The following is a 230,686-nucleotide window of genomic DNA, read 5'->3' as shown; positions in this document are numbered from 1 at the left end:
AGGAAAACGCCAACCTGTACCACTCCTTGAAGATGGAAAAGACGGTGATGGGCATCCTGCTGTCGCTGATCGTGGCGATGGGAGCGTTCAACCTGGTGTCCTCGCAAGTGATGCTGGTGACCGACAAACAGGCCGATATCGCCATCTTGCGCACGCTCGGGCTGTCGCCGGGCGGGGTGATGCAGGTATTCATGGTGCAGGGCTCGTTGATCGGCTTCATGGGTACCTTCATGGGCGTGATCGGCGGCATCGTGCTGACGTTCAACCTCGAACGCATCCTCGGCGTGATCGAAACGATTTTCAGCGTCAAGTTGCTACCCGAAGACGTGTACTACATCACCGGCCTGCCGACCGATATGCAAACCCAGGACGTGGTAGTGATCACCGTGGTGGCATTGGTGATGAGTTTCCTGGCGACCTTGTACCCGGCGTGGCGCGCTTCGCGCACCCAGCCGGCGGAGGCGCTGCGCTATGAATGAGATCAGGGAAGCGGCCGTGCAAACACCAGGACAGGCAACTGCGGTGATCCGCGCCGAAGCGCTGGCCAAGACCTACGCCGAAGGCAAGATGCGCACGCCGGTATTCGATGGCCTGGATCTCTCGGTGGCCACCGGCGAAACCGTGGCGATCGTCGGTGCCTCCGGCGCCGGCAAGAGCACCTTGCTGCATCTGCTCGGCGGGCTGGATATTCCGACCTCCGGCGAGGTGTATGTGGCCGGCGAGCGCATGTCGGCGCTGTCCGACGCGCAGCGCGGCAAGCTGCGTAACCAGGCGCTTGGCTTCGTCTACCAGTTCCATCACTTGTTGCCCGAATTCACCGCGTTGGAGAACGTGATGATGCCGGTGCTGTTGTCCGGCAAGGATGTGGCCGTCGCCAAGGGTCAGGCACTGCAACTGCTGGAATCGGTTGGGCTTGGGCATCGCGTCGAACACAAGCCCAGCGAACTCTCCGGGGGCGAACGTCAGCGCTGTGCGGTGGCGCGTGCATTGGTCAACAAGCCGGGCTGCGTATTGGGCGACGAGCCCACCGGCAATCTGGACGACAAGACCGCGGGTACCGTGTTCGAGCTGATGCTGGAGCTCAACCGCGCCCAGCGCACCAGCCTGGTGTTGGTGACGCACGACCGCGGCTTGGCACGGCGCTTGGACCGCGTGCTGGAGCTACACCAGGGCAAGCTGCGCGAATTGGCGCCGTCTGCGGTGTAAGCGCATGGCGAAGCGGTCGGTTGGCAGACCGATCGCGTCGTGTATGAGCGTGGAATCTTCAGCGGTCACCGGTGCTGTGCCCGTTAGCCGAAATGGTGGCGAATTTTGAAGTGCAGTGGCAGCGCACGATCGCATGCACCCCGACTGCCAGGGCATTAGCTGCCTGGTCGCCGCAGGCCAATGCAGCCTGCGGCGATGCCATGGCATCGGTCAAGGAATGATGCGCAGTGCCCGCAGGCGGGTAAATAGTTCGAAGAACGAGGCGCGGCTGTCGTGGAAGTCGAGGAAACCCAGTTCGCGGCTCTTGGTCATGTCGTTGACGCACTCGATCTCGCGGCCTAGGTCGGCATCTGTATGCCACCACGATGCAAGCCGATTGACGTCGGACTCTACCAGCTGGTGTTGCGCGGCCACCTCAGCCCACAGGGCAGGTGCGGTCTGGCTCATGCGTGGTTCCAGCGGTTCAGGCACAGCGGGGCAGGGCGCAGCATCGAGTTGGAAGAACTTCGCAATCTCGCCCCACATCCAGCGCCAGCGGAACACATCGCCATTGACGGTGTTGAAGGCCTGATTGCGCGCTGCGGGGCTAAGCCCGGCCCAGGCCAGTTGGCGGCCGAGCAGCCCGGCATCGGTGAGGTCGGTGAGGCTGTTCCACTGCGCTTGCGACCCTGGGAACACGAACGGTTGCCCGGTGTGCTTGCACAGCGATGCATACACCGCCAGCGTCACGCCCATGTTCATGGCGTTGCTGCCGTTGGCCATGCCGATCATGGTGTGCGAGCGATGTACGCTCCAGCCGAAACCGTGCTGCTGCGCATGCGCAAACAGCAGGTCTTCCAGCGTGTAGTAGAAGTTTTCGCCCGGCTGGCGCGGCTCGCTTTCGCGAAACGGCGTCTCGGCCTTGCCGCTGCCGTAATTCTCGAAGGCGCCCAGGTAGTGCTTGGTGCCGGTGACCAGCGCCATGTGCTGCAGCGGCGCATCGCTGAGTGCATCGCACAGGTGCCGCATCATCGCGCCGTTGGCCTGGACGTTCTCGCGTTCGGTATCGCGGCGGGTCCAGGTGCAGAAGAACACGTGGGTAATCGGTAGGCCACGTAACGCGCTGTTGGTGCTGTCGGCGTCCAGTAGATCTGCCGCGACCGGAATGACACCGTCGTGGGGCAGTGGCCGGCGTGCAAGGCCGTACACGGTCCAGCCGTCGGCGAGCAGCACGTTGGCAAGGTTGTAACCGGAGATGCCGGTCACACCGACGATCAATGCAATGCCTTTACGCATGGGGGAGACTCCTGGAAAACGGATTTCACCTTAGCGGCGACACCATGAAATCGGGGCGAATGCTGGGCCAGAGCGCGTGCTGCGCCGTTGATCGCTCCATTTGCTGCGGCATGCATCGTCAGGTGTGCACTGTCCTACGCACTGCATCCAGTGGTTGCGGGCTGCAGTACTTCTTCCGTATTCGCGATCGGCGAGCGCCGCGCAGTGCTCTTCCTACCCAGCCTCGGGCAGATCTCCGCTGTGCGTGGAAGGTGCCGCGATCTAAGGTGAAGACGTTGATCGATAGGGTGCGGGATGGCGACCGACAGCATGGAGGTGTCAGCGCAGGCAGCGCCGCCGCAGATGGGATCGGCGGTGGCCATTGCGGCCGCGTTATTGCTGGGCGTGGTGGCCTGCGCCTGGTCGCCCACACTGCTTGCGCGCATGGTTTACGTCGGCTGCGTGTGTGTTGCATTGCTGGGCAGCGGCGCGACGGTGTGGCTGCGCCCGCGCCGGAGTGCGCTATTGCTGGCAGGGGCGGCGGCACTCTTTGGATTCGGGACGATGGGGTGGCAGGTGACCGATGCCCTGCAGTCGCAACTGCTTCCCCGGAATGAAACACGCGATGTCACCGTGCGCGGACAGATTGTCGGCCTGCCGACCGCCGAGCAACGCCGTACCCGCTTTCAGCTGCGCGTGGACCAAGCGCCGGCGCAGCCGGCGGCACTGCGCGGGAAGCTCCTGCAACTGGCCTGGTACGACGACTTTGGCGCCGAGCGCATCGGCCCGCGCGCAGCGCTGCATGCAGGTGCGCGTTGGCAGCTGCGGCTCAAGCTGCGTGCGCCACGCGGCTTGCGCAATCCCGGAGGCTTCGATGCCGAGCGCCAGGCACTGGTGCAGCGCATCGCTGCGACGGGCTATGTGCGCATGCCTGCAACCGCACGCCAGATCGCGCCGCCGCAAGGCGTGGATGCGTGGCGCGAACGGATGTCGCAACGCATCGCCGAGCGTGTCGGCGGCCCTTCTGCGCCGTACCTGCGGGCGCTCGCGCTCGGAGATACCCGCGGGCTGGACGATATGGCATGGGCAACGTTGCGCGCGACCGGGCTCAGCCATCTGATCGCCATCTCTGGATTTCATGTCGGGCTGGTCGGGGCATTCTTCGCGCTGCTGGTCGCTGGCATATGGCGCTGGCAGCCGCGACTGGGCACCTTCATGCCGCGTCTGCATGCGGCATCGATTGCCGCGCTACTCGGCGCCGCCGCCTACGCGCTATTGGCTGGCCTGGCGCTGCCGACGGTACGCACCGTGTTGATGATTGCGGTGGTGGCCCTCGCCAGGGTACTGCGGCGACGCGCCTCGACCGCGCACGTCCTCTCGCTCGCCTTGTTGGCGGTGTTGCTGTGGGATCCGCTCAGCGTGCTGGTGGCTGGCTTCTGGCTCAGCTTCGCCGGCGTGGCATGGCTGGTCTGGTGCCTGCCGTCTGACGATCGTGCCATTGTGCGCGGCTTTTTGTCTGCGCAGACCGTGGCCACCGTTGGCCTGCTGCCGTTGACGGTCAGCCTGTTCGGGCAGGCGTCGCTGGTCGGGCCATTCGCCAATTTGGTCGCCATTCCCTGGTGGACTTTCGTGGTGGTGCCGCTGTGCCTGTTGGGGACCGCGCTCGAAGCGATCTATCCAGGGACCGGCGTATGGGCATGGCAGCTTGCGGGCTGGTGCTTTGAGCTGACCTGGCCGGGGTTCGTCTGGCTTGGGCACACCGCGGTGGCGTTGTGGTGGGTGCCCGAGTCCGATGGGGTTGCCCTGATCGCCGCCTTGCTCGGTGCGTTCTGGCTGTTGCTGCCGCGCGCGACGCCGGGTAAATCGTTGGCGGCGCTGCTGTGGTTGCCGCTGCTCTGGCCGGATCGCGAGCTACCCGCCGCAGGCGAGGCGGAAGTGCAGGTGCTGGATGTGGGCCAGGGCTTGGCGGTGCTGGTGCGCACGCAACGCCATGCGCTGCTGTTCGATACCGGTCCGGCGGTACGCGACGGGTTCGATGCCGGCGAGCGCGTCGTGCTGCCGGCGTTGCGCGCGCTTGGCGTACGCCGGCTGGATGCCATCGTGCTCAGCCACGCCGACGCCGATCATGCCGGTGGCTATGCCGCGGTGCGCACGGGGCTGCCGGTGGCACGCACGGCTGCGCCACCGGGTGCGCCGTTGGACGTCACCGCACGTTGCCGCGCCGGGCAGCAGTGGGAGTGGGACGGTGTGCGCTTCCGCTTCCTGCATCCCGGCGTTGGGTTTCCTTATCTACGCAATCAATCCAGCTGCGTGCTGCGGGTCGAGACCGCGTCTGCGAGCGCACTGTTGCCGGGCGATATTGGCGAAATCGTCGAGCGCCGCCTGCTGCGCGGGCGCGCCGCGGATCTGCGTGCGGACCTGGTGATCGTGCCGCACCACGGCAGCGCCGACGGCTCGCAGGCCGGCTTCATCGCCGCGACCGGCGCACGCCTGGCGCTGGTGTCGTCCGGTCATGGCAACAGATTCGGGCATCCGCGCGCCGAGGTCGTGCAACGCTGGAAGTCGGGCGGAGCAGAAGTGCTGGACACTGCCCAGGCGGGAGCGATACGGGTTTGGCTCGGTGCCGCGGGCCTGCAACTGCGCGAGCGGCGGCGCTGGCAGCCGCGGCTATGGGATGCTGCGGAACGGCGGCGGTCGGCTGCTATCCTATCGGTCAGCGAACAGGCGGCCGTGTTGCCGGAGGAATCGAATCGTGTTGGAGCTGGTCAAGGCAGGCGGTTGGCCGATGGTGCCGTTGCTGTTGCTGGGCGTGATCGCCCTGGCGATCGTGCTGGAGCGTCTGTGGAGCCTGCGCCGCAATGAGGTGACGCCGCCGGGCCTGGGCGAAGAGGTCCGTCAGTGGGCCGCGCGCGGCAATCTGGATCCCACCCACATCGAATCGCTGCGCCGCAATTCGCCGTTGGGCGCCTTGCTGGCCGCTGCGCTGGATGTGCGCGGCCGCCCGCGCGACATGATTCGCGAACGTATCGAAGACACCGGCCGGCATGTGGTGCATCGCATGGAGCGCTACCTGAATGCGTTGGGCACGATCGCTTCGGCCGGGCCGTTGTTGGGTCTGCTTGGTACCGTGGTCGGCATGATCCAGATGTTCCTGGGCATCCTCGATCACGGCGTCGGCGATGTGAATCAGCTCGCCGGCGGCATCGGCAAAGCGCTGGTGTGCACTGCCACCGGCATGATCATCGCTGTTCCGGCATTGATGGCACATCGCTTCTTCAAGGGGCGCATCGCCGGTTACATCATCGAGATGGAGCAGGAAGCCACCTTGTTGCTGGACACCATCGATGGCCGAGTCGTGCCGGCAGCCGTCGCGCCGGCCGCAGCGGGCGCCAAGCCCGTCACGGCGAAGGGTTGACGGATGCGCATCGGCAGCGACCGAAGCCAGGACGAGCCGCATATCGACCTGGTGCCATTGATTGACGTCATCCTCGTCCTCATCATCTTTTTCGTGGTGACCACGACCTTCGACGCACGCTCCACGCTGCAGCTGCAGTTGCCGACCGCCAGCGACCAGCACACCAGTGCGCCGCCGCGTTCGTTGAGCGTGCTGGTCAACGCCGATGGGCGTTATTTCATCAACGATCAGGAAGTACTGCGCTCGGATGTGGATTCGCTCAAGCAGACCATCGCCCAGATCGCCGGCGATGACCGCGAACAGACCGTGCTGATGCGCGCCGATGCGCGGACCCCGTATCAGGCCGTGGTGACCGCGCAGGATGCGCTGGGCCAGCTCGGCTTCCGGCGCATTGCCATCGCCACCGCGCCTCCGGCCAGCGCCACCGGTACGACCGGCAAGACAAGCACCAACGGAACCCGCCAGTGACCATCTCCACCGACCGCCCGGCGCCAGTGTCTTCCTGGCGCACGTACCGTCGCCTGCTGGCGTTTGCCAAGCCGTATCGCTTGTTGCTGGTGGCCGCGTTGATCGCCGCGTTGATCGAAGCGGCCGGCACCACCGGGTTTCTGGCGTTGATGAAGCCGATCACCGACGAGACCTTCATCTACAAGAACGCCGAGGTCAGTCGCTGGCTGCCGGTGCAGATCATCCTGCTGTTCGTGGTGCGCGGCGTCGCCGGCTACATCACCGACATGGCCATGGGCAAGTCCGCACGCAGCATCGCGCGCGACCTGCGTATCAAGGTGATGGCCAAGTATCTGCGCCTGCCGGGGTCACGCTTCGATTCGGAGCCGGTGCCCTCGATGCTGATACGCCTGGGCTCGGATTCGGACCAGGTTGCGCAGGCCGCAGTGGATGCGGTCAAGGTCATGATCCAGCAATCGCTGCAGGTGATCGGTGCGCTGGCACTGATGCTGTGGCATAGCTGGCAGGTGACGTTGACCATCCTGGTGCTCGCCCCGGTGCTGGCCTGGGTGATGGACAAGGTGGCGCGGCGCTACCGCCGTATCAGCCACAGCATCCAGGAAAGCGGTGCGCAGCTGCTGCAGGCTGCCGACCAGACCTTGTCCAGCCATCAGGAGGTCAAGATCTACGGGGCCCAGCAGACCGAAATGGAGCGCTATGGCGCGCTGGCCAATCGCAACCTGCGCCTGGCGATGAAGGTCGAATCCACCCGCGGCATTTCCACTGCCACCGTGCAGATGATCGGCGCGATCGGCCTGTCGGCCCTGCTGTTCGTGGCCGGTGCGCAGGCCTTGGCCGGGCGCCTGACGGCCGGCGATTTCGTCGTGCTGATGACCTCGATGCTGACCATCATTCCGGGCCTCAAGCAGCTCACCAATGTGCAGAACATGGTGCAGCGCGGCCTTGCATCGGCCGAGCGCCTGTTTTCGGTGCTCGACAGCCCGGACGAGCCGGATCAAGGTACCGTGCCGCTGACGCGTGCCAAGGGCTTGATCGAATTTCGCGATGTCACGGCGCGCTACCCCGGCCAGGTCAATCCGGCGCTGGCCGATGTCAGTTTCGTTGCGCAACCGGGCACCGTCACTGCCATCGTCGGGCGTTCCGGAAGCGGCAAGTCCAGTCTGATCAAGTTGATCCCGCGTTTTTACGAAGCCGAGGCCGGGCAGATCTTGCTCGACGGTCATCCGGTGCAGGCGTATGCGCTGGCGGATCTGCGCAGGCAGATTGCGCTGGTGGGCCAGCAGGTGATGTTGTTCGACGGCAGCATCGCCGACAACGTGGCGTTCGGTGAAATGCGCAACGCCGATGCCGGCCAGTTGGAGCGGGCGATTCTGGGCGCAAACGCAATGGAATTTGTCGCGCAACTGCCCGAGGGGCTGCAGTCGCATGTCGGCACCAAGGGCGGGCGCCTGTCCGGTGGCCAGCGCCAGCGTCTGGCGATCGCACGCGCCATGCTCAAGGACGCGCCGGTCCTGATCCTGGACGAGGCCACCGCAGCGCTGGACAACGAATCCGAGCGCTTGGTACAGGACGCCCTGCACAAGCTGATGCCGGACCGCACCACGCTGGTCATCGCGCATCGCCTGTCCACCATCGAGCATGCCGATCAGGTGCTGGTGATGGACCAGGGTCGGATCGTCGAGCGCGGTACGCATCACCAATTGCTGGCGCAGGGCGGCTTGTATTCGCATCTGCACGGCATGCAATTCCGCGAACGCCCGGCATGAGCAAACGCGGCACCCGCACCCCGGGTTACTGGTACGACAACACGCCGATCCCCTTGCCGGCGCGCATCCTGGCGCCGGTCTACGGCGCTGCCATTGCATTGCGGCGGGCGCTGTATCGCCGCGGTTGGCGCCGGCGCCACCGGGTACCAGTGCCGGTGATCGTGGTTGGCAATGTCACCGCCGGCGGCACCGGCAAGACGCCGCTGACGATCGCCTTGGTCGCAAAGCTGCAGGAAGCCGGCTGGACGCCTGGCGTCGCCAGCCGTGGCTACGGCCGCGATGACGCAGGTACCGCGCGGTGGGTCGAAGCGGACACGCCGGTGGCGCTCGGCGGCGATGAGCCGGTGTTGATCGCCTGGAAAACCGGTGCACGCGTGCGTGTCGACAGCGACCGGCTCGCTGCTGCACGGGCGCTGGTCGAAGCGGGCTGCGACATCGTGATCTGCGACGACGGGCTGCAGCATTACCGTCTGGCGCGCGATGTCGAGATCGAAGTGGTCGATGGCCAGCGGCGCTACGGCAACGGACGCCTGTTGCCCGCTGGGCCGCTGCGCGAACCGGCCGCGCGGGCACGCGATTGCGATTTCCGCGTGGTCAATCTTGGCCAGGCCAGTGCGACTGCCGCACCGCAGGTGCCCGATGATGCCGGTTTCGGCGAGTGGCAGATGCGTTTGAGCATCGACAGCGTGCAGCCGATGGATGGCAAGCGTGCGCAGCCCTTGAGCATGCTTGCCGGGCAGCGCGTGCATGCGGTGGCGGGCATCGCGCATCCGGAACGTTTCTTCGCCATGCTGCGCGCGCGCGGCATTGGCGTGGTGCCGCACGCGTTTCCGGATCATCACGTCTACCGCGCCGCGGATTTCAGCTTCGGAAGCCGCCTGCCGGTGCTGATGACCGAAAAGGATGCGGTGAAATGCCGTCCGTTCGCCGACGAGTGGTTGTACAGCGTGCCACTGAAGGCGGAGCTGCCGGCCGCGTTCTGGGTGAGTCTGCTGGACCGCCTGAACAAATTGGCCAGCCGGCAGGGCGTGTGAGTGCATCACGGGCCATGGTGAGCATGCAGCTGGACGTTGCTGGCCAACCATCGCGAGCCAGGCGTCGAGGACGCGCTTGCTGCTGTGATGTGGCATCCAGGCTGCATGAAGTTTCGCAACACTCGGGCAGAGGTCTGCCCTGAAATATCGGTGCGCATGGCTGCGAGCAGGGCATGCAGCGCGTTTTTGAGTGCTGATGCCGTGCAGCGCAGCTCCCACTGAATACAGCCACTTCGCTCAATCACACATCGGCATCAAGCGATTCGGTTTTCTCGTTTCCCCACTGCATCCAGAGCGCGCACGTATGACACCCACCACGCCTGCCGATTTCGTCGTCGCCATTCCCGCCCGTTACGCCTCTACGCGGCTGCCGGGTAAACCGCTGCAACGGATCGGCGATCGCCCGATGATCCAGCATGTGGCCGAGCGTGCGTTGCTGGCGGGTGCGCGCGAGGTATGGGTGGCCACCGACGACGCGCGCATCGCTGCGGCGATCGATCATCTGCCAGGAGTGCATGTGGCAATGACCGGCGCCGCGCATCTGTCCGGTACCGACCGCCTTGCCGAATGCGCACGCATTGCCGGATGGGACGACCAGACCTGCGTGGTCAATCTGCAGGGCGACGAACCGTTTGCGCCGGCTGCAGGCATCCGTGCCGTTGCCGATCTGCTGCAGCACTCCGGTGCCCAGATGGCCACGCTGGCCGCGCCGGTGGACAGCGCGCACGACCTGTTCGATCCCAACGTGGTGAAGCTGGTGCGCACAGCCGGCGGCGATGCGCTGTATTTCAGCCGCGCGCCGATTCCCTGGCACCGCGACAGCTTCGCCAGCCAGCGCGAGAGCGTGCCTGCAGAAGGTCAGTGGCTGCGCCACATCGGCATCTACGCCTATCGCGCAGGCTTCCTGAAACGCTTCGCGGCCATGCCGCCTGGCATGCTGGAGCGCATCGAATCGCTGGAACAACTGCGCGTGATGGAAGCCGGTTATCGCATCGCCGTGGCGGTGACGCCCGAGCCGTTTCCGCCGGGCATCGATACCCCGGACGATCTCGTCCGCGCACAGGTGCGGGTGGCATCGCCATGAAGGTGCTGGTCGTCTGCCTGGGCAATATCTGCCGCTCACCGATGGGCGAGGGTGCGTTGCGTGCGCGGCTGGATGAAGCCCGTTTGTCGCGGCGCATCCAGGTCGATTCGGCCGGTACCGGCGACTGGCATGCCGGCGAGGCGCCGGACCCGCGCGCCATCCGCTGCGCGCGCGGTCACGGCGTGGATATTTCCGGCCTCCGCGCGCGCCAGGTGAAGCACTCGGATTTCGAGCATTTCGATTGGCTGTTGTGCGCAGACGCCAGCAATCTGCGCGATCTGCAGCGGCTCGCCCCGGCGGCGCAGCGCGACAAGCTCGCCTTGTGGCTGCCCTGGGCCGGCATCGACGCGCGCGATGAAATCCCCGACCCGTATACCGGCAGCATGGATGACTTCGAGCAGGTATGGCAGCTGGTCGACACTGCCGCGCGCCTCACCGTGGCCAGACTCACCCGCGGCTAATCGCGCTTGGGCATAATCACCGCATGAACGCCCAGCTCACCCAGGAACTGCCGGAATTTCCCACCTGGCTCAATGCCAGGCCCTCCACCTTGCAGGAGCATCGCGGCCGTGCGCTGGTGCTGGCGTTCGTCAACGCCAGTTCGGTGTGGTGCGCCGAACGCCTGGCCGAGCTTGCCCACTGGCAGGCGCGCAGCCCTGGCCGGCTCCAGGTGATCGTGGTGCAGGTGCCGCGTTTCGACAGCGAGCGCCTGCCGCAACGCTCGCTTAAACAACTGCGCGGACACGGCGTGAGTGCGCCGATCCTGCTCGACAAGGACTGGGAAACCTGGCGACGCTTCGGTATCGAATCCTGGCCCACGCTGGTGCTGCTGGATGCCTACGGCCGCGAGCGGCAGCGCCTGGTGGGCGTCACTGGCGACCTGGACAAGGCGCTGACTGCCCTGTGCGAGGGCCAGCAGCCGCCATCGGACGCCGACCTGCACGGCGTGGCCGAGCGCGAGCCCGAGCCGCACCTGGCGTTGCGTTTTCCTACCGGCCTGGCCGCGACCGAAGACCGGTTGTATGTCGCCGATACCGGCCATCACCGCGTGCTCGAGTGCACGCACAGCGGACGCGTACTGCGCCAATTCGGGCATGGCAATGCGGATTTCATCGACGGCGGTGTCGGCGAAGCGGCATTCCGGCGCCCGCAAGGTTTGGCGTTGGAACGCGATCAGCTGTATGTCGCCGATACCGGCAACCATGCGCTACGTCGTATCAACCTGCGCAGCGGGCAGGTTGATACTTTGTGCGGCACCGGTCGTTCCGGCGAGCCGGTCGAAGGCCCGCTGGCGTCGCCCGGTGCCTCTGCGCTCAACTACCCGCAAGGTTTGGCCATCGCCGACAACCAGGTGTTGATCGCCATGGCCGGCGATAACCGGATCTGGAGTTATCACCTGGGCCGAGCCGCGCTGACCGCGCGCGCAGGCACCGGTGCCCTTGAAATTCGCGACGGCAGCGGCCATCTCGCTGCTTTCGCACAGCCGGCCGGCTTGGCGTCCGTGCAGCAGGTAGCCTATGTCTGCGACGGGCTGGGCTCGTCGATCCGCACCATGCAACTGCGCGGCGATCTGGTGCAGACCTTGGTCGGCGGGCAGGGCACCTGGCAGTTTGGAGATCAGGACGGTCCACGTAGCACGGCACGCCTGCAGTTCCCACAGGCCATTGCACTGGCGGCCGATTCGCCGTTGCTGTGGATCGCCGACACCGGCAATGGCCGCCTGCGCTGCCTGCGCCTGGGCGGCGGTGAATTGACCACGGTCGCGCTGCCGCGTCGTCTGCATGGCCCGGCCGGTCTGGCGGTCACCGCCGGTGCGGTCTGGATCGCAGAAACCGATGCACATGCCATCTTGCGATACGACCTTGCAAGCGGCGCACTGAGTGATGTTTCGATAGACGAATGAGCGTCAGGCCCCACAACGATTTCGATGGAAAAGCGTTTGCTGCGCAACTGAGCACCGCGCCTGGCGTCTATCGCATGTATGCGGGCGACGATACCTTGCTGTACGTCGGCAAGGCCGGCGCGTTGCGCAAGCGTGTGGGCAGCTATTTCAACGGGACACCGAAGAACGCCCGGTTGACCTCGATGCTGTCGCAGGTCGCGCGCATGGACGTCACCGTCACCCGCAGCGAAGCCGAAGCGCTACTGCTGGAAAACCAGCTGATCAAATCGCTGTCGCCGCGCTACAACGTCTCGTTGCGCGACGACAAAAGCTACCCATACGTGTTGCTGACCCGCGAACAATGGCCCCGGATTGCCTTGCACCGCGGTCCGCGTGCGGTGCAAGGGCGTTATTTCGGCCCTTACACGGGCGTCACCGGTGTACGCGAGACGCTCAGCCTGATGCACAAGCTCTTCAAGCTGCGCAGTTGCGAGGACAGCGTATTCCGCAACCGTTCGCGGCCATGCCTGCAATACCAGATCGGGCGTTGCAGCGGTCCGTGCGTGGACTTGGTGGCGGCTCCGGATTACGCCGAATCGGTACGCCGCGCCACCATGTTTCTCGAAGGCAAGAGCGATCAGCTCGGCGAAGAGATCATGCACTCGATGCAGCAGGCCAGCGAGGCGCTGGAATTCGAGCGTGCTGCGCGTTTGCGCGATTTGCTCTCGTCGCTGCGCAGCATGCAGAACCGTCAATACGTCGACGGGCGTGCAGCGGATCTGGACGTGCTGGCCTGCGCCACGCAATCCAGTCAGGCTTGCGTCTTGTTGCTGAGTTTTCGCGACGGCCGCAATCTCGGCACGCGCTCGTTCTTTCCCAAGACCAACGGGGAAGACAGTGCCGACGAAATTCTTGGCGCTTTCGTATCGCAGTACTACGCCGAGCACTCTCCCCCGCGCGAAATCCTGCTCGACCGCGAGATCCCGGAAGCCGAGCTGATCGAAGCGGCGCTCAGTACGGCGGCCGAGCACAAGGTGGCACTGAAGTGGAACGTGCGCGGCGAGCGTGCCGGCTATCTGCTGCTGGCAACGCGCAATGCGCAGCTGACCCTTGTCACCGAGCTCACCAGCCAGAGCGCGCAGCACGCACGCAGCGAAGCCTTGCGCGAGATGCTTGGACTTGCCGAGCCGGTCAAGCGTGTGGAGTGTTTCGACATCAGTCACACCATGGGCGAGGCGACCGTCGCCTCTTGCGTGGTATTCGACGCCAGTGGCCCGGTGCGTGGCCAGTACCGGCGCTTCAATATTTCCGGCATCACGCCGGGCGACGACTATGCAGCCATGCGGCAGGCGATCGAGCGCCGCTTCCGTCGCGCCGTGGAAGAGAACGGCGTGCTCCCCGACGTGCTGTTGATCGACGGTGGCGCAGGCCAGCTGGCACAGGCGCAGGCCGCGCTGGCCGATCTCGGGGTCGAGAACGTGTTGCTGGTCGGCGTGGCCAAGGGCGAAGAGCGCCGGGCCGGGCACGAAGCGTTGATCATGGCCGACGGCCGCGAGCTGCGGCCGGGCGCGGCGTCGCCTGCGCTGCAATTCATCCAGCAGGTGCGTGACGAAGCGCACCGCTTTGCGATCACCGGCCACCGCGGTCGCCGCCAGAAGGCGCGCATGACCAGCAAGCTCGAGGATATCCCCGGCATCGGCCCTCGGCGCCGCGCGAGTCTGCTCAAGCACTTCGGCGGGCTGGTCGGGCTCAAGGCCGCTGGCGAGGCCGAGATTGCACGAGTGGAGGGGGTCAATGCCGCACTTGCCGCGCGAATCTACGCTAACCTGCACGGGCTGGCGCTTCCCGATGCGGCAGGCGAGGCAAGTCCGCAATGAAGTTGACCATCCCCACGTGGCTGACACTGCTCAGGATCGTGATGATCCCGGTGTTGGTCGTGGTGTTCTACCTGCCGTACACGTGGACGAATTTCGCGTCCGCCGGCGTGTTTGCGCTGGCCGCCATCACCGACTGGCTGGATGGCTGGGTCGCGCGGCGTTATCACCAATATTCCGCGTTCGGCGCATTTCTGGACCCGGTCGCCGACAAGTTGATGGTCGCCGTGGCGCTGTTCCTGATTGTGCAGGGCCATCCCACGCCGTGGATGGCGTTCTGGGCTGCAGTCATCGTCGGACGCGAGATTGCCGTCTCTGCACTCCGCGAGTGGATGGCCGAGATCGGCCAGCGCGCCAAGGTACGCGTGGCGGCCATCGGCAAGATCAAGACCACCGCACAAATGGTGGCCTTGCTGTGCCTGTTGTATTCGGTCACGCCTGGGCAAATGCCCACGCATGAAATCTGGCTGGGCAACCTGATATTTCGTGCAGGCTACTGGACACTCGCCATTGCGGCCTTGCTGACGCTGTGGTCGGGGTTTCAGTATCTGCAGGCTGCATGGCCAAGCCTGCGCGCCGACGAAAAAGCAGCGATCAGCAACAAGCCGAAAAAAATCGAAAGCAACAGTTGACAGCTATCCTGTTCGCTGTAGAATTTCGCCTCCCAAGCGGGAATAGCTCAGTTGGTAGAGCGCAACCTTGCCAAGGTTGAGGTCGCGAGTTCGAGTCTCGTTTCCCGCTCCAGATGTAGACAGGACCCCGCGTCAGGGGTCTCGTCGTTTCAAGGCAGGATGCCTTGGGTTTGATGTTTCGGCCTGGTGGTAGAGTGGTTATGCAGCGGACTGCAAATCCGCGTACGCCGGTTCAATTCCGGCCCAGGCCTCCACATCGCATGCGGTCTTCCTGCCATCGATAACGACGACAGGGCTGGCGCAACGAAGTAACACGCTGTACAATTTCGCTCCACGCGGGAATAGCTCAGTTGGTAGAGCGCAACCTTGCCAAGGTTGAGGTCGCGAGTTCGAGTCTCGTTTCCCGCTCCAAATTCGAACCCTGGATATCGATCGATATCCAGGGTTTTTTATTGGCCGCGTGTTATTGCCGGGGGCGTCCACGCACTACGCGGCGGCTGCGAAATATGAGCGGTGGTGCTGCGGTGTCCGGTAATGAGCGCATGTGCCAGTGCGCACACCTGTGCTTGGGCACTTGGACACGTGTGTTTGACTGATTGCGTTGGAGGAATGGCGCAACGCGATGTCGTGTGCACGCGTAATCGAAACGCAATCCGGGGCCAGGTGACCAGCGCGTTGGTTGCATGATGCGGATGATCGTGCATGGACATCAGCCGGTAAGCGGCGCGCAGACGATTGCGTGTGCGCCGACTCGATTACCTTATAAATCGTGTGCCCGGGGCGGGGGTCGAACCCGCATAGCCTTGCGGCTGAGGGATTTTAAGTCCCTTGCGTCTACCAATTTCGCCACCCGGGCATTGCGATAGCGTGCCTGATTGCGCGGCGATTGTGAATCTTTGCTGCGTCCTTCCTGCACTGCCTGGCGCCTGCGGCCTGCGTTATGCTGCCGCCGCATAGCGGGCCGCCACGGGCTGCGCACCATTTTAAGGAACCGCATGTCCGGCATCACGCTTCTCGCCCCCCCACAGGGGCGCATCGCCGTCATCGGCTTGGGTTATGTCGGCCTGCCGTTGGCGGTTGCATTCGGGGAGCAGCGCGACACCCTGGGCTTTGACATCGATGCGCAGCGCGTTGCGCAATTGCGCGATGGCCACGATGCCACGCTGGAACTGGACGATGCCGAATTGGCTGCCGCAACGCAGTTACGCTACAGCGCAAACGCCGCGGATCTGGCCGCGTGTCGCATTTTCATCGTGACCGTGCCAACGCCGATCGACAGCTTCGAGCAACCGGATCTGGAGCCGTTGCGTAGCGCCACGGCTTTGATCGCCGCCGCCCTCAAGCCCGGCGACCTGGTGATCTACGAATCCACGGTTTATCCAGGAACCACCGAAGAAGTGTGCGTGCCCTTGCTCGAAGCAGGCTCCGGGTTGCGTTTCAACCACGACTTCTTTTGCGGTTACAGCCCCGAGCGTGTCAATCCCGGCGATCGCCAGCGGCGTCTGCGCGACATTCGCAAGATCACCTCGGGCTCGACGGCGGACGCCGCTGATGCAGTCGACGCGCTGTACACCAGCATCATCACTGCCGGCACCTGGCGCGCTCGGTCGATGCGCGTGGCCGAAGCGGCAAAGGTGGTCGAAAACATCCAGCGCGACGTCAATATCGCACTGGTCAATGAGTTGGCGTTGATTTTCGACAAGTTGGGAATCGACACCTTGGATGTGCTCGAGGCCGCAGGAACCAAGTGGAATTTCCTGCCGTTTCGCCCTGGCCTGGTCGGTGGGCATTGCATCGGCGTGGATCCGTACTACCTGATGCACAAGTCCGAAAGCGTGGGCTATCACCCGGACCTGATCCACACCGCGCGGCAGGTCAACAATCGGGTCGGCCGACATGTGGCCGAGCGCGTGTGCGGCATGCTGGCCATGCGTGGCGTCGCGCTCGCGCAGGCGAGGGTGCTGGTACTGGGCGCCACATTCAAGGAAAACTGCCCGGATCTGCGCAACAGCCGCGCCCTGGAATTGGTGCAGTTGCTGCAGGCCGGGGGTGTGCAGGTGGACACTTGCGACCCGTGGGCAGACCCGGCTGAAGCGCTGCAGCACGGCGGTGTGCATTTAAGCCAGACGCCGGAAGAGGGCGCCTACGATGCCGTGGTGCTGGCAGTGGCGCACGCGCAGTATCGCGACTACGACGTCGCGCAGATCGCCGCGCTCGGCAAGCCGGGCGCGGTGGTGTACGACGTCAAATCGGTGTGGCCGCGTGCGGCAGTCAGCGATCGTCTGTAGCGTCTGCGTTGTGCTGCGCTAGCCACTGCACAGCGCCGCGTGCGGCGCGTCGGCCGCTGGCGAAGCAGGCGGTGAGCAGGTAGCCGCCGGTTGGCGCTTCCCAATCGAGCATTTCGCCAGCGCAAAACACCCCTGGTTGCGACTGCGCCATCAGCTGATCGTCCAGCGCCTCCAGCCGCACGCCGCCTGCAGAACTGATTGCTTCGGCAAGCGGACGTGGCCGCAACAGTCGCAGCGGCAACTGCTTGAGCGTGCGTGCGACCAACGCCACGTCGTCGCCCGCCTGCTTGCCGAGTTCTTCGTAGAGCAGGGCCGCCTTGACACCATCGATGCCGACCTGGCGGCGCAGATGCTCGCTGAAACTGCGCCCCTTGCGCGGTTGGGCCAGTTTGGCATGCACGCGTTCGAGCGAGCGGCCGGGAATCAGATCCAGCACGAGTTCGGCGACGCCATGGGCGTCGATCTGCTCGCGCAGGTCCGCGGCCAAGGCATAGATCAAGCTGCCCTCGATGCCGTTCGCTGTGGCCACGCATTCGCCCTGCAATGCATGCTGCATGCCGTTGCCATCCTGCCAATGCGCAACGACCGGTTTCAGCGGTGCACCTGCATGGCGCTGCACGAAGTGCGCACTCCAATCGATATCGAAGCCGCAGTTGGCCGGCACCAGGGGCGCTACCGCGATACCGCGTTGCTGCAGTGTTGCTTGCCACTGGCCGTCGGAACCAAGCTGCGGCCAGCTGCCGCCACCAAGCGCCAGCACGACTGCCTCTGCACTGCACTCCACAGCACCGGTGGGTGTGTCGAAACGGAGTGCGCCGTTTTCAGTCCAGCCCAGCCAGCGGTGCTGCACATGAAACGTGACACCCTGCTCCTTGAGCCGGCGCACCCAGCCGCGCAGCAAGGGTGCGGCCTTGCGGTCCATTGGAAAGACACGGCCGGAACTGCCGACGTAGGTCTCGACACCGAGCTCTCGCGCCCAATCGCGCAGCGCATCAGCATCGAAGTCCTGCAACCATGCGGAAACCGGTTGCTGACGTTGGCGATAGCGTTGCGCAAACAGCGGCATCGAATCGGAATGCGTGAGGTTCAAGCCGCCTTTGCCAGCGATCAGGAACTTGCGTCCCACCGAGCCCTTGGCTTCGTACAGATCCACCGCCAAGCCTGCCGCGCAGGCCACTTCCGCCGCCATCAAACCGGCCGGCCCACCGCCGATCACGGCCAGCCGCTGCCTGCTCAGATCAGTCATCGTCAGGCACTCAGCGCGGCTGCACGCCCAGCAATTCCACATCGAACACCAGCGATGCACCGGGCGGTATCACGCCACCGGCGCCGTTGTCGCCATAGCCGTAATCGGGCGGAATCATCAAGGTGCGCTTGCCGCCGACACGCATGCCGGCCACGCCATCGTCCCAGCCGCGGATGACCTGGTGGCCGCCTAGTACGAATTGGAACGGCTCGGCACGATCCAGCGAGCTGTCGAACTTCTTGCCGTGCTTGTCGGCGGCTTTTTCGTCGTAGAGCCAGCCGGTGTAGTGCACGGTGACCATGGCGCCTGGTGTGGCCTCTGCACCGGTCCCCACGGTGCGGTCGATCCGCTCGAAACTGGCGATGGTGCCGCCGGAGGGCGGCAGGGCGGGCGCGCAGCTTGCGAGCAACAGGGCGACAACGAGCGTCAACAAAAGGCGCATGGCAGGGTCCATGGAGAAAGGCCGCCATTATCGCACCTGGCTCCCGGTATCATCGCGGCATGGCCAAGCTGCTGCTCAATCTGCGCAATGTTCCCGACGACGAAGCCGATGAGGTGCGGGCGTTGATGCGCGAGCAGCGCGTGCAGATCTATGAAACGCGCCCCAGCAACTGGGGGATTTCCGCTGGCGGTATCTGGCTCAGCGACGATGCCGACTATCCACGCGCCAAGGCGGCGATGGATGCCTACCAGGCGCAGCGCGGCGCGATTGCGCGTGCCCAGCGCCAGGAGGAACTTGCAGCCGGCACTGCGGAGACCTTTGGCGCGTTGCTGCGCAGGCGACCGGTCTTCGTGCTCGTGACGCTGATCGGCATGCTGGTCGTCGCCTCGCTGGTGTTGCTGCCGTTTGTGCTGTTGCGCGGCTGAGTGCGCGGCATGACGCGCTTGCAGGCACGCTGCTGCACCGTGCTGGACGTCCCATCCACGGCGCTCGCTAGGGGCTGCCCGCGGCCCTAAAATAGCCGCATGATGATCAATACCGCCGCCTACCAGTTCGTCACCATCCAGGATCCGCAGACACTTGCCGACGGCGTGCGCGCGCAAGCCGAGCAGCATGCGCTGAAAGGATCGGTGCTGGTGGCCGAAGAGGGCATCAACCTGTTCCTGGCAGGGGCTGCCGAGCAGATCGACGCGTTCTACGCCTGGCTGCAGGCCGACGCGCGGTTTGCGCAGATGCGCATCAAGTACAGCGAAAGCGCGCATCAGCCGTTTGCGCGGCTCAAGGTCAAGATCAAGCCGGAGATCATCAGTTTTCGGCGCGACGATGCATCGCCGCTGCAAGGTCGTGCACCGTCGGTGACGCCTGCCGTGCTGCGCGAGTGGCTGCGGAACGGGCAAGATGATCGCGGCCGTCCGCTGGTGTTGCTGGACACGCGCAATGCGCAGGAAGTGGCATACGGGACCTTCCAGGGTGCATTGACGCTGCCGATCGACAAGTTCACCGACTTGCCTGGCGCGCTGGAACCGCATCGTGGCGCGTTGGCCGATGCCACGGTGGTCAGCTTCTGCACCGGTGGCATCCGTTGCGAAAAGGCCGCGCTGTGGATGCAGGCCGATGGCATGGACAATGTGCTGCAACTGGAGGGCGGAATCCTCGGCTACTTCGAAGAGGTCGGTGGCGAAGGCTACGAGGGCCGCTGCTTCGTCTTCGACGAACGCGTTGCGCTGGATCCCGAATTAAAACCCTTGGTGGACGCCGACCGTACCGCCTAGCCAGTGAAAATCTGACCGAGCGCGACTGCATTGCCCGATGTCACCGGTCGCCCTGGCGCCCGCATCATCGGCACACGTTGCATCATCTTGCCTAGAGACATCGCGCCATGCGCACGTCATGCATGCTCTAGTGACGTGTCATAACGCTCTAACTTGGGCGTAATACGTCGCATCGAGCTTGCCCTGAATTATTCACGGAGATAGGCTGCACCAGCCAGCCGCTAGCGAGGACAACAAGGATGACCATCAGAGTTTTTCTGATCGACGATCATGCACTCGTGCGTACAGGCATGAAGATGATTCTGTCCAAGGAAGTGGACGTCGATGTGGTGGGTGAAGCAGAGAGCGGCGAAGCCGCATTGCCGCAGATTCGTCAACTCAAACCGGACATCGTGCTGTGCGATCTGCATTTGCCCGGCGTCAGCGGCCTGGAAATTACCGAGCGCATCGTCAAGGGCGACTACGGTACGCGGGTCATCATCGTCTCCGTGCTCGAAGACGGCCCATTGCCCAAGCGTTTGCTCGAGGCAGGCGCCTCCGGCTATGTGGGCAAGGGTGGTGACGCGCACGAGTTGCTGCGCGCGGTGCGTGAAGTCGCACTGGGACGGCGTTATCTCGGCAATACGATCGCGCAGAACCTGGCTCTGTCTAATCTGGAAGGTGGCGGTTCACCGTTTGATGCATTGTCGCCCCGTGAGCTGGAAGTGGCCTTGCTGCTGACCCAGGGCCTGCGCCAGGAAGACATCGCCAAGCGCCTGAACCTCAGCGCCAAGACCATCAACACGCACAAGGCACGCCTGTTCGAGAAGGTCGGCATCCAGGACAACATTGCGCTGGCGCGGCTAGCCAATCAATACGGTCTGACCGATCCCTCCAGGGTGCTGTGAACCGTTGCCTTGAGTGCGGTGCAGTGGCTGCGCTGCATCGCAAGGCCAGGGCGCACAACATCGCGTAGAGAAAGCTCATCACCTGCCTAGAAATGACGTGTCTCGCCCTCAGCAGCGGTTGCTGGATTGCGTCAACGCGTGAGTGGGGGAACTAGCCCGACCTTCTAGAGGCGCGCGGTATGTCGAACAAGACCCGGGCGTCAGGGCGCCCGGGGGGTGAGCGTAACGACACGCCGTGTACTAGGAGCTTTCCGCGCTGATTGTCGTCATGTGCCAGCAAGGCCTGGCGTCGCCGCACTTGCCGATCGAAGGGTCTTTGCAAACACTGACCACGAGTGACGACAAACGTCGCCGCTCATGTGGAAGAACGTGGAGCGTCGATGTCTCTCCGGGATCACAACCGGCGGATGCGGCTTGGCGTTAGTGCAGGCGTTGCACAAAAAAACAGCGGCCCGAAGGCCGCTGTTTCGATGTTGACGTGGCCTGTTATCCCAACAGGCCACCCAATCAAGTCACCTGGCCATCAGTGATCGCCACGCGGCTTGTTGCTGTCGTCATCCTGCACCTGGTCGGCGTCGGTCGATGGAGCAGCCGGCTTGACTGGTTCGGACACGACCACCGTCGGCTTGGGCTTGCCTGCCTGCAACTCCTGCGCTGCTGCAGGGTCTGCCGGAGGCTTGCTGGCCGAGGAGGCTGCTGGCGCAGCATCGTTCGGGCTCAGCGCATCGAGCATGGTGGTCTGCACCGGAGCATACGGCTTGCGCACGGGCGCGGTGTCTGCACTTGGGCTTGCCTGCACAACCGTCGAGGTCGAGGTCATTGCCACCTCGGCCGATGGCGCCTGCGAAGCAGACTGCTCGGCGTGCGGCGACGTCACCGTGACCACTGCGGCCTGCGATGCCGGCGTAGCCGCCGCTGGTGCCGGTAGGTCGTCAGCAGGCGTTGCCCGTGCCGGCTGCACCGGCGCTGCCTGCACCGCAGGCGCTGCCACGTCCGCCGACACAGCGCGCTGCTGGTGGTCGGCCTTCGCGGCCTCGGCGTCGGCGGCAGGTACAGCCGCACTTGCCGGCGCCGAGGGCGCAGGTTGGTGCTGGCTGCTTGTCGCCGCATCGTTGGTCACAGGCGATGCAACAGCCGGTGCCGTCGATGCAGTCCCGGCAGCGGGAGCCACTGCAGGTGCCGGCGTGGATGCCACTGGCGCAGGGGCGGCAAGCGGAGCCGGGGTAGCGGACGCCTGCTGTGCGACCGGCGCGGGGCGCTGTTCTGCAGCCTGCGCTGCAGCACCCTCGGTGCTGGCAGCCGTCGACGCTGTGACAGCCGGCGCGGGTTTGGCTGGTGCGTCGGTAGCAGCAACGGGCGCAGCAGGGCGCTCGCGGGCGGCTTCGGCAACGGGTGCTGCCGAAGCCTGCGATGCCGGCACGGTATTGGAAACCGGCGCGGTGGTCGAAGCTGTGTCACTGCCGCCCCGTGGCTCTGCGCGCTCCTTGGGAACCGGACGCGGCTTGGCGGTTGCCTGGGCAGCGGATTCCGACTTGGCGAGCACCGCCGGTGCCGGTGCCTCATCGTCGAAATCGAACTCCGGCTGGCCGGCGCGCGGTGCGCCCGATACATGCGCATGAGCACCGGCGTCGTCGCCTTCGCTGTCGCCATCGAGATCGTTGTCGGCATCGCTGTCCAGATCGTCGCCTTCCAGGCCATCGACGCTGGTACCACCTTCTCCGTTGGCACCGGCGCCACGACGACGACGACGGCCACCACGACGGCCGCGGCGGCGACGGCTCCCGCCTTCGCCATTGGCTGCATCGTCGCCTGCGGCATCCTGGGCCGGTGCAGTTGCATTTGCGTCGGCGCCACGATCAGCGGTGGATTCGCTCACCATGACATCGACAGGATGCGCCTGCGCCGCTTCATTGGCGTTGGTCTGCGCATTGCTGGGTGCAGCGGCGTCGGCAATGGCGGCCACCACGCTCGACGTGGTGGCCGTTGCGGCAGTGGAGGTCACGGTTTGCGCCGCTGCCGTACCCTCATCCTGGCGTGCCGGACGCGGCTGCCGCTCGGCTGGCGCGCCGTCCTGCTGTGCAGGCGCACGTGGCGGGCGTGGGCTCTGGTTCTGCGGCTTGGACTTCTGCTGCTGCGGTTGCTGCTGCTTTGGCGCCTGCGTTTCATTGCGCGGCGGCTTAGGCGCCTGCACCTGCTGCTGTGCCTGTGCGCCATTCTGCGCGCCCTGGGCGCTGGCAGGCTGGCGACGCTCGTCACGGCGTTCCTTATTGGCGCCGTTGCCATTGCCGCCATTGCCACGTTGCTGGTTGCCACCATTGCCGCCATTACGGGCATCGCGACCATCGCGGCGCTGACCGCCACGCTCGCCGCGTTCGCCACGGTTATTGCGGCCGGCATCGTTCTGGCGCGGACGCGGGGTCGACTCCGGGGCCGGGGCGACGGGCTCGACCCCGCCGAAGATCCGCTTCAGCCAGCCCACAACACCGGTGACCGGTGCCGGAATGGGCACGGTCACCACTGGCGCTGGCGCAGCGACGGGCGCAACCGGGGCAGGGGCTTCTTCGCGAACCGGTGCCGGTTGGCTCGGCTTGATCGACGTGACCGCCGGGGCTGCGGGAATATTCAACTGCGCCTTGGTCAGTGCATGCACCGGCAGCTTGCGCGGGGTGCCGCGCTGGTAGCTCGGCTTGCCGCTCTCTTCGCCCAGCTCGTTCTCGCGCAGGCGCGTGACTTCGTAGTGCGGGGTGTGCAGCTGCTCGTCGGCGACGATGATGATCGGCGACTCATGGCGCTGCTCGATTTCACGCAGTGCGCTGCGCTTTTCGTTGAGCAGGTAGTTGGCGATTTCCACCGGCGCCTGGACCAGCACCTGCCCGGTGTTTTCCTTCATGGCGTGCTCTTCTGCCACGCGGATGATCGACAGCGACAGCGACTCGACGCTGCGCATGCGGCCATGGCCATCGCAACGCGGACAGACGATCTGGCTGGATTCGCCCAGGCTCGGTCGCAGCCGTTGACGGCTCATTTCCATCAGGCCGAAACGCGAGATACGGCCCAGCTGCACGCGTGCGCGGTCGTACTTGAGTGCGTTCTGCAGCCTGTTTTCGACTTCGCGCTGGTGCTTGGACGAGGCCATGTCGATGAAGTCGATGACCACCAGGCCACCCAGGTCACGCAGGCGCAGCTGGCGTGCGACTTCTTCGGCCGCTTCCAAATTGGTCTGGAACGCGGTTTCTTCGATATCGCTGCCCTTGGTGGCGCGCGAGGAGTTCACGTCGACGGCGGTCAGCGCTTCGGTCTGGTCCACCACGATCGAGCCACCCGAGGGCAGGCGCACGTTGCGCTCATAGGCGCCTTCGATCTGCGATTCGATCTGGAAGCGATTGAACAGCGGAATATCGTCGGTGTAGTGCTTGAGCTTGCGCAGGCTCTGCGGCATCACCTGCTTCATGAATTCCTGGGCGTCGGCGTAGAGCTCCGGCGTATCGACCAGGATCTCGCCGATATCGGCGCGCAGGTAGTCGCGCAGGGCGCGGATGATCAGGCGCGATTCCTGGTAGATCAGGAACGCGGCCGGCTTGCTCAGCGCAGCTTCGGCAATCGCCTTCCAGGTCTGCAGCAGGTAGTCCAGATCCCACTGCAGTTCTTCGGCATCGCGGCCCACGCCGGCAGTGCGGATGATCACGCCCATGTCGTCAGGAATGTCGAGCTTGTCCAGCGCTTCCTTCAACGCGGCACGGTCTTCGCCCTCGATGCGGCGCGAAACGCCACCGGCGCTCGGCGAATTGGGCATCAGCACCATGTAGCGGCCGGCCAGCGAGATGAACGTGGTCAGGGCGGCGCCCTTGTTGCCACGCTCTTCCTTGTCCACCTGCACGACGATTTCCTGGCCTTCGCGCAGCAGCTCACGAATGGTCGACTTGTTATGGTCGACGCCGGCCTGGAAATAATCGCGGGAAATTTCCTTCAGCGGCAGGAAGCCATGACGCTCGGCGCCATAGTCCACGAACGCCGCTTCCAGGGAAGGCTCGAGCCGGGTGATACGGCCCTTGTAGATGTTGGACTTCTTTTGTTCCTTGGACGGCTGTTCGATGTCGATGTCGTACAGGGTCTGGCCGTCCACAATCGCCACGCGCAGCTCTTCGGCCTGCGTTGCGTTGATCAGCATTCGCTTCATTGTTGCGTTCCTCACGCGCTCTACCGCGCGGAACGCCGTGACGTTTCGCCTCTGGAACAGCTTGTCGGCCCTTCGCGCAACGCGCGGACAGGCCTGACCAGAGTTTCCAGCGCTGCAACACCACGGCAGGCCGCGGGAGCGCTTGTTTAAGTTTTATAGGTGTTTCAGGGCCGGCAGCCGCGTCCGGACAAACCGGGGCAGCGCACGGGACATGTTCAGCGCAGCGGTCAAAAACCGCTGGCGATGGCCGGGTAGGCCGGTGAGCCGCTAACATGGCCGCCCCGGGGGCGGTGGTCGCGCACTGTGCCGGAATCATCGGAAGTCAGGCTTCTGGCCAATCAACTTCCAACAAAATCAAACCCTTATCTCGCTCGCCGAGTGTAACAGAATAAAGAGCCGGATGACCGACCCCCAGCCCCCCAAGCCGCCGGCCGACCGCGTCGGCGTGCGCATTCTCAAAGTTCCGGAAGACCGTGCTGGGCAGCGGCTGGACAATTTCCTGCTTGGCCAGCTCAAGGGCGCTCCGCGTAGCCTGATCTACAAGCTGGTGCGCAGCGGTCAGGTGCGCGTGAATGGCGGGCGTGCCAAGGCCGAACGCAAGCTCGAGGGCGGCGAAGAAGTGCGGATTCCGCCGGTGCGCATCAACGAAGAGGGCGACAAGGCCGCGCCGCCGTCATCATTCATGGCGCGGCTGGAAGCGGCAATCGTGTTCGAGGATGCGCGCCTGCTTGCCCTGAACAAGCCGTCCGGGGTTGCCAGCCATGGCGGCAGCGGGATCAGCTTCGGCGCCATTGAAACGCTGCGGGCGCTGCGCCCGAACCAGAGCCTGGAACTGGTGCACCGGCTTGATCGCGATACGTCCGGCCTATTGATCGTGGCCAAGAAGCGCTCGGCGCTGACCGAGCTGCAGGCCCTCATGCGTGAAGACGACCGCGTCGAAGGACGTGGCATCACCAAGCGCTACCTGACCCTGCTGGTGGGCCGCATGCCCGACGGCGTGATGACCGTGGACGCGCCGCTGCACATCGGCCTGCGCCAGGGAGGGGAGCGGCATGTGCAGGTGAATGCGATCGGCAAGGCGTCGCTGAGCCATTTCAAGTTGCTGGAACGGCGCGGCGGCCATTCCTATTGCGAAGTGCGCATCGAGACCGGTCGCACCCACCAGATTCGCGTGCATGCCCAGCACCTGGGGCACCCGGTGGCCGGCGACGAGAAATACGGTGAGGCAGACGTCAACAAGCGCCTACGCGACCAGCTTGGTTTGAAGCGGCTGTTCCTGCATGCCGCATCGCTGGAATTCGCACTGGATGCCGGCAAGACGCCGTACGTGTTGAGCGCGCCATTGGCGCCAGAGCTCGCCGAGGCCCTAGACCAGCTCGGTCGCTGACGCAGCCATGGCGGCTGCGCCAGCGCGGCTGGCTCAGCCTTCGTGGCGATGGTCGTGATGTTGCGGCTGCGCCGACGGATGCGGGCGTTGCTGGTGCATATCGGCCTGATGGGTCGGAGCGGCACGCGGCGGGGCGAAGGACGCCATCCGCTGCATGCGCTGCTGCGGCTCTGCCTTCATGACCGGGCGCGGTTCGTCACGCGGCTGCGACGGCTGCGCATGTTCGAGACGCGGCACTGCCGCGGATGCAAACTGCTGATGAGGCGCCAGCTGCCGCTGCTCTTGCACGGGCGGCTTCCATTGCGCAGGTTGGGCTTGGGCTCGGAACTGGCTGTCGCGGGCGTCGCGGCTCGCAAATGCATCGCGCGGCGGCATGCCGGCATGTGCGCGGTTGGCTGCAGCTGCCTGTTCCTGCGCTGCCCGCGACTGTGCGTGCATCTGCGCCATGTGCTGCTGTGCGGCCTGCAAGTCATTCACCCGTGCAGGCGTTGCAGCCGAGGCGAATGCCGGTGCTTGCACGCGCGGCGAACGCATCCCGGAGGGCAATGGCTGCATCGGATGGCCCGCAGTTGTCAGGGGCGCAGCATGCGACGACGGCGATGGCGATGGCGATGCGTTCAGCGTTACCGGGCGGCCTGGTTGCAGCATCTGTGCATTGAAATGCGGTGTGGCCAGATGCGCATAGTCGGGCGGGCGATGCAGTTGGGCGGGCGAAGGCGCTGGCGTGGCCGCTCCTGCAAACGCACCAAGCCCACGTGCGCTGGCGACTGCTGCCGGTAGAGCGGCCGCCTGCGCCGCATGGAAGTTGGCTGGGGACATCCCGGCCACAGGCGCGGATGTCGAATTGGACCAATGGCGCTGATCCTGATTCACGTACGAGCGTGAATCGACATACGTATTTCGGTTGTTGATGATGGTGGTGCGCGGCGCATAGACATGGTTCTGGTAGACCACATAATGCGGTGCGGCCGGCGGCGCGTTCCAATCCACACCCCAGCTGTTCCAGCCCCAGCGGTGCCAGACAGGCGCCGGCTCGGCCCAGCCGAACCAACCGTGATGGTGCTCGAGTGCGCCGCCCACCAATACGCCGACGCCGAAGGACACCAGGCCGGTGGTGACGACGTCGCCTTCGTCGTACCAGCGGACCGGGCGGTAGCGATACTCCCTGTAGACATCGACCGGCGCGCCGTAGACCACGCCGGGATCGTAGCGCGGCACGTACACCACATCCGGTTGCGCTGGTTCGATGGTGATCACCTGCGAGGGCGGCGGGATGCGGCCCTCATCCAGAATGGGCGTCACCACCACGTGGCGCGCCACCTGCACTTGCTGTTGCGGCGTACTGTGCAGATGGCCGCTGGCCTGGGCGCGTTGGCGCATGATCTGCACCGCGTTGAGCACATCGTTGGGATCGTGGGCGTAGGCATCGCCGAGCGCACGCGTCCAATCCAGATTGCCAGCCAGTTGGGCCACCACGTCGGGAAAGGCGGTCAGTGCCTTGATGCTCGGGTCCCACGATTGCGACACCGTGGCCTGCGCGCGATCTGCAGCGCTCAAACCGCTATTGCTGCGTAGCCATTCCTGTGCGGTGACCACTTGATCGGGATACACCGACGCCGCCAAGGTTTGCGCCAGCAACTTGTCTGGAAACAGGGCAATCGGCGCGACCAGTTGGTAAAGCTGGTCCGCCGTGGGCGGCGTGTAAGCCGGCGCTGCCATCGCGCTGGGAGGCGGCGGAGGCTCGGCGGCGGCCGGCGCCGGTGCGTCGGTGCGTTGGCAGCCGCCGAGTGCAATCAGGCCAGTGGATGCGATCGACAGCGCCAAGGCAAGGCGCCCTTGTGACCATGTGCGTTGCATACGGCACCTCGCTGTGTGTGCGTTGATGACGCGCGTACCATGCGCCGGCTTGAATGTCTGGAACCTTTCTAGAACTTGGCTTCAGTCGACCAGGCGCGACGGTGTTCAGCAGACATGCGGGAAACAGCACCTCACGCAGGTGCGCTGCGTGGCATGCGGTTGATTTCAGGCGGGCGGGCGCGTCGGCTCGTCACGGGCAACACAGCGATCGGGCTTCTGAAGCGGCATTGTCTGCACTTGCTGCAACAGACTTCGCGCCAGGCCATCTCGAGTGGTGATGCCCGCGCATGACGCGCTTCACGGGGTTGCGAAACGGAACAACACCAGGCTGATCGCCAGCGTTCCCATGCCCGAGACCAGGCCATACACGGTCTCGTGACCTTGTGCGTAGCGCTTGGCAGCCGGCAGTAATTCGTCCAGCGCCAGAAACACCATGACCCCGGAGATCAGCCCGAACACGGTGCCGAAGACCGCATCCGAGAGCACGCTGGACAAGGCCAGATATCCGATGCCTGCACCGACCGGTTCGGCCAACCCGCTGAGCAGGCTGGCGCCCACCGCATAGAACTTGTTGCGCGTGGCGAAATACACCGGCACCGCGATCGCGATGCCTTCGGGAATATTGTGGATGGCGATCGCGAACGCCAGCGGCATGCCGACCGCCGGGCTTTCAAGCGTGGCGAAGAAAGTCGCCAATCCTTCCGGGAAATTGTGCGCGGTGATCGCGACGGCGGTCATCAGGCCAACCCGGCGGATATAGGCCCGGTTGTCTTCGCGAAACTGCGGATCGTCGCTGGACAAACTCTGGTGCGGATTCGGCACCAGGCGGTCGATCACCATGATCAGCAGCATGCCGCCCAGAAAGGTCAGTGTGCCGAAGGTAAAGCCGAGCTTGTCGTTGTAGGCCTGGGAAAACGCGGCGATCGATTTGTTGAGGATTTCGGTGAGCGACACGTACACCATGGCGCCGCCGGCGAAGGCCAGGCCGAATGCCAACAGGCGCGGATTGGGCTTTTTGGCGAACACCACCATGAGGCTTCCGAGCCCGGTTGCCAGCCCGGCCGCCAGCGTGACCGCAAGCGCGATCCAGAGATTGTGTGATGACACTGCAAGCATGTGGCGCGACGTCCTCGTGGAATGAAGAACTTCCTGCGGAGAGCGTGGCAACTGCAGCTCGCCAGATACGCACACCCCTCCGCGGAAGCAGGATGGCCATGCCGCGATGACGAAGACGTGGTGTCGAAGACGAAAAGCAGCGCCTCTGCGCCAGCGTCAGGCAGGGGCGACACTCAAGCGCGCGAACAAGGCGCTGTTGCTCATGCGCTGGTGTCGATGCGCTTGTGCCGTGCGGAAATAAGGCGTCACCGACCTGCGCGGTCCTCAGCCGCCGCGGCGTGCGCGTTCCTCGATGGCGAAACATTCGTTCGGACGCGGCACCGGCGGCTTGAACGAGACCGGCACCTGGATGGTCTGCGGCACGGCCTGGCCATTGCGGGTGGCGGCCTTGAACTGCCACTCGCGCACGCGCGTCAGGGCCGCTTCGTCGAGCACGGGCTGACCGCTGCTCTGTGCCACCGAAACATCGGTCGGCGTGCCCTGGGTGCCGACCACGACCCGCAGCACGGTCGTGCCGCCCACACCGGCGCAGGCCAGCTGCGGCGAATATTCCGGCGGTGGCGTCTTCAGGGCGGCCAGCTCGGTGGGCGCGACGGTGGGCGCGGCGGCCTGCTGTGGCGACTTGCCGCAGCCAGCAAGGCCGGTGGCGACGACGAGGCCGGCGAACGCGGCGCGATACATGTTCATGCAGTGATTCCCTGATCGTAGAGCTGCGCGGTCTTGGCCGCGCAGATGAAGTCGTTTTCGCTCAGTCCGCCCACGTCATGGGTGGAATAGCGCACCACGACGCGGTCGTAATGCACGCCCAGGTCGGGGTGGTGGTCTTCGCGATGGGCGATCCAGGCCAGCGCATTCACAAAGGCCAGGGTGCGGTAATAGTCGGCGAAGCGGAACGTGCGCGTGAGCGCCATGCCGGCCTCGGCCAGCTCCCAGCCGGGCACCTGTGGCAGCAGCTCGGTCAGGCGCGCCTCGCCCAGCTTGTGGTCGCTGCCTTTGCGCGGGAGGCAGTGGGCCTGCTCCAGGGGAATCAGATCGGTCATGACGGTCTCGCAGGGGTGGCGGACGGCGCGCCCACCAGGATCACGGTGTTCCATGAGCGAGGGCGCTTTGGGCGGTAGAATAACCCGCATGATCCAGATATCCGACAAAGCCCAGACCTATTTCCGCAAGCTCATCGAACGCGAGGGCGTGCCCGGCATGGGCGTGCGCCTGAGCGCGGTGGATGCGGGTACCCCACGTGCCGATGCCCGGCTTGAGTTCGCCGAACCGGCGGACCTGAGCGGCGACGAATGGGCGATCGACTGCGATGGTTTCACCTTGTATGTGGTCGCTGCCAGCGTGCCGTGGATGGACGGGGCCGAAATCGACTACGTCACCCAGTCCACCGGCAACCAGCAGCTCACCATCAAGGCGCCCAAGATCAAGGGCGAAGCGCCCGCAGAGTCGGCTTCGATGGTGGAGCGCGTGCGCTGGGTGGTGGAAAACGAAATCAACCCGCAGTTGGCATCGCATGGCGGGCGCGTGGCCGTGCAGGAAGTCTCTGCCGACGGCGTGGTGTTGCTGCGCTTCGGCGGCGGTTGCCACGGCTGCGGCATGGCCGACGTGACCTTGAAGCAGGGCATCGAAAAGACCTTGATGGGGCGCGTGCCCGGCGTGACTGCGGTGCGCGATGCGACCGACCACGCCACCGGCGACGCTCCCTACATTCCGCGCGACAGCGCGGCCTGATTCCGCGCCACCGGTGACAACGGCTGCCGATCTGCTGCAGGCACTGCGCGCGCGCATGCCCGGCAAGCTCATTCTGGATCGGCGCACCGGCCTTCCGTATGGCTGGGGCATCTGGATGGGCAACCGCAAGCACGCGGCTGCGCCATTCAACGATGACCATGTCATGGATGTGCTGTTGGCGCGTGGGCAGCCGACATGGGGTGCGGTGACCGGCGTCTCTGTGCTGTCGCCATTCCAGGCATTCCGCAGCCTGTGGTGGCAACACTGGGACCCGCGGCCGAAGGATCAGCGCCGGCAGCACTGGCTGGCGGTGCTCGGCAGTTTTCTCATCCACCTCGGTTTTGGTGCGCTGCTCATCTGGGTGGTCACCGTGCGCTGGGCGCCGGAAGAAACCAAGCCCGGCGACGAATCGCGGGTGCGCATGACCTTGATCGGCGATGGGGCTGAAGCGCAGGGCGGCGGGGAAGCTCAACCCACGTCTGAGGCATCGACGCAGCCGGCTGCAGCTGCGGCGTCTTCACCAGCGCACGTGGGTGCATCGGCGGCGAAGAGCGAACCAGCTGCATCGCCGGCACCGACACCGACGCCAGTGCCGCCAGCTGCCGATCCTGTCGAGCGCCCCGATACGGCCCAGGTATTGGAACATGCGCCGGAACCGGTGCAAGCGGCCAGCGAACCCGTCACCGCGGATATTCCGCAGGTGACGGTGCAGGTGCCGCCGGTGACGATCGAATCGCCGCTGCAGGTTACCGAAACCCCTGTCGCTACCAACGACTTCGTCGTCCCACCGCCGCCAACGATCACGCTGACGCCGCGTGCGATCGAGCGGGCGGCGCCGCAGGTCCAAGTGCGTCAACGCGACATCCAGACGGTGACCGAACGCCCGCAGGTGCGCGAACTGCAGCGTCCGGCCACGGATGTGGCGGTGCGCTCTGCCGCTGCGCCAACAGTGCGCGAGCGCGACATCGTCATCCCCGAGCGCCCGCAAATCGCCGCGCCGGCCGCGCGCCTGCGTGAGATCTCGCCGACCGTGCGCATGCCTGACGTTGCGGTGCGTCCCGCAGAGCTGCCGAACGTGCCGGATCCGGCGCCTGCGCCAGTGGCGGCGACGCCTGTCGTGCCAGCAACGCCTGCGACTCCCGACCCACCGCCGGCCACCGTGGCGGCGCCAGCCGCGCAAGCAGCCGCGCAACCTGCACAGTCGCAGGCCAGTCCTGCCCGGTCCGAACGTTCCAGCAGCGCGCCAGCCGCTGCATCGTCGCCCGCCAAGCCAGCCGCCAGCGGTCATGCCGGCCCGGCGCCTGCCGATCGCAGCGGCGGGTGGGACGTGGCCGCCAACGCCGACGACTGGAGCAAGTCCGACCGCAATCGGCAAGGCGACACGACAGGTGGCAACACCCAGCGCAACGGCATGTTCAATGCCGATGGCAGCATCAAGGTGGCCACCGGAGCCGGTGATGCCGGCCAGGGTGCAGGTGACCGCGGACCACCAGGCAGCGAGACCGATACCTGGACCCGCGACCAGATTGCCCAGGGCGGCACCTGGCTTAAACGTCCGCCGTACGGCTACACGCCGACATCGCTGGACAAGTACTGGATGCCGAACCAGACGCTGCTGCAGGAATGGGTGCGGCGCGGCCTGAAGAAGATCGAGATTCCGATTCCGGGCACGACCACCAAGATCAGTTGCGTGGTGTCCCTGCTGCAATTCGGCGGCGGTTGCGGCCTGAGCGACCCCAATCTCAACGATCAACCGGCTACCGCACGCCCACCGCCGGACGTGCCGTTCAAGCGTGAGTTGCAGGAAGACAAGGGCGCGCTGCCCCATAACGGCGGGTAAGCGTGACGCGCGATGAGGTGCGGCGATGTCTGCCCGAATGCACAGATCAGCCCTGCGCCCCTTCGCTTCACGGTGCGCTTGCGCGCCTCCGGGCGCGTGGACATGCATTGTCTGCATCAGCCGCCGAGAGCGCATGATGCGGGGGGACGCTCGTCCATCGGCCGCAGACCGTGCCGGCCACCGGCGAACCGGTTTGCCGCCTCGATAAAAACCGATCGCTCAACCTGCGGAAACGCGATACATCGCGTGGTGTTCCGGCTGGCGGTGACGGTGACGGTGGCGCCAGCGGCTCGCGGCTAGGGAGATTGCACTCTCAAACCGGAACGTGCGCCTTCCAGGAACGAGGTCAGGACCGCACGCACGACCGATGCCTGTGCCAGACGGCCGGTGGCCACTGCCCAACCGGCTCCGAACAGGCACGAGAGGTAGAAGTCGCTCCACCAGGACGCCGGCATTTCGATACCGAACACGCCGCGCCGCTGGCCGTGCAAGAAGAAAGCATCCAGATGCGCCTGGAACGACTCCCACTCCGGCGCGGCGTAATAGGTGTTGCCGCGTTCGGCGCCCTCCATGCCCATCTCGTTGACGATGTAGATGACCAGATCCAGGTCTTCCACCAAGGCGTGCGTCATGCGTCGCAGGCTTGCCATGGGATCGGGCAGGGCGTCTTCGTCGGGCAGGGCCGCCTTCAGACGCAGCCACGCTTCGGCGGTGACCTTCTCCACGATTGCCGCGCGGGTCGGGGCAAAGCGGTACAGCGTCGCGCGGCTGATCCCCGCGCCAGCGGCCAGCTCGGTGAGATTGCTGCGCGGGCGGCGGGTCAGCGTTGCGGCCAGCAGGCGGATAAGGCGTTGGTCGTCCTGGCTCATACGCTTGAAAAACGAGTGAAGCAGGGATGATACAGGTTCTGTGGAAATGATCCTTATGAATCATATTTGATTCATAAGGATCTATGGCGCATCATTCCCGCGTCATCCATTGGACCCCGCGCTGTGACACCCCAACGCGCTTACCGTTTCTTTCCGCTGTGCGCCTTTCTCCCGTTCGCACTGGCCGCCTGCGGCAAAGCCGCTCCACCCGCTGAGTCTTCGGTTGCACCAGCGGTGGAAATCGCCACCGCGCAGGCGCGCAAGGTGTTGCAGACCACCGATCTGCCCGGCCGTGTTTCGCCGATGCGCGTAGCACAGGTTCGTGCGCGCGTGGCCGGCGTGGTGCTGGCACGCCGGTTCGAAGAAGGTTCGGACGTCAGGGCAGGGCAGGTGTTGTTTCAGATCGACCCCGCGCCGTTCGAGGCCGCGGTGGCGCGCGCACGCGGGGAGCTGAGGCGTAGCGACGCCGAGCTGGAAAATGCCGCCGCCCAGTTCGAACGCAGCCAGCAACTGGTGCAGCGGCAGGTGATCAGCCGGCAGGATTTCGACACCGCCCGCAGCAATTTCAAAAGCACCCAGGCAGCCGTGGCGTCGGCGCGTGCGGCGCTGAAAACCGCGCAACTGGAGCTGGGCTTCGCCACGGTGCGTGCGCCGATCGACGGCCGCATCGGGCGGGCGCTGGTCACCGAGGGCGCGCTGGTCGGGCAGGGGGGCGAGGCGACAGAAATGGCGCTGATACAACAGCTCGATCCGATCTTCGCCGACTTCAATCGTCCGGTCGCCGAAGCGCTGAAGTTGCGCGGTCGCGCCCGCAAAGGCGAGGCGCCGCTCAAGGTCGTCATCGACATTCCTGAGCTCGGCGAAACACGCGAGGGCGACCTGCTGTTCGCGGACATGCGGGTGGACGAAACAACCGATACGGTGTCGCTGCGGGCGCAATTCGACAATCGCGACAACCTGTTGCTGCCGGGGATGTTCGTGCGCGTGCGCACGCCGAACGGTACCGCCAGCGACGCGGTCTATGTGCCGCAGCGGGCGATTCAGCGGCGACCGGGCGGCAGCGCTGCGGTGATGGTCGTGGGCGCCGACGGCAGGGCCGAACTGCGCGATGTCCGAACCGGCGCGATGGTCGGCACCGACTGGCAGATACTCGAAGGCCTGAAGGCCGGTGAGCGCTACATCGCCTCAGGCGCGACGCGGATCCAGCCTGGTGCCGTGTTGAACGCCGCGCACTGAACCACTCTTCATTCCGCCTGTGCGGGCGCGTGGCGCCCCGGTGACCGTCCATGTCCCGATTCTTTATCGACCGCCCCAACTTCGCGTGGGTGGTTGCGATTTTCATCTCGCTCGCCGGCCTGCTGGCATTGCGCACCTTGCCTGTCGAAAAATATCCGGAAGTGGCGCCGCCGCAGATCAGCATTTCTGCCACCTATCCCGGCGCGTCGGCCCAGGTCGTCAACGACGCGGTGACCAGTGTCATCGAGCAGGAGCTCAACGGCGCGCGCGACATGCTGTATTACGACTCCAGCAGCTCCAACGGCAGTGCGCAGATCACCATCACGTTCCAGCCCGGCACCGATCCCAACATCGCCCAGGTGGACGTGCAGAACCGCATTCGTCAATCCGAATCGCGACTGCCGGCAGCGGTGACGCAACTTGGCTTGCAGGTCGAACAGACCACTGCCGGCTTCCTGATGCTGTATTCGCTGGTCTACAAGGATGCGACCGCCGCGCAGGACGTGGTGCGCCTGAACGACTACGCGGCCAGAGTGGTCAACGACGAGATCCGCCGTGTTCCCGGCGTGGGACGCGTGCAGTTCTTCGGCGCCGAAGCGGCGATGCGGGTGTGGGTGGACACCCAGGCATTGCGCGGCTATGGGCTGAGCATTGTCGACGTCAATAACGCGATCCGTGCGCAAAACCTGCAAGTGGCAGCCGGTAGCCTGGGCGAACGCCCAGGCGCGCATGATCAGGAATTGACCACCACGCTGGTGGTGCGCGGCCTGATGGAATCGCCGCAGGAATTTGGCCAGATCATCCTGCGTGCCCAGACCAATGGCGCGGTGGTGCATCTGTCGGACGTGGCGAAGCTGGAACTTGGATTGGAGAACTACCAGTTCGATGTGCAGGAAAACGGTGGCCCGGCCGCCGGCGCGGCGGTGCAGCTGGCGCCAGGCGGCAATGCGGTCGCCACCGTGGCGGCGGTGCGCCAGCGCCTGCAGGAACTCTCGCAGCGTTTTCCGGCAGACATCACCTACTCGGTGCCCTTCGATAGTTCGACCTTCGTCAATGTGGCAATCAGGAAGGTGCTTCACACCTTGCTCGAAGCGATGGCGTTGGTGTTCCTGGTGATGTTCGTGTTCCTGCAGAACATCCGCTATACCTTGATCCCGGCGATCGTGGTGCCGGTGTGCCTGTTGGGCACGTTCGCGATGATGAAGCTGCTGGGTTTCTCGGTGAACATGATGAGCATGTTCGCGATGGTGCTGGCGATCGGCATCCTGGTGGACGATGCGATTGTGGTGGTCGAGAACGTCGAGCGCCTGATGGCCGGGGAAGGCCTGTCGCCGCGCGATGCCTCGATCAAGGCGATGACGCAGGTGGGCGGTGCGATCGTCGGCATCACCCTGGTGCTCACCGCGGTGTTTTTGCCGCTCGCCTTCATGAGCGGTTCGGTCGGCGTGATCTACCGACAGTTCTCCGCAGTGCTCGCCGTCTCGATCCTGTTTTCCGGTTTCCTGGCGCTGACCATGACACCGGCGCTGTGCGCGACGTTCCTGGTACCCATCGACGGCCGCCATGAGAAGAAGGGATTCTTCGCTTGGTTCGACCGCAACTTCAGCGTGCTGACGTCGCGTTTCGATCAGTTGAACCATCGCCTGGTGCGCCGTGCCGGACGCTACATGCTGGTGTACGCCGTGCTGCTTTGCGCGCTTGGGCTGGCATACGTGCGGCTGCCGGAGGCCTTCGTACCGCAGGAAGACGAGGGCTACATGATCGTAGACATGCAGTTGCCGCCCGGCGCCAGCTACAGCCGTACGCGCGCGGCCGGGCAACAGGTCAACGATTACCTCGCCGCGCGGCCGAGCATGCAGGACGTGACGCTGGTGTACGGTTTCAGTTTCTCCGGAAGCGGCGCCAATGCGGCCATGGCCTTTCCGTCACTGAAAGACTGGAGCGAACGCGGCGACAGCGAATCGGTGGCCAGCGAAGTGGCGGCCGCCAACGCGGCGCTGGGACGCATCAGCGACGCGACCATCATGGCCGTGATGCCGCCACCGATCGAAGGCCTGGGCAATTCCGGCGGTTTCTCGCTGCGCGTGCAGGACCGCGGCAATCTTGGGCGCGACGCGCTGATGCAGTCGGTGAACCAGTTGCTGCATGCGGCCAATCAGTCGCCCAAGCTGGCATACGCGATGGTGGAAGGTCTTGCCGATGCGCCGCAGCTGCGCCTGGAAGTGGATCGCGGCAAGGCCGAAGCGCTGGGCGTGAGCTTTCAGAGCGCGATGGAGGTGCTGTCCAGCGCGTTCGGCTCGACGATCGTCAACGATTTCGTCAACCGCGGTCGTCTGCAACGGGTGGTGGTACAGGGCAATGCAAGCGATCGCGCCACGCCCCAATCACTGGACACGCTGTCTGTCACCAGCAGTACCGGCAAGCAGGTGCCGTTGACGGCGTTCACCACGCAATGGTGGGAGCAGGGACCGGTGCAGATTGCCCGCTACAACGGCTATGCATCGGTCAATCTCACCGGCGAGGCTGCGCCCGGCATCAGCTCGGGCGACGCGCTGGCGGAAATGGAACGCCTGGCGACTGCACTTCCCCAGGGCATTGGCTACGAATGGTCCGCGCTGTCGTATCAAGAAAAAGCTGCCGGCACACAGGCGCCACTGCTGCTCGGCCTGGCCTTGCTGGTGGTGTTTCTGCTGCTGGTCGCGCTGTACGAGAGTTGGGCGATTCCGTTTTCGGTGATGCTGATCGTGCCGATCGGCGCGATTGGCGCAACCGCCGCGGTGTGGGTGGCCGGCCTTTCCAACGATGTGTACTTCAAGGTCGGCCTGATCACCATCATCGGCCTGGCCGCCAAGAATGCGATTTTGATCGTGGAATTCGCCAAGGAACTGCATGCGCAGGGCGCGCGCGTGCCGGACGCTGCAATGCAGGCGGCTAGGCTGCGCTTTCGCCCGATCGTGATGACGTCGCTGGCCTTCATTCTCGGCGTGATTCCGCTGGTGATCGCACGCGGTGCGGGTGCAGCGAGCCAGAATGCGTTGGGCACCGGCGTGATCGGCGGCATGCTGGCGGCCAGTACGCTTGGTGTCGTGTTCACCCCGATCTTTTTTACCTGGGTGATGGCGTATGTGGCTGCCCGCAGGAGTGCAGCCGCAAACCCGGCGGAGCCCTCCACATGATCATGCCGGGCGACTGCATGCGGCATCGGTCGATCGTGAGAAGAGGGCGGCAGTAATCGCGATAGCGTTCGTGCCGACCTGACGGCGCCAGCAATCGACCGGCAGGCGCTCCAAAGCCCCGAGCCTGTTTGCGGGCGCTGAGCGCGTCTCAGCGCGGACGTTTCGTCTTTAGCTGGCCTGCAGCGCTGAGCAGTCCCAGCGCCCACTCCACGCGCTCTGCTGCGGAGTCGATCAGGCGTGCCGGGTGTTCTCCCAGCAGCGCACGAAGTTGATGCGGCGCAAACACCAGATCGACGAAGTGGCCTGCCAACGCAGAGGGATCGGCGGGTTGATCCGGGCCATCGAGGATCGCCATGCGCACACGTTGCAGCCCGCCTTCCCAGCCGATGCGGTTGACCTCCGCAGCAAGCTCCGGCGCCCGGATGGAGGTGCCGACGACCAAGCGCATCATCGCCACGGTCTGCGGCTGCAACGCGTGCGCAAGTATTCCTCGACCTGCGAGCCTCAGCCGCCCCTCAAGATCCAGCGGGGCGCTGGGGGCGGCTGGCAGGGGCTGTGTCTGCACATCACGGCGAATCACTGCCTCGAAAATGGCGTCCTTGTTGGCATAGCGCGCGTACAGGCTGGCCTTGCCGGCACCTGCCAGTCGCGCGATGTCGTCGCATGAAGTGTGCTCGAAGCCGCGTTCCAGGAAGAGCTGTAGTGCCGCATCCAGAAGCCGCCGATCGACATCGCCGGCTTTATCGGGTGGCGGCCTGCCGCCTTTGGATTTTTGCTTGACCGCCTTCATCGACGAAACGTTACACGCCACTTGTGCTTTCAACAACTGAACGATATCGTTCAGTTGTTCGCGGCATGGTCTTTCCCGCCAGCACGATGCATGAGAGCCGATGTAACAGGGCGCTGCTGCCCCCTGGTGCGTTGGCTGCCCGCCGCTTTCGGCACCCGAAGACTCAAGCGAGAAGCACGTGGTGAACACACAGACGAGTTCGCAGGTCGTTGTTGCTGGAGCCACCGGCGATCTCGGTTACCGGATCGCGGTGGCCCTGAAAGATCAGGGCGCGGCCGTGGTTGCACTGGTGCGGCACGGGGCAGGGAAGAGCCGCGTCGCGTCGTTGGAGGGGCAGGGCATCCAGGTTCGACATGTTGAGCTCGACGACGCCGAGCGGTTACGCGAGGCGCTCATGGGCGCGGACTGTGTGGTTTGCGCACTGAACGGCTTGGAAGAGGTCATGTTGGGTCAACAGGGAAACCTGTTGCATGCAGCGGTTTCTGCGGGCGTCCCGCGTTTTGTTCCGTCCGATTTCTCGCTGGACTACACGAAGACGCGGCCAGGCGACAATCGCAATCTGGACCTGCGGCGCCGCTTCAGAGAGCAACTGAACGCCACGCCCATTTCGGCCACATCGATTCTGTGTGGCGGCTTTCTGGAATTGCTTGAGGGCAGTGCGCGCCTGGTTGTACCGGGCCGCCGGGTCCTGCATTTTGGCGACGCAGACCAGAAACTCGATTTCACTGCCAAAGACGATGTCGCCCGCTACACGGCAGCGGCGGCGCTGGATCCCAATGCTCCACGCGATCTGCGGATTGCCGGCAACAGCATTTCGCCCAACGACATCGCACACCTGCTCACCGAGCTCACGGGCGAGCGATATCGCACCCTCAGGCCAGGCGGAATCGGCACGATGTCGGCCATCATCCGCGTCGTGCGCGCATTGACGCCGACCAGCGATGACCCGTTCCCACCCTGGCAAGGCATGCAATACCTGCGCGACATGATGAGTGGACGCGGCAAGTTGATCCATCTGGATAATGATCGCTACGGCGCGCGCGCGTGGCAGTCAGCTCGCCAGACCTTGGCGAACACCTACGCACCGGAGGCTTGAGATGACTGACGGCATGACACCGTTTCGGATCAACATCGCGCAGGCTGAGCTGGATGATCTCAACCAACGTCTTGGGCACACGCGTTGGCCCAGTCCGGAAACCGTGCGTGATCACAGCCAGGGCCCACAATCGGCGCGCATTCGACGCCTGGTCGAGCGCTGGCGGACGGGCTACGACTGGCGCGCCACCGAGCGGTTGCTCAATGGCTGGAATAGCAGTCGCACGGCCATTGACGGACTGGATATCCATTTCCTGCATGTGCGTTCACCGGAGCCGGGCGCGCTTCCATTGCTGTTGACGCATGGATGGCCGGGATCGATTCTGGAATTTCGCGACGTGATCGGCCCACTGACTGACCCGGTGGCCTACGGCGGGAAGGCGTCGGATGCGTTTCATCTGGTGATCCCATCGTTGCCCGGCTTTGGTTTCTCTGGGAAACCCACCTTCCGCGGCTGGGGAGTGGGGCGAACGGCTGCGGCATGGGTCGAACTGATGCGCCGGCTGGGTTATGGCGAACGCTGGACCGCCCAGGGCGGCGATTGGGGCAGCGCGATCACGACCGCGCTTGGGTTCATGCAGCCGCCCGGCTTGGTGGGCATCCATCTGAACATGGTGATGTTCGACCCGAGCGCCGAAGAAATTGCCAACGCCACGCCAGCAGAGCAGCGGATGCTCGACGATGCCAAGCGCTATCAGAGAGAATTTTCAGGCTACATGCACCTGCAAAGCACACGACCGCAGTCGGTGGGGTTTAGCCTGGCTGATTCTCCAGCCGGCATTGCCGCATGGATCTATGCGCTCTTCCAGGATGTTTCCCAAAGCGGCGGCGAACCGGAAAACGTGATCGCGCTGGACCATCTCATCGACGACATCATGCTGTACTGGCTCCCCAATGCCGGGCCCAGCTCGTTGCGTTTTTACTGGGAAGCTGCGCAGGAAGCTGGGACTGCGATGCCCATGCACCCGATGCCCACGCCAACCGGGATCAGCATGTTTCCCGGAGAACAAGTACGCATTTCGCGGCGCTGGGCAGAACGACGCTTCGCAGATCTGCGCTTTTTTGCAGAGGCAGAGCGGGGCGGGCATTTTGCTGCGATGGAAAATCCGCCGGCATTTGTCGACCACCTCCGAGACACCTTTCAATCGCTGCGGTAATGGTTGCGGGATCTTATCGAGTCCGACTAGCTGATTGGGCTTTGCAGCGGCAATCCAGTGCATTCGGCTGCGATGAGCTATTTAGCGAAGGGAGGGCGGACAACTTCGAGCCAGCGGGACGTGGCGGCTGATGCAAGAGGCGGATCGTTAGCCTGAGGACATGCTTGGCTAGCGACCGCCTTGAAATGTAAAGGTGAAGCGCGCCGCAGAGCGGTCGGCGGTTTGCGGGGCGATGGGCACGGGCGTGGCCTCCACCAGCGTCAACATGCCATCGGCAATAGGCACCGGAATGCCTAACGTAAGGTCAACCTGTCTGGACCAGCCACCACCCAGCACCGTCGCACGTACGATCAGTCGGCCTTCCACGATGCATTGAACATCAGTAGGGCAACGGCTGTCTTCGACGACTCGGTCGGGCCGTACCCTGGGACCATCGACCGCTGCCATCTCGCCTAGGCGCACAGGGCCTTCAATGAGATGACCCGTCGCCGGGGGCGTGGTGGCGCATCCTCCAAGCGACATGACGGCGAGCACTGCCAGAGACAGTAAAGGGGCGCGATGAAGGTCATGCTTGCCGGCAGTCCTCGCCTGGCACGATTGAGGTTGCGGGTGGCTTTGGAGCGATGCGCGCATTGATCGACGTCCTTTAGATGAGATCCCGAACCACGTCTTCGGCCAGCCACTGCGACGCGTCAGCGTCTTCGCTCACCGGGCAGCGGATCGACTGACCTGCCAGCATGGCACCGCCGCGCCGAGGCGGCTTGAGCGTGCTGACCATGAACGCGCGTTGCCGCTCTGTATAAGTAAATTGTAATGCCTGCATTGCTAATTGGTGCATCACACCCTGATACTGCGCTCGCAGCGATCTCAGGAGGAGCCGGCGCTGACGACTCTGCAGAAATGGACGTTGGAGCAGATCACCTATCGGGATGAGTTCTTGGCAAATCCACCGTTGCAGGCCATCGCTTACGTGAGCGAGGTGCGTCGTCCCATGTCGATGGGGGAGGTCGACCGGCTGCTTGTCTCTTCCAGTGCACACAACGCGCTGGCCGCCATCACCGGCGTCCTGCTCTACGACGGCGCTCGATTTTTTCAGTATTTCGAGGGCCCACCTGCCGGGGTGCAGCATACCTACGATCGCATCAAGCAGTCTGCGCGCCATCACGTGATCGCAGAGGTCTACAACGGCTCCATCGTCGAGCGTTACTTTCCCGACTGGCAGATGGCGTGCCGCAAGGTGCTTCCCGGGTCAATCGTCGAGCTCAGCGCACAACGCTGGTCGCGCACACGCCTTGCGCTGTGGTCTGCGGGAAATAAGCCGGAGCCTGTGTCCCGGTTGCTGGAGTTCTGGGAGGGGGCCATGCCGCCGACAGCTGATGTATGACCAGGCGCGGGTGAACGGTCTACCCCATCGCTAGGGCGCCCATCAGGGAGGTTCCTGCGACCGATTTGTGTCCGCCATGGCTGCAGTCATCTTGATGCAAGCGATATCGAAAGCGACGTAGAGCGTTCTTTTCGGCGAAGAGCGAATGGCGAATGGCGAATGGCAAATAGCGAGCACGCTGTATCAGGCAGGCGCATCGAGCATCCGATTCGCTCGCATCACGGCGCAGCACACCAGGTACTGAAGGGCGATGCCAGGGTCATTGCCCACATTGCAGCAATCAACAGGCACTCAAGGCATGAGCACGTTGCAGGATCTGAAAGAGGAGCTGTCGCGCTTTGGGGCCAACAACGATGCGGTAGAAACCGCACGTGGCAAACGCATGCTGAATATCACCCCCGAAACCGGCGAACTGCTCGCCCTGCTGGTACACGCGACGCGGGCACGGCAGGTGCTAGAGGTGGGTACTTCCAATGGCTACTCCACGCTGTGGCTGGCCGAAGCTGTCATCGCCGTCGGTGGACACGTCATCACGCTGGAACATGCCGAAGACAAGGCCGCCCTGGCGGCGGCGAACTTCGTGCGTGCCGGACTACAGGCGCACATCACGCAGGTGCTGGGCGATGCAGGCACGTGGTTGGAGACCGCCGACGATGGCAGCGTCGATCTGCTGTTTTTGGACTCGGACCGCAGCGCCTATGCACGGTGGTGGCCGCAGCTGCGCCGCGTGCTCAAGCGCGGCACCGGCCTGATGGTGGTGGACAACGCCACCTCGCACGCGACGGAGATGGCAGATTTCATGCAGGCTGTCCGTGCCGACATGTCCTTCCGATGCAGCGAGGTGCCGGTTGGCAACGGACAGTTCATGGCAGTGCGCGTTGCAGACTGAATCGCGAGCGACGTTGCGCAGCGGCTAGCGCCCGACGATTCCAACTGAGGCTGATGCACGCCTGTTCTGCTGAGCGGTCGAGCCGTCGATTCTTTCCGGCTTGAAGTGACATTCGGTAGCACGACTGATTCTTCGCATCGGCTGAGTCCGGTTACAACGCTTGACCAAAACTCTGTTCGCTCCCCTTGCACGAACGCACGCACGGCGTGACGTTTCTTACGCGTGGCATTGCGATCGGTGTTGATTGGCGAAGCCAGGCTTGCATCGACGACTTGCGCCCATCGTCAAGCGGCAAAGCATTGCTCTTTATCCAGCTGCCGTCGCGGTGAGGCACTTGGCCGTTGGCTCACTTGAGTTTGACGAGCCATCGCCTAGATTGGCGTATGTATCAATCAGCACTCGCCCGCGACGATCTGCCGGGTACACCTTCGCTATCGCCAAATCCAGCGCTCGCGCAACGCGTGCGTGAGTACCTGCGACTGACGCCGCAACTTCCCAATCCTGGCGCAGGACGCACGTACGCGCGATGGCAGGCGCTGAGCAAGCTGGGGGCTGCGAGCTTGCCGCTTGCCAAGGTGCTGGAAGCGCATTACGACGCGGTGTCGATTTTTTCCGAGGCCGGCCAGCCATTAGCTTCCAATGGAGCGGTGTGGGCTGTGTGGGCAGCGGGCGGGCCGCATGACACCGTGGCGTACGAAGCGAGCTCAAGCACGGTGTCCGGTATCAAGCCGTGGTGCAGCGCGGAGCTGGACGTTGTGACGCACGCCTTGGTGACCGTCCGAAACGGCGATCGGCAGCCGCTTGCCGCGGTGACGCTGAGGCAAGGATGCTTCGAGCTTGATGCAAGTCAATGGCACGGACCAGGCATGCTCGGCATTCCAACTGGCAACGTCCATTTCGCGAATGCGCCGGCACGTTTGCTGGGTGCGCCGGAATTCTATTTGCAGCGGCCGGGTTTTTGGCATGGCGGGGCGGGCATCGCGGCCTGCTGGTATGGCGCCGCCGCAGCCATTGCCGAGCATGTCCGCCGCTCGCCACGAGTGGCAAACAATCCTTTTGCCGCAGCACACCTGGGCGCCATCGACGAACGGCTGACGGGTGCACGGCTGATGCTGCAGGACCTGGCCAAAACGATCGACGACGCTCCAACCCAAAGCCATCAACTGCCTGTCATTCGGTTACGTAGCGTGATGGACCGCGTCAGCCGGGACGTGATCGAACGCGCCGCCTTGGCCCTGGGGCCTGCCTCGCTGTGCTGCGATGCCGCGCACGCGCAACGGTGCGCCGACCTGGCTGCCTTCATCCGCCAATCCCACGGGGAAAAAGACGAGCAGTGGCTGGGGGAACAACTGCATGCACGCGAGGTCAACCCATGGCGGCTGTGAGGGGCGAGCAGATCGCAGGGCAAGGCATCAGCGAACAGCGCTGGCGTGCATCGAGCCAGTTGAATGCGCTGCTCACCAGCAGCCTCGACCAGCTACTGGGCACCGCCACACGTGTCGTGGTGGTTTCCCCGCATCCGGATGACGAGGTGCTGGGGTGTGGCGGGCTGCTTGCGATGGCGATCGCATCGGGAAGGCAGGTCCTGATCATCTCCGTGACCGATGGCGAAGCCGCCTATCCGCAGGACGACGCATGGCCGCCCGCGCGGCTGGCAGCTGCGCGTCGTGAGGAGTTGCGTGACGCGCTGGCGTGCCTGGGTATCGATCCCTCCAGCATCGTCAGGCTGGATGCGGGAGATGGCCAGGTACGTGCCGGAATTGACGCACTTGGTACACGGCTGGCCGACCTGCTGCAACCACGCGACGTGGTGCTGGTGACGTATGCGCGCGATGGCCACCCCGATCACGAAGCCTGCGCAGATGCAGCGAGTGCCGCAGTTGCACGATGCGGAGCGCGGTTGATCCAGTTTCCGATATGGGCATGGCATTGGGACGACCCCGACCACAGTCAGATGCTGGCATCGGCCACGCGTCTGGTGCTTTCTGCCGATGCTCACGTTGCAAAGCTGCAGGCGATGTCCGCGTTCAAGACGCAGACCGGTCACGTCACGCCTGCGCTGCGCAACCCCATCCTTCCCGACTGGGCGCTGGCGAGGTTTCGGCGCGACTTCGAGGTCTATCTCCCATGAACGCCCAGGCCAACGCCGATTATTTCGACAGCATCTACCAGCAGCAAGATCCCTTCGGCTATGGGACACGTTGGTACGAAAAACGCAAACGCGACATCCTGCTGGCAACCTTGCCTCGGCAGGGATTTGCACGGGGATGGGAGCTGGGGTGTTCCAACGGCGAAGCAACCTGTGGGCTCGCTGCCCGCTGCGAGCGCTTGCTGGCAACCGATATCTCCGCCGCCGCGGTACACCACGCCAAGCAACGCGTGGGGGAGCGCAGCAATGTCGAAATCGTGCAGGCTTGCCATCCGCAGCACTGGCCGGTGGGAAGTTTCGATCTGATCGTGCTGAGCGAGATCGGCTACTACCTCGCCGCCTCCGAACTCGACGAGCTGATCGAGCGTCTGCAGCAGGCGCTTACGCCGGAGGGACTGCTGGTGGCCTGCCACTGGAAGCATCCTTTCGAACAGGCACAGCAAGATGGCATCGCGGTCCATGCCTGTATTGCCCGACGGCTCACCTTGCCGCTGAGTTATCGCTATGAAGACAGCGATTTTCTGCTGGAAGCGTGGACCGCGCAGCCATTGTCGGTAGCACAGCACGAAGGCTTGCGATGATCGCCGTCATCATTCCGGCACATAACGAGGCCGAGTGCATGGCCGCCTGCCTTGCATCGGTGTTTCTCGCCGCATCGCACCCCGAACTGCACGAGGCTGTGGAGGTGATCGTCGCGGTGGACCGTTGCACGGATGCAACAGCAGAGCTGGCACTGGCGTTGGGCGCGCACGTGATCGACGTACCCGTGCCCGGCGGCGTCGGCATCGCACGGGCCGCCGCGGCCTCAAAGGCCATTGCACTGGGCGCCGATTGGCTGGCCGTGACCGACGCTGATTCGCGCGTCCCGGCCGATTGGCTGGTGGAACAGCGCAGGGCCGACGCGGACGTGTTCTGCGGTGTCGTGCAGGTGGAGGACTGGCTGGACTATTCCGATGAAGTGCGTTGCAGGTTCGAACAGACCCAGGCAACTGGGCAAGGTCATGGCCGCATTCACGGCGCCAACCTCGGTGTGAGCACCGCCCTCTATCAACAATGCGGTGGGTTCTCTGCGTTGACCTGCAGCGAAGACGTTGCGCTGGTCCACGCGCTGCAGGCGATCAACGCGTCAATCGCCTGGTCGCCACGCTCGGTGGTGTGGACCAGTGCCCGCAGGCAGGCACGGGCAATTGGCGGATTCTCGGATTTTTTGAAGCAGCTGGAAGCCTCGACCTGCGTGCCTGCGTAGTCGGTAACGCAACGCTTTGGGCCGTCTTTGCAAGATGTCATGGCCATGCCGCATGTCTTCGATTCGCCAAGCAGATGCGCTTTAGCTAAAACGTGTCTTCGCTTCAACGACTGCAGGGCTACGGCCTGGCAAGACCAGCGACTTGAAGAGCATCCGCGGCATCGCCGCAGTCGAACCACGGCATGTCGCGGCCCAGCGCCTGACACCTGCTGACCGGCTGTCGACCTCATCTGCACGGGGCGTGGACGAAGCGTACGCCACCATGCCGAACCGACTCACAAGGTGCGACATGGCCAAGCCAACGCTGTTCTTCCTGCATGCGCTCGGCGCCAGCCGACAGGAGTGGAGCCATGTCATCGCGCAGTTGGGTAGCCGCTTCGACTGTATTGCCCTGGACATCCCAGGATTCGGCGATGCACCTGCGCTGGACCACTTCGACACGAACGCGCTTGTTGACTGGTTTAGCGCTGAAGTCATCAGGCGGCAACCAGCATGCTGGTTTGCAGTGGGGCATAGCATGGGCGGAAAGATCGCTACCTTGACGGCGGCCCGGGCACGCGACGGTGTGGCGGGCCTTGCCGGGCTGGCTGGCGTGGTGCTGGTTGCCGCGTCACCGCCAGCCCCCGAACCGATGCAGGAACCGCGACGGCGCACCATGCTTGCCTGGTTCGAAACAGGGCAGCCTGCGCGCGTGGAGGCAGCGCAGTTCGTGGATGCCAACTGCGCCTGCCCGCTGCCTGATGAAATCAGGGACGCTGCGATCAACGACGTTCTGCGCACCGCACCCAGTGCATGGATGGCATGGCTCACACACGGCAGTCGCGAAGACTGCACGGCGCAGACCGGATGCATCGGCGTGCCGGCACTGATTGTCGCGGGCAGCCAGGATGGTGATCTAGGTGAGGCTGCGCAGCGGCGCCTGAATGCGCCGCACTATGCGCATGCGCAGTTCGCCATCGTGGCCGACGCCGCGCATCTGATTCCCTATGAACAGCCGCAGGAACTGGCGCGGTTGATCGCAGCGCATGTAGACCGCTGCATTGAGAACTGCCTGCCTGAGGACTTCATTGCCTTGCTGAACTCCGAGCGCGTTGCGCCGCGCATGCGCAAGACCTTGCTCGCGCGGCACGCGGGGCCGCCGGCCTCGGGCGAGGGCGTGTTGAACCCGCGGCAGTTGAACGTGCTCGCCGCCGTGGCTGCACGCGTGCTGGATGGCGCGGGCGATGCGGCGCAGATTGCGCGGCGCATCGACCTGCAGCTTGCAGAAGGCACGGGAGATGGCTGGCGGTACGCAGACTTGCCAGACGATCGCCTGGCGATCGCGCTTGGCCTGGATGCACTCGATGCATTGGCCGGCGGCTTTGCCGAACAGTCGGCCAAGGACCAGGACCGCTGGCTGCAGGAGATCGCGCACTCGGTGGTGGGCAATACCTCTGCGCACGGCCTGGATGCGGGGCAATTCGCGCATTGGTTCGAGGATGTACGTGCGGATGTGGTGCGCACCTGGACCAGCCTTCCCGCCACCATGGCTGCGCTGGGCTACGACGGTTTTGCGGTCGGCAACGACACGGGCAGTGGCCCCGTCGGCTATGTAGAGACGGCAGCGGGCCGGGATGAGCACTGGCAATTGCGTGCGCCCGAGACTGCCCAATGAGCAACGCGGGTGGCCAGGACAGCGTCGATGTGGTGGTGGTCGGCAGCGGAGCGGGGGGCGGCCCGCTTGCGGCGCGGCTTGCGCAAGCCGGCGTCTCGGTTGTCGTGCTGGAAGCCGGCGCGGCATTTACGCCGGATTCGCATATTCCCGATGAGTTGACCACCGGCATCTATTGGATGGAGGAGCGTCTGAGCGGTGGGCAAACGCCCACTGCGTTCGGGCCGAACAATTCGGGCTGCGGACTGGGCGGTTCGACGTTGCATTGGGGCGCGTTCTGCCCGCGGCCGGACAAGCGCGATTTCAGCCTTCTGACCCAGACCGGGCAGGGCGCCGATTGGCCGATCCCGCACCATGAGTTGGTCGCTTACGTTCGTCGCGTGGAAACCTTCATCGGGGTCTCCGGTCCCGTGCACTACCCGTGGGACCCCGAGCGCAGCTATGTGTATCGGCCACCACAACGCAATGCGTCGGCCACGGCCATGGCGCACGGTTGCGGCGCGCTTGGCATCCGGACCACCGATGCACCCGCCGCGTTGGTCACCAGGCCGCATCAGCAGGCGCATTGGGGCCAACGTGCGGCGTGCAACAACTGTGGTGCCTGTCACCAGGGCTGCAGCAACGCCGCCAAGGTGAGCGTGGACACCACATGGCTCCCGCTGGCCAGGGCGCATGGTGCGCAATTGCGCACTGACAGCCGGGTGGTCGATCTTGAACGCGACGGCCGCGGCGCGGTGACCGCGGTGATCTACCGCCAGCATGGGCAGGAGTATCGCCAGCGCTGCAGCACCGTCTTCCTGTGCGCAGGGGGTGTGGAGACACCGCGCTTGTTGCTCAACCTGGCGCTGGCCAACTCCAGCGGGCAGGTGGGCCGCAATTTCATGGCGCATGTGGCAACCCAGGTGTGGGGCGAGTTCGACACAGACATGCGCATGAATCGCGGCTACCCGTCTTCGCTCATTAGCGAAGACATGCTGCGCCCGGCCGACGCCAACTTCATTGGCGGCTATCTGGTGCAGAGCCTGGGCGTGCAGCCGATCACGCTGGCGAACACGCTGGCGCGTGGTGCCGGCCTGTGGGGCAGGGACCTGGTCGCCACGCTGCGGCGCTACAACCGCCTGGCCGGTATCGGCATCAATGGCGAATGCCTGCCGCAGGACGCCAATCGCCTGACCTTGTCCGACGAACGGGACGCCTTCGGGCAGCGCAAGGCGCGCATCGATTTCAGTTACGGCCCCAATGAGCAGGCCATCGACGCCCATGCGCGCGCAGTGCTTGGATCGATCTGGCAAGCCGCTGGCGCCCGCAACATCTTTGCGGCTGCGCGCTCGGCCCACACGCTCGGGACCTGCCGCATGGGGACTGATCCTGCACAGGCCGTGGTCGATCCCGATGGCCGCACCTTCGACGTGCCGAACCTCTACATCTGCGACAACTCGGTGTTTCCCAGCGCACTGGCAGCCAATCCGGCACTGACCCAGATGGCACTCGCGCTGCGCACCGCAGAACGTTTCCTTGCGCGCTAGCGGTAGCTGCGCCAGCACTGCGCCATCACGTATTCAACGACCAGGAGCTCAACATGGATCTCGGAATCAAACAGCGGATCGCCCTCATCAGCGGCGGCGACTCCGGCATGGGCAAGGAGACTGCGCGCCAGCTGCTCGAAGCCGGCGTGCGCGTGGCGATCACCGATCTTCCCAATGGCACGCTCGACCAGGCAGTGGCCGAGCTGTCCGGCCTGGGCGAGATCATCGCCGTCGAAGGCGATGTGACGCAGGAACAGGATGTCGCCCACATCTGGACCCAGGTGCGCGCGCAACTGGGGGAACCGGATATCTACGTCAACGCCGCCGGCGTGACCGGCGCCACCGGCGATTTCCTGGAGGTCAGCGATGCCGGCTGGCTCGAAACGCTGGACATCAACCTGATGGGCGCGGTGCGCATGTGCCGCCAGGCCATTCCTGCCATGCGTCGCAAGCAGTGGGGGCGAATTGTGTTGTTCGCGTCCGAAGATGCAGTGCAGCCGTACGTGGATGAGTTGGCCTACTGCGCGTCCAAGGCCGGCATCCTGAGCCTGGCCAAGGGGCTGTCAAAGGCCTATGGCGCCGACAATGTGCTGGTCAACACGGTGTCGCCTGCCTTCATCGCAACACCGATGACCGACAAGATGATGCAAAAGCGCGCGCAAGAAAACGGAACCAGTGTCGAAGAAGCCATCGCCTCGTTCCTGGATGAAGAACGCCCGGGCATGGTGCTGAAGCGGCGCGGCCGGCCAGAGGAAGTGGCGTCCGTCGTCGCATTCCTGTGCTCGGAGCGCGCCAGTTTCATCAACGGCGCCGGCGTGCGCGTGGACTCGGGCTCGGTATTCACCATCGCCGGCTGAGGCGGGCGGCGCTGTGCAGCGGCAAGCACGTGCATTGCCCAACCGTCCTGCTGCATGTCTTATCCAAGCAAATCCCCGTGCAATTGGCGAGGGCGGGGCAGATCGTCGGTGGCCGCTCTCGAACCGATGGTGGAGCTGCGTGGGGCTGTCAGATGAGACGACAACCGGTCAGATCACCCGCCACAACATGTAGCCCGCAGTGAGGAAGATCAGGCATGCAAATGCGCTATTGAGCAATCCCCGATGCCCGGCTAGCGCCGCTGCAGCATGTGCTCCCGCCATGCCACCTACGCTGCCGGCAACGATGAACGCGGCAGCCAGTGGCCAGTTCACCAACCCGGAGTACGCGTAGTTCACCGCGGTGGTCAGACCGAAGGCAGACACCGCCACCAGCGAGCCGCCTACCGCGGCCAACATTGGCATCCCGGTGGCGGTCATCAAGCCCGGCACGATCAGGAAACCGCCGCCGATGCCGAAGAAGGGGTTCAGCCGACATACGTGTAAAAATGGCTCACAAGATTAGATTTAGTTCGTTGCATCAGTGAGTTAGCTGATTTTTTTGCGCAACAAAGCTACGCTACCAACGCCAGTTCAATCTCGTACGGTTCTGGGATTGCCTCCACGTCAATTAGGTAGTCCCCGAACCGCTTCACATGACTGGTCACATACGGGCTGAGGAAAGCCACGTCCTCCCGGGTGATCTTCCACCCCTGCCGCATCAGGGCCTTCATGATCCGGGGCTGTTCAACCACGTTGTAGAAGATGACGGCATTCGAGACCAGGTCGTTGTATTTGACGGCCTTCTCCTGCTCAACGGGGTCATTGTCGGCAATCACCCCTTCCCCGCCGAAGAAGAAGTACTTCGCGAAGCCGTTGTAGGCCTCCACCTTGTTGGTCGAAGCGGTGATCTGCTCGCGCAGCTCGCGGTTGGAGATGTACTGCAGCAGGAACAACGTGCGCACGGCCGAGCCGAGCGCCTTGAAGGCCTGGTACAGCCGGTTCTTGCGGCTGTAGTTGCCCAGCTTACGTAGCAGCGTCGAGGCCGCGATCTTGCCGGTCTTGATCGAGAGCACGACCTGCATCAGGTCTTTCCAGTGGGTCTCGATCAGATCCCAGTCGACAGTGTCCCGGAACAGCGCGTCGATGTGTTCGTAGCGAATGTCCCCGTCGGGGCGGAAGAACTTGTATTCGCGCCAGTTGCGGATGCGCGGCATCAGTTGGATGCCTAAAAGATGCGAAAGGCCGAAGACCGGCAGCGACTGTCCCTGCGTGTCGGCGTGGACGGTGTCCGGCTGGATGTCGGAGGTGTTCTTCAGCAGGCCATCAATGATGTAGACCGCTTCCCAGACACCGCACGGAATGAAGTGACTAAACAGCGCGACGTACGTATCGGACACGTGATGATAGGCAATGCCGCCGTAGCCACCATAGCGGATGTGGTACGAGGCGAGAAGATTCTGGTCGTAGAGGTCGTACTTGGTGCCGTCGGCGGCCGCGCTCTTGCCATCGCCCCAGCATTTGGGGAGCTGCAGGCCGGCGTAGCTGTTGATGATGTCCCGACAGGCCGCCGCCAGTTTGTTGGCATCCACGTGCCGGCGGTTGACGAACGACAGCATGTGCGCCGAGACGGCACCACGCAGGTGCCGGGCAGCCTGGGCCGGTCCGAGGTTGCATCCGTAGGTAAAGGCAGTGAGGACATAACGCTCCGTCGGTTGTTCGATTTTGGTGTCCGAACCGGATAGAGGACCGAAGTGCCGGGTCCAGCGCGTCCAATGAGCCACATCGCACAGGATCTCGATGACGCTGCGTTCGGGCATGCGGTCTAGGATGGCGGTTTCCAGGGCGCGGGCCCCGCTGCTCATCTCCTTGGCCTTGCTGCGCTTGAGCACCGGGATGCCATCCTCGCCGATGACGACTTGGCCATTCTCCAAATAGCCTTGATCGGTCAGCTCGGCGACCTGCATCAGGCGCGATTGCAACGCGTTGACGAAGCCCACGGCCGTGGCCGGCAGCCCCACCTGCTTGCAGTAATCCTCCAACATAGGCTCGCACTGCTCCCACGGCAGCAACTGTTCGCGGTAGTCGGCGTAGGTTTCCGAACCGCGCACAGCCACGTCGCCCGATTTCAGTTCGTTGGCCAGCGACGAGAACACACAGACCTCGAACAGGCGCCGGTGGATGCGCTCTTCACCCTGTTCGGTGCGATGGACGATGGTCTTGCGCCAGAGTTGGGTGGTGAACGCCAGGTCGACCGGTTCGTCCAACCAATCGCCGCGGGTCCGTTCCTGGGTCAGGATCAGCTCGATCGCGTCGATCAGCGAGCGGTCCTCTGTGGTCGAGGCCAAGTCCAGCATGGGTCAGGATCAGCTCGATCGCGTCGATCAGCGAGCGGTCCTCTGTGGTCGAGGCCAAGTCCAGCATACGCACCATCCGTAGGATGGTAGCGCGATGACTTTTGTAGAATGGCCAAAGCAACGGCAAGTAGTTGTCGCCACTATGCGCCGCAATGGCGTTGCAGTCAGCCTGCAAAGGCTGCACGCCGCCGTGGGCGTTGACCAGGCGGCGGATTTCGCGGCCTGCCTCCGTGTCGCCTGGATGATGCTCGAGGACGCGGACTACATCCGACATAGTCGCCACGATCGCTTCGGTCTTCTCGCGATAGCGCGCCCTCAGCCGCTCCAGTTCCTCACGCCCCCGGTTGTGGATGTTCCCCATGCGCTTGATGAACATCTCCGCGAGGTCGTCGCGCGTTTGGACCCGGGCCCGATGGATCAAACACACCAGTACGGCGTAGCGCTTGTACGGCGTAGCGCTTGGCAGGCCGAAACTTACGCAGCTCGGAAGCATCCAATGCTCGCGCCTCTGCGGCGAAGTGCTTGCGCTTGATCTCAGGGATGCCCGCGAGATGCAACTCGCTGCCGACCAACTCGCCCAGTTCGCCGATATGGTCGATCAACTCCTGGAAATGCTGCAACGAAGAGCGCTTGGGCAGGCGCTTGATCGCATGTAGTGGGCTCTTCTGGCGTCCCTCTTCGACCTGCAGGAGGGCTTCAAGGCGCTGTTTTTCGTCGACGGTTAATTGAGCCTCGATCTGTGCGAAATAGCGCCCGTTAACCAGCGTACGAATGCGCCGAGTCAGGCGATCCAGCGTGGAGAACGCCGGCAGCTCAACGCGATCGCGTACGAGATGTTCGATGGCCACGTTGATCAGATCCGCCGGGTTATCCATCACCGCGGCGGCCTCGTATACCGCGCGTGCCGTAATCTTCAACCCGCCGTCGCTGTATGCCCGGACCTGCAGGAATTGCCGGATGCGGCGGTAGTAGCGATAGCGCGAGGCGTTGCCAAGACTCACTGGCTTGACCTGCACGCGTAGTTTCAACGCGCCACGGATGTGACGCACCACCGCCGGCGGCACTTCGTCCAGCAAAGGGAAGTACCCCAGCCGTTGGAAAGTCTTGAGCAGGATCGTCAGCGTCAGGCGGTGCGCAGGCTGCCGGGTGTGCTCGGCAACGAAGGCCACCTCAGCGTCGGTTGGGGTGTAGGCCGCAACCAGCTCGCGGACGACCGGATTTCGTTTGAATTGCGGGTATGCAGTTCGTTCGATCGATGCCATCCAGCACCCTCAGGTCGTTGCAGGCCTTGGCAGCGCGGACGTTCCCGGCAGACTGGCTTCGATGCGCTGGCGAGCGAATGGATCGCCTCCATCGATGTAGCGCATCGCCGAATGCACGTCGCGCCAGCCGACGTACTCCATCAATGCCTTCACGTCCCATCCATTGGCGTTGGCCCAACCGGCGAAACCTCGGCGCAACGAGTGGCCGCTGTACTCTTGGGCATCCGGCAGGCCAGCGCACGTCAGCAACCGACGCAGCAGGGGGATCAGGCTGTTGGGGTGCAGCGCCTCGTCCGCGATGTGGCCCCAACGGTCGATGCCGCGGAACAGCGGCCCCTCGCTCAGCCCGGCGGCGGCGATCCATTCCCACGTCGCGGTCACCGGGCACAGTCGCGACAGCGCAGGCACCTTATACGTATTGCCCTGCGCCCGCCTATCGCCCTTGCTGCGCGGGAGAAAACAGGTCATGCCTTCACCCGTAACCAGGCGCAGGTGCTCGACCTGCACGCGGATCAGTTCGTCCCCGCGGAAGCCGCGCCAGAATCCAAGAAGCACCAAGGCGCGGTCCCGCCGGCGGCGTAATGCATCGGCGTGATCGCCACGCTCCTGTGCCGCAGTGATCGCACCGGCGAGCCAACCATCCACCTGGGCCAATCGAGTCAATTGCAGCGGTTCTGCCTGCTTCTCCACCGACGGATGCAGGGTCTGGATGCCCTTGAGCACCTTGCGTACCAGCGGCGCCCGGGTCGGATCCACGAATCCGTGTTCGCGGTGCCAACCCGCCAGCGCTGCGAGCCGGTGTCGGAGTGTGTTGGTGGCCAACTGGCCCGCGTGGTCGGCCAGGTAGCGGGCGACGCTGTCCGGCGTCGCCGGTAGGTGGCCGCCCCATTCAACCTCGATATGCCGAAGTGCAGAGGCGTAACTGCGGTGCGTGTTCGCACGGGTGGCGGCTTCGAGGTAGTGCTCCAAATCGGCCATTGGCGTTGGGAGATGAGTTACGGGTTCGCTTTCCGGTACTGCCTCAGTTCACCCTCTATCGAGCGAACCTGATCGTAGCCCAGTTGCTGGAGCGCGTCGGCCGCCAGTGCGCCTTGGTTACCGCCGCCGCAGTAGCAGATGATCGGACTGGGCTTGTCCGGTGAAAGGAGAGAAACCGCATCTTTTAAGTGGTCACGGCTGCAGATCTGGGCGTCCTCGATGTGCCCGGCCTCGTACTCATCCCATTCCCGCACGTCAAGCAGCACGGCGCCGTCAGCCACTAGCTGCTTCGCTTTGCCGGGTGATACCGCGGTAATGCGGATCCGTGCATCTGTTGCGGCACGCAAGAACTCATCGGTGTGTGACAGGGACATGCCGGTCTCCGTGGGGTGAGCTTTACGACTGCACACCAATTTTACATGCGTAGACGATCTGCTGATCCTTTCCAAAGCGCATGTCCGTGCGCCTGCTGCCACCATACCTCGGTCGACCTGGACCTGTTGCACGCTGCTATCGTTCCAATGCTGGCGGACCAGTTCGACATCCATCAGACATGCTTTGATTCAACCATCGGGACCGCCGCCTATGGGGCACCATTTGAGGGAAAAGATGATCGCCGCGCTATATGCCAGCGTCGTCAACCCGCGAGCGGCAGCCAGATCCAGAGCGCGATGAGCGTGGCCAACAGGACGGGGGGCGTGAGGATGAGCCCCACCTTCATGTACTGGCCCCACGTGATCCGCTGACCCTTGCCGGCAAGAACGTGCAGCCACAGAAGGGTCGCGAGCGAGCCGATCGGGGTTAGCTTGGGGCCAAGATCGTTGCCCACGACGTTGGCATAGATCATCAGTTCACGGGTGGCGGTAGGAACGTGCGCCCCGTCGATGGCAAGCGCGCCGACCAGCGTTGCGGGCATGTTGTTCATGACCGAGGCAAGCGCGGCCACCGCGAAGCCAGTGCCCACCGTGGCCACGAAGGTCCCCTGCGCCGCCAGCCACTCCAGGACAGCGCTCGCCGCGCCGGTCAGCCAGGCATTGCCCAGGCCGTAGACCACCAGATACATGCCAACCGAGAACAGCACGATCTGCCAGGGCGCGCCGCGCAAGATCTTGGTCAAGGCCATGGTAGCGCCACGGCCGCCTGTCGCCCAGCGGCCCGCAATCGCCATCAACACCAGCGCGGCCGCACCCGTCACCAAGGCGATGGGCACGCCTAGCGGTCCGGTCACAAAGTACGCAACGAGCAGCAATGCGAGAAGGGGCAAGGCGGCGCGGAAGACCGCCGTGTCGCGGATCACTTGGCGCGGCGCTTCGAGATCCTCGACAGGATAGGCGCGGGGAATGTCGTGCCGAAACCAAAGCCACAGGACAATCAGCGTCGCTCCGACCGACACCAGGTTCACCGGCACCATGACCGCTGCGTAGCGCCCGAACGACACGTCAAAGAAGTTCGCTGTGACGATGTTGACCAGATTGGAGACCACGAGCGGCAGGCTTGCCGTGTCAGCGATGAAGCCGCAGGCCACAGTAAACGCCAGCGCTCCAGCGGGCGGGAAATTCAAGCGCAGCAGGATGGCCAGGACGATCGGCGTCAGCAGAAGGGCCGCGCCGTCGTTGGCGAACACTGCAGCGATCGATGCGCCCAGCAGGACGATCAGCGGAAAGAGCTTTCGACCATTGCCGCCGCCCCAGCGGGCCACATGCAGGGCCGCCCATGCGAAGAAGCCGGCCGCGTCCAGGATGAGCGAGATGATGATGAGTGCGACGAAGGTGAAGGTCGCATCCCAGACGATCCCCCAGACCGTACCAACATCGTTCCACCCGACAACGCCGGTGGCCAGAGCCACCGCGGCGCCGGCCATTGCCGACCAGCCTATGCCGAGTCCGCGCGGCTGCCAGCTGACGAACACAAGGGTGACGATGAAGATCGCGAGGGCAAGCATGCAGCGCTCCGGCAGGGGTTAGATGGAGCGCTGATTCACGCGCTTGGACAGTTCTTCGGCGTTCTCGACGCGCTCGGAATAGCGATCGGTCAGGTGCGCCGAGCGGCCACGCACGAGCCACGTGAATTTCACCAGCTCCTCGCAGACGTCGGCGACCCGCTGGTAGTAGGCCGACGGCTTCATGCGTCCCGCCTCATCGAATTCCTGGAACGCCTTGGCCACGGACGATTGATTCGGGATCGTGACCATGCGCATCCACCGGCCGAGCACGCGCAGCTGGTTCACCGCGTTGAAGCTTTGCGAGCCGCCGGAGACCTGCATCACCGCCAGGGTCTTGCCTTGCGTCGGGCGCTTGGCACCATCGGCCAGAGGTATCCAGTCGATCTGCGCCTTCATGATCCCGGTCATGGCGCCGTGGCGCTCCGGGCTGACCCAGACCATGCCTTCCGACCAATAGGCCAGTTCGCGCAGCTCGCTCACCTTCGGATGATCTGGAGCGGCCCCGTCGGGCAGCGGCAAGTCGTGCGGATCGAAGATCCGCACGTCGCAGCCGTACCAGCGCAGCAGCCTTCCAGCTTCTTCGGCCAGCAACCGCGAATAGGAGCGCTCCCGCAGCGAGCCGTAGAGGATGAGGATGCGGGGCGGGTGTCTTGGATCGCCGGGCGCCGCCAGTGCGTCGACGTCGATCGGCGTGAGTTGCGTCAGGTCGATGCTCGGTAGATCCATGGCAATGCGATCGATCACGTTGATGCTCCGCCTGTCGTCACGGTCTCGCCGTCTTCCTTGGTGAAGGAGGCGACTGGGCTGTCCAGCAGCGCAAGCACCTTCTCCGATGGCCGGCACAGCGCCACGCCCCGGTCGGAAACGACGATGGGACGGTTGATGAGGATGGGGTACGCCATCATCGCGTCCACCAGCTGCTCGTCCGTGAGCGCGGGATTGTCCAAGCCCAGCTCCACGTAGGGCGTTCCCTTCTGGCGCAAGAGAGCGCGAGGCGCGATGCCCATCGCGGCGATCAGCTCGATCAGCTTTTCGCGCGCCGGCGGCGTCTGCAGGTACTCGATGACCTCAGGATCTTCGCCGGACTGGCGCATCATTTCCAGGGTATTTCGGGACGTGCCGCAGGCAGGGTTATGGTAGATCGTCAATGCCATGATGATTTCCTCAAGCCACGTCGGGTCGAGGCGACGTGGTGCCCTCGAACTGGCCGATTTCGCCTACCTGCGCCGTCAAGGTCGCTCGCGACAGCGTGTGGATCGGTAGCGCGACGAACGCCTTGATGCGGTTCTCCATGTACATCAGCGCCTGCCGGAATGCGGCGCGCTGCCACATGTCCCCGCGCGTTTCGTGGCTAGGGTCCTCTATGCCCCAGTGCCCGGTGACCGGCTGTCCTGGCCACAACGGGCAGGCCTCGCCGGCCGCCTGGTCGCAGACGGTGAACACGAAATCCATACGCGGGGCATCCGGCACGGCGAACTCGTCCCATGCCTTGGAGCGCAGGCCCTCGACTGGGTAGTCAGCCTGACGCAGCGTCTCGATCGCCAGCGGGTGGACCTCCCCCTTGGGATGGCTGCCGGCAGAGAACGCATTGAAGCGGCCATCGCCGATCTTGCGGAGGACGCTCTCGGCGAGGATTGACCGGGCGGAATTGCCGGTGCACAGGAACACGACATTGAAAGGCTGAGGCAGGCTCATGCGCAGGTCTCCGCAGTGCAAGGAGTGATGGAATTGAAGAGAGAGCCGCAGATCTCCGGATTTCCGGAGCAGCAATCCTCTGTGAGAAACGCAAGAAGCTGGCGCATGTCCTCGTAGCTCGCGGCGTACAGGACACGCCGCCCGTCGCGCCAGGAGCGCAGCAGGCTCGCGCGCTCCAGGGTCGCAAGGTGGAAGCTCATGCGCGTTGGCGGAATCGCAAGCGCTTCGGCGATTTCGCCCGATGGCATGCCATTGGGACCGGCGCGAACGAGCATCCGGAACGCGGCCAGGCGGTCGGAGTGTGCGAGGGCGGCGAGCGCTGAGACGGCGGACTCATCTTTCATTCGTCCATTCTACAAATATCCTTGTAGGATGCAAGAATAGAGGGCAATTCGGCGTCGATCAGGTCATGCCTGGCCTCGAAGATCCAGGGCCGGCGCCCCTTATCGACGCCCGTTGAGAAAAATGTGAGCGCTGCTTATGCGTTTGCGCTGCTAGGCGCGTAGAGCTGATGACCCGGCAGCGCGCACGCGCCGGCATAGACAAACGCCATGCTTTGCCGCGCCCGGGTGAAGGCCACATAGTATTTTGGTGGTGCGGTGATGCGTGACGCATCTGCCGTGCGCAGGTACTGCGTCAACGGCCCGTTGGGGAAGATCAGGACCCGGCTATACGTGCGGCCCTTGGACTGGCCGAAGTTCACCGCAAGCAGTCCGTCGCACGCCTGCCGCCGGTCATACCGAAGCACGGTTGGAGCAAATTCCTGCATATACGCAGCGACCTGCCCGGGAGCGACGAGATAGATGCCATCGTGCCCCGTGACCTCGCCGTTGCTTGACTTGGTCCGTGGCATCTGCGGATAGAGCGCATCGGCCAAATCGCAGAGGGCCTGAACGCAGCGCAGGCTGATGAGGCGGTGATCGAGCTGGCATAAGCCGTCCGACTCCCAAACCTGGAACAAGGCTGCCAGATTTGGCCCGCGATACTGGCTGTGCCTTGATGCGTAGTTGGTCGCGTAGGTCGCCTGGCGTGTATCGCCTACCAAGGTGATGGCGATATCGCTCTTCAACAGCCGCTCGACCAGGTCCAGGTCGTAGCCGGCGAGGTCCTGGACTTCGTCGATGTACAACTCGTCGTACATGTCCGCCAGGCGCGCCATAACCTGGCCCTGGGTCAGCTCATCACAGCGCACAGCAACGACGTCCCCCCGCTCTGAGTAGCGGCCGGGTTTAGAGTCCGGGGTTGATGATATCGGTGTTGGCCAGCTGTTGGGCATACGCAGATGGCGTCATGCCGCCAATGGCCTTCTTGGGTCGCTCCTCGTTGTATTCGCGTCGCCAGCGTTCGATCTCGGTACGCGCATGCAGCAGGGTTGGGAACCAGTGCTCGTTGAGGCATTCGTCGCGCAGCCGGCCATTGAACGATTCGACGTAGGCGTTCTGGTTTGGCTTGCCAGGCTGGATCAGCCGTAACTGCACGCCACGCGCATGTGCCCAGGCCACCATCGCTTTGCCGCAAAACTCCTTGCCGTTATCTGTGCGGATCACCTGTGGCAAGCCGCGACTGTGCGCCAGCCGATCCAGCACGCGTGTCACGCCATGGCCCGAGATTGCGCGCTCCACCTCGATGGCGATCGCTTCGTGGGTTGCATCGTCCACGATCACCAGACACTTGATCACTCGGCCTTCGGCGCTGCGGTCGAACACGAAATCCATCGACCACACCTGATTGGCCTGCGATGGCCGCAGCAGCGGCTGACGCTCTCCTATCAGCACCTTTTTGCGCTTGCGGCGCCGGACCTGCAGCTGCTGCTCGCGGTACAACCGCTCCACACGCTTGTAGTTCACGATGCGTCCTTCCTGTCGTAATTTGAGATAGATCATCCCCACACCATAACGGCGATGGCGATGCGCCAACGCACAGATGCGTTCGCGCAGTTCGACGTTGCGATCTTCGCGCGGGCAATATCGCAGCGCACTGGCGCTCATGCCGATCACTGCCAACGCACGACGCTCGCTGGCACCACGCCCGATCCACTCGCGCACCAGCATGCGACGCGCCGGTGCGCTCACCACTTTTTTCGCAGTGCATCCTTGATCAGGTCGTTCTCGAACAGCTGCTCGGCCAGCAACTTCTTCAGCCGCGCGTTCTCGGACTCAAGGTCCTTGAGCCGCTTGGCATCGGGCACGCTCATCCCGCCGAACTTGCTGCGCCACAGATAATAGGAAGCCTCGCTGAAGCCATGCCGCCGGCACAGGTCCTTGATCGCCACACCGGCATCAGCTTCGCGCAGGAAGCCGATGATCTGTTCTTCAGAAAAACGCTTCTTCACGTCCAATCTCCTCGAGTTAGGGAATTGGACTCCAAACTGAGGTGCTACTCAAAATCGGGGGGGCGTCGGTGCTATGCCAGCATGTCGCCTACCGGCAGATTTACGGAGCCCCGCAAAGGACGTTACCGTGACCGGCTGCTTCTGGCCGGAAGCAGGCATTGTGTCGACTCCCCGTAAACTTGATCCAGCCATAACTAGAGGTCTCCGGGCACACTAGCCATCAAGGAGACCACCAATGCGCAAGAGCAAGTTCACCGATAGCCAGATCGTCGCCACGCTGAAGCAGGTCGAGGGTGGCCGCCAAGTCAAGGATGTGTGTCGTGAGCTAGGGATTTCCGATGCGACGTACTACGTCTGGAAATCCAAGTACGGCGGCATGGAGGCCGCTGATGTGCAGCGCCTTCGCGACCTGGAGACCGAGCACAACAAGCTCAAACGCATGTACGCCGAGCTGGCGATGGAAAACCATGCATTGAAGGATGTCATCGCAAAAAAACTGTAGACCCGGCGCACAAGCGCCCGCTTCTGGCCTGGCTCATCGAGCAGCATGGCTGGAGCGAGCGCCGGGCCTGTTCGGTGGTTGGCGTGGCGCGCTCGACGATGCGCTATCAGCGTCGTCCCGATCGGGATGATGAGGTTATCGCGCTGTTGTCCGAGTTGGCCGAGCGTTTTCCTGAGCGTGGATTTGGAAAACTTTTTCAAATCATCCGCCGTCGCGGACATGTGTGGAACCACAAGAGGGTCTGGCGCGTGTATTGCCTGATGAAGCTCAATCAACGTCGTCGCAGCAGGCGCCGGGTACCGACGCGTCATCCACAGCCGCTGGCCTGCGGTGATCGACCCAATGCTGGATGGTCGATCGACTTCATGTCCGATGCGTTATGGGACGGTCGGCGTTTTCGCACGTTCAATGTCATCGACGATTTCAGTCGGGAAGCCTTGGCGATCGAAGTGGACCTGAATCTTCCGGCCGCCCGCGTCATCCGCACGTTGGAACGCATCGCAGCTTGGCGCGGCTATCCGAACAAGCTACGTTTGGACAACGGGCCGGAATTTGTCGCGCTGGCCTTGTCCGAGTGGGCCGAGCGTAAGGGCATCGCCTTGGACTTCATTGAACCGGGGCGTCCGATGCAGAACGGTTTTATCGAACGCTTCAACGGCAGCTACAGGCGCGGCGTGCTGGACATGCATCTCTTCCGCACGCTGAGCGAGGTCCGCGAACAGACCGAACACTGGCTTGCCGACTACAACCAACAGATCCCGCACGACAGCCTGGGCGGACTAACGCCCGCTGAGTTCCGTGATCAACATCAACCGCAGACCTCTAGTTTTAGCTGGCATTGAATTGCGGGGAGTCGACACCGACAAGAGATCGCAAGGAGCTTTGCTATGAGCGTAATAACGACGACACCACCGGAAATCACCCGTGCGGTGCGACGCTTGACCGACTCGGTCGTGCGCGGCGCGGAGCCGGTCTATCTTAGTGTTCAGCCGGAAGCCGATGCGATCGTCCATGAGTGCTTTCCGAACGTGCAAGCCAAGATCGCCCGGGACGGTGGCCAGATGCTGTGCGGTTGGCAGCTGTGGGAGTGGCCGCACGTGCTGGTGGAGGCGGAGTTCCATGCCGTGTGGGTCAGCACGGCTGGGGAAATGGTCGACATCACGCCAAAGCCCGAAGGTGAGACACGCATTCTTTTCGTGCCCGATCCACGCAGACGCTATGAGGGATTGGCCATCGACAACGTCCGCATGCCGCTACGAGACGATCTGTTGATCAGGCATTTCATCCAGATGTCCGAAGCAATCGTTCGAGTCATGAACCGTGGCGAGCGAGCATCCCAGTATGGTCACATCAGTGTTCCCGCCGATGAGATCCAGCCACTTCTGCAAGCGAGGGATTTTCTGGGCCAGTCACTCGCTGCAGGACTGCGCGAGCATACGCCATGCCTGTGTGGCAGCGGCAGCAAATACAAGCGCTGTCATGGCGCGCAAGTGGAAGCGTTCGTCGCTGAAGGTGGTGTGGTGCCCCTGGTCGGAATCGAACCGACGTGTACGCGCTTATCTGGCGCGTGCTCTCACCGGGGTATAAGGCCGGCGCTCTGACCATCATGAGCAACAGGGGCGTGATCAATCAACGCGATCACGCCGGTATTCGATAGTCGAGAGGAGGCTGGTGCTTCATGTCGACCATCATAGCTCAGGTTTGACAGCCATCAAGCATGGGAGCTTGAGTGTGCACCTGAGAGCAGAGCGTTATCGTCCTAGTGCGACTTAGCCCTACGCCTCGATGCCTATCCTCGCTTGAGCATTGCCGCCAATGGTGCTGGCGCCAGATGGCAGCCACCAGGGGCTACTGCTCGGCTTTATGGTCGGTTATGGGGAAAACCATAATTATGATTTTTCTCATAATTTCCAGTCTTGGCCTGTTGCTGGCAAGGTGACCCCGCTTGAGGAGAGGCAGCCGGGATAGCCTTCGCGTCAACCAAACCGGCTCCGCACTGGCGGTTTGGATACAAGAAGTCATCAATCTTCCTCGCGGGAGCTGACTGGAAGAAGCAGTTGCCAGTACGCGACATCAACCCATTGGCCGAGCTTGTAGCCAACCTGCTCGAAGTGCGCGACCTTCTTGAATCCCAGCGCCTCATGCAGCCGGGCGCTTGCGTCGTTCGGTTGAGCGACGCCGCCAATGATCGCATGTAGCTCTAGGCCCCGCAGTTCCTCGATCAGTTTTCCATACAGGGCTGTCCCCAACCCGCGGCCGCGATGCCCATCCGCCAGGTAGACCGTGGACTCCACCGAACTCTGGTAGGCCTTTCTTGCTCGCCACTGAGTGGCGTAGGCGTATCCAACGACCTGATCGCCTTCCAGCGCCACGAGCCAAGGCAGACCAATGCTCTGGACGTCTGCGATACGCTTGACCATCTCGACCGATGTGACAGGATCCATCTCGAACGTGATGCGGGTGTTGGCGATGTAGTAGTTGTAGATGTCAGCGAGAGGCTGGGCGTGGACGGAACTGGCCGAAATGACGGTCACTGTCACAGCGATGGGGTTCCTTTGTCGATGGGGCGGATGACTCGGATCATAGGTACTTGTCCATGCAAACGGTACTGGGCGGACAGGCTCTGCAGCTGCTGGCGCAACCGAAACCTGATCCGGCCGTTGCCGACGAAGCGCCGGGCAGGAAGGGGGTGATCTTGGATTAGTCGGTTGAAGCGCCGTTTTATCCGGCAACCTCATGTTTTTACGAAAGAAATCGGATTCTGTGAGTCATTTCTACACGTATGTCGGCTGAACCCCAAGAAGCCGGAAAATCCGCCAGCGAGCGTTCCCAGCCCGACCAACGCGGGTGCATTTTCCTTGCTGATGCGCGCAGCCGCATTCTCTTGCGCGTTGCGCTTGCGCAGCATCTGCAGGCCAATCACCACCATCAATACCGCAAACAGCGCCAGCAACCGTTGTCCGTCGACGGCCTTACCCAGACTCGAACCAAGGTAGGCGCCGGCAACGCCGGCCAGGGCGAAGAGCGAGGCGCACGGCCACCTGACATTGCCACGGCGGGCATGCACGAACAGGTTGGACAGCGCATTGGCAGCGACGGCCAATGCACTGGTCCCGATGGCCACATGCGGATTATCCACACCGACCAGATACAGCATCAGCGGGACAGCGAGAATGGAGCCGCCGCCACCGACCAGTCCCAGCACGAAGCCGACCAACACGCCGGAAAGCCCGCCCAGCACGAGCTGCAGCAATGAAAGGGTTTGCATGACCGGTATTTACTCAGGACTGGATGGCGCGTCGCGAATGAGACGCGGAGCGAGTGAGGAAAGGTCGTAACCTGCGCCGGCGGCGATCGACAGAACCTGGTCTGTGGTGAGCCTGAGGGTGCGGACTTGTGCCAGCGCCCACAACGACGTCGAGCGCGTTCCCGTCCTGCAATACGCAACGACGGGCGCAGGCAGTTGCTCCAGCATTTCGCAAAATTGCTGCACGTCGTCCTCCGAAATGGCGCCGGCGACAACGGGCAGATAAGCGAAACGCATGCCCGCCTGCGCGCAGGCCGATTGCATGGTCAGATGATCGGGTTGATCCGGCTGCTCGTTGTCTGGCCTGTTGCAGACAACGCTGGCGACACCCAGGCTGGCAAGGGCAGGAAGATCGGCAGGCAACAATTGGCCGGCCACCAGCAGGGCAGGCGAAAGCGATCGCAGTTTCATGCGACGTGTTTTCCCGCGCCGGCGCGATGGAGAAAGCTGTGGAGGAAGACGCCTGCCACCAGCGAGGCAGCGAACACCAAGGCGAACGCCTGGCCGGTCGCCAACAGCGCGATGGCGGGGCCAGGGCAGACCCCGGCCAGACCCCAGCCAATGCCAAACAGCGCCGCACCGATCACCAGCTTGCGGTCGATCCGCCGCTGCTGCGGCAGCTGCAGTGTCGGGGCGAGCAAGGGAGTGCGGCGTGCGCGCGCCCATTGGTAGGCGATGGCCGAAGGGATCAGCGCGCCTGCCATCACCAGGGCCAGCGAATCATCCCAGGCACCGGTGACATCGAGGAAGGCAAGCACGCGTGCAGGATTGGCCATGTCCGAAATCACCAGGCCCAACCCGAACAAGGCGCCGCAGAGAAAAGCCGCCACGCGGATCATGCGCCCGCTCCAGCGACAGCCCGCACGGCCGTCACTGTTGCCATACCCAGCAGCATGAACACGGTGGTGGCGACGATCGAGCGCGGCGACAGTCTTGCCAGGCCGCTCACTCCGTGCCCGCTGGTGCAGCCGGCACCCAGACGGGTTCCATAGCCCACCAGCACGCCGGCCACGATCAGCACCGGCATGCTGGTGCCGCTCAGCGGCGCGAGCGTGATGGGCTTGAGCGCCAATGCCACACCTGCGCTTGTCAGAAGCCCGGCCAGGAACAGGATGGACAGCGAGCGCGCGCCGCCCGCGTGCAGACCGAGCGCATCGGCGAGCAGGCCGGAGATGCCGGCGATGCGGCCGACCAGCAGTAAATACGCGCCAGAGGCGGTGCCGATCATCAGCCCACCAATCAGCGGCCAATACCAGGCGAGGTGCGGGAGCGTCATAGCACGTCCAACGGCAGCTTCAGATAACGCACGCCGTTGTCTTCCGGCGTGGGCAGATGACCGGCGCGCATGTTGACTTGCACCGATGGAAGCAGAAGGCGCGGCATGGGAAGCGTGGCGTCGCGTGTCTCGCGCATCTTCACGAAGTCCGCTTCGGAAACGCCCGCATGCAGATGCACATTCGCGCTGCGTTGCGCGCCAATCGTGGTTTCCCATGCGAAATGGGCCCGGCCTGCGGACTTGTAGTCGTGGCAGACGAAGACACGCGTGGCATCGGGCAGTTTCAGCAGCCGTTGGATGGAGCGATAGAGCTGGCGTGCCGAGCCGCCCGGAAAATCGCAGCGCACCGTGCCGTAGTCCGGCATGAACAACGTATCGCCTGAAAACAGCGCATCGCCGATGACGTAAGCCATGCACGCGGGCGTATGTCCGGGAACATGCAGCGCCACTGCGTGCAGATGCCCGATCGTGAATGCTGCGCTGTCGGCGAACAGATGATCGAACTGGCTGCCGTCCCGGCTGAATTCCTTGCCGGCGTTGAAAAGGTTGCCGAAGGTCTGCTGCACGGCCGTGATGCGCTCGCCGATGGCGAGCTGTCCGCCCACCTGCTGCTGCAGCCACGGCGCAGCCGACAGGTGGTCGGCATGGGCGTGTGTTTCGAGGTGCCATTGCACCTGTAACGCCTCGTCACGCACGTAGTGCGCAAGCGCTTCAGCCGAACCGGTCGCAGTTCGGCCTGACGCCATGTCGAAGTCGAGCACGCTGTCGATGATGGCGCAGGCCGACGAGCCAGGGTCTCGGACCACGTGGCTGGCGGCAAAGGTCACCGGGTCGAAGAATGTCGCCACGTGCGGCGCGCTCATGCGACCGGAGCGGGTGTCTTCCACGACAGCGCAGGCCGCTGCCAGGCAGGTGTCGCGTGTTGGATGACTCACGATGGCAGCGTCGAGAAGGAGTAAGGAAACAATCTCATAGTTACATATACTGTGCAAATATCAAATTGGCGCTGGCCGTTTTCGTTCAGCCGCAGTGCCTAGCCGTTACCCTCTACATTCCTGATCCGCAGTCCCCACGCCTCGTGACCGAATCTGCTTTCTCCACCGATGCTCTTGCCGCCATGAAGGAGCGCGTGCCAGACGTGGCCGAGCTGCTCCGTTTCATGGCCACACCGTCACGCCTGCTGTTGCTGTGCGAGTTATCGCAAGGCGAATCCACCGTCAGTGGCCTGGAAGCGACGACAGGCATTCGGCAGCCTGCCTTGTCCCAGCAACTGGCCGACCTGCGTCAGCGGCAGTTGGTCCTGACTCGCCGCGAATCTCGATCCATCATTTATCGTTTGGCCGACCCAAAAGTGGCAGCCTTGCTGAGCGCCATGCATGCGATCTTTTGTGCGGAGGATGACCATGGCGATCGCGTCCCTGAGTAATGCGCTATGGATGCAGCTGCTCCGATCTGCGCAGCTATGCCGTCCGCGCCGCGCGACGCTGGCTAGCTCATCGCCGTAATCCAGGCGCATCTGACGGACGACCCCGGACACGGATTTGGCCTGCCTATGGAGTCGGCGTGGCGGTCGCGGGGTCGGGGCAAAAACCGTGCCTGGCGGGTCCAGACCGCGCTGAACCTCACTCTTCCATGTCGCGGCAAGCGTCGGCGACCTGATCGCATCCGCGCCGCTGGAGATCCCGCAAGCGGCGAACCACACCTGGCAGGCAGACTTCATGTCCGACGCCGCCTCATGGCCTGGCCGCCGCTTCCGCACCTTCAACATCAACGATGACTGCAATCGCGGATCGATGAAGTTGAATCCACACCAGCTTGCACTCGGCACGGGTCATCCGCGCCCTGGACGAGTTGGCACGTTGAAACGTGGCACGGCTCAGTCACGGTTTCCTTCCTGACAGTTCAACGGTTCCTTGCCATCGTCTACCGGCCGGGCCAACTGCGGATGCGGCGGCCACAGAGCCATTCCGCTATCGCGCTTACTTCAGGTGTTCGCGTAATCCATCGCCGGCTTGGCGAATCGCATCACGGACTGCCGATACGTCCCGAAGCGCATTGAGCAGGCCGTAATCGTGGATCAGCCCGTTGTAGCGCGTCACGGTCACCTCGACACCTGCTTGATCTAGCGTGCGACCGAAGGCTTCGCCCTCATCGCGCAGTACGTCCAGCTCCGCCGTCTGAATCTGGGTCGGCGGCAAGCCTTCCAGCTGGGCGGCGGTAGCACGCAGGGGCGAAGCAGTGATCTCGGCGCGGGCCTTGGGGTCGGTGGTGTAGTTGTCCCAGAACCAGGTCATCATGTTGCGGCTGAGGAAGTAGCCGCTCTGGTAGCGCTGGTACGAGTCATTGTCGAACGCGGCGTCGGTGACCGGCCACAGCATCAGGTTGTAGCGCAGTGCCGGCGTGCCTGCTGCCTTGGCCTGCAGCGCCACTGCCGCCACCATGTTGCCACCGACGCTGTTGCCGGCCAGTGCCAGGCGTTGGCCATCCACGCCGATCTCCATGCCGTGTTCGGCAACCCAACGCGTGGCGGCATAGGCCTGATGGATCGCCACCGGGTAGTGCGCCTCCGGCGAGGGCGTGTAATCGACGTAGACCGCCGCTGCGCCGGAGGCATTGACCAGGTCGCGGATCAGGCGTTCGTGGGTCGGGAAGTCGCCCAGCACCCAGCCGCCGCCATGGAAGAACATGAAAGCCGGCAGCACCTGGCCAGTGCTATGCGGCGGCCGCACGATCACCAGGTTCAGCGGCTTGCCGTTGGCCTGGATGGTCTTGCGGCTTACATCGGCCGCCGGCAGGGGTGTATTGGCCTGGGCGTTGGTCAGCACCTGGCGGGCCTGCGCGGGGCTCAGCTGCTCGATCGGCGTGCCGCCACCGCTGTTGAGCGCCTTGAGGAAGTCTGCGACCGGGCGCAATGGCGCCGGCTGGTCGCTGGGTGCGGCCGCGACAGCAGTGCCAATCGATGCCGCCAGCAGCGTGGTGGCAATAAGGGCGAGGGGAGTCTTCATGATGCGGTTCCTGGACAAGCCGGGCAGGGTGCCGGCGACAGGAGTGACTTTGCGCGTCAAGGCGATACGATATGCCGCAAATCGTCCATGAAACTTTACCTGGAGTCCAATTGGTCGACCGTCTAGCCGCCTTGCTGAGCCATTTCTCGGTGACCGCCGAGGTCTTCCATGCCGGCGCGCTGTGCGGCATCAACCAGCTCGACAGTGGCGACCGGGGCCAGCTGCACCTGATTCGTCAGGGCGCGGTGGTGGTCCACAACGGCGACGGCAGCCACCTGCAGATCGACCGGCCCAGTTTGCTGCTGTATCCGCGCGCACTTGCGCACCGCTTCGACACCGACCCGGTGCACGGAGCCGACTTTGCCTGCGCGCACCTGAGTTTCAGCGGAGGCGCGGCCAATCCATTGGTGCGCGCACTGCCTGCGTGCATTTGCCTGCCGCTGGAAGCGCTGCGCCAAGGTGCTGTGCTGGTGCATGCCTTGTTCGAAGAAGCCTTCGCACAGCACTGCGGGCGGCAGGCAGTGCTCAACCGGCTCTTCGAAGTGGTGCTGGTGCACGTGATCCGCGAACTGATGGAGCAAGGCCACGCCAAGGGCGGCATGTTGGCCGGCATGGCCGACGCGCGGCTGCGCCTGGCCCTGGTCGGCATCCACGAACATCCCGCCAAGCCTTGGTCGCTGGAGTCGCTGGCCGCCCGTGCCGGCATGTCGCGCAGCGCCTTTGCCCGCAGCTTTCACGACACGGTAGGCTGCACTCCAGGTCAGTACCTGCAGAATTGGCGCATCGCGCTGGTGCAACGCGGCCTGCGCCAGGGCCGGCCGCTCAAGCAACTGGCCGACGAGGTGGGCTACGCCAGCGAGGCAGCGCTTTCGCGTGCATTCAAGGCGCAGGTGGGGCACTCGCCGCGGATGTGGCTGAAATCTAGCTTGTGACGGCTCCAGACCAGTCATGGGATTTTACATAATATACATTATGCGAAATGACATTGAGGGCGGTGCGGTTGCCGCTCCGCTGGATCTGGCTTTGGATCAAGACTTGCCTGCCGACCGCGATCTGGTGCACCGAGCGGCGAACGGATCCCAGAACGCCGGCTGCGCGGATTGCTCTGGCATGCGAATGCCACCGACATCCGGGCTTCGGTGCGTAGGCGGAACGCCAAACGAAAAGCGGTTCAGCATTCATTGGTCAAGGTCGTCGTGGTGGATCTTGGCGAATGGCGAGAGCAGCACTTCGGCAAGATCGCAGGACAAGACGTTGGCGCTTTGAGATACAGATTCATTCGCACTGCTCACCAGCCGACGCTAGAGCCATCCCTCGCTGGGGACTGACCTTGAGCCCCAATCGGCCGAGCAGCGGCGCGGCGATCGTGCTGACCCGCGCCGGTCATGCGCAGCTCGCGAGCTTGCCCGGAGCCACTTGCACTGACGTTTTGGCGCGCCGGATAAGCAGGCCTGTGAGCGTCGGCAGGAACGCACCGCTCAAGCGTCACGAAGGCATGGGTCCGACACGGCCACGGCCACGACCAAATAACGTCGTCTTCAGATCAACTTGCCTGCTAGATTCTGCTGGGGGTCGGAAGCTACCCTTCCCTACCCCAAATAAACATCTCTAATCCCCTTCGTCGTCAGCATCCGCTGTTCGCGAGGCCGCCACCGTCGAGGCGGAGCGCGGCGCCAAGCAAGGTATTCGTCGCGTCGCCCCTCCACTCTTGGCTGATCGCCTGGAAGTAGGGCCCGTCATGCGCTTCCGGTCGAAAAGGCTTATCACCCTAGTTTTTCTCGCAATTCAACAGCGCAAAGCCTCATTGCGGCCCTTGCGAGAGGAGCTGGATTTTTTCTTGAGCAGGATGTTTATCCTGTCTCCAAAATGGAACTATTGGTCTTTACCCATGCGGCCAAACCAACCTCGCCAGCCGGCCACCGCAGGCCGATACGCAATTTTTGCAGGAACCTGTAGTTCCACTTCGGTACCGGTGGCAACGCCATTTCGAAATGCGAGCGTGGCACCGATGCGTGCAGCGCGCTCGCGCATGCCGGCCAATCCCCAGTGACCGGGCCGCACGCCCGCGGCAAGCACTTCGGTCGCGATGCCGCGGCCATCATCACTGATACACAGGCGCAACGCCTTGGCGCCGTAATGCAGTTCGAGCGTTACGGTGCCCGCCTGTGCATGGTTGAACGCATTGATGAGGGCCTCGCGTCCGATGCCGAACATCTCGTCATGTACCAGTGGATCGAGCGGTCTCTGCGTACCTTCGACGCGCATCTGGAAGTTCGGTGCAGCGTCGTGCATCAGGTCGGCGCCCACGCTGGCCAACGCCTGCGGAAAGTCGCTGACCGGCGCGGCAGCGGCGCGCAACCCTTGCACGCGATCACGCCCTTCGCTCAGCACATCATCGGCACGCTCGAGCGCGCCCTCCATCGCAATGCGTGCCGGCTCCTTCACGGGGAGTTTTTCGATCGCCGCCTGGAAGCGCAGGATCAGGCTTTGGATACCCTGCAACAAGGTGTCGTGCAGTTCGCGCGCGATCCGTTCGCGTTCGAGATGGCGCTCGGCCAGCCGCGCCTGCAAGCGTGCCTCCATAACCCGCAGTCGGCGCAGGTAAATGAGCCAAAGCAGCCCGGCTCCAACGAGCACGCATAACGTCAAGAACCAGCTCGTCAGATAGAAGGGCGGTGGAATCTGGATCTCCATCGCTGCACCCTGCGTGTTCCAGACCCCGTCCTCGTTGGCGGCAAGAACGCGAAATCGATAGTGGCCAGGACGCAGATTGGTATAGATCGCCTCGCGCCGCGTGCCGGCGTCTTGCCAACCCTGATCGACGCCTTCGAGCCGATAGCGAAACCGCACCCGTTCTGGAATCGAAAGGCTCAGCGCGGCGTAGGCGATGCGTAGTTGTTGTGCACCGACGGGCAATTGCAGCAACGCTCCGGGCAAAAACGGACGACCATCCACCTCCACAGCATGCAGATACACCGGCGGTGGCAACGGATTGTGGTGCAAGCGGTTGGGATCGATCCAGGCCAAACCGTTGTCGGTGGCGAACCACACCCGCCCATCGCTGGCTTCGGCTACGGTGAAGTTGGTCGGCGCCATCTGCGGGGCGCCAGGCAAGCCATCGAGATAGTCGAACCTTCGGTAACGCACCGGATGTGTCGGATTAGCGAGCACCTGCGAGACTTCTGCAGCCGGTATGCGAATCGCCCCTTGCACATCGCTGAGCCATAGGTCGCCAGAGGCAGTTTCGACCAGGCCAGAAATGCTGCCCAACGTGTCATTTTTTGCGGAAACAATCTTGGAAAAGCGCCCTTGGTGGTACAGCGCCAGTCCGAGTTCGCCGGCAACCCAAAGATGAGGTCCGCGGCCACCGATCGCCATCACCCGGCCCACCTGAGGCCCCTGTTCGCTCGTATAGGTATGGGTTTTGCCACCTTCGATGCGGTACAAGCGATCGGGCAGCGTGCTCAGCCAGACGCGCCCCTGGGTATCTTCGAATACCGCACTTGTGGCGCCTGCAGGATATCCGCCCGGTGTGGTGTCTTCCCATTTGCCGTCGCGGAAGTGCTTGAACCCATGGCCTCCGATGTCGGCCCACAGTCCTCCACTGCCATCGCCGTGAAGCGTGTGCAAGAACCAATCGCCTCCACGCACACCAGCGGGCCAGGGCATCAGCACGAAACGGTCTTGATAGTAGCGCCAGAGACCAACATATCCTGGCCACCAAATGGCACCGACGGGATCACGATAGGCACTGTCGATATTGACGACCTGCGCATGCGGAATCACTGCGTTGCCGCGGATTTGCAGCAGAGGTCTGGCCGAGAAGCTGGCAGCCCAGATATCTCCGCCCTCTCCCGCCATCAGGGTGAACCCGGCGTGTCCGCCAGGTATGCTCACCGGTACAACATCGCCATGGCGGAAACGATCGACTCCCTTATCGCTGCCAAACCAAAGATTGCCTTCGCGATCCTCCAGGGCGGCAATCAGCAAATCCGAACTGAGTCCGTTTGCTTGCGTAAACACCTCGACCCTGGAAGCCGGTTTGGGTTGTTCGGGGTGGCTGATCCTGCGCAGGCCGTCACCCACGGTGGCGATCCACAGCCCGCCATCTCGGTCGAACGTGATGGCCTGCGACCCCACCCAGATTTCTTCGTCCTTGCCGACACGGCCGCTGCTTGCCAACGCGAGCGGCCGCACCGCGCGCGCTGTCTCGGCGATCCAGTGGCGTCCCGCTGCGTCCTGAGCGATTTGAGCGGCATCATTCAATCGCTGGCCCGTATCCCGGAAGACCTGCTCGCCGCGCGGCAGGAACAGCAGCTTCTCGATGCCGGCGGCCCATAGCGTGCCCGTCCGATCGACGCCCAGCACCCGCGCACGCTCGCCTTCCGGAAAGCCCTGCACCACGCCGACCGTCTTCCAGCGTTTGCCCTCGCGGACAACCAAACCACGCGCGGTGCCGGCCCAGATAGCCCCGTCATGATCTTGTGCGAATCCGAACACGATATCGGGTGGGAGCTCATCTTTGCCCGAATACACCTGCAAGGTCTTGTCTCTGAGACAGGCCACTGTGCCATTGCGAAAGCCGATCCAGAGATCGCCCTCTCGGGTCGCCAGCAGCGCGGTGACATTGGGCGACGGCAGCTGCGAGCCGCCAATGCTGTCGTAGCGTTCGAAGGTCACGCCATCGAAGCGGAACAAGCCGGTTGCTCCACCGATCCACAGGTAGCCATCACTGGTCTGGGCAAGCGCACGTACCTGACTCGGCGCGCCATCGCGCGCAGTCCAGGCGGTGTGATGCAGCTGCGCGAGGTTGCGCTCGCGGTCGAGCGCATGCGCATTTAGCGCAAACAGCAATCCTGCACCCGCGATGCAGCAGTGCAGGATGAAGCGCATCCATAAGGGTGTCAGACGACGCAACGCCGCCATCTCCTATCTCAGGGTGGATAGACCAGGCCCACTCCGAATCGGAGAGCGTTCTGCAGCCCTGGCCTCTCGCGTCGATCGCGGTGATGGCCAAAGCGCTTCTGTGCGTCACGGGCTGCGTGACTGTATCTCATGCCGCCGGATTACGTGATATCACCCAAAGCCCTTGACTTGATAGCAAGCTCAAGCGCATTGCAAGATTGCAAGAGTTACCCGTGTAAAGCCAGTGAGTCGGGCATGGTCGACCATCTCCAGCTCGATCGTTTATCACCTGGCATGTGCGTTGTTCACCGCCTCAACGTTGGCGAGGCAGTGTCAGATGCGTTGTAATTCAAAGCAGAGCATGCGACGTGACCGGACTCTCCGTAGGTAGGCATGTCCACCTCGCCCTGGTCGACATGGGGGCGCATTGAATGGCCCTGATCAGCCTGGCGTTCGATGCGCGACACGGCGCCGCTGGTGATGGACAAGCACGGTAAACAGTCCAAGCAGTCCGCCAAGGCAGGTCGCCAGCAGAGGCAGATGCGTCGGCATATAGGCCCCCCGATCGCGGTAGCTTTCTGGATAAAACGAGGGTTCCAGCAACCACCAGGCGACGCCGCCGCCGAGCAGCAGCGCGCAGAGCGCGGTCTGCAGCTTGACTGCAGGCGCAGCGACATAGGCAAGAATGACAACCGCCAGCGCGGCGCTGAAGCCTGCGCCAGGAAGATGCCAGACGCCAACCACTGCGGTCGACAGACTGCCGAGGACGCCGGCAATGAGAAAGCCGCCCAAGAGGATCGGCAGTAGCAATAACCAACGCAGCGCCATGATCTTTCCTTATGCCTTTGACCGTCAGGCGCCGCCCTCACGCCTAGGTGGAGTCGTCTTGCAGAGCAAGGCCCCTTCGCCTTGCCTCCATCTTGTTCTGGTGACCGATGGGTTGCAGGCGACGCAAGATCGCCCCGATTCACACCTCGAGAATGCCGCGTTTGAGCGCGAGTAACACCGCGTGCGTACGGTCCTTGGCACCAAGCTTGGACAGGATGCGCTTCATATGCGCTTTCACCGTGCCCTCGGTGACGCTGAGGCTTTCGGCGATTTCCCGATTCGCGTTGCCACGCGCCAGCTCTCGCAAGACTTCCATCTCGCGTGGTGACAGGTCGTCCTCGCCGGCATGCTGTGCCAGTTCCATAGCGATTTCCGCAGGCACCACACGCCGCCCTGCGTGGACTGCGCGGATCGTATCGCGCAATTCCTTGCGCATCATTCCCTTGAGCATGAAGCCCCTGGCTCCACTCTTGAGCGCGCTCATCGCCTGCGCGTCGCCGCGGTAGGTGGTCAGAATCACGATGCGCGCTTCCGGCCATTCGCTGAGGATGCCGCGCAGCGCTTCCAGCCCGCCCATGCCAGGCATCTGCAGATCCATCAGCGTGACGTCCGGCCCATGCACGCGAAACTGTTCGATCGCCTCGCGGCCGTTTGTGGCCTCGGCGATCAAGGCGATGTCCGGCTGCTCGCTCAACGCGGCCTTGATGCCGTCGAGCAGCAGCGGATGGTCGTCAACGGCCATGACGGTAATCAAAGCTGGCGAGGTGTCTCTAGCCCGATTCACGTCGGGTCCTCCTGATGCATGCCAAGGAGCTTGCGCCAGTTCCAGCGCCGTCTTCGGGCGTCTTTATACGCCCAGCTGCCAGGCAGCTGCAATTGCACGGTGCTCCCAACACCCGGTTTGCTCGAAATGCTGAGATTGCCGCGCACCCTGGCGGCACGCTCGCGCAAGCCTTTCAGGCCCCAGTGCCCATCCTTGACTCCCGATAGATCGAAGCCAGATCCATCGTCGCTGACGCGTATCTCAAGTTGCCGGCGCCCGAAAACGGTGACGACCTGCACGCGGGTGGCACGCGCATGGCGGAAGGCATTGGCCATCGCTTCGCTGCCGATATGGAAGGCTTCATCCAGAACCAGCGGATCCAGTGCGCGTCGGCTGCCCTCCACCGAGGCCTGGAAGGCCACGCCATAATCGCGCGCCAGTTCGCTTCCGGACATCGCCAATGCATCCGGCAGGTCCATGCAGACCGAAGTGCGCAATTCAGCCACCTTGTCGCGACCATCGGCCAGAATTCTGTCCGCGCGATCCAACGCATCTTCCATCAGTTCGCGTGCGCGCTCTCCGTCCGGTATCCGTTCGGCAGCCGATTGAAATCTCAGCATCAGCCCTTGCACGCCCTGCAGAAACGTATCGTGCAAATCGCGTGCGATGCGCTCGCGTTCCAACAATCGCGCCTCACTTCGCCATTGTAGCTTTGCCTTGACCTGGCGCATGCGCAGGAAAAACAGCACCCATAGGGCGCAGGCGATCGCTGCAATGCACAGGGCCAGGAAGGTGCGTGACTGCACGAAGGTGGGCGGAACGACAAAGTCCACGCTTGCGCCAGCGTTGTTCCAAACCCCCGACTCGTTTGCTGCAACAACCTCGAAACGATAGTTCCCGGGGCGCAGACCGGTGAAAAAGGCCTCGCGCCTGGTGCCTACGTCTTCCCAGCCCATGGCCGATCCTTTTAGGCGATAGCGGAACTGCACGCGTTCGGGCATGGTGAAACTGGGTGCGGTATAGGCGAGCTGAATCACCCGCGGCTTGGTAGGCAGCGCTATCACTGAGCGACTCTGTCCTTCGATACTGGTGCGCTGGCCATCCACCGTGATGGATTTTAGGTAGACGTTGGGCGTCACCATATTGCGTGGCAGTGGCCCCGGCGCAAGCGTAACCACGCCGCTGGAGGTCGTGAACCACAACCGTCCATCAGTACTTTCGATGGCAGTTGGCCATGTGCTCAGGAGTTGTACGGCACCTGGAAAGCCATCGTTGTGGTCGAACAGCCTGGACCTTGCCAGATGTGCCGGGTTCGCCACGATATTGCGAACTTCATTTGCATCGATGAAGACCGCGCCATCGCTGGTGTTCAACCACAGCTCCCCCCCTGCCCGCTGGATGAGCCCGGCGATGCTGCCGAACCGAAGTCCGTCGCTGTTGAGTACCGAGTGAAACCGCTTGCCATCGAAACGAGCAAGGCCTTTTTCGCCGCCGATCCAGACATCGCGACCCGACACGGCCATGACCTGCACCGGGCCTGTCGCCAACCCATCCGCAGCGCTGTAAACCCTAACTTGGTTGCCATCGACGACCGCCAGGCGATTGTGCACATAGCCAAGCCAGAGCCGCCCAGCTGCATCCACGGTCATCGATGTCGCCGGCTCGCGCGGCAACGCGGCCAACCCGCCCCACAACATCCAGCGATTGTCGACGACCCGGTACACGCCTCCCCGGATCACCGACACCCAGAGCGTGCCATCCTTCTGGCTGGCAATCGCCTGGATGCCGCTGGCTTTGTGTGTGTGCTGGGGACGCCATTCGACAAGTCCCTTGCTGCTGCTGCGATAAATGGAACTGTGGCGTCCACCCAGCCATAAGGTGCCGTTGTGATCCCGGTGCAGGGCTGAAAAGTTCTCATGGGACGACGGCAGCGATTCTTGTCTTAATCCGTTCCGTAATCGGTGCAGTCCATGGTCCGAATCACTGACCCAGATCGAGCCATCTCCCGCTGCAGTCAATGCCGCACCGCGTGAAGCGCGCTCAAGCCCAACTCGCAAGAAGGCAGAGCTACGAAATCGCGACAACCCACCATCAGAGATTACCCAGGCGTTGCCTTCGCGGTCCTGCATGAGCGCGATCGGCGTCTCGCCCAACAGTCGGATGGGGGCAGTGTCGTCTTTGCTCGCCGGGCTGCTCTGTGTTGCCGTGCGGTCTTGCCGGAGCAGTGGAATCCGCTTGAGGCCATTGGAGGACGCATGCCAAAGCATGCGATCGCGGTCGATCATCAATACCAGCAGCTCAGCGGCAGACTCTGGAAAGTTCTGCCAGGTCATTGCCAATGCGTTTCCGACCTGTGGGGCTTTCAGCTCACTGAGCCCTAATCGATGCTGCGCCAACCAGACCTGCCCATCCGGCGATTTCAGCAAGTAACTCCATTTGGTATCGTTCGCCTGCCTCAGGCCAAGTTCGAAGTGACGCTCTCCACGCCGGCGAAAGTACAGCGAATCGTCCGTATAAGCCCACAGCGTGCCCGCGCCGTCGAGTTCCAGCTGGTTGACTTGCACCGGCGGAAACTGCCAGGCCGTTTCCGCCTGCGTCCACCGCCCGCCTTCTAACCGGAACAAGCCGCGTGAGGTCCCGATCCACATGCGGCCGCCATCCTCGGCAAAGCTCATCGCCGTGTTAGGTGGCAAGCCATCCTGAGTGGAATAGTGCTGCGATGTTCCATCCTCACCGATGAAGCTGGCGCCGCCGAACAGATAGCCGACCCACAAGCCCCCCGCTGGCCTTGCCCACAGTGCATAGATTTGCGATGTCGGCAAAGGAACGCCGGCAACCTGCTGGACGCGTTCGAACTTGACCCCATCGAATCGGAACAAGCCTCCACTGGCGACAACCCAGATATAGCCATCGCGCGTCTGGGTCATGGCGATCATGCCGCTCGGCGCGCCGGTCTGGACCGTCCAGTGCATCTGGTGCAACTGGAAAAGCGGGACCTCCGCCAGCTGTGCGAATGCCGGCAGACATGCGCACAGCGTCAGTGCCCACCCCAGCACAAGCCGAAATGCCAACGCGAATGCCAACGCTGGGGCACGAGACACGCTCACGCCGCGCGTGCGCCAAGCCGGCGTGGACGAGGTGGAACCCGTGCGTTGTGACGGTCGGGAGGCGCGGGAGGGTGGCAAGCATCGCCTGATAGGCCCAGCAGATCGGCAATGCGCACCAGCTCGGCAAACGAGCGCGCACCCATTTTGTCCATGACACGCTTGCGATGGATCTGCAGCGTCGCCTCGCTGATGCCCATGGCTGCGGCAGCCTGCTTATTGAGCAGGCCATCGGTGACCAGCTGTAATGCTTGCCGCTCGCGCGGCGTCAATGCTGCGTAGCGCGCCATTGCGTCCGCGAACCTGGTCGCCGTCGCCACGATCCACTCGTCGAGCTGCGCATCGATGCCATCGAGATCGTCCGATCGCAACAACACACAGGGGGCGTGTGCGCCATCCCCCATCACCAGCATGGCCGGCTTGACTGCTGCATCGCGCCGGGCGGCCACCTCACCGCACGATAGCGGAAGTCCTGGTGTTTGCCAGCGGCTGGCATCGACCAGGACGAACATGATCGGAGGAGGCTGTTGCATGCGGATGGGTCCCGTTGGAACGCCTACTACCGTAACTGCGCGTCCCCACCCCCACAATGCTCTCAAGTCCAGCAGCTGCATTGCACCTTAGGGTAATAGCCGAGCATCGGATCGGCAGTGAGTGCTTCGCTGCGCGATGCGTCAACCCGTCCGGGCACTGCCCCAGCTGACGCGGAAGTCTTGCGCGGTCCGAATGCCGAACCCACCCTGGACCACGACCGGATTGCCGTCGAGTCGCATGTCCGGTAGCCGTTGCGCCATTGCAGCCAGGCCTTCTTCAAGCTCGATCATGGCCAATGCCTCACCGAGACAGCGATGGACACCACCGCCGAATACGAGTTGGCGCTTGGGAGCGTCAGTGCGATGAATGTCAAAGCGCTCCGGTTCCGCATACAGCGCCGGGTCGCGTAGCGCAGATAGCGTGGACAAAGACAGGATCTTTCCTGCAGGCACCAAGGTGTCATCCAGCACGATGTCCTCTAACGTGATACGCGGCACCGATGCCACAGCCGGCTGATAACGCAGGCATTCGCGTACTGCCGCCGGAATCAATGCTGAGTCGCTGCAGACCGCTTGCCACTGCTCCGGATGCTGCAGTAAGAGCGAGGTCTGGATTGCAAGTGCACTGCGCGTGGTGTCGCTCCCGGCGAGCAGGATGGACATCAATTGCGCCACGACTTCGGTCTGGGAGAGCTGCCCGGATGCATCGCTGGCAGCAATGTAGCTGGTGATGAAGTCCTCGCGCGGGTGACGCCGACGGTGGGCGATCAAGCCCCGCACATAGGCATCGAGCTCGCCTGAAGCTTGCTGTAGCTCGGGGACTTCGCCAGGGGTAAAGGTGGAATTGAACGCGCGTGACACGCTGTAAACGCAACGGGTGAAGTCCGGGATATCCGTCTCGGGCAATCCCAGGATGTGGCAAATGACACGCGCAGGAAGCCAGCTTGCGAAGTCGCCGATGACGTCCATTGCGCCCGCGTCGTAGCGCGCATCGATCAGTTGTTCGGCAACGCGACGCGCGTAGGGGCGTACGTCCTGGACGAAGCGCGACGCAAATGCCTGAACGAGCGGTAGGCGCCGGTTCCGATGTGCCGTTCCATTGCTCAGCACCATGGTGTGCTTCAGGAACTCGAGCAAGGGACCATCGGTGACACCGCGCGCGGTGGCGATCTCGGTTTCCATCTGCCTGGTTCGCGGGTCGACGAGCAGCTGCTGCACATCCTGCGCACGTAAGGCGACATAGAGTCCGTCGTCGCGCTGCAGGACGGGCGTCAGCGGACGCAAGCGTGCGAATACGATCTGGGGGTTGGCCTGCAGTTCGGCGCTCGTACATTTCAGAGGTTGCTGCATGATCATCTCGTGTGGCGGAATGCGAGGGAATCCACTTCGATTGGACAGTGCTGCATGCACCGTCGGTAAGAGCCAGAGGGATACCAGCGGCGAACGCGTGTCGACCTGGAAACGACGCGAGCACTAAGACAGCCTGTAGGGCTGTGCGACAAGGCGGGCCGCACGTGCGCCTCTTTTCCGATGGCAGCGGCATTGCAGCGGACGCGCATGGTAGTGCGCACGCAAAGGATGTCGCATCGCCCGGAAGTCGCGCGGTCGATTTACCCCTTTGGAGTAACGCGCGCTATACCGTACGCCTCGCGCTTCATACGATGAATATCGAATATCGCTCGGCACGCGCAGTGCAGATACTGCTGCGGCCGACCTGTCGTGGTGCGCTTGCAGTATCCGAAGCGGCATCGACATGCGGCGTGATGCCGCGCCTTTGTGCCTTGGCCGTGCTGCCGCCATCAAGAGTCCTTGATCGCTCTAGCGCAGGAATTGCCTGGCGCATGCGCCGAGTCGACAGGATCGCGCCGTGCTGGCTTGCGCCATGCATGCATCCCCCACCCTTTTCGGAAGCGCAAAGGCACTGCGTTGCCGCTTCTCTACCGGATTCAAGAGATGCCAATGATTTTCGATCCACTCCGATTGACGGCCGATACACCGCAACTGACACGTCATTACGACTTCATCGTCTGCGGCGCAGGCCCCGCCGGCAGCGCTCTCGCCGCGCGGCTGGCAGAAAATCCGCAGGTCGAGGTTCTGCTGCTCGAAGCTGGCGGCAGCGATGAGGTTCCGGAGGTGATGACCCCGACCCAATGGCCGCTCAATCTTGGCTCCGAGCGCGATTGGCAATTCGTTGCCGAGCCCAATCCGCATCTGAACGATCGCGCGATTCCGCTCAACATGGGCAAGGTGGCGGGCGGTGGTTCGGCCATCAACGTGATGGTGTGGGCACGCGGCCACCAGGCGGATTGGGACAGCTTTGCGCAGGAGGCCGGCGACGAGGGCTGGAGCTATCGCTCGGTGCTGGATGTCTACCGCCGCATCGAAGACTGGCAGGGCATTGCCGATCCGCTGCGACGCGGGAGCGGTGGCCCGGTCCATGTCGAAACCGCACGCGATCCGCATCCGGTTGCCAGCGCCATGGTCGAGGCCGCCGCATCGACCGGCCTGCCGACGTTCGATAGTCCCAATGGCGAGATGATGGAAGGCCGCGGCGGCGTCGCCTTGACCGAACTGATCGTCAAGGACGGCAGCCGCGCGTCGATCTTTCGCGCTTACGTGTGGCCCAAGCGCCACCAGCCGAACCTGACCGTGCTGCTGCAGACGCAGGTGAGCCGACTGCTGTTCGACGGCCACTCGGTGGTGGGCGTGGAAGCGATCGTTGGCGATCGTCGCCAACGGTTCATGGCCGACCGCGAGGTGGTGGTGTCGCTGGGCGCGATCAATACACCCAAGCTGCTGATGCAGTCCGGGCTCGGCCCCGAATCGGAACTGCGTCCCCATGGCATCCACGTCGTCCAGCATTTGCCGGGCGTTGGCCGCAACCACCAGGACCATGTGGCCTTCGGCTGCATCTTCGAATCCAGGGCGCCGATCGCTGCGCAGTATGGCGGCTCGGAAGCCACGCTCTATTGGAAGACCGACCCGGCGTTGCAGCTACCGGACGTGTTCCACTGCCAGCTGGAATTTCCGGTGGCTACGCCCGAAACCGCGCACATGGGCGTGCCGGACCACGGCTGGATGGTGTTCGCCGGACTGTCGCATCCCAAGAGCCGCGGCAGCTTGCACCTGACCGGTAGCGATCCGGGCGCGCCGCTGCGCATCCACGCCAACACGCTCTCCCACCCCGACGATCTACGGGCGGCGCGTGCCAGCGTCGCCATTGCCCGGGAGCTTGCCCATGCACCGGCGTTCGACGCATTACTGAAGCGCGAAGCGATGCCCGGGCCGCTCTCGGGTGCGGAGATGGACCAATACCTGCGCAACTCCGCCATCACCTTCTGGCACCAGGGGTGCACGGCGCGAATGGGCCGCGATGCCCTCTCCGTCGTCGATGGCCAACTGCGCGTGCACGGCATCGACCGCCTGCGCATCGCCGATGCCTCGATCCTGCCCAATGTCACCAGCGGCAACACGATGGCCCCGTGCGTGGTCATCGGTGAACGCGCCGCCGACATCATCAAAGCGGCCCATCGCCTCTGAGCCGTCTGACGCGTTTACCCACGCTCGTTCAACCAAGGAGATCCACCATGCGCTTTCCGTTCCCGTTACTGCTGACAGCCACCATGGCTGCCGCCACCATGAGTGCTGCCCAGGGCGCTGCCCCCACTGAAGCGCTGCCGGCCGATGCTGCACGCAATGTCGTGTTGGTGCACGGCGCCTTCGCCGATGGCTCCGGTTGGCGCAACGTCTACGAGCGCCTGGTCAAGCGCGGCTATCGCGTGACCATCGTGCAGAACCCGCTCACCTCGCTGGCCGACGACGTCGCCGCCACCCGGCGCGCGCTCGATCAGCAAGACGGCCCAACGGTCCTGGTGGGACACTCCTGGGGCGGCACGGTGATCAGCGAAGCCGGCGTGCACGACAAGGTCGTCGGCCTGGTCTACGTCTCTGCACTCGCGCCCGATGCCGGCGAGACCACCGCGCAGCTGTACCAGGGCTTCGCACCAACGCCGGAGTTCGTGATCGACACCCGGCCCGACGGCTTCGGCTTCGTGCGCCCGGCCAACTTCAAGGCCGGCTTCGCCAATGATGTGAGCGATGCCGAGGCTGCATTCATGGCCGCGTCGCAGGTGCCGATCAAGATGTCCGCATTCGGCGAGCGGCTGCACCATGCGGCCTGGAAGAGCAAACCGAGCTGGGCTGTGATCGGCACCGAGGACAAGGCGTTCGACCAGGCGATGCTGCTGCACATGGCCAAGCGCATCGGCGCGGACATCACCACCGTGCCGGGAAGCCACGCGCTGTTCATCACGCAGGCGCAGACCGTGTCCGAAGTGATCGACCGCGCAGCGCGTGGTGCTGCGACAAAAGCCAAGTCCACCTCCAAAGCCAAGAGCAGCGCCAAGACAGGCTGACGCCAAGGTCGATAGCGAACGGGACCGTCGCCGACCATCGGCGACGGCCACCCACGAAAGAAGCAGACTCGACAATGCGGTTCATTCGAAAACCTCGTGGTCGGATCGGGCTGGCGATGGGATCAGCCCCTCGCCCATGTCGTCGCAGAGCGAGTGGCTGGTCACAAGATCGAACAAAAGTCGTCATCGACCACGGCACGGAGCGTGACCACCCGCTCGTCGACGTGGCAAGCCGACACAAAAACACCCTAGCATCGTGCGTGAAGATGCCGTCCCCGCGACGGCGTATCGTGGCACGCCGCGCATGGACGCACTTCCCCAACGCGGTCGATTCGGTCACCCCAGCCGGTCGACACTCGGAATCTGTCCGCGAACGCGGTCATGCCGGGATAGAGAGTCGATGATCAAGCTGCATTCCAACTCCCCCTCCTCCTCTGACGTATCCGTTGCACGTCCCGCACCCGCCGCCAAGGTGCTGGTGGTGGACGACGACCAGGCGATGGCACACGTCGTCATGGGCCACATCCGCTCCCACGGCATGGAAGCTTTTGTCGCCACCAGCAGCAGCGAGGTTGCCGAGGCCTTGCGTCGGCGCGAACCGGATATCCTGCTGCTGGACCTGATGCTCAAGCACGAAGACGGTCTGGACTTGTTGCGCGCCTTGCGCAAGGAATCCGACATTCCGGTGATCATCATGACCGGGCATCGCCGCGACGAAATCGATCGCGTGGTAGGGCTTGAGCTGGGCGCCGACGACTACCTGCCCAAGCCGTTCGGGCTGCATGAACTGACCGCACGGATCCGCGCCGTGCTGCGTCGCCATATCGCCTCCAAGGTGGCGGTGGCGCGTGATGCGGGCGAAGGCCGGGTGCGCTTCGCTGCCTGGGAATTCGATTTGCAGGCCCGCACGGTGGCGCGCGCGGGTACGCCCGCCATTCCGCTGACCAAGGGCGAATACGCGCTGTTGCGCGCCTTTGTCGATGCGCCTGGACGAGCGCTGAGCCGAGAGCACCTGATGCGTGCCACGCGTCTGCATGAGGACGTGTTCGATCGCAGTATCGACGTGCAGATCCTGCGCCTGCGACGCAAGCTGGAACAGGATCCGCGCGAGCCGACGCTGATCGTGACCCAGCGCGGCGCCGGTTATGTCTTCACGCCGCCGGTCGAGCACGCTCGATGACACAGCCGCCGGCGCGAGCCAGGCCAGACCATCGCAAATGGCGTTGGTCGCCGGCGCCGATCCTTAAAGTCGCGCTCGCTTCTGCAGCGTTACTCGTCATGCCGCTCGTGCCGGCAGCTGAAATTGCAGCCCCGTCGGTGCGCACAGGCGAGCCCATCCACGCCATCCAGCCAGCGACCGGCCTGGATAGCCGCAAGGTCGCACTCGGCGCGCTGCTGTTCAATGATCGCCGGCTGTCGGGCGACAATCGCGTTGCCTGCACCTCATGTCATCACCTGGCCAGCAACGGTGCTGCCGCCGATGCGATGACCCGAATGCCCGGGCGCGCGACGCCAGCGTTCAACACACCGACCGTCTTCAATGCCACCGCAAATTTTCGCCTGGGCTGGCGCGGCAATTTCCGCAGCCCGGAAGCGCAAACGGCGTCGTTGCTGGAAAACCCCAGCGTCATGCGCGCCGATATCGCGACGGTGGTAGGACGACTGCAACAAGACACGGTGCTCAATCAGCGCTTTCGCGCGGCCTATGGCAGGCCACCGGATCGGGCCGCGCTGTTCGATGCCATCGCCGCCTACGAACGCTCGCTGGTCACGCCGGGCAGTCGCTTTGATCTCTGGCTGCAAGGCAGCGACACTGCGCTCAGCGCACAGGAGCTGCGCGGCTACACCACCTTCAAATCGATCGGCTGCATCTCCTGCCACCAGGGCGTCAACGTGGGCGGCAACCTGTTCCAGCGCAGCGGCATCTTCGCTCCCGCCGCACGGCATGGCACCCCGATCCTGCGGGTTCCCAGCCTGCGCAATGTCGCGACCACCGCGCCCTACTTCCACGACGGCAGCGCGACCACCCTGCCCCAGGCAATCAAGGCCATGGGTACGGCGCAACTGGGCGTCACACTGAGCCCGGCGGATGTGGCCGACATTGCCGCATTTCTGCAGACATTGACCGGCAAGCACCAAGGCCGGCAGTTGACGGCGCCGGCGCCGTGAGGTGGGCGACGATCTTCAGCGCCGTGCTGCTGGCGGGGCTGATCTTCTTCAGCCTGTGCATGGCGGCGCTGGATCGCGACACGCAGCGTTACGGTCATGCGTTGGACGCACTGGACGCGCTGGACATGGTCGATACCAATCTGGACAACGACGTGCTGAAGGCACGCATTGGCCTGTTGCGCGACTACGATTCGCTGGTGAGCGGCGATGCCCGCGCACGCGACATCTTGCAGCACTTGCGCCACCTGGCCGATCACGACCCTGCGTTGTTCCGGGCGATCGCGGCGCTGGACGCCGACTACAACGAGAAATCGCTGCAGCGGGAACTGTTCAAATCGCAGAACTCGCTGCTGTCCAATTCGCTGGCCTACTTCTGGAGCGAGAGCAGCGCGCAGATCCGGCAAGGCGAAGATCCCGCTGAGGCGCGCGCAGCGAGCATGCTGGCGAGCGCGGTACAACGCCTGAGCCTGGACACGACCGGCGATGCAGTGGCACTGGCACGCCGACGCCTGGACGAAGCGGCACAACGCACAACCAGCGCGCCACTGCTCCCGCATGGACGCATGCTGCTGAAGCTGCTGCCGGAGACAGACACCACCATCCGCCGCATGCGTCCGATCGCTTCGCTGGCCTCGTATGGACAGCTCAAGACGTATCTGCAACAGCAGCATGCCAGCCAGCAGGCCACTGCACGCCAGGTTCGCTTCCTGTTGCTGGCATTGGCCGTCGTCATGTTGGGCGCCTTGCTGTACCTGGGCAAGCTGCTGCGGCAACGCGCGCGGGTGTTGCGTCGACGCGCGGAATTCGATCGCTTGATGGTCGCGGTGTCGCGCCGCCTGGTGGCCAACGATCGCCATCAGCTGGACGCCGGCATCGAGGCCGGACTGGTGCGGTTGGCGAAGTGGGCCAAGCTGCCAGGCGCTCGCCTGGGCCTAGTCCCCGTCGGCAGCGACGCGCGGATCTGGCCCGATCCGCAGGACGACACCTTCCGCGCGATGCTTGCCGCGCTGGCATCCACCCAACCGATCGCCGCCAGCGATGTGCTGGTCGTCGACGCCAACGGCACCGTCGCCGTGTTGGGCACGCCCGAACGCGTGCGCGACGCACAGTGGCTGTGCCTGCGGCAACACGCAGACGCGGGGACGGTCGCGCTGCTGTGCTTGCGGCTGCCGCCACGCGCCCCGCGCCGCGATCGCGGCCTGGCGACAGTGGCCGAACTGTTGCCGCAGCTGCATATCGCGCTCGACACCCTGTTCGATGCGCTGGAGCGGCGACGACTCGAAGAGGAAGCGCTGGCACTGGAACATCGCCTGGAACTGGCCCGACGGATGGAAACGCTGGGGACCATGGCCAGCGGTATCTCGCACAACTTCAACAACATCGTCGGCGCGATCCGCGGTAATGCCGAGATCGCACTGTCCAAACTGGACCCGCACTCGCCGGCCTCGGAGCACCTGCTCGAGATCAGCCATACCACCGCCCACGCCTACGATCTGATCGAATCCATCCTCAGCTTCGGCCGCGTGCAGAACTACAACGTGCAGCCGGTCGAATTGAACGCCTTGCTGCAGGGCGCGGTCTCGCTGCTGTCGGTCTCGCTGCCCTCGACGGTGGCCATCGACCTGCAGCAGGAGCAGGAGCCGCTGCACGCGCTGGGCAATCCGGCACAACTGCAGCAGATCATTCTGAATCTGGCCAGCAACGCTGCGCAGGCGATGGATATGCGCGGCACGGTCACGATCCAACTGTCCGCCGGAAAAGGCACTGCAACCGACGGCGCGCCCCGGCGCATCGCGCAGTTGCATGTGAGCGATCACGGCATCGGCATCCCGCCCGACCAACTGGATCGCATCTTCGATCTGTTCTTCACTACCCGCAGCGGCGGCACCGGGTTGGGGTTGGCAACGGTTCGCAAGATCATCGATAACCACGACGGGCGGATCGACGTGGACAGCGCACTCGGTGTCGGCACGACCTTCGTGGTCGAGCTGCCGCTGCGCACGGGCATCACAGCCGCGCCCCAGGCCGCTCCCCTGCCGAAGACGCGCTCGCGCCATGCGAGCTTGCTGTTGTTGTGCGACGACGCGGCCGAGCTCGACCGTCTGGAAGAAATGCTGGCCGCACTCGGGCACGAACCGGTCGGCATGTTGGAGCTGCCGGCCGCCGTCGCGATGGCGGCTGCCAATCCGGCGCGCTTCGATGGCGTGTTGCTCAAGCGCGATCGCGCCGGCGATGCCGAACAGGCCATCGGCGCGCTGCACGCCGCGGCACCCACGCTGCCGCTGATCCTGGCCACACGTGCGACGAGCCTGGCGACACGCAAGGGTTTGGGCGGCGCCATCGCCGAGATCATTGCGCAGCCGTTCGATCTTGGCGCGCTGGCCATGGCGCTGGAACGTGCACTAGGTCGCACGCTAGAAGTTACAACGCAGGATGAAGGCACCCCTGCTCTGTGACAAATGAAACACAGTCGCTGCGGATCGACACCGGAACGTAGCGCGGGCTGCCTAGCGTAGCGGATGCCCAGGCGCAGCAGACCGCCTGCATTCCACTACGAGCGATCCACGACATGAATATCCGACCAAGCGACTTACCTCTTCTGGTGTCCCTCGACGCATTGCTCGAGCTGAAGAACGTCACCCACGCAGCGCAGCGATTGCACATGAGCCAACCGGCACTGTCTTCGCAACTGGCACGGTTGCGCGTGCTGTTCAAGGATCCCTTGCTGATGCCCTCGGACACCGGGCGCGGCATGGTGGCCACGCCGCGTGCGGATCAACTGGCATCGCCACTGCGCGAAGCCATCGGCAAACTGAGCCTGCTCGGCAAGGACAGTGCGTTCGATCCGTCGACGTCTTCGGCGAGTTTCCGCATTGCCGCCGCCGCCGATGCGATCGGCACGCTGGGTGCGGGGTTGGCGGGATCGATCCAGGCCCAGGGCAATCCGAAGATGCGCCTGGAGTTCGTGCAGATCGGTGCCGACACCAGCCTGGACGCCTTCGAAAGCGGCGAGCTGGATCTGCTGATCGATCATGCGCAGGCAGTTCCTTCCGCGCTGCGTCTGCGCCGCCTGCGCGACGAACGTTACGTGCTGGTGCAGCGTCGTGGCCATCCGCGCGGTACCGCAGCGCTGAGCGCGGCAAGTTACAGCCGGCTGTCGCATGTGCAGGTGGCACACGCACAGGCCTGCAACCTCGCCATCGATGCGCAACTGCAGCAGTTGGGCCACACCCGCCAGATCGCGGTGACCGTGTCGCAGTGCGCGACCGCGCGCGACATCGTGCTCGGCACCGACATGGTCGCCACGGTGCCGGCCACGCTGGCGGCGGAGAGCGGGCATGCACCGCTGGACTGTTTCGACCTGCCCTTCCCGCTGCCGGACATGGCGCTGGCAATGGCCTGGCACCGCCGCAACGATGGCCATGCCGCGCATCGCTGGTTGCGCGAGCGCGTGCTGGAACTGCTGGTTCCAGAAACGCCCGCCGCGCCGGTAGCGCCGCCGGCAGCGCGACGCACCGCCGGCCGTGGCGACCTCATGCTGTCCGTCTCGTGAGCGGCGCCATGCAGATCGACAGCGAACAGCTACTGCAGCCGGTCGACGCACAGGCGCCGTCCGGTCCAAACCTGGAATACACCCCGGAGTTCCAGAGCCTGGAAGAACTGGCGCGCCCGCGTCAGGAACGCGCACTGGGCGCGGGCGTGCTGGTGCCCGAGGCGCCGGAATGGCGTCAGGTCGCCGAGAGCGCCGAGCACTTGTTGCTGCGCTCCAAGGACTTGCGGCTGGGCATCTTGCTGAGCATTGCCCGCCTGCACCAGGACGGGCTGGTGGGCTGGTCCAGCGGCGTCAGCCTGCTCCGGCACCTGCTGGAGCGGTTCTGGGACGACGTCCATCCTGGTCTGGATGCCGATGAGGACAACGACCCGACCGAACGCGTCAACGCCATCGCGGCGCTGGCCGACAGCGAGCGCACGCTGACGCAGCTGCGCAACGTCCGCCTGTTCAAGGGACTGCATCCTGGGCACTTTTCGCTGCGCGATCTGCGCATCGTGCAGGGCACGCTCAAGCGCGCTGCGGACGACCCCAGCGAAGCGCCAGAGCCGGCCGCCATCGATGCCTGCCTGCGCGACTGTCCACTGGAGGCGCTGCTGGAGCTGGATGCGGCCCTGGCCGCTGCGCAGGACGATATCGCCGCGATGGCCGGCCTGTTCGCCGAGCGCACCCCGGGATATGGACCGGAGCTGGCGCCGTTGACGCACGACCTGGGCGAGTTGCGCGCGTTCCTGCGGCCTTATGTCGCCGAGCGTTTCGGCTCCACGGCCGACCCAGCCGAGCATGCAGCATCCGTCGCCGACGGCGCCAATGCACCCGCACCGCGGGCGCACGCCCTGGAGCATCCGGACGACGTTCGCCGCATGCTCGATCAGCTGTGCGATTACTACGCGCGGCGCGAGCCTTCCAGCCCGGTGCCGTTGTTGTTGCGGCGCGCGCAACGGCTGGTCGGCCTGGATTTTGCCGCGCTGATGCGCGACCTGGCGCCACGCGGGATCGACGAGCTGCAGGTGGTGTCGGGCCAGGACCATTCCGATTAGCGGCTGACAGAACCACCGCACCGCCGCCGGGCGGGCGTGGACGACGCTGTGGATCCTGATGCAGTACGTCTGCACTGTGGTTTTTGTGTGCCATCCACGCTCACCTGGCGGCTGCTCGCGACTGTCGGTCAAACGCGCTAGCCGCGTTGCCGGCCTGCATGGCGGGCGTCACAACGTAGAAAGGCCATGCCAGTACACCCAGGCCGCGCCCAGCAGCATCACCGCCGCCCATAAGCGCAGTTTCCACGAGCGCAACGCCGCCTGCAGGGCGTTCGGCGGCTGGCGATCGCGCCGTACCGTCACGATTGGGGTCGGCAAGTTGCGCGGCGCTGCGACACGCCGGCGGCGCTCGGTCGGTTGGCCTGCCGAGCGCACGATCGATTGCAACAATTGCAGGCGCCGCCGCCGATACTCGGCCGGGTCCAGGCGCCGCTCCGCCTGCGCCGCGTTCAAGTCCTGCAGGACCAGGTTGGCCCGGGTTTCCCAGTCGTTCATTCCAGTTCTCTCACCAGGCGTGCACCGATCCCGCGCGCAGCCTCGCCGTCGGAGCTCACCGCACCGGGGCCGATACAGGCAGCCGCACCGCGCTGGCTGCCGCGCACGGCCACGCCCTCGCCGTCCTGGACCCACTCGGCGATGCCGCCGGCCATGTCGAGCAGCCCCCAGCTGTTGGAGACGGTCGCTGTGCAGGCGCGCTCGCCGGCGCGTGCCGCACGCAGCCACTCGGCATCGCGCGGCAGTCGGTATTTGCGGCCGCTGACACTGCTCAGCCAGGCGGCGTAATCGCCGATCAGCGCGAGGCGTACGTCGTCCACCGGCGCCGACCTGCGTGTCCAGCGCGAGACGCTGCAGCGCTTGGTATCGGCGCAGAACACCGCGAATTCGGCCACGCTGATTTCCCGCCGCATCATCGCCAGCGCACGCCCGGGCTTGGGCAGCACCACCAGCTCAGGGCCACGGCCGTGCTTGCCGAGCTCGTCGCTGCAGAGGGCCGCACCGCCAGGCGGTGCCGAGACACGGCAGTGATCTTCCGGCTTCGCCGGCGGTGCAGGCACGGCCGCCACCGACTCAAGCTTCGGCAGCAGTGTTGCGGTATAGGACGCGCGTTGTCGGCCCGCCTTGGCGACATCGCTCTGGAAGGCGCGGAAGCCGTCGGCGTCCTGCGCCTGCAGCGCCGTCCTGCGCTCGCGCAGACGCTGCAGCACTGCCGGCGCAGGCAGTGCGGTGCCGAGCTGTTCCAGCTCCAGCGCAAACTGGTAACGCGCCAACGCCTGACGCAGGCGCGGCGCGTCCTGTGCGTCCAGTCCCTGCCCAACGACGGCGCTGGCGTCTTTCCAGCGTCCCTCGCGGCAAAGCCCGCGTGCCAGCCCCAGATAGGCATCGGTCAGCCGTTGCGCACCCTCGCTGCGCAGGAACGGATGCTCCGGGCTGCTGGCCGCGATCTGCGCAAGTTGATTCTTCACCTTGCCGACGTCATTGGCGGCCGCTGCGGTGCGCACCGACTCGATGCGCGTGGCGATCTGCGCGGCACGCTGGGCCTGCGCATCGTCCACCAACGGCGCCGGCGGGACCGACGGTGCGACAGACGCGGTGACGGTTGCCGCGTCGAGCTCGTGTGCGCACTCCTGCAGCAGCGTGGAATGCGGGAACACGCGGCGCCCGGTCGTGAGCCAGCGGCGTGCTTCATCAACGCGACCTGCGCTGAGCGCATCGGCGCATCCACGCCGGTAGCGCAATTCGAGTTCGGCATGCCGCAGCAGGCCGCTGTCCGGTGCCAGGCGGCGCACGCGGTCGAGCAGCGCGACCACGTTGCCGGGTTGATCCTCGAACAGGGCACCGGCGTCGATTGCGCCGGTCAACGCAGTGTCCAGACCGTTGAGTAGACCATCGCGCTCCTGCTCCATGGCGCTGCGACGCGCATCCAGGCGTGGCGAAAACAGCTTCCACTGGTCGCGCAGGATCAAAATACGCTGCGCGCCCACATAGTCTTCGCGGCCGCGTGCCGGCTGCCAATAGTGATCCAGCCGCCTCAGCAGGAAGGCCTCGATGGTGCTGCTGCGGTCCAGGATCAAGCGCCGGCGGTCGTCATCTCCCAGCGCCCACAATGCCGCCCGTGCATGCGCCTCGTGCACGAACCGGTTCGGCGCTTGTGGCGAGAAGCGCTCGAGCACCCCGGCCACCTTCTCCCGCTGCGCATGCACCTGCAGCCACACCGCCGCACCGGCGCCGCCGGCCAGCAACAGCACGCCCGCCAGCAGGTACGGCAACACACGCTCGCTGCGGCTGCGTGGGCGCAGTTGCTCCAGCAAGACCGTCATCGTCGGCCGTGCCGCGGCCGCGAACGCCAGGCTGCTGCGCAGTGCGCGATTCTGCCGGCGGCTCAGCGTCGACAACGGCGCCACGCGCAGCTGCTGCGCCTGCGCCTGCGTCGCCGATTGCTTGCCGAACGGGTGGCGGCCGGACAGCAGTTCATACACCACGCAGCCGAACGCGTAGACGTCGTCGGCGAACGCCGGCTCGTCGCCGCGCAACATTTCCAGGCTGGCGTAGGCAGGTGTCAGTGCGCCCAGCGTCGCGGCGTCGAACAGCGTGTGGTCATCGCCGGATTCGGCGCCGGCCAGTTTCGCGGCGCGGGCGATACCGAAGTCGAATACCTTGGCCACGTTTCCTGCGCCGACCATGACGTTGCCCGGCTTGAAATCCGAATGCACGATGCCGGCCGCATGCGCGCGTTGCAGGGCGCGCCCCATGCCTTCGATCAGCGGCCATGCCTCGGCCAGCGGCATGCCCTCGCCCAGCCGGCTGCGGATCAGCCCGCGCAGGTCGTCGCCCTCGATGTACTCCATCGTCATGAACACGATGGCGCCGTCCTTGTCGAAGTCGTACACGCGCACGATATGGTCGTGTGCCAGGCTCTGCGCGCGACGCGATTCGCGCTGCAGTGCGATCAGCGAATCCGGATGACGGCGAAAATCGTCGTTGAGCACTTTCACCGCGATATAGGGATGGCGGTCACGTGCCTCCACCTTGCGTTCGTCGCGCGCCAGGTAAACCACGCCCATGCCGCCACGGCCGATTTCGCGCACCAGCAGAAAGCGTGCCTTCAGCAGCATGCCCACGCCCACCTGGGCCTCGCCCTGCAATTGCGCGACCCGCCGCCAGCTCGATGCGCCGGCACTGTCATCGCTGTGCGTTGGCGGGTTGACCCGGGTCGCCGCGTCCGCCGACGCCTGCGCGGCGCGCTGCTGGGTCAGCGGTGCGATGCGGGTGACATCGTCATCCACAGCCGGCGGCTGTGGTGGCGTATCGGCAAGGTCGCGGGCCGGTCGTACGCGGGTACGGTCGTCGTCCGGCGGCGAGGTGCGGCCGGTCGTGTCGTGATCGCGGGTGGTCATGGCAGAGCATTCCGTGGGGCCAGGCGCAGGGCCACGGCCGAGACGTTGTCGCGCCCGGCACGGCCGAGCGCGGTATCGAACAGGCGCGCCACCAGCGCAGCGGGCTGCTGCTCGCGCCGGCAGTGGGCGGCGATCTCATCGTCGCTGAGTTCCTTGTTGATGCCATCCGAGCACAGCAGGTAGTGCTGCCCCGGCCGGCGCGCGCGCACCATCCAGTCCACGTACAGCGCATCGTCGGCGCCGATCGCGCGGGTGAGCGCACCGCCGGCCGGCTGCGCTCGTCCCACCTGCGTCAACTCGTCCTTGTCGCCGGCCACGTGGTCGCGGGTCAGCAACTGCAGCCGGCCTTCTTCGAACGCATAAGCACGGCTGTCGCCCACCCAGCCGCACATCAGCAGGTCGTGGTCGTGCACCAGCACCACCACGGTGCTGGCGATCACGTCCACCCGCCGCGCGCGCGCCAAGGCACGCAGTTGCTGGTTGACCTGGCTCAGCCGCGCATCGATGGCGTCGACGAAGCTGGCCAGGTCACCGTCGCGCCGCAACGCGCCCAGTGCATCGACGACCATGCGACTGGCGAGATCGCCGGCACTGTGGCCACCCAGCCCATCGGCCACTGCCCACAGACCGAGATCGTCGCGCAGCAGGATCGCATCCTCGTTCTGGCGCCTGACATTGCCTTGCTCGGTACGCCCGGCGGACACGTAACAGGCGCTCATTGCATGTGCTCTGCAACGCATGCGTTCGCTGTTTGCAATGCGCCAAGCAGGACGTGTGCATGGCAGGCCGCAGGCCAGCCGGCGAACTGCATCCAGGCACCCGGCGCAGATCCTGTCATGGCCGTCCACCACAGGCTGCTGCCAGCGGTGATTGCGCCAGCAGGCGACGGCGGCGACGGCGGCGACGCCGACATGGTTGTCTCGTCGTGCGCCTGCTGTGCGAGTGTCACGCAGACGCGGTCCAACCAGGCACCGTCCTGCCGTCGCTCTGCCCCGATGTTGCACAACACTGTGTCGGCAGCATCCAGCCACGTTGGCAGATGTAGATAGGTCGGCATGACCGCAGCCGTCGTGCCACCGGCATCGCCTGCAGGCAGCGGTGCGGCGATGACCAGGGGAAAGGCGCGGCCGACGCGATCGACGCTGGCACGCATCGCCCCGGCCCATGCGGCCGTCCCAGCGAGGCCCGTCGGCAGCACGAAGCGCCACACCGGTGCCTGGCCCTCAGGCGCCCTGCTCACTGCCCCTGCGGCAGACAGCACGTCCTGCATCGCCACATGCCATGGGTCGACAAAGCTCTCCGGCAAGCGCCGATGCACGAAATCGCCAACCGCGGGCAGCTTGCCGTAGAAGCCCGGCGGGCATTGCACGGCGCTCATGGGCAACTGAACCGCTGCACGGCCGACGCCGCAAAGGGATGCCGCAGGCTCGCCGGCTGGACGTCCAGCCGCACCGTGGCGCTGCCCAGGGCGAGGCTGGCGGTGTAATCCAGATCGCCGCTGCGGCGCAGCCGCCCGGCCTGCAGCGCCCGAAACCAGGCCCAGGGACCGCGGTATTCGAGCACCGGCAAGGCCTGCCCGCTGGCGTCCCACGCCGCGACACGCACCAGGCCCGGATTGGGTCCGGGCCAGGTCATCGACTGGCTGGCACGCGCGCCCTCGCGCACGTCCAGGGTTTGCCCATCCACCTCCAGTTGCAGCCGGCTGATTGACGCCTGCAGTGGGATCGAGACAGTGAAGGCGACCTGCGGCTGCGCGCCGCCGCCCGCGAAGAACGCTTGCTTGATCTCGTCGGCCAGTTGCGCGCGCTCCAGCACGTCGTCGGCACCGACCGCCGCCATGCCCGGATTCCATTGCCAGCGGCGCCCGCTGGTATCGACCTTGCCGAGCAAGGATTGCTGCGCAAAGCGGTCCATGCGCCCGCCGGGTCCGAACAGTTCGGCGAAGTCGCGCAACGGGATGTCGTTGCGGCTGCCCGGCACGAACGGAAAGCGCCCGCTCACCAGCAGCGCGCACTCGCGTCCGGCCGTCTGCCGCTGCGCGTTGCGTAGCGCCTCGCCGGCGCTGCTGGCAGTCAATGCGCGGCCGCGGCCGGATAGGGTCGCCATCCAGTTTCCCAGCGGCGGCGGCAATTGTTCGGCCTGTTGCGCGGCGATCAGCAACGCCGGATCGTTCTGGTCGGCGGCAACGCCGGCAGCAGCGCCCAACAGCGTACGGCTCATCTGGGTCAGCGCGGCCAGGGTTTCGTCCAGCGCGCTGGCGCCCGGGCCGCCATCGAGCAAGCGGTTGAGCGGCTCGAAATGGCGTTCGATCGGGTCGGCCGCCACATCGGGCTCGGCCGCGGCGGTGGCCTCTCCACCCGCTGCAGCACTCGCACCGCCCTTGGCCGGTGGCGTGCGCCCCAGTGCGTGGGTGTGTTCGCGCAGCAGCACCAGCAAGGCCTTCAACGGCGATGCCGGCCCGCCCAGCTTGGCGGCCACCGCACTCGCCTGCCCGGTCTGGGCGACCGGCCGCAGCACCAGGTCGGCCAGCAGGCTGTCCCAGGCAGCGATGTAATCGCGCTGATACAGCGCCAATACCTGGCGCTCCAGCTGCGAACGCGCCAGCGGGTCCAGCGGTGCCGTGCCCAGTACCCAATCGTCGGCGAGGAACTGCTGCACACCACGCGCGATGCCGCCACCGGTCTGTGCCTGGAACGCCTGGCGGGTAAACAGCGGCGGCAATGGCGCAGACAACGGCAGGCCACTGCGGCGTTCGAAGACATCGCCCAACAGGCCCAGGCGGCGATCCAGACGTGGCGCCTGGCCGGCATCGACGCCGGGTTGCGTCAGCTTGAGGCCACCGTAGACCAATGCCGGCAGTTCGGCGGTTCGCAGGCTCGCCCGTGTCTGTTCGATCTGCTGCCGATCCAGCGCGAGCGCGCGGGCACCGTCCACCGGACCCAGCAGGGCGCGCAGATGCCGGTTCAATCCCGCACGCACCGACGCATCGTCGGGAAATATCTGCCGCCAGACCGTGCCTGCCAGCGTGGCCAGATGCAGGACGTCGCGGCGCGCCGGGTCGCCCAGCATCAGGTAGCCCTTCAGCAGCGGATACAAGCGTTGCGGATCGTTGCTGGCCTGCTCCAGCTTGCGTCGCAGCGATTGCGCCAATGCCGGCAGCAACGCGCCATTGAGGTCGCGCAGATAGGCGTCCTGCACATCGCGCGCCAAAGCGCTGCCCTGGTGCAGACCGAAGCGTCGCGACCACGGGATCGACTGACCCGGTGGCAGTGCCACATCGCGCGCGCGCGCCAGCGCGTCGAAACGCTGCAAGGCCTTGGCATAGAAGGCGGCCTCGCCGGCATCGGCAGGCAGCGCGCCGGCAGGATAGGCGTCGAGCGCATCGCGCACCTGCCCGATCAGTTGCACGTTGCGGGCGTAACTGCCGGCCATGCCCGACAGCACGCCCAGGGTGGTGGCGGTCAGCACGGCCCAGCAGGCCAGCTGCAGCAACCGACGGCGCTGCGCGCTGCCGGGTTGGCTGCCGGCCAGGCCCGCCTCGGCGAAGACGACGTCGTTTAGCAAGCGTGGCAGGAAGTAACTGCGTGGCGCGCTGATGGCCGGCGGCAGGCCGGCAGCGGCGACGCCGAAGTGTCGCGCCACTGCCGAGATGACGCGGTCGATCGGATGGCCTTGCTGCGTCCCCGAACTCAGATAGACACCACGCAGCCACGGCTGGCCGGCATAGCCATGGCGGCCGAACGCGGTCTGCACGAACTCCATCAGCGCCGGTTGCAGCAGCCGCAACTGCTGTGGAAAGGACAGCACCGCGGCACGCTCGCGTGCATCGCGCGCCCGGTGCAGGCGCTCCAGCACGCGCTGATCGATCCGCTCCAGCAGGCGTTCGAGCTCGGTGGGGAACAGCGTCAACGGATCGGTGTCACCGGCGGCCTGCGCCTGTGGGAACGACACTCCCCACACCTGCGCGCGTCCGGCGGCATCCAGATCGGCGAAGAACTCGGCAAAGCCCGACACCAGGTCGCATTTGGTCACGACCAGGTAGACCGGCACGCGGGCGCGCAGTTTGTCGACCAGTTCGTCCAGCCGATGACGCACCGCGCGCGCATGCGACAGACCGGCATCGCCATCGAGCTCCAGCAACTCGGCCACGCTCACGGTCACGATGACGCCATTCAACGGCTGCCGTCGATGCCGCCGCAGCAGGTCCAGAAAGCCGTGCCAGGCACCGGCATCGGCGATGGCGTCCGAATCCTGGGTGGTATAGCGCCCGGCGCTGTCGAGGAACACCGCCTGGTCGGCGAACCACCAATCGCAGTTGCGCGTACCGCCAACGCCTTCCAGTGCTGCGTGGTTGCCATGTTCCTTGAGTGGAAACTCCAGGCCGGAAGACTGCAGCAAGGTGCTCTTGCCGGAACCGGGCGCGCCGATCAGCAGATACCAGGGCAGCACGTGCAGGCCGGGACCGTTGCGACGGCGCCGCCGCAGCACCGCCATCGCCTCGGCGAAACGCGCACGCAGGCGGACCTGCTCCTGCGCTGCGCGTGCGCGGCTGTCGTTGCCGCTGGCGTCCTCGGCGCTGGCGCCCTGCCCGACCAGTTCGCCGGCTAGGCGCTGCTGCTTGGCGTTGTCGTGGCGCCAACGCAGGTAGCGCCACCCCGCCCACACCAGCAGCAGCACGGCCACGGCCAGCAGGCGGCCGCTCACGCTGGCCAGCGGCTGCATGCGGCCCACGCTGAGATAGGGGCCGCCGACCCAGACGAGCATGGCCAACAGCGCGAGGACGGCAGCACTGGCGACGTGGCGGGTGCGCAGGAAATCGAGCACAAATCGCATGGGTCAGGTCTCGGGAATCAACAGGATTTCGACGCGTCGATTGCGCGCACGGTTGCCGGGCAGCTGCGGCGGTAACGCAATGGGCTGGGAATCGCCCGCGCCGCTGGTCTGGACGCGGCGCGGGTCGCGCAAGCCGGCCGCCAACACGGCGCCCACGCTCTGGGCGCGACGCGCCGACAAGGCGAAGTTGTCCTTGAAGCGCAGCGAGCGCACCGGTTGGTCGTCGGTATGTCCCACCACCACCACCCGCCCCGGCACCTGTTTCAGCGCCGCAGCAACGCGTTCGAGCAGGCGGGTCTGATCGGCATCCAACTCCGCGCTCCCGCTGGGGAACATGGACGCACTGGCCAGGCGCACGGTGCTGCGACCATCGCCCTCGGTCTGGACGGTCAGCCACCCTGCGCGTTGCTCGGCGGCCAGCAGCGGTGCAAGCGCTGCGCTGGTTGCGGGTGTGGCCGCCGCCGGGATCGGCAACGTCACCCGCTCCAGGCCGATGCGCGCCAGCTGCGCGCTGATCGGCGCGGTCAGCGCATTGAGGCGTGCATGCAACCACACGAACGCCAGCAGCACGATGCACAGCGAGGCCAGCGTCGCGATCCACAGCGGCGTGGCCGCCGCATTGCGCAGCAACGGTGCCTGCGCGCCTTGCCAGTTGGGCGACAGCTCGGCGGGTGCCGGCAGGCGTTGGCGCTGGATGAGTTGGTACAGCTCGGCCTGGCGATCGGCCAGCCGCGCGCGCCCGCCCTGCTCCACCTGATAGCGACCGCCAAAGCCGAGCGCCAAGGCCAGATACAGCAGCTCCAGCAGGTCCAGGTGCCGCGCCGGATCGCGCGCCAGCCGATCGAGCAGATCGAAGACTTTGGCGCCGCCATAGGTCTCGCCGTGGAAGGTCACCAGCAAGGTGCGCTGCGCCCAGCCGCTGCCCTCGCCCCAGGGCGCGGCCAGTACGGCTTCGTCCAGCAGCGTGCACAGCACATAACGCGCGGCGATGCCGGTCTTGTCGTCAATGCCCTGTTGCCGCAGCTCCTGCTCGAAGCGCTGCAGGCGCGTGCTGCAGTGTTCGCGCAAGGTGGCGATGTCCGGCGTCTGGGTGGAGTGTCGCAACTGCACCGCCAGCAACAGCAGCGGCGTGGCGGCGCGCACCACCGCATTGCCCTGCATCGCGCCCGGTGCCGCGCGCATGGCGGCATCCAGATCGGGCGGTTGCACGGTGCGCGTGGTTGCCTGGCGAGCCGGCGTGGCGGCGGCGGGCCGCGGTGCCGGTGTCGCGCTGCGGACCACGGTGGCATCGTCGTCGTGTTGGTCGACCGTGTTGCTCATCTCAATTCCTCACCGCCCACAGCTCGAGTTCCAGGCCGGGAAAACCACTGCCGAAATGCAGCGCCACGCCACCGGAGGTGCGCAGCGTCTTCCACAGCGACGATTGCCGATCGAGTTCGAAGTAGGCGCAACCGGCGTGATACGGCACCTGCCGCGGTGCCATCGCCAGCGCGCTCACGGCCACGCCGGGCAGTTGCAGGTTCACCAGGTCGCGAATCTTCTCCACCGGGCCGATCTTCGACTCGGTGGGTAGCCGCTTGCGCAAGTCCTCGGCGCGCAGATCGGCCTTGACCGCCAGCACGAACGCCGCCGAGTCCAGCAAGGAAGGATCGGGCACCATGCCCACCCATACGCCGTACTTGCGTTGCTGCAAGGGCACGGCAATGGCCGACTGTTCGAGCACCGCGCTCAGGCTTTCGCGCAAGGACACCACCACCGGCTCGAAGCTCGCCTGCAACGCATCGTGTGCATACGGCGGAAATGGCCCGCTGCGTTTGCTGGCACGGGTGAAGGTCGCCAGTTCGCCAGCCATCCCCAGCAGCACGCAGTACAGCGCTTCGGGATGCTCCAACGGCGCGCTCGCCCAATGCGCCACCAGCGGTTGGTAGCGGTTGATCACCTGCAGCATCAGCACGTCGGCGATTTCCGCCACGCCACCCCGGTCGCTGCCGGCCACGCGTTCGGCCAGCGCCTGGCCGCGCTGGTGCAATAGCCCCAGCAACTCGGCCAGCAGCGTAGATAGGCGTGCGGCGCCTTCGATCCGGCTGGCGGTCGGGATGAAGGCATCATCGAGAATCACCCGTCGATCGGCACGGCATTCGACGATGCGCGCCATCGGCACCTCCACCAGCCCTTCGCCCGGTTCGGACTGCAGGCGCAGGCGACTGGCCAGCACGCCGACTTCCAGCAGCACAGTGCCGGCGATGCTGCCGGAGGCATCGCCGACTTCCGCTTCGCCTACCCGATACCGCGCCAGGCGGCTGCCATCGCCCTCGGGCCAGGCGCTGTCCGGCTGGGCAGTCGCACGCAGCGGCAGCGCCAGGCTCACCACCTGGTCGCGGCAGTTGGCCGGCACGTCCAAGGCTGGCGGCGCCGGATCGCGATCGGGAATGGAAAAAGGCGTACCGTCAGGAAAGCAACCGCGGGCGCGGCGGATGCCGAGCTTGCCGATGGCCAGCAGTTCTGGCTCCAGCTCCAATTGGCTGAATCCCCACGCATGCGGCCGCAGCGCGCCGGCCTGCAGTTCCATGTAGCGCTCGAGATAGCGCTCCTGTTGTTGCATGTGCTGCGGGCGCAGGAACAGGCCCTCGCTCCAGATCACCTTGTTGTAAGGGGTCATGCTCGGTCGCCGTGTGCGGGTTGGGCCTGCGTCTTGGCACGGGCCAGCTGTTGTTCGTAGGCGCGGGCGAACTCCTCGCCGAACAGGCGGCGGAAGCGCTCGTCAGGATCGCCGAGCAGCTCGCGGTAGTGCTGCGCGTAGCGTCGCCAGGGCCGATTGCCCCAGGCAGCGAGCGCGGAATGGCCGGCGCTGTCGGCCTCGAAGCGTGCCGGATCGAACTGGGTGAACACATGCTCGAAGGCCGCACGCATGCCGGCCAGCAAGGCCACCTGGTGACGCCCGATGTCTTCCATGGCTTCGTCGATCGCAGCCGCACCGGTCAGATAGCCGGGGCCTGCTGGCGCCAACAGGCGAGCGACCGCTTCGTCCACGGTGGCGGCGAACTTGAGGGGATTGTTCTCCGTGCGCTGGATCAGCGTGACCGGCAGGCGCAGGCTGTTCTTCAGCTCGGCGCGTGCGCGCAATACATCCATCAGGCCTGCGGTCATGGCGGCGAACAGCGCAGGCAGTTCGGGTGCATCCGGCGACTGTGCGACGACAGGCTGCGCCGCGTCGGGGATCGCAGCGGACGTCGATGCCGGCGCGACTTCGCTTGCCGAGGCCGGCATTGGCATTGGCGCCGGTGTCGGTGCTGGCGCCGCGGCGACGATGGAAACTGGCGCGGGCTGCAACGGCGTTGGCACGGCCGCGATTGCATCGATAGCCGGCGGCAGCGCGAATTCGCTGCGTGTCAGATCCCAATGCTCGGGCAACACGACGCCAGCGGCAGCCGACACGGCCACGGGGGCACGGTAGGCGTCAGCCGTTGCCGGCGCATGCCCCAGCCCGAACGCCGCCGCATCGCCCTGGCTGCCGGCCAGCGTGAACGAAGTGGCGAACAAGGCCAGCGGGTCGGTGTCGGCCGGTTGCGTCGACGCTGCCCCAAGTTCGGCAAACACATCGCGCTCGCGCTCCAGCGGCGGTTGCTGGGATGGCTGCGGTGGTGGCGTCGGCGACAGTGTCCACGGCTCGGCGTGATTCCAGGTCTGCGTGGCCGCCGGAACAGCGGTGACGCCTGCGCCTTCCACCGCCACGTCGATCTCGAAGGCATCGATGCGCAAGGCGTCGCCGGCATGCAGCGGCACCGGGAAGCCGGCACGCAGCGGCACGCCGTTATGCAGGACACCGTTGGTGCTGTGATCCTCGATGAAATACATGCCATCGAGATGGCGCACGCTGGCATGCAGGCGCGATACGCCTTCGCCTTCCAGCACCCAGTCGCAGGAGGCGTCGCGGCCGATGCGCCCGCCTTCTGCCGCGAAGCTGGCCTGCGCTTGCGTGCTGCCCGACACCGTCTGCGCATCGCGAACCGTCAGCGTCAGCCGGGGTGACACCGCGCTCATGGCGTACGCTCGCGCACGCGCAATCCGGACAGCAGCCGTGCGGCATCTTCGCTCCAGCGCACCAATTGCGCTTCGAAGGTTGCAGGCTCGCGCCCAGCCAGATGCAGCAACGCCGCCACGGCCGCCGCCGCGGTCAGGTGATCGGCCACCGGCGGGCCGTCCTCCTCGCTCAGGCTGCCATCGCTCCAGGCCGCGGCCGCCGCCAGCCAGGCGCCGACCGATTGATAGTCGTCGTCGGCGGCGAATGCACGTGCGCTCTCGCGCTGGCTGGGGCCCGGCTGCTGCACCCACGCCTGCGCCAACCGCAGACCTTCGCTGTCGTGGCCGCTGAGCGTTTGCGCGCGCATGCACTGGCACAACCACGCCACCGCATACGGCCTGGGCAACAAGCGCAACGCCAACGGCAACGCGTCCTGGGCAAGCCCGCGCGCCAGCAATTCGCGCACGGCAGTCTCCGGCGCCATGTCCGGCGCCAGGGCGGCATGCGCGCAGGGAGAGAGCCGCATCTGCCGCGCGGCGGGAAGAATCTGCAACATGGCGGTCCTCAGGCGATGATGGGCGGAGTGCCCTTGAGCACGGCCGGACCGGACGACTGCAACAGCAGCGCCGCGTTGGCGCGCGCGGTGGTCACGGCGTTGGATTGCAATAGCACCGACGCATTCGAGCGCAGGGTCAGGTTGGCCATCGCGCTGACATCGACACTGACGCCGCCCTGGATGCCGACGCTGACGCGTCCATCGAGCGTGAGCCGGGTGCCGCTGAGCACGATCTCGCCGCTGGCCTTCAGCTGCAGGCGGGCCATGCCGGTCACCAGCTCGATCTCGCTGCCGGCCTGGATGCGCAGCGCCTTGCCCACGTCCAGACGGTCGTTGCCGCCCACGGTGTGGCTGCGTTCGCGTTTGACCTCCGCGGTCTCGTTGCGGTCGACAGTGACGAAATGGTCGTTCTCCACTTCGTGGCGCAGATCGCGCTGCGCATGCAGCAGCAGCTCCTCGTTGCCCTTCTTGTCGTCGAAACGGATCTCGTTGTAGTCCTCGGCGCCGCCCAACAAGCTGCGGCTCTTCACTCCGCTGCGGGTGCGGTGCTCGGGCAGTGCATACGGCGGCATCTGGTCGGCGTTGTAGACGCTGCCGATGATCAGCGGACGATCCGGATTGCCTTCCAGAAAGCTCACCACCACCTCCTGGCCAACACGCGGAATGTGCTGCGCGCCCCAGCGTTTGCCCGCCCACGCCTGCGCCACACGTACCGGGCACGAACAGTCGGCGTTCGGCGTTCCTGGCGGGCTCCAGAAGAAATTCACCTGGACGCGGCCGTGCTGGTCGACCGCGATGTCCTCGGGCGTCTTGCCGTCGACCACCGCGGTCTGCAATCCGGCGATGCTGGGACGCGGTGTGGTCTGCGGGCTGCGGTACGGCTGCCGGCTGCGCAGCGCTCGGAAGGTGGACGCAAACGGCTCGGCAACCGTCTCGCCACCGGACACATAATCCACTTCGACCAATTCGGTGTTCGCGCTGGTCACCAGGTATTCCTGGTTGTGCTCGGCCAGCGGGAAGTCGCGTAGCTTGAACAACGCGCCCACCTGCAAACCGCAGGCATCGGTCCAGCCCTGGTACTGCGCCTGCGCCACGTTGAGTGCTTCGGCACGCACCTGTGCGTGGCGGCGGCCGGCGGCGACATCGAGATGCTCGCCGGGATAGTCGAACACCTCCAGCTCACCCAACGCCGGTCCGGAGGACTCGGCCGGGGTCTCGTTCACCCGCAGCGACGCCTTGGGCTTGAGATAGTCGTAGTCGTCCAACCGCACGCGCGTGCTGTGCGCGCTGCGCGCCAGCGACCAGTCGGTGATTGCGTCCTTCATCCGGCTGCCCTTCTGTCCGGGCGGGCAGTACGGAATCTGCGCGAACGGCGCCACCGCCTCGTGGCCGCCAAGGCTATCGGCCAGCACCAGCGTATGGGTGCTGGCGCTGTGTTCGAAGTAGTAGTAGATGCCCTCCTGCTCCATCAGCCGGCTGACGAAGTCCAGCCCGCTCTCGCGGTACTGCACGCAATATTCGCGCGGCCGGTAGCTCGCGCTCAGGCGCAACTTGACGTCGGTGCAGCCAACGTCGGCCAGCAATGCGCGCACCAGCTCCGGCACGCTCTTGTTCTTGTAGATGCGGCAATCGCGGCGCTGCCCGAGCAACCACAGCTTGGGCACCAGCGAAAAGGCATAGGTGGCGTAGCGCAGCCCCTCGATCTGCTCGAAACCGGTCTGCTCGGCTTCGGCGACAATGCCGTGGTAGTGCCGCACGTAGCTCTGAGGCGAAGTGACCTTGACCGCCATCGGTTTGCCCAGCAAAGCGCGCAGGTCGATCGCCACATCGCGGCTGATGCCATGCAAGGCGAACGCATACGGGCGCCCCAGCGCCTCGTGCGCACTCATCCGCACAAAGCGCAACGTCTTGCCCAGCGGCGACTGCAGGGTAATGGCGTGGGCCATGATCAGGCTCCCGGAGTGGTCTTGCGGTACATAGGCGCAGGGCTCGATGACATGCGATGACTTTGCCGGCCGCGCTGGCTCGCAGGAAATCGAAAATCGCGATGCCACACATACCGGCGACGAGTAGGTCTTCCCGCTCACGCCATGGCATCGCCTCGATGCCCGGCATGCCCTCTCAACGGATCAGCTGCTGGATCTGGGCGAGCACCCGTGCATAATCCGTGCTCGACAGGATGTAGTCCCCTTTGTCCCAGGCCAGCCCGCAGCGCCCGCCATCGGTCTTGGCGACCGGTATCCGGGTCACGCCATCACCACGACTCCCAGGCAGCGTGCATGCATCAGTGGTGAATTCCAGTATCAGCCCGCGTAGCGGTCGATCTGCAGGACGCCCCGCCTTCTGACCGATGAACTGGTCCCATTCCTGCCGGCACCACTGGCTGTCCCTGAACTCGTCCGTGTAGCAAAACAGCATCAACTGCGCCTGGCGCATCGCCGCCTGGTACAGCGCATTCCAGTCCTCGCGCATCGCACCGATCGGCAGTGCGCCCGTCGGCGAACGCATGTGCGCGCGGGTATCGGGAGCGACCGTGGCACGATCGTCGATGGACCGCGACACGATCGAATCGACATACACCGCATCGATGTCGTAGAGCCCAAGGCTCTTCATCAACTCGCTACGCAGCCAGTGCATGAAGGTCGAGCCATGGTTGGCCATGGCGAAGCTGGTGAGGATTCTGCAGCTCATGCGCTTAATCGTCTTGCAGGATCCTGCACGCGCGATCGCAGCATTGCTCCACAGTGCTCCCGGAATCCAACTCGTCCGTGGCCTACATGGCCTACCCAATGCAAGCCGGCTTGACCGTGCGCCCCTGTCACTGCGTTGTCCATGTCGTTCTCCGTAATAGTCGTTGAATCGTGCAACGCATCAACCGAGGAATGCCCCGATCGGATTCAGCACGTGCCTCCGCCAGACGCTGCCTTCCGCGCGCAGGCCGGGTTTGATCCACTCCTCCACAAGGCCGTCCTCGCTGCTCAGCGCATAGCAGGACTCCTCGACGTTGCGGTCTGAAATCCTTCAGCAGTCCCATCTGCGCCATGCCCGCGTCGTACTGGCTCTGCGTGATCAGATCCTTGTGTCTGTGTCGCCATCCTTGAACAGCGCCGTGTTCAGCGCCACGAACGGCAGCATCTTCTTGTCGTTGCGCGAACTGTCGATCCACGCATCGCCCTCACTCTGCGCATCACGCCAGGGGCGGAACGCATTAATCCCGCCAGAACCTCATCTTTTTAATCGCTGAGATGAACCTTGAGTTCGGCTCTTTACCTGAAACCACGGTAATTGCAGAGATGAACCTTGAGCTCGGGTCTTTACCTGAAACCACGGTAATGGCCAGACTCCGATCATCGTTTGTGATCAGTCCGTAGCACCCGGCCAAGGAACGTCCCTTGGTGTCGATGTAATCGGATGGACGAAACTCAAGGACGTTCGTCGAAGTACTCCTAATTTGGTCCCAGGCGCTCTTGCAATCATTTCCTTCACCCGTCGACACGTGGCAAACCATTCTCCGCCCGTCCTGAGCAGTGTAGGCAGCCATCAAGCAGCCGCTAAAGTTGTAACTGATCACATCCAGTCCTCCCGAATGGACTGCACTGATGGCATTCGGGATGAAAGGAAGGTACTTCGTGGCGTACCCCTCCAGTACCGTGCCGGGCACCTCTATCAAGCCACCGCTGCCTGTTAGCTCCCCTTCTTTTCTAGGAAGCCAGCTGGCGTCATCGCCAACCTTGATCTTCTTTTCCAACATGTAAGCCTCCTCTCATGTGCACATGTGTTCTTTGTCGCGGGGTATCGCCCTGCCTGGCAGCTATCAATGAACATCGTCCACCGAGCTAGGGGAAGTTGACTCTGACCCAAGTTTTCCGGAGGGCGCCCTGCGGTATGGCTCCCTTAGCGGCGGGAAGATGCGATGCATGTCCGCTGGCGCGTTCGTTTTTCTCGCTATCTCAGGAGGTCATACTTCGACGAAATGACGCCGCAGCGTGTGCCAGCGACTGACCGTGAAGTCCGCACTGCGGTTGTGAACGGGCAGCCCTCCATTCGGCACTCCGCTCTCGCCATTGGTGACGTTGCTTACTCCCACCTTCGTCGAATTCTTGAAGGTGATCTGCGGAATGTCGTGGCCGTTATGCTCAAAGAAGAGGTGGTACGCGACATTCGTCTCTGCCTTGCGGTGCCTGGTGATATCGAAAGACTGCGTGGGCAGGTCGACAGCCAGCTGAGCCCGCACCCAATTGCGCAGCGCCGTGGGGTCATGGTGGGTGACGTGACCCACGATGAGCAGCCTGCGGGGTGTCCCGCTTCTGGCATAGTCAAGAAACTTTGCGGCCCCCTGCGCGGCCATGCCCTTGTCGATCGAGTCGAGCGTCTTCACCGTGACGTGCCAACCGACGAGTTCATCCGGCAACACGACGACTACCGCCACGCATGAACTGACGTTCGGAAAGGCCAGCACGCGACCATGGGCTGCGGTTTCTTCTGTGATGTACTTTGCATTGACCATTTCGGATCCCGTTCTTGTTGATGCAGCGATGGAGAAGCGTCGAAGCACACCTTCTGCAGCCAACTCTCACTAGACGCGAACCGACGTTTCGCGTCAGGTGCGCGCTGCGCGATTGGGTCTGGCAGCGGACGTCCTCGGATCGCAGCTTTTCTGCAATTGCATGCACGGCCGGCGATCAAATGAGTACGCATCTATCCTCGCGTCTTTTCATAGATCACCTCGTGCTTTCGTACACGACCCATCTGCAGATCGCTTCGATCAGCCTTCCAAAGTCGGCATTGACCGACCTTCGCGTTCCATACCGTGTCACGCGCCACGACAACCGGCTTTTCCTTTCCCACCGTGGCATAAAAGGTAAAAGCTCGACCCAACTGGCCGAGATGGCGACGAACTTCAACAATCATCCATTTCTGGCAGTCCGCGCAGATCGTCATGTTGACTTCGATGGTGATCTCGAATGGCGTTCCGTCCGCGGTCGCCCGTACTTCACGACAGATCCTTGGCCATGCCTCTCGCCAGGCTTTGCGTTCGGCGTGATCGGCGAGATCGTTGACCGGCCCTCCCCGCCTCCCACCACCCATGGCGGCATCGCTGCTGCCGTACTCGATACCATTCAGATACACCGTCGCCTTGGCCACCATGTTTTCTGCCCTCAGAATTCGTAGAAAAAGCCATCCGCCACGGCCGATACGCGCGAATGATTGATTTTTTTGCCCTCAATCACCCGAGTGAGAAACTGCCGACTGATCTCCGGCAACATCGAGTTAGTCAAAATCGCATCAATCATTCGTCCGCCCGACTCGCTTTCAGTGCACCGCGATACCACCAGCTCCACCACCGAGTGGTCGTACTCGAACGGAATCTTGTATCGCTCCTCGATGCGCTTCTTGATGTGATTCAACTGCAGCCGCACGATCTGCCCGAGCATGTCGTTGCTCAGCGGGTAGTACGGAATGGCCACCAACCTGCCGAGCAATGCCGGCGGAAACACCTTCAACAACGGTTCGCGCAATGCCTTGGCCATGCCGTCCGGATCCGGCATCAGTTCCGGGTCCTTGCACAGGCTGGCGATCAGGTCAGTGCCGGCGTTGCTGGTGAGGATGATCAAGGTGTTGCGGAAGTCGATGCGGCGGCCTTCGCCGTCTTCCATCCAGCCCTTGTCGAAGACCTGGAAGAACAGTTCGTGGACGTCGGGGTGGGCTTTCTCCACTTCGTCCAGCAGCACCACCGAGTACGGCTTGCGTCGCACCGCTTCAGTGAGCACGCCGCCTTCGCCGTAGCCAACGTAGCCCGGCGGTGCGCCCTTGAGCGAGGAGACGGTGTGCGCTTCCTGGTACTCGCTCATGTTGATGGTGATCAGGTTTTGTTCGCCGCCGTACAAGGTTTCGGCCAGCGCGAGTGCGGTTTCGGTCTTGCCCACGCCGGAGGTGCCGGCCAGCAGGAACACGCCGATCGGTTTGTCCGGGTTGTCCAGACCGGCGCGGCTGGTCTGGATGCGCCTGGCGATCATCTCCATGGCATGGTCTTGGCCGATCACGCGCTTGGCCAGCAGGTCGGGCAGGCGCAGCACGGTGTCGATCTCGTTGCGCGCCATGCGCCCGACCGGGATGCCGGTCCAGTCGGCGACTACGGCGGCAACCGCTTGGTAATCGACGGTGGGCAGGATCAGCGGCGATTCGCCTTGTAATGCTGCCAGTTCGGCCTGCACCAACTGCAGGCGCGCTAACAGCGTGTCGCGATCAACTTGCACCGGTGCGTCGAGCACGGCAGTGTCGCCAGACGCCGACTGCGCGACAGCGGCATCTGCGGCGGCATCTGCGTCGGTGTCGGCCTCTGCTTCCAACGCACTGCCGGTGCCTTCCACCGATGAATTACCGCTACGCAGTTGTGCGCGCAACGACAACAGCTCGTCCACCAATGCCTTCTCGCCAACCCAGCGCTGTTCCAGCTCGTGCAGGCGGCCGTGCTCGCTTTGCAGCAGGCTGGCGCAAGCTGCAGCACGCTCATCCACCACGATGCCAATCGCACGCTCGCGTTCGATGATGGCGTGCTCGGTCTCCAGCGATTCGATGCGGCGGCGACTGTCGTCCACTTCCGCAGGTGTAGCGTGCAGGCTCACCGCCACGCGCGCGCAGGCGGTGTCGAGCAGGCTCACCGATTTGTCCGGCAGCTGCCGCGCTGGGATGTAGCGGTGACTGAGCTTGACTGCCGCTTCCAGCGCTTCGTCCAGGATCTGCACACGGTGGTGCTGTTCCATCATCGAAGCGACGCCGCGCATCATGCGCACCGCCTTGGCCTCGTCCGGCTCGTCCACCTGCACGGCCTGGAAGCGCCGCGTCAATGCCGGATCCTTTTCGATGTACTTCTTGTACTCGGCAAACGTGGTCGCCCCCACGGTGCGCAAGGTGCCACGCGCCAGTGCGGGCTTGAGCAGGTTGGCCGCATCGCCGGTACCGGCCGCGCCACCGGCGCCGACCAGGGTGTGGGTTTCATCCACAAACAGAATGATCGGCTTGGGGCTGGCCTGCACTTCGTCGATGACTGCGCGCAGGCGTTGCTCGAATTCGCCCTTCATGCTGGCGCCGGCCTGCAGCAGGCCCACATCCAGCGTGCGCAGCTGCACGTCCTTCAACGCGGGCGGCACATCGCCGCGCGCGATGCGTTGTGCGAAGCCTTCCACCACCGCGGTCTTACCGACACCGGCCTCGCCAACCAGGATCGGGTTGTTCTGGCGGCGGCGCATCAGGATATCGACGACCTGGCGGATCTCGTCGTCGCGGCCGATGATCGGGTCCAGCTTGCCCTCGCGTGCCTGTGCGGTGAGATCGACCGTATACAGCGCGAGCGCAGCAGTCCCACCAGCGGCGGTTGGTCCGGCGGGAGCGCTGGCCGCCGCAATATCGGTGGCATCGTCCTCCGGCGAGCCGGCGACGATGGCGTCCAGATCGTCCGCTAGTGCTTCCGCGCGCAGCTTGCCGAACTCGCTGGACATGGCCAGCAAGCCGTTACGCAGGCTGCGCGTGTGCAGGATCGCCACCAGCAGGTCGCCGCCACGGATGCGTTGCCGGCCGTAGCGCAACGTGCAGTGCACCCAGGCGCGTTCCACTGCTTCTTCCACGCTGGCCGACAGATCGAAGTGCCCGCCACCGCCGCGCGGCAGCCGATCGAGCGCTGCGGTCAGGTCCTGCGCAAGTCGCGCCGCATCGAGCGAAAAATGACGCACGATGCGATGCAGGTCGCCGTCTTGCGCCTGCAGCAACTGATGCAGCCAATGCAGCAGATCCACCTCGCGGTCGCCACGCAGCCTGCAGAAGGCGGTGGCCGATTCGATGCCGCGATACGTGGTCTTGTTGAGCTTGCCGAACAAGGCGGCGCGACTGATGTCTGCCATGGGAACTCCAGAAAAGTGGATACAGAGGTCGATCAGGACGGTGCGAGTACAAGCTGGTCGGCATCGCGCGGGCGGCGATAGTGGCCGAGCCAGAGCGACAGGCCGATGCGCTGGCCCTGCCCCATCAGCGGCAGCGGGACGTCTTCGCGCGCCAGCACCAATTGCAGGTCCCAGGCCTGCTCGTCGCCGACGTAGCCGCGTACTGCGGCGGTCAGTACTTCCAGGGCCTGGCCGCCCGGCAGGAACTCGCGGTAACGGGCGATCTCCAAGGGACCGATCCGCAGGCGAAAGCGGTGTTGGGCGTTGCGCGCCGATGCGCCGAGCGTGGCGTCACGCCCCATGCGCGCAGCAGCACGTCCCATCCGCAGCCGTCCTTCTTCGGGTAACGGCAACCAGTTGGCAACGAATTCCTGCACCTGCACGGCGACATCGAACAGGCCGATCAGCACCGCACGCAGGCCTTCGGCATTGCGTGCCTGGGCGACGAAGCGGCCAGCGAAGTGCCGGCGTGCGGCCAACGGCATCGCATCGCGGCCGCGCAGCGCGGGTTGGTCCACGCCGGTCAGCGCATCCAGCCGCGCGCCAAAGCGGTCCTCGCCCGGACGATCCATCTGCACGGTCGGGCGCGCATCGGCCCAGGCGCGGTACCACAGCGCGATCATGCGGTGGTGGAAGATGTCGGCGAAGGCGGCGAAGGTCGGGTCACCAGCCCCTTCGCGTTCGATCGCGTGTTCGGTCAGATGCAGCGGCAGCGCGCCATGCGGGCCGAACAAACCCAAGGCCAGCGTCCGCAGCGTCGGCGGAAGACCGTCCGGGCCCGGTTGCAGGCTGTCGATATCGCGCGGCGGGAACTCCAGCGAGGCGCGCTGCCCCAAGCGCACCGGCTCCTCCAACGGCCGTGCTGCCTGGCCCAGACGCGGTTGCGCCGGATGCGCGCACTCCAGCCGCCGCAACGCTTCGAACAACTCGAAGTCCTGCGGCTGCGCCTCCAGGTGCGCCAGCAACGCTAGAGGATCGGCCGATTGCCGAGATGGGCTGGCCATCGGACGACCTCGTTACGTTCGAGCGTGCACAGCACGGTTTCGGTAAAGGAATTCAGCGATGCCTGGCGGGCGAAGACATGCCGCAGCACCGAGGCGAGCAGGTAGACGCCCTGCCCTTCGAACGCGGCGTCGTCGCAGGTCAAGGTGATCTCCAGCCCGCGGCCATAGGTGGCCGGGCCCGGCACCGGAATGCGGCGCACGATCGGGCGTGAGGCAATGCGGCGCACGCCCTCGACCTGGCGCCGCGCCGCGGCATCGTGCGGGTCGTGGTAGAGCGTGAGCATCTCGCGCACTGCGGTGGCGCCGTCGTCGCCGGCCTCCAGCAGCGAGAGATAGTTCAACTGAAGATGGCTGATCAGGCGCCAGCGGGTATCGCCGGCGGTCACGCCCGAGCGCGGTCGGGTTGGACCGGCCACGCAGCGGATCGCCGCCACCGGGCCGCCATCGTCCAGCACGAAGTCGGTGCTGGATTTGCCCACCGGCATATGCAGCGGCAGATCGCGGTTGCTGCACCACAGCTGCATGCCCAATTGCCGCAGCTGATGCGGATACGGCGCCTGATCGCCATCGACCAGCGACAGGAACACTTCGCTGCCGACGTAGCTCGAGCGCGGCCCGGTGCGGCGTTGCCCGGTCGACAGCCGCCGCGGCTGACGCCGCAGCGCATAAAACGCCGAGCGCCGCTCATGCCAGCTACGCGGCTGCGCGCCATAGAACGGCTCGAAACGCTGCATCGGCGTATTGCCATCGCCGAAGCCCTCGACCTGCTCCACGCCATGGATCTCGAAGTCCATCGGCCGCGTGCGGTCGGCCAGCACATGATGCTCGCAGATGCCGGGCTGCAGATGGATGCGATCGCCGCGCCTGGGGAACAGGTTGATGGCCGGGGTGCAATGCAGGCGGAAATTGCTCGCATCCACGGCATTGTCGAGCCGTTCGACGGCACGATCGAACCACACCACAATCTCGAACTCGGTGCAGGCCGCGCGCGGCAGCACCTGCGCCAAGCCGTCGAAGGCGGCGAACAGGAAGCGCTCCGGGCAGGCGAAGTATTCCTGCAACAGACGATAGCCGCTGAAGGAGCGCTCACTGCGCGGCAGCAATGCCTGCTCATCGTCGAAGCCCTGTGGCTGCAGATGCTCGGGGCCGAAGTTGCGACTGAGCACCTGCCCATCCGCGGCGCGGGCACGCACCACGAATCCCAACGCATTGGCATGCAGTTGCTCATAGAGGCTGCCGGCCAGTCCGTCGGCGCCGGTGATGAAGATCGGCAGTGTGTCCAGCGCCAACATGTCCAGACGCAGCCCGGCATTCACAGTGAAAACCAACCGCAGGCCGGCGCGCGCGCGCGACTCGACCGGCACGCCAAGCGTGGCCAGCGCCGCCGGCGAGGCCAGGTAGCTGGCGGCGGTCAGACGCAGCGGCCACAGCGTCACCGCATGCGCCGTACGATACTCGCAGGCCGTGCGGTCGCCGTGCCCGATCAACGAGCGCAGCGCGCTGCCACGCGGCACAAGATGCCCCGCCGGACCGATGCCCTCGCCCTGCTCCGGTTGCAGCTCCACCACGGCCATCGACGGCACCGGCGACAGGAAGTGCGGATACAGCATGTCCATCAGGTGCTGGGCGAATACCGGTTGCTGTGCCTCCAATTCGAGTTGCACGCGCGCGGACAGAAACGCGAACCCTTCCAGCAGGCGTTCGACATACGGGTCGGCGCACTCGATACCGCTCATGCCGAGCCGGCCGGCCACCTTCGGATACGCCTGCGCGAACTCCGCGCCCATCTCGCGCACATGCTGCAACTCGCGGTTGTAGTGGTGGAGCAGGCGCGGATCCATGCTCAGTGCGCTCCGGACGACAGACTGAAGCGACCGGTTTCCAGGTCGAGATCGGTGCGCAGATACAGCACCAGCGGCAATGGCTGCGACCAGAGTTCGGAGTCGATCACGAAGGACAGCGACATGCGGTCCATGCGCCCGGTATCGACCTTGGCGGTGACCTGCAGGCTGGCCGCAGCGAGCCGCGGCTCGAACGCCACGATGGCGGCGTGGATGCGGTTCTGCAGCTCGACCACGTCCAGTCCGGCCAGGCGCGCGCCGGCCAGATCGGGAATGCCGTAATTGAGCACCGAGGTGGCGACATGCGGATACGCTTGCAGCGCGTCCTCATGCCAATGGCGGGTGCAGTTGAGCAACCAGGTCAGGTCGCGCATGACGCAGTCGCGCAGCTTGGCCGGACCGATCGCGCGCGCGTCGCGGCTCTCGGCCAGCTCATGCCGACGGTCGTCGATCAAACGGTCCAGCAGCGAGGGCTGCAGCCGCTCTTGTTGGGTCAGTTCGGCCATGGCGCTGCCACCGCGGCGGTGTCGAATGCAATATGGCGAATATCGAGCAAGGGGTAGTCGTCTTCGCTGCCGGCCAGCAGGCGTTGCCCCAGACCGCAGGCAGACAGGTCTTCGCCCTGCCAGGTGGTGCGCTTGCCGAGACGGATCGCGCCGTCGTCGCTGTGGTGGCTGCCGGGGTAACGACAAGGCACCACGCCACGGCTGTGCGTGCCGTCGCGCCATTGAATTTCCACCGATTGCCACAGCATGTCGCGCAGACTGCCAGGCACCTCGAAACGCAGGCTGCGCAGTTGGGCGAACGGCAGCCAGGCGTAGCCCGCTTCGAGGATGACCTCCAGGCAAGGCCCAAACCGTGGATCGGCGTCCGCCAACCAGTCGAAACGTTCGCCATCGACGTGCCCCGCGATGGCATCGGCTTGAGTCAGCGCCAGCGCACGCCGTCGTGCGGCCTGCGCTGGCTCGCCGTCGCGATCGTGTTGCAATGCCTGCAGCAGATCGTGTTGCCACTGCGGTACCTGACCAGGCATCAGTGGCATCATCCGACCGGCCAGCACCTGCTCGCGCTCACGTTCGGCGTCGAGGATGCGCGCATACGCGCCAGCCACGCCGATCCAGGCCTGATCCAGGTCTGCCGCCAGCAGCAACTGCTGCCGCGCCCGCTCCCAGTCGCCCACCACGGCCAGCAGCTGGAACAAGCCGATGCGCGCTTGGGCATCGGCCGGGCATTGCCGCACCCACTCCTTGGCGGTCGCCAACGAGGCCTCGGGATTGTCTGCCTTGATCAGGCGGGCGCAGGCATGTTCGGGATGGATGATGGACATCGACATTGGCGCTCCGGTCGGACTGCGTTGGCTCAGGACTTCTTCACTTCCTGCATGTTGAAGGTGAAGTCCTTGGTGCCGCCCTGCTTCTTGCCCTTGTCGTCCTGCGGCTGGAACGAGTACTTGAACTTGCCGAAATGCAGCGTCACGTTTTCGGTCAGACGATCTTCGCCACCGCTGCCGCCGGTGGACACCGAGGTGATCATCACGCCCTCGCTCAGCTCGATGGTGACGTAGTCGGTCTGCTCGCCGGTGGCGTTGGTCACGTACAACGTGGCCGAATCCACACGCGCACCCGTGCAGCAGGCATTGAGCAAGGCGTTGGAGCAGCTGTCGACGTACTTGGTGACGGAAATATCCTGCACGTTGGCCTTGCCGCCGGCCGCATAGCCGGCGCCGGTGTGCAGGTTGCCGGTGTTGCTGGTGCCCCATGACCAGGCAATGATCGGCACTTGATCCTTGTGCTTGGAATGGTTGGACGCGCCCTTGATCTCGACGTCGCCCGAGCCGAATTTGAGATGCATATCGAAAGCCATGGAACTTCTCCAGTGGTGGGTGGTGCAGGAAAGGGAGAGCCGATCCGGCGGCTATGCCAGCCGCAGGTCGTTAGTGTTGAAAGCCAAGCCTGAAAGCGGTCAGGCGGCTTGCGCCGATGGCAAGCGCGAGACCAGGCGTAGCGATACCGTCAGGCCTTCGAGCTGGTAATGCGGGCGCAGGTAGAATTTGGAGGTGTAGTAACCGGGGTTACCCTCGACCTCTTCGACCACCACTTCGGCGGCGGCCAAGGGCTTGCGTGCCTTGGTTTCTTCGCTGGAATTGGCCGGGTCGCCGTCGACGTAGTTCATCACCCAATCGGTCAACCAGCTCTGCATTTGCTGGCGCGTGCTGAACGAGCCGATCTTGTCGCGCACGATGCACTTGAGGTAATGCGCGAAACGGCAGCAAGCGAACATATACGGCAGCCGTGCACTCAGTGCCGCGTTGGCGGTGGCATCCGGGTCGTCGTACTCCTCGGGCTTGCCCAGCGACTGTGCACCGATGAAGGCGGCCATGTCGGTGTTCTTGCGATGCACCAGCGGCATCAGCCCCATCTTGTCCAGTTCCGCCGAACGGCGGTCGGTGATGGCCACCTCGGTCGGGCACTTCATGTCCACACCGCCGTCGTCGGCCGGGAAGGTATGCGTCGGCAGGCCTTCCACCGCCCCACCCGACTCCACGCCGCGAATGCGCGTGCACCAACCGTACTGCTTGAATGAGCGGTTGATGTTGACCGCCATTGCGTAGGCTGCGTTTTGCCAGGTGTAGCGCGACGAATCGGCGCCCTGAGTGTCTTCTTCGAAGTCGAACGCTTCCACCGGATCGGTCTTGGCGCCGTACGGCAGCCGTGCCAGCGTGCGTGGCATGGCCAGCGCCAGGTATTTGGCATCCTCGCTCTGGCGCAACGACCGCCATGCCGCGTAATCGGGGGTGGAAAAAATCTTGGCCAGATCGCGCGGGTTGGAGAGCTCGCTCCAGCTTTCCATCCCCATCAGTCCGGGACCCGCAGCGGCGATGAAGGGCGCATGCGAAGCGGCCGCAATCTGGCTGATGCCGCGCAACGTGTCGACATCCTGCGGGCTGTGGTCGAAGTGGTAATCGCCGATCAGGCAGCCATACGGTTCGCCACCCAGCTGACCGTACTCGGCCTCGTAGATCTTCTTGAACACCGGGCTTTGGTCCCAGGCGGTGCCCTTGAAGCGCTTGAGGTTCTTGGCGAGCTCCTTCTTGGACACGTTGAGCACGCGGATCTTCAACTGCGTGTCCGATTCGGTATTGCTCACCAGATAATGCAGGCCGCGCCATGCACCCTCCAGCGCCTGGAACTGCGGTGCGTGCAGGATGAGGTTGAGTTGCTCGGTGATCTTGCGGTCGATCTCGGCAACATACGCATTGATGGTCTGCGCGAGGTCGTCGCTGATGATGTCGCTGCGTTCCAGCACCTGCTCGGCCAGGGTGCGCACAGCCAACCGCACTTCTTCGCCGGCGCGTTCACTGCGCGGACGGAATTCGCGGGTCAGCAGCGCCGCAAAGTCGTCGGATTGACGGGTTAGCGGCTGGGCATCGGCAAGGTCTTGGGCAGCGGAAGAATTCTGGGTCGCCATGGGGTTACTCATCCGTCGACTTGGGGGCCGCGACCAGCGAGCGCAGCAAGGTGGGATCCTTGATCGCATCGGCGATCAAGCGCTCGGCGCCGGCCTTGCCGTCGAGATACGTGCCCAGATTGGCCAGTTGGGTACGCGCTTCCAGCAGCTCGGCCAGCGGTGCCACCTTTTTCACGACGGCGGTGGGCGAAAAATCGTCCAGGCTGTCGAAGGTGATATCGACAGGTAATTCGCCGCTGCCGGTGAGAGTGTTGGAAACGCTCATTGCCACCCGCGGTTGCATGGCACGCAGCCGGCTGTCGAAATTATCGACATCGATTTCCACTGCCTCGCGTGCTTCCAGCGCCGGCAGGTTTTCCGTATTGGCGCCGGACAGATCCGACAACACGCCCATGACGAACGGAACCTGCACCTTCTTCTGCGAGCCGTAGATCTCGACGTCGTATTCGATCTGCACGCGAGGCGCGCGATTCCTGGCAATGAACTTCTGACTGCTGCTGCGAACGGACATGCGGCCTCCGATGATCTGCGTGGTTGCTGGACGCTGCGGTTGCAGCGGCCGTGTGGCAAAGGCGTATCCCTTGCACCGGATGTGCATCGTGTGCGTTGCCGTCGGCGGAATGAAATCGAACGCCGGGATGGCAGGTATGGGTGTGCGTGATGGGCTTTCCCGCAGGATCCAATGACAACCACAGCGCACGCCGGCGGAGCACTCGAATGCGCTGGCTTCTTCCGCGCGGCATCCAATCGCTGGCCAGCCGCTGCGCATTGCGTCAAGCGGCGAGGCAATCCCCACGGCCACGCATTCGTTCAGGTAATCGCAGTCCGCGCAGCCTTCGACGGGAGTCGGATCTTGCGCACAGCGAATCGCTGGCATATTTTCGCGATGGACACGCCTGGCACGCGCCATGGTTGGACCGTGCGAGCAGGCGGCACGATGCGAGCATGCGTCATGGCATGGCGGCGAAGACGCTGATCACGCTGCGCAATGTCCGCTTGCCTGCATGCAGGCAAGCGGATATGGAACTGGGCATCAAGATGATCAGTGCACTATTGCGGGGCAGATAGCTTCAATCGGATGCGTGCATAGGTGCCATACGACCCCACCTCGTGCCGCCTAGGCTACGATCCATGGGCACTACATCACTTGTCCGCTACATACGGATGCAACACCGTCTCTGTCGGGTGCCTCTCATGTCTGATTTGCCGAAATACACGTCTGGCCCATTGGCAGGTTGCCTGTTGGCGTCTTTATTGATGTGTGCGAATGTCGGTTGGGCTGGCGCACCCTCGCCGGTCTCGGGTACGCCACCGAAGGCGGACGTCGATCTGTCCAGCACGTCCTTGCGCGCGCGGGTCCAGCCTGCACACGAAGACAGCCTGAGCGCCTTCTCTGGTAACGATCAGCGCGCACAGGTGCATCAGCTAAGCGACCGCGAGTGGGCCTTGGTCGAACGCGCGATTGACGCATTGCCTGCGTTGCACCGTCAGATCCTGCAACAGCGTCTGGCGCGACTGAGCTTCGTTGATGCGCCCTGGAGCCCGGGTACGGCATTGACACGCGAGTACGACGGCGCCGATGGCAAACCGCTCTTCGAGATTACCTTGCGTGGAGATGTCCTCGACACCTCGCTCAGCGACTTTCTCACCGGCAAGGATGCCCGCCTCTTCACTACAGACGCGTCGGGATATCGCATTCAACTGGATGCAGGTGCGGTTCCTGCTCTGGAGTATCTGCTGCTGCACGAAGCAACTCACGTCGTCGACAGCACCTTGAAGATCACCGCCGACGGCGGCCCTTTCCGCGAGATATGGACCGACTACCGCAGCTTGGCCGCTCCACTCGATCGCGGCCCGCTTGCGTCCTCCGTCTACCGGCGCAAACCAGCTCAGCCCCTGTCACAGGCACCAATGCTTTATCGGGCTCTGGCCGAATCTCCATTTGTGTCGTTGTACTCCACCGCTTCGGCAGGCGAAGACTTTGCGGAGCTTATCGCCTGGCGCGAGCTATCGAAGAGTTTAGGTGTCGGATTAACGATCTGGATACGCGACAGCTCCGGCAATGTCGTTGCGCGGTTCGACCCACTCGCCTCGACATCGGTCCAAGCGCGCATGGCCAAGGCAAATGCGCTCCTCATGAAGCTAGAGCGGCCGTGAGGCTTTGACCCATCTAACTTAGGAGATGGCAAATGGCCGCTGCTCCTGAGCTGGATGCCGGTCATCGGCGACCCGTTCACGCTCGCCGCCGGGTTCATGCGCGAGCCGCTGCGTGCGGTGGTGCCTCTGCTGGTCGTTGCCAAGACCGCACGCTATGCCGTGGTTGCATGGGCGACGCTTGCGGTTGCGCGATGACTGCCTGCCGTTGCTGATGCTGATGACCCGAAAGGGCCAGATTCCAGTGCCCACGAGCGCTTAACGCGAACCGCCTATGCTGTCGGCGCTGCAGGGTAGCTGCAGCGCATGAGCGACACGACAAAGGAGATTGTATGAAGCAGCTACAGACGATGATCCTGGCTGGTTGCCTGATGGGGCTAAGCTCGATGGCCTACGCCGAAGTTGCCAACCTGACCAACAGCGCCGAAGGCGCCAATCGCGATGCAGGCATCGCGGCGGTGAAGAAGAAATTGCAGGAAGCCTGCACATCGCGCAACGGCACGCCGGATCTTGGCTCATTTGAAGTGGTGTTCGAGAAGACCAGCAAGAATCCGGATGTTCCCAAGCCGTATTACGTCGACGGCAAACTCAAGTGCGATCTGCCGCAGTAAGTTCGGTTTCGATTGCTTGCACCGCAATATTGACTCACTGCAACGTGCAACTGGACTGGCGCCCCTGCTGTAGTGGGGGCGCCTTTTTCATGATCTTGAAATGCGTGACATGCGCCAGACGCTTTCTCGTCGCCACCAGGACAATCACAGGCCGTTCTACAATGTTCTTGGCTGAAATGGCCAATGCATGCGTGCAGAGAATGCGCGGCCATTGACCAGAGATACGTGCTGCGATCCTCTGCCTGCAGTCCTCCAAGAGCAGATTCTTCCTGGATGGATGTCCGCCCTGCCCGCGCGTCGTACCGGGTGGCGCGGTCCTACACCATCCCTAGCTGCGAGCGCGCCACGTCCAAAGTCGTCATGATCTGAATGACTTCGTCGAGCGGATGCAGCGGCGATTCCATCAATCCCTGGCCGATGTAGCGAGCAGCTGCAGTGGCTTGCCAGGAGAGTGCGCGATAGCCGTCAACACCGGTGGGGTCGGTCCAGAGCAACGGTTCGATGGCGTCGCCGTTGCCGACCAGACGCAGCGTGGTCGGGTTATGGAAATCGCCTGCCAGATCGATGCGGCCGGCGCTACCGGTGACATAGGCGGTGGAGCTGCTACGGGCCACGATGGAACTGACCAGGGTGGATTGCGCGTGCCCGCCATGCGACAGCACCACGGTCGAATAGGCATCGACGCCGGTCTGGGTGAGCGCGCCCACGGCCGTGATTGCGCTGGGCGCGCCCAACACCATCGAGGAGAACTGCACGGTATAGACGCCCAGGTCGAGCAACGCCCCTCCCCCGAGTGAAGCATTGCGTTGCCGATGCAACGGATCGCGAGGCCCCGCTTGACTCAGGTCTGCGAACACGTGGCGGACATCGCCCAACGCTCCATCTGCCAGTAGCTTGCGCACTACCGAGGTGTGTGGAAGATAACGGCTCCACATGGCCTCCATCAGGAACAGTCCGCGCGCACGCGCTTCCTGCACCAGGATGCGGGCGTCCTGCGCGCAGGTGGTCATGGGCTTTTCGATCAGGACATGCTTGCCCGCACGAAGTGCGAGCAGGCCATGTTCCAGATGTTCGCTGTGCGGGGTCGCAATGTAGACGATGTCAACGTCCGGGTGATGGACGAGCGCCTCATAGCTGTCACAGGCGTGTTCCATCGCCCAGGTATCGGCGAACGTCTGGGCACGTTCGCGGCTGCGCGAGGCCACTGCGAATGGACATTGGCGGGTATTGCGACGCAAGGCATCGACGAATGCGGATGCGATCTTGCCGGGACCCAGCACGCCCCAGCGCAATGCCGGTTCGCCCTGGCCTGGCAAGAACAGGTCCGGCGTCGGGAATGTGGTCGGCAGCATGAGGATGTGCTCTGCATCGGGGGTGTGGTGATGCTAGCAAAGCGCCGACGATGTCAACGACGATGCTCCCCAGGATGCGTCACTTGCAGGGCATCGACACCTGAGTGAGCGCGAAGTCTTCATGGCATGACAGTGCACGCAATCGACATCGCGCCCCATTGGAAGCAGCAATCAGCATCGCCGACTGCAGCGACGATACCGGAGCTGCAACACCGGGATCGTCACTGCGCGGCTGGTCCTGCCTACTGGGGCGCAGCGGCCGCGGCGTCTGGTGTGACGCGCCAGACGATGTTGGCCAGATCATCGGCAACGATCAATGCACCACGCGGGTCGACCGTGACACCCACCGGCCGGCCGCGGGTCTTGCCATCTTCGCCATGGAAGCCGGACACGAAGTCGATTGGGTCGCCTGCCGGGCGACCGTCGCGGAACGGCACGAACACGACCTTGTAGCCAACCGGCGGATTTCGGTTCCAGCTACCGTGCTCGCCGACGAAGACGCCATCGGCGAACTTGGCGCCCATTGCGCTGGAAGAAAACGCAACGCCAAGTGCGGCGACATGCGAACCCAGGGCATAGTCCGGCACGATCGCCGATGCCACCTTCTGCGGATCTTGCGGCATGACGCGCGCGTCTACGTTCTTGCCCCAATAGCTGTAGGGCCAACCGTAGAAACCGCCTTCGCGTACCGAGGTGAGGTAGTCCGGCACCAGGTTGGGGCCGATTTCATCGCGCTCGTTGACCACTGCCCACAACGCACCGCTACCCGGCTGGATGGCCAGCGCCGTGGGATTGCGGATACCGGTCGCGTACGGCTTGTGCGCGCCGGTTGCGGCATCCACCTGCCAGATCTGCGCGCGGTCGAGCTCGACGGCCATGCCACGTTCGGTGATGTTGCTGTTGGAGCCGATGGCCACATACAGATAGCGGCCATCCGCGCTGGCTGTGAGCGCCTTGGTCCAATGATGATTGATGGCCGACGGCAGGTCGGTCACCTTGGTGGGCGCCCCGCTCGCCTGGGTCTGGCCCTGCCGATACTCGAAGCGTACCAACGCATCCTGGTTCGCTACGTACAGCGCCTCGCCAATCAGCGCCAGCCCGTAGGGCGCGTTGAGTTTGTCGGCAAACACCGTTTTCAGTTCGTAGGTGCCATCGCCATCAGCATCGCGCAACAAGGTCAGGCGATTGCCGCTCTTGGCCTTGGAGGTGCCCTTGGCCTTGATCGCGCCGGCAATGACATCCTTTGGCTTGAGGTTTGGCGCGCTGCCACCACGGCCTTCTGCCACCAGGATGTCGCCATTGGGCAGCACCAGTGTCTGGCGCGGAATGCCAAGATCCTTGGCGATCGCGGTGATGCGATAGCCTGCCGGCACGGTGGGCTTGCGCTCGTTCCAGGCGGTTGGCTCGGCAATCTTCATGTCGGGCAGCAAGCCGCGATCCGGCTCCGGCAGTTCCGGGGTTGCGCCGCGCTGACTGACCTCCGGCGCCTTGCCGCATGCGGCCAGCGCTGCAGCAAGAATGGAGACGGTGATGAGACTGGTGGTCTGACGCTTCATCGTGCACCTCCTACGCGCAGACCGGACAATCCTGCCCAGGTCGCAACCAATGCGAACAACGTCGCAATCGCGGACAGCGCCAGGGCTGCCGGCATGACGGCCCATGCGTCGCGGGCATGATGCAAGGCATCGAAAAAGCCCACGATCCACGTAGCAATGAGCGCAATGATGTAGATCAGGTTACGGCTTCCGCGCACCAGCGCGACGATGGCGCACACCAGCGCAATCGTGGTCAACACCATCGCGCCTACCAGCAGCCAGGATGCGAAGTTGCTCCACTGGATCTGGTAGCTGCTCCAGTAGGCGTAATCGCTGAGCAAGGCGCCGAGAAACAGCGGCCACACACCGCCGAGCACGGCTGCGTGGAACGGGTGGACGGCCCATGGACGGGCCGGAACGGTCGTTGAATTCATAGCGGACTCATTGGGGCAATGGCGAAACGTGCCCCCGATGCTGACAGCTTGCATGTGATGAGCAGCGTGATATTGGCGCAATTCGTGCCCGTGCAGATAACCGAAGCTGGCGCTGCCTAGTGCCTTTCGAACGCACGCAGGCTGCATCTATTGTCGCGTTCGATGCCTGGGCAGCCTGCTGCCGGGCTGCCTGGGAGGTGCCGCCGCATGTCCATAGCGCCCACGCCCTGACCCCACGCGATGCCGGGCCATGTGCAGCGCAGACCGTCACTTACGGCTCCCGCTCATCCGCTCCGTCGACCGTTCGATGCCTGTCTCGACCGCACGTCATGCATCGCTGGGCGCTGCACGGCTCCGCTTCCAAGCTGCGCTCCATCCACTGAAGGAGCAGGTGTATGAAGACAATTGCGATGATGCTGCTGGCTACCGCGCTGAGCATGGCCGGCACGGCCCGCGCGACGGGAACCACACCGCCGGCGTCAGCCCCGGCCGAATTGGCGCGCGAGGCCGCTGCGTTCTTCAAGGAAAGCCAGCCGGGCGGCGTGGTGCTGGTGACGCGTGGCGATCAGGTGCTGCTGCGCCGGGCCTACGGCATGGCGGACATCGAAAATGGCGTGGCCATGCAACCGGACGCGGCAATGCGGCTGGCTTCGGTCAGCAAGCAGTTCACCGCCATGGCGGTACTGCAACTGGTGCAGGCGGGCAAGCTGCAACTGGATACCTGCCTGGAGTCAGTGGACCCGGCGCTGAGCGGCCCGCTCGCCAAGGTCACTGTGCAGCAACTGCTCACGCATACCTCCGGCATCAAGAATGTCAGCAGCATCGCTGCCTCGCGCGCCGCGCGACGGGAAGACACCGATGCGCGGAGCCTGATGAACTATTTCAAGGACCTGCCGCTGGAGTTTGCTGCGGGCACGCGCTTTCGCTACAGCAACTCCAACTACATCGTGCTGACCTATCTGATCGAACGTATCACTGCTCAGCCCTACCCGGTCTATATGCAGCAGTCGCTGTTCCAGCCGCTGGGCATGCTGCATACCCGCTACGATGACCATCTCACCGTGATCGCCAAACGCGCGCATGGCTATCGCCGCGCGCAGGGCCAGTTGCAGAACGCCGACTTCATCAGCATGTCGCAGCCGCAAGGCGCGGGCGGTCTGATCAGCACGGTGGACGATCTGGCGATCTGGCACCGCGCATTGCGCGATGGCTTGCCGGTGTCGGCATCGCTGCTGGCGCAGGCGATGCGCACGACCACGTTGGCCGATGGCAGCGCCTCGCCCTACGGCTTCGGCTGGATCATCGGCCAGGTAAACGGCATGGCCGACGTGGAGCATGGCGGCTTCATCAACGGCTTCAACAGCTATGTGGTGCGGGTGACGCAGCCGGACGTCTTCGTGACCGTGTTGACCAATGCCGAGTTCCTGGATCCGACCAACCTGAGCGTGCGTTTGGCCGCCATCGCCGCCGGGCATGCCTATGCGGCGACGGTCGCGCTGCGCAGCCAGGACCGCGCATGGCTGGGCCGTTATCGCTTTGCTGCAGATGATGTACGCGTGCTTGCGGAAGTGGACGGCGCGCTGCAACTGCAGCGCGAGGGAGAAGACCCGGTTGCCGTGCTGCCGCATGCCGACGGCCGTTACTACCTGGACGAGAGCCTGGATGCGTTGAGCTTCAACAAAGACGGCAATGGCAACGCAGTCATGACCATGCACGACCGCTTGATGGGTGACAGCAGCGGCACTCGCGAACCGACCGGGGACAACTGACAAGCGGCTGCGCGGCTGCCCTCCGGCGGAATCGGTGCACAGAGTGGGCATATGCCACACGCATGCCCCGTGGCTCGCGTGCGCCATCGGCACTGATCTGGCAAATTGCCCCCACGTTGCCAGCCACCCAGAAACCGCCGAAAGCTAAAGGCTAAGCAGCTCTCTGAAGCGTGCGCTCTGGCGGCGGGACACTTCCACTTCCAGCCCACCGCGCAGGGTCAGCATCAGGCCGCCGTTGCTCCACGGTGCAACCTGCTCCACGAAGTCGAGATTGACGATGTACTTGCGGCTGGCGCGGAAGAATTTGTCCGGCGCCAGCTGCGTTTCAATCGCCCCGAGCGGCCGATACAGCAGTGGCGCGTGGTTCTGGAAGTACACCCGGCTGTAGTTGCCGACCGCCTCGATCAACCGCACATCGCGCGGCTTGACCAGGAAGCAGTGCTCGCCGTCCTTGATGAAGATGGCGCTGTCCATCGCACGCCGCACCGGCGGGGCGGCAACCGCGTCGCCTAGTTTCTCGATTGCCTGGGCAAGCCGCTGCGGTTCGATTGGCTTGAGCAGGTAGTCCACCGTGTTGTAGCCGAACGCCTTGAGCGCATGCGCGTCGAAGGCGGTGGTGAAGATGATGCGCGGTACCCGACTCAGGCGCTCCAGCACATCGAACGCGTTGCCACCGGGAAGGTCGATATCCAGAAAGACCACGTCCGGCGTAGCCGATTCGATCAACTGCACTGCACTGTCCACATCATCGGCATGGCCCAGCACACGCAGCTGCGGGTAACCCTTGAGCTGATGCTCCAGTTCGAAGCGGGCCAGCTCCGAATCTTCCACGATCACCGCTTCAATCACGCGCCCTCTCCAATCCATACATGTGCCACCACACACGTGCCTTCTTCATGTAATTGCAGGCCGGCATGTGATCCGAACGAGAGTTGCAGGCGTTGCCGCAGGTTCGCCAGTCCCGTGCCGCCGCTGCCGCCGGCTTGCAATTGCCCGCTGTTACGCACATGGATATGCAGCGCATCATCCTACACGGCAATGCCTACCTGCAGATCGCCGACGCTGCTGCTGAGCCCCAGACCGTGCTTGATCGCGTTTTCCACCAGCAGCTGCACGCAGAATCGTGGTACCCGTCGCAGCAATGCGGCTGCATCCACGTGTTCGGCATAGCGCAGGCGCTTGCCGAGTTGCATGCCGACCAAGCCCAGATAGTCGCGCACGACCGCCATTTCTTCGTCCACGGTCACCAGGGCTTCTTCGCCGCCGGTGAACTGGTAGCGCAGCGTGCTGGCGAAGCGGGTGATCTGTTCGCGTGCCAGCTCTGGATCGATGAGGATGAGCGCTCGAATATTGTTGAGCGTGTTGAAGGTGAAATGCGGGCTGATATGGCCGAGCAGACGTTGCAACTGCGCCTCCTTGAGCGCCAGCCGCAGATCGTTCTGGTGGCGAGTCGCTTCGGCTAGCCGCGTCTGTCTGCTGATCGACAGGTAGAGCAGGCTCCAGGCAATGTAGGCCGGCCATAGCAGGGCCGTGCCCGCGATCATCGGCTGCGCCTCGGACAGCGCCATCAACCCCGGGGAGAAGCCGCGCAAGCCCAGCAGTAAGCCGTGGACCGCCACATCCACGCCCAGCGCCGCCAGCAGGCTGGCGACCAGCAACAGGCCCAGCCAACGCACTTCGCCGTAGCCATCGGCTTGCAGTGTTCGATAGAGCCGGCGCAGCAGCAGGCTGCCCAGCAACCCGCCCACGCTGAAGCCAGCCACTGCGGCCAGCTGCAGCCCATCGGGCACCGCTTCCTCGCTAGGCCGAGCCACGTAGGCAATCGCCAGGAACAGCGACCAGCCCAATGCCTGCATCAGCCAGAACATGCGCCCTACTCCGCGCATGCCGGGTCTTTCCTTGCCTCTGTCACGCAGCCTCATCTCCGTCCGGCATGCCAGCGACGCGTTGCCACCGATGCCCGGGCAGAGAATAGGGCCGAGTGAAGGCGATTGCACGATGTGGATGACCGCCGATGCTTTCTCGCTGCATCGCTGATCGCACCGGGCGACAACGCAGTGGCCGTGTGCTGGCGTCTGCGCGCTAGCCCTGTGCGTTGCCGGGCGGGGTCGAGCGCGGGCGCGTTTGCTTCTTCAGCAGTTCGCCGATGTATTGCCGGGCCAGTTTGCTGCCGATGTCCACTGCAGCCTGCAGCGAACCGAAGGTGGGAGAGCCCGTCAACGGAACCGACTGCCCGCCTACCTGCAAGGTGTCCAGTACCACGCGCTGGCGCTCTAGCTGACGGGCCACCACGGCATAGGCAATGCCATGCAGCGTGCCTTCCATCGTCAGCAGATCCTCGGGCGATGTGGTGCTCATCCCCAGCGAGCATAGCGACGATCGGTCAGCGCGGCAGCAGCACACCTTGAACCGTTTACGCGATCGCAGTCTGCGCTGCAGCGAGCATCGCCAAACCTGTCGCCGGCACAGGTGGCGTTGCGCGGCGATCTGCCTTGTGTGATGTGGAACCGCGATGGGGCGTGGCAGAACCTGGCCGCCAGCGTGCGCCGAACGGCGACACCGGACGCAGCCGCGCAGCGGCAGGCGATGCGCTTCCCGCCCATGACGGTAAGCGTCATCGCTGGCGTTTGACCCGGCCTGCCGTCGGGGAATGCAGCTGCGCGTGTCGGAATTTAAATCCACACACAGGAAAAAAACACGCGCCATTCAGCTGCGCCCCCGTCTGAAAGATCAACGACCTGGCTGCGAGATTTATTCGAAATTGCTGCCCGATCTTTAAGCAAGGTGCCGAACTAGTGAATTTGACCCATCTGAAGTGCAGGATTACGCACAATGGAGGTTCGCGCCTGACCTTATTTATTATATTCCCGGGAATATATTCAATTAATCGGCAAGAGGAAATGAGCAAATTAGTATAATTTTGCCCGTATCAGTCCGGCCACGAACGTCCTGTGCTAGAGCCCGTTAGATCCGCTAACTCGCGCTTGAATTCGCTACCCAGCGTAGTGATTTCACCGACAAGGCGGATGCGATTCCCTGATTCACGAAGACCGCAGTCGCATTTAGGATTGTCGCCCCGCGAGATTTGTGACGTATTATTGTTGAGTACGCTCCGACAATAATCTGCAGGCTCACCTGCTAATGCGCCTCTAATTCGTTCTGGCTATGGATTAAATCGGCAGATCCTATTTGGGCGATTTCTCTCTGAATAGCAACTGTCCATTCAGATTTCAGAGATCTCAGATAGCGCCGTTAAACAATCTCGCAAGCACTGAGTAATACCAAACGTATTTTTCAGATGCTCCGCGGGCGCACTCGTGGGGAAAAAGCGCAGCGGTCGAGAAATGAATAACGCGTGAAATTAATGCCTTCGCTGGCGATCGCCGGCGCGGGGTCCTTCTGCGCCAAATTGAATCACCAGCAGTAGCGGCGCACTCAATAACTGGAACCGACCAACCAATGAATCGCTCGCTACTGGCAACCACCATCGCCTCCTGCCTCGTCCTGACCGCCTGTGGCGGCGGTGGTGGTGGAGGCAACGTGCGTAGCGACGCACCGCAAACCACGGTGATCGCGCCGACCCCGACGACCCCGCCGCCGGCAGCGGACCCGCTGCCCAAGACCACGCCCGCGCCGACGCCGGCCCCGCCACGCTATCAGGGCGTGGGCAGCAATCTGCTGGTGCCGACCAACGCGGATCTGGCGCAGCAGGCGGGCGCGCGGGGCCAGGGCGTGAAGCTGGCCGTGCTGGACGACAACCTGGTGCCCAGCTACGCACCGATCAGCGGCAAGGTCGACAGCTTCAACGATTACACCGCCAGCCCGGGCACGCCCGAGTCGTCGGCCAATGCCTTGCGCGGCCACGGAACGATTGTGTCTGCGCTGGTGCTGGGCTCCGCGCAGGACGGCTTCGCCGGTGGTGTCGCGCCGGATGCAGACCTGTTCTATGCGCGCATCTGCGCCGAAAATTCCTGCGGCACGCAGCAGACCCGTCGTGCGGCGGTGGACCTGGCCGCGGCTGGCGTGCGGATCGCCAATCTCTCCATCGGTGCCTCCTACCCCGATGCCGCCTCCAGTGCCAACGCTGCGCTGGCCTGGAAATACGCACTGACCCCGTTGGTGCAGGCCGATGCGCTGATCGTGGCATCCACCGGCAATGAAGGCGCGGCAGAAGCTTCCTACCCGGCGGCAACGCCGGTGCAGGAAGCCAGTGTGCGCAACAACTGGCTGGCCGTCGGTGCGATCAACATCGATAGCGCCGGCAATGCCGCTGGCTTGACCAGCTATTCCAATCACTGCGGCGCCGCCGCGCAGTGGTGCCTGGTCGCGCCGGGCAGCTACACCGCCCCGGCCCTGGCCGGCACCGAATTGCAGGGCCAGATTGCCGGCACCTCGTTCTCCACCGCCGCCGTCAGCGGTGTCGCCGCGCAGGTGCTGGGCGTGTATCCGTGGATGAGCGCTTCCAACCTGCAGCAAACCCTGCTGACCACCGCCACCGACCTGGGCGACCCGGGCGTGGACGCGCTGTACGGCTGGGGCCTGGTCAATGCGGCCAAGGCGATCAAGGGCCCGGGCCAGTTCGCAAGCAACTGGGCGGCCAATGTGACCGCTGGCTACGACAGCACCTTCAGCAACGACATCTCCGGCGCGGGCAGCCTGACCAAGAACGGGGCCGGCAAGCTCACCCTGAGCGGCAATAACAGCTATACCGGCGGCACCAGCATTAGCGACGGCGTGCTCACACTGTCCGGCAGCCTGCGTTCGGATGTGATCGTGTTGAACTCGGCCACGTTCGAATCGCGCGGCGGTGTGATCAACGGCAACTACAGCCTGGTCAACAACACCGGCACCACCGCGCTCGAGTTGGGCAGGGGCCTCACCGTCACCGGCCGGGCCAGCTTGAAGGGCAATCTGCTGTTGCTACCGGAAGCGGCCGGTTACACCGTCGGCAGCACCGAGAAGATCGTCAAGGCCGGCGTCCTGCAAGGCACGTTCGACCGCGTGCAGTACGCCAACAATTTCTTCTGGACCGCGGCACTGTCCTACGACCCGACCACCGTCACCGCAACCCTGACCCGCAATGCCTCCGCGGCCAGCGCACAGGCGGCCGGTGCACCGCAGTCGGTGGTCAACGGTGCCAACCAGGCCGACGCGCTGGTCAAGGTGCTCGATACCCGGGTCGCCTCGGGCGACACCGACAACCTGGGTGGCCTGATCAGCGCCACCGGTTCGCTGATTGCAGCATCCGATGCGCAGGTTGCCGCGTCGCTGCCGACCCTGACCGGCCAGGTACACGGCATCGAGCGCACGCTGGGCTTCCAGTCCGCGCTCAACGACGCACGTGTGGCCGCCGACCGCCTGCCCTACCTGGCCGACACCACCACGTTGACCACCTGGATGCAGGGCAGCTACCTGGACGGCAATCTGGGCCGTAGCGGTTTCGCTTCGGCCGATTACACCCAGCAGGCCACCACCTTCGGCGTGGATCTGCCGATGGGCAGCGGCGGCACCATCGTCGGTGCGGCCGTGACCTCCGGTCAGGACCGTGCGCACATCGCCGCGTCTTCGAGCCGTCTGCGCTCGGACCGGTATGCGATGACCGCGTACCTGTACCAGCCGATCGGCCAGGCGTATCTGTCGGCGATCGGTTCGTACGGCATGAGCAACGTCCAGACCGAACGCAACGTGCAGGCCGGCAGCATCGGCGAGCGCTTGCAGGACCGTCGCCACGACACCAACTGGTCGGCGCGCGCGGAAATCGGCCTGATGCCGCATGCCGGGTTGTCGCCGTTCGTGGCCGCCGGTGTGGTGAGCCAGACCCAGGATGCCTTCAGCGAAGCCTCGGTGACGGGCCTGGGCCTGAGCGCGAACAGCGACACCCTGCGCGCAGGGTACGGCGAGGTGGGTGTGCGTGGCCATCTGGCGCGCGGCAACTGGGGCTTCGATGGTCTGGTGGCGTATCGCTCGCTGCTGGGCAACCCGAATGCCGACTTCTCTGCGTGGTTCACCGGCCTGCCGGAAGCGCGTTTCACTGTCGCCGGCGAGCCGGTGTCCAAGCAGTCGCTGCGCGCCTCGGTTGGCCTGCGTTACCAGCTCAACGATGCGTTCTCCATCTACGGCAACGTGGGTGCCGAGCGCGCTCGTTCGGACACCAACAGCATCAACGCCAACATCGGTCTGCGCTGGCAGTTCTGATTGCAGCCGATGCAGCGGTGCTGCAGGCGATGCACGTGACGATGTCACGCACACTGCTGCGTGACAGATAAAAGAAGGCCCCGGCATGTCCGGGGCCTTTTCGTTGACGGCCGCGTGCCAATGGCGAAACCGCCAAGCGCTTGGCTGACACGGCGTCTTGCGTGCCGGCCCCGCGCAGACGATACGAAAGTATATCGATGCGATGTCCATGGACTGGCGAAAACGCCCGAAAACCCCTGGTTTCGCGCGCTGACGGCTGGCACCATGCACGCCATCGACGCGGCTGCAGCACGCGTTGCAACTGCGCCGGCCCGGATGGCTGGCGCACAACTCACACCTGTGGCGATGCGCCATGGGTGCCAGGCGATGCCGATGTACGCCGCTGCCGGCAGCGCGCGTAGATCCATCGCCGATGCAACCGCGGCCTGCGTTCGCGCATCGCAGGCTGCGGGTGCAACGCCTTCCCTCTCCCCGTACGAGTCATCGCATGTCGTCCCCCTTCCTGCGTTCTACGCTGGCAGCTGCCTGTGTGTGCAGCTTGCTGGCCGGCTGCGGAGCCACGCCGCCGCCGGCTGCTCCCTCGCCGCTGCTGATCCACACCAACACGCAGGTGATGGTGCCGGCGCACTCGCCCCTGCGTGCCAGCCTGCGCGTGCAGGCCGTGCGCAGCCAACCCATCGCCCCGCTGCTGCAGATGCCGGCGGTGATCGACGTGCTGCCCGAGCGCCTGGTGCGCGTCGTGCCGCCGTTGGCCGGGCGCGTGGTCGCACTGCCCAAGACCCTGGGCGACACCGTGCATGCGGGCGATGTGCTTTGCGTGCTGGATTCTGCCGAACTCGCCAGTGCCTACAGCGATGCCGGCAAGACGCGCGCCACGCTGGAACAGGCGCGCCTGGAACTTGCCCGGCAGAAGGCGCTGGCAGCGGACAGCATTTCCGCTGCACGCGATCTGCAGGCGGCGCAGCAGGCCTTCGACAGCGCGCAGAACGATGCACGGGCGGCCAGCGATCGCCTGGCCCAGCTGGGTGTGGCTGCGCAGGCGAGCTCGCACCGGCGCTATGTCGTGCGTGCGCCCATTGCCGGCCGCGTGGCGGAGCTGAGCGCTGCGCTGGGCGGCTTCTGGAACGACACGTCGGCGTCACTGATGACGGTGGCCGATATCTCGCAGGTGTGGCTCACCGCCAGCGTGCCGGAACGCGAGATTGGCCAGGTCTTCGAAGGTCAGCCGGTCACTGCCAGCCTGGATGCCTATCCTGGCCAACGCTTCGTCGGCCACGTGCAACACCTGGACGATTTGCTCGACCCCGCCACCCGCACGTTGAAAGTCAGGGTGGCCTTGAATAACCGCGACGGCCTGCTCAAGCCGGGCATGTTTGCGCGCGCCCACTTCCAGTCGCGCCCGCAGCAGGCATTGGTGGTGCCCGATAGCGCGCTCTTGCAGATGGGACTGTACACGCGGGTGTTTGTCGAAACCGCGCCGTTCGCTTATCGCTCGCGCATCGTGGCCACCGGCCGCGCAATGGAGGGCTATACCGAAATCCTGTCCGGCTTGAAGGCCGGCGAGCGTGTGGTGATCAAGGACGGAGCCTTGCTCAATGATTGAGGCGATCATCACCACCTGCTTCCAGCGTCGCGGCATCGTCTGGCTGGTCTTCGTACTCATTGCGTTATACGGCACATGGAGCTGGACGCAGCTGCCGGTGGAGGCTTACCCGGACATCGCCGATGTCACCTCGCAGGTGGTCACGCAGATCCCGGGCCTGGGTGCAGAAGAAGTGGAACAGCAGATCACCGTGCCGCTGGAACGTGCGTTGATGGGCACGCCCGGCCTGCATGTGTTGCGCTCGCGCAGCCTGTTCGCCCTTTCCCTGATCACGCTGGTCTTCGACGATGGGACGGAAGGCTACTTCGCGCGCCAGCGTGTGCTGGAACGCATCCAGGCGGTCACCCTGCCCTATGGCGCAATTCCCGGGCTCGACCCATACACCTCGCCCACCGGCGAGATTTATCGCTATACGCTGGAATCGAAAACACGCAGCCTGCGCGAGCTGTCGGACCTGCAATTCTGGACGGTGATTCCACGCCTGCAGAAAGTGCCAGGCGTGGCCGATGTGACCAATTTCGGCGGCCTTACCACGCAGTTTTCGCTGGCGCTGGAGCCGGACCGCCTGACCCGGTACGGGGTGTCGTTGCAGCAGGTCAAGAGCGCCATCACCAGCAACAACGCCGATGGCGGCGGCAGCGTGATGGATCGTGGCGAACAAAGTTACGTGATCCGCGGCATCGGCCTGCTGCATTCGTTGCAGGACATCGGCAATGTGGTGGTGAGCAGCAGCAATGGCGTACCGGTCCTGGTCAAGGACCTAGGCCAGGTGCGCTACGACAATGTCGAGCGACGCGGCATTCTGGGCAAGGACGGCAACCCGGACACGATCGAAGGCATCGCGTTGCTGCTCAAGGACAGCAACCCGTCGGTGGCCTTGCAAGGCATCCACAGCGCCGTGGAGGAGCTCAACAACGGCGTGCTGCCCAGGGACGTCAAGGTGGTGCCGTACCTGGATCGGACCGCGTTGATCGACGCCACGCTGCATACGGTGAGCGCCACGCTGACCGAAGGCATGCTGCTGGTGTGCGTGGTGCTGTTGATCTTCCTGGGTAGCCCGCGTGCGGCGGCGATCGTGTCGCTGACCATCCCGCTGTCGTTGCTGATCGCCTTCATCTTCATGCACCACCTCAAGATTCCGGCCAATCTGCTGTCGTTGGGCGCGATCGACTTCGGCATCCTGGTCGATGGCGCGGTGGTGCTGGTGGAAAACGTCTTGCGCCTGCGCGAAGAAAACAGCCAGCGTGCATTGACGGCACGCGATGCGATCGACGCCACCCTGCAGGTGGCGCGGCCGATCTTTTTCGGCATGGCCGTGATCGGCTGTGCGTACCTGCCGCTGCTGGCGTTCGAACGCATCGAGTACAAGCTGTTTTCGCCGATGGCCTACGCGGTGGGCGCGGCCTTGATCGGTGCGCTGCTGGTGGCGCTGACATTGGTTCCTGGCCTGGCGTGGCTGGCGTTTCGCAAGCCGCGCAAGATGATGCACAACCGCGTGCTGGAAACACTGGGGCAGCGCTACCGCGCATTGCTGGAACGCAGCGTGGGCCGACGCGGCTGGCTGCTAGCTTGCGCGGCGCTGGCCCTGTGCGTGCTGGCGGTGTTGGGGGGCAGCATCGGCCGCGACTTCCTGCCGTATATCGACGAAGGATCGCTGTGGCTGCAGGTGCAGATGCCGCCAGGCATCACTCTGGACAAGGCCGCCACCATGGCCAATGCCTTGCGCAAGGCCACGCTGGAATTTCCCGAGGTTTCGTACGTGGTGACCCAGACCGGGCGCAACGACGATGGCACCGACTACTGGACGCCTTCGCATATCGAAGCGAGCGTTGGCCTGCGTCCCTACAAAGACTGGCCGGCCGGCATGGACAAGCAGGCATTGATCGCTGCGCTCGGCGCACGTTATGCACGGATGCCCGGTTACACGGTGAGCATGATGCAGCCGATGATCGACGGCGTGCAGGACAAGCTCTCCGGCGCGCACAGCGATCTGACCGTGAAGGTGTTCGGCGACGATCTGCAGCAGGTTCGCGGCGTTGCCGACCAGGTGGCTGCAACCTTGCACAAGGTGCCGGGCGCTGCGGACATCGCCGTGGATGTAGAGCCGCCCCTGCCCAACCTGCAGGTACGTTTCGACCGCGCGGCGGCAGCACGCTATGGCATCAATGCGGCCGATGTGTCGGATCTGATTTCCACCGGCATCGGCGGCAACCCGATCGGGCAGATGTACATCGGCGAGAAGAGCTACGACCTCACCGTGCGCTTTCCGCAACGGTATCGCAACGATCCGCAGGCCATCGGCGCGTTGCGCCTGCGCACCGCTGCCGGCGCCGAGATACCGCTCTCGGCGGTGGCCAGCATCACCACCACCAGTGGCCAGAGCGTGATCGTGCGCGAGATGGGCCGGCGCAACATCATCGTGCGGCTCAACGTGCGCGGCCGCGACCTGTCCAGTTTCCTGAGCGATGCGCAGGCCACGCTCGCGCGGCAAGTGCACCTCGACCCGCAGCACATGCAGCTGGTGTGGGGTGGCCAGTTCGAGAACCTGCAGCGTGCCCAGGCGCGCTTGCTGGTGGTGCTGCCAACCACCTTGTGCATCATGTTCGTGTTGCTGTTTGGCGCGTTCGGCAACCTGCGCCAGCCGACATTGGTGCTTGCCGCCGTGCCGCTGGCCATGATCGGCGGGTTGGCTGCATTGCACCTGCGCGGGATGACCCTCAATGTCTCCAGCGCGGTAGGTTTCATCGCCCTGTTCGGGGTCGCGGTCCTGAACGCGGTGCTGATGCTCGCGCAGATCAACCGGCTGCGCCAGGACGTGGGCATGTCCTTGCGCGAGGCGGTGGTGGCCGGTGCGGTGAGCCGCATGCGTCCGGTGCTGATGACCGCGACGGTGGCAGCGCTTGGCCTGGCACCGGCAATGCTCGCCACTGGCCTGGGCAGCGATGTGCAGCGCCCGTTGGCCACCGTGGTGGTTGGCGGCTTGGTCACCGCCACGGTGCTCACCTTGGTGTTGTTGCCATCGCTGTACTACCTGATGGAAGCCTTCGTCGCAACGCGCCAGGGCCGCCCGGAGACGACCGCATGACCGACGTTCGCAACGCATTGCTCGCCAGTGCCGTGGCGGTATCGCTCGCCGCCTGCGCCGTGGGACCGGACTTTCAGCGCCCCGCTCCACCTGCTGCCGATCGCTATACCGCCAATGCGTTACCGGCAACGACCGTGGCCGCCGACGCAGCACATGGTGGTGCGCAGCAGTTCGAGCCCGGGCAGGACGTGCCGGCCGCCTGGTGGCGCGCCTTCGGCTCGCCGCAACTCAATGCTGTGGTGGAGCGGGCCTTACGTGCCAATCCGGACCTGCAGGCCGCCGACGCAGCGCTCCGGCAGGCGCAGCAGACGCTGGCTGCACAACGCGGTGCCTGGCTACCGCAAGCGGATCTGCATGTGGATGCCAGCCGGCAACGCGATTCGGTGGTGCCGGCGCCAGATGCCGGCATCGACACACCGTATGCGCTACGCACCGCCCAACTCAGCGTCAGCTACACGCTGGACGTCTTTGGCGGCACGCGGCGGCAAGTGGAAGCGGCCGGCGCGCAGGCACAGGCCCAGCGCGATCAGCGCGATGCGGCGTACCTGAGCCTCACCGCCAACGTGGTGAACGCGGCCATTGGCGAGGCGGCCGTGCGCGCGCAACTGGAGGCTGCACGCGCGCAGGTCGCCATCGCCGAGCAGCTCTGCACGCTCACCGAACGCCAGCAGACGCTTGGCGCGCTCGGTGCAGCGCAGGTGCTGGCCCAACGCACTGCGCTGGCACAGGCACAGGCCGCGGTGCCGGGGCTGGAAAAACAGCTGGAACAGCAACGGACCCTGCTCGCGATTCTGGGCGGGCAGTTGCCTGGCGACGCTGCGGGTGCGCCGTTTACGCTGGACACGCTGAAATTACCGGCGCAATTGCCGTTATCGCTGCCCTCGCGGTTGGTCGATCGCCGCCCGGACATCCGCGCCGCCGAAGCGCAGGCGCATGCTGCCAGCGCGTTGATCGGCGTGGCGGCCGCTGCGCGCTTGCCATCCATTACCTTGAGTGTGGCCGGCGGCGGCTCTGCATCCAGTGTCGGACGCATGTTCGCGGCCGGCAATACGCAATGGTCGGTGGCCGGCAGCCTGCTGCAACCGCTGTTCCATGGCGGCGCGCTCGCGCATCAGCAACGGGCGGCCGAAGCTGGCTACGCGCAGGCCATGGCGCAATACCGCAGCGTGGTGCTGAACGCATTTGGCGAGGTTTCCAACGCGCTCACCGCGCTGCAGAGCGATGCGCAGAGCCTGCGCGCCTGTGCCGATGCGCAGGCCCTGGCGGAGCGCACGCTGGCGCTGGCGCAACGTCAACAGACGGTCGGTGCGGTGGGCGTGGCGGATCTGCTGCAGGCGCAGCAGGCCTACCAAAGCACGCAGGCCGCCACGGTCCAGGCACAAGCCGCCCGCTACACCGACACCGTGGCGCTGTATCAGGCCCTGGGTGGCGGGCCGTGGTGGTCGCCAGCGGCCCAGACGCCCAAGCCCGCGGCTCCATGAATCACGCACCGCAGCCAGCGCCGGTTGTGTAACGGCGGCGCCGCCAGCTGAGACAATCGCCGCCATGCGCATGACCTCTCTCTTCCGCTCGCCACCCACGCGTACCGACCTGCTCAGCATGGTCGGGCTGGTGGCGGGCATGGCAGCGATCTTCGTGGCCGATACCTTCACCGACTATGCGGTGGCGGCAGCCTTGTTCTATACGTTGGTGGTGCTGCTGTCGGTACGCCTGCTGACGCGCACGGGCGTAGTGCTGCTGGCGGCCACCTGCCTGGCGCTGATCGTGCTCAGCTTCCATCTCACCCCGGCCGGCAGCTACCGCGTGGGCGTGATCAACTCCTGCATCAGTGCGGTGGTGGTGGCGGTCACCACCTATCTGGCGGTGCAGATGGAAGCGGCCAAGGCGAGCGCACATGCCGCACAGGCACGGCTGTTGCGGCTCACCCGCAGCGGCAGCATGGGCGGGCTAGCCGCATCGATCGCCCACGAAGTCAATCAACCCTTGGCCGCCATCGTGACCAGTGGCAATGCCTGCCAGCGCTGGCTGGCGCAGCAACCGCCCAACCTGGCCAAGGCCGATGCAGCACTGGAGCGCATGCTCGCCGACGCCGGCCGCGCCAGCGCCATCATCGCGCGCATGCGTGCATTGGCGCGTGGCGAAGCCAGCCAACGCCAGCCGCTGGATTTGAACCGCACCGTGCTCGACATGATTGCCCTCACCCGTGGCGAAACCGAGCGCCATGGCATCGCGCTGTCGCTGGAGCTGGACCCTGCCCTGCCCGCGGTGCTGGCCGATGGCGTACAGATCCAGCAGGTCATCGGCAATCTGTTGCTCAACGCCGTGGAGGCACTGGCGACCTTGCCGGACGAGGCGCGCAGCATCCATGTACGCTCGCACACCGATGGTGGGTGGGCATGCCTGTGCATCGACGACACCGGCCCAGGCCTGTCCGATGACGCACTGGCGCATGTATTCGAAGCATTCTGGAGCACCAAGGACGATGGCATGGGCATTGGCTTGAGCATCAGCCGCACCATCATGGAAGCCAACGGCGGGCAGATCTGGGCCGAGCCGGCCGGTGTACGCGGCGCGCGCTTCGGCCTGCGTCTGCCCCTGGTCAAAACGGAGCGCAGGCCATGAGCGAGCCGGCCCCGGTGGTGTATCTCATCGACGACGATGCCTCGATGCGCGCTGCACTGGAGGATCTGTTCGCCTCGGTCGGCTTGCAGGTCTACGCGTTCGGTTCCACCGATCAATTCCTCGCGCACCGGTTGCACGAGGCACCCGCCTGCCTGGTGCTGGACATTCGCATGCCGGGCCAGAGCGGGATGGAGTTCCATCGGCGCATGGTCGAATCCGGCGTTGCCCTGCCCACCATCTTCATTACCGGCCATGGCGATATCGCGATGAGCGTGGAGGCGATGAAGAACGGCGCGATCGAATTCCTGACCAAACCGTTCCGCGATCAGGCCCTGCTGGATGCGATTCAGGACGGCATCCGGCGTGACCGTGCGCGCCGCCAGAGCGAGGCGGTGGCCGCGCAATTGCGTGCACGTTGGGAGTCGCTGAGTAGCGGCGAGCAGGATGTCACGCGATTGGTGGTGCAAGGTCTGTTGAACAAGCAGATCGCCGCGCGCCTGCACCTGAGCGAGATCACCGTGAAAGTGCGGCGTGGCCAGGCCATGCGCAAGATGCAGGCTGGCTCGCTGGCCGAACTGGTGCGCCTGGCCGAACGCATCGGGCTGTGATGCACGCTGTGTGACCGGTGCGCGGGCGTGCTGTGCTAGCTGCCCGCGCACGCGCCATCGGCGGGCATCCAGCCGCCGTGACGGCCTGCGTGCTCCAGGATGACAGCGCCATGACGCAGCACCCACGCAGCGCTTTTTCGGCTCTCGATGTCATGCATTGACCTGGTCACCGCAACGCACCTGACGCTCCGGTGCGTATCTTGCGACGCGCGCGACAGACACGGGAATGCGGGCAAAAGAACGCCCCGGTATCCGGGGCGTTTTTGTTTCCGGTGTCAGGCATGCCGCAAGACAAGACTTCAGAAGCTCACTCCCCAGGTCACCTGACCACCGTACGCCGTCTGCCCGTCGCCGCTGAGCCCTTGCAGCGACAGTGCCAGCCGGCTGCGTGGCGAGGTGACCAGGCTCACGCCCAGCTCGCCGATGGCCGCATTCTTGGCCAGGGTGACGCTTTGCACCGAGAACTCCGAGGCGGTGCCGACGAAGCCGGCCGAGCGCTGCACGGAACGGTCGCCGAAGGCATGCCGCCAGCCTGCCGACGCATACAACGCCGCCTTCTGGCCGAGGTCCCAATCACCACGTACGCCCAGCGTGGCGGTACTGAAGGTGTCGCTGGCACTGTCCACCGACAGCGCGGAGATGCCGCCGCGTTCGGTGAACCCGTCGGTCTTCAGGCGGGTGTAATCGGCCGCAATGAACGGGCTGTACACCGCACCTTCGGTGCGCAGATTCCAGGCCGCTTCCAGCGACACCGTTACGGCGGTGGCGTCGTAGCGGCTGTCCATGCGCTCTTCGAGCACGCCGGGCAACATCACCCGGCGCGTGCTGTCGACGCGATAGCTGGCGTAGTCCACCGCACCCTGCAGCGAGAACGCAGACCAATCGGCCCGGCCATACACGCCGGCATGCGTGCCATCCACATCGGCACGGTCGCCCCATTCGCGCGACCAGCTCTCGATATCCTGGTTGCCGACCGCAATGCCCACCACGCTGCGTTCGCCGAAGCGGCGTTCCGCACCGGCCATCACGCCGTTGTCCTCGCGACGTACCGACACCGCATTGGCATCGCCATCGACACGGGTGGGCAGGCTGCGCCCGGTGATCCACACCATGGTGTCGCCGACCAACGTGTCCTGGCTGTCGCCACGCAGATGGTTGGCGATGCCGCTGTTGAGGAAACGGCTGTCCAGCAAGGCGGTCGCAGTGCTGGCATGGCTTTCGCCCGACAGCGAGGCAAACGCGGTGCGCACCGCTTCCGGGTCGTCGGGCAAACGCACCACGGCCTGATAGATCGGGCTGGTGTTGGGCAGGCCATCCACGGCCGCCGCCGTGGACTGCTGGTTCGGCGTGGTGACCGCGTCCACCATGCCCACCGTATTGCGCCCGAACGTCACCGACAATCCGGTCGCGGTGGTGCTGACATCCGGCTCGATAAACGCGTAGTCGGAAATGACGTTGGTGAACTGCCCGGTGAGGCCGCCGCCGGCGCTGATCACCGGAATTTCCGTAAACAGCGGCAAGTCGGTCGCCCGCACCAGCGCCAGCGTGGTGCCGGTTGCCACGCTGGCTGCGCCGCCCACCGCCACCGGCGTGACGACACCGCCGTCGCCGGGCGTCACCTGCAACGTGGAGCCTGGTGCAAACGTGGCATTGCCGCCGACGCTGATGGTGCCACCGGCACCGCCGATGGCGACCGTGCCCGATGACACCAGGCTGCCGACACTGCCGCTGCCGGCGAGCGTGCCGCCCGGACCCACCGTGACCGGCCCGCCCAGCGCCGCGCCCGGGTTGGCCAGGTTGCCGACACTCAGGGTGCCGGCGTTGACCTCCGTCGGGCCGGTGAAGGTGCTGCTGTTGGCGGTGAGCAACAGCGTGCCGGTCCCCAGCTTGATGAAGCGACCGACCCCGAACAACCTGCCTGCATAGCTGCCGGCACTGTTTTGCAGGAAGGTCAGCGTGCTGTTGTTGGTGATGTCGCCCTGCAGGCTGGCGGTGTTGCCAACCAGCGTGCCCGCGTTGACGGTCGTACCGCCCAGGTAACCGTTGACGCCGTCCAGGGTGAGCGTACCGGTGCCGTTCTTCACCAGCACGCCGCTGCCGGTGACGTTGCCGGCGTAGGTCCCATCGGTTGCCTGGTCGAACACCAGCACTGCATTGTCGACAATGTCGCCCTGCAGGCTGTCGGTGGTGCCGATCAGGCTGCCACTGGCGATGGTGGTGCCGCCGCTGTAGGTGTTGGGCGCCACCAAGGTCAACGCGCCGGCACCTTGCTTGATCACGCTACCGGTGCCGCTGACCACGCCGGCGAACACGCCATCGCTGGCCTGATCGAAGATCAACGTCGCGTTGTCGACCACATCGCCCTGCAAGCTGGTGGTGTTGCCGACCAGGCTGCCGGCGCTGATGACGGTGCCGCCGGTATACGTATTGGCACCAAGCAATTGCAGCACGCCGCTGCCGGTCTTTTCCAGCGAGCCAGTCCCGCTGACCGCGCCGGCATACACGCCACCGGTGGTCTGGTTGAACACCAACGCTGCATTGTTGGTGATATCGCCCTGCAAGCTGGCGGTGTCGCCGATCAGGGTGCCGGCCACAATGCTGGTGCCGCCCGTGTAGCCATTGGCACCGTTGAGCAACAACGCGCCGGCACCATCCTTGACCACGGTGCCGGTGCCGGTGATCGAGCCGTTGAACACACCATCGGCTACTTGGTTGAACGCCAATGTTGCGTTATCGACGATGGCGCCTTGCAGGCTTGCGCTGTCGCCCACCAGCGTACCCGCAGTGAGCGTCGTGCCACCGCTGTAGGTATTGCTGCCGTCCAGCGTGAGGGTGCCGGTGTTTGTCTTGATCAACGCACCGCTGCCGCTGATGTTGCCGGCAAGGGTGAGGTCGGCCGGGTTGTCGACGGTCAGCGCCGCACCCAGCGTGACCGCGTTGCCCAATGCCGCGGCAATGGCATTGCTCAGCACCGCATCGCCGGTGACCGACAAGGTGCCGCTCCCCAGGGCGGTGTTGCTGGCCACCGCCAGCGTGCCATCGCTGAGCGTCGTGCCGCCGGCATAGCTGTTGTTGCCGCTGAGCGTGAGCGTGGAGGTGCCGTTCTTGATCAAACTGCCTGCACCGCTGATTGCACCGGTCAATGCCAGGTCGTTGCTGCCCGGCAGCGTCAGCGCGCCGTCGAGCACCACCGCATTGGCCAGCGCCAATGCTTGATCGGTATCGAGCGTGGTGCCCGCTGCGGCAGTCAGCGTGCCGGTGCCCAGCGCTTGCGCATTGCCCAGCACCAGGCTGCCGCCGCCGAGCGCGGTGCCGCCGGTATAGGTGTTGGCACCAGTCAGGACCAGCGTGCCGGTGTCGAGCTTTTGCAGCGTGCCGCTGCCGCCGATGGCGACGTCGATGGTGCCGGTCACGCCGGGGTCGACGCGGATGATGGTGTTCGCTGCGTTGGCGCTCAATGCGCCACCGCCTGCATCGCTCAGCACATAGCCATCGGTGATGAATTGCATGCCGGTGATGCCCTGGGTGCCCTGCACGCCCACGTTGCCCGCTGTGCCTGCGAAGACCGCAAAGCTGTTCTGCCAATCGCTGTTGATCAGCCCATCGACCGACGTCCAATTGGTGGTGCCGGCGGTCCATGTGCCGGTACCGCCCTCGGCGCTGCCGTTGGCGACGGTCTGCGCACCATCCCAGAACTGCACGTTGCTGCCAGAAGCCAACAACACCACGTTGACCTGCTGCGCCAGCGAGGTCTGCAGCGTGAGCTGGGCGGGGTCGACCGTGCCCGGCAAGGTGCCGAAACCCATGCCATTGTTGGTCAAGGTGCCGGTGTAATCGATCAGGCGATACACGCCGGTGCCGAAGCCGCCGATGTCGGTGATGTTGAGCGTGCCATCCAGCGTGAGGTCGCCGTTGACCGCAAGCACACCGGTCTGGCTGGGTATCCCCAAAAACGCATCGAGCGTGGCATTGGGCGCCATGTTCAGGCTGCCGGTGGTCAGCAGCGCACCGCTGGTCACTACCAGGCGGCCACCGTCATTCACCGTGACCGCGGCATTGACCACGCCGCTGCCGCTCAACGTGCCGCCGGTGCCCACGGTGACGCCACCGGCACTGCCCAGCGTGCCATCCACATCCAGCGTGCCCGCGGTGATCTGCGTGGTGCCGCCGATCGCGCTGGTGCCGGTGAGTTGCACGGTGCCGGTGCCGACTTTTTCGAGATTGCCGGCATCGTTCAACGCACCTGCGAAGGTGCTGCCGACGTTGCCAACGCCCAGTTGCAAGGTGCTGCCCCCCTGGATCGCGACATTGCCCAGGCCGGTCACGCTGCTCAATGCGGTATTGCTGCCGAGCGAGAGCCCCGCCCCTGCCGCAACGTCCACGCTGGCACTGGTCCCCAACGTGCCGGTGGCGGAGGTGGCCAGCACGCCGCCCTGCACCGACACCGGGCCACTGAACAGGTTGCTGCCGGACAGGGTCAAGGTCCCCAGGCCCGTCTTGGTCAGCGCGCCCGCGCCACTGAGCACGCCGGTCAACGCCAGATCGTCCGCACTGGCGATGGTCAGGTTGGCGCCCAGGTTGACGTTGTTGCCCAGGGCCAAGGCAATGGCATTGCTCAACGTCGCATCGCCCAGCAGCGACAGGCTGCCCGTGCCGAGTGCGGTATTGCTGCCCACCGCCAGGGTGCCGGCATTCAACACGCTGCCGCCGAGGTAGCTGTTGCTGCCTCCCAGCGTGAGCGTGGAGGTGCCGTTCTTGATCAAGCTGCCTGCACCGCTGATGGCGCCGGCCAATGTCAGGTCGTTGCTGCCGGGCAGCGTCAACGCGCCATCGAGCACCACCGCGTTGCCGAGGGCCAATGCTTGGTTGGTATCGAGCGTGGTGCCCGCTGCGGCGGTCAGCGTGCCGCTGCCCAACGCTAGCGCATTGCCCAGCACCAGGCTGCCGCCGCCCAGCGCCGTGCCACCGGTGTAGGTGTTGGGACCACTCAGCACCAGCGTGCCGGTATCAAGCTTCTGCACGCCGCCGGTGCCGGTGATGGCCACATCGATGCTTGCCGTGGCACCCGGATCGACGCGGATGGCGGTCAACGGGTCGGTCACCGCCAGTGCGCCCGCGCCGGCATTGGTCAGCTGATATCCATCGGTCACGAACTGCAGGCCGCCGACGTTCTGCGTGCCCTGCACACCCACCGTGCCGGCCGTACCGGAAAACACTGCGAAGTCGCCTTGCCACGTGCTGTTGGCGCTACCGTCCTGGCCGGTCCAGTTGGTGGCTGCACCCCAGGTGCCGGCGCCACCATCGACCGTGCCATTGGCTGTGGTCTGCACCCCATCCCAGAACTGCACGATGCTGCCCGGCGCGGTCACCACCAGATTGAGTTGCTGGCCGATGGCGGTCTGCAGGGCGAGCTGGCTGATGTCCACGCTGCCCGGAAACAGGCCGATCAGCATGCCGTTGTTGGTGAGCGCGCCGGTGTAGTCGATCAACCGGTACACGCCGGTCCCGAAGCCACCGAGATCGGTGATGTTGAGCGTACCGTCCAGGGTGAGATCGCCATTGACGGCCAGCAAGCGGGTTGCGCTTGGCGCGCCCAATGCCACATCGACGAACGCGCCTGGCGCGAGCGTCAACGCGCCCACGCTCAACGACGAACCGCTGGTCAGTGCGAGCCTGCCGCCATCGCTGACGGTGACCGCCGCACCCACATTACCGGCGGCGCCGGTGCCGGTCAGCGTGCCGCCCGATGCGACGTTCAAGGCGCCGGTGCCGAGGCTGCCGACCACATCGAGCGTGCCCGCACTGACCTGCGTGCTGCCACCGATCGCGCTGGTACCGAGCAAACGCACGGTACCGGCCCCCACCTTGTCCAGGTTGCCGCCACCGCCCAGGCTGCCGGCGAAATCGCCGCCGCCTAGTTGCAGCGTGGCGCCGGTATCGGTGTCTACACCGCCCGCACCAGTGAGTGTGTTGATCAAGCCACCGTTGGTCAGGTTCAACAGCGCACCTGCCGCGACATCGACATTGCTGGCGTTGCCCAATGAGGCCGCGGTACTGGCCACCACGGTGCCGGCCTGAATCGCCAGCGGGCCGGTGTAGCTGTTGTTACCGCTCAAGGTCAACGTGCCCAGGCCGGTCTTGACCAGGCTTCCGCTTCCGCTGATGGCACCGCTTGCCAACATGTCTGCGGCGTTATCTACGGTGAGCGCGGCGCCCAGCGCGATGTCGTTGCCTAGCGCCACGGCGACCGCATTGCTCAATACCGAATTGCCGAGCACCGACAGGCTGCCGGTGCCGAGCGCATTGTCGGCTCCCACCGCGATGGTGCCTGCGGTCAGGCTGGTACCGCCGCTGTAGCTGTTGCTGGCCGTGAGCGACAGGGTGGTGGCGCCATTCTTGACCAGGCTGCCGGTGCCGCTGACGCTGCCGTTCAAGACCAGATCGTTGCTGCCCACCAACGTCAGTTGATCGTTCAACGCGAGGTTGTTGCCTACCGTCAACGCGGCAGTGGCATCCAGTTCGGCAGGGCCGTTGACTCGCATATCACCCACGCCAAGCGCGGCATTGTTCCCAAGCACCAGCCTGCCCGCATCCAGCGCAACGCCACCGGTGAAGGTATTGGCGTTGCTCAACGTCAGGGTGGCGCTGCCCTGCTTGTCGAGGCCACCGATGCCGCTGACGACGCCGTTGAGCGCAATATTCTGCGTGCCAGGCAGGGTCAGCGTGCCATCCAAGGCGACTGCATTGCCCAGCGCCACGGCGGTGCTTGCATCCAGCGTGGTACCGCCTGCGGCAGTCAAGGTACCTGCGCCCAATGCCGTGTCGCTGCCAACCAGCAACGAACCACCCTGCAGTTGCAGCCCACCGCTCCAGGTGTTGTTGCCATTGAGGGTGAGCGTCTGCGCGCCGGTCTTGATCAGGCTGCCCGTGCCATCGATCGCGCCATCGAGCGTGAGGTTTTGTCCATCGATCGTCAGCGCACCGTTGGTGGTGAGCGCGTTCTGCAAGGTCACCGCAGAGGCAGCGGTGAGCAGCGTGCCGTTGGCAGCAGTAAGTGCGCCGCTACCGAGTGCGGTATTGCTGCCCACGACCAGGGCACCGTCGTTCAACGCGGTGCCGCCGGTGTAACTGTTGTTTCCGTTGAGCGTGAGCGCTCCGGTGCCTTGCTTGACCAGGCTGCCGGCGCCGCTCACGGTACCGCTCAAGCCCAGGTTGTTGTTGCCGGTCAATGACAACGCACCATTGAGCACCACATCGTTGCCAAGCGTGGTGGCGGTGGTGGCCTGCAGTTGCGTTCCGCCGGCTGCGGTCAACACACCGCTGCCCAGCGCCGCGCCGCTGCCGACCGACAAGCTCCCCGCGTTGAGATCCACGCCGCCACCGAAGGTGTTTGCGCCGGTCAGTGTCAGCGCTGCTGCACCGTCTTTGACCAGGCCACCGATGCCGCTGATGCCACCGGTGAGGGTCAGGTCCTGGCTGCCGCCAAGTTGCAGATCCGCATCCAGCACCACGTTGTTGGCCAGCACGCGTGCAGCGGTGCTATCGAGCAGGCCGCCACTCACGCTCAGGCTGCCCGTCCCGAGTGCGCCATCGCTGCCCAGAATCAGGCTGCCTGCCGTCAGGCGGGTGCCGCCCAGATAGGTGTTGTTGCCGCTGAGGGTCAAGCTGGCCGGGCCGAGTTTGTCCAGGCTGCCGGCGCCACTGATGCCCCCGGTCAGCGTGAGCGCGTTGCTCCCAGCCACAGTGAACTGCCCTGCCAGTGCAATGGCATTGGCGAGCGTGCTCACTGCTGCGTTGTCCAGCGTCGTGCCGGCCGCTGCGGTCAAGGTCCCGCTCCCCAGCGCGGTATTGCTGCCCACCGTAAGCTTGCCGGTGTTGAGCGCGGTGCCACCGGTATAGGTGTTGTTGCCGCTGAGCGTGAGATCGCCGCCGGCCTTGACCAGGCTGCCTGCACCGCTGATGGCGCCACCCAAGGTCAACGCCTGCGCGCCATTAAGGGTCAGCGCGCCGGTGCTCAGCGTCACTGCATTGCTCAGCGTGGCAGCGGCGGTGTTTTGCAAGCTCGCAGAGCCAGTGACATTCAACGTACCGGTGCCCAGTGCGGTGCCGCTGGCCACCTGCAAGGTGCCGGCATTGAGGCTGGTGCCGCCGGTATAGGTGTTCAGACCAGCCAGCGTCAGCGTCCCGCCACCGAGTTTGTTCAATGCACCGGCGCCACTGATGGTGCCGGTGAGATTCAACGCGTTGCCGCTACTGCCGACGCCCAGGTTTCCGGTCAGCGCAATCGCGTTGCCCAGCGTGGACGCGGCCGTGGCATCGAGCTCGCCTCCGCTGGCGGTGAGCGTGCCGGTGCCCAGGGCCGCATTCGAACCGACCACCAGTCGCCCGGTGCTGAGCGTAGTGCCGCCGGTGTAGGTGTTGGCGTTGGTCAGGGTGAGATCGCCAGTACCGCTCTTGATCAAACTGCCGGCACCATTGATGGCGCCGCTGAGCGTGAGCGCTTGTGCGCCGGTCCAGTTCAACGGTGCGGCAAGGCTGATGCCATTGGTCACCGTCAACGGCGCAGTGGTGCTCAGGCTGGATGCGCCGGTGACATTCAATGCGCCCGTGCCCAGCGCGGACGCGGTACCCAGTTGCAGCGTGCCCGCTGCCAGCGTGGTGCCGCCGCTATAGGTATTGGTGCCGCTGAGTGACAGCGTTCCGGTGCCGGTTTTATTGACACCGCCAGCGCCGGCCAGCGTGCCGCTCAAGGTCAACGCGTTGCCGCTGGCTCCCAGGCCCAGCGTATTGGCGAGCGCAAAGTTGTTGGTCAGGGTCAGTGGTGCAGTGTTATCCAGCAAACCGCCTGCCGCAGTGACCGTGCCAGTGCCGAGCGCACCGGAAGTCTCCAGCAGCACGCTGCCTGCACCCAGGGTGGTGCCACCGCTGTAGGTATTGCTGCCGCCCAAGGTCAGCGTGCCGGCGCCAACCTTGTTGAGCGCCCCGGTGCCACTGACCGTCCCTCCGATTCGCAGCGCGTTTGCGCCGCCAATACCCACCGTGTTGCTTAGCGAAAACGCATTGGCCAAGTTCACTGCGGCACCTGCCAACAGGCTGCCGCCGGATGCGGTGACCGTGCCGGTGCCCAAGGCACTGTTGGTGCCCACCGTCAACGCGCCATCGACCAGATTGACGCCACCGCTGAACGTGCTGGTACCGGTCAGCGCCAGTCCGCCGGTGCCGGTCTTGGTCAATCCGCCGGTGCCGGTAATTGCGCTGCCAACGGTCAGGTTATTGGTGCCCTGCACGGTCAGGCCGCCCGCGCCAAGCGCAATGCCATTGGTCGGTGCAAGGGTCAGGCCAGCAGCCGTGGCTTGGAGCGTGCCGCCGTTGGCGGTGATGGTGGTGCCCAACTGCGCAGGATTGGCGAACTGCAACACGCCACCATTGAGCGCGCTGTTGGCGAAGTTGCTCGCCCCGCCCACCGACCAGGTGCCGCTATTGACGCGCAAATTTCCGAAATTGATGTATTGCGCGGTGCTTAACGTTCCGGTGCCGGTGCTGCCGCTGCCGGTACCCACCGCAGAATTTTGCAGGATCAGCGTGTTGTTTCCGCCCAGGCCTCCATCCACCACACCGGTTTGCGCGAAGCTCAGCAAACCGCCCGGGCCGAGCAATTCCAGTGCAAGGCCTCCCCCGCTGTTGACGCTGCCACCGGTGACCGCAGTGAAGCTGTTGGTGCTGCCCGCCCCCATCGAAACACTGCCGTTGATGGTGCCTGAGTTGACGAACGTGTTGCCGGTGGCCGAACTTTGAAAGCCCACCCGTCCGTTGATGGTGCCGGTATTGACCGCGTTGACGGTGCCTCCACCGGTCACCGCGATCACCGGGGTGTCCGACCCCAGAATTGACAATCCCAGCAACGGGCGACTGTCGATCACGCCAGCGTTGTTGATCTGCACCGTTCCGTTGCTGGCCGACGTCAGCCCCAGCGCCATGCCGTCGAGATTGAGCAGATTGGCGCCCAGCAAGCCGCCGGTGCCGTAGAGCGTTCCGCTGGCAAGATTGTTGACGGTGACTGCAGTGGAGCTGGCATTGCCCATGGTCACGCCGCTGCTCAGTACCGAGAGCAGCCCAAGCACGGAAGGGTCGATGGTGCCGGCGTTGTTGAGTGTGGAATTGGTACCGCTCAGGGCGATGGCGGTGCCGCCCAACAGGCCTGCGGTCATCTGGCTGCCGGAGGCGACATTCACGGTCAGGTTGTTGGCGCTACTGGAAAAACTGTTACTGGTGACCGGCGTACCCGAGCAGGTGACGGTTGCGCCCGCCGCGGGGATGGCCGGCGTGCATGCGCCCCAGGCCAGCATCGGTGCGGCGGCCCCCACCGCAAGGACCACCAAGGCCGGCAATTGACGACGGGGTGAGCCAGGCTTGCGACGCCGACGCACCAATTCATGCGTCACCACCCAATTGCCAATGGCTGCGTTCCAGACCAGCGCAAATGCACGATTCATTTGAATTCCCCCTGATTGCCGGGCAGAGACCAGCGCGCACCCAGGCGCGCGCCTCCAAAGACGGGATTGGAATAACGGTAGAGCTGGTTTAAAGCAGCCAGGCCACCTAGACGAATAATGGCGATTAGCCGCGAACATCGCTTGCAGGGAGAAGTTGAGTTAATACCACTCTCTATTCGCCGCGCCATTAAATTAATAGGCGATTCAATACGATTGAAACTGTGCTGAATATCACTAACTCTCACCTCATCCATGACACAGGCCAGATCTGTGGACTGGTTTGCTCGTGCCCGCTAAATGCAGGTTTTGCAGCCTCATCTGTACTGACCCACACCATCTATGCCGGATTCATCACTTGCAAAGCGGCATTTTGGATTTTTTGAAGTGATTTGAACGGATGAGCCCGAGCTTGATAAAGCAGACTGATGCGCAATTGAGCTGGGCCGGCAACTGTGACTTATAACAATCGCGTTCAACGAAACTTGCTGCGTTGCAAAGCCCGACACACCCTCCAGCAGGGTGCCAATCAGTTTCGGAGTTTGCTTTAGAGAGTAAGACCATTTTGTAGTCGACAGCGGACAGTGGAGTGCGGTATTTGTATATCGCGAGCGCAACAGCATGGTTTATTGTCGGGACTGCCAGGCAGCTCGACGTTTGCAGAAAAAATCGAAAGTGATTGGCTCGACACGTAGTTCGTGGAGTTTCCGTCACCTATCGATGACCTCGGTTTGTTTCTAGTAGCGGTGCAGTGTGTGATCTTCGACACGGAACCCGATGCCATGACGCTTGCCCCGGACGACAAACCGCAGGATCGCCACTTCGACTGGTCAGGCGTGCCGATCGACTTGGGCGGCATGGAGCCCCTGGAGCAAATCGCACGATTGCTCTGCCATGCCCTGGTGGCGCCGGCTGCTGCGCTGACCATCACGGAGGGCGGGCGCCTGCGTGTGCTGGCAGCGCGTGGCATCAGCAGCAGTCATGTCAAACAGGCCATGGAGCTGTGCCAGCAGGTTCCGCCAGCGCCAAATGGCGTGACCGAGTTGATCGAGCATGCAACGCTTGCGCAAATTCAACTCGGCGATGCCGCGTTCCCCGGCTTGCCCGCGCGCTTCATCGCCTGCGTGCCCGTGGGTGCGCCGCAGACAGGAATTTCCGGAACCCTGTGCGTGATCGACACGCGCGAGCGCCGGCTGGCAAGCCAGGAGCATCAGCAACTGCTGATGTTCGCCAACGTGGCTGCCGCACAGCTGGAACTGCAGTTCGGTGCGGGCCGACGCGAGCCGCACAGCGGCTTGCTCAATACGCGTCAGCTGCAATCGGATCTGGACGCCCTCGCCTTCGGCAGCCATAGCGTGCCTACCATTGCAGCGTTCATTGAGGTCTACGACACTCAGGCCGCCAACGAGGCGCGCCAGGCGCTGGGCATGCAGCCGCTGGAAGAGCTGGTTCGCCACGCCAGCTACGTGTTGACCCGCGCCTTGCGCGGCAAGGCCACCGTCTACCACGTGGCCTCGATGCGCTTTGCGTTCTTTCTGCTCAACTCCGCGCCGGACGAGATGGAAGACCTGCTGCTGGATCTGCGCGACATGCTGCACAAGCCGGTGGATGCCGCCGGCGTACCGATGTCGCTGACCTTTCATGCCGGTGTGGTGCGCTTCGCCCCGCAGCAGCCGGACACCAACGATGTGATGCGCAAGGGCCTGGTGGCGCTGGGCGATGCCATCAACAACCATGCCATCGTGTGCTGGTACAGCGCTTCGCACGACGATGCGATTCAACGCTCGTACCGCCTGGCGCTGGATGCCGAACAGGCCCTGAAAGCCGGCGATTTCCGGCTGGTGTTCCAGCCACGCATCAACCTTGAAGACTTATCGGTGACCGGCTTCGAGGCGTTGCTGCGCTGGCATCACGCCAGCCTCGGCCCGATCGGTCCCGACGAGTTCATCCCGCTCTTCGAAAAAACCGCACTGATGTGCACGGTCACCAATTGGGTGATCGAAAGCGCCTTGGTACAGCTGGCGGAATGGCGTACTCAGGGCTTGGATTTTTCCATCTCCATCAACCTGTCGTCGCGCGATTTCGGCAACATCAACCTGGCAGCGGATGTGATCAACCGCTGCAAGGACCTGGCGATTCCCACCACATGCATCGAGCTGGAAATCACCGAAGGCCGCTGGCTGCGCAGCAATGTCGAAGCGGTGCCGCGGCTGCGCGCGCTGCGCGATGCAGGCGTGAGCGTGGCCATCGACGATTTCGGCACCGGCTATAGCAACTTCGGCTATCTCACCGAGTTGCCGGTCAATGTGCTCAAGCTGGACCGGTCGCTGGTGACTGGCATCGCCACCAAAACCGGCATGCAGATGCGCGCCGAGGCGGTGGTGCGCCTGGCCAACGCGTTGGGTTATCGCACCGTGGCCGAGGGCATCGAGCACGCCGATGAGATTGCGTTGCTGCGGAGCTGGGGATGCGATGAGGCACAGGGGTATCTGCTCGCCAAACCCATGGAGGCGCATCTGGTGGCCGACTACGTCAAACAAACCGGGGCGCTGCAGCGTCTGCCGTAGAGCCGCGGCGGTGCGCGGATGCGCCGGACAGGCAATCGCACCACGCCGCGCCGTGCGGATGCATGCACGATGCCTTGCGATGCGATGCACGTCCAACCTGCTGCCTGCAATGCAGCAATGCTCCTAGCGCTCAACTGAGATCGTGCAGGTCCTTGCCCAGCGGCGCACTCAGTGCCCAATCGGAGAACCGCACCTTCAGACCTGAGCGCTCGGGCGTGCAGCACATCGGTCCGACCAGATAGGCGCTTGCCGGCGGAAACGGACACAGCCGCACCAGCGGCCAGTGACGGCCATCCGCAGAGACCTGCAGGCGCAGCACGCCATCGGCAACCGTGGCACGGATCCAGAAATCCTTGGGGTCGGCTTCGTACGGCCCAGTTGCCCAATCCGAAACCGGGTTGGTCAACACGCTGCTGAGCATGGCGCGCCCGTCGCTGAGTTCGATCCCGGCCTTGACCCAGTGCTGCTCGTCCACGCGCACCATGATGCCGGCCTGGTCGTACAAGGCTTCGTACTGCGCGCGCACACGCAGCTGCGCGGTGAAGCCTGCGCCCGCCTTGATGCCCAGAAAGTGCCCGCTGTCGCGGGTGAATCCGTAATGCGTCTTGCGCCAGAAGTCGGTCGCCTGGTCGGTCACCACATCCAACGTGTCGCCGTTGATATCGAGTGTCTTCGGCCGGTTGAGCCAGGTTCCGGCGTGCCAGCTGCTGTCCTGCGCCATGGTTTTCCTCGGATTGTTCTGTTGTGCAAACGCGCCACCACTGAGCGTCATCCCGACCATGCCAGCCAACACCCGCCTGCGTGCGCCATTGAATGCATCGTGTTGCATGGATCTGCGCTCCTGCGACTTATGAACGCGTAGTTTACGTGCTGTACGCGCAAGGCCGCATGGGTGCGGCCCCTCCTCTGTTCGCCATGCAGGCAAGGCGCCGGTTCGTGCTTCGACGATGCGCAGCCGTGCAGATGGGCCGCATACATGCGACGTCGCCGCAAAACCCAGGCCCGAGTCCGCGCGGGCAATTACGGGCGCGCGACGTAAAGCGATTTGCCGGCCAACCCTGCCGCGTGGCGCCGAAGAGCGGCCAACAAACGTAGCGAACAGTCGTCAGGTGGGCCTGGCGGCTGTGCAGTCGTTTTGTTAGCTGCTCCAGGTGCCCTGCCCTCAGTGCTGCGCCAGTGCGTAATCGATTGCCGCGCAGATTGCCGCCACCTGCGCAGCATTGCATTGGTCGGGTGTGGCGCGTGGGCTATCCGGATAGACCTCGGTGGTCGTGCGATACCGCGCATCGGTGACGCCGGCGCACAAGCCCAGTCGCCGCACCGGATAATTGATGACCCCATGCCCCACCACCGGTGCACCGATGAGCTGCCCATCCGCATCGGCAGGCGCGATATGCGTTACCTCGGCCACCGCTGCGATCACCGCTTGCTGGAAGGCGGGCTGCGGATCTTCACTGTCGCCGACCAGGTAAAACCCGTCCGGAATGCTCCCCGGCACAAACACCGCGCCGTCGCGCGCCGCCAACGCCGGGCGAAACTCGCTCTCGTCGCTATCGGTGGTTTCGTGCAGATCGATATGCACCAGCATTCGGCCGGAAATCGAGGCCACCAGCCGCATCAGCGCAGCCGACTCTTCGGCCGGGCTGTCGCGGCGAAACGCGCGATTCGGATCGACTGCATCGGCATTCCAACGCTGGATGCGTTCATAGCCCCAGGGATTGATGCACGGCGCCACCAGTGGATTGCATTTGCCTGCGTAGTCGGCAGCACGCTGTTGCAGGAATTGCAGCGCACCTTGCACGCCGCTGGTTTCGTAGCCGTGCACGCCGCCGGTGACCAACACGCACGGCAGGCTGTCGTCCCACTGCGCGCTGCGCAGTGCCAGCAACGGATACTCCCCTTGCGCATGGGTAATGGTGCCGTACTGCACGCGCTCGTACTGTTCGGCCAGTGCGGCGACCTGCTGCACGACATCCTCCGCATAGCTGCGTTGCTGCAGCTGGCGTGCGCGCCATAGGGCGCGTTCCGGCTCACCCCACGGTTGCCCGGGCGTGCCGATCGGATACGTTGGGTTTGTCGTCATTGCAGACACCGGTGCGAAGGAGCCGCCAAGGGTAAGCGCTCTGCGCACAGAAGCAAAAAGGCCCCGCGCTGCGGGGCCGATGAAACCTGCGTCGCTGATGTTTACTTCTTCGCCGTGACCCCTGGGGTGGCGTCGCGGACCAGGAACTCTTCGGTCAACTCCGGCAGATGCGCCAACAGCCAATCGGCCATGGCCTGTTCCTGGGGCAGGATCTGCTCGCACACGCGCTGCGTTTCGGTATCGCCCACCGTCTTGGCGGCACCCAGCAAGGCGGTGTAGGTCGCGATCTCCAGGTTCTCGAACACATAGCTGGCCATCGCACCCTTGACGATTTCGTCGGAGGTGGTCATGCCGCCCATTGCCTGCCCGAACGCGGCCATCTTGCCCATGGCGTCCTTGATGATCGACGGCGAACCGCCCAGGCGCTCGATACACGACTCGACCAGGCGCTGTTGCCCCAGCGTCTCTTCCAGATGCTGCTCGATGCGGGCTTTGAGCTGGGGGTAGTGCTCGATGCGTGCGGCCTGGGCCTTAAGCATCTGCTCGGCCTGCTGCTCCATCGCATGCGCATCGCGCAGCCAGTCCATCAGGTTTTCTTGGGGTTCGGCCATGGGGTTCTCCTGTGTGTTTGCGATATGTCCAGCCTGCAGCGGCGCGGATGAAAGATGTGACTGTTCCAAGTGAACGCTGCGTGCGACGTCTACGTGGCATTGACAGGACGCAGAGGGACTGGCGGCTCCGCCTTCCACAGCCTGTTTGCATGTGGTCGCAACGGAACCGAGGATCTGCGTGGCGATCGCTGAGGGATCTGCATGCAATGCGTGGGTCACTGACCGCGCTGACCATCTAAGGCACCGGGCCCTGCGACCAATAGTGGGGACGCTTCATGCCGCCGTGGCGCAGGTGAGCCCCAAACCGGGTGGGCTGCAAATCCTGCCGATGTTGGAAACGGCATCGTGGCTGGAGTGAAATTTTTCCATGCAATCGATGTCGGACATCAATGCACGACTGCAAAAATTTCTCGCTTGCGCTTGATGCGTTGCACAGCAGGCGCTCATGAATCTTTCCAGGTGCACAGGCCATCACGCACGATGACGGCGTGCAAAAATCTGCAATCGATTGCGCCTTACCGCGTGCAGCAATCGGCTTGCTTCAAACCGAAAACAGCACAGGCGCTAGCCGCATGGGCGTAGCGCCTGTGTCCAGCCTTCCGCAAGATTCGCTCCCAAACCGGCGCGCCATGGCGCGCCGATGGCTGGATTAAGCGGATTCTTCCTGCGGCTTGGCCTGCTTGGAACGCCCGCCCTTGCTGCCGATCCGCGACATGTGATCGCGATCGCGGCTCACGGCCTGGCCACCCTTACGGCCAGCTTCGCGCGCTTCGTCGCTGGTAAATTCGTGCGCATTGCCGCTGGCATGCGCGGCTTTGCCGCCGCTACTCGCCAGCAGGCGGCGCTTCTCCGGATCCAATGCGGCAAAGCCGCGCCGGCTACGGGTCGTGTTTTGTCCGTCTTCCACTGTGCCTCCTCTCGATGCTTCGGTTACGCCTGGGTATTGGGCTAACCGCAACATTCGTGCCAACCCTGAAAGGCAGGCTCCGCGGTGCATTGCGGATGGATGCAGGAAAAAACGGCTGCGCTCGCTGCGCAAATCTTGCACACCTTCGCATCGCCGGACGATTCGGCCTACCTCTTAGGTGGATAGCGCTATCACGGGGCGCAATCCGTCTGCAGCCGCTGGACGGGTTGCGCTGGCGTCGCAGGGATCAGCCGCTATGCCTGGACCAAGCGCCCGCCCCTGATGCAGGTGTGTTGCAATCTCGCGTAGTCCGGTTGCGACGCACGGTGCGGGAACAGCCGTCTGCGTACAGCTCACTCATCGTCTGCGCGCGCCAGTCGCCTCGGTGCCGGCGTGCGCAGCGCCTCGCAAGACGTGTGCTGCCGATACCGCAGATCGCTCGGCCAATTCGCCACTGGACTGCCAGACAGCGGCGCAGCCACAGGTTGAAACAGGCAGGGCCCGCACACAGACTGCGCGTGGATCTGGGCGCACACTGATGCGCCATCAACGCCTCAGGCGTTGCTACCCGCCTTGCGAAAGACTTAGCGGTTGTGTGCAAGTGGGTACCACTGGCCGACGTTGACGCCGGGCCGGAACCATTAGCCGTGCCGTCCACGCCCGGATGCGGCTGCCCCAGAGGCTGGACAAGCAGTCTCCGGACGCGCACGCACCACGTCGGGCGGCAACCGTGAGCCCGAATCGCCCTGCCCCGCAGCCGCGTCAGCGGCGGTGCGCCGCCCTCACCCCACGGCCTGCACCACCATCGGCCCATCGCGGTCGTCGCACGCTGCCGCAGCTTCGGACAGAGCACCGCCCACCAGCAACAAGGTCGGCAGGCCCGGTGGCAGCGCGGCGGCTGTCATCCCCAGCTCGCCCAAGGTGGTGAGGCGACGTTGCTGCTCCGGCCGTGTGGCGGCCTGCACGATGGCGGCGGGCGTGCTGGCCGGCAAATGCGCCAGCAATGCAGCGGCCAGCGCATCCGCGCGGCGCAGGCCCATGTAGATACCCAGCGTCGTGCCGCTGGCCGCCAGCGCATCCCAATTCGGTTCGCCGTGGTCGTGCGTGTGCGCAGTGACGAAGGTGATGCCATGGCAATGGCTGCGATGGGTCAGCGAGACCTCCAGTGCGGCCGCCGCAGCGAAGGCCGCACTCACGCCGTTGATCACCTGCACGCCGACGCCGGCACGCCGCAGAAAGGCGATCTCTTCGCCAGCGCGGCCGAACAGCAGCGCATCGCCCCCCTTCACGCGCACCACGCGCAGGCCCTGCAACGCGTAGCGACGCATCAGCCGGCAGATGAACTCCTGCGGTGTCGAACGGCATCCGCCCCGTTTGCCCACCCGGATCACGCGCGCCTGCGGTGCAAGTTCGACGATCTCCGGGTTGGCCAGATCGTCGAGCAGCAGCACCTGCGCCGACGCCAGGGCCTTCACCGCCTTGATGGTGAGCAATTCCAGGTCGCCCGGGCCGGCGGACAACAACACCACATCACGTGCGCAGGAAGGTGTGACTGACATGGGAGTTCTCGTTGGGTGTGGAGGGACGGTGCATTCAGAGGACAGGTGCACTCACGCAAGCCGCGTTTGCCGGCACAGCCGAGTGAGTTGCGGCACGCAGGAGCCGCACACGGTGCCGCAGCCCAGGCGTTGCTTGAGCTGCGCAACATCGGCGCCGTCGTCGATGGCCGCGTGAATCGCGGCGGCCGAGACATGCATGCAGGTGCACACAATCGGGTCGCTCGGTGCGCTGTGGGTATGGGCGAAGACCGACAGCCGCGCACCCCGCCACGGTTCACCGGCCAGTGCGGTGGCAAGCAACGAGCGATCGGCGTCGCCGGGTTGCGCGGCAGTGAGCAGCACGCCGTCGATATGGTGATACCCGTCTTGCATGCGCCAGCCAACGCGGCGCATCAGCCCGCGGCGCAGGTCGCGGTACTCCAGCACATCCGCGCCGGCCGGCAGCTGCAAGGCGACGACCAGGCGATCCATCCAGCTGGCATCGGGTGCGCGTTCGCAGGCGGCATGCAACACGACCCAATCCCCGGCTGCACGGCGTTTGGTGCCGCTCGAGGGCTCGGCATGCAGGCGCAGAGAGGCATAGTCGCAGTCGCGCAACAGCGGTTGCAACGCCTGCTGCAAGGCGAGTGCATCCCCACGCCGCGCCGCCAGCAGATGCCAGCCGAACGCGGTCTTTTCCACCCGCACGGCCGTGTGTTTGAGTTCGGGCTGTTGCGAACGCCCATCCACTGCCGGCGTGCTGACTTCGTTGATGCCGCCGCTGGACAGGCTCTGCCCGCTCCAGTGCATGGGGGCAAACACCGTGCCCGAGCGCAGTTCGTCCGACAGTTCCAGCGGCAGCACCAGCGCACCGCGTTTGCTTGCGATCTGCACCAGTTCGCCGGCCACCAGCCCACGCCGCTGTGCATCGCCTGGATGCATGCGCAGCGCCGGCTCGGGACTATGCGCGAATGCCGCCGCGACCCGCCCGGTGCGCGACATGCCATGCCACTGGTCGCGCAGGCGTCCGGTGAGCAGCCGCATCGGGAACCGTGCCGAAGTGGCTTCGGCCACCTTGCGATACGGCGTGGCGTGGAAGCGTGCACGCCCGTTGGCGTGCGCGAATACGCCGTCGGTGTAACGCCGGGCCTGCCCTTGCGTGCTGCCTGCCGGAAACGGCCATTGCTGCGGGCCATGATCCAGCAGCGCGTAATCCAGGCCGCCGACATCCAGGTCGCGGCCAATCGTGAGCGCGCGATGCTCGTCGAAAATCTGCGCAGGGTGCTTGAATGCGAACAGGCCCTGCCCGCGCACTGGTGCCAGGCGCGTTTCCAGCCGGCGCGCCACCTCGTTGGCAATCCACCAATCCGCACGTGCCTGCCCGGGTGCTTCCACCGCCTTGCGCACGCGAGTGATGCGGCGTTCGGAGTTGGTCACCGTGCCGTCCTTCTCGCCCCAGCTGGCGGCCGGCAGCAACACGTCGGCATACGGCACGGTGTCGGTACCGGAAAAGGCCTCCTGCACGATCACCAATTCGGCGTTTTCCAGCGCGGCGCGAATGCCGGCAACCTCCGGCATCGAATGTACGGGGTTGGTGCACACGATCCACACCGCCTTGAGCGTGCCCGCGCGCAGCCGCTCGAACAATTGCACGGCCGGTGCGCCTGCCGTTGGCGAGATTCGCCCGGCTGGCACGCCCCACAGCCGTTCCAGTTCGGCGCGGTCGTCGGCATTTGCAATCTCGCGATGCGCCGCCAGCATGGTCGCCATGCCGCCGACCTCGCGTCCGCCCATCGCATTGGGTTGACCGGTCAACGAAAACGGCCCCGCGCCCGGCTTGCCGATCTGCCCGGTGGCCAGATGCAGGTTGATCAGGGCCAGGTTCTTGTCGGTGCCGTGCACGGATTGGTTCAAGCCCATGCAATACAGCGACAACGCTGCAGGGCTGCGCCCGAACCACTCGGCCGCCTGCACCAGATCCTCGTGCGCAATGCCGCAGATCTCGGCGCTCATGCGCGGCGTGTACTCGCGCAGCATCCGCTTGAGGGCATCGAATTCCTCGGTGTGTGCCGCGACGAAACGCGCGTCTACCAGGTCCTCCCAGATCAGGTGATGCAGCATGCCGTTGAACAAGGCGACGTCGGTGCCGGGCTCGATCGCCAGGTGCAGATCGGCCATGGCCGCCGTGTCGGTACGCCGCGGATCGATCACGATCCAGCGAATGTCGGGGTTGCGCGCGCGTGCCTCTTCCAGCCGGCGAAACAGCACCGGATGCGCATAGGCCATGTTGCTGCCGGCAAACAGCACGGTGTGCGCCAGCTCCAGATCGTCGTAACAGGTGGGCGGGCCATCGGCACCCAGCGCAAGCTTGTAGCCGGTCACCGCGCTGGACATGCACAGCCGCGAATTGGTGTCGATGTTGTTGGTACCGAGCAGGCCTTTGGCCAGCTTGTTGAAGACGTAATAGTCTTCGGTCAACAGCTGCCCGGAGAGATAGAACCCCACCGCGTCCGGGCCGTGCTCCTGGATGATGGCGGCCAGCTTGTGGGCCACAAGGTCGAGTGCCTGCTCCCAACCCACTGCGGTACGCGGCGCCTGGCGATGACGGCGTAGCTGCGGTTGGAGCACACGCCCCTGCGTGCTGGCCACCGTCTGCGGCAGTGCCAGCCCCTTGCTGCACAGGCGCCCGAAATTGGCCGGGTGCAGCGGGTCGCCTTCGATGCCGACGATGCGTTCGCTATCGGCGGCATGCTCGCTGTGGATCAGCACACCGCAGCCCACCCCGCAATAGCAGCAGGTCGAACGCGTGATGCGGTGCATCGGTAACGCGGCCTGCGGCTGCGCGGCTTCGTCGCTCGACAGATGCTGCAGGCCTTCGCTCATACGGCGGGCTCGGCGACGGCATCCGGCGCGGTCACCGGCTGCAACACGATCCATACCGCATCGGCTTCCACCTTCACCGGATAGCGCGGCGCGCAACCTACATCCGGCGCACATGCCTGCCCGCTCTGCAGCGCGATGGCCCAACCATGCAACGGGCAGGTCACGGTGTCGCCGGCAACAATCCCTTGCGACAGCGGTCCACCCTTATGCGGGCACCGGTCGCGTAGCGCGAATACCTGGTCGCTGGCAGTGCGGAACAACGCGATCGGTTCGATGCCCTCGATCTCCAGCACGCGTGCGCCCAATGCGGGCAATTCCTGCAAAGCGCAGATGCGGATCCAGGCAGGCGGCTTATGCATGCTCATTGCTCCACCGTGGCGGCCGGCGCCGCAACGCGCAGCGGTTGGTATTCCTGTCGGCGCTCGCCGGCGATACGCGCCTTCCACGGGTCGACCAGACCCTCCAGCGAATACAGCAGGCGCTCGTACAGCGCACGCCGGTTGGCGGCGTCGTCCACCACTTGCGCACGGATGTAATCCAGCCCTACCCGCGCGATGTAGTGCACCGTGCGATCCAGGTAATACGCCTGCTCGCGGTAGAGCTGCAGGAACGCGCCGGTGTATTCGCGCACTTCGTCGGCGGTGGCCACCTTGACCAGGAAGCGTGCCACCTCGGTCTTGATGCCGCCATTGCCGCCGATATGGATCTCCCAGCCGGAATCCACCGCGATGATGCCCACGTCCTTGATGCCGGATTCGGCGCAATTGCGCGGGCATCCGGACACCGCCAGCTTCACCTTGTGCGGGCTCCACATGTTGGCGAGCATGGTTTCCAGATCGATCCCCATCTGCGTGCTGTTTTGGGTACCGAAGCGGCAGAATTCGCTGCCCACGCAGGTTTTCACCGTGCGGATGGACTTGCCGTACGCATGGCCGGAGGGCATGCCCAGATCGCGCCACACGTCGACCAGGTCTTCCTTCTTGACCCCAAGCAGATCGATGCGTTGGCCGCCGGTCACCTTGACCATGGGCACCGCATACTTGTCGGCGACATCGGCAATCCGGCGCAGCTCGCTGGCATTGGTCACCCCGCCCTTCATCTGCGGAATCACCGAAAACGTGCCGTCTTTCTGGATATTGGCGTGCGCACGCTCGTTGATGAAACGCGACTGCGGGTCGTCGATGGCCTCATGCGGCCAGGTCGACAGCATGTAGTAGTTGATTGCCGGCCGGCAGGTAGCGCAACCGTTGGGTGTGCGCCATTCCATGAAGGCATAGGCCTGTGCATGCGTGAGCAGTTTGTGCTCGCGGATGGCGCGGCGCACCTCGCCGTGGCTGAGGTCGGTACAGCTGCATACCGCCTTGGTTTTCGGGGTTTCCTGAAAGTTGGAGCCCAGGCAATTCATCAGGATCTGCTCGACCAGGCCGGTGCACGAGCCGCACGAACTGGCCGCCTTGGTGTGCTTTTTCACCTCGTCCACGGTGAACAGGCCTTGCTCGCTGATCGCCTTGACGATCGTGCCCTTGCAGACGCCATTGCAGCCGCACACTTCATCGCTGTCGGCCATCGCACTGGCGCGGTCCTGGCCACCGGTGCCGGCATCGCCCAGCGCGCTTTCGCCGAAGATCAGTTGATCGCGCTGCGCCTGGATCGGCGTGCCGTCCTTGAGCAACTTGAAGTACCACCCGCCGTCGCTGGTGTCGCCGTACAGGCACGCGCCCACCAGGACATCGTCGCGGATGACCAGCTTCTTGTAGACGCCACCGGCCGGGTCGGAAAGCACGATTTCTTCGCAGCCGTCGCCGCCCATGAAATCACCGGCAGAAAACAGATCGATGCCGGTGACCTTGAGCTTGGTCGATGCGACCGAACCGCGGTAAATGCCGATACCGAACTGCGCCAGGTGGTTTGCGCAGACCTTGGCTTGCTCGAACAGCGGCGCGACCAGGCCGTAGGCAATGCCGCGATGGTTTGCACACTCGCCCACCGCGTACACGCGTGGGTCGAAGCTTTGCAGGCTGTCGTTGACCACGATGCCGCGCGAGCAATGAATCCCTGCTTCTTCGGCAAGACGTGTGTTCGGGCGAATGCCGGCCGCCATGACCACCAGATCGGCGGGAATCTCGCTGCCATCGGCGAACTTCACCCCGATCACCTCGCCCTGCGCATTGCCCAGCAGCGCACTGGTGGCGGTGCTCAGCTTGAAGTGCAGGCCACGCGCGCGCAGGGCCTGTTGCAGCAGGTTGCCGGCCACCGGGTCGAGCTGGCGCTCCAGCAACCAGCCGGCCAGATGCACCACCGTCACCTCCATGCCGCGCAGCTTGAGCCCATTGGCCGCTTCCAGCCCGAGCAACCCACCACCGATCACCACCGCGTGCTGCTTGCTACGCGCGGTATCGATCATGGTGCGCGTGTCCTGGATATCGCGATACCCAATCACCCCTTTCAGGTCGTTACCGGGAATCGGCAGCACGAACGGCACCGAGCCGGTGGCGATCAGCAGCCGGTCGTACTCGGCTTGCGTACCATCGGCCGCAATCACGCGGCGGCGCACGCGGTCGATGCGCGTGACTTCCTTGTTCAAATGCAGGTGGATGCCGTTGTCCTGATACCACTGCAACGGATTGAGCACGATGTCGTCGAATTCCTGCTCGCCGGCCAGCACCGGCGAGAGCAGGATGCGGTTGTAGTTGGGATGCGGCTCGGCGCCGAACACGGTGATGTGGTACATGCCCGGCATCAGCTTGAGCAGTTCTTCCACGGTGCGGATGCCGGCCATGCCATTGCCGATGACGACGAGTCTGGGTTGCTTCATTGCCTGGGCTCCTGTCGACATATCAGACGCGCGCCGCGCCTGCGGTTGACCATTCGCTGCGCCACTGCGCCTTCACGCCGGCCAGCAACGCCCAGCCGCCGAGCGCGAAGGCAGCGAACAACCACATGCCGATCGCGTAGCTGCCGGTGTGCTGCTTGAGCACGCCCAGCCCTGCGGCAAGCGCAAATCCACCGATGCCGCCTGCCATGCCGATCAGGCCGGTCATCACGCCGATGTCCTGGCCGAAGCGCTGCGGCACCAGTTGAAACACCGCGCCATTGCCGGCGCCCAGGCACAACAAGGTCAGCACGAACAGCGCCAGCGTGATCGTGGCGCCGCCGGCACCAAATCCGGCGATTGCCACCAGCCCGGCGACCAGCAGATACACCGCCAACAGGGCGCGCGTGCCGCCGAGGCGGTCGGCAATCACGCCGCCGAGCGGGCGCATCACCGAGCCGGCCAGTACGCACGCTGCGGTGGCCCACCCCGCGGTACGCGCATCGAAATCGAACTGGTCGTGGAAGTAACCAGGCAGTGCGCTGGCAAAGCCGGAGAAGCCACCGAAGGTGATCGCGTAGAAACACATGAAGCGCCATGCATCGCGGTTGCCCACCAGCACGCGGCCATAGTCGGACCACTGCTTGCGCGCGACCGGCGTGGGTGCTTCCTTGGCGATGGTTGCGAACACGACCAGCGTCAGCACCAACGGAATGCACGCCAGGCCGAACACGTTCTGATAGCCGAAAGCGGCCGCCAGCATCGGGGCGAACAACGCCGCCAGCACCGTGCCGGAATTGCCGGCTCCGGCAATCCCCATCGCGGTGCCCTGATGCTCGGGCGGATACCAGCGCGAAGCCAGCGGCAATGCCACCGCGAAAGATGCACCGGCAATCCCCAATAGCACGCCCAGCAACAGCACCTGCCCCATGCTGTGCACGCCCAGTTGCCATGCACCGAACAGTGCTGCGATCACCGCCAGCTGCGCGACCATGCCGGCACGCTTGGCGCCGATCCGGTCGGCGAACATGCCCAGTACCAGGCGCAACACGGCGCCGCACAGGATCGGCACTGCCACCATCAAGGCACGCTGCTGCGTATCCAGCCCCAGCGATTGCGCGATCGGCACCTGCAGCGGACCGAGCAGATACCACACCATGAAGCTCAGGTCGAAATACAGGAAAGATGCGAACAACGTGGGCGTATGCCCTGATCGCCAGAACGAGCGCTGCATAGAGACCTCTTCGAGTGCGATGGCCAAAAAAAAAACGGCGCCCTCCGGTAAACCGGAAGGACGCCGTTGTCCTAGATGCATGCGGCTCGCCGTTGAGCCGCTGGCATCGTCTGCATGTTGTTGCAGGCACGCCGTTGTACCTGCACGTGCGTCCTACGCAATCAACGTGCCAACTTTCTCACCGCGGCCTCACTGCGCTGCAAGCGCTTGATAAATTAAGGGTTGGCGGCTGGTTGCCGGTCTCGCGCGAGGTAACGGGTAGCCGCTGGCGCAGCTCACCATTCCCGGCTTTCGTGCAGCAATGCACCAACAACGTGCGTTGCTGGCGGACGCGATCGATCGATATTCCTGCGACACGCCGTCCCTCCACGCATGATCGTGGCGCCAGGCCGGCCATTGCGCGTCAGGGAAGCTAGACGGCGTGACTGGGTGCAGTCGAACGCGTTGGCGCGACTGCCGAGATCAAACGCCTGGCCGATGGAGCGCGCGGCGCCCTCACCGCTCGCAGACACGCTGCAAGTACGTCCGTGCAGGCTCGATGGCCGCATCCATGCCGCAAGCGGCGAGGACACCGCACCTGGGAGTTGGCCGGCGGTTTGTGGAAGAGCGAGGAAACCGCCTCGTGCGGCTTGCTGTTTGCTCTGTTTGAAACCTGGCGCACCGACCATCTCCACTGGCCCTTGCCGGCCCACCGTCGCGGGAGCTTACGCGGCATGGATGCCGTGTAGAGCCTACATGGACGTACTTGCAGCCTGTCCTGCGCTGGTGGGCCGGCAAGGGCCCCTGCAGCCAAACTGCAGACCAGCCGCTCTCCCTGCGATCCCTCTACGCTCTGCAGCCATCACCGCAGACTCCAGCACGCCTGATCCATCGCGTTACGGCGTATCGAACAACCGATTGCTGCGATGATCGCTGTCCGGCGCGACGACACCCACACGTGCGGCGGCACGCCGATAGTTGTCGAGTCGGTGGATATCGCCGAGCCGGGCGATGTCGTCGCCTTGAACGTCATGCCATCCCCAGCGCTGGAACTGGCCCAGGAACCACTCGCCGTCCGACAGCCACGGCATATTCACCACCCCGCCGCGGTGAAAGGCCAGCGCAGTCGCATCATCGGCGGCAGCGACGCAACCAACATGCGACTCAACCTCGGGATGCGCCCCCAGACACACCGCCAGGCGCGTCGCCGGCACCCCGATATGCTGCGGCTCGGCCAGCCACTGCGCACAGTGCGCGCGATTGGCTGGCGCCGCGTCCAGCCAACGGCAGGCCTCCAGCACGCAAGCGGTCAAGCGCTCGCTCAACTCCGGCTGCAGTGCTGCAAATTCACGGCGGCAGGCGAGCACCTTCTCCGGATGGCCAGGCCACAACTCGCCGCTGCGGATCACACGCCGCCCCGTGCCCTGCGCCTCGGCCACCGTCGCCCACGGCTCGCCGGAGCAATAGCCGTCGACCAATCCGCTGGCCAACGCCTCGGGCATTTGCGGTGGCGGAATGCTGAGCACATCCACATCGCCGATCGGGTCCACCCCGCCTGCAGCCAGCCAGTAGTACAGCCACAGCGCATGCGTTCCGGTAGGAAAGGTCTGCGCGAACACCGCACGCCGCCCCAATCCTGCCAATGCCTGTGGCAGCGTGCGGCCGGCCGCCAACGCCTGCGCGAGTGCAGGCGCCAGCGTGATCGCCTGGCCGTTGTGATTGAGCGTCATCAGCAATGCCATCGGGCATTGCGGGCCGGCGATGCCCAGGTCGATCGCATACACCAAACTGGCCAGGGTGTGGGCTGCCTCCACTTCACCGGCCAGCAAACGGTCGCGCACGCCGGCCCAGGATGCCTGTCGTTGCAACTCCAGCTGCAGACCATGTCGATGGTCCAGACCCAGGTGTTGCGCAGCGACCAGCGGCGCGCAGTCGATCAATGGCAGGTAGGCCACGCGCAGGACGGGATATTCGGCTTGACTCATAGATTCATCCCAACAACTCGGCCATGGCCACGATGCGGCGCGCCACTTCGGCCAGTTTGACGCCCTGCTTCATCGCCTGCTGGCGTAATGCGGCATAGGCATCGGCCTCGCTCAGGCCACGTTTTTCCATCAGCAAGCCCTTCGCACGGTCGATCTGCTTGCGGTCCTGCAGCGCCTGCTGGACCTCGTCCAGGCGCTTGCGCATGCTGCTTTCCTGCGCAAAACGGGCCAGCGCCACCTGCACGATCGGCGCCAACCGCGCAGGCGCCAAGCCATCCACCACGTACGCCGTCACGCCCGCGCCGACCGCTGCATGGATCAACGCATCGTCGCCATCGCCGGAGAACATCACCACCGGCCGCGGCGCATGCGCATGCAACATCGACAGCTGCTCCAAGGTATCGCGGGAAGGCGAATCCACGTCGATCACCACCACATCCGGCTGCTGGCGTTGCACGGCATGCAGCAGCGCGCTGACCGAGGCCACGTCATCGAGCACCGTGTAGCCGGCGCGCGTCAGTGCCTGGCGCAGTTCGCCGATCGGCTTTTCGGTATCGTTGACCAGCAAAACACGCATTGACAGCAGCGAGGCATGGACGTGGCCTGATGGTGCCATGCAACATGCCGCTCGTGCGAGCCATCTTTTCGGAGTGTCCGATGCCGTTGTTCCCGTTGTTCGCCAACCTGCAGGGGCGCGCCGTGCTGGTGATCGGTGGCGGCGAAGTCGCCACACGCAAGGTGCTGGCGCTGCTGAAGGCGCAGGCGCACATCCGGCTGTATGCGCATGCGCTTTCGCCCGAACTTGCCCAGCTGCTGCAGGCCGGGCGCTTCGAGCAAATGACAGGCGAGTTCGATCCTGCCTGGATCGACACCGTGTGGCTGGTCGTCGCCGCCACCGATGATGTGGATCTGAATCAACGTGTGGCCGCAGCGGCCGGCGCACGCCAGCGTCTGGTCAATGTCGTGGACGATGCCGAGCTCTCCACCTACCAGGTGCCGGCCATTGTCGACCGCGATCCGCTGGTGATTGCGATTTCGTCGGCGGGCGCGGCGCCGATGCTGGCGCGCCGACTGCGCGAGCGACTGGAGCGCGAACTGCATGCGTCGGTGGGTACGCTGGCGGCCTTGTTCGCCCGGCACCGCGAGCGCATTCGTCAGCAGTTGCCGGACATGAACCGGCGGCGCCGCTGGTTCGACCAGGTGATCGACGGGAAGGTGCCGCAATTGCTGCAGGCCGGCGATACCGTCGCCGCCGAAGCCGCCTTTGCCGCTGCGTTGGACGCGGTGGACAGCGTTCCGGCGCGCGGCAGCGTGCAATGGGTCGGTGCCGGCCCGGGCGATCCCGGCCTGCTCACGCTCAATGCCTTGCGTGCCCTGAACCTGGCCGACGTGCTGCTGCTGGCGTCGGACGTGCCCGCCGCGGTGGTGGAACTGGCGCGCCGGGATGCGCAACGGCGCGCCTGGCCGGAGACGCCGGGCGCGCAGCAGGCCGCCGTAGTGGAGTTGGTCGGCGCCGGGCTGCAGGTCGTGGTCCTGCGCATGGGCAGCGGCGATGCCATCCCGGCGGAGCTGGACGCCGCCCTGCACGCGCAAAGCATCCTGTCGGTGCGGGTTCCGGGTTTGCCGCTCCGCTAGATTTTTCCAAGCGCGTTGCCGGATTCGACGCGCTTGATCGCGACTGCCTACCGCGCCAGCAACGCTTGGCGCGCCGTGTCCTGCTGCCAACGCGTGCGTTCGACGCACCGATCGCCGGAGCGCCCGCCCATACCATCCGCGGGAAATGACGGCCCGCGGCCGCGCAATGGCGCTCGACTGCTACCCGCCGGCGCATGCCATCGGCACCGCGTCACGGCGTGCAGCAAGGCAGGCAACAGTCACCCAGCGTGACCGGTTTCACCCCCTGCCTGGCCGAAAAAGTCCCCAGCACGGCGCGTGCATCCGCCTACAGTCGAGCACGTCATCCCGGTTCGGACATCGCCACACCATGCAGACGCCTTCGCCGTCCCAGACGTTCCCGCTCGACCGCAGCGATGCGGTCTGCATCATCGGTGCTGGCCCGGGTGGGCTCAGTGCGGCACGTGCGCTCAAGGCGCAGGGGCTGGACTACGACCAGTTCGAACGCCACGGCGACCTGGGCGGGATTTGGGACGTCAGCAACCCCGGCTCGCCGATCTACGACTCCACCCATTTCATTTCCTCGCGCGATCTGTCGGCCTTCATCGGCCATCCCATGCCGCGCCAATACCCCGACTACCCGTCGCATCGGCAGATCCTGGCCTACCTGCGCAGCTTTGCCGAGACGTTCGGTCTGCGCGAGAAGATCCAGTTCGACACCGCCGTCCTGCGCATCGACAAACAGCCGGACGGGCGCTGGCAGGTGACGTTGGCCGATGGCTCGCAGCGCCTCTACGGCGCGGTGATCTGCGCGTCGGGCGTCAACTGGGACCCCAGCATGCCGCAATTGCCGGGCCACTTCGATGGCGAGATCCGCCACTCGGTGAGTTTCCGGCATGGCGACGAATTTCGTGGCAAGCGCGTGCTGGTGCTGGGGGCCGGCAACTCCGGCGCGGACATCGCCTGCGAGGCGGCCATGCATGCGCAACGCGCCTTTCTGAGCGTGCGCCGCGGATATCACTTCATCCCCAAGCACCTGATGGGGATTCCGGTCGACCAGATCGCCGAAACCGGTCCGCACCTGCCCCTGTGGCTGGCACGCCCGATCTTTTCGGCCCTGCTGCGGCTGGTCAACGGAGACCTGGCCCGGCTGGGGTTGCCCAAGCCGGACCATCGCCTGTTCGAAAGTCACCCGCTGCTCAACGCCCAGCTGCTGCACCATCTCCAGCACGGCAACATCGCCGTCAAACCCGATATCGACCGACTGGACGGCAGGCACGTGGTGTTCAAGGATGGCAGCCGCGAGCAGATCGACCTGCTGCTGTGCGCCACCGGCTACCGCTGGAGCTGCCCGTATGCCAGCGAGTATTTCCTATGGAACGGCGGACGCCCGCAGATGTACCTGTCGATGTTCAACCGCACGCATCGCAATCTGTTCGGGATCGGCTACCTGGAAACCAATTCCAGCGCGTACAAGCTGTTCGACACCCAGGCCCACATGATCGCGTCCTACCTGACCGCGCAGCGCCGCGATCCTGCCAGCGCACGCCGCTTCGATGCATTGATCGAAAACGATACACCGGACCTGTCCGGCGGCATCCGTTTCGTGGCATCGCAGCGCCACGCCGTCTACATCGAGGCGCATGCATTCAAACGCTATCTGCATCAGCTGCGCAGGCGATTGGGCTGGGGCGAACTGGGCGAACACATGTACGACGCGCTCAAGCTCGACGCCGGTGGCGATCCACGCATGCGCACTACCGCCACCGCACGGCTAGCCGACAGCGAGGTTGCCCATGGCTAAGCCGCAGGATCTGCGCGGCTGGAATGCGGTGATCACCGGCGGCGCCGGCGGGCTGGGACGCGCGACCGCCGCGCGCCTGATCCAGCGCGGCGTGCGCTGCCTGCTGGTGGATATCGATGCCGATGCACTGGCACGTGCGGTGCAGGCGCTGGGGCCGTTGGCGTGCGCGCAGGTGGCCGACCTGACCGATCCGGCCGCGCGCGACCGTCTCGCCGAGCGGCTCGACACGGATTGGGGCCAGTTGCAGCTGTTGGTCAACAATGCCGGCATCGTCGGCACCACGCCGTTCGAGCAGCGCACGCCGGCGTCGATCCGCGGCGAACTGGAGTTGAACCTGATGGCGCCGTTGTTGCTCACGCACCGGTTGCTGCCGCTGCTGCAGCGCAGTGGCGACGGGCGCGTGGTGAACATCGTCTCGCTGGGAGGCATGTTCCCGTTGCCGGAATCGACGGTCTACTCGGCCAGCAAGTTCGGGCTGCGCGGTGCCATGCTCTGCCTGGGACTGGACGGCGCACGCCTGGGCATTCGCGTCTCCATCGTCAACCCGTCGGCCACCGACACCCCGATGCTGATGCGCGAGGCCCTCAACGGCGGCAACAAGTTGCAGTTCATGGATCGGCCGCAACAACCGGACGAAGTCGCATTGCAGGTGTTGCGGTGCCTGGACGCACCGTGCCTGGAGCGCTTCGTGCGCCCCAGCGAATCGTGGACGGTGCGGCTGGCCATGCTGCTGCCCAACCTGCTGACGCGCGCCCTGCCGCTGTTCGCACGCAGCGCCGAGCGTGGGCATCGCAACTATCTTGCGTCGCTGCAGCAGCGCGGCCTGATTCGCCCGCGCCAGGACGGATGGGAAGTGGTGCCGCCCGCTCACCGCGAAGACCCGCACACCCTCGCCGCAGCGCGAGCAACCACGCAGCGGACCTGAGCCGCTGCTGGCGCCCGCACGCGCAGCGCATGCGGCGGCAGCGCTGTTGGAGGGCAAATCGGCGCGCAGTGCGGCCAAGTACCGTGTCTGGTCGAACCCTCAGCGCGGATCGCGCGCCTGTCCGGGCGAACGACCGGACCACCGTTGGAAGGCGCGCCGAAACGCCCGTGCATCGGCGTATCCCACCGCTTGCGCCACCTCGGCCACGGTCATCTGCGAATTGCGCAGCAGATCCTGCGCACGTTCGTAGCGGGCGGCATCGCGCAGTGCCCGGTAGCCGACCTGTTGCGCGCCGAGCCGACGCCGTAACGTGCGCTCGCTGCAATTGGCCTGGCGCGCCAGCTCCGGTTGCCGCGGCGCATGCTCGGCATCGCTGCGCAGCCGCAGTGCGATCGATTCGACCAAGTCATTGCGCGACGGCGGCCGCTGGATCAGCGTCTCCAATTGTTGCCGCAACAGTCCGCAGGTGGTGCGGTCGTAGCCCGGCAACCGCGCGGCCAGCCACTTTGCCTCCAGCGTCATCCGGTTGCGACCAGCGCCAAACCGCACCGGGCAGCGAAAAAAACGCGTGTAGATCTCCAGCGGGGCCGATCGCGCGAAGGCCAGTTCCACCGCGCGCGGTCGGATGTCCGGCCCCAGCATGCAGCGACTGACATTGAGGGCACCGGCAAATGCTTCCTCGATGAGGTAAGGCTCGATCTCCAGGTCGAACACATGCGGCACCAGTTCGATGCAGGCTTCGGGGCCTTGCTGTGCGAACAGGTGCTGCATCATCGCCCCGGCTTCGTGCTGATGCCCCAGGCCATAGGCGATGGCTTCGCCGAAGGTTTCGCAGGTGAGCATGGCCAGCCCGGTCAGTCCCCATGACACCGGCCGTTGCCGCATGCCGGCCGCCAGGCCCATCGCCGGCTCGTCCAGCAGACGGCGTGCGCGCAGGATCAGCGCACGCACCTGCTGGTAGGACAGCAGCAGGTCGCGGTCGTGCAGGTCGCGGTCGGTGAATCCCAACCCCTTGCACAGCCGCTCCGGCGCGTGTCCTCGATCTTCGACCAGGCCCAGCAGCGAGCGCACGGTGTTGGGAACGATGTTGGCGGTGCGGCGGTTATCGGCCGGCGCCGGACGCGCGTTGCCGACCTCGGAGATGGGCTGTCTGCGGGTGACGGCCGCGCGCACACGCGGCATGCTCAGCAGTGCTCCGCAGAGCGTTCGCGTTCGCCGCGGTGCCAGCGTGCCGTGCAGCCAATAACGCCACCATGCAGCGCGTGCCATGTGGCGGTACAAGCCGGCCGGAGCCGAACGTCTTGCATGCGTTGCGTCCTCGCGACAATGCGGCCTCAACCGCTCGGCCGCACTTTAGCGCAAGTGATGGCGTGCAGGTCCAGCCAACAGCTGCCGGCGCGTCAAACCATCAATCCCGCAACAGACGCTTGCGCGTGCTGTCGCGCACATCCACGTCGAAGGTGACCTGCAAGGTCATCGCCTCGGCATGCCCAGCGCCCGCATCGAAACTGAACTGAAGCCCGTCACGGCGCGGTAGCTGGCGTGCGTGTTCCTCCAGCGCGTCGCGCGGGATCGCCAGTTGCCAATGATCGGTGGCGCAATTACATGCGGCGTGACCGCCGGTGAGGCTCACGCTGTGTCTCACCAACCGCGCGCCCTGCCCGCTCGGCAATCGGCTGAGATTGTCGACGCTACGCCCGGCCAGCAGGCTGGCCAGCTCGTCCTCGTCGATACGAAAGCGCAGATGTTGGCCTTCAATCTGGATTTTCATGGATCAGCCGGCTCCATTGCTCGGGCGTATTGCAATTGACGAACTCAGCGCGTTCGCTGGCAGTGACAGTCACGCGATGGCACTGCAGTGAATGCTGCAAGGCGCGCAGCGAGCGTGACGATGCAGCGCCCGCCATCAGCACCGTCAACGCCTCGCGCACGCTGGCATCCAGGCGCAGGCACATCGGCAGCATCTGGTCCTCGAAGGCCACACAGCAATGTTGCGACGGCGCAAGCAGCTTGCCCAGCAACGCGGCCGACAACAGCGGCATATCCACCGGCACCACCACCAGCGTGGTCGCGTCGGCCGCGCCCGCGATCACGCTTGCCAGCCCGCCGAGCGGGCCCAGATCGGGATGGACGTCGGCAATGCCGGCATATTCGGGCCGGTTGCCGCTGACCACCACGTGCTGCGCACCGGCCTGGCGCAGCAGCGCCTGCATCTGTTCCAGCAACGGACGTCCATGCCAGGGCAGCAAGGCCTTGTCCTGCCCCATGCGCGACGAACGTCCACCAGCCAGCACCACGCCCGTCCACGGCTGCTGCAGCGTCATGCGACAGCCCCGGGATGGGCGGCACCCACCGGCATGTTCATGGCGCGATGGCCGGCGCGGCCGGGTGCAGGTGGCCCAGGCCGAAGACCTCGGCATGCGTGCTCGCTGCGGCGCCTTCGTCCTGTGGCTCCAGCACTGCCCAGACGTTGGCCTGCAGCAACGGGGCCACACGAAAGGATTCCTGCTGCGGCAGGATCTGCACCGACAACGCGCCGGCCGCACTGCACAGCAGGCGTGCCCGCAGATGCTGCCGCCAGATCGGCCTGGCCTGCATCGGTGCCTCTAATGCGACGCGCACGCCATGCTCAACCGGCATGCCCAACAAACCGCGCAATGCCGGCTCGACGAAAAAGCGCAGACCGGCCGCGCTGGCCATCGGGTTGCCGGGCAAACCCATATACAGCGCGCCATCGCTAAAGCGCGCAAGCAGCACCGGTTTGCCCGGTCGCACTGCGACCTTATGAAACAGCACTTCGGCAGCGTGGCGTGCCAATGCCTCCGGGATGAAATCGTACCGACCACGCGAAACGGCGCCGGTGCTCAGGATGAGATCGGCACCGGCATGGCGGGCCTGTGCCAGTGACGCATCGAACGCAGCATCGTCGTCGCCTACCTGCCCACGCCACACGACATCGGCGCCGGCGGCACGCAACTGAGCCAGCAGATAACTGCTGGTGCCATCGCGGATCTGGCCCGGCTGCAGGGGTTGTGCAGGGTCGCCGATCAACTCGCGTCCAGTGGCGATCAAGGCCACGCGCGGCCGCCGCACCACCTGCACATGCGCGCAGCCCAGGCCGGCGAGCAGCATCAGATGCGCACCGCGCAGCATGGTGCCGGCGTCGATCACGCGATCGTGCAAGCGCACGTCTTCGCCGCGACGACGGATGTGCTGGCCCGCACGCACCGGCTGACGCAGGCGGATGCGGCTGGGTCGCCCGCCGTCGTGCTCAAGGATCTGCACTTGCTCGATCGGTACCACCGCATCGGCACCCGGCGGCACGCCGGCGCCGGTCATGATTTCCCAGGCCGCACCGATCGCAGCCGCACCGGCGTCCTGCCCTGCCGCAACGGTACCGCTCACCACGTACTCGCGGTCTGCCAACGCACCCATCCCCGCGGTCGCCAATGCAAACCCATCCATTGCGCTGTTGTCGAAGGGCGGCAACTCGGCCTGGCTCGACAAGGCGTCGGCAAGCACGCGACCTTCGGCATCGGCGCTTGCCACCCACTCGCTGGCAAGGGGTGCGACGTGCGCGTGAACCAGCGCGAGTGCTTCGGCATAGCTGATCATGTGCAGGACAGTGCCGACCAATGGATGACCCGGCTAGGATACCGGCCCCTGGCGCAGCAGGTACAGGCGTGGCCGTGCGGGGCGGTCGTGTGTCCATCCGCCACATGATGGGCATCACCGCAGACACCACGCTTGAAGCTGCTCGAACGGTATGCAGACAGCGTGCGCTGCAAGGTTGCAGGCCTTCCTTGAGCAACTGCACGCATGCAATTCGTCGACGTCGTGGGCTGGCTCGCCAGCATCATCCTGATCGCCACCTTGATCCGGCAGATCTACAAACAATGGCGCTCCGACGCCGCGCAGGGCGTCTCGCGCTGGTTGTTCCTCGGCCAGATCAGTGCTTCGGTGTTGTTCATCCTCTACAGTTATCTGGTTGGCAACGCGGTGTTTATCGTCAGCAATGTGCTGATCCTGCTGACGGCCCTGACCGGCTATGCATTGCAGCGGGTCAAGCGCCGCAGGCTGGAACGCGCAGCGTAGACAGGCTGCGTGGACTCCTGCCGGCCGGTCGAGCTTAGTCAGCCGTTCTTTTCGCCGACTTGTGTGGTCTTGCCGATGCGGCTGTGGCCCTCTTCGCAGCGATCTTCTTGGCCGCTTTTTTCGCGATGACACTGGGCGTCTTCTTGGCGGCCGCCTTGGGCACGGCCGCCTTTTTCGCTACGCCCGGCTTGCGCACCTTCGCGGCCGACGTGGCATCCGCCGCTGCTTCGGCGGGCGCATCCGGTACACGCACACTGATCCAGGTGGGTGCATGGTCGCTGGCCTTTTCCAGCGCACGTACCCACTTGTCGACGCCGGCATCTTGAAGGTCGGGCGCCAGCGTGCGATTGAGTAGCAGATGATCGATGCGCAACCCACGGTCGCGCGCAAAGTGCTGACGAAAGTAATCCCAGAACGTATAGATCGGCGTGTGGCCATGGATGGCCAGCAGGCTGTCGGTCCAGCCCTGTGCCAGCAGGGTCTGGTAGGCCTCACGGCTCTCCGGCTGCAGCAGGGCGTCCTTGCGCCAGCCCTTGGGGTCGTAGATATCCGCATCGGTGGGCACCACATTGAAGTCGCCGATCAGCGCCACCGGATGCGGCAGGTCCACCAGCGTTTTCGCATGCCGGATCAAGCGTTCGAACCATGCAAGCTTGTAGTCGAACTTCGGCCCGGGCTGCGGGTTGCCGTTGGGCAAATACAGGCAGGCCACCACCACGCCATGGATCGCCGCCTCCAGATAGCGGCTTTGCGTATCGCGTGGATCCCAGGGCAACCCGCGACGAATCTCCACTGGCTCGGTCCCCCGCGCGAGCAGCGCCACGCCATTCCAGGACTTTTCGCCCTGCCAGATCACACCGTACCCGGCATCGCGGATTGCCTGCTCCGGAAACGCAGCTTGCGTCGATTTCAATTCCTGCAGGCCCACGATGTCCGGCTGCTCGCGCTGCAGCCATTCCAGCAAGTGTGGCAGACGGCTGGCAATACCGTTGACGTTGAACGTCGCGATCTTACGTAAGGTACCTGACATGGGTGCAAATGGCCGCTTCCGTGGTGCAACAGCATGACCGCCGCTTGATTAAGCCGATGCTCAAGCGAGGTGAAGCTGCACTGCGTGCCCCGGCCCATGCTCACGCCTGGCACACCACCGGCGCTCTTAGCTTGAAGCACATTCATTGATGGGAATTGCCATGCGACATTCCGCACTGTTGATCGGCCTTGCGCTCTGCGCCAGTTGCTCGCGCAGCCCACCGTCGGTCACCCCGCCCGGCGCACCGGAAACGCCCAAAACCAATGTGCTGGAAGCCGGCGCGAAAGTGCTGCAGCCCAGCGGCCCGGTCGGCAAGCTGGACATCTATCTGGTCGGCTTCCATCCGATGAAGGATGCGCCAGATGAGCAAATGGAGGCGCATCACTATTGCCAACAGGTCAATGAAGATCTTGCCCAATGCGCGCTCTACGACGGCAACACCGACCGTGCCAACCTCACCGGTATCGAGTACATCATCTCGGAGACGTTATTTGCGCAGTTGCCGGCACACGAGCGCAACTTCTGGCATCCGCATAACGGTGAAATTCTTTCCGGCCAGCTCTCTGCTCCCAACCTGCCGCAGGTCGCAGAGAAGGAACTGATGCGCAGCAAGATCAACAGCTACGGCAAGACCTGGCACACCTGGCATTCGCGCAAGGGCACCGCGCCTGGCGACACCTTGCCGCTGGGCGAGCCGATGCTGGCGTGGTCGTTCAATCGCGATGGTGAGTTGCAGCAACCGTTGATTGCGCAACGCGATCAGGCCGTTTCGGTGTCCACCGCAGAGCGCCGCGCCAACCGTCAAGAGCTTGTGCCGCTGGCAAAGCCGCAAGAAGGCGTGGATGCATTACGTGCCCATTTTCCCAACGCCCAACCCATACCCGGGGTGACCGACGCAAGGGGCAAGCATCCCTGAGCCCAGGAGACACCCTGCTGCACCAACGTGCAGCAGGGTCAGGCGTGGCGCGCGTACTTGGCAATGCGTTAGAGCCTGGAAAAACGCGCGATGCAGCTAGCGGTACGCACGTACCCTGCCCTGTTGCACACGCCAGATGCCAAGCGATTCCCGGCAGCGCCTGCAGCGCAACTCAGTGCGACCAAGGTTCTCCGACGCTAGGGCACAAACCCCGCACGCACGCACCCATCGTGTTTGTGCTTGAACATGTCGTAGCCCCGCACGGCGTCTTCCAGCGGCATCTTGTGGGTCAGCAAAAATCCGGATTTCAAACGTCCCGCCTGCGCCAAGTCCAACAACCTGGGCACGTATCGCTGCCCATGTTGCTGCGCGGTTCGCACCGTCAGACCTTTGTTCATCACGGCACCCAGCGGAAACTTGTCCATCACTCCGTACACGCCCAAGACCGACAGGATGCCGCCCTTGCGGCAGGTGAGGATGGCTTCGCGCAACGCCTGGCCGCGATCGGTGTGCAGGTGCAAAGCCTGCTTGACCCGATCGTAGGTATGGCCGATGCCGGTGCCATGCGCCTCCATTCCGACCGCATCGATACAGGCATCCGGGCCACGCCCACCAGTCATTTCGCGCAGGACATCCACCACGCTGTCGACCGCCGAATAATCGATCACCTCCACACCTAACACATCGCGCGCCATTGCCAGACGCTCCGGCAAGCGGTCGATGCCGATCACGCGTTCTGCGCCCAAAATACGTGCACTTTGCTGGGCCATCAGCCCCACGCCACCGCATCCCCACACCGCCACCGTGTCGCCGGGCTGGATATTGCAAAAGTCTGCACCCATGAAGCCAGTGGGCCCCGCGTCCGAGAGAAACAGCGCATCTTCGTCGGAGACCCCATCGGGCACCTCGAAACACCCCACATCCGCATGCGGCACGCGGATGTAGGTTGCGTGCGAACCTGCGTAACCGCCAAAGGCGTGCGTATAGCCGTAAATCCCGGCGGTCGCATGCCCAAGCAAGGGTTCCTGCATTTCCCAGTTGGGGTTGGTGTTGTCGCACAGCGAAAATTCCTTGCGCTCGCAATGCCAGCAACCGCCACAGGAAATAAACGACGGCACCACCACGCGCTGACCCACGCGCACATTCTTCACTGCGTTGCCCACCTCCACCACCGTACCCATGAACTCGTGGCCGATGACATCGCCCTCGCGCATGGTTGGCAGGTAGCCATCGATGAAATGCAGATCAGAGCCGCAGGTGGTGGTGAGCCCGACCTTCAGGATCACATCGCGGGGATTGACCAGCACCGGATCGGGCACGGTTTCCACGCGCAAATCGTTGATGCCATTCCAGCACAGTGCTCGCACAGAAAAGCCCTCCTCAAGAATGCGCGTGCGTCGACGCGCGCGCCGCTGGGGTATGCAACAAGGTCGGCACCTCGCCGGCCTCCAGCCATGCGCGCAATCGCCGTAGTCCCTTGCCGACCAGCACGTACGGCGCGGGATTCACCAGCTTGGTGAACACCTGCGCCAGCAGGCCTTCGACCGCATAGTGCAGGCTTAGCGTCGCTTCGCTGGCTTCGCGCCCACGTGCAGGGCGCACCTGCAATACGATAGCGAGCTGCAGCCCATGTTCGCCCTCGGCCTCGTAACGCACCGACTCGCCCAGCCGCGCATCTGTGCGGCGCAAGGTCACCTCCACATCCTGACGCAGCGGCGCGTGCAGCTTCCAGCGGGACGCATGGCCGTCGCCGGAGACCAGCTCGGCAGCACCTTCCAACACGCGTTGCTGCACATTCGCATCGCACCAGGCATCCAGTATCTGATGAGGTTCGGCACGGATGGTCATGCTGCGTACGATGTGCGTACCGTCATCGTCGGTACGTACCGGATCGGTCGGTAATGCAGCCATGGCTCAGCGGGCTCCGGCGTTCTTGTCGTCGGCCTGCAATGCCTTGGCGCTGCTCAGATGATCGGCGACGTGATGGCGCGTGGTCTGCAGGTGTTCGAGCACCGGCGATGTCTTTGCCTGCGGGATCAGCTTGCTGTCGAGCGCCGTTAATGCGTCGGTGTGGTCTTTCACCATCGCAGTGATATAGGCCGTTTCGAATGCATGACCGTCCAGCTTCTGCAGCTTGGCCAACTCCGCCTTGCCCTTCGTCATCTGCAGCTTTGCACCCGCGGCGGACGTGTCCGGTTGCCATTTGGCGATCTTCTGGTTGTTGTCGGTGTGTTCCTTGATCATGCGCGTGGCGTAGTCGCGTGCGCCGCCTTGCACCTGCTTCTGCAATGCCAGATTTGCCGCGTTGATTTCGCTGGTGTTGATGGCACTCAGCATACCGAGCGCCTCGCGCTCGTCCTCGCTGGGTGTCGCTGCACCCGCGGTTTGCTGCCCGGCGGGCATTGCAGACTGTGTCCGGTTCTGTGCTTGCGCAGATATGCTGGCGCCAACGCACAGGGCCAGGACAAGGATGATCGGGCGACGTGTGTTCATGGAAGTCTCCAGCTGGATGATGTAGCTCGATGCTGGGCTTGGCTGCGTGACTCGATCGTCGCGCTAGCGTCGAGAACTGGCGAAGGCTGCGTGCTGCAGCGCAACGCATCGTCACACTGTGTGAAGGTCACGCAGTCGGGGTTTTCCTCCAACTTTGAATTCGCTGACGACCATGCCGCTGCGCGGCAGCGCGGGATACCGCATCATCGGCTATCGAAAACCCTGTTTGGGAACGTAATCGCTCGCCGCCAGCGCCTGGCGCTGCAATCATCAAGGCAATGGTCGGCTTCCCCCGAGACATCGAGGATCGGCTCTACGTGCATTTTGTGCTGCAATCGTCCCACTGGCAGTGCTGTGGCGATGCACGCGCACCGCGAGCCGCTTTGTCCCGCAGCAAGGGCGTAATCACGGGCAAGCTGTCGCTGCAGCGCTTGGCGCTGCAACGTCGATTCACGGCATAGGGTCGAGCCTACCGCATCCCGTCAGCGTCCCGTGTCATGCGCCAGGATCCGCCGGCCCCAGCTGATTGGCGGCCAATATCTCGTCGATACGTTTGACGATCTGCGCTGCCTGCTCCTGCGATTGCGCCGCACCGGTGATCTTCTCGGAACGGGCCCGGAACACATCCCAAAAATCGTCCGGGTGCTGACTGCGCATCTCCGGCAACGCTTCGGCAAGCTGCTTCAATTGTGCATCGATGTCAGGTGTCATCACGGTCTCCTCTTCTGTGCTCACGCTACCGCTGCGCCGGTGAGCCCGATGCCAACGTGGTGCGCAGACCGCGTTATCCGCATCAACGTTATCCGCATCACAAACGGAAGCGAAAACCCAGGGTGTAAGTCCGCTCGGGCGATGCGATCTCGCGCGGGAAATCGCCATGCCGCTGACCGAAATAATTGTTGGTCGTGGTGCCGAGCAGATTGGTGGCCTCGGCAAACAAGGTCACATGCCTGTTGAGCTCGTAATTGAAGGCGGCATCCAGCCATTGCTCCCGCCCCTGATTGATTTGCTCGGGCTGATCGCCTGAGCTGTTGAAGCTCACCGCATAGTCGCCATGCCAGTTGTAGGCGACCCGCGCCGAGAACCGCGCGTATTCGTACATCAGGATCGCGTTATAGGAATTTTTGGAGACGTTGGTCAACGGCTGGCTGATCCCTTCCGGCGATTCGGCCTTCGCCGAGATATAGGTGCAGTTGAGCTGGCTGCCGAAGCCGGACCACCCACCCGGCAGAAAGTCGTAGAACTGCGTGTATCCCACCTCCACGCCCTTCAAGCTGCCCTCGCCGGTATTGCGCGGCCGGCTGATCGAATAGACGATGCCACCGATGGATTCATCGGCTGCGTAATTCTGGATATAGCCATCGATCTTGCGATGAAAGCCGGCAACCGACAGCAATGAGCCGGGACGGAAATACCATTCCAGCGACACATCGGCATTGCGCGATTCCACCGGACGCAGCTGCGGGTTGCCGCCATTGCCGCGCGCCGGCAACGATTCGGTGGACTGATACAAGGCCAGCTGCGGATTGAGATCGGCAAATTCCGGGCGCGTGATCGTGGTGCTGCCTGCCAGCCGCAGCATCAGGTTGTCATGCAAGGTGAGGTTGGCGCTGTAGTTGGGTAACACCTCGTCGATACGCAGATCGATGCTGACCGGGCTCAGCACGCCATCCACCGACTGGCTGCCCTGCAGTTGCGAATCCAATCGCGTCGCGCGCGCCCCCACACGCCCATCGACAGGAATGGACCCAAGCGAGAACCCGTAATTCACCTGCGCATAGATCGCATAGCTGTCTTCGCGATCGTCGAAGAACAAGGCAGGGTTTTCATCGGGCCGGCCCGGCGGCTGCCCCATCACGGTACGTAACCGGGTGCTTTGCTGCAGCAGGACGTCCTGGTTGGCCGATGCCCAGCGATCGCTGGTGAATGCACGCGCCCCGTCGAGCATGTTGCCGGGCGTTACCGATGCCAGGCCGGACACCTCGCTCAAGTAGATCGGTGCGCCGGTCAGATTGTTGCGCGCGCCGGTATCGCCGGAGTGATTGGTCGCCGTCCGCCGGCTTGCGCGCGCACCTACGTCCACCGATCGCAACGGGCCCAGCTCCAGGTCGAAGGTGGCATCGGCCCGCCATGCCCACTCTTCGCCTCTCTGCGTGTTCCAGCTGTCGTAGTACTGACTCAGTTCCCAATTTCCTGGCGCTGTGACGTCATAAGCGCTGCCATCGGCCTGGGTGATCCAGACATCTGCAGCGCCGCCTGACGAACGCATGTTCAATCGCGGCGCCTGCGTGGTCATGTCCAGGGTGAACGAGCGGTTCTCGGCAGTGCTATGGGTATAGGCGAGCTCGCTGCTCGCACGCATGCGCTCGCCGGTCCAACGCCAGCCCAGCGCAGCTTGGTAGGTATCGGATGCGTTCTTGTGCGCTTGCGTGCTGGAGAGCGTGCGCACCTCGCGCGCCACCAGGCCAGCCAGCACATCACTGCCCGGCCGCAGGCTGACCGCTTCGGTGTTCTCTGGCGTGGCCAGCCCTGGGAATGGCAACCAGTAATTCACTTGGGGCCGGTTGTCGTACCCGATGTACAGCGTGTCGAAATACACCTCGCTGTTCTCGCTTGGCGCCCATTGAAACGAAAAATTCGCCGATTTGCGCTTGCGATCGCCGCGCGCCATCAATCCGCCTGCGCTGTAAGGCACGTAAATCTGCTGGGCCGGATCGAGCGGGTTCGCCTTCCGGTCGTAAGTGCCGTACAACGTGTTGGATTCCTGATACGGGCGGCGTTGATAGGACACGCTTCCCATCCAGCCCATGCGGCCCAGCCCGGTGTCGCGGCGCTGGCTGAGGGTGAGGCTGCCATTGGGAACGGTCTTGCCTGATTGGTCGCCCCGCAAGGCGCTGATGCTGCCGGCAATGGTGCTGTCCTGATCGAAATCGAATGGCCGCCGCAGATGCACATCGACCACCCCGGCGATCCCACCTTCCTGAAATTGCGCGCCAGTGGTCTTATACACATCCACGCTGCGCAGCAATTCGGCCGGAACATCGGCCAACTCCATGTCGCGACCCACCGTTGTGAAGACGTTGCGCCCATCCAGGGTGGTGATGACGTTCGGCAAGCCGCGTACCAGCACGTGCCCCACTTCGCCACCGGCGCGCGCCACCTGCACGCCGGTCACGCGTTGCAGGGCCGCAGCCACGCTGTTGTCGGGCAGCTTTCCGATGTCTTCGGCGACGATGGAATCGCTGATTTCCGCATTCGATTGCTTGATCGCGATGGCGCTTTCCACGCTGCTGCGCACGCCTTTGACCTGCACCGCCTCCAACGTGGATGTGGCCGGCGCCGCGGGATCGGGGTTGGGCGCGGCCTGTTGCGCCGCCGCGTTGCAACTCAGGGCCAAACCGATGCACACACCCAGCGGCCGATACGTGATGGCACGCCGCGCGACAGACGCATGCTGCGACGGAACAAGCATGATGGCCTCCTGGGGCAGCAGTGCGATGACGCGCGGCTGGGCGCGCCCGCGCAAGTCAGGCAAACCGGGCCGGACGAGCCGCGAGGTGTTGAACAAGGCCGAATTACAGCGGTGCCGCTCGCAGTGCAGCGTGATCGCGTCCGCCATCGCGCCGCAATCATGACGCGCCTTTCATCAACGGCGAGGTGCGTGCGTGTCATGGGCAAGACTGCACATCGCAGCTGCTGCGTTTGCGCGACAATGGCCGCATGAGCAGCCACGACATCTCTCCCGCCGACGCCCGTGCCCGCGCCCTGCAAGGCGCCCTGCTGGTCGACATCCGGCAACTGCATGAGCGTGCCGGCGGCCAGGCCGAAGGCGCGTTGGCGATCGCACAGAACTCCCTGGAAACCGAGCCTGCAGCCCATCTGCCGGAGCAAACCCGCGCAATCGTGTTGATCTGCCAGAGCGGCAAACGCTCGGCACACACGGCCGCCATCTTGCGCGCGCACGGCTATGCGCACGTGGCGTCGGTGGCCGGTGGCACCAGCGCATGGGCCAGCGCCGGCCTGCCGTTGGTACGCCCGACGTTGCCGGCGGACGAGCAGGATTTTCTTGAGCGTTATTCACGCCATCTGCGTCTGTCCCAGGTCGGCCTGGAAGGTCAGCGGCGCCTGGCGCGCGCGCGGGTGTTGCTGATCGGCGCAGGCGGACTAGGCTCGCCGGCCGCGTTCTACCTCGCCGCAGCCGGTGTGGGGCATCTGCGCATTGCCGACGACGACGTGGTGGACCGCAGCAACCTGCAACGCCAGATTCTGCACACCGAAGACAGCGTCGGCACTGCAAAGGTCGACTCCGCCGCGCAGCGCATTGCCGCGCTCAACCCGCGCGTGGACATCGAGGCGGTGCAAACCCGCGTGACGGCCGACAATGTCGAAGCGCTGCTGCAGGATGTGGATGTGGTGGTGGATGGCGCAGATAATTTTCCTGCGCGGTATTTGCTCAACGATGCGTGCGTCAAATTCGGTAAACCACTGGTTTACGGCGCCGTGCAGCAGTTCGAAGGACAGGTCAGCGTGTTCGATGCCGGCCGCCACCGCGGTCATGCGCCTTGCTACCGCTGCCTGTTTCCCGAACCACCGCCGCCGGAATTTGCGCCCAGTTGTGCCGAGGCTGGTGTGCTCGGCGTACTGCCCGGAGTGATCGGACTCTTGCAAGCCACCGAAGCGATCAAGTTGCTGCTCGGCATTGGTGACGGCCTCACTGGCCGCCTGCTCAGTTTCGATGCATTGGCGATGCGCTTTCGCGACATCCGCTTGCCGCCGGACCCGCACTGCCCGGTGTGCGCGCCTGGCGCGGCATTTCGCGGCTATGCGGATTACGCGGCGTTCTGCGGCAGTGCGGTTGGTTGAGCGAGCCCACAGCGGCGTGTGGTGTCGGTCGCTGACTGATTGGCTTGCCACCGATGCAATGCGAGGTATATCGATACGTCAAGCACTTCGGCGACGTTTGCGTGGATGGCTGTCTTGCGCCCCACCTCACCACTCTCCCACCGGGAGAGCGGCTATCGAGCGATTGGCTCCCATTGTCGAGGCGTTCGCTTCCAGGCCACGCCCAAGACGCTTGAGCAGTTTGACGATCGCCCTACATGTTGAAACGCCGCGACACGCACGTCGCATGCGCTGCCCATGACGTAAACACTCCAACAGGGCGCGCATCATTCTGCCGGGCACCAACGATCGAGCAAACACTCACAACGCGTAAGGAATCACCCGCACGATCTCGCCAGCCTCAAAGCGCCGCGCCTGCTCGGGCAGCACGATCAATGCATTGCTGTCGGCCGCGCCACGCAGTAGATGCGAGGCATCGCCACGGTGCGGCAGCGCGGTCAGCCGCCCATCTTCGCCGCATTCCAATCGCCCACGCAGGAATTCCAGCCGTTCGTGGCGCTTGTCCCATGGGCTTGCCAACGCCGCATGCCAGACCGGGCGCGGCTCGCTGCGTCCCTGCAATCCATCCAGCAACGGGACGCCGTAGGCGATCAGCGTTGCCAGCACAGAGACCGGGTTGCCCGGCAAGCCTAGGACCAGGCAGCGGCCAATCTGCCCCAACACCGCCGGCATGCCCGGGCGCATCCGCACACGCCAGAAATGGATGCGCCCCAATTCGCCGATCAGACGCGGCAGATAATCCTTTTCGCCAGCAGAAACGCCGCCGCAGGTGATGACCACATCGAACGCTGCGGCCGCATCTTCCAGCATGGTGCGGATACGTAGCGGGTCGTCCGGCAAGGTCGGCCACGCGGTCGGCGCATAGCCCAGTGCACGCAGCTGCGCCATCAGCATGTCGCGGTTGCTGTTGTAGATCTGACCCGGGCCGAGCGGCATGCCCGGCTCGATCAGCTCATCGCCGGTGGCCAGCACCGCAATGGTCGGGCGCGGCGCGACCGCAAGCCGCGACACGCCCAGCGCAGCGGCCAGACCGATACGTGCAGGCGTCAGCACCTGCCCGGCCTGGATCACCAGGTCGCCGGCACGCACATCGCTGCCGGCCAGGCGCACGGCTGCGCCCGGTGCAGGCGCGGTCTTAAACTGCATCATGCCATCGCGTTCGTCGGCATCTTCCTTGGGAATCACGGTATCGGCGCCATCGGGCAGTGGCGCGCCCGTGGTGATACGCAGGCATTGCCCGGCGCCCAGTGTGCCGGCCCAGCGCTCGCCGGCAAACTGTTCGCCAACCAGCTGCAGCGACGCATCGCCGCCAGCAACATCGGCGTGCCGCAGCGCAAAGCCATCCATCGCGCTATTGGCAAACGGCGGCAGCGCCAGCGGTGCGATCAGGTCGCCGGCAGAGATCCGCCCATCGGCGCGCGAGGTGGCGATGTTTTCATCGGGCGAACGGTTGCTGGCCGCGACACTGCGCAGAATCTGCAGCGCCTGCGCGTACGGAATGCGGGAAGGATAATCGGTCATGCCGCGCAGGATACCAGCGCATCGCCAACGCGAAGGGTGGCCGCGCCACGCGTCGGCCAAAGGAGATGGGCTTTAACGACGCGCCGCGCTGCGAGCGACTTCGATTGCACCGGCACGCGCCGCCACCCGCGCCAAAGACCGAAAAGCTGCACGCGGCAGGAACTGCCTCACGTATCGATCGAGCGATCGGGAGGAGGCGCGGAACGTTTAGAACCCTGCCTGCACGCGGCGAACGCGCAGCCTGACCGATCTGCGCGCCTGCCGAACCGCCTGAACATCACAGCTCAGGCAGCCTGGGGCCCTTACTTCCCTTTGACATGCCGCATCAGGCGCCGCTTACGGGCCACCTGGCGATCGGAGAGCGGATTCTTCTTGCCCTCGTACGGGTTGGCGCCCTCGCGAAAGATGAAACGCACCGGCGTACCAACCAGCTTGAAACGCTTGCGGAAGAAGTTTTCCAGATAGCGCTTGTACGACTCCGGCAACACCTTCAGGCGCGTGCCATGCACGATGAAGGTCGGCGGATTCGCACCGCCCGGGTGCACATACCGCAGCTTGGAGACATGCCCGCGAATGCTCGGCGGCGGGTTGGTCTCGTAAGCGATTTCCAGTGCCTGGTTCACTTCGCTGGTGCTGAATTCGTGCGTCGCCGAGGCGTGCGCACGATGGATGGCCTGGAACAGCTCGCGCATGCCCGAGCCGTGCAATGCAGAGATCCGCACCGCCTCTGCCCAATTGACGAAGCCCAGCTTGCGCGACAGCAGGTCTTCGGCCTGCGCACGCTGGTAATCGCTTTGCCCGTCCCACTTGTTGATCGCCACCACCAGCGCCCGGCCGGCATCCAGGATCGCGCCGAGAATCGTCGCATCCTGGTCGGTCACGCCTTCGGTAGCGTCCAGCATCAGCACCGCCACCTGGCATTGCTCGATCGCCTGCAGCGTCTTGAACGCGCTGAACTTCTCGACCGCCTCTTCCACCTTGCCGCGCCGGCGCAGGCCGGCGGTATCGATCAGGCGGTACTGACGGCCATCGCGCTCCAGGTCCACCGCGATCGAATCGCGCGTGGTGCCCGGCACTTCCGAGGCGATCATGCGTTCTTCGCCCAGCAGGCGATTGACCAGCGTCGATTTGCCGACATTCGGCCGGCCCACGAAGGCGATCCGCACGCGTGCCGGATCGTTGTCCAGCAGCTCGCCGGCACCTTCCTCGGGCAGCCGCGCACCCACCTCGTCAAGCAATTCGTCGATGCCCTGCCGATGCGCCGCAGACAACGCCACCACGTCGGAGAAGCCGTAGCGCGCGAATTCCGAGCGCACGGTTTCTTCGTCGGTGCCGTCGATCTTGTTGATCACCAGCACGGTCGGCCGCGCCAATTTGCGCAACCAGGCCAGAATCTCGTCATCGAGCGAGGACGCGCCTTCGCGGCCATCGACCACGAACAGCACCAGATCGGCTTCGCCGGCGGCGGCCCGTGCCTGGCGGGCCGTGGCTCCAGCAAGACCTTCCTCGTCGCCGGCGATACCACCGGTATCGACGACGATGAAGGGCTGCTGCTCGTCGAGACGGCAGACCCCGTAGTTACGGTCGCGGGTGACGCCAGGCTGGTCGTGGACCAGCGCGTCACGGGTGCGCGTCAGCGCATTGAAGATGGTGGACTTGCCGACATTGGGCCGTCCAACCAGGGCGACCAGGGGCAGCATCGCAAGGTCCTTATTGTGCCAACCGGAAGGCGGTGAGATCGCCGTCGGTGTTTTGTACCAGCAAAATGCCGTCGACCACCTGCGGCTGCGCCAGCAGCGTATCGCGTCCGGCACGTGCGCGCGCAGCCAGTGCGCCGTCGCTGAGTTTCAGCCAGTGCAGATAGCCCTTGTAGTCGCCGACCACGGCGTAATCGCCCTGGATGGCCACACCGGTCAGCGAACGGCGTGCCAACGCAGCCTGCGACCACATCGCCGCACCGCTGCTCTTGTCCAGCCCCCACACCGATCCAGCATTGTCGGACACCACCACGACGGCCGACGACACACCAACGCCACCGGCGCCGCCGTGATCGCGCGTCCACAGCGGACGGCCGCTCGGGCCTTCCAGTGCGAGGGTTTCATTCTTGAAGCTGGTCGCGTACAGCGTGGTGCCATCCAGCACCGGCGCACCATCCACATCGGACATGCGCTCCAGCTCGGTACGGCCTTCCGGCACGCCGATGGCCTGCTCCCACAACGGGCGACCGTCCTGCAGCGCCAGCGCACTCAAGGTGCCGCTGTCGTTACCGACGAACACCACGCCCGGGCCGGTCACGATCGGCGCATTGCCGCGGACGGACAAGGTCGGGCCTTCTTCGGCATGGAACCAGCGACGCTCGCCGGTTGCCGCATCAAACGCAGTCACGCGACCGTCGTTGCTACGCACCAGCACCAGGTTCTGTGCAATGGCCGGCGCAGCAATCACTTCGTTCGGCACCTTGGCCCGCCATTTTTCAGTGCCGTCGGCCTGGTTCAAGGCGATCACATCGCCGGACAGGCTACCGATCACCACCAGGCCCTCGCCCACACCGGGACCACCGGACAGGCGCTGCTTGAACTTGCGGTCGTTACGCTCTTCTTTCTTGGGCTTGTATTCCCAGACCCGCTTGCCGGTCTGCAGGTCGAGTGCCTCCACGCCACCGGTGATCGCCGCTGCATACACCTTGCCATCGGCCACGGCCGGGCGCTGACGGACACCGATATGCCCTTCACCCTTGCCCACACCGGCAGACCAGATCTTCTCGACCTTGACCGACGGCTCGAACTTCACCAGCTCGGCAGGTTCCTGCGCCTTCTTGGCAGCAGCGTCCTTCCCGGCGAACCAGCCCTTCACGGTGCTGCAGCCAGCCAGCGACAGACCCATCACGGCAATCAACGCAACGCGCTTATACATATCAACCTGCTTCATCAAATCTGCTCCGCCGGATCGGGCACCTTGCCGCCCACATCCATCAGCTTGGTTTCCAGCAACCGGCGCTGCGGCGAAGCCACATCCACCGTGGTCAGGGCGCGGGTGTACAGCGCACGCGCCTCATCCGGCTTGCCCTGCGCGACCAATGCATCGGCGCGAATCTCCAGGCTGGCGTGGTCCTGCGCGTCGGCCAGCAGCTTGATCGCTTCGTCGGGCTTGCCGCTTTCGGTCAGTACGCGCGCCAGGCGCTGCTGCACGATCTGCTTGAGCTCGCCTTCGGCGGGCACGTCGCGCAAGGTCTTGATCGCTTCGGCATTCTTGCCGGCATCGACCTGGGCCTTGGCCAGCCGCAGCGCCGCCAGCTCGGCATAAATACCGCCCTTGCCGTCGTCCAGTGCCACGATGTCCTTGGCGGCCTTGTCCAGGTCCTTGGCCTGAATCGACTTCACCACCGCCTCGTAGCGGCCATTGGCCTCGACCAATGCGGTATTGGTGCGCGTCTGCCACCACTGCCAGCCCAGGATCAGTGCCAGACCAAGCAGGACACCGCCCACCAGACCTGCGCCATTCTTTCTCAACCAGGAACGAACGCGTTCGCCTTGTTCGTGTTCGTCCAGCAGATCGTCGATCGCCATGCGTACTCTCGCTCCGTCATCCCGGAGGCACGGAACATCAAAAGGGATAAATGAAAAACCGCAGTCCGCTTCACTCGGAAGCAGGTACCACGGAGCCGTCGGAGGATACCGCAAAACGGGCCACGTTAGCGCGCTGGAACGGTTTCACGTCGACGATACTGCCGCCTTGCTGAACCTGTACCGCCGAGGCATTACCGAGCACGATGCGCCCCACCTGACCGGGCGAATACGTGCGTTGTTCACCGGCACGTATCAGGGCTTTTTCCACCGCACTGCCATCCGGTGCCAAAATCTGCACCCAGCTGTCGCCGCTGAAACTCAGCGACAAACTGCCGCCGGGAGCAGCTGCTGCCGCAGGCGCCTTGGCGTCGGCGGTCGCACGCGGCACCGGGGTCATCGACGCGATATACGGCGCCGGCTGCTCGCGCGGCGCGGCGGCCGGCTGCGTTACCGGCGTACCTGGCGCAGCGGACTTTGCAGCCTCAGGCATGCTGTCCAAGGACACCGTGCTAGGCGCTTTGCCATCCAGATGCGAGCGCGTCGCGTACCAGACCGGCACCGCAAACACGCCGGTGATGACCACGTACATGGCCTTGCGCGCGGTGCTTTCGAGAATGCGCCGCGCACGCGGCGTATGCGTGTGACTGACCAGCTTGACCGGCTCGATCGGCGCAATGGTGGCCTGCTGCAACAGCGGCTCCAGATCGACCTGCAACAAGCGCGCATAGCTGCGCAGCTGCCCGCGTACGAACACCGGCGCGCCCAGCCGCTGCCAGTCTTCCTGCTCCAACGCGTGCACCACGTGGGCCGGCATGCGCAGCTTGCCGGCCACCTCGTCCACGCTCAGACCTGCTGCCTCGCGCGCTTCGCGCAAATGCTGTCCGCAGCCCTTTTCCTGCTCGAAAAGGTTCGGATTGGAATCACTGATCACAATGCATTGGCCCCGGGAGTAGCGGTCGCTGCGTCAGGGAATTCCTTGACCAACCGCTGTTGGTAACGGCCGGCAGCTACCTTGTCGCCTAGCCCTTGCTCAATCTGAATGGCGAGTTGTAACACGGAAGCAGTTGCCGGTGCAGCCGCAAGGCGGCGTTCGATAAAAGCGCGGGCTTCGAAATAATTGCGGCGCCCGGCTTCCAGACGTGCCATCGATTCGAGCGCATACGGATTATTCGGGTCGAGATCGAGCGCTTTGCGCAGATCGCCCGCTGCTCGTTCAGGCTGTCCTGCCTTGAGCGCGCAACCGCCGGCATTGCCCAAGGCAGACGCAGGCGAGGCATACGTCCGGTCGGCCAGCGCACGATCGAACCATGTCAACGCTTCGGCGGGCGAGCCATTCGCGCACAACCAGGCGCCATAGTTATTCAGCACGTCGCCGCGTTGCGGTGCGAGTTCTGCGGCCTGCCGGTACGACGCCCCGGCCGCCGCCGTATCGCCCCTGGCGCCCTGAATCAGCGCCAGCAGGCCGATGGCATCCACCGACTGCGCGTCCTTTTTCAAGGCGGCGCGCACCTGCTCTTCGGCACTGGCGTAATCGCCGGTCTGCAGCCGATTGCGTGCCAAGCCTAATTTTTCCTGGACAGCCAAGCGATTCTTGGTGGCTTTGTCGTCGCGGAACGAGTACACCGGCGCGACTTCCTCCACACTCTTGGCCGAGCCGGCCTTGGCATTGCGACCACCGCAGCCGACCGCGCTCAGCGCGATCGCCACGGCCGCCATTAACGCGAGTTCACGCTGCCGCATCTCGATCGGCCTGCCCTTCCAATGTGCGGCGGAACTCCGCCTGGCGACGGGTACGGTCCATGACCTGCCCCTTGAGCTGCCCGCATGCGGCGTCGATGTCGTCGCCACGAGTGCGGCGAACCATCGTCAGCACCTGCGCATCGAGCAGGATCTTCTGGAACGCGCGAATCTCGGTCTCGCCCGAGCGCTCATAGCGCGTTCCAGGAAATGGATTGAACGGAATCAGATTGACCTTGCCGGCGTCCTTGGACTGCACGGCGTTGTCGAACTGCCGCATCAACCTGGCCAACTGGCGCGCATGCTCCGGCTGGTCGTTGATGCCTTTCATCAAGGTGTATTCGAAGGTCACCGAATCGCGTTTCTTGCTGCCGCGCAGGTAGCGCGCGCACGACTCCATCAGCTCGGCGATCGGGTATTTCTTGTTCAACGGCACCAGGCTCTCGCGCAGCGTGTCGTTGGCGGCATGCAGCGAGACCGCCAGCGACACGTCGCTTTCGGTGGAGAGCCGGTCGATCATCGGCACCAGGCCGGAGGTCGACAGCGTGACCCGCTTGCTGGCCAGCCCGTAGCCAAGATCGTCGCGCATCACACTCATCGCGCGCACGACGTTATCGAAATTCATCAGCGGCTCGCCCATGCCCATCATCACCACATTGGTGAGACGGCGCTGCTGGTGCGGCACATTGCCCAGATGGCGCGCCGCCACCCACACCTGGCCGATGATTTCGGCGGTGGTGAGGTTGCGGTTGAAGCCCTGGGTGGCGGTCGAACAAAAGGTGCAGTTCAAGCCGCAACCGACCTGGGAGGACACGCACAGCGTGCCGCGGCCCTTGTCGGGGATATACACGGTTTCGATGGCGTTCTTGCCGTCGGCGCCCATGGCCAACAGCCATTTGTGGGTGCCGTCGGCCGAAGGCTTGTCGAACACCACGTTCGGGACGAGGACCTCGGCATGCTGGTGCAACTTCGCACGCAGCGCCTTGCCGAGGTCCGTCATCTGGTCGAAATCGGTGACGTAGCGATGGTGGATCCACTTCATCACCTGATGGGCACGGTAACGCGCCTCGCCGAGCGTGTCGGCGAAGAAGCGCTCCAGACCCTCGCGATCGAGGTCGAGCAGGTTCTGCTTGCGCGGCTCCGGGGGACGGACGGAGCCGTCCTGCAGCACGGAAGGGATCACGACCTCATTCACGATTCGACTCACTCGGCCTCAGCGCGAGACCACTTCGGTGGCAGCAAAGAAATACGCGACTTCGTTGGCAGCGTTCTCGACCGAATCCGAGCCGTGGGCGGCATTGGCATCGATCGAATCGGCGAAGTCGGCGCGGATGGTACCCGGCGCAGCATCCTTGGGATTGGTCGCGCCCAGCAGGTCACGGTGTGCGGCAACGGCGTTCTCACCTTCCAGCGCCTGGATCATCACCGGGCCGGAGATCATGAACTCGACCAGCGCGTTGAAGAACGGACGCTCGCGGTGAACGGCGTAAAAGCCTTCGGCTTCACGGCGCGACAGCTGCTTGTACTTGGCGGCCACGACCTTCAGGCCAGCCTTTTCGAAGCGGCTGTAGATTTCGCCGATGACGTTCTTGGCAACGGCGTCGGGCTTGATGATGGACAGGGTGCGCTCCAGCGCCATGGGAAGTTCTCCGTTGGGCGGGCCACTGAAGGCCCGAGGTTATCATGAAAAAAACCCGCGACAAAACGCGGGCTTAGGCTTCTTTGCGATGGTCAATTCTATCTCGTCAACGCTGCGTTTGCACACCGCCCACTGAATCGTGCTGCGTTGCGACATGACCCGCTCGCATGCGAGCCCGTAGACTCAAACAATCGTTTGATTGAGTCCTGTCTTCGCGCATGCCCAAGCCCGCCCACTTCTCCACCAAGGACCGCATTCTCGGTGCGGCCGAGGAGCTGTTCGCCCAGCACGGGTTCGCCGGCACGTCGCTGCGCCAGCTCACCACGCAGGCCGACGTCAATATCGCCGCGGTTAACTATCACTTCGGCTCCAAGGAAAACCTGGTCAACGAGGTGTTCCGCCGGCGCATGGACGAGATGACCGCCGCGCGCCTGCAGCAGCTGGAAACGGCAAAGAAGTCCCAGCCCGGCGAGCTCACGGCCGTGCTCGCTGCCTTCGTCGAGCCGGCGTTGGCCATGGCGCAGGACCGCCAGAACGGCGGCGCGTTCGTACGCGTGATTGCGCGCGCTTACGCGGAAAAGAACGACAACCTGCGCAAGTTCCTGTCCGACCACTACGGACATGTGCTGCGCGAATTCGGCAAGGCCATCGCCGGCTGCGTGCCGGGCCTGAGCAAGGAAGAGCTGTATTGGCGGCTGGACTTCCTGGCCGGCGCACTGACCTATGCCATGGCCGATTTCGGGCTCATCAAGCGGCCTGCGGGCGTCAGCGAGGCCGACCATCGTGCGCGCGCGGCGCGCGAACTCATCCGTTTCGCGGAACCCGGGTTCCGCGCTCATTCCACACCGTAAACGTTCCACAAGAGGCCTATCGCTATGTCCAACCCGTTGCTAGTCCGTCGTGCCGCCGTGCTCGGTGCCGGCGTCATGGGTGCGCAGATCGCCGCGCACCTCACCAATGCCGGTGTCGACACCGTGTTGTTCGACCTGCCCGCCAAGGAAGGCCCGGCAGACGGCATCGTACTCAGGGCGATCGCCAATCTCGGCAAGCTGAGCCCCGCCCCGCTCGCCAGCAAGGCGCTGGCCGAGGCGATCACGCCCGCCAATTACGAGAGCGGCCTGGAACAGCTGCGCGATTGCGATCTGATCATCGAAGCGATCGCCGAGCGCATGGACTGGAAGCAGGACCTGTACAAGAAGATCGCCCCGTTCGTGGCCGATCATGCCGTGCTGGCCTCCAACACCTCCGGCCTGGGCATCAACAAGCTCTCCGACGTGCTGCCCGAACAGTTGCGTCACCGCTTTTGCGGCGTGCATTTCTTCAATCCGCCGCGCTACATGCACCTGGCCGAGCTGATCCCGGCCAAGGGCACCGACAAGGCGGTACTGGAAGGCCTGGAAGCCTTCCTGGTGACCACGCTCGGCAAGGGCGTGGTGTATGCGAAGGACACCCCGAACTTCATCGGCAACCGCATCGGCGTGTTCTCGATCCTGTCCACCATCCACCACACGCAGGAATTCGGCCTGGGCTTCGACGAAGTCGATGCGCTGACCGGCCCGCTGGTGGGTCGCCCGAAGTCGGCCACCTATCGCACCTCCGATGTGGTCGGCCTGGACACCATGGCGCACGTCATCAAGACCATGGGCGACACCCTGCCCGACGACCCGTGGCATCAGTATTTCAAGTCGCCGAAGTGGCTGGACGCATTGATCGGCAAGGGCGCGCTGGGCCAGAAGGTCGGTGCCGGCATCTTCCGCAAGGTCGGCAAGGACATCGTGGTGGTCGACCTGGAGAAGCAGGACTATCGCCCGGCCGATCGTAGCGCCGCGCCAGAGGTGGTCGAGATCCTCAAGATCAAGAACCCGGCCGAAAAGTTCGCCAAGCTGCGCGAAAGCCAGCACCCGCAGGCGCAGTTCCTGTGGGCCAGCTTCCGCGACCTGTTCCACTACAGCGCCTACCACCTGGCCGATATCGCCGAGACCGCACGTGACGTGGATCTGGCGATCCGCTGGGGCTACGGCTGGTCGCTGGGCCCGTTCGAGACCTGGCAGGCCGCTGGCTGGAAGCAGGTGGCGCAGTGGATTGCCGAAGACATCTCCAACGGCAAGAGCATGAGCAGCGCGCCACTACCGAACTGGGTGTTCGACGGTCGCGATGGCGTGCATGGCGCCGAAGGCTCGTACAGCCCGGCGCGCGACGCCAAGCTGCCACGCTCATCGCTGACGGTGTACAAGCGCCAGCGCTTCCCCGATCCGTTGCTGGGCGAGCAGTTCTCGCCGGGCGAAACCGTGTTCGAAAATGACGGCGTGCGCATGTGGCACGACGGCGATGACATCGCCGTGGTCAGTTTCAAGACCAAGATGAACACCGTTTCCGACCACGTGCTCAATGGCCTGCAGGAAGTGGTTGGCCGCGCCGAGAAAGACTTCGCCGGTCTGGTGATCTGGCAGCAGAAGGAGCCCTTCTCCGCCGGTGCCGATCTGGCCGGCGCGCTTGGCCTGCTGCAGGCCGGCAAGGTCGATGCGTTCGAAGCATTGGTCGCCAATTTCCAGGCCACCAGCCAGCGCATCAAGTACGCGCAGGTGCCGGTGATCTCGGCCGTGCGTGGCCTGGCGCTGGGCGGCGGCTGCGAATTCCAGATGCATAGCGCCAAGACAGTGGCCTCGCTGGAGAGCTACATCGGCCTGGTCGAAGCCGGCGTCGGCCTGCTGCCGGCCGGTGGTGGCCTGAAGGAAATTGCGGTGCGTGCCTCGATCGCCGCAGGTCCGGGCGGCGACGTGTTCGCCGAGCTGAAGAAGACCTTCGAGACCGTGGCAATGGCCAAGGTTTCCAACTCGGCCGTCAATGCCAAGGAACTGGGCCTGCTGCGTGCCACCGACAAGGTGGTGTTCAACAGCTATGAGAGCCTACACATCGCCAAGGCCGAAGCGCGCGCGCTGGCCGAGGGCGGCTACCGCGCCCCGCTGCCGGCACGCCGCATCCAGGTCGCCGGCGACGTCGGCATCGCCACCTTCAAGATGCTGCTGGTCAACATGCTGGAAGGTCGCTTCATCAGCGAATACGACTACGAAATCGCCAGCCGCATTGCCACGGTGGTCTGCGGTGGCGAAGTGGATCGCGGCGCGCTGGTCGATGAAGAATGGCTGCTCAAGCTGGAGCGCAAGCACTTCGTCGAACTGGCCCAGCAGGAAAAGACCCAGGCGCGGATTGGGCACATGCTCAAGACGGGTAAGCCACTCAGGAACTGAGAATCGGGATTGGGGATTGGGGATTCGCAACAGCGGGTCCCCGCCCTCCAACTTTCTCGCTTCCACCAAATTCATCCGCCGGGCAGGAACATTCGGGCACGCGGATTCGCTTTGACGAATCCCAAATCCCGAATCCCGAATCCCGGCTATCGGAGATAGCCATGAGCAAGCAGATTCAAGAAGCCTACATCGTTGCCGCCACGCGTACGCCGGTGGGCAAGGCGCCGAAGGGCGTGTTCCGCAATACCCGTCCCGACGACATGCTGGCGCATGTGCTGCGCGCCGTGGTCGCGCAGGCGCCGGGCATCGATACCTCGCGCATCGACGACGCCATCATCGGCTGCGCCATGCCCGAAGGCGAGCAAGGCATGAACATGGCGCGCATCGGCGTGTTGCTGGCGGGCCTGCCCAATTCAGTGGCCGGTCAGACCATCAACCGCTTCTGTTCGTCCGGCATCCAGGCCATCGCCATGGCCGCCGACCAGATCCGGCTGGGCAATGCCGACCTGATGCTGGCCGGCGGTACCGAGTCGATGTCGATGGTGCCGATGATGGGCAACAAGGTGGCGATGTCGCCAAGCGTGTTCGCCGACGACCATGTGGCCATTGCCTATGGCATGGGCATCACTGCCGAGAAGGTCGCAGAAGAGTGGAAGGTGTCGCGCGAAGACCAGGACGCTTTTGCGCTGGCCTCCCATCAAAAGGCGATCGCCGCAATTGCCGCCGGCGAGTTCCGCGACGAAATCAGCCCGTACGAAATCCATTCGCACCAGCCCGATCTGGCAGGCAACGTCATCGCGCTGCGCAAGCGCCTGGTCGACACCGACGAAGGCCCGCGTCCGGATAGCTCGCTCGAGGGCCTGGCCAAGTTGCGCCCGGTGTTCCGCAACGGCCAGTTCGGCGGCAGCGTCACCGCCGGTAATTCTTCGCAGATGAGCGATGGCGCCGGTGCCGTGCTGCTGGCCTCCGAGCAGGCGATCAAGGATTACGGCCTCACACCGCTTGCGCGTTTTGTCAGCTTCTCGGTAGCCGGCGTGCGCCCGGAAGTCATGGGCATTGGACCGATCGCCGCCATTCCCAAGGCGCTCAAGCAGGCCGGGCTGACCAAAGATCAACTCGACTGGATCGAGCTTAATGAAGCCTTCGCCGCACAGGCGTTGGCCGTGATCCGCGACAGCGAACTGGATCCATCCAAGGTCAATCCGCTGGGTGGCGCAATCGCCCTTGGCCACCCGCTGGGCGCCACCGGCGCGATCCGTGCCGCCACGCTGGTGCATGGCCTGCGCCGTCGTCAGCAGAAGTACGGCATGGTCACCATGTGCATCGGTACCGGCATGGGCGCTGCGGGCATCATCGAAGCGCTGTGAAGCGCGTTGGAGCGCCGGGTCGGCCTTCCGGGTCGATCTGGTGTTTCCATCTGTGTCATCCATCCGCGGAGATCAGGTGTTAAGGATCACATCGCCATGCTGTGCCCAAAAGGGCGTGCGCAAGCACGCCCTTTCCTTTCTCGGTCAATGCGGTCTTGCCAACGTCGCGGCGCTCCAACGCACATCCCCCGCGTGCCCAGTGAAACGCTGAGCGTTGCGTTCTGATGCATCGGTCATGTCGTTGCGGCCTGAAGCCGTCGATCCAGCTGTCGCAATAGGGACGCCGCAGATACCGCTAGCAAACGGCGACGCTCAGCGCGCCACCAACCATTGACCGGTCCGCGCCCCTGCAACGACCAGCGCCAGTCCAGCCAGCAAGGTCACCGCCAGATAGATGCCGATCATCGTCGAGCGGTCGGTGCGCGCAAACACCAGGCACTCCATCATCAGCGACGAAAACGTGGTCAGCCCACCGATCACGCCGACGATCAACAGGGCCCGCAGCGGCCAGCTCGAGGGCCCGCGTGCATCCAGCCAGACCAGCAACACGCCGGCCACAAACGACCCGAGCAGGTTCACCGTCAGCGTTCCCCAAGGGAAGCCGGTACCGAAGCGCTGGATCAACGAGGCACCGATCGCAAAACGCAAGCCCGATCCCAGTGCACCACCGGTCATTGCCAACAACAGCTGTTGCCACCACACCGGTGCGTTCATACGCGCACCCCGCGACCAGAGCGTGTGTTCGAAAAAAAAGTGTGCGACATCGGCGTCATCCTTTGTGAGTCAAAAGCGATGCCGGGGCACAGGCCTGCCGCCCCGGCGGGGTGGGCAGGCATCATCAGCGCGCAGGGTGCGTGCGGTTCGAGGAGGAATGCCATCTCCTGTGCGGCCGATTATGCCGTGGGCTTGCCGGCCTTGTCAGCCCGTGCCAGCGCGCGCGCCTCGCGCAGCCGATCGAGCTTTTCCTTCAGCTTGATCTCCATCCCGCGCGGCACCGGGTTGTAGTACACGCGCTCGCCCATCGCATCCGGGAACCCGGTCTGATCCAGCGCGATGCCGCCCTCGGCATCATGGTCGTACTGGTAATCCTGGCCATAGCCCAGCGTCTTCATCAGCTTGGTCGGCGCGTTGCGCAGATGCAGCGGCACCTCCTGCGTGCCGGTGGCGCGCACGTCGGCCTTGGCCTGGTTGAAGGCCGCGTAGCCGGCGTTGGATTTGGCAGTGCTGGCCAGGTACAGCACCAGCTGTGCGAATGCCAACTCGCCTTCCGGGCTGCCGAGGCGCTCGTAGATGTCCCAGGCTTCCAGCGCCATGCTCTGCGCGCGCGGATCGGCCAGGCCAATATCCTCGATCGCCATGCGGGTCAACCGACGCGCCAGATACGCAGGGTCGCACCCGCCATCGAGCATGCGCGTCAGCCAGTACAGCGCTGCATCCGGGTTGGAACTGCGTACGGACTTATGCAACGCCGAAATCTGGTCGTAGAACTGCTCGCCGTTCTTGTCGAAGCGGCGCGTACGGTCGGCCAGCACCTGCAGCAACGTCTGCGGCGTAATCTCGCCACCCTCGCCTGTCGCCAGTTCTGCGGCAATTTCCAACAGCGTCAGCGCCCGACGCACATCGCCGTCGGCGGCGCTGGCGATTTCCAGCAGCGACGCTTCGCTGACCTGGATCGTCTCTGCCCCCAAGCCGCGCTCGGCATCGCGCAAGGCACGCTGCAAGGCTTCGACAATATCCTGCGGCGACACGCCTTCCAGCACATGCACGCGGCAGCGCGACAACAGCGCTGAATTCAACTCGAAGGACGGGTTTTCAGTGGTCGCACCGACGAACAGAATCGTGCCGCGTTCGATATGCGGCAAGAACGCATCCTGCTGGGCCTTGTTGAAGCGATGCACCTCATCGACGAACAACACGGTGCGGCGGCCACCGGCAAAACGCTGCGCCGCCTCTGCCAGCACCTGCCGCACTTCCGGCAAGCCGGAGAGTACGGCCGAGATCGCCTTGAATTCGGCGTCTGCGTAATGTGCGAGCAACAAGGCCAATGTGGTCTTGCCGCATCCCGGCGGGCCCCACAGGATCATGGAGTGCACGCGGCCGGATTCCACCGCGCGCCGCAGGGCGCTGTCGGGAGCCAGCAATCGCTTCTGGCCCACCATCTCGTCAAGCGTGCGCGGCCGCATCCGCTCTGCCAAGGGCCCCATGGCGCTGCGATCGACGTGCAGCAGATCGGGTGTGATCGAGTCGGGACGTTTGGCTTTGCTCACCCCTTCATTCTACCGCCTGCGCCTGATGGACGTTCCACAACGCAGTGTTCGGCCATCGCTGGGACGCCGACGTTCTCTTTCCAAGCGACCACTTCGCGCAGGTGCAACGCATCGACTGCGTAGCGCAATACTGTTACTGAGTAACGAGTGACCGCAATCGCCTGCCGGCATTCCGCATCGGCCACGAGCTGCGCAAGCGCAAGCGGCAGGTTCAGCGCACGGATTCCACCATGCCTCGCATTCCGCTTCGCCCCTCCGTCATCGCCGCTTGCCTTCCAGGCATGGCCGAGACCATCGCGCATCCATCCAAGCCTTCTGCGCGGCGGCAGACGCACAACAAATTGGCGACTCCGGACCCATGCGCGTTCGAGGCGGAACTGATCCAGGCACAGGAAGATCCGCTGGGTTGGTCCGCGACGCTACTTGAGCAAGCAAGACAGCCAAGCGTCGTCGATCCCGGACTGAAGGCCGCTCCCAAACGCAAACACGCCCTCCCGCGCCCCTGCAGGAAGGCCGCAGAACGATTGGGGCTCAGTAGCGGTTCGCCAGAACCACATACGAGCCTGCTGCGCTATTCCTCGGTGCAGTACGCGCGGGACACACCAGCTTGCCCATCGGATCGCAACGCCGATGCCGCCCGTGATCTGCGAGCAGCCCCGCTGCTGTCCAATGCCACCCAGCATCTCAATGAGGCCCTGATCGCCCGCCTGGAACAATCCAACAACGACCTGGCCGCACGCATCTGCCGGCGTCGCCAGGACGAGCTGAGCTACGCGCATGCACAAACGCTACAGGCTGCACGCGAGCAGTTGGCCCTGAGAGCCCGGCGCGCCGCCAACCTGAGCGACAGCATCAACGCGCTGACGCGCGAACGTGCCGAACTGCTGCAACAGCTGCATGGATGCAATGCACAGACTGATGCAGTGGCGGCCGCGATCCACGATCTCGAGTCGGACATCCTCTCCGCACGCGCCGCATTGAACGCGCTACCGCACGATCAGCCGTCGCGCGCTGTCGCAGCGCACGCGGGCCCATCCTCGGCCGACGCGCAGCAGGGCGTCGATCGCTTACAGCTGCAACGCGCCTGCACCCGGCTCGAGCACGCAGTGCAGCAGGCGCGCGCACGCGGCGATGCGCTGGCCAAAGCGGTCTTTTTCGGCCGCGGCTCGGCACAGGCAGCACAAGCAGAGCAAGCACTTGCGGAAGCTAACGCGGAAATCGATCGATTGCGAAGCGCGTATGCGCAAGCACGCGATGCGTTGCAGTCGGATCAAGCAGGCAACTCTGCCAACAGGCCGGCTTCGCGCACGCTCGGCTCGCACCTTGCTGCAGAGCGAAACCGAGAAGTCGAGGCACTGCGCACACGGCTGGGACGCAACGAGAACATGCTGACCCTGCAACGCACGCATGCCGAGCGCTGTCGGCGGCATGCGCGACGCCTACAGCAGCGCCTCGACCAGGTCGAGGCGAAACTGCAGCAGGCGCGGCATTCGTCGCGGATCAACACCGAGGAGGTGTGGCAGCACGAACAGACGGTCAACGCGCTGGAAGCTGCGAACGGCGACATGCAGCGCGTGGCGGAACATGCAGCCGCGCAGCCGCCGGCCGATGAGGCCCGGCCCGTCGCTGCCGAGATCGTCGCCGACACCATGGACGCACTGCTTGGCGCCCTGCCCGGCTTTCGCGAGGAAACCATCGACCCCGTGAGTCGACAGGTTCTGCGCGCCTGGGCTGACGGTCTGCATGGCCGCAGCGCTGCGTTCGGGGGCGACGCCTTGCAGCCGGTCGACGCCTTGCGCATCGCCCTGCAGGCCTTGGCGATCGCCAGCGAAGGCGATGCTGCCGCAGCGGCCGACGTGCTGCGACGCCTGGGCATGGTGCGGTTGCGTGAGCTGATTCCGCCGCCACAGGTCTCCATCGCTGCCGAGGCGGCCCAGCCAATGGAGATCGTCACCGCCTGCGTCGGCCTGTTGGCCAGCGTTCCGCGCGGCATGCAGGTTCTTTCGCACATGCTGCGCGAAGAAGCCACGCCCCCCTCCAGGGAATGGTTGGAGGCGGCGCAGGTCCATCTGCGTGCCAGCCACCGGCTTGCACTGACGCCGGACGCAGAACAGGCTGAACGCAGCTGGCTGGGCGATGCGCAGATGGGAGCGCGCCATGCCGTGCATGGAGACTCGCCGCTGCAGGGCCTGCAGTCTGCAACCGATGCCCAGCGCGGCGCATTTCACGCATTCCGCAATGGCTACGAAACCACCCGGGCAGGTTCACCCTATGCGCGCGTCAACGCATGCCTGCAGATGTTTGCGCAATGGGCGGTCGCAGGCAGTGGGCGGCGCGGCAGGCGCGCCCTCAATCCCTTCAACGCACTTGAGCTGGGAATGAAGGTTGGCGCCTCCGAAGCGCTTCCCACCGCCGTGCGGCGTGCCAACGACGCTTTTCGCGAAGCGGCCGGCCACCTGACCAGCTGGCTCGTCGCGCGCCGCCAGATCCAGCTGGCTGGCGGGCGAATGCCGTCGCAGGACGAGCTGGCAATGCAGGCACTGTTGGAATACGTGCAATGGCTCCCACACGAGCAGAACGCAACCGACCTGACCTTCACCGCCAAGGTGCTGGGCACGATCGAACGGCGTGCCCAGGAGCTTCAGCGCTCGGTGGCTGCCTCCGTGAACGAGACCGACGACCTGCAGACGGCGGCGTGCCATCCGGCCATCGCATCCGCGTGGGGTGCGTTACGCGCCGGCCGCATGCGTCTGCCCGAAACGCTGCGTCTGATCCAGCGTGGCCTGCTCGACCACGCCGGACAGCCGAGCGACCTGCCGGTCGGTGCAGCGACCCTGGATGAAGAACTGGCGTCTGACGCGCGCACCCACTTTCATCAGGCCATCGGTCATGCAAGTCGCCTTCTGCACGAGGGCGACACCTCCCGCGTCAGATCGCCACGTGCGCTGTTCGAATGCCTGCGCAACCTGATGGAACGACTGGAATGGCGCGACAAGCTGCGTCTTACCGAGCAACGGGTGATCGGACTCAATACGACGCCGCTGTCGGCCGCACTTGCGATCATCCCCAGCGGCCTGGGACTGAAACTCTCCGCGGGCGGCCAGACCAGTTCCGATCGCTCGGTGGAGATTTACATGGGGCGGACAGGGTTGTCGCTGCAGATCGGGCGGCAGAAGGCGCGGCAGTTCAACGCCAGTACCGGCATTAGCGCGGGCGTGCTGCTGCCGGGCACCGAACACGCACCGGTGGGTATCACGGGCGCAGCCGAATGGCGCATGAAAAAGGAATCGGGCATCGAGCATGGCGTGCAAATCCGCGTACCACGACGGGGCAAGGGCCAGGAGCTGGAGCAGCGCGCGCAATTCCTGGCCATGTTCGAACACTTGCTGCAACTGGCCGAGCAATCCGGCGACGATGCAGGCCAGTTGAGCGAGCGCGACTTCCTGGGGGAGCTGCTGGCGCACCACCCCAGCATCACCGTTGGCTTGATCGGCCATGCCGAACGCAATACTTCGGCCACCGAATCCAGCCTCAGCGTCGCTGCCGGCGTGCGCGTGGGAAACATGGATGGCCAACCGCGTCGCGCCACCCTCGGCGCGTCGCTCGGCGTGAAAGCGCGGCGCGAAACCTCCCGGTCGCAGACGCCGATCGAAGGCTACATGACCATGGTGCTGAAGGATTCGAGCGCGCAATCCAGGGTAGAGATCGCAGGGCGCGCATCGGCCAGTGTCGTCGCCCGGCAGTGGACGCACCCCGGCACCGGCAATGCGCCGCCCACACCAGTGGCGCGGCTGTCCATGGCCACGCTTGATCTCGGCTACAGCAGGGAACTGCGCTCGGCCGGCAGCACGACGTTCTCCACCTTGTGGATGTTCAACAACGAAATCGATCCCGTGCGCACCGATCGTGGCTTCGAATTCTTCAATTTCGCCTCATTCGAACGCGAAGTGAAGCGCAACTGGCAGTTATGGACCCACTACGGAATCTCCAAACTGCAGGGCAAGGTCGATGACCAACGGCTCTATATGGTGGCCGAGCGCCAGTTGCAGGACTTCATCGACCGGGTCCGCCTCCACATGCAAGACAACAAGTTCGCCTCGCTGATCGTGGACTGGGTGTTGCAGGCAGAGGCTGCACCACGCCTGGACGCGCTGCGCGCGCAGGCCCAGCTATTGCGGGTCGCCGGATGCGAAGCGCAAGCGGCAGAAGCCGATCGCGCGTTCGATGAGCTGATCAGCCACCCAAGCATTTGGGAACCGACCATCCTGATCCTGCGCGAAAAGGGCAAACGCCAGCGCGAACGTGGCCTCGATTTCTTCATCAAACGCCAGACCAACCAGGCAGCGGAGGCGAGTCGGACGGTTGGTCAGTGGATCCCGTACGAGCCAGTCCCGTAGCGTGGTGGCATCGCTCCTGTGCGGGTGCATCTGTCAGGTCACGACGACTGTTGCGCGCCCGCAGGCACAGCCGCTCGCTGCGCCATGCGTTCATCCCGAGAGCCCCGCAGACGCTTTACTGCGCGTCGCCCACCACATCCACGCCCTTGGCCGGCGTATAGCGGAAGGTGTCTGCAGAAAACGCCGGGTTGCGCTTCCAGCCGCTAAAGCTGATCGCGGTGCGTTGGCCGACTGCGTCCACCACTTCCATCCTGGCCAGGCCCTCCTTGCCGAACCCCAGCGAGGCGATCTGGAAGCTGGCGTCGGTGTCCACCTTGGGCGTCAGCGACAACCATTGCAGGCCGTCGCGTGGCGCGGCTTCTTCGCTGACATCGTACTTCTTGTCCAGAAGCGCCGGGTCGATCAATGCAACCAGCGGGCTGTTCTGTTCTTCGCTGCCCTGTGCGCGCACGGTGACCTGCTCCAGATCCGGATCCAATACCCAGACCTTCTTGCCGTCGGCCACGATCAGCTGCTTATAGGGCTTGGCGTATTCCCAACGGAACTGACGCGGTGTCGCCAGTGCGACCCGCCCGCTCGAAGTTTCCTTGACCCGGCCGTTCGCGTCGGTCACCCGCTGACTGAACTGCCCATCCAGTCCCTTCAACCCTCGCGTGAAGGTGTCCAGCTCCTGGCGCGCACCGGCAAACGCGGTACTGGCGAACAGAGCAGTGGCAAGGACGGCATAACGGAGCTGGCGATGCATCGCGGTCTTCCAGAAGGACATGCGTAGATTCTGATACTTCATAGATGAATGGGCGAGCGCTATCGCACGGCATGTTCAGATGGCGGCGTGTGCGCGGCAATCCGCCTCATCGTGCCGTCTGCACCCTGGACAGATCGCCATAGACAATCTGCCCGCGAAACCCGCGCCGCACCTGTTGGTAGAGCTCGCGAAACGCACGGTAATCCTGCGGCTGGCACAACGCCTGTGGCCCGCGCACGGCGGCACGCTGCAGGCGATGCACGGCGGTGACCGTCTGCCCCTGCCGTGTCCACTCAACCACGTATTCGCCGGCGGCATTGCGAAAGGTGCTGCTGCGCGGAATGGCGATGATCGGCACCGTCTCGGGAAAGCTCACCACGTAGGTTTCTTCGCGCACGCTGTCGTTGCAGTAAAACGGGGTCAGATTGTTTTCGGCCGAGGTGGTGGTGTAGATGGCGCGCGTTGACTCGGCACCTGGCATATCCGGCAAGGTCATGCCGCCGACCACCGAGAAGTCCACCGCGTCCTTGGCCTGGAAGGTGTAGCGGTAGTTGAACGGTGCATCCAGATCCAGCGGGTCGCCCTGAATCAGCAGATCGCCGGTGCCGTCGAAACCGGACTGGGCAAGGATCGACTCTTCGATCCGGTTGCGATTCTGCGCATTGAGCTGCACGAACATCGCGCGCAAGCCCACTTCGCCGGTCTGCCCGCTGTCGAGCGTGGTGGTGCCCTGCAGATCGCCTTGCGGCGTGAACCGGTATTCAGTGCGGGCGACATAGCGATTGACCTTGCGGTCGTTCGGCGGCGTCTGCGTGACCTTGCCATCGCGCGTATGCACCACCGGCGCGCCGAGATCGCCGGCCGGCAACTGGCCGAAGCGTGCGTAGGGGTTGGTCGAGTCCACGTACAGATCGAATGCGGGAATGTAGGTGATGGCGTGGTTGAAGCGGCCCAGCACCGGGATCTGCGGCAAGGTCGGGCCGCCCTCTGCCCCAATCAGCACCGGTGTGCTGGCAATCCCCTTGGCGGCAAGCAGGGCCTCCAGAATCACGGTGTGGTCTTTGCAATCGCCGTAATGGTTGGCCAGGATGCTCTCGGCGCTGTTGGGTTCCAGCCCGCCATTGCCCAGATACACCGCCACATAGCGGATGTTGCGCGCCACCCACGCATACAGCGCGGCAGCCTGCGCGCGCGGGGCATCGATACCGCGGGTGACCTCATCGGCCAGCGCCTGGATCGCCGGCGTCACCGCCGCAGCGCGCCCGCCTTTGACGTGGTACGCCAGGCCCATCTGCGACCAGCTATCGAAGGTGCTGGCCATCAAGGTGGGGCTGAACTCCCAGGTCGCAGCGCTCCAGTTCTGGTTCTTCATCGGCGCGGTGCGCTGGTAGCGCCACTCCCAGCGTGCCTGGTCGCCGCGCACCACCGGCTTGGTGCTGCCCTGCAGCCCGCGTGCAGAAAGATGCATCGGCAGCCCCTTCGGCGCGACCAACGTAATCACCGCATCGTCGTACTGCGCGAAGACGCTGAAGGTCTCCCACAGGCTGAAGTAACCGGGGAAATACGGCGTGTTCTGTGCCCGCCGCACGCGGTACACAATGCGCGCGCCCGGCGCCAGATTCGGGAACACCACCACTTTCACCTTGCGGTCGGCATACATCGCTGCCGAGGCGCTGGAATAGCTTTCCTGGGTATAGATTTTGTCGGCCGCCACGTCCTGGCGCAGCCCTTCGGCCGTGACGGTATACGCCTGCAGCACATCGAGCGTTTCCATCTTCTCGCTATAGCTCAGCCGGACCTGGCTGAACTGCTCCACGGCCGACTTGGTCTTGAGCAGGATCTCGTACTCGTCGGTTTCAACGCTGCTGGCGTCGGCGCGCACCTCGTAGTCGGCGCGGTAGCGCACGAAACTGTAATTGGTGTCGGCCTGCGTGCGCGTTGCAGCACTGGCAGTGGGCGCGGGCCGTTGCTGTGCCTGGGCAAGCAGCGGGAGATAGAGGAGCAGCACGAACACTAACGAGGGACGATGCAACATGGGTCTCGATCACGGCGGGCCGGAGCGGCCCTCACCCACAGGGTAGCCGTTGTGCCGGGCAATGACAGGCACGGGCTTCCAACAATGCGGCATTGCTGCAGGCGCCCGATCGGAAGCTGCACATAAAACGCGCCACGACATCGCCGGCGCCTACTTCGGCGGCGGCGGTGCCAGCACGGTACGGTCGCCATTGTGCTCGGGCGGGCTGACGACGCCGGCCGCCTCCATCGCTTCGATCAGACGCGCGGCACGGTTGTAGCCGATCTTCAAACGCCGCTGCACGCCGGAAATCGACGCACGCCGGGTCTCGGTGACGATGCGCAAGGCTTCGTCGTACAAGGGATCCGATTCGTCGCCGCCACCGCCGCTGCTTTCCGGCAAGCCGGTGGCACCGACCACGGTGCCATCGCCCATGGTCTGCACTTCGTCCAGCACGCCTTCGACGTAGGACACCGGCCCGCTGGCCTTGAGATGCTCGACCACGCGATGCACTTCCTCGTCGCTGACGAAAGCCCCGTGCACGCGATCCGGCAGCGCGGTGCCGGGCGGCAGGTACAGCATGTCGCCGTTGCCCAGCAGCGCCTCGGCGCCGGACTGGTCCAGGATGGTGCGCGAGTCGATCTTGGAGCTGACCTGAAACGCCACGCGGGTGGGGATATTGGCCTTGATCAGGCCGGTGATCACGTCCACCGATGGCCGCTGCGTGGCCAGGATCAAGTGGATGCCGGCCGCACGCGCCTTCTGCGCCAGGCGCGCGATGAGCTCTTCGACCTTCTTGCCGACGATCATCATCATGTCGGCGAATTCGTCGATGAAGATGACGATGAACGGCAGCGTTTCCAGCGGCCGGGGCGCTTCGCCCAGTTCCGGGTTCGGCTTGAACAGCGGGTCCATCATCGGCTGGCCGGCGTCGATGGCGTCCTTGACCTTCTTGTTGAAGCCGGCCAGGTTGCGCACGCCCACCGCGCTCATCAGCTTGTAGCGGCGCTCCATCTCGGCCACGCACCAGCGCAGGCCGTTGGCGGCCTCCTTCATGTCGGTGACCACCGGCGCCAGCAGGTGCGGGATGCCCTGATAGACGCTCAACTCGAGCATCTTCGGGTCGATCATCAGCATCCGCAGTTCCTTGTGCGAGGCCTTGAACAGCAGGCTGAGCACCATCGCATTGACCGCCACCGACTTGCCCGAGCCGGTCGTACCGGCGACCAGCAAGTGCGGCATGCGCGCCAGGTCGGCCACGGTCGGGCGCCCGGCAATATCCTTGCCCAGGGCCAGCGTCAGCGGGCTGGCCGACTTGTCATACTCCTTGGAGCGCAGCAATTCGGAGAGGAAGATCATCTCCCGGCTGACATTGGGAATTTCCAGGCCGATCACCGACTTGCCCGGGATCACGTCCACCACGCGCACCGATTTCACCGACAACCCGCGCGCGATGTCCTTGTCCAGCGAGCTGATCTGGCTGACCTTGATGCCCGGCGCCGGCTCGATCTCGAAGCGGGTGATCACCGGGCCCGGATAGGCCCCGACCACCTGCGCCTCGATGCGGAAGTCCTTGAGCTTGAACTCGATCTGGCGCGACAGCGTTTCCAGCGTCTCTTCCGAATAGCCCTTGGTCTGCGGCTTGGGGTCGTCCAGCAGCGCCAGCGGCGGCAGGTCCGAGCCGTCGGTGCTGACGCCCTGGAACATCGGAATCTGGGTGTCGCGCTTGGCGCGCTCGCTCTTTTCCACCACCGGCGCCGGCGGCGGCTCGATCTTGACCGGCTCGCGCTTGGCCTGCTTGACCGCATCGACCTTGCGCACTTCCTCGCGTTCTTCGCGCATCACCCGGGTCTGCTGCCACTCGGTGGCCTGATGGGTCTTGCGCTGCATCAGCGGCCCCAGCGCCAGCACCCACTTGCCGATGCGCTCCATCACCGCAAACCACGACAAGCCGGTCGCCAGGGTGATCGACACCAGCAGCAGCACCAACACGAACAAGTTCGCGCCCAAGGAACCGAAGCCGGAACTGAGCGAGCCGGCGACCAACTTGCCCAGGATGCCGCCGGCCTCGGCCACCTCGCCCTGGAACAGGCGCAGGTGCAGGAAGCCGGTCGAGGAAATCAGGAACCCCACCATGCCGACCAGGCGCAGCGCCGGCCCCAGATCGCTTTGGCTCTGCTCCTCGCGCTCGCCGATCAAGGCGATCCAGGCGACCGCTCCCAACAGCACCGGCAGCAGGAAGGCCACATACCCGAACAGCTGCAGCAGCACGTCGGCCGCCAGGGCGCCGAATCGGCCGCCCATGTTGTGGATCGGCGCAACCAGATTGCCGGTGCGCGACCAACCCGGATCGGTCGCCGAGTAAGTGAACAGGCTGGCCAGCAGATACAGCAGCAACGGCGCTACCGCGATCAAGGCCAGATCGCGCCAGAGCTTCTGCCGCCGCGGATTGTCCGCCACCGCCGTCTTGCGCGACGACGGTTTGCCCTCTGCGGGCTTGCTGCTGCGTTCGGGAACCTGCTTTGCCACCTGTAGCCAGACCTTAGAAAAATGCTGTTAGTGTTTGATAATAAACGACTGAAGCCACGGTTTCAGCAGTTGCATGCGCCCTGGCCATCCAACCAAGCGCCGCTCAACGAAAAACGCCGCACAAGGCGGCGTCGAGCACGTGGTTGGAGCGGAGCATGCCATCTGCGGTTCAAGCAGTTCCATCGCGCCGCCTTGATTCACCGGGTGGGGACCGCCACTCTATGCCGCCACGGGGGCGCGAATTACTTCGCCTGCCCTACCAATTCCTAGATCGCGAGTATACATGAGCGCCTCTTCTGCCAGCCCCGCCAAGCACTCCCGCCTGTTGATCCTGGGCTCCGGCCCGGCCGGCTGGACCGCCGCGGTCTACGCCGCCCGCGCCAATCTCAAGCCGGTGGTCATCACCGGGCTGCAGCAAGGCGGCCAACTGATGACCACCACCGAGGTGGACAACTGGCCGGGCGACCCCCACGGCCTGATGGGTCCGGACCTGATGAGCCGCATGCAGGCGCATGCCGAGCGCTTCGAGACCGAGGTCATCTTCGACCATATCCACACGGCAGATCTGTCGCAGCGTCCGTTCCGGCTGATCGGCGACGGGGCCGAGTACACCTGCGACGCGCTCATCATCGCCACCGGCGCTACCGCCAAGTACCTGGGCATCCCCACCGAAGAAGCCTTCAAGGGGCGTGGCGTCTCCGCCTGCGCCACCTGCGACGGCTTCTTCTACAAGGACCAGGACGTGGTGGTGGTCGGCGGCGGCAACACCGCGGTCGAAGAGGCGCTGTACCTGTCCAACATTGCCCGCAAGGTCTACCTGGTGCATCGCCGCGATACGCTGCGCGCAGAGAAAATCATGCAGGACAAGCTGTTCGCCAAAGTGGCCGCCGGCAAGATCGAGACCGTCTGGCACCATGCCATCGACGAGGTACTGGGCAACGATGCCGGGGTTACCGGCGTCCGAGTGAAGTCCACCATCGACGGCAGCACCCGCGACATCGATGCGCATGGTTTCTTCGTGGCGATTGGCCATCACCCGAACACGCAGTTGTTCGATGGCCAGTTGGCAATGAACAACGGCTACCTGGAAATCCGCTCCGGCCTGAACGGCGCCGCGACCGAGACCTCGGTGGCCGGCGTGTTCGCCGCCGGCGACGTGGCCGACCAGCATTACCGCCAGGCCATCACCTCGGCCGGCTTCGGCTGCATGGCCGCGCTGGATGCCGAGCGTTATCTCGACAAGAGCGCCTGAGATGGCGCCTGATTGCCGGCCGCGCCACGCGGCCAGCATCGCCAAGGGGCTGCCCACATGGGCATAACCGCACGCTGGTGTCGCCAGCTGGACGAGTTGCCGGCCGGCGCCTGGGATGCGCTGCACGATGGCACGCATCCCTTTATCAGCTACGCATTTCTGCAAGGCCTTGAACGTGAGGGTTGCCTGCGCCCGGATTGGGGATGGAACCCGCTGCACCTGACCTTGTGGGAGGGTGACACTCTGGTCGCCGCGGCTCCCGGCTACCTCAAGAACAACTCGCACGGCGAGTTCGTCTTCGACCATGCCTGGGCGCATGCGTACGCGCGCTATGGCCAGGACTACTTCCCCAAATGGCTGTGTGGGGTGCCCTACTCGCCCGTCACCGGCCCGCGCCTGCTCGGTGCGCCCACGTGGCGCGGCCACCTGCTGAAGGCGATGCGCGAGCTGGTGGAGCGCAGCGGACTGTCGTCGGCGCATGTGAACTTTTACCCCGCTGGTGAAGACGCCGCCTTCGATGCCGACTGGCTGGAACGCAACGACCTGCAGTACCACTGGCACAACGCCAGCGGCTGGGGCGACTTCGAGACGTTCCTGTCGGCGATGGATCACAAGCACCGCAAGAACATTCGCCAGGAACGCGCCAAGGTGCAGCGCGCCGGCGTGCAACTGCGCGTGGTGCACGGTGATGAGGCCAGCGATGCGGAGCTGGCCGCGATGTACGGCTTTTATCTCAAGACCTTCAACGAGTACGGCAACTCGCCCGCGCTGACGCAGCAGTTCCTGCAGCACCTGGCCACGGCCATGCCGCGCCAGCTGGTGATGTTCCTGGCCGACCTCGATGGGCAACCCATCGCCGGTGCACTCTGCCTGCGCGGGCAGCACACTTTGTACGGCCGCTACTGGGGCGGTGAAGCCCTGCCCGGCCTGCATTTCGAGACCTGCTACTACCAGGGCATCGAATATTGCCTGCGCGAAGGCCTGACCCGCTTCGAACCTGGCGCACAAGGCCAGCACAAGATCGCGCGCGGCTTTCTGCCGACGCTGGTGCGCAGCCGCCACTGGATTGCCGATCCGGGCTTTCGCGAGCCGCTGGCGGACTGGTGCGCGCAAGAGCGGGCCGAGGTCGAGCAGCACGCCGCCGCCCTGCTGCGCCATTCGCCGTTCCGCCAAGCGTGATCGCCCTGCGGCGGCTTCTCCACCCATCCCGGGTCGATACATCGCACCGCCGCCGCACAAATCCAGGCACCGCCTGACGTGGCAGGCCGACGTGGCAGGCCTCTGCGCCGTCGCGCGAGACCCGTTCATCAGTCCTCATCGTAGCCCTTGCGCAAGCCGCGCATTTGCCGTGCCTGGTACCCGATCATTCCGAACTTGCGGACGCTACCGCAGAATATGCTAGCGTTGACTATTGATTCGGGCATGTCGCCCGCACCGGAATCGGCCCATGAAGCAAACGGTGTTGGTCACCGGCGGTAGTGGCTATGTCGCCTGCCGGCTGGTGAAGCAGTTGCTGGAAGCGGGCGACACCGTGCACGCCACCGTGCGCAGCCTGCACGATTCGCCCAAGCTGCGGCCCTTACGGCAGCTGCAGGCGGACCACCCGGACCGATTGCGGTTGTTCGAAGCAGACCTGCTGGTACCCGGCTCCTTCGCCGACGCGATGCAGGGCTGCTCTGTGGTGCATCACGTCGCCTCGCCGTTCCTGATGCCGGAAAAGATCAAGAACGGCCGCACCCAACTGCTGGAACCCGCGCTGCAAGGCGTCAGGAACGTGCTGACCACGGTGAACGCGACTTCCAGCGTCGAGCGGGTGGTGCTCACGTCCACCATCGGCGCGATCTTCGGCGACTACCGCGACGTGCTGGACATGCCCGGGCAAACGCTGTCAGAAGCCTTCTTCAACACCACCAGCAGCCTCGATCACAATCCCTACCACTACTCCAAGGTGGTCGCCGAGCAGGAGGCGTGGGCCATGTCCCGTGCGCAGCAGCGCTGGGACCTGGTCTGCATCAATCCCGGCCTGGTGCTCGGTCCGTCCCCGGCCGCAGGCTCGGATTCGGGCAGCCTGTTCCTGCTCGACGAACTGATGCGCGGCCTGTTCTTCTATGGCGTGCCGGACCTGAGCTTTGCCACGGTGGACGTGCGTGAAGTTGCCAACGCACACATCGCCGCGGCCAAGCGGCCCAGCGCGCACGGCCGCTACATCGTCGCCTCGGCACAGATGATCTCGTTCCTGGAAATCGCGCGGTTCCTGCGCAAGGTCCACCGCCGCCCTTACCTGTTGCCGCGTCTGCAGATTCCCGGTTTGGCGTTGCGGCTACTCGGCCCCTTCTTCGGGCTGAGCCCCAAGTACATTCGCAATCATCTCGGCATCCGCTTCGGCCTGGACAACCGGCGCTCGCGCCAGGAATTGGGCGTGGACTACCGTCCGGTCGAGCAGACCTTGCACGAGCACTACGCCAGCTGGGACCGGCAGCGACGGGCTTGAGCCAGCTGGGTGCTCCGCAGGCGCACCTGTACCATCGCCGGAACCGAACCAGGCACCTGCCCATGCCCTTTGCCGCTCCATTTCCATGCCTGCGTGGCGCGCCGTGGCGATCCGGCCGGTGGCCGGCGTGATGACGCCCTTTCGTCGTCCCACCGTGTTGGGCACTTCCGCCTCGGCCCCATTCCCGCCTGCCGAGGCCGCCCTGACCGATCCCGACGGACTGCTTGCCGTTGGCGGAGATCTGTCGCCCCAGCGCCTGCTCAACGCGTACGCGCACGGCATTTTCCCGTGGTATTCGGAGGGCCAACCGATCCTGTGGTGGAGCCCGGATCCGCGCATGGTCTTTCGCACTGACGGCGTGCGCCTGTCCTCTCGCTTCAAGCGCCAGCTTCGCGCAAGCACCTGGACGGTTCGCGCCGATACCGCCTTCGAACAGGTGATCGACGCCTGTGCTGCGAGTCCGCGCCCTGGCCAGCACGGCACCTGGATCACCGCGGAAATGCAGCAGGCCTATATCGCCTTGCACCGTCTCGGCCACGCGCATTCGATCGAGGTGTTCGACGGCGCGCGCCTGGTTGGCGGGATCTACGGCGTCGCGATCGGCCGGATGTTTTTTGGCGAAAGCATGTTCAGCGGGGAAAGCGGCGGCTCCAAGGTGGCACTAGCCGCCTTGGCCGCCAATCTGCATGGCCGAGGGTGGCCACTGATCGATGCGCAGGTGGAAAATCCGCACCTGCTGAGCCTGGGCGCCGAACGCTTGCCGCGCGCTGACTTTTTGCACCAGGTGCAACGCCAGGTTGCCCTGACGGAACCGCCGGGTAGTTGGTCTGCGCGTTACCGCGAACACGCCGCCAGCGACCTGCGTGAGACCCGCTTAACATAAAATTTGCACCGCAGGGAGATGGCGCGTAAAATGCCGTCCCTTACGGCCCTGCCGGGCCAGCCGTGACTGCACAGGATTACATGTCGAAAGACGACTCCATTGAATTCGAAGGCAGCGTCAGCGAGACGCTTCCCAACACCACGTTCCGGGTCAAGCTGGAGAACGGGCATGAAATCATCGCCCACATCTCCGGACGTATGCGCAAGAACTACATCCGCATCCTGACCGGCGACCGGGTCAAAGTTGAGATGACTCCCTACGACCTGACCAAGGGTCGTATTACCTACCGCATGAAGTAAGCGGTTCTGGTACCGAGACGCGAGGCGGCCATTGGCCGCTTTTTGTCGTGCCCGCAATTCGAGCGCACAGTGACAGGCACCTACCCGGACGCACTGCCCTGCTCCGCACCGGCGGCTTGGCAAGACTTGCTGGCAGCGTAGAAACGCATCACCCAGCAGCCATCCCCGCCAAGCGTGCCATCGTCAGGGTGCGTGATCGCGATGCGCGCTGAAGACGTAAAAAAGCCGCTCTTTCGAGCGGCTTTTCCTTAACTGCGAAAACAACCTTACGATCAATCCACCGTCGCGGGCAGCAGGCGTTCGGGTTCCGGATGCGCCTCGACCACCAGTTCGCCATCCTTGACGTCGATGCTGACCCGGCCACCGTCCACCAACTTGCCGAACAGCAGTTCGTCGGCGAGCGGGCGCTTGATCTTCTCCTGGATCACCCGCGACATCGGCCGCGCACCCATCAGCGGATCGAAGCCATGCTGGGCCAGCCAGTCGCGCGCGGTCGGGGTGGCCGACAGGGAGACGTGCTTTTCCTGCAACAGCATTTCCAGTTCGATGATGAACTTGTCCACCACCCGCAGGATGTGGTCGAACGCCAGGGGCTGGAACTGCACGATCGCATCCAGACGGTTGCGGAATTCGGGCGTGAAACCGCGACGGATCGACTCCATCGCATCGGTGGAATGATCCTGCTTGGTAAAACCGATCGACCGACGCGATGCCTGCGTGGCGCCGGCATTGGTCGTCATCACCAAAATCACGTTCTTGAAGTTGGCCTCGCGCCCGTTGGTGTCGGTCAGAATGCCGCGGTCCATGACCTGCAACAGGATGTTGAAGATGTCCGGATGCGCTTTCTCCACTTCGTCCAGCAGCAGCACGCAGTGCGGTGTCTTGACGATCTTTTCGGTCAACAAGCCGCCCTGATCGAAACCGACGTAGCCCGGGGGCGCACCGATGAGACGGCTGATCGAGTGCGCTTCCATGTATTCGGACATGTCGAAACGCACCAGCTCGATCCCCAGCTGCAGCGCGAGCTGCTTGGTGACCTCGGTCTTGCCGACACCGGTGGGGCCGGCGAACAGGAAGTTGCCGATTGGTTTTTCCGGATTGGCCAGACCCGAGCGCGCCAGCTTGATCGAACCGGCCAGCGTCTCGATCGCCGGGTTCTGCCCGAAGATCACCATCTTCAGGTTGCGCTCCAGGTGCTGCAGCACGTCCTTGTCGGTCGCGCTGACCTGCTTGGCCGGAATGCGCGCCATCTTGGCGACGATGGTCTCGATCTCTTCGATATCGATCAGTTCCTTGCGCTTGCCTTCCGGCAGCAGACGCTGACGCGCACCAGCCTCGTCGATCACGTCGATCGCCTTGTCCGGCAGCAAACGGTCGCCGATATGCTTCACCGACAGGTCGACGGCGGCCTGTAGCGCGTCATCGGCGTAGGTCACGCCGTGATGCGCCTCGTACTTGGGCTTGAGGCCCTGCAGGATTTCGAAGGTCTCGCCCACGGTCGGCTCGACGATATCGATCTTCTGGAACCGACGCGCCAGCGCACGGTCCTTCTCGAAAATGCCACGATATTCCTGGAACGTGGTCGACCCGATGCAGCGCAGCTCGCCCGACGACAGCGCCGGCTTGATCAGATTGGAGGCGTCCATGGTGCCCCCCGAAGCCGAGCCGGCACCGATGATCGTGTGGATTTCGTCGATGAACAGCACCGCGTTCGGCACCTTCTTCAACGCAGCCAGCACGCCCTTGAGACGCTTTTCGAAATCGCCGCGGTACTTGGTGCCGGCCACCAGGGCGCCCAGATCCAGCGAGTAGATCACCGCATCGGCGAGCACTTCCGGCACGTCGTTGTCGACGATACGCTTGGCCAAGCCCTCGGCGATCGCGGTCTTGCCGACGCCGGCCTCGCCCACGTACAGCGGGTTGTTCTTGCGCCGGCGGCACAGGACCTGGATGGTGCGCTCGATCTCGTCGCTACGGCCGACCAGCGGGTCGATCTTGCCGTTGCGTGCCTGATCGTTGAGATTGGTGGCGAACTCGGCCAGGGCGTCGCCCTTGGCTTCGCCCTCGCCGCCTTCGCTCTTGGACTCGCCATCCGGCGCGGACGGCTGCTCGCCGTCCTCGCCCAGCTTGGCGATGCCGTGCGAGAGATAATTGACGATATCGAGACGGGTGATGTCCTGTTGGTTCAGGAAGTACACCGCATGCGAGTCCTTCTCGCCGAAGATCGCGACCAGCACGTTGGCGCCGGTGACTTCCTTCTTGCCCGAGGATTGCACGTGGTAGACCGCGCGCTGCAACACCCGCTGGAATCCCAGGGTGGGCTGCGTGTCGCGCCCGTCGTCCTCGGCCAGGCGCGAGACCGAGGCCTCGATCGCCTGTTCCAGGTCATTGTGCAGGCGCACCTGGTCTGCCCCACAGGCCTTGAGCACGGCCTGGGCGGAAGGGTTGTCCAGCAGCGAGAGCAGCAGGTGCTCGACGGTCATGAACTCATGACGCGCCTCGCGTGCTCGCTTGTAGCACTGGCCGATGGTTTGCTCTAGGTCTTTGCTGAACATTGGTAACTCCGAACGGCTGTTGCCAACAATATGCGGCTTTTGTTGGGATTTTCCACAACCCTATCGGATAGGCATGTTCAGACAGCGTTAGCACGTGATCGCAGCCACACTGTTGCGCTGCTGGAATGACCTGCCGGGCGCCTCAGGCCTGTTCCATCGTGCACAGCAGCGGGTGCTGGTTCATGCGCGAAAACTCGTTGACCTGGGCCACTTTCGACTCCGCAACCTCTCGGCTGTAGACCCCGCACACGCCGCGTCCGCGGGTGTGGACGTGCAACATGATCTGGGTGGCCTGCTCCAGATTCAGGTTGAAAAACTGCTCCAGGACGGTCACCACGAAGTCCATCGGGGTGTAGTCGTCGTTCAGCAACAGCACCTGGTAGCGCGGCGGTGGCGCCACTTCGGGCTTGCTGGCTTCGACCATCAGGCCGTGGTCGTGTTCGTGTGAGGTATTCCGAGGCATCCGGCCATTATACGGTTCAACCTTGCACGCATTGGACGATTTACGCTGCGCCCCGCACAATTTGTCTCCAATTCCCTGGCTGGCCCTTGATGACCGATCCCATGACCGCGCAGCTGCTGGCGCCGTCGTCGACCGCAGATGCCCCGATGCGCACCGCACACGACGGCGCAGCCGTGCCGCGGTGGCACCGCAATGCCGTCCCCGCCGCGCAAGCAGCGCACAGGTGGTCGACCGCGTTGGAGCAGATTCGATGAGTACGCCAGAGCAACGCTGGCATCCCGATGTGACCGTGGCTACCGTCGTGGTGCGCGATGGACGCTTTTTGCAGGTGGAAGAAGCCATCGGCGGCCGCCTGCTGTTGAACCAGCCTGCCGGGCATCTGGAGCCGAACGAAAGCCTGCTGGATGCGGCCGTGCGCGAAACCCTCGAGGAGACTGGCTGGGACGTGCGCCTGACCCAGTTCATCGGTACCTACCAATGGGTTGCCCCCAACGGACAGTGCTTTTTGCGCTTTGCATTCGTTGCCGATGCGCTAGCCCATCACTCCGAACGCAGCCTCGACACCGGCGTGGTGCGCGCGCTGTGGATGACCCCGGACGAACTGCGCGCCTCCACCGAGCGCCTGCGCAGCCCACTGGTGTGGGAGGTGGTTGCCGACTACCTGGCCGGGCAGCGCTATCCGCTCTCCCTGGTGCGGCACGTCGCATGAGTACGCCACGGATTGTGGTGGGTGTGTCCGGCGGCGTGGATTCGTCGGTGGCGGCGTGGAAGCTGGCGCAGCAAGGCGAGCCGATCGCGGGGCTGTTCATGCAGAACTGGGCCGACGACGGCAGCGGCGATTGTCGCGCCGAAGACGACCGCCGCGATGCCGTGGCGGTGTGCGGCGTGCTGGGCATCCCGTTTCATTTTCGCGATTTCTCCGGCGAATACTGGAGCGGCGTGTTCGCGCATTTCCTGGCCGAATATGCGGCCGGACGCACGCCCAACCCGGACGTGTTGTGCAACCGCGAAGTGAAGTTCAAGCATTTTCTGGATGCAGCACAGGCGCTGGGGGCCGAGCGCATCGCCACCGGCCATTACGCGCAGGTGGCGCATCGCGGCGGGCGGTGGCGGCTGCTACGTGGCGCCGACCGCGGCAAGGACCAGAGTTATTTCCTGCATCAGTTGGGGCAGGCGCAGTTGGCCGCCACCCTGTTCCCGATCGGCGACCTGGAAAAAAGCACGTTGCGCCGGATTGCCCAGGATGCCGGCTTGCCGACCCATGCCAAGAAGGATTCCACCGGCATCTGCTTCATCGGCGAACGCGATTTCCGCGAGTTTCTGGGCCGCTACCTGCCCGCGCGCGCCGGCGAGATCCGCGACCCGCAGGGGCAGCGCATCGCCGAGCATCCGGGGGTGTTCTATTTCACCCTGGGCCAGCGCGAAGGGCTGAACATCGGCGGCGTGCGCGGACGGGCGGCCGCGCCGTGGTATGTGGTCGGCAAGGATGTGGCGAACAATGTGCTGTATGTGGACCAGGACCGCGACAGCCCGCTGCTGCAATCGCGCTGGCTGCAGTCCGAACAAGCCCACTGGGTGACCGGAGCGCCGCCGGCACGCCGGTTCACCTGCACTGCGCAGACGCGCTACCGTCAGCCCGACGAGCCCTGCACGGTGGAGGTGCAGGACGATGGCAGCGTGCAGGTGCGCTTCGAACGGCCGCAACGGGCGGTGACGCCGGGGCAGTCGCTGGTGCTGTACGACGGGCAGGAGTGCCTGGGCGGCGCGGTCATCGCCGCCACCGACGCACCGCTGGAACGCCAGTTGGCGGGATCTTCTTTTTTCCTCTGAGGTAGTGGCTTGATGAGTGTTTCCATGGATCACCGTGTGCTGGCGCTTGCCGGCGTCGCTCAGGCCCTGCAACAGGTGCGGCGGATCGCCGAGACCGGGCATTCGGAAGCGGCGACGGTGCGTACCGCCATGGACAGCGTGTTCCGGGTGGACGCCGCCTCGCCAGAGGCCGTGTACGGCTCGGCAGCGGCGCTGGCGCCTGGCCTGCGCCTGCTGCACAACTACTTCCGCAACCAAGGCCAGGACGAAGTGCTGCCGCGCCTGGCGCTGGCCGTGCTGCAGCTGGAGCGCCGGTTCGTGCGCGATGCCAGCACCGTCGCCACTGTCGCCAGCGGAATCGACGCGGCAGCGCGCCAGGCCCAGCAGCTGGGCGACAGCAGCCACCCCGATGTGTTGAGCTCGCTCGGCGGGCTGTACGCACAGACCATCAGCCACTTGCGGCCCAAGGTCATGGTCCAAGGCAACCCGCACTACCTGGGCCAGGCCGGCGTGGTCGCGGAGATCCGCGCGCTGTTGCTGGCAGCAGTGCGCTCGGCGGTGCTGTGGCGGCAGATGGGCGGCAGCCTGTGGGATTTCCTGTTCGCCAAGCGCGCGATGATCGAAGCGGTGGACCGCGCGTTGCGCTAAATGGCGCGAAAAAGCCGCCTGCATCTGCACGCTAGCGGCCGCTGACGCGCGCCAACGGCGGTTGAATGGGCCAGGCGATGTGGCGATCGTCGCTAAAGACAACGGGGGCAGTGCCGATACAGCAACCGTGACTCTGCCGAGAACGCCCATGTATTCACGTCCACTCATCCGTCTAGCCGCTCCTTTGGCTCTGACCTTGCTGTTCCCCTTCGCTGTCGGATTCGACTGGCCCGCTTCGGTGCGCTGGGCGATCCTGGCGACCATGACCCTCAGTTGGTTGGGTTTCGCTGCCTGGGTGACGTATTCCCAGTTCCGGCCTAATCCGGACCAGGCCCGCATCCTGCGCGAGCAGGACCAACTGCTCAACGAACTGCGCACGTTCGTCAGCAACGAAGTCGACGGTTCGCGCTCGGAAGTCGAGCGTGCCCGCGAACTGATCCGCCAGGCCGTGTCCGGCCTGGGTGGCAGCTTCGAAGCGATGAATCGCAAATCGCGTCAGCAAAGCCAGGCACTGGCCCGCATCGTCGACCGTGCCGGTGACGATGGCAGCGCCGGCGTCGACGTCGCCCGCTTCGCCCAGCACGCCAGCTCCCGCATGGAGCAGTTGGTGGAAGCGCTGGAACAGGTGAGCGGCCAAAGTACCAATACCGTCCATCACATCGACGAGATGGCGCAGCATCTGGATGGCATCTTCGCGCTGCTGGAAGACGTCAAGTCGATTGCCGACCAGACCAACCTGCTGGCCTTGAACGCCGCCATCGAAGCAGCGCGTGCCGGTGAAGCCGGTCGCGGCTTCGCCGTGGTTGCCGACGAGGTGCGCAACCTGTCCGAGCGTTCCACCACCTTCAACGAGCAGATCCGCAAGCTGGCACACAGCTCCAAGGAGTCGATCGCCAAGGTGCGTGAAACGGTCTCGCAGCTGGCCTCGCGCCACATGGACCGCTCCCGCGAGGCGCGCCATGAATCGGCCGCCATGCTGGAGAACGTCGCCCAGATCAACGCCTCGTTGGGCGATGGCATGCGCGAGATCTCCGAATGCGCACGCTCGATCGATGGCAGCGTGGCCGAAGCGGTGCGTGCCCTGCAGTTCGAGGACATCGCCACGCAGACGCTGAGCGGTATCCACACCCACCTGGATCGCCTGACCGCGATCAACCGCGAAGCGGTGGCGCTGCAGGAACTGCTGCATCGCAATGGCGGCGTATACGACAGCGATCTGGTCGCCGCGCTGGCCAAGGTGTCCAACCGCCTGCGCGACATGCGCGTGGAGTGGGAGCGCCCGCCGCACAAGCCGGTGGCGCAGCAAGGCATGGGTGCCGGCACGGTCGAGTTGTTCTAAGACCGATGCCGCCACGCAGCTGCTGATTCCGACATTCCCCGGCCTTCCGGGGATTTGTCGTTCCGTTACGACCTGGTGTTCCGCCCATGACGCTTGTTGCCCCGACCATCGATGCCCCTACCGCCGCACTGCAGGCCGCTGCATTGGCAGCCGCACAAGCCGAGCGCATCGCGCAAAGCGATGCGGCCAGGCCTGCATTGCGGCGCGTCCGCATGCCGGCCGCGCTGGAACGGCTGGAACACAGCGCACGCGCGGAGCTGCTGGCCCTGATCAACCCGCGCCGTGCATGCAGCGAAGAAGAACTGCTGTTTGCAACCGTGGCCTGGGATCTCAGTCTGGATGGTGCCGCGGTCAGCGGATCGGCGCGGTAAGCCCAGCGCCGCACAGCGGGGCATGCCTCGGCAGGCGCCCCGCTGGTTGTTTCCACTGCCCGAGATTGAGGCCTTTGCGCCCCGCCTTGCCGCCAAGGCGCTTCTGCCGACAAGCAGTGCCCACGCACGCGACACCGCTCACCTGCAGCGTCAGGTGAGCTCTGCCCGCCCGTCTGCGGCGATTCTTATGACTGAACGTGCGCCTTTGATCGCTACCGCGCGATCGGAACGAGCCTGCGCGAGGGAATTGCGCGTCTGCTACGCGGCGTCGCAACTCTCTCACGCCCCTGTTGCGGCACACACTCGAAGTGCGTCTTTGCCGGCTGAGCAACCCAAACCACTTCAGCAGTGGAAGTGGACCCGCCAGTTGCACCGATGCTGATGTGTAGCGTGGCTGCGGGTCCTTGCGCGCGCCTCATCGCAGGACAGATGCATTGCAGCCTGTAAGAGCTTACGCGGCAGCCATGCCGTTCGAGGTCCTGCGATGGCGGGCGCGCAGCGACCGTGGAGATGGTCGCTGCGCGATGTGCGCAGTGCATCGCCCCCTGCTTTTCACTTATCGACCTGCCAACGCTCGGGTGCGATGTCCTCGCCGAGTGCGGGAGCGTTGGCGCGGCATGGAGGTCGCCATCGAACTTCACTAGATGGACCAGCAGCGTGTCCCGCGAGCGGCAAGGCATCGCGCCGCCTTCGACGCCAGGACGTGGTTGTGGCCCTGTCGCTTACGTCAGCTTGAGCGTCGTTGATGCCGCCGCGAAGTATGTGTGGGACGCCCTCATGGCCTGCCCTGTGACTGGTGAGGCCCTGCGTACCCGACCTGACAAGTGATCAGCGGCGTGAGAACGCCGATATGGCTCGCCATGTCTGATGTCTTCGACCCGTTTGGCAATATACACCGACACCTGTAGGGCGGATGCGCCGCGGCTCAAACCCACGCAACGCACTGGGTCAGTTGGCAATCACCAGCCGTGCGCCCAACCGTATGCCGGCGTCGGCTTCGCGCAACCACTGCGCCATGTCGCGCGGCGATAGCGGGCGTGAGTAGAAGTAACCCTGGATTTCGTCGCAGCCCTGCTGGCGCAGCAGTGCATCTTCCTGCACGGTTTCCACGCCTTCTGCGACCACCTGCATGCCCAGGGCATGCCCCAGATGGACGATGGCCTGGGTGACTTCGGCCGTATTGGCGTCGTCGAGCATGCCTTGCACGAAGCTGCGGTCGATCTTCAGACGCTGTACCGGGAACCGGTTGAGGTAATGCAGGTTGGAGAAGCCGGTGCCGAAGTCGTCCACCGCCAGCAGCACGCCGTTCTGTTCGAACAATTCGAAGCAGCGGCGCAGCGAGTCCGAATCGCGAATCAAGGCAGATTCGGTCAGCTCCAGCTCCAGGCGCGAAGGCGGCCAGCCATTGTCGCGGCAGATTTCCAGCACGCGCTCGGCAAAGCCGCGTTCGCGCAATTGCACCGCAGACACATTCACCGCAACGCGGCTGAAATGCAGCCCGGCCCGATCCCAGACCACGGCCTGACGACACGCTTCGCCGATGACCCACTCGCCCAGACGCACGATCTCGCCGCATTCTTCGGCAATCGGGATGAATTCGACCGGGCTGCAGGGTCCATGGCCAGGGCGATTCCAGCGCATCAGCGCTTCGATCGCCGGCGATGCATCGTCCACGGTGTTGACCAGCGGTTGGTAGACCAGCGTGAATTCTTCGCGCTCGAGCGCGCCTTGCAGCGCATGCTCCAGCTCCAGGCGGCGCTGCGCGCGCAGCAGCACGTCCTGGCTGTAGTAATGGTAGGTATTGCGCCCGGACTCCTTGGCTGCGTACATCGCCGCGTCGGCGGCGCGCAGGAGGCTATCGAAATCCGACAGCCCTTCGCCCTGCAGCGCGATGCCGATGCTGGCGCCGAGCTTGAGGGTGACGTGCTCCTTGCGCAGCGGCTCGCCCAGCGCAGCAATCAATTTGCGCGCCACGTGGCCGGCATCTTCGGGCTCGGACATATCGCGCAGCAGCACGATGAATTCGTCGTCGCTGAAGCGGCCGAACAGGTCGCTATTACGCAGATGTTGATGCAGGCGCGACGAGGCCAGCTTGAGCAGGTTGTCGCCGGTGGCGTGGCCGAACGAATCGTTGATGCTTTTGAAGCCATCCAGATCGATCAACAGCATTGCCAACGTCTGGCCGCGCTCGCTCGCTTCGCGAATGGCGTTTTCTGCCTGCTCGCGCAACAAGAAGCGGTTCGGCAAACCGGTCAGACGGTCGTAGTGGGCAAGCAGCTCGATGCGCTCGTTGGCTTCGCGCTCGCGGGTGATATCGCGGAACAAGGCAACAAACCGCGGCGGCAAGCCCTCACGACGATCCAGTTCGATCAGCACCTGCACCCAGACACGCTGGCCGGAGTTGCGATAGAAACACAGCTCCAGCTGCTCGGGCAGGCCGCCATCGGAGATACGCAGCAGCGCCGCCTCGAAAGCGTCGCGCGAATCCTGCGTATACAGCGACAGCGCCTGCTCCAGGGTGATGTTTTCCTTGCGCAGGCCGTGAATGCGATAGCACTCCTCGGTCCATTGCATGCGCCGGGTGTCGACCTCGATCTCGCAGCCGCCGATCTTGCCCAACGCGGACACGCGATTGAGCAGCTCGGTGCGCCAACGGATCAGCGCGTCGGTCTGGCGTTGTTCGGTGACGTTCTGCAGCTGGCCAAGCACGCGCACCATGCTGCCGTCGCCATCGAACACCGGCTGTGCCCACACGCGCAGATGATGCGGGTTGGCACCGAGCAGGCCGTTGATTTCCATCTCGAAGTGCACCGGCATACCTTCGTGTTTGATCTTGCGCCAGGCGCTGCGCAGTTGCGCAACCGAAGGCCCAGCCAGCAGGCGCAGGATGTCGCGGATGCCTTGCAGACGAACCTGGGTCATGCCGAGTTGTTGCAGGAAATCCTGCGACACCCACAGCGCATCGTGATGCGAATCCCAGCTCCAGCTTCCCATGCTGGCAATGCGCTGGGCTTCTTCGAGCTGCGCCTGCTGATCGCGCAGCTGCTGCTCGAGCAATTTGTGATGGTGCACGTCGGTATGCGTGCCGACCATGCGCAACGGACGTCCGTCGGCGGTGCGCGATACCACGCGGCCGCGATCCAGGATCCAGCGCCACTGGCCGTCGTGCTGGCGTAGCCGAAATTCGGCCACATAGGTATCGGTGCGGCCTTCCAGATGCGCCTGCACCGCCGCGCTGACATGCGCATGGTCTTCCGGATGAATCAGCCCGGACAAGGCAGTGAGATTGTTCGGCAGCGGCTGCTCGGAATAACCGAGCATGCGCGTCCAGCGCCCGGAGCGATACACCACATCGGCCGGAATATCCCAATCCCACAAGCCATGATCGGCGCTGTCCAGGCCTATCTCCCAGCGACTGGTGCCATCGGCACCTTTGGGCTCGGGAATGCTCAGGGTGAATGCCATGATCTGGCCGTGCTCGTCGCAGACCGCACGCAGCCAGCCCTCCAGCCGCCCGCCGCCGGCGCCTGGCAATACGCAGGGCGCCATGCCCCCGCTTTCGGCCAATTGGGCACGGCTGCTTTCCAACACATCGGCGTATGCGCCGAGGGTTGCCGGCAATCCGAGGGATTGCGCAACGCGGTTGGCCGCCAGAGGCTGGCCATGCGCATCCAACAACACCACCGCCGAGGTCAGCGGGTGCTGCAGCATGCTTGCAATGACGCCTGAGTCCACTCTGGAACACTCCGAAGAATCGACCCCGGCCTTCGGAGTCGCAATGGATAACGGCCGTGCCGGCCAATAGTTGAGCCACCTGTTGCGAGCTGGACCGAACCGGCCCGAGTTACGGCTAAGATGGCCGCATCGCCAGCACTCAAGGTCGTCCGCGGATCCATGCAACAGCCCGTCGCCGCGCCCGCATTTTCGTCTGCCCCCGTCTCCTGCCTCCGTCTGGCCGAGCGCCTGCAGCAAGGCTTGTGGACACTGACCGGCCTGTACCTGCTGGTTGGCGTGATCTGGCTGCTGCTGGGCAACCGGCTGCTCAACCTGGCCGGCGCCGCCATGCCGGAGCGCTGGTCGGACGCGAGCTTTCTGGTGCTGTCCAGCATCGTCATCCACCTGGTGCTGCGCCGCTTTACCGGCTTGATCGTGGACGAGTACGCCCAGCTGGCGCAGTCCGAGGCGTTGCTGCAAGCCAAGTTCCTGGCATTGCCCAGCCCGGCCTTCATTTACGACCTGGCCACCATGCGCATCCTCGACGCCAATCCGGCGGCGCTGGAATTCTTCGGCTGGGAGCGCGACGAGTTCCTGCAGCAGACGCTGCAGGCGATCTGGCCCAATGCCGATGGCGAGCGGCTGGAAGAAATCATTGCGCAGATCCGTGGCAAGGGGGATGCCACCTGCGTGTTGAACGAAGACCTGATGACGCGCAGCGGCCCGCGGCATGTCGAGGTGCGCAGCAACCAGCTGCATCTGGCCAGCGGCCCTGCCCGTCTGGTCGTCACCGTAGACCGCAGCGAAGAGCGCCGGGCGCAGGATCTGCGCGACGAGGCGCTCGAACGCTTGGAAGAGGCGCAAAGCATCGCGCGGCTGGGCTCCTGGCAACTGGATCGCACCACCGGCCTGGGGCGCTATTCGCCGGCGGTCTACCGCCTGCTGGGGCGCAGCGTGCCGATGCACCGGCGTGAGCATCGGCTGGAAGAATTGCTGACCGCCTCTGACAGCGCGACCCAGGTGCGCATCGAACGCATGATCGAAGACATGTGTACCGGTGGCGAGGTGCAGATCGATGTGCTGCTGCCGCTGACCGGTGGCGATTCGCAACCGCGCACGGTGCATCTGCGCGCCGAAAGCGTGACCAGCCCCAGCGGCGTGCGCCATGTGCACGGCACCTTGCAGGACGTGAGCGAACGCGAGCAATCGCGCCGGCTGCTGCGCGAACGCGAGGAGCAGTTTCGCGAGTTGGTGCGCGTGCTGCCCGACGGTGTGCTGATTCTCGCCGACGAGCATGTGATGTATGCCAACGCGGCCGGCTCGGCCCAGTTCGGCTTCCAGGGCGAAACCATCCTGGGCGAACCACTGCAGACCCTAGTGGGCGACAACGACCTGCCGGTGGTGCGCGAATACCTGCGCGCAGGCAGCGATCGCAATGAGCCGGTCTCCAGCGCACGCGCGATGCGTCGTCGCGACGGCAGCACCTTCTACGCAGGTCTGTCGGCCGGCGACATCCGCTACGGCGGACGCAGCTGCAAGTTGCTGGTGGTGCGCGATCTGAGCGAACCCGAGCGCATGCGCGATGCCCTGGCCGAGAGCAATGCCGAACTGCAGGCGATGGCCAAACGTCTGTTTTCGTTGCAGGAAGATGAGCGGCGTGCCATCTCGCGCGACCTGCATGACGACATCGGGCAAGCGATCACTGCGATGAAGTTGTCTGCGCACGCAGCCCTGGATGAGCCGGACGCGGACGCGCGCCGCGAGGACTTGCTGGAAGTCGTGTCGCTGGCCGACACCACGGTGACCAAGCTGCGCAATCTGTCGATGCTGTTGCGCCCGCCACAACTCGATGCCCTGGGCCTGGAGGCAGCGCTGCGTTGGCAGGCATCGATGCTGTTCCGCGCCTCGCAGGTTCGGCTGGAGCTCGATATTCAGGCACTCGAGGAACGGCCGGGCAACGAGATCGAACAGGCCTGCTTCCGGATCGCGCAGGAAAGCCTGACCAATGCGTTGCGGCACGCCTGCGCCGGCGAAGTGCACCTGCGTCTGCATTCGATCGATGGCGACAGTTTCCGCCTGGAAGTCAGCGACGACGGCGATGGGTTCGAGCCGGAGGGTCCGCGTGGGCTGGGGCTGATCGTGATGCGTGAGCGTGCGCAAACCGTCGGCGGCACGCTCGCGATAGAATCAGCCCCCGGAGCAGGCACGCGCGTGACGTTGCGCCTGCCCTATCACCCGGTCGGCGAGTCCGTCCACGACGATGGTGGACGTTGAGTCATGTGGAGTCCCGTAATCCCGCCCGGACTGGAAATCGTCAAGCCCACCCGGCTTGGCGCGGGCAACCCCGAATTGCTGCACCTGGTGGATGCGGCCGCGTCCGGCGGCCCGCCGCTGATGATCTTCCACGTCGATATCGATCACTTCGCCTCGATCAACGAGAACATGAGTGGCGAGGTCGGCGACCAGGCGCTGACGCTGGCAGCGCGCAGGCTGCAGGAATTTCTCGGCACGCGCGGCAAGCTGTGGCGCCACGGCAGCGATGAAATGGTGGTTGTGGCGGTGCGCCGCGACGACACGCCCCTGCCGGAAGATTTTGCCGAGGAAATCCGCCAGCAACTTGAACTGCCGCTGTCGGTGCTGCCGTATACCTTGTTCATGACCGGCAAGGTCGGCATCAGCCTGTGTCCTGAACATTCCACCTCATTGTCCACGCTGCTGGATTACGCCGAAGAAGCCAGCTACCAGGCCGCGCGCGAAGGCGGCAACACGGTGCGGCTGTACACGCGCAACTCGGCCACCAACGCGCATAGCGAAAGCATCATTGCGCGGCAGATCGTCGATGCGATTCCGCACGGCGAATTGCGTCTGCGCTACCAGCCGCTGGTGAGTGCGCGCGACGGCCGCATCGTGGGCATGGAAGCGCTGCTGCGCTGGCAATCGCCCACCCTGGGCATGCTGGTGCCGGAACGCTTCATGCGTACCGCCGAGCGCCTGGGCGTGATCGTGCAGATCGGCGAATGGGTATTGCAGAACGCAGTACGCCAGGCGCGGCTGTGGCGCGACCAGGGTTTCGACGATTTCAGCATTGCAGTGAATGTTTCCACACTGCAGCTGCTGCGCCCGGGCTTCTTCAACGAAGTCATGGCGATGCTGCAGACCGCCGGTGTGCCGGCGCAGTTCGTCACGCTGGAGATCAACGAAAGCGCGCTGACCAACAACGTCAATTTCGTCCACGAGACGATGGCCAATCTGCGCAACGAAGGCATCAGCCTGAGCCTGGACAACTTCGGCACCGGCGATTCCAGCCTGAGCGCGTTGGTGCGCTACCCGGTGGACCGGCTCAAGATCGACCGCAGCTTCATCAAGAGCGCACCGGCCGGCAGCCGCGAGGCGGCGATTGCGCGTGCCATCATCGCCATGGGCCACCAGCTCGGCATGACGGTGATTGCCAACGGCGTCGAATCGCAGGCGCAGCTGGGCTTTTTGCGCCGCAACGATTGCGACATCTTCCAGGGCTACCTGTTCGGCGAGCCGATGTCGGCCGAGTCGGCCGGCATGGCACTGCGTCGCCGCTACCTGCGCCCGGAATCATTTGCCGAAAGCCGCCCCGACCGCACGCTCTTGCTGCTGGACGACGAAGAAAACGTGCTGCGCTCGCTGGTGCGGCTGTTCCGCCGCGACGGTTACCGGATTCTGGCAGCCGGCAACGTGCGCGACGCCTTCGACCTGCTGGCCACCAACGATGTGCAGGTGATCCTGTCGGACCAGCGCATGAGCGACATGAGCGGCACCGAGTTCCTGGGCCGGGTCAAGATGCTCTACCCGGACACGGTGCGCCTGGTGCTCTCCGGCTACACCGACCTGGCCACCGTCACCGAGGCCATCAACCGCGGCGCGATCTACCGTTTCCTGACCAAGCCCTGGAACGACGACGAGCTGCGCGAGCACATTCGCCAGGCATTCCGCACGCATGATGAGTTGCGTAATGGCCGGGAATAGGGAATCGGGATTGGGGAATCGGTAGAGCAGACCTCTGCGTCTTGTTGCTTCTCAGACACGCAACCAGATCAAGCGAGCGAAAAGCTACCTTACCGATTCCCGATTCCCAGCGCGTCAGCGCGTCAGCGCGGCTGCCGGATCGGTAGCGTGATCCTGAAACTGGCACCCTGCCCTGGCGTGCTTTCCACGTCGATGCGGCCGTGGTGCTTGTTGATGATGCCGTAGGAAATCGACAGGCCCAGGCCGGTGCCGCTGCCGACCGGCTTGGTGGTGAAGAATGGGTCGAAGATGCGCTGCAACAGATCCGGGGCGATGCCGGCACCGCTGTCCTGGAACTGGATCCAGACGTTTTCTGCTTCGTCGCGACCGGTGGTCACGGTGATCGTGCCGCGCTCGACGATGGCCTGGCCGGCGTTGAGCAGCATGTTCATGTAGACCTGGTTGAGCTCGGATGGCAGGCACTCCACCAGCGGCAACTCGGCGTAGTTGCGCTCCAGCGTGACCTTGTACTTGAGCTCGTTCCAGATGATGTTGATGGTGGATTCCAGACCCGCATGCAGGTCGACCATCTTCCACGACTCGGACCGGTCCGAGTACGAGAAGTCCTTGAGGTCGCGCACGATGCGGGTCACCCGCTCGATGCCTTCGCGCGATTCGGCCATCAATTGCGGCAGATCGCGGCTGATGAAGTCGATGTCGGCGCGGTTGCGGATTTCGTCGATTTCCGGAATCAGCGCCTTGGGATCCGGCGCCTGCAGCGCGCGCTCGTAGGCTTCGATCAGGGTGAACAAGCTGCGCAGATATTCCTGCAGGCTGCCCAGATTGGAGTGCACATAACCGATCGGATTGTTGATTTCGTGCGCCACGCCTGCGGCCAGCTGGCCGATGGAGGCCATCTTTTCCGATTGCAGCAATTTGTCCTGCGCACCGTTCAGGCGCAGATAGGCCTGGCGTAATTCGGCATGGCGCTGTTGCAGCTCGCGCTCGTAATCCTGCTGGCCTTCGATGTTGTGGAACAGCGCCAGAAAATGCCCGGGCCCGGACTCTTCGTTGTAATACAGATGCGCGATGACCACCCGGTCGGCGACCGGCAGGCTACCGGT

Annotated in this window: 175 protein-coding genes, 5 tRNA genes, 1 other RNA gene, 7 pseudogenes and 1 riboswitch (2 of these 189 cut by a window edge); of the genes and pseudogenes, 82 read left to right on the top strand and 106 right to left on the bottom strand. The window is 64.7% G+C overall.

The genetic code is table 11. The features are described from left to right. Positions 1–479: the end of a lipoprotein-releasing ABC transporter permease subunit gene (locus ACDH77_RS10720; protein ID WP_008576657.1), read on the top strand. The gene continues 763 nt to the left of window position 1, outside the view; only the last 479 of its 1,242 coding nucleotides appear in the window; its start codon lies beyond the left edge, outside the window; its stop codon occupies positions 477–479. After that, on the top strand, positions 472–1,206 hold the full coding sequence (lolD, locus tag ACDH77_RS10715) for a lipoprotein-releasing ABC transporter ATP-binding protein LolD (protein ID WP_031422846.1): 735 nt from the start codon (positions 472–474) through the stop codon (positions 1,204–1,206). The genes ACDH77_RS10720 and lolD overlap by 8 nt, the downstream gene beginning before the upstream one ends. A gap of 210 nt (positions 1,207–1,416) precedes the next feature. Here lolD and ACDH77_RS10710 read toward each other — a convergent pair whose 3' ends face one another. Next, positions 1,417–2,481 (bottom strand): SDR family oxidoreductase, encoded by a 1,065-nt coding sequence (locus ACDH77_RS10710; RefSeq protein WP_031422845.1) that lies wholly within the window; start codon positions 2,479–2,481, stop codon positions 1,417–1,419. Between the two features lie 294 nt (positions 2,482–2,775). On the opposite strand from ACDH77_RS10710, the gene ACDH77_RS10705 reads away from it, so the two are divergent. From ACDH77_RS10705 to ACDH77_RS10645, 13 genes are all read left to right on the top strand, one after another. Continuing rightward, complete coding sequence (locus ACDH77_RS10705) at positions 2,776–5,322, top strand: DNA internalization-related competence protein ComEC/Rec2 (protein WP_031422843.1); 2,547 nt, start codon at positions 2,776–2,778, stop codon at positions 5,320–5,322. Then, a complete protein-coding gene (locus ACDH77_RS10700; protein ID WP_033837296.1) occupies positions 5,213–5,875 on the top strand; it encodes a MotA/TolQ/ExbB proton channel family protein in 663 nt (220 codons plus the stop codon). Before ACDH77_RS10705 ends, ACDH77_RS10700 begins: the two co-directional genes overlap by 110 nt. A gap of 3 nt (positions 5,876–5,878) precedes the next feature. Continuing rightward, complete coding sequence (locus ACDH77_RS10695; protein WP_008576649.1) at positions 5,879–6,343, top strand: ExbD/TolR family protein; 465 nt, start codon at positions 5,879–5,881, stop codon at positions 6,341–6,343. Continuing rightward, positions 6,340–8,109 carry a lipid A export permease/ATP-binding protein MsbA gene (msbA, locus tag ACDH77_RS10690; protein ID WP_372353451.1) on the top strand — a complete coding sequence of 590 codons (1,770 nt, stop codon included), beginning with the start codon at positions 6,340–6,342 and terminating at the stop codon, positions 8,107–8,109. Before ACDH77_RS10695 ends, msbA begins: the two co-directional genes overlap by 4 nt. Further along, a complete protein-coding gene (gene lpxK, locus ACDH77_RS10685; RefSeq protein ID WP_008576646.1) occupies positions 8,106–9,143 on the top strand; it encodes a tetraacyldisaccharide 4'-kinase in 1,038 nt (345 codons plus the stop codon). The genes msbA and lpxK overlap by 4 nt, the downstream gene beginning before the upstream one ends. Positions 9,144–9,447: 304 nt before the next feature. Beyond that, positions 9,448–10,227 carry a 3-deoxy-manno-octulosonate cytidylyltransferase gene (gene kdsB / locus ACDH77_RS10680; protein ID WP_031422841.1) on the top strand — a complete coding sequence of 260 codons (780 nt, stop codon included), beginning with the start codon at positions 9,448–9,450 and terminating at the stop codon, positions 10,225–10,227. After that, positions 10,224–10,688 (top strand): low molecular weight protein-tyrosine-phosphatase, encoded by a 465-nt coding sequence (locus ACDH77_RS10675; protein ID WP_031422838.1) that lies wholly within the window; start codon positions 10,224–10,226, stop codon positions 10,686–10,688. Before kdsB ends, ACDH77_RS10675 begins: the two co-directional genes overlap by 4 nt. Before the next feature lie 23 nt (positions 10,689–10,711). Further along, the gene (locus ACDH77_RS10670) at positions 10,712–12,130 is read left to right on the top strand and encodes a hypothetical protein (RefSeq protein ID WP_031422836.1); all 1,419 of its coding nucleotides are present in this window, start codon (positions 10,712–10,714) and stop codon (positions 12,128–12,130) included. Beyond that, positions 12,127–13,986, top strand: coding sequence for an excinuclease ABC subunit UvrC (gene uvrC / locus ACDH77_RS10665; protein ID WP_008574530.1), 1,860 nt, complete (start codon positions 12,127–12,129; stop codon positions 13,984–13,986). Before ACDH77_RS10670 ends, uvrC begins: the two co-directional genes overlap by 4 nt. Continuing rightward, positions 13,983–14,615, top strand: a complete 633-nt coding sequence (gene pgsA, locus ACDH77_RS10660; protein WP_005916703.1) for a CDP-diacylglycerol--glycerol-3-phosphate 3-phosphatidyltransferase — start codon at positions 13,983–13,985, stop codon at positions 14,613–14,615. Before uvrC ends, pgsA begins: the two co-directional genes overlap by 4 nt. A 36-nt stretch (positions 14,616–14,651) precedes the next feature. Next, a tRNA-Gly gene (locus tag ACDH77_RS10655) sits at positions 14,652–14,727 on the top strand. A 68-nt stretch (positions 14,728–14,795) separates the two neighbouring features. After that, positions 14,796–14,869: transfer RNA gene (locus ACDH77_RS10650), tRNA-Cys, on the top strand. An 81-nt stretch (positions 14,870–14,950) separates the two neighbouring features. Further along, positions 14,951–15,026: transfer RNA gene (locus ACDH77_RS10645), tRNA-Gly, on the top strand. A 361-nt stretch (positions 15,027–15,387) separates the two neighbouring features. Here ACDH77_RS10645 and ACDH77_RS10640 read toward each other — a convergent pair. Then, positions 15,388–15,471 (bottom strand) — tRNA-Leu (locus ACDH77_RS10640). 139 nt (positions 15,472–15,610) lie between these two features. Between ACDH77_RS10640 and ACDH77_RS10635 the strand changes: the two genes are divergently transcribed. Then, complete coding sequence (locus ACDH77_RS10635; RefSeq protein WP_011347602.1) at positions 15,611–16,903, top strand: nucleotide sugar dehydrogenase; 1,293 nt, start codon at positions 15,611–15,613, stop codon at positions 16,901–16,903. On the opposite strand, the gene ACDH77_RS10630 is transcribed toward ACDH77_RS10635, so the two are convergent. Both ACDH77_RS10630 and ACDH77_RS10625 read right to left on the bottom strand, forming a co-directional pair. Further along, positions 16,887–18,149: a TIGR03862 family flavoprotein gene (locus ACDH77_RS10630; RefSeq protein WP_031422830.1), complete on the bottom strand. Its 1,263-nt coding sequence runs from the start codon at positions 18,147–18,149 to the stop codon at positions 16,887–16,889. The genes ACDH77_RS10635 and ACDH77_RS10630 overlap by 17 nt on opposite strands. A 10-nt stretch (positions 18,150–18,159) precedes the next feature. Further along, complete coding sequence (locus ACDH77_RS10625; protein WP_014090254.1) at positions 18,160–18,591, bottom strand: FKBP-type peptidyl-prolyl cis-trans isomerase; 432 nt, start codon at positions 18,589–18,591, stop codon at positions 18,160–18,162. A 59-nt stretch (positions 18,592–18,650) separates the two neighbouring features. Between ACDH77_RS10625 and ACDH77_RS10620 the strand changes: the two genes are divergently transcribed. From ACDH77_RS10620 to ACDH77_RS10610, 3 genes are all read left to right on the top strand, one after another. Continuing rightward, positions 18,651–19,016: a DUF6164 family protein gene (locus ACDH77_RS10620; RefSeq protein ID WP_008575660.1), complete on the top strand. Its 366-nt coding sequence runs from the start codon at positions 18,651–18,653 to the stop codon at positions 19,014–19,016. Between the two features lie 99 nt (positions 19,017–19,115). Beyond that, positions 19,116–19,862, top strand: coding sequence for a sulfurtransferase (locus tag ACDH77_RS10615; RefSeq protein ID WP_031422827.1), 747 nt, complete (start codon positions 19,116–19,118; stop codon positions 19,860–19,862). Between the two features lie 239 nt (positions 19,863–20,101). Next, a complete protein-coding gene (locus ACDH77_RS10610; protein WP_003489223.1) occupies positions 20,102–20,749 on the top strand; it encodes a response regulator in 648 nt (215 codons plus the stop codon). 523 nt (positions 20,750–21,272) lie between these two features. Here ACDH77_RS10610 and ACDH77_RS10605 read toward each other — a convergent pair. Then, on the bottom strand, positions 21,273–24,917 hold the full coding sequence (locus ACDH77_RS10605; protein WP_338338888.1) for an Rne/Rng family ribonuclease: 3,645 nt from the start codon (positions 24,915–24,917) through the stop codon (positions 21,273–21,275). Between the two features lie 409 nt (positions 24,918–25,326). On the opposite strand from ACDH77_RS10605, the gene ACDH77_RS10600 reads away from it, so the two are divergent. Continuing rightward, a complete protein-coding gene (locus tag ACDH77_RS10600; protein ID WP_031422825.1) occupies positions 25,327–26,313 on the top strand; it encodes an RluA family pseudouridine synthase in 987 nt (328 codons plus the stop codon). Between the two features lie 33 nt (positions 26,314–26,346). On the opposite strand, the gene ACDH77_RS10595 is transcribed toward ACDH77_RS10600, so the two are convergent. The 4 genes from ACDH77_RS10595 to ACDH77_RS10580 form a co-directional block, all read right to left on the bottom strand. After that, positions 26,347–28,170: a DUF3300 domain-containing protein gene (locus ACDH77_RS10595; RefSeq protein ID WP_031422823.1), complete on the bottom strand. Its 1,824-nt coding sequence runs from the start codon at positions 28,168–28,170 to the stop codon at positions 26,347–26,349. A 297-nt stretch (positions 28,171–28,467) separates the two neighbouring features. Then, positions 28,468–29,286 (bottom strand): zinc transporter ZupT, encoded by an 819-nt coding sequence (gene zupT / locus ACDH77_RS10590; RefSeq protein WP_005921249.1) that lies wholly within the window; start codon positions 29,284–29,286, stop codon positions 28,468–28,470. A gap of 264 nt (positions 29,287–29,550) precedes the next feature. After that, on the bottom strand, positions 29,551–29,973 hold the full coding sequence (locus ACDH77_RS10585) for an energy transducer TonB (protein ID WP_008575670.1): 423 nt from the start codon (positions 29,971–29,973) through the stop codon (positions 29,551–29,553). Then, entirely contained in the window at positions 29,970–30,326 is a 357-nt protein-coding gene (locus ACDH77_RS10580) for a 4a-hydroxytetrahydrobiopterin dehydratase (RefSeq protein WP_011347610.1), read from the bottom strand. The genes ACDH77_RS10585 and ACDH77_RS10580 overlap by 4 nt, the downstream gene beginning before the upstream one ends. A gap of 88 nt (positions 30,327–30,414) precedes the next feature. Between ACDH77_RS10580 and ACDH77_RS10575 the strand changes: the two genes are divergently transcribed. After that, a complete protein-coding gene (locus tag ACDH77_RS10575) occupies positions 30,415–31,014 on the top strand; it encodes an NfuA family Fe-S biogenesis protein (protein WP_008575672.1) in 600 nt (199 codons plus the stop codon). A 13-nt stretch (positions 31,015–31,027) separates the two neighbouring features. Further along, entirely contained in the window at positions 31,028–32,854 is a 1,827-nt protein-coding gene (locus tag ACDH77_RS10570) for a hypothetical protein (protein WP_031422816.1), read from the top strand. A gap of 296 nt (positions 32,855–33,150) precedes the next feature. On the opposite strand, the gene ACDH77_RS10565 is transcribed toward ACDH77_RS10570, so the two are convergent. Beyond that, a complete protein-coding gene (locus ACDH77_RS10565) occupies positions 33,151–33,723 on the bottom strand; it encodes a TetR/AcrR family transcriptional regulator (protein ID WP_031422814.1) in 573 nt (190 codons plus the stop codon). Between the two features lie 123 nt (positions 33,724–33,846). Here ACDH77_RS10565 and ACDH77_RS10560 point away from each other — a divergent pair, with 123 nt between their 5' ends. Continuing rightward, positions 33,847–34,959: an efflux RND transporter periplasmic adaptor subunit gene (locus tag ACDH77_RS10560; RefSeq protein WP_057681741.1), complete on the top strand. Its 1,113-nt coding sequence runs from the start codon at positions 33,847–33,849 to the stop codon at positions 34,957–34,959. Between the two features lie 50 nt (positions 34,960–35,009). Further along, positions 35,010–38,135 (top strand): multidrug efflux RND transporter permease subunit, encoded by a 3,126-nt coding sequence (locus ACDH77_RS10555; RefSeq protein WP_372353874.1) that lies wholly within the window; start codon positions 35,010–35,012, stop codon positions 38,133–38,135. A 148-nt stretch (positions 38,136–38,283) separates the two neighbouring features. Here ACDH77_RS10555 and ACDH77_RS10550 read toward each other — a convergent pair whose 3' ends face one another. Further along, a complete protein-coding gene (locus ACDH77_RS10550) occupies positions 38,284–38,925 on the bottom strand; it encodes a TetR/AcrR family transcriptional regulator (protein ID WP_031422809.1) in 642 nt (213 codons plus the stop codon). Between the two features lie 181 nt (positions 38,926–39,106). Between ACDH77_RS10550 and ACDH77_RS10545 the strand changes: the two genes are divergently transcribed. Next, positions 39,107–40,021 carry an NmrA family NAD(P)-binding protein gene (locus ACDH77_RS10545; RefSeq protein ID WP_031422808.1) on the top strand — a complete coding sequence of 305 codons (915 nt, stop codon included), beginning with the start codon at positions 39,107–39,109 and terminating at the stop codon, positions 40,019–40,021. A 1-nt stretch (position 40,022) separates the two neighbouring features. Then, complete coding sequence (locus ACDH77_RS10540) at positions 40,023–41,177, top strand: epoxide hydrolase family protein (protein WP_031422806.1); 1,155 nt, start codon at positions 40,023–40,025, stop codon at positions 41,175–41,177. 168 nt (positions 41,178–41,345) lie between these two features. On the opposite strand, the gene ACDH77_RS10535 is transcribed toward ACDH77_RS10540, so the two are convergent. Both ACDH77_RS10535 and ACDH77_RS10530 read right to left on the bottom strand, forming a co-directional pair. Continuing rightward, positions 41,346–41,810: a hypothetical protein gene (locus ACDH77_RS10535; protein ID WP_031422804.1), complete on the bottom strand. Its 465-nt coding sequence runs from the start codon at positions 41,808–41,810 to the stop codon at positions 41,346–41,348. 13 nt (positions 41,811–41,823) lie between these two features. Continuing rightward, a complete protein-coding gene (locus tag ACDH77_RS10530) occupies positions 41,824–42,015 on the bottom strand; it encodes a hypothetical protein (RefSeq protein ID WP_046934669.1) in 192 nt (63 codons plus the stop codon). 69 nt (positions 42,016–42,084) lie between these two features. Between ACDH77_RS10530 and ACDH77_RS10525 the strand changes: the two genes are divergently transcribed. The 9 genes from ACDH77_RS10525 to ACDH77_RS10485 all read left to right on the top strand — a co-directional run bounded on the left by ACDH77_RS10525 (position 42,085) and on the right by ACDH77_RS10485 (position 50,879). Further along, entirely contained in the window at positions 42,085–42,561 is a 477-nt protein-coding gene (locus ACDH77_RS10525) for a BLUF domain-containing protein (RefSeq protein ID WP_031422802.1), read from the top strand. A gap of 298 nt (positions 42,562–42,859) precedes the next feature. Next, entirely contained in the window at positions 42,860–43,450 is a 591-nt protein-coding gene (locus ACDH77_RS10520) for an O-methyltransferase (RefSeq protein ID WP_008575693.1), read from the top strand. An 866-nt stretch (positions 43,451–44,316) separates the two neighbouring features. Next, positions 44,317–44,835, top strand: coding sequence for an acyl-CoA dehydrogenase family protein (locus ACDH77_RS10515; protein WP_218488472.1), 519 nt, complete (start codon positions 44,317–44,319; stop codon positions 44,833–44,835). Beyond that, on the top strand, positions 44,823–45,581 hold the full coding sequence (locus ACDH77_RS10510; RefSeq protein WP_029819476.1) for a PIG-L deacetylase family protein: 759 nt from the start codon (positions 44,823–44,825) through the stop codon (positions 45,579–45,581). Before ACDH77_RS10515 ends, ACDH77_RS10510 begins: the two co-directional genes overlap by 13 nt. Continuing rightward, the gene (locus ACDH77_RS10505) at positions 45,578–46,180 is read left to right on the top strand and encodes a class I SAM-dependent DNA methyltransferase (protein WP_031422798.1); all 603 of its coding nucleotides are present in this window, start codon (positions 45,578–45,580) and stop codon (positions 46,178–46,180) included. Before ACDH77_RS10510 ends, ACDH77_RS10505 begins: the two co-directional genes overlap by 4 nt. Beyond that, positions 46,177–46,845: a glycosyltransferase gene (locus ACDH77_RS10500; RefSeq protein ID WP_031422796.1), complete on the top strand. Its 669-nt coding sequence runs from the start codon at positions 46,177–46,179 to the stop codon at positions 46,843–46,845. The genes ACDH77_RS10505 and ACDH77_RS10500 overlap by 4 nt, the downstream gene beginning before the upstream one ends. 289 nt (positions 46,846–47,134) lie before the next feature. After that, positions 47,135–48,499, top strand: coding sequence for an alpha/beta fold hydrolase (locus tag ACDH77_RS10495; protein ID WP_372353873.1), 1,365 nt, complete (start codon positions 47,135–47,137; stop codon positions 48,497–48,499). After that, complete coding sequence (locus ACDH77_RS10490) at positions 48,496–50,022, top strand: GMC family oxidoreductase (RefSeq protein WP_372353872.1); 1,527 nt, start codon at positions 48,496–48,498, stop codon at positions 50,020–50,022. The genes ACDH77_RS10495 and ACDH77_RS10490 overlap by 4 nt, the downstream gene beginning before the upstream one ends. Before the next feature lie 53 nt (positions 50,023–50,075). Further along, positions 50,076–50,879 (top strand): SDR family NAD(P)-dependent oxidoreductase, encoded by an 804-nt coding sequence (locus tag ACDH77_RS10485; protein WP_057681763.1) that lies wholly within the window; start codon positions 50,076–50,078, stop codon positions 50,877–50,879. A 168-nt stretch (positions 50,880–51,047) separates the two neighbouring features. Here the strand turns inward: ACDH77_RS10485 and ACDH77_RS10480 are convergent. The 11 genes and pseudogenes from ACDH77_RS10480 to ACDH77_RS10430 form a co-directional block, all read right to left on the bottom strand. Beyond that, a pseudogene (locus ACDH77_RS10480) lies at positions 51,048–51,359 on the bottom strand (TSUP family transporter); the annotation flags it as partial. Positions 51,360–51,451: 92 nt separating this feature from the next. Next, positions 51,452–54,495: pseudogene (locus ACDH77_RS10475) on the bottom strand (Tn3 family transposase). A gap of 21 nt (positions 54,496–54,516) precedes the next feature. Beyond that, a pseudogene (locus ACDH77_RS10470) lies at positions 54,517–55,473 on the bottom strand (tyrosine-type recombinase/integrase); the annotation flags it as partial. A 17-nt stretch (positions 55,474–55,490) separates the two neighbouring features. Next, positions 55,491–55,847: a rhodanese-like domain-containing protein gene (locus ACDH77_RS10465; RefSeq protein ID WP_031422787.1), complete on the bottom strand. Its 357-nt coding sequence runs from the start codon at positions 55,845–55,847 to the stop codon at positions 55,491–55,493. 263 nt (positions 55,848–56,110) lie between these two features. Further along, a complete protein-coding gene (locus ACDH77_RS10460) occupies positions 56,111–57,415 on the bottom strand; it encodes an arsenic transporter (RefSeq protein WP_017907773.1) in 1,305 nt (434 codons plus the stop codon). 18 nt (positions 57,416–57,433) lie between these two features. After that, complete coding sequence (arsH, locus tag ACDH77_RS10455; protein WP_026144155.1) at positions 57,434–58,159, bottom strand: arsenical resistance protein ArsH; 726 nt, start codon at positions 58,157–58,159, stop codon at positions 57,434–57,436. Beyond that, positions 58,156–58,569 carry an arsenate reductase (glutaredoxin) gene (gene arsC, locus ACDH77_RS10450; protein WP_026144154.1) on the bottom strand — a complete coding sequence of 138 codons (414 nt, stop codon included), beginning with the start codon at positions 58,567–58,569 and terminating at the stop codon, positions 58,156–58,158. The genes arsH and arsC overlap by 4 nt, the downstream gene beginning before the upstream one ends. Positions 58,570–58,579: 10 nt before the next feature. After that, on the bottom strand, positions 58,580–59,110 hold the full coding sequence (locus ACDH77_RS10445) for an arsenate reductase ArsC (RefSeq protein ID WP_218489201.1): 531 nt from the start codon (positions 59,108–59,110) through the stop codon (positions 58,580–58,582). Beyond that, on the bottom strand, positions 59,107–59,454 hold the full coding sequence (locus tag ACDH77_RS10440) for an ArsR/SmtB family transcription factor (protein WP_017907769.1): 348 nt from the start codon (positions 59,452–59,454) through the stop codon (positions 59,107–59,109). The genes ACDH77_RS10445 and ACDH77_RS10440 overlap by 4 nt, the downstream gene beginning before the upstream one ends. A gap of 134 nt (positions 59,455–59,588) precedes the next feature. Continuing rightward, a complete protein-coding gene (locus ACDH77_RS10435) occupies positions 59,589–60,251 on the bottom strand; it encodes a hypothetical protein (protein ID WP_372371871.1) in 663 nt (220 codons plus the stop codon). An 88-nt stretch (positions 60,252–60,339) separates the two neighbouring features. Further along, positions 60,340–61,442, bottom strand: a protein-coding gene (locus ACDH77_RS10430) for an IS3 family transposase (protein WP_094030629.1) whose coding sequence is annotated in 2 segments (ribosomal slippage) — positions 60,340–61,184 and positions 61,184–61,442 — 1,104 coding nt in all. Because the reading frame shifts where the segments join, the coding sequence is not laid out codon by codon here. A 235-nt stretch (positions 61,443–61,677) separates the two neighbouring features. Between ACDH77_RS10430 and ACDH77_RS10425 the strand changes: the two genes are divergently transcribed. Continuing rightward, a protein-coding gene (locus ACDH77_RS10425) for an IS3-like element ISXca2 family transposase (RefSeq protein ID WP_087944180.1) occupies positions 61,678–62,786 on the top strand; the annotation gives its coding sequence in 2 pieces (ribosomal slippage) (positions 61,678–61,930 and positions 61,930–62,786; 1,110 coding nt in all). Positions 62,787–62,831: 45 nt separating this feature from the next. Then, positions 62,832–63,410: pseudogene (locus ACDH77_RS10420) on the top strand (zinc chelation protein SecC); the annotation flags it as partial. A 52-nt stretch (positions 63,411–63,462) separates the two neighbouring features. Here ACDH77_RS10420 and ACDH77_RS10415 read toward each other — a convergent pair. The 7 genes and pseudogenes from ACDH77_RS10415 to ACDH77_RS10385 all read right to left on the bottom strand — a co-directional run bounded on the left by ACDH77_RS10415 (position 63,463) and on the right by ACDH77_RS10385 (position 67,390). After that, positions 63,463–63,565: transfer RNA gene (locus tag ACDH77_RS10415), tRNA-Ile, on the bottom strand. A gap of 400 nt (positions 63,566–63,965) precedes the next feature. Next, a complete protein-coding gene (locus tag ACDH77_RS10410; protein ID WP_017907763.1) occupies positions 63,966–64,484 on the bottom strand; it encodes an arsinothricin resistance N-acetyltransferase ArsN1 family B in 519 nt (172 codons plus the stop codon). Between the two features lie 254 nt (positions 64,485–64,738). Continuing rightward, positions 64,739–65,197, bottom strand: a pseudogene (locus ACDH77_RS10405) (sulfite exporter TauE/SafE family protein); the annotation flags it as partial. 24 nt (positions 65,198–65,221) lie between these two features. Next, positions 65,222–65,662: a TIGR01244 family sulfur transferase gene (locus ACDH77_RS10400; RefSeq protein ID WP_031422774.1), complete on the bottom strand. Its 441-nt coding sequence runs from the start codon at positions 65,660–65,662 to the stop codon at positions 65,222–65,224. Next, positions 65,659–66,090, bottom strand: a complete 432-nt coding sequence (locus ACDH77_RS10395; protein ID WP_008575716.1) for a DUF6691 family protein — start codon at positions 66,088–66,090, stop codon at positions 65,659–65,661. Before ACDH77_RS10395 ends, ACDH77_RS10400 begins: the two co-directional genes overlap by 4 nt. Further along, complete coding sequence (locus ACDH77_RS10390; protein WP_008575717.1) at positions 66,087–66,527, bottom strand: YeeE/YedE family protein; 441 nt, start codon at positions 66,525–66,527, stop codon at positions 66,087–66,089. Before ACDH77_RS10390 ends, ACDH77_RS10395 begins: the two co-directional genes overlap by 4 nt. Next, on the bottom strand, positions 66,524–67,390 hold the full coding sequence (locus tag ACDH77_RS10385) for an MBL fold metallo-hydrolase (protein ID WP_031422772.1): 867 nt from the start codon (positions 67,388–67,390) through the stop codon (positions 66,524–66,526). The genes ACDH77_RS10390 and ACDH77_RS10385 overlap by 4 nt, the downstream gene beginning before the upstream one ends. A gap of 254 nt (positions 67,391–67,644) precedes the next feature. Between ACDH77_RS10385 and ACDH77_RS10380 the strand changes: the two genes are divergently transcribed. Beyond that, positions 67,645–67,953, top strand: coding sequence for an ArsR/SmtB family transcription factor (locus ACDH77_RS10380; protein WP_031422770.1), 309 nt, complete (start codon positions 67,645–67,647; stop codon positions 67,951–67,953). 553 nt (positions 67,954–68,506) lie between these two features. On the opposite strand, the gene ACDH77_RS10375 is transcribed toward ACDH77_RS10380, so the two are convergent. Next, the gene (locus ACDH77_RS10375; protein ID WP_057681765.1) at positions 68,507–69,532 is read right to left on the bottom strand and encodes an alpha/beta hydrolase; all 1,026 of its coding nucleotides are present in this window, start codon (positions 69,530–69,532) and stop codon (positions 68,507–68,509) included. 110 nt (positions 69,533–69,642) lie between these two features. Between ACDH77_RS10375 and ACDH77_RS10370 the strand changes: the two genes are divergently transcribed. Next, on the top strand, positions 69,643–70,464 hold the full coding sequence (locus ACDH77_RS10370; protein ID WP_031422768.1) for an AraC family transcriptional regulator: 822 nt from the start codon (positions 69,643–69,645) through the stop codon (positions 70,462–70,464). Between the two features lie 940 nt (positions 70,465–71,404). On the opposite strand, the gene ACDH77_RS10365 is transcribed toward ACDH77_RS10370, so the two are convergent. The 6 genes from ACDH77_RS10365 to ACDH77_RS10340 all read right to left on the bottom strand — a co-directional run bounded on the left by ACDH77_RS10365 (position 71,405) and on the right by ACDH77_RS10340 (position 81,015). Beyond that, positions 71,405–74,458, bottom strand: coding sequence for a two-component regulator propeller domain-containing protein (locus ACDH77_RS10365; protein WP_372353869.1), 3,054 nt, complete (start codon positions 74,456–74,458; stop codon positions 71,405–71,407). Between the two features lie 420 nt (positions 74,459–74,878). Then, positions 74,879–75,265 carry a hypothetical protein gene (locus tag ACDH77_RS10360; RefSeq protein WP_008575730.1) on the bottom strand — a complete coding sequence of 129 codons (387 nt, stop codon included), beginning with the start codon at positions 75,263–75,265 and terminating at the stop codon, positions 74,879–74,881. 139 nt (positions 75,266–75,404) lie between these two features. Further along, entirely contained in the window at positions 75,405–76,007 is a 603-nt protein-coding gene (locus ACDH77_RS10355; RefSeq protein WP_031422732.1) for a response regulator, read from the bottom strand. 38 nt (positions 76,008–76,045) lie between these two features. Then, positions 76,046–79,135, bottom strand: a complete 3,090-nt coding sequence (locus ACDH77_RS10350) for a triple tyrosine motif-containing protein (RefSeq protein WP_372371870.1) — start codon at positions 79,133–79,135, stop codon at positions 76,046–76,048. Next, complete coding sequence (locus ACDH77_RS10345; protein ID WP_127166235.1) at positions 79,132–79,746, bottom strand: response regulator transcription factor; 615 nt, start codon at positions 79,744–79,746, stop codon at positions 79,132–79,134. Before ACDH77_RS10345 ends, ACDH77_RS10350 begins: the two co-directional genes overlap by 4 nt. A 60-nt stretch (positions 79,747–79,806) precedes the next feature. Continuing rightward, on the bottom strand, positions 79,807–81,015 hold the full coding sequence (locus ACDH77_RS10340) for a cytochrome P450 (protein WP_228737895.1): 1,209 nt from the start codon (positions 81,013–81,015) through the stop codon (positions 79,807–79,809). 603 nt (positions 81,016–81,618) lie between these two features. Here ACDH77_RS10340 and ACDH77_RS10335 point away from each other — a divergent pair. The 8 genes from ACDH77_RS10335 (at position 81,619) to ACDH77_RS10300 (ending at position 90,982) form a co-directional block, all read left to right on the top strand. Beyond that, a complete protein-coding gene (locus ACDH77_RS10335; protein WP_057681768.1) occupies positions 81,619–83,205 on the top strand; it encodes a GMC family oxidoreductase in 1,587 nt (528 codons plus the stop codon). Positions 83,206–83,252: 47 nt separating this feature from the next. After that, positions 83,253–84,080 carry an alpha/beta fold hydrolase gene (locus ACDH77_RS10330; RefSeq protein WP_372353867.1) on the top strand — a complete coding sequence of 276 codons (828 nt, stop codon included), beginning with the start codon at positions 83,253–83,255 and terminating at the stop codon, positions 84,078–84,080. 400 nt (positions 84,081–84,480) lie between these two features. After that, on the top strand, positions 84,481–85,260 hold the full coding sequence (locus ACDH77_RS10325) for a response regulator (RefSeq protein WP_008575747.1): 780 nt from the start codon (positions 84,481–84,483) through the stop codon (positions 85,258–85,260). Beyond that, positions 85,257–86,249 carry a cytochrome-c peroxidase gene (locus ACDH77_RS10320; protein WP_014090210.1) on the top strand — a complete coding sequence of 331 codons (993 nt, stop codon included), beginning with the start codon at positions 85,257–85,259 and terminating at the stop codon, positions 86,247–86,249. Before ACDH77_RS10325 ends, ACDH77_RS10320 begins: the two co-directional genes overlap by 4 nt. Positions 86,250–86,272: 23 nt before the next feature. Beyond that, entirely contained in the window at positions 86,273–88,705 is a 2,433-nt protein-coding gene (locus tag ACDH77_RS10315) for a two-component system VirA-like sensor kinase (RefSeq protein ID WP_071118091.1), read from the top strand. A gap of 113 nt (positions 88,706–88,818) precedes the next feature. Next, on the top strand, positions 88,819–89,802 hold the full coding sequence (locus tag ACDH77_RS10310) for a LysR family transcriptional regulator (protein ID WP_008575755.1): 984 nt from the start codon (positions 88,819–88,821) through the stop codon (positions 89,800–89,802). Between the two features lie 8 nt (positions 89,803–89,810). Continuing rightward, positions 89,811–90,839, top strand: a complete 1,029-nt coding sequence (gene tssA / locus ACDH77_RS10305) for a type VI secretion system protein TssA (RefSeq protein WP_209262100.1) — start codon at positions 89,811–89,813, stop codon at positions 90,837–90,839. Positions 90,840–90,897: 58 nt separating this feature from the next. After that, positions 90,898–90,982, top strand: a non-coding RNA gene (locus ACDH77_RS10300) — sX9 sRNA. Positions 90,983–91,007: 25 nt separating this feature from the next. Here ACDH77_RS10300 and ACDH77_RS10295 read toward each other — a convergent pair. From ACDH77_RS10295 to tssB, 22 genes are all read right to left on the bottom strand, one after another. Beyond that, a complete protein-coding gene (locus ACDH77_RS10295) occupies positions 91,008–91,334 on the bottom strand; it encodes a hypothetical protein (protein WP_008575757.1) in 327 nt (108 codons plus the stop codon). After that, the gene (locus ACDH77_RS10290) at positions 91,331–94,234 is read right to left on the bottom strand and encodes a bifunctional serine/threonine-protein kinase/formylglycine-generating enzyme family protein (RefSeq protein ID WP_372353866.1); all 2,904 of its coding nucleotides are present in this window, start codon (positions 94,232–94,234) and stop codon (positions 91,331–91,333) included. Before ACDH77_RS10290 ends, ACDH77_RS10295 begins: the two co-directional genes overlap by 4 nt. Continuing rightward, positions 94,231–94,953 carry a PP2C family serine/threonine-protein phosphatase gene (locus ACDH77_RS10285; RefSeq protein WP_057681773.1) on the bottom strand — a complete coding sequence of 241 codons (723 nt, stop codon included), beginning with the start codon at positions 94,951–94,953 and terminating at the stop codon, positions 94,231–94,233. The genes ACDH77_RS10290 and ACDH77_RS10285 overlap by 4 nt, the downstream gene beginning before the upstream one ends. Next, entirely contained in the window at positions 94,950–95,612 is a 663-nt protein-coding gene (gene tagF / locus ACDH77_RS10280) for a type VI secretion system-associated protein TagF (RefSeq protein WP_031422703.1), read from the bottom strand. The genes ACDH77_RS10285 and tagF overlap by 4 nt, the downstream gene beginning before the upstream one ends. Then, positions 95,609–99,067, bottom strand: a complete 3,459-nt coding sequence (gene tssM, locus ACDH77_RS10275) for a type VI secretion system membrane subunit TssM (protein ID WP_372353865.1) — start codon at positions 99,065–99,067, stop codon at positions 95,609–95,611. The genes tagF and tssM overlap by 4 nt, the downstream gene beginning before the upstream one ends. Positions 99,068–99,070: 3 nt before the next feature. Continuing rightward, positions 99,071–100,387: a type IVB secretion system protein IcmH/DotU gene (gene icmH, locus ACDH77_RS10270; RefSeq protein ID WP_057681776.1), complete on the bottom strand. Its 1,317-nt coding sequence runs from the start codon at positions 100,385–100,387 to the stop codon at positions 99,071–99,073. Position 100,388: 1 nt separating this feature from the next. After that, on the bottom strand, positions 100,389–101,726 hold the full coding sequence (gene tssK / locus ACDH77_RS10265; RefSeq protein WP_057681777.1) for a type VI secretion system baseplate subunit TssK: 1,338 nt from the start codon (positions 101,724–101,726) through the stop codon (positions 100,389–100,391). Next, complete coding sequence (tagH, locus tag ACDH77_RS10260) at positions 101,723–103,108, bottom strand: type VI secretion system-associated FHA domain protein TagH (RefSeq protein ID WP_057681778.1); 1,386 nt, start codon at positions 103,106–103,108, stop codon at positions 101,723–101,725. Before tagH ends, tssK begins: the two co-directional genes overlap by 4 nt. Then, positions 103,105–103,644, bottom strand: coding sequence for a DUF6931 family protein (locus tag ACDH77_RS10255; RefSeq protein WP_008577836.1), 540 nt, complete (start codon positions 103,642–103,644; stop codon positions 103,105–103,107). The genes tagH and ACDH77_RS10255 overlap by 4 nt, the downstream gene beginning before the upstream one ends. Before the next feature lie 8 nt (positions 103,645–103,652). Continuing rightward, on the bottom strand, positions 103,653–105,590 hold the full coding sequence (locus tag ACDH77_RS10250; protein WP_031422694.1) for a type VI secretion system Vgr family protein: 1,938 nt from the start codon (positions 105,588–105,590) through the stop codon (positions 103,653–103,655). Between the two features lie 175 nt (positions 105,591–105,765). Continuing rightward, positions 105,766–106,305, bottom strand: a complete 540-nt coding sequence (locus ACDH77_RS10245) for a toll/interleukin-1 receptor domain-containing protein (RefSeq protein WP_228733824.1) — start codon at positions 106,303–106,305, stop codon at positions 105,766–105,768. A gap of 547 nt (positions 106,306–106,852) precedes the next feature. After that, on the bottom strand, positions 106,853–107,395 hold the full coding sequence (locus ACDH77_RS10240) for a hypothetical protein (RefSeq protein WP_008577832.1): 543 nt from the start codon (positions 107,393–107,395) through the stop codon (positions 106,853–106,855). A gap of 207 nt (positions 107,396–107,602) precedes the next feature. Continuing rightward, positions 107,603–108,151 carry a hypothetical protein gene (locus tag ACDH77_RS10235; protein ID WP_031422689.1) on the bottom strand — a complete coding sequence of 183 codons (549 nt, stop codon included), beginning with the start codon at positions 108,149–108,151 and terminating at the stop codon, positions 107,603–107,605. Positions 108,152–108,342: 191 nt separating this feature from the next. Then, positions 108,343–108,792, bottom strand: a complete 450-nt coding sequence (locus ACDH77_RS10230; protein ID WP_039417406.1) for a hypothetical protein — start codon at positions 108,790–108,792, stop codon at positions 108,343–108,345. Positions 108,793–108,803: 11 nt separating this feature from the next. Next, a complete protein-coding gene (tssH, locus tag ACDH77_RS10225) occupies positions 108,804–111,542 on the bottom strand; it encodes a type VI secretion system ATPase TssH (RefSeq protein WP_031422687.1) in 2,739 nt (912 codons plus the stop codon). A gap of 32 nt (positions 111,543–111,574) precedes the next feature. Next, positions 111,575–112,585, bottom strand: a complete 1,011-nt coding sequence (tssG, locus tag ACDH77_RS10220; RefSeq protein WP_031422684.1) for a type VI secretion system baseplate subunit TssG — start codon at positions 112,583–112,585, stop codon at positions 111,575–111,577. Beyond that, entirely contained in the window at positions 112,549–114,426 is a 1,878-nt protein-coding gene (tssF, locus tag ACDH77_RS10215; RefSeq protein WP_008571950.1) for a type VI secretion system baseplate subunit TssF, read from the bottom strand. The genes tssG and tssF overlap by 37 nt, the downstream gene beginning before the upstream one ends. A 2-nt stretch (positions 114,427–114,428) precedes the next feature. Beyond that, positions 114,429–114,932: a type VI secretion system baseplate subunit TssE gene (tssE, locus tag ACDH77_RS10210; RefSeq protein ID WP_029819427.1), complete on the bottom strand. Its 504-nt coding sequence runs from the start codon at positions 114,930–114,932 to the stop codon at positions 114,429–114,431. Then, positions 114,920–115,753 (bottom strand): type VI secretion system accessory protein TagJ, encoded by an 834-nt coding sequence (locus ACDH77_RS10205; RefSeq protein WP_014090190.1) that lies wholly within the window; start codon positions 115,751–115,753, stop codon positions 114,920–114,922. The genes tssE and ACDH77_RS10205 overlap by 13 nt, the downstream gene beginning before the upstream one ends. Positions 115,754–115,785: 32 nt before the next feature. Beyond that, entirely contained in the window at positions 115,786–116,289 is a 504-nt protein-coding gene (locus ACDH77_RS10200) for an Hcp family type VI secretion system effector (RefSeq protein ID WP_031422681.1), read from the bottom strand. Between the two features lie 99 nt (positions 116,290–116,388). Then, positions 116,389–117,906 (bottom strand): type VI secretion system contractile sheath large subunit, encoded by a 1,518-nt coding sequence (tssC, locus tag ACDH77_RS10195; protein ID WP_031422679.1) that lies wholly within the window; start codon positions 117,904–117,906, stop codon positions 116,389–116,391. Continuing rightward, a complete protein-coding gene (gene tssB, locus ACDH77_RS10190; RefSeq protein WP_014090188.1) occupies positions 117,899–118,405 on the bottom strand; it encodes a type VI secretion system contractile sheath small subunit in 507 nt (168 codons plus the stop codon). The genes tssC and tssB overlap by 8 nt, the downstream gene beginning before the upstream one ends. Positions 118,406–119,088: 683 nt before the next feature. Here tssB and ACDH77_RS10185 point away from each other — a divergent pair. The 3 genes and pseudogenes from ACDH77_RS10185 to ACDH77_RS10175 all read left to right on the top strand — a co-directional run bounded on the left by ACDH77_RS10185 (position 119,089) and on the right by ACDH77_RS10175 (position 120,659). Next, positions 119,089–120,051 (top strand): hypothetical protein, encoded by a 963-nt coding sequence (locus ACDH77_RS10185; RefSeq protein WP_031422670.1) that lies wholly within the window; start codon positions 119,089–119,091, stop codon positions 120,049–120,051. Positions 120,052–120,078: 27 nt separating this feature from the next. Then, a pseudogene (locus ACDH77_RS10180) lies at positions 120,079–120,246 on the top strand (DedA family protein); the annotation flags it as partial. Between the two features lie 134 nt (positions 120,247–120,380). Beyond that, the gene (locus tag ACDH77_RS10175) at positions 120,381–120,659 is read left to right on the top strand and encodes a hypothetical protein (RefSeq protein WP_029819423.1); all 279 of its coding nucleotides are present in this window, start codon (positions 120,381–120,383) and stop codon (positions 120,657–120,659) included. 317 nt (positions 120,660–120,976) lie between these two features. On the opposite strand, the gene ACDH77_RS10170 is transcribed toward ACDH77_RS10175, so the two are convergent. From ACDH77_RS10170 to ACDH77_RS10160, 3 genes are all read right to left on the bottom strand, one after another. Then, positions 120,977–122,011 carry a Gfo/Idh/MocA family protein gene (locus ACDH77_RS10170; RefSeq protein WP_031422667.1) on the bottom strand — a complete coding sequence of 345 codons (1,035 nt, stop codon included), beginning with the start codon at positions 122,009–122,011 and terminating at the stop codon, positions 120,977–120,979. A gap of 242 nt (positions 122,012–122,253) precedes the next feature. Next, positions 122,254–123,567, bottom strand: coding sequence for a sorbosone dehydrogenase family protein (locus ACDH77_RS10165; protein ID WP_218560602.1), 1,314 nt, complete (start codon positions 123,565–123,567; stop codon positions 122,254–122,256). Next, entirely contained in the window at positions 123,564–123,980 is a 417-nt protein-coding gene (locus ACDH77_RS10160; RefSeq protein WP_011347345.1) for a hypothetical protein, read from the bottom strand. Before ACDH77_RS10160 ends, ACDH77_RS10165 begins: the two co-directional genes overlap by 4 nt. Before the next feature lie 395 nt (positions 123,981–124,375). On the opposite strand from ACDH77_RS10160, the gene ACDH77_RS10155 reads away from it, so the two are divergent. Next, positions 124,376–125,749: a serine hydrolase domain-containing protein gene (locus ACDH77_RS10155; RefSeq protein WP_065613878.1), complete on the top strand. Its 1,374-nt coding sequence runs from the start codon at positions 124,376–124,378 to the stop codon at positions 125,747–125,749. Between the two features lie 144 nt (positions 125,750–125,893). Here the strand turns inward: ACDH77_RS10155 and ACDH77_RS10150 are convergent, their stop codons facing one another. From ACDH77_RS10150 to ACDH77_RS10140, 3 genes are all read right to left on the bottom strand, one after another. After that, positions 125,894–126,598, bottom strand: coding sequence for a LytTR family DNA-binding domain-containing protein (locus ACDH77_RS10150; protein ID WP_049756418.1), 705 nt, complete (start codon positions 126,596–126,598; stop codon positions 125,894–125,896). A gap of 179 nt (positions 126,599–126,777) precedes the next feature. Beyond that, a complete protein-coding gene (locus tag ACDH77_RS10145) occupies positions 126,778–127,635 on the bottom strand; it encodes a sensor histidine kinase (protein WP_372353864.1) in 858 nt (285 codons plus the stop codon). Between the two features lie 196 nt (positions 127,636–127,831). After that, positions 127,832–128,107 carry a hypothetical protein gene (locus ACDH77_RS10140; protein WP_008571932.1) on the bottom strand — a complete coding sequence of 92 codons (276 nt, stop codon included), beginning with the start codon at positions 128,105–128,107 and terminating at the stop codon, positions 127,832–127,834. Positions 128,108–129,208: 1,101 nt separating this feature from the next. Here ACDH77_RS10140 and ACDH77_RS10135 point away from each other — a divergent pair. The 6 genes from ACDH77_RS10135 to ACDH77_RS10110 all read left to right on the top strand — a co-directional run bounded on the left by ACDH77_RS10135 (position 129,209) and on the right by ACDH77_RS10110 (position 139,862). Further along, on the top strand, positions 129,209–131,944 hold the full coding sequence (locus ACDH77_RS10135) for a S8 family serine peptidase (RefSeq protein WP_372353863.1): 2,736 nt from the start codon (positions 129,209–129,211) through the stop codon (positions 131,942–131,944). A gap of 487 nt (positions 131,945–132,431) precedes the next feature. Continuing rightward, the gene (locus ACDH77_RS10130) at positions 132,432–133,547 is read left to right on the top strand and encodes an efflux RND transporter periplasmic adaptor subunit (RefSeq protein ID WP_109291511.1); all 1,116 of its coding nucleotides are present in this window, start codon (positions 132,432–132,434) and stop codon (positions 133,545–133,547) included. Further along, positions 133,540–136,632 (top strand): efflux RND transporter permease subunit, encoded by a 3,093-nt coding sequence (locus tag ACDH77_RS10125; protein WP_057681694.1) that lies wholly within the window; start codon positions 133,540–133,542, stop codon positions 136,630–136,632. The genes ACDH77_RS10130 and ACDH77_RS10125 overlap by 8 nt, the downstream gene beginning before the upstream one ends. After that, entirely contained in the window at positions 136,629–138,113 is a 1,485-nt protein-coding gene (locus ACDH77_RS10120) for an efflux transporter outer membrane subunit (RefSeq protein WP_372353862.1), read from the top strand. Before ACDH77_RS10125 ends, ACDH77_RS10120 begins: the two co-directional genes overlap by 4 nt. Positions 138,114–138,231: 118 nt before the next feature. Then, positions 138,232–139,254 (top strand): sensor histidine kinase, encoded by a 1,023-nt coding sequence (locus tag ACDH77_RS10115; RefSeq protein WP_046931953.1) that lies wholly within the window; start codon positions 138,232–138,234, stop codon positions 139,252–139,254. Continuing rightward, positions 139,251–139,862, top strand: a complete 612-nt coding sequence (locus tag ACDH77_RS10110; RefSeq protein ID WP_008571961.1) for a response regulator transcription factor — start codon at positions 139,251–139,253, stop codon at positions 139,860–139,862. Before ACDH77_RS10115 ends, ACDH77_RS10110 begins: the two co-directional genes overlap by 4 nt. Before the next feature lie 299 nt (positions 139,863–140,161). Here ACDH77_RS10110 and ACDH77_RS10105 read toward each other — a convergent pair whose 3' ends face one another. After that, complete coding sequence (locus tag ACDH77_RS10105; RefSeq protein WP_372353861.1) at positions 140,162–150,355, bottom strand: autotransporter-associated beta strand repeat-containing protein; 10,194 nt, start codon at positions 150,353–150,355, stop codon at positions 140,162–140,164. A gap of 752 nt (positions 150,356–151,107) precedes the next feature. On the opposite strand from ACDH77_RS10105, the gene ACDH77_RS10100 reads away from it, so the two are divergent. Then, on the top strand, positions 151,108–152,919 hold the full coding sequence (locus tag ACDH77_RS10100) for an EAL domain-containing protein (RefSeq protein WP_008575407.1): 1,812 nt from the start codon (positions 151,108–151,110) through the stop codon (positions 152,917–152,919). A gap of 130 nt (positions 152,920–153,049) precedes the next feature. Here ACDH77_RS10100 and ACDH77_RS10095 read toward each other — a convergent pair whose 3' ends face one another. The 3 genes from ACDH77_RS10095 to ACDH77_RS10085 all read right to left on the bottom strand — a co-directional run bounded on the left by ACDH77_RS10095 (position 153,050) and on the right by ACDH77_RS10085 (position 155,613). Further along, positions 153,050–153,748, bottom strand: coding sequence for a DUF1349 domain-containing protein (locus ACDH77_RS10095; RefSeq protein WP_008575406.1), 699 nt, complete (start codon positions 153,746–153,748; stop codon positions 153,050–153,052). A gap of 333 nt (positions 153,749–154,081) precedes the next feature. Next, on the bottom strand, positions 154,082–155,002 hold the full coding sequence (locus tag ACDH77_RS10090; protein WP_031422643.1) for a M14 family metallocarboxypeptidase: 921 nt from the start codon (positions 155,000–155,002) through the stop codon (positions 154,082–154,084). Between the two features lie 101 nt (positions 155,003–155,103). Next, positions 155,104–155,613 carry a ferritin-like domain-containing protein gene (locus ACDH77_RS10085; RefSeq protein WP_008575404.1) on the bottom strand — a complete coding sequence of 170 codons (510 nt, stop codon included), beginning with the start codon at positions 155,611–155,613 and terminating at the stop codon, positions 155,104–155,106. 367 nt (positions 155,614–155,980) lie between these two features. On the opposite strand from ACDH77_RS10085, the pseudogene ACDH77_RS10080 reads away from it, so the two are divergent. Further along, positions 155,981–156,181, top strand: a pseudogene (locus tag ACDH77_RS10080) (hypothetical protein). Between the two features lie 81 nt (positions 156,182–156,262). On the opposite strand, the gene ACDH77_RS10075 reads toward ACDH77_RS10080, so the two are convergent. The 8 genes from ACDH77_RS10075 to ACDH77_RS10040 form a co-directional block, all read right to left on the bottom strand. Beyond that, the gene (locus ACDH77_RS10075; protein ID WP_005916070.1) at positions 156,263–156,520 is read right to left on the bottom strand and encodes a KGG domain-containing protein; all 258 of its coding nucleotides are present in this window, start codon (positions 156,518–156,520) and stop codon (positions 156,263–156,265) included. A gap of 782 nt (positions 156,521–157,302) precedes the next feature. Continuing rightward, positions 157,303–158,049 (bottom strand): uroporphyrinogen-III C-methyltransferase, encoded by a 747-nt coding sequence (gene cobA, locus ACDH77_RS10070; protein ID WP_031422639.1) that lies wholly within the window; start codon positions 158,047–158,049, stop codon positions 157,303–157,305. A gap of 81 nt (positions 158,050–158,130) precedes the next feature. Beyond that, positions 158,131–160,941: a molybdopterin-dependent oxidoreductase gene (locus ACDH77_RS10065; protein WP_372353860.1), complete on the bottom strand. Its 2,811-nt coding sequence runs from the start codon at positions 160,939–160,941 to the stop codon at positions 158,131–158,133. After that, entirely contained in the window at positions 160,938–161,306 is a 369-nt protein-coding gene (gene nirD, locus ACDH77_RS10060) for a nitrite reductase small subunit NirD (RefSeq protein WP_008575400.1), read from the bottom strand. Before nirD ends, ACDH77_RS10065 begins: the two co-directional genes overlap by 4 nt. Further along, positions 161,303–163,720, bottom strand: a complete 2,418-nt coding sequence (nirB, locus tag ACDH77_RS10055) for a nitrite reductase large subunit NirB (protein ID WP_031422636.1) — start codon at positions 163,718–163,720, stop codon at positions 161,303–161,305. Before nirB ends, nirD begins: the two co-directional genes overlap by 4 nt. Positions 163,721–163,778: 58 nt before the next feature. Continuing rightward, a complete protein-coding gene (locus ACDH77_RS10050) occupies positions 163,779–164,948 on the bottom strand; it encodes a NarK/NasA family nitrate transporter (protein ID WP_029819404.1) in 1,170 nt (389 codons plus the stop codon). 914 nt (positions 164,949–165,862) lie between these two features. Further along, a complete protein-coding gene (locus ACDH77_RS10045; protein WP_031422633.1) occupies positions 165,863–166,951 on the bottom strand; it encodes a CmpA/NrtA family ABC transporter substrate-binding protein in 1,089 nt (362 codons plus the stop codon). A gap of 4 nt (positions 166,952–166,955) precedes the next feature. After that, on the bottom strand, positions 166,956–167,528 hold the full coding sequence (locus ACDH77_RS10040; RefSeq protein WP_008575394.1) for an ANTAR domain-containing response regulator: 573 nt from the start codon (positions 167,526–167,528) through the stop codon (positions 166,956–166,958). An 80-nt stretch (positions 167,529–167,608) separates the two neighbouring features. On the opposite strand from ACDH77_RS10040, the gene ACDH77_RS10035 reads away from it, so the two are divergent. From ACDH77_RS10035 to ACDH77_RS10025, 3 genes are all read left to right on the top strand, one after another. After that, complete coding sequence (locus tag ACDH77_RS10035) at positions 167,609–168,586, top strand: NAD(P)-dependent oxidoreductase (RefSeq protein ID WP_031422631.1); 978 nt, start codon at positions 167,609–167,611, stop codon at positions 168,584–168,586. A gap of 349 nt (positions 168,587–168,935) precedes the next feature. Beyond that, positions 168,936–170,369: an NAD(P)-binding domain-containing protein gene (locus ACDH77_RS10030; protein WP_338338538.1), complete on the top strand. Its 1,434-nt coding sequence runs from the start codon at positions 168,936–168,938 to the stop codon at positions 170,367–170,369. After that, positions 170,362–171,294 (top strand): SDR family NAD(P)-dependent oxidoreductase, encoded by a 933-nt coding sequence (locus ACDH77_RS10025; RefSeq protein ID WP_008575387.1) that lies wholly within the window; start codon positions 170,362–170,364, stop codon positions 171,292–171,294. The genes ACDH77_RS10030 and ACDH77_RS10025 overlap by 8 nt, the downstream gene beginning before the upstream one ends. Positions 171,295–171,393: 99 nt before the next feature. Here the strand turns inward: ACDH77_RS10025 and ACDH77_RS10020 are convergent, their stop codons facing one another. The 4 genes from ACDH77_RS10020 to ACDH77_RS10005 form a co-directional block, all read right to left on the bottom strand. Next, positions 171,394–172,476, bottom strand: coding sequence for an AraC family transcriptional regulator (locus ACDH77_RS10020; protein ID WP_338335010.1), 1,083 nt, complete (start codon positions 172,474–172,476; stop codon positions 171,394–171,396). Positions 172,477–172,702: 226 nt separating this feature from the next. After that, positions 172,703–173,065 carry a hypothetical protein gene (locus ACDH77_RS10015; RefSeq protein WP_008575384.1) on the bottom strand — a complete coding sequence of 121 codons (363 nt, stop codon included), beginning with the start codon at positions 173,063–173,065 and terminating at the stop codon, positions 172,703–172,705. Next, positions 173,049–173,618, bottom strand: a complete 570-nt coding sequence (locus tag ACDH77_RS10010; protein ID WP_071117216.1) for a molybdenum cofactor guanylyltransferase — start codon at positions 173,616–173,618, stop codon at positions 173,049–173,051. The genes ACDH77_RS10015 and ACDH77_RS10010 overlap by 17 nt, the downstream gene beginning before the upstream one ends. Before the next feature lie 37 nt (positions 173,619–173,655). After that, on the bottom strand, positions 173,656–174,930 hold the full coding sequence (locus ACDH77_RS10005; protein ID WP_303399843.1) for a molybdopterin molybdotransferase MoeA: 1,275 nt from the start codon (positions 174,928–174,930) through the stop codon (positions 173,656–173,658). A 183-nt stretch (positions 174,931–175,113) separates the two neighbouring features. Here ACDH77_RS10005 and ACDH77_RS10000 point away from each other — a divergent pair, with 183 nt between their 5' ends. Continuing rightward, a complete protein-coding gene (locus ACDH77_RS10000) occupies positions 175,114–175,389 on the top strand; it encodes a PQ-loop domain-containing transporter (protein ID WP_031422621.1) in 276 nt (91 codons plus the stop codon). A 34-nt stretch (positions 175,390–175,423) separates the two neighbouring features. On the opposite strand, the gene xth is transcribed toward ACDH77_RS10000, so the two are convergent. Continuing rightward, positions 175,424–176,419: an exodeoxyribonuclease III gene (gene xth / locus ACDH77_RS09995; protein WP_372353859.1), complete on the bottom strand. Its 996-nt coding sequence runs from the start codon at positions 176,417–176,419 to the stop codon at positions 175,424–175,426. Positions 176,420–176,564: 145 nt separating this feature from the next. Here xth and ACDH77_RS09990 point away from each other — a divergent pair, with 145 nt between their 5' ends. Next, on the top strand, positions 176,565–177,335 hold the full coding sequence (locus ACDH77_RS09990) for an OBAP family protein (protein ID WP_031422618.1): 771 nt from the start codon (positions 176,565–176,567) through the stop codon (positions 177,333–177,335). 197 nt (positions 177,336–177,532) lie between these two features. On the opposite strand, the gene ACDH77_RS09985 is transcribed toward ACDH77_RS09990, so the two are convergent. From ACDH77_RS09985 to ACDH77_RS09965, 5 genes are all read right to left on the bottom strand, one after another. After that, entirely contained in the window at positions 177,533–178,702 is a 1,170-nt protein-coding gene (locus tag ACDH77_RS09985) for a zinc-dependent alcohol dehydrogenase (RefSeq protein WP_372353858.1), read from the bottom strand. 13 nt (positions 178,703–178,715) lie between these two features. Continuing rightward, positions 178,716–179,246 carry a hypothetical protein gene (locus ACDH77_RS09980; RefSeq protein ID WP_031422617.1) on the bottom strand — a complete coding sequence of 177 codons (531 nt, stop codon included), beginning with the start codon at positions 179,244–179,246 and terminating at the stop codon, positions 178,716–178,718. Between the two features lie 3 nt (positions 179,247–179,249). Then, positions 179,250–179,828, bottom strand: a complete 579-nt coding sequence (locus ACDH77_RS09975) for a DUF4142 domain-containing protein (protein WP_029819392.1) — start codon at positions 179,826–179,828, stop codon at positions 179,250–179,252. Between the two features lie 495 nt (positions 179,829–180,323). Next, positions 180,324–180,539 (bottom strand): hypothetical protein, encoded by a 216-nt coding sequence (locus ACDH77_RS09970; protein WP_008575367.1) that lies wholly within the window; start codon positions 180,537–180,539, stop codon positions 180,324–180,326. A 97-nt stretch (positions 180,540–180,636) separates the two neighbouring features. After that, positions 180,637–183,300, bottom strand: coding sequence for a TonB-dependent receptor (locus tag ACDH77_RS09965; protein WP_338338542.1), 2,664 nt, complete (start codon positions 183,298–183,300; stop codon positions 180,637–180,639). On the opposite strand from ACDH77_RS09965, the gene ACDH77_RS09960 reads away from it, so the two are divergent. Both ACDH77_RS09960 and moeB read left to right on the top strand, forming a co-directional pair. Beyond that, on the top strand, positions 183,299–183,463 hold the full coding sequence (locus ACDH77_RS09960; protein ID WP_154671618.1) for a hypothetical protein: 165 nt from the start codon (positions 183,299–183,301) through the stop codon (positions 183,461–183,463). The genes ACDH77_RS09965 and ACDH77_RS09960 overlap by 2 nt on opposite strands. Before the next feature lie 22 nt (positions 183,464–183,485). Continuing rightward, a complete protein-coding gene (gene moeB, locus ACDH77_RS09955; RefSeq protein WP_008575364.1) occupies positions 183,486–184,691 on the top strand; it encodes a molybdopterin-synthase adenylyltransferase MoeB in 1,206 nt (401 codons plus the stop codon). A 339-nt stretch (positions 184,692–185,030) separates the two neighbouring features. Here moeB and glp read toward each other — a convergent pair whose 3' ends face one another. The 8 genes from glp to ndk all read right to left on the bottom strand — a co-directional run bounded on the left by glp (position 185,031) and on the right by ndk (position 193,193). After that, a complete protein-coding gene (gene glp, locus ACDH77_RS09950; protein WP_008575363.1) occupies positions 185,031–186,251 on the bottom strand; it encodes a gephyrin-like molybdotransferase Glp in 1,221 nt (406 codons plus the stop codon). A 302-nt stretch (positions 186,252–186,553) separates the two neighbouring features. Further along, positions 186,554–187,951, bottom strand: a complete 1,398-nt coding sequence (der, locus tag ACDH77_RS09945) for a ribosome biogenesis GTPase Der (RefSeq protein ID WP_003482878.1) — start codon at positions 187,949–187,951, stop codon at positions 186,554–186,556. A gap of 10 nt (positions 187,952–187,961) precedes the next feature. Continuing rightward, entirely contained in the window at positions 187,962–189,179 is a 1,218-nt protein-coding gene (gene bamB, locus ACDH77_RS09940; RefSeq protein ID WP_008575359.1) for an outer membrane protein assembly factor BamB, read from the bottom strand. After that, positions 189,179–189,817: a YfgM family protein gene (locus ACDH77_RS09935; protein ID WP_008575358.1), complete on the bottom strand. Its 639-nt coding sequence runs from the start codon at positions 189,815–189,817 to the stop codon at positions 189,179–189,181. Before ACDH77_RS09935 ends, bamB begins: the two co-directional genes overlap by 1 nt. Positions 189,818–189,887: 70 nt before the next feature. Beyond that, the gene (locus tag ACDH77_RS09930; RefSeq protein ID WP_008575356.1) at positions 189,888–190,748 is read right to left on the bottom strand and encodes a helix-turn-helix domain-containing protein; all 861 of its coding nucleotides are present in this window, start codon (positions 190,746–190,748) and stop codon (positions 189,888–189,890) included. Further along, positions 190,745–191,533: a type IV pilus biogenesis/stability protein PilW gene (pilW, locus tag ACDH77_RS09925; RefSeq protein ID WP_011347312.1), complete on the bottom strand. Its 789-nt coding sequence runs from the start codon at positions 191,531–191,533 to the stop codon at positions 190,745–190,747. The genes ACDH77_RS09930 and pilW overlap by 4 nt, the downstream gene beginning before the upstream one ends. A 10-nt stretch (positions 191,534–191,543) precedes the next feature. Beyond that, positions 191,544–192,749 carry a 23S rRNA (adenine(2503)-C(2))-methyltransferase RlmN gene (rlmN, locus tag ACDH77_RS09920; protein ID WP_008575352.1) on the bottom strand — a complete coding sequence of 402 codons (1,206 nt, stop codon included), beginning with the start codon at positions 192,747–192,749 and terminating at the stop codon, positions 191,544–191,546. An 18-nt stretch (positions 192,750–192,767) separates the two neighbouring features. After that, complete coding sequence (ndk, locus tag ACDH77_RS09915; RefSeq protein ID WP_002812972.1) at positions 192,768–193,193, bottom strand: nucleoside-diphosphate kinase; 426 nt, start codon at positions 193,191–193,193, stop codon at positions 192,768–192,770. A 218-nt stretch (positions 193,194–193,411) separates the two neighbouring features. On the opposite strand from ndk, the gene ACDH77_RS09910 reads away from it, so the two are divergent. From ACDH77_RS09910 to ACDH77_RS09900, 3 genes are all read left to right on the top strand, one after another. Continuing rightward, on the top strand, positions 193,412–194,044 hold the full coding sequence (locus ACDH77_RS09910) for a TetR/AcrR family transcriptional regulator (protein WP_003482890.1): 633 nt from the start codon (positions 193,412–193,414) through the stop codon (positions 194,042–194,044). A 24-nt stretch (positions 194,045–194,068) separates the two neighbouring features. Further along, positions 194,069–196,441 (top strand): 3-hydroxyacyl-CoA dehydrogenase/enoyl-CoA hydratase family protein, encoded by a 2,373-nt coding sequence (locus ACDH77_RS09905; RefSeq protein ID WP_218488802.1) that lies wholly within the window; start codon positions 194,069–194,071, stop codon positions 196,439–196,441. Positions 196,442–196,602: 161 nt separating this feature from the next. Next, positions 196,603–197,808: an acetyl-CoA C-acyltransferase gene (locus ACDH77_RS09900; RefSeq protein WP_372353857.1), complete on the top strand. Its 1,206-nt coding sequence runs from the start codon at positions 196,603–196,605 to the stop codon at positions 197,806–197,808. Positions 197,809–198,120: 312 nt separating this feature from the next. Here the strand turns inward: ACDH77_RS09900 and crcB are convergent, their stop codons facing one another. The 3 genes from crcB to ACDH77_RS09885 all read right to left on the bottom strand — a co-directional run bounded on the left by crcB (position 198,121) and on the right by ACDH77_RS09885 (position 200,377). Beyond that, positions 198,121–198,522, bottom strand: a complete 402-nt coding sequence (gene crcB, locus ACDH77_RS09895; RefSeq protein WP_008575332.1) for a fluoride efflux transporter CrcB — start codon at positions 198,520–198,522, stop codon at positions 198,121–198,123. Positions 198,523–198,630: 108 nt separating this feature from the next. After that, positions 198,631–198,699: riboswitch (Fluoride riboswitch) on the bottom strand. 2 nt (positions 198,700–198,701) lie between these two features. Further along, positions 198,702–200,075 carry a replication-associated recombination protein A gene (locus ACDH77_RS09890; RefSeq protein WP_031422595.1) on the bottom strand — a complete coding sequence of 458 codons (1,374 nt, stop codon included), beginning with the start codon at positions 200,073–200,075 and terminating at the stop codon, positions 198,702–198,704. Further along, the gene (locus tag ACDH77_RS09885) at positions 200,072–200,377 is read right to left on the bottom strand and encodes a hypothetical protein (protein ID WP_223648267.1); all 306 of its coding nucleotides are present in this window, start codon (positions 200,375–200,377) and stop codon (positions 200,072–200,074) included. The genes ACDH77_RS09890 and ACDH77_RS09885 overlap by 4 nt, the downstream gene beginning before the upstream one ends. On the opposite strand from ACDH77_RS09885, the gene xopZ reads away from it, so the two are divergent. After that, positions 200,306–204,472 carry a XopZ family type III secretion system effector gene (xopZ, locus tag ACDH77_RS09880; protein WP_228729057.1) on the top strand — a complete coding sequence of 1,389 codons (4,167 nt, stop codon included), beginning with the start codon at positions 200,306–200,308 and terminating at the stop codon, positions 204,470–204,472. The genes ACDH77_RS09885 and xopZ overlap by 72 nt on opposite strands. Before the next feature lie 115 nt (positions 204,473–204,587). Here the strand turns inward: xopZ and lolA are convergent, their stop codons facing one another. From lolA to ACDH77_RS09865, 3 genes are all read right to left on the bottom strand, one after another. After that, positions 204,588–205,259, bottom strand: a complete 672-nt coding sequence (lolA, locus tag ACDH77_RS09875; RefSeq protein WP_029819379.1) for an outer membrane lipoprotein chaperone LolA — start codon at positions 205,257–205,259, stop codon at positions 204,588–204,590. A 64-nt stretch (positions 205,260–205,323) separates the two neighbouring features. After that, a complete protein-coding gene (locus tag ACDH77_RS09870) occupies positions 205,324–207,252 on the bottom strand; it encodes a DUF3857 and transglutaminase domain-containing protein (RefSeq protein ID WP_051876407.1) in 1,929 nt (642 codons plus the stop codon). Positions 207,253–207,402: 150 nt separating this feature from the next. After that, positions 207,403–209,760, bottom strand: a complete 2,358-nt coding sequence (locus ACDH77_RS09865) for a DNA translocase FtsK (RefSeq protein WP_014090140.1) — start codon at positions 209,758–209,760, stop codon at positions 207,403–207,405. 283 nt (positions 209,761–210,043) lie between these two features. Between ACDH77_RS09865 and trxB the strand changes: the two genes are divergently transcribed. The 5 genes from trxB (at position 210,044) to infA (ending at position 214,685) form a co-directional block, all read left to right on the top strand. After that, positions 210,044–211,012 (top strand): thioredoxin-disulfide reductase, encoded by a 969-nt coding sequence (gene trxB, locus ACDH77_RS09860; RefSeq protein ID WP_014090139.1) that lies wholly within the window; start codon positions 210,044–210,046, stop codon positions 211,010–211,012. A gap of 57 nt (positions 211,013–211,069) precedes the next feature. Further along, complete coding sequence (locus tag ACDH77_RS09855; protein WP_218488801.1) at positions 211,070–212,191, top strand: GNAT family N-acetyltransferase; 1,122 nt, start codon at positions 211,070–211,072, stop codon at positions 212,189–212,191. A 268-nt stretch (positions 212,192–212,459) separates the two neighbouring features. Then, positions 212,460–213,503 carry an NAD-dependent epimerase/dehydratase family protein gene (locus ACDH77_RS09850; protein WP_057681712.1) on the top strand — a complete coding sequence of 348 codons (1,044 nt, stop codon included), beginning with the start codon at positions 212,460–212,462 and terminating at the stop codon, positions 213,501–213,503. 130 nt (positions 213,504–213,633) lie between these two features. After that, complete coding sequence (gene aat, locus ACDH77_RS09845; protein ID WP_031422582.1) at positions 213,634–214,386, top strand: leucyl/phenylalanyl-tRNA--protein transferase; 753 nt, start codon at positions 213,634–213,636, stop codon at positions 214,384–214,386. Between the two features lie 80 nt (positions 214,387–214,466). Then, complete coding sequence (infA, locus tag ACDH77_RS09840) at positions 214,467–214,685, top strand: translation initiation factor IF-1 (protein WP_002813418.1); 219 nt, start codon at positions 214,467–214,469, stop codon at positions 214,683–214,685. Between the two features lie 272 nt (positions 214,686–214,957). On the opposite strand, the gene clpA is transcribed toward infA, so the two are convergent. Further along, entirely contained in the window at positions 214,958–217,240 is a 2,283-nt protein-coding gene (clpA, locus tag ACDH77_RS09835) for an ATP-dependent Clp protease ATP-binding subunit ClpA (protein ID WP_008575777.1), read from the bottom strand. Between the two features lie 142 nt (positions 217,241–217,382). Next, entirely contained in the window at positions 217,383–217,703 is a 321-nt protein-coding gene (gene clpS, locus ACDH77_RS09830) for an ATP-dependent Clp protease adapter ClpS (RefSeq protein ID WP_005914463.1), read from the bottom strand. Between the two features lie 250 nt (positions 217,704–217,953). On the opposite strand from clpS, the gene ACDH77_RS09825 reads away from it, so the two are divergent. The 5 genes from ACDH77_RS09825 to ACDH77_RS09805 all read left to right on the top strand — a co-directional run bounded on the left by ACDH77_RS09825 (position 217,954) and on the right by ACDH77_RS09805 (position 221,870). Beyond that, positions 217,954–218,412 (top strand): NUDIX hydrolase, encoded by a 459-nt coding sequence (locus ACDH77_RS09825; protein WP_008575782.1) that lies wholly within the window; start codon positions 217,954–217,956, stop codon positions 218,410–218,412. Beyond that, a complete protein-coding gene (gene mnmA, locus ACDH77_RS09820; protein WP_218488800.1) occupies positions 218,409–219,533 on the top strand; it encodes a tRNA 2-thiouridine(34) synthase MnmA in 1,125 nt (374 codons plus the stop codon). Before ACDH77_RS09825 ends, mnmA begins: the two co-directional genes overlap by 4 nt. Positions 219,534–219,545: 12 nt before the next feature. Next, the gene (gene hflD / locus ACDH77_RS09815; RefSeq protein WP_029819372.1) at positions 219,546–220,160 is read left to right on the top strand and encodes a high frequency lysogenization protein HflD; all 615 of its coding nucleotides are present in this window, start codon (positions 219,546–219,548) and stop codon (positions 220,158–220,160) included. Positions 220,161–220,221: 61 nt separating this feature from the next. Next, positions 220,222–221,499 carry a methyl-accepting chemotaxis protein gene (locus ACDH77_RS09810; protein WP_014090132.1) on the top strand — a complete coding sequence of 426 codons (1,278 nt, stop codon included), beginning with the start codon at positions 220,222–220,224 and terminating at the stop codon, positions 221,497–221,499. A gap of 86 nt (positions 221,500–221,585) precedes the next feature. Beyond that, a complete protein-coding gene (locus tag ACDH77_RS09805; protein WP_008575786.1) occupies positions 221,586–221,870 on the top strand; it encodes a hypothetical protein in 285 nt (94 codons plus the stop codon). Between the two features lie 948 nt (positions 221,871–222,818). On the opposite strand, the gene ACDH77_RS09800 is transcribed toward ACDH77_RS09805, so the two are convergent. Beyond that, on the bottom strand, positions 222,819–225,605 hold the full coding sequence (locus tag ACDH77_RS09800; RefSeq protein WP_218488799.1) for an EAL domain-containing protein: 2,787 nt from the start codon (positions 225,603–225,605) through the stop codon (positions 222,819–222,821). Between the two features lie 120 nt (positions 225,606–225,725). Here ACDH77_RS09800 and ACDH77_RS09795 point away from each other — a divergent pair, with 120 nt between their 5' ends. Continuing rightward, positions 225,726–227,858, top strand: a complete 2,133-nt coding sequence (locus ACDH77_RS09795; RefSeq protein ID WP_008575789.1) for a PAS domain S-box protein — start codon at positions 225,726–225,728, stop codon at positions 227,856–227,858. A gap of 3 nt (positions 227,859–227,861) precedes the next feature. Further along, complete coding sequence (locus ACDH77_RS09790; protein ID WP_008575790.1) at positions 227,862–229,583, top strand: EAL domain-containing protein; 1,722 nt, start codon at positions 227,862–227,864, stop codon at positions 229,581–229,583. Positions 229,584–229,705: 122 nt separating this feature from the next. Here ACDH77_RS09790 and ACDH77_RS09785 read toward each other — a convergent pair whose 3' ends face one another. After that, on the bottom strand, positions 229,706–230,686 hold the 3' portion of the coding sequence (locus ACDH77_RS09785; protein WP_218488798.1) for an ATP-binding protein. It continues 246 nt past the right edge of the window; only the last 981 of its 1,227 coding nucleotides appear in the window; its start codon lies off the right edge, out of view; its stop codon occupies positions 229,706–229,708.

This window comes from Xanthomonas axonopodis pv. maculifoliigardeniae (genome assembly GCF_041519315.1).
GTDB classification, from domain to species: Bacteria; Pseudomonadota; Gammaproteobacteria; order Xanthomonadales; family Xanthomonadaceae; genus Xanthomonas; species Xanthomonas euvesicatoria.
This window is presented reverse-complemented; position numbering and strand designations above follow the sequence as displayed.

What these genes read in the sequence shown, in the direction of transcription:
- lolD (WP_031422846.1), top strand. Translation starts at nt 472, where the DNA reads ATGAATGAGATCAGGGAAGCGGCCGTGCAAACACCAGGACAGGCAACT.
- ACDH77_RS10710 (WP_031422845.1), bottom strand. Translation starts at nt 2,481, where the DNA reads ATGCGTAAAGGCATTGCATTGATCGTCGGTGTGACCGGCATCTCCGGT.
- ACDH77_RS10705 (WP_031422843.1), top strand. Translation starts at nt 2,776, where the DNA reads ATGGCGACCGACAGCATGGAGGTGTCAGCGCAGGCAGCGCCGCCGCAG.
- ACDH77_RS10695 (WP_008576649.1), top strand. Translation starts at nt 5,879, where the DNA reads ATGCGCATCGGCAGCGACCGAAGCCAGGACGAGCCGCATATCGACCTG.
- lpxK (WP_008576646.1), top strand. Translation starts at nt 8,106, where the DNA reads ATGAGCAAACGCGGCACCCGCACCCCGGGTTACTGGTACGACAACACG.
- kdsB (WP_031422841.1), top strand. Translation starts at nt 9,448, where the DNA reads ATGACACCCACCACGCCTGCCGATTTCGTCGTCGCCATTCCCGCCCGT.
- ACDH77_RS10675 (WP_031422838.1), top strand. Translation starts at nt 10,224, where the DNA reads ATGAAGGTGCTGGTCGTCTGCCTGGGCAATATCTGCCGCTCACCGATG.
- ACDH77_RS10670 (WP_031422836.1), top strand. Translation starts at nt 10,712, where the DNA reads ATGAACGCCCAGCTCACCCAGGAACTGCCGGAATTTCCCACCTGGCTC.
- uvrC (WP_008574530.1), top strand. Translation starts at nt 12,127, where the DNA reads ATGAGCGTCAGGCCCCACAACGATTTCGATGGAAAAGCGTTTGCTGCG.
- pgsA (WP_005916703.1), top strand. Translation starts at nt 13,983, where the DNA reads ATGAAGTTGACCATCCCCACGTGGCTGACACTGCTCAGGATCGTGATG.
- ACDH77_RS10635 (WP_011347602.1), top strand. Translation starts at nt 15,611, where the DNA reads ATGTCCGGCATCACGCTTCTCGCCCCCCCACAGGGGCGCATCGCCGTC.
- ACDH77_RS10630 (WP_031422830.1), bottom strand. Translation starts at nt 18,149, where the DNA reads ATGACTGATCTGAGCAGGCAGCGGCTGGCCGTGATCGGCGGTGGGCCG.
- ACDH77_RS10625 (WP_014090254.1), bottom strand. Translation starts at nt 18,591, where the DNA reads ATGCGCCTTTTGTTGACGCTCGTTGTCGCCCTGTTGCTCGCAAGCTGC.
- ACDH77_RS10620 (WP_008575660.1), top strand. Translation starts at nt 18,651, where the DNA reads ATGGCCAAGCTGCTGCTCAATCTGCGCAATGTTCCCGACGACGAAGCC.
- ACDH77_RS10615 (WP_031422827.1), top strand. Translation starts at nt 19,116, where the DNA reads ATGATGATCAATACCGCCGCCTACCAGTTCGTCACCATCCAGGATCCG.
- ACDH77_RS10610 (WP_003489223.1), top strand. Translation starts at nt 20,102, where the DNA reads ATGACCATCAGAGTTTTTCTGATCGACGATCATGCACTCGTGCGTACA.
- ACDH77_RS10605 (WP_338338888.1), bottom strand. Translation starts at nt 24,917, where the DNA reads ATGCTGATCAACGCAACGCAGGCCGAAGAGCTGCGCGTGGCGATTGTG.
- ACDH77_RS10600 (WP_031422825.1), top strand. Translation starts at nt 25,327, where the DNA reads ATGACCGACCCCCAGCCCCCCAAGCCGCCGGCCGACCGCGTCGGCGTG.
- ACDH77_RS10595 (WP_031422823.1), bottom strand. Translation starts at nt 28,170, where the DNA reads ATGCAACGCACATGGTCACAAGGGCGCCTTGCCTTGGCGCTGTCGATC.
- zupT (WP_005921249.1), bottom strand. Translation starts at nt 29,286, where the DNA reads ATGCTTGCAGTGTCATCACACAATCTCTGGATCGCGCTTGCGGTCACG.
- ACDH77_RS10585 (WP_008575670.1), bottom strand. Translation starts at nt 29,973, where the DNA reads ATGAACATGTATCGCGCCGCGTTCGCCGGCCTCGTCGTCGCCACCGGC.
- ACDH77_RS10580 (WP_011347610.1), bottom strand. Translation starts at nt 30,326, where the DNA reads ATGACCGATCTGATTCCCCTGGAGCAGGCCCACTGCCTCCCGCGCAAA.
- ACDH77_RS10575 (WP_008575672.1), top strand. Translation starts at nt 30,415, where the DNA reads ATGATCCAGATATCCGACAAAGCCCAGACCTATTTCCGCAAGCTCATC.
- ACDH77_RS10565 (WP_031422814.1), bottom strand. Translation starts at nt 33,723, where the DNA reads ATGAGCCAGGACGACCAACGCCTTATCCGCCTGCTGGCCGCAACGCTG.
- ACDH77_RS10555 (WP_372353874.1), top strand. Translation starts at nt 35,010, where the DNA reads ATGTCCCGATTCTTTATCGACCGCCCCAACTTCGCGTGGGTGGTTGCG.
- ACDH77_RS10550 (WP_031422809.1), bottom strand. Translation starts at nt 38,925, where the DNA reads ATGAAGGCGGTCAAGCAAAAATCCAAAGGCGGCAGGCCGCCACCCGAT.
- ACDH77_RS10540 (WP_031422806.1), top strand. Translation starts at nt 40,023, where the DNA reads ATGACTGACGGCATGACACCGTTTCGGATCAACATCGCGCAGGCTGAG.
- ACDH77_RS10535 (WP_031422804.1), bottom strand. Translation starts at nt 41,810, where the DNA reads ATGCGCGCATCGCTCCAAAGCCACCCGCAACCTCAATCGTGCCAGGCG.
- ACDH77_RS10530 (WP_046934669.1), bottom strand. Translation starts at nt 42,015, where the DNA reads ATGCACCAATTAGCAATGCAGGCATTACAATTTACTTATACAGAGCGG.
- ACDH77_RS10520 (WP_008575693.1), top strand. Translation starts at nt 42,860, where the DNA reads ATGAGCACGTTGCAGGATCTGAAAGAGGAGCTGTCGCGCTTTGGGGCC.
- ACDH77_RS10515 (WP_218488472.1), top strand. Translation starts at nt 44,317, where the DNA reads ATGCTCGGCATTCCAACTGGCAACGTCCATTTCGCGAATGCGCCGGCA.
- ACDH77_RS10510 (WP_029819476.1), top strand. Translation starts at nt 44,823, where the DNA reads ATGGCGGCTGTGAGGGGCGAGCAGATCGCAGGGCAAGGCATCAGCGAA.
- ACDH77_RS10505 (WP_031422798.1), top strand. Translation starts at nt 45,578, where the DNA reads ATGAACGCCCAGGCCAACGCCGATTATTTCGACAGCATCTACCAGCAG.
- ACDH77_RS10500 (WP_031422796.1), top strand. Translation starts at nt 46,177, where the DNA reads ATGATCGCCGTCATCATTCCGGCACATAACGAGGCCGAGTGCATGGCC.
- ACDH77_RS10495 (WP_372353873.1), top strand. Translation starts at nt 47,135, where the DNA reads ATGGCCAAGCCAACGCTGTTCTTCCTGCATGCGCTCGGCGCCAGCCGA.
- ACDH77_RS10490 (WP_372353872.1), top strand. Translation starts at nt 48,496, where the DNA reads ATGAGCAACGCGGGTGGCCAGGACAGCGTCGATGTGGTGGTGGTCGGC.
- ACDH77_RS10485 (WP_057681763.1), top strand. Translation starts at nt 50,076, where the DNA reads ATGGATCTCGGAATCAAACAGCGGATCGCCCTCATCAGCGGCGGCGAC.
- ACDH77_RS10465 (WP_031422787.1), bottom strand. Translation starts at nt 55,847, where the DNA reads ATGTCCCTGTCACACACCGATGAGTTCTTGCGTGCCGCAACAGATGCA.
- ACDH77_RS10460 (WP_017907773.1), bottom strand. Translation starts at nt 57,415, where the DNA reads ATGCTTGCCCTCGCGATCTTCATCGTCACCCTTGTGTTCGTCAGCTGG.
- arsC (WP_026144154.1), bottom strand. Translation starts at nt 58,569, where the DNA reads ATGGCATTGACGATCTACCATAACCCTGCCTGCGGCACGTCCCGAAAT.
- ACDH77_RS10445 (WP_218489201.1), bottom strand. Translation starts at nt 59,110, where the DNA reads ATGAGCCTGCCTCAGCCTTTCAATGTCGTGTTCCTGTGCACCGGCAAT.
- ACDH77_RS10440 (WP_017907769.1), bottom strand. Translation starts at nt 59,454, where the DNA reads ATGAAAGATGAGTCCGCCGTCTCAGCGCTCGCCGCCCTCGCACACTCC.
- ACDH77_RS10435 (WP_372371871.1), bottom strand. Translation starts at nt 60,251, where the DNA reads ATGTACGACGAGTTGTACATCGACGAAGTCCAGGACCTCGCCGGCTAC.
- ACDH77_RS10400 (WP_031422774.1), bottom strand. Translation starts at nt 65,662, where the DNA reads ATGAAACTGCGATCGCTTTCGCCTGCCCTGCTGGTGGCCGGCCAATTG.
- ACDH77_RS10395 (WP_008575716.1), bottom strand. Translation starts at nt 66,090, where the DNA reads ATGATCCGCGTGGCGGCTTTTCTCTGCGGCGCCTTGTTCGGGTTGGGC.
- ACDH77_RS10390 (WP_008575717.1), bottom strand. Translation starts at nt 66,527, where the DNA reads ATGACGCTCCCGCACCTCGCCTGGTATTGGCCGCTGATTGGTGGGCTG.
- ACDH77_RS10385 (WP_031422772.1), bottom strand. Translation starts at nt 67,390, where the DNA reads ATGAGCGCGCCGCACGTGGCGACATTCTTCGACCCGGTGACCTTTGCC.
- ACDH77_RS10380 (WP_031422770.1), top strand. Translation starts at nt 67,645, where the DNA reads ATGAAGGAGCGCGTGCCAGACGTGGCCGAGCTGCTCCGTTTCATGGCC.
- ACDH77_RS10375 (WP_057681765.1), bottom strand. Translation starts at nt 69,532, where the DNA reads ATGAAGACTCCCCTCGCCCTTATTGCCACCACGCTGCTGGCGGCATCG.
- ACDH77_RS10365 (WP_372353869.1), bottom strand. Translation starts at nt 74,458, where the DNA reads ATGGCGGCGTTGCGTCGTCTGACACCCTTATGGATGCGCTTCATCCTG.
- ACDH77_RS10360 (WP_008575730.1), bottom strand. Translation starts at nt 75,265, where the DNA reads ATGGCGCTGCGTTGGTTATTGCTACTGCCGATCCTCTTGGGCGGCTTT.
- ACDH77_RS10355 (WP_031422732.1), bottom strand. Translation starts at nt 76,007, where the DNA reads ATGGCCGTTGACGACCATCCGCTGCTGCTCGACGGCATCAAGGCCGCG.
- ACDH77_RS10345 (WP_127166235.1), bottom strand. Translation starts at nt 79,746, where the DNA reads ATGCAGCTGCTGGACTTGAGAGCATTGTGGGGGTGGGGACGCGCAGTT.
- ACDH77_RS10340 (WP_228737895.1), bottom strand. Translation starts at nt 81,015, where the DNA reads ATGCAGCAACCTCTGAAATGTACGAGCGCCGAACTGCAGGCCAACCCC.
- ACDH77_RS10335 (WP_057681768.1), top strand. Translation starts at nt 81,619, where the DNA reads ATGCCAATGATTTTCGATCCACTCCGATTGACGGCCGATACACCGCAA.
- ACDH77_RS10330 (WP_372353867.1), top strand. Translation starts at nt 83,253, where the DNA reads ATGCGCTTTCCGTTCCCGTTACTGCTGACAGCCACCATGGCTGCCGCC.
- ACDH77_RS10325 (WP_008575747.1), top strand. Translation starts at nt 84,481, where the DNA reads ATGATCAAGCTGCATTCCAACTCCCCCTCCTCCTCTGACGTATCCGTT.
- ACDH77_RS10320 (WP_014090210.1), top strand. Translation starts at nt 85,257, where the DNA reads ATGACACAGCCGCCGGCGCGAGCCAGGCCAGACCATCGCAAATGGCGT.
- ACDH77_RS10310 (WP_008575755.1), top strand. Translation starts at nt 88,819, where the DNA reads ATGAATATCCGACCAAGCGACTTACCTCTTCTGGTGTCCCTCGACGCA.
- tssA (WP_209262100.1), top strand. Translation starts at nt 89,811, where the DNA reads ATGCAGATCGACAGCGAACAGCTACTGCAGCCGGTCGACGCACAGGCG.
- ACDH77_RS10295 (WP_008575757.1), bottom strand. Translation starts at nt 91,334, where the DNA reads ATGAACGACTGGGAAACCCGGGCCAACCTGGTCCTGCAGGACTTGAAC.
- ACDH77_RS10290 (WP_372353866.1), bottom strand. Translation starts at nt 94,234, where the DNA reads ATGACCACCCGCGATCACGACACGACCGGCCGCACCTCGCCGCCGGAC.
- ACDH77_RS10285 (WP_057681773.1), bottom strand. Translation starts at nt 94,953, where the DNA reads ATGAGCGCCTGTTACGTGTCCGCCGGGCGTACCGAGCAAGGCAATGTC.
- tagF (WP_031422703.1), bottom strand. Translation starts at nt 95,612, where the DNA reads ATGAGCGCCGTGCAATGCCCGCCGGGCTTCTACGGCAAGCTGCCCGCG.
- tssM (WP_372353865.1), bottom strand. Translation starts at nt 99,067, where the DNA reads ATGCGATTTGTGCTCGATTTCCTGCGCACCCGCCACGTCGCCAGTGCT.
- icmH (WP_057681776.1), bottom strand. Translation starts at nt 100,387, where the DNA reads ATGAGCAACACGGTCGACCAACACGACGACGATGCCACCGTGGTCCGC.
- tssK (WP_057681777.1), bottom strand. Translation starts at nt 101,726, where the DNA reads ATGACCCCTTACAACAAGGTGATCTGGAGCGAGGGCCTGTTCCTGCGC.
- tagH (WP_057681778.1), bottom strand. Translation starts at nt 103,108, where the DNA reads ATGAGCGCGGTGTCACCCCGGCTGACGCTGACGGTTCGCGATGCGCAG.
- ACDH77_RS10255 (WP_008577836.1), bottom strand. Translation starts at nt 103,644, where the DNA reads ATGTTGCAGATTCTTCCCGCCGCGCGGCAGATGCGGCTCTCTCCCTGC.
- ACDH77_RS10250 (WP_031422694.1), bottom strand. Translation starts at nt 105,590, where the DNA reads ATGGCCCACGCCATTACCCTGCAGTCGCCGCTGGGCAAGACGTTGCGC.
- ACDH77_RS10245 (WP_228733824.1), bottom strand. Translation starts at nt 106,305, where the DNA reads ATGGCCAACCATGGCTCGACCTTCATGCACTGGCTGCGTAGCGAGTTG.
- ACDH77_RS10240 (WP_008577832.1), bottom strand. Translation starts at nt 107,395, where the DNA reads ATGTTGGAAAAGAAGATCAAGGTTGGCGATGACGCCAGCTGGCTTCCT.
- ACDH77_RS10235 (WP_031422689.1), bottom strand. Translation starts at nt 108,151, where the DNA reads ATGGTCAATGCAAAGTACATCACAGAAGAAACCGCAGCCCATGGTCGC.
- ACDH77_RS10230 (WP_039417406.1), bottom strand. Translation starts at nt 108,792, where the DNA reads ATGGTGGCCAAGGCGACGGTGTATCTGAATGGTATCGAGTACGGCAGC.
- tssH (WP_031422687.1), bottom strand. Translation starts at nt 111,542, where the DNA reads ATGGCAGACATCAGTCGCGCCGCCTTGTTCGGCAAGCTCAACAAGACC.
- tssG (WP_031422684.1), bottom strand. Translation starts at nt 112,585, where the DNA reads ATGGCCAGCCCATCTCGGCAATCGGCCGATCCTCTAGCGTTGCTGGCG.
- tssF (WP_008571950.1), bottom strand. Translation starts at nt 114,426, where the DNA reads ATGGATCCGCGCCTGCTCCACCACTACAACCGCGAGTTGCAGCATGTG.
- tssE (WP_029819427.1), bottom strand. Translation starts at nt 114,932, where the DNA reads ATGGCCGAACTGACCCAACAAGAGCGGCTGCAGCCCTCGCTGCTGGAC.
- ACDH77_RS10205 (WP_014090190.1), bottom strand. Translation starts at nt 115,753, where the DNA reads ATGTCCATCATCCATCCCGAACATGCCTGCGCCCGCCTGATCAAGGCA.
- ACDH77_RS10200 (WP_031422681.1), bottom strand. Translation starts at nt 116,289, where the DNA reads ATGGCTTTCGATATGCATCTCAAATTCGGCTCGGGCGACGTCGAGATC.
- tssC (WP_031422679.1), bottom strand. Translation starts at nt 117,906, where the DNA reads ATGAGTAACCCCATGGCGACCCAGAATTCTTCCGCTGCCCAAGACCTT.
- tssB (WP_014090188.1), bottom strand. Translation starts at nt 118,405, where the DNA reads ATGTCCGTTCGCAGCAGCAGTCAGAAGTTCATTGCCAGGAATCGCGCG.
- ACDH77_RS10185 (WP_031422670.1), top strand. Translation starts at nt 119,089, where the DNA reads ATGTCTGATTTGCCGAAATACACGTCTGGCCCATTGGCAGGTTGCCTG.
- ACDH77_RS10175 (WP_029819423.1), top strand. Translation starts at nt 120,381, where the DNA reads ATGAAGCAGCTACAGACGATGATCCTGGCTGGTTGCCTGATGGGGCTA.
- ACDH77_RS10170 (WP_031422667.1), bottom strand. Translation starts at nt 122,011, where the DNA reads ATGCTGCCGACCACATTCCCGACGCCGGACCTGTTCTTGCCAGGCCAG.
- ACDH77_RS10165 (WP_218560602.1), bottom strand. Translation starts at nt 123,567, where the DNA reads ATGAAGCGTCAGACCACCAGTCTCATCACCGTCTCCATTCTTGCTGCA.
- ACDH77_RS10160 (WP_011347345.1), bottom strand. Translation starts at nt 123,980, where the DNA reads ATGAATTCAACGACCGTTCCGGCCCGTCCATGGGCCGTCCACCCGTTC.
- ACDH77_RS10155 (WP_065613878.1), top strand. Translation starts at nt 124,376, where the DNA reads ATGAAGACAATTGCGATGATGCTGCTGGCTACCGCGCTGAGCATGGCC.
- ACDH77_RS10145 (WP_372353864.1), bottom strand. Translation starts at nt 127,635, where the DNA reads ATGCGCGGAGTAGGGCGCATGTTCTGGCTGATGCAGGCATTGGGCTGG.
- ACDH77_RS10140 (WP_008571932.1), bottom strand. Translation starts at nt 128,107, where the DNA reads ATGAGCACCACATCGCCCGAGGATCTGCTGACGATGGAAGGCACGCTG.
- ACDH77_RS10135 (WP_372353863.1), top strand. Translation starts at nt 129,209, where the DNA reads ATGAATCGCTCGCTACTGGCAACCACCATCGCCTCCTGCCTCGTCCTG.
- ACDH77_RS10130 (WP_109291511.1), top strand. Translation starts at nt 132,432, where the DNA reads ATGTCGTCCCCCTTCCTGCGTTCTACGCTGGCAGCTGCCTGTGTGTGC.
- ACDH77_RS10125 (WP_057681694.1), top strand. Translation starts at nt 133,540, where the DNA reads ATGATTGAGGCGATCATCACCACCTGCTTCCAGCGTCGCGGCATCGTC.
- ACDH77_RS10120 (WP_372353862.1), top strand. Translation starts at nt 136,629, where the DNA reads ATGACCGACGTTCGCAACGCATTGCTCGCCAGTGCCGTGGCGGTATCG.
- ACDH77_RS10115 (WP_046931953.1), top strand. Translation starts at nt 138,232, where the DNA reads ATGGTCGGGCTGGTGGCGGGCATGGCAGCGATCTTCGTGGCCGATACC.
- ACDH77_RS10110 (WP_008571961.1), top strand. Translation starts at nt 139,251, where the DNA reads ATGAGCGAGCCGGCCCCGGTGGTGTATCTCATCGACGACGATGCCTCG.
- ACDH77_RS10105 (WP_372353861.1), bottom strand. Translation starts at nt 150,355, where the DNA reads ATGAATCGTGCATTTGCGCTGGTCTGGAACGCAGCCATTGGCAATTGG.
- ACDH77_RS10095 (WP_008575406.1), bottom strand. Translation starts at nt 153,748, where the DNA reads ATGCAACACGATGCATTCAATGGCGCACGCAGGCGGGTGTTGGCTGGC.
- ACDH77_RS10090 (WP_031422643.1), bottom strand. Translation starts at nt 155,002, where the DNA reads ATGACGACAAACCCAACGTATCCGATCGGCACGCCCGGGCAACCGTGG.
- ACDH77_RS10085 (WP_008575404.1), bottom strand. Translation starts at nt 155,613, where the DNA reads ATGGCCGAACCCCAAGAAAACCTGATGGACTGGCTGCGCGATGCGCAT.
- ACDH77_RS10065 (WP_372353860.1), bottom strand. Translation starts at nt 160,941, where the DNA reads ATGAGCGAAGGCCTGCAGCATCTGTCGAGCGACGAAGCCGCGCAGCCG.
- nirD (WP_008575400.1), bottom strand. Translation starts at nt 161,306, where the DNA reads ATGAGCATGCATAAGCCGCCTGCCTGGATCCGCATCTGCGCTTTGCAG.
- nirB (WP_031422636.1), bottom strand. Translation starts at nt 163,720, where the DNA reads ATGGCCGGCATCCGCACCGTGGAAGAACTGCTCAAGCTGATGCCGGGC.
- ACDH77_RS10045 (WP_031422633.1), bottom strand. Translation starts at nt 166,951, where the DNA reads ATGAGTCAAGCCGAATATCCCGTCCTGCGCGTGGCCTACCTGCCATTG.
- ACDH77_RS10040 (WP_008575394.1), bottom strand. Translation starts at nt 167,528, where the DNA reads ATGCGTGTTTTGCTGGTCAACGATACCGAAAAGCCGATCGGCGAACTG.
- ACDH77_RS10035 (WP_031422631.1), top strand. Translation starts at nt 167,609, where the DNA reads ATGCCGTTGTTCCCGTTGTTCGCCAACCTGCAGGGGCGCGCCGTGCTG.
- ACDH77_RS10030 (WP_338338538.1), top strand. Translation starts at nt 168,936, where the DNA reads ATGCAGACGCCTTCGCCGTCCCAGACGTTCCCGCTCGACCGCAGCGAT.
- ACDH77_RS10025 (WP_008575387.1), top strand. Translation starts at nt 170,362, where the DNA reads ATGGCTAAGCCGCAGGATCTGCGCGGCTGGAATGCGGTGATCACCGGC.
- ACDH77_RS10020 (WP_338335010.1), bottom strand. Translation starts at nt 172,476, where the DNA reads ATGCCGCGTGTGCGCGCGGCCGTCACCCGCAGACAGCCCATCTCCGAG.
- ACDH77_RS10015 (WP_008575384.1), bottom strand. Translation starts at nt 173,065, where the DNA reads ATGAAAATCCAGATTGAAGGCCAACATCTGCGCTTTCGTATCGACGAG.
- ACDH77_RS10010 (WP_071117216.1), bottom strand. Translation starts at nt 173,618, where the DNA reads ATGACGCTGCAGCAGCCGTGGACGGGCGTGGTGCTGGCTGGTGGACGT.
- ACDH77_RS10000 (WP_031422621.1), top strand. Translation starts at nt 175,114, where the DNA reads ATGCAATTCGTCGACGTCGTGGGCTGGCTCGCCAGCATCATCCTGATC.
- xth (WP_372353859.1), bottom strand. Translation starts at nt 176,419, where the DNA reads ATGTCAGGTACCTTACGTAAGATCGCGACGTTCAACGTCAACGGTATT.
- ACDH77_RS09980 (WP_031422617.1), bottom strand. Translation starts at nt 179,246, where the DNA reads ATGGCTGCATTACCGACCGATCCGGTACGTACCGACGATGACGGTACG.
- ACDH77_RS09975 (WP_029819392.1), bottom strand. Translation starts at nt 179,828, where the DNA reads ATGAACACACGTCGCCCGATCATCCTTGTCCTGGCCCTGTGCGTTGGC.
- ACDH77_RS09970 (WP_008575367.1), bottom strand. Translation starts at nt 180,539, where the DNA reads ATGACACCTGACATCGATGCACAATTGAAGCAGCTTGCCGAAGCGTTG.
- ACDH77_RS09960 (WP_154671618.1), top strand. Translation starts at nt 183,299, where the DNA reads ATGATGGCCTCCTGGGGCAGCAGTGCGATGACGCGCGGCTGGGCGCGC.
- ACDH77_RS09965 (WP_338338542.1), bottom strand. Translation starts at nt 183,300, where the DNA reads ATGCTTGTTCCGTCGCAGCATGCGTCTGTCGCGCGGCGTGCCATCACG.
- glp (WP_008575363.1), bottom strand. Translation starts at nt 186,251, where the DNA reads ATGACCGATTATCCTTCCCGCATTCCGTACGCGCAGGCGCTGCAGATT.
- der (WP_003482878.1), bottom strand. Translation starts at nt 187,951, where the DNA reads ATGCTGCCCCTGGTCGCCCTGGTTGGACGGCCCAATGTCGGCAAGTCC.
- bamB (WP_008575359.1), bottom strand. Translation starts at nt 189,179, where the DNA reads ATGAAGCAGGTTGATATGTATAAGCGCGTTGCGTTGATTGCCGTGATG.
- ACDH77_RS09935 (WP_008575358.1), bottom strand. Translation starts at nt 189,817, where the DNA reads ATGGCGATCGACGATCTGCTGGACGAACACGAACAAGGCGAACGCGTT.
- pilW (WP_011347312.1), bottom strand. Translation starts at nt 191,533, where the DNA reads ATGGCGGCCGTGGCGATCGCGCTGAGCGCGGTCGGCTGCGGTGGTCGC.
- ndk (WP_002812972.1), bottom strand. Translation starts at nt 193,193, where the DNA reads ATGGCGCTGGAGCGCACCCTGTCCATCATCAAGCCCGACGCCGTTGCC.
- ACDH77_RS09910 (WP_003482890.1), top strand. Translation starts at nt 193,412, where the DNA reads ATGCCCAAGCCCGCCCACTTCTCCACCAAGGACCGCATTCTCGGTGCG.
- ACDH77_RS09905 (WP_218488802.1), top strand. Translation starts at nt 194,069, where the DNA reads ATGTCCAACCCGTTGCTAGTCCGTCGTGCCGCCGTGCTCGGTGCCGGC.
- ACDH77_RS09900 (WP_372353857.1), top strand. Translation starts at nt 196,603, where the DNA reads ATGAGCAAGCAGATTCAAGAAGCCTACATCGTTGCCGCCACGCGTACG.
- crcB (WP_008575332.1), bottom strand. Translation starts at nt 198,522, where the DNA reads ATGAACGCACCGGTGTGGTGGCAACAGCTGTTGTTGGCAATGACCGGT.
- xopZ (WP_228729057.1), top strand. Translation starts at nt 200,306, where the DNA reads ATGCCTCGCATTCCGCTTCGCCCCTCCGTCATCGCCGCTTGCCTTCCA.
- ACDH77_RS09885 (WP_223648267.1), bottom strand. Translation starts at nt 200,377, where the DNA reads ATGCGCGATGGTCTCGGCCATGCCTGGAAGGCAAGCGGCGATGACGGA.
- lolA (WP_029819379.1), bottom strand. Translation starts at nt 205,259, where the DNA reads ATGAAGTATCAGAATCTACGCATGTCCTTCTGGAAGACCGCGATGCAT.
- ACDH77_RS09870 (WP_051876407.1), bottom strand. Translation starts at nt 207,252, where the DNA reads ATGTTGCATCGTCCCTCGTTAGTGTTCGTGCTGCTCCTCTATCTCCCG.
- trxB (WP_014090139.1), top strand. Translation starts at nt 210,044, where the DNA reads ATGAGCGCCTCTTCTGCCAGCCCCGCCAAGCACTCCCGCCTGTTGATC.
- ACDH77_RS09855 (WP_218488801.1), top strand. Translation starts at nt 211,070, where the DNA reads ATGGGCATAACCGCACGCTGGTGTCGCCAGCTGGACGAGTTGCCGGCC.
- ACDH77_RS09850 (WP_057681712.1), top strand. Translation starts at nt 212,460, where the DNA reads ATGAAGCAAACGGTGTTGGTCACCGGCGGTAGTGGCTATGTCGCCTGC.
- aat (WP_031422582.1), top strand. Translation starts at nt 213,634, where the DNA reads ATGACGCCCTTTCGTCGTCCCACCGTGTTGGGCACTTCCGCCTCGGCC.
- infA (WP_002813418.1), top strand. Translation starts at nt 214,467, where the DNA reads ATGTCGAAAGACGACTCCATTGAATTCGAAGGCAGCGTCAGCGAGACG.
- clpA (WP_008575777.1), bottom strand. Translation starts at nt 217,240, where the DNA reads ATGTTCAGCAAAGACCTAGAGCAAACCATCGGCCAGTGCTACAAGCGA.
- clpS (WP_005914463.1), bottom strand. Translation starts at nt 217,703, where the DNA reads ATGCCTCGGAATACCTCACACGAACACGACCACGGCCTGATGGTCGAA.
- ACDH77_RS09825 (WP_008575782.1), top strand. Translation starts at nt 217,954, where the DNA reads ATGAGTACGCCAGAGCAACGCTGGCATCCCGATGTGACCGTGGCTACC.
- mnmA (WP_218488800.1), top strand. Translation starts at nt 218,409, where the DNA reads ATGAGTACGCCACGGATTGTGGTGGGTGTGTCCGGCGGCGTGGATTCG.
- hflD (WP_029819372.1), top strand. Translation starts at nt 219,546, where the DNA reads ATGAGTGTTTCCATGGATCACCGTGTGCTGGCGCTTGCCGGCGTCGCT.
- ACDH77_RS09805 (WP_008575786.1), top strand. Translation starts at nt 221,586, where the DNA reads ATGACGCTTGTTGCCCCGACCATCGATGCCCCTACCGCCGCACTGCAG.
- ACDH77_RS09795 (WP_008575789.1), top strand. Translation starts at nt 225,726, where the DNA reads ATGGCCGCATCGCCAGCACTCAAGGTCGTCCGCGGATCCATGCAACAG.
- ACDH77_RS09790 (WP_008575790.1), top strand. Translation starts at nt 227,862, where the DNA reads ATGTGGAGTCCCGTAATCCCGCCCGGACTGGAAATCGTCAAGCCCACC.